199 protein-coding genes, 3 rRNA genes, 5 pseudogenes and 1 riboswitch (2 of these 208 only partly in view) are annotated in these 230,686 nt (G+C 71.2%); of the genes and pseudogenes, 121 read left to right on the top strand and 86 right to left on the bottom strand.

The window, feature by feature from the left end:
* Positions 1-501: the 3' portion of a VanW family protein gene (locus tag KRH_RS11175; protein WP_012399329.1), read on the top strand. 420 nt of this gene lie to the left of the window's left edge; only the last 501 of its 921 coding nucleotides appear in the window; the start codon falls outside the window, past its left edge; the stop codon is at positions 499-501.
* 385 nt (positions 502-886) lie between these two features.
* On the opposite strand, the pseudogene KRH_RS12915 reads toward KRH_RS11175, so the two are convergent.
* From KRH_RS12915 to KRH_RS11155, 5 genes and pseudogenes are all read right to left on the bottom strand, one after another.
* Positions 887-937: pseudogene (locus KRH_RS12915) on the bottom strand (hypothetical protein); the annotation flags it as partial.
* A gap of 35 nt (positions 938-972) precedes the next feature.
* The gene (locus tag KRH_RS11170) at positions 973-1,605 is read right to left on the bottom strand and encodes a GNAT family N-acetyltransferase (RefSeq protein WP_012399327.1); all 633 of its coding nucleotides are present in this window, start codon (positions 1,603-1,605) and stop codon (positions 973-975) included.
* Positions 1,602-2,270: a hypothetical protein gene (locus KRH_RS11165; protein ID WP_012399326.1), complete on the bottom strand. Its 669-nt coding sequence runs from the start codon at positions 2,268-2,270 to the stop codon at positions 1,602-1,604. Before KRH_RS11165 ends, KRH_RS11170 begins: the two co-directional genes overlap by 4 nt.
* The gene (locus tag KRH_RS11160; RefSeq protein ID WP_012399325.1) at positions 2,267-3,853 is read right to left on the bottom strand and encodes a PTS ascorbate transporter subunit IIC; all 1,587 of its coding nucleotides are present in this window, start codon (positions 3,851-3,853) and stop codon (positions 2,267-2,269) included. Before KRH_RS11160 ends, KRH_RS11165 begins: the two co-directional genes overlap by 4 nt.
* 50 nt (positions 3,854-3,903) lie before the next feature.
* A complete protein-coding gene (locus KRH_RS11155; RefSeq protein WP_012399324.1) occupies positions 3,904-4,743 on the bottom strand; it encodes a PTS sugar transporter subunit IIA in 840 nt (279 codons plus the stop codon).
* A gap of 308 nt (positions 4,744-5,051) precedes the next feature.
* Here KRH_RS11155 and KRH_RS11150 point away from each other — a divergent pair, with 308 nt between their 5' ends.
* The 3 genes from KRH_RS11150 to KRH_RS11140 all read left to right on the top strand — a co-directional run bounded on the left by KRH_RS11150 (position 5,052) and on the right by KRH_RS11140 (position 7,356).
* Positions 5,052-6,128, top strand: a complete 1,077-nt coding sequence (locus tag KRH_RS11150) for a 2,3-butanediol dehydrogenase (RefSeq protein ID WP_012399323.1) — start codon at positions 5,052-5,054, stop codon at positions 6,126-6,128.
* A 371-nt stretch (positions 6,129-6,499) separates the two neighbouring features.
* Positions 6,500-6,922, top strand: a complete 423-nt coding sequence (locus KRH_RS11145) for an organic hydroperoxide resistance protein (protein WP_012399322.1) — start codon at positions 6,500-6,502, stop codon at positions 6,920-6,922.
* Positions 6,922-7,356, top strand: coding sequence for a DoxX family protein (locus tag KRH_RS11140; protein WP_387696424.1), 435 nt, complete (start codon positions 6,922-6,924; stop codon positions 7,354-7,356). Before KRH_RS11145 ends, KRH_RS11140 begins: the two co-directional genes overlap by 1 nt.
* A 119-nt stretch (positions 7,357-7,475) precedes the next feature.
* On the opposite strand, the gene KRH_RS11135 is transcribed toward KRH_RS11140, so the two are convergent.
* From KRH_RS11135 to KRH_RS11110, 6 genes are all read right to left on the bottom strand, one after another.
* Complete coding sequence (locus KRH_RS11135) at positions 7,476-7,952, bottom strand: hypothetical protein (protein WP_226905809.1); 477 nt, start codon at positions 7,950-7,952, stop codon at positions 7,476-7,478.
* Positions 7,953-8,215: 263 nt separating this feature from the next.
* Entirely contained in the window at positions 8,216-9,001 is a 786-nt protein-coding gene (locus tag KRH_RS11130; RefSeq protein WP_041297443.1) for a glycosyltransferase family A protein, read from the bottom strand.
* Positions 9,002-9,217: 216 nt separating this feature from the next.
* Positions 9,218-9,721 carry a methylated-DNA--[protein]-cysteine S-methyltransferase gene (locus KRH_RS11125; RefSeq protein ID WP_012399318.1) on the bottom strand — a complete coding sequence of 168 codons (504 nt, stop codon included), beginning with the start codon at positions 9,719-9,721 and terminating at the stop codon, positions 9,218-9,220.
* On the bottom strand, positions 9,718-11,316 hold the full coding sequence (locus KRH_RS11120) for an AlkA N-terminal domain-containing protein (protein ID WP_012399317.1): 1,599 nt from the start codon (positions 11,314-11,316) through the stop codon (positions 9,718-9,720). Before KRH_RS11120 ends, KRH_RS11125 begins: the two co-directional genes overlap by 4 nt.
* A gap of 33 nt (positions 11,317-11,349) precedes the next feature.
* A complete protein-coding gene (locus KRH_RS11115) occupies positions 11,350-11,919 on the bottom strand; it encodes an alpha/beta hydrolase (protein ID WP_012399316.1) in 570 nt (189 codons plus the stop codon).
* A 64-nt stretch (positions 11,920-11,983) separates the two neighbouring features.
* Entirely contained in the window at positions 11,984-12,433 is a 450-nt protein-coding gene (locus tag KRH_RS11110) for a pyrimidine dimer DNA glycosylase/endonuclease V (RefSeq protein WP_012399315.1), read from the bottom strand.
* 102 nt (positions 12,434-12,535) lie between these two features.
* Between KRH_RS11110 and KRH_RS11105 the strand changes: the two genes are divergently transcribed.
* The 3 genes from KRH_RS11105 to KRH_RS11095 all read left to right on the top strand — a co-directional run bounded on the left by KRH_RS11105 (position 12,536) and on the right by KRH_RS11095 (position 16,686).
* Positions 12,536-13,207: a DedA family protein gene (locus tag KRH_RS11105; protein ID WP_012399314.1), complete on the top strand. Its 672-nt coding sequence runs from the start codon at positions 12,536-12,538 to the stop codon at positions 13,205-13,207.
* A gap of 472 nt (positions 13,208-13,679) precedes the next feature.
* On the top strand, positions 13,680-14,888 hold the full coding sequence (locus KRH_RS11100; RefSeq protein WP_012399313.1) for a PLP-dependent aminotransferase family protein: 1,209 nt from the start codon (positions 13,680-13,682) through the stop codon (positions 14,886-14,888).
* Between the two features lie 64 nt (positions 14,889-14,952).
* Positions 14,953-16,686, top strand: a complete 1,734-nt coding sequence (locus KRH_RS11095) for a choline/carnitine O-acyltransferase (protein ID WP_012399312.1) — start codon at positions 14,953-14,955, stop codon at positions 16,684-16,686.
* Here KRH_RS11095 and KRH_RS12415 read toward each other — a convergent pair.
* The gene (locus KRH_RS12415; RefSeq protein ID WP_012399311.1) at positions 16,683-16,859 is read right to left on the bottom strand and encodes a hypothetical protein; all 177 of its coding nucleotides are present in this window, start codon (positions 16,857-16,859) and stop codon (positions 16,683-16,685) included. The genes KRH_RS11095 and KRH_RS12415 overlap by 4 nt on opposite strands.
* A 3-nt stretch (positions 16,860-16,862) precedes the next feature.
* Positions 16,863-17,054, bottom strand: a complete 192-nt coding sequence (locus KRH_RS11090) for a hypothetical protein (RefSeq protein WP_012399310.1) — start codon at positions 17,052-17,054, stop codon at positions 16,863-16,865.
* 324 nt (positions 17,055-17,378) lie between these two features.
* Here KRH_RS11090 and KRH_RS11085 point away from each other — a divergent pair, with 324 nt between their 5' ends.
* The 3 genes from KRH_RS11085 to KRH_RS11075 are packed head-to-tail and all read left to right on the top strand — an operon-like array spanning position 17,379 to position 21,304.
* Positions 17,379-18,773: an MFS transporter gene (locus KRH_RS11085; RefSeq protein WP_041297442.1), complete on the top strand. Its 1,395-nt coding sequence runs from the start codon at positions 17,379-17,381 to the stop codon at positions 18,771-18,773.
* Positions 18,774-18,798: 25 nt separating this feature from the next.
* Positions 18,799-20,460 (top strand): amidohydrolase, encoded by a 1,662-nt coding sequence (locus KRH_RS11080; RefSeq protein WP_012399308.1) that lies wholly within the window; start codon positions 18,799-18,801, stop codon positions 20,458-20,460.
* A gap of 43 nt (positions 20,461-20,503) precedes the next feature.
* Positions 20,504-21,304, top strand: coding sequence for an SDR family NAD(P)-dependent oxidoreductase (locus KRH_RS11075; RefSeq protein ID WP_041297441.1), 801 nt, complete (start codon positions 20,504-20,506; stop codon positions 21,302-21,304).
* 39 nt (positions 21,305-21,343) lie between these two features.
* Here the strand turns inward: KRH_RS11075 and KRH_RS11070 are convergent, their stop codons facing one another.
* Positions 21,344-21,784 (bottom strand): PaaI family thioesterase, encoded by a 441-nt coding sequence (locus KRH_RS11070; protein ID WP_012399306.1) that lies wholly within the window; start codon positions 21,782-21,784, stop codon positions 21,344-21,346.
* A 201-nt stretch (positions 21,785-21,985) separates the two neighbouring features.
* On the opposite strand from KRH_RS11070, the gene KRH_RS11065 reads away from it, so the two are divergent.
* Positions 21,986-22,936, top strand: a complete 951-nt coding sequence (locus KRH_RS11065; RefSeq protein WP_012399305.1) for a helix-turn-helix domain-containing protein — start codon at positions 21,986-21,988, stop codon at positions 22,934-22,936.
* A gap of 216 nt (positions 22,937-23,152) precedes the next feature.
* Here KRH_RS11065 and KRH_RS11060 read toward each other — a convergent pair whose 3' ends face one another.
* Positions 23,153-24,484: an NAD(P)/FAD-dependent oxidoreductase gene (locus KRH_RS11060; protein WP_012399304.1), complete on the bottom strand. Its 1,332-nt coding sequence runs from the start codon at positions 24,482-24,484 to the stop codon at positions 23,153-23,155.
* A 169-nt stretch (positions 24,485-24,653) separates the two neighbouring features.
* On the bottom strand, positions 24,654-26,138 hold the full coding sequence (locus KRH_RS11055) for an APC family permease (protein WP_012399303.1): 1,485 nt from the start codon (positions 26,136-26,138) through the stop codon (positions 24,654-24,656).
* 209 nt (positions 26,139-26,347) lie between these two features.
* On the opposite strand from KRH_RS11055, the gene KRH_RS11050 reads away from it, so the two are divergent.
* From KRH_RS11050 to KRH_RS11040, 3 genes are all read left to right on the top strand, one after another.
* Positions 26,348-27,754: an aldehyde dehydrogenase family protein gene (locus KRH_RS11050; protein WP_012399302.1), complete on the top strand. Its 1,407-nt coding sequence runs from the start codon at positions 26,348-26,350 to the stop codon at positions 27,752-27,754.
* 237 nt (positions 27,755-27,991) lie between these two features.
* Positions 27,992-29,074 (top strand): alkene reductase, encoded by a 1,083-nt coding sequence (locus KRH_RS11045; protein WP_012399301.1) that lies wholly within the window; start codon positions 27,992-27,994, stop codon positions 29,072-29,074.
* 248 nt (positions 29,075-29,322) lie between these two features.
* Entirely contained in the window at positions 29,323-29,529 is a 207-nt protein-coding gene (locus KRH_RS11040) for a cold-shock protein (protein WP_012399300.1), read from the top strand.
* Positions 29,530-29,717: 188 nt separating this feature from the next.
* Here the strand turns inward: KRH_RS11040 and KRH_RS11035 are convergent, their stop codons facing one another.
* Positions 29,718-31,322, bottom strand: coding sequence for a GMC family oxidoreductase (locus KRH_RS11035; protein WP_012399299.1), 1,605 nt, complete (start codon positions 31,320-31,322; stop codon positions 29,718-29,720).
* 325 nt (positions 31,323-31,647) lie between these two features.
* Between KRH_RS11035 and KRH_RS11030 the strand changes: the two genes are divergently transcribed.
* The 4 genes from KRH_RS11030 to KRH_RS11015 all read left to right on the top strand — a co-directional run bounded on the left by KRH_RS11030 (position 31,648) and on the right by KRH_RS11015 (position 39,018).
* Positions 31,648-32,904, top strand: a complete 1,257-nt coding sequence (locus tag KRH_RS11030) for an MFS transporter (protein WP_012399298.1) — start codon at positions 31,648-31,650, stop codon at positions 32,902-32,904.
* 49 nt (positions 32,905-32,953) lie between these two features.
* Positions 32,954-34,486, top strand: coding sequence for a D-serine ammonia-lyase (locus KRH_RS11025; RefSeq protein WP_012399297.1), 1,533 nt, complete (start codon positions 32,954-32,956; stop codon positions 34,484-34,486).
* A gap of 89 nt (positions 34,487-34,575) precedes the next feature.
* The gene (locus KRH_RS11020) at positions 34,576-35,241 is read left to right on the top strand and encodes a TetR/AcrR family transcriptional regulator (RefSeq protein ID WP_012399296.1); all 666 of its coding nucleotides are present in this window, start codon (positions 34,576-34,578) and stop codon (positions 35,239-35,241) included.
* A gap of 135 nt (positions 35,242-35,376) precedes the next feature.
* The gene (locus tag KRH_RS11015; RefSeq protein WP_012399295.1) at positions 35,377-39,018 is read left to right on the top strand and encodes an MMPL family transporter; all 3,642 of its coding nucleotides are present in this window, start codon (positions 35,377-35,379) and stop codon (positions 39,016-39,018) included.
* A 67-nt stretch (positions 39,019-39,085) separates the two neighbouring features.
* On the opposite strand, the gene KRH_RS11010 is transcribed toward KRH_RS11015, so the two are convergent.
* Entirely contained in the window at positions 39,086-39,649 is a 564-nt protein-coding gene (locus KRH_RS11010) for a hypothetical protein (protein ID WP_012399294.1), read from the bottom strand.
* A gap of 253 nt (positions 39,650-39,902) precedes the next feature.
* Here KRH_RS11010 and KRH_RS11005 point away from each other — a divergent pair, with 253 nt between their 5' ends.
* Positions 39,903-40,565 (top strand): CDP-alcohol phosphatidyltransferase family protein, encoded by a 663-nt coding sequence (locus tag KRH_RS11005; RefSeq protein ID WP_012399293.1) that lies wholly within the window; start codon positions 39,903-39,905, stop codon positions 40,563-40,565.
* Between the two features lie 6 nt (positions 40,566-40,571).
* A complete protein-coding gene (locus KRH_RS11000; protein WP_012399292.1) occupies positions 40,572-41,567 on the top strand; it encodes a phosphatidate cytidylyltransferase in 996 nt (331 codons plus the stop codon).
* A 233-nt stretch (positions 41,568-41,800) separates the two neighbouring features.
* Here the strand turns inward: KRH_RS11000 and KRH_RS10995 are convergent, their stop codons facing one another.
* The gene (locus KRH_RS10995) at positions 41,801-42,274 is read right to left on the bottom strand and encodes an Hsp20/alpha crystallin family protein (protein WP_041297440.1); all 474 of its coding nucleotides are present in this window, start codon (positions 42,272-42,274) and stop codon (positions 41,801-41,803) included.
* A gap of 305 nt (positions 42,275-42,579) precedes the next feature.
* Between KRH_RS10995 and KRH_RS10990 the strand changes: the two genes are divergently transcribed.
* Positions 42,580-42,999: a ChaB family protein gene (locus tag KRH_RS10990; RefSeq protein ID WP_012399290.1), complete on the top strand. Its 420-nt coding sequence runs from the start codon at positions 42,580-42,582 to the stop codon at positions 42,997-42,999.
* 161 nt (positions 43,000-43,160) lie between these two features.
* Positions 43,161-43,649, top strand: coding sequence for a hypothetical protein (locus KRH_RS10985; RefSeq protein WP_050738075.1), 489 nt, complete (start codon positions 43,161-43,163; stop codon positions 43,647-43,649).
* 160 nt (positions 43,650-43,809) lie between these two features.
* On the opposite strand, the gene KRH_RS10980 is transcribed toward KRH_RS10985, so the two are convergent.
* Entirely contained in the window at positions 43,810-44,289 is a 480-nt protein-coding gene (locus KRH_RS10980) for a GNAT family N-acetyltransferase (RefSeq protein ID WP_041297439.1), read from the bottom strand.
* Between the two features lie 61 nt (positions 44,290-44,350).
* Between KRH_RS10980 and KRH_RS10975 the strand changes: the two genes are divergently transcribed.
* The 4 genes from KRH_RS10975 (at position 44,351) to KRH_RS12725 (ending at position 48,655) form a co-directional block, all read left to right on the top strand.
* Positions 44,351-45,313, top strand: coding sequence for a 1-phosphofructokinase family hexose kinase (locus tag KRH_RS10975; RefSeq protein ID WP_012399287.1), 963 nt, complete (start codon positions 44,351-44,353; stop codon positions 45,311-45,313).
* A gap of 40 nt (positions 45,314-45,353) precedes the next feature.
* Positions 45,354-46,238, top strand: coding sequence for a 5'/3'-nucleotidase SurE (gene surE / locus KRH_RS10970; RefSeq protein ID WP_041297762.1), 885 nt, complete (start codon positions 45,354-45,356; stop codon positions 46,236-46,238).
* A 168-nt stretch (positions 46,239-46,406) separates the two neighbouring features.
* Entirely contained in the window at positions 46,407-48,074 is a 1,668-nt protein-coding gene (locus KRH_RS10965) for an MFS transporter (RefSeq protein ID WP_012399285.1), read from the top strand.
* A gap of 353 nt (positions 48,075-48,427) precedes the next feature.
* Complete coding sequence (locus KRH_RS12725) at positions 48,428-48,655, top strand: hypothetical protein (protein WP_226905812.1); 228 nt, start codon at positions 48,428-48,430, stop codon at positions 48,653-48,655.
* Here KRH_RS12725 and KRH_RS10955 read toward each other — a convergent pair.
* Complete coding sequence (locus KRH_RS10955) at positions 48,652-49,137, bottom strand: NUDIX hydrolase (RefSeq protein ID WP_012399283.1); 486 nt, start codon at positions 49,135-49,137, stop codon at positions 48,652-48,654. The genes KRH_RS12725 and KRH_RS10955 overlap by 4 nt on opposite strands.
* 23 nt (positions 49,138-49,160) lie before the next feature.
* Between KRH_RS10955 and KRH_RS10950 the strand changes: the two genes are divergently transcribed.
* Entirely contained in the window at positions 49,161-50,174 is a 1,014-nt protein-coding gene (locus KRH_RS10950) for an NAD(P)H-dependent flavin oxidoreductase (RefSeq protein ID WP_012399282.1), read from the top strand.
* 60 nt (positions 50,175-50,234) lie between these two features.
* On the opposite strand, the pseudogene KRH_RS10945 reads toward KRH_RS10950, so the two are convergent.
* Positions 50,235-51,543: pseudogene (locus tag KRH_RS10945) on the bottom strand (ISL3 family transposase).
* A 173-nt stretch (positions 51,544-51,716) separates the two neighbouring features.
* On the opposite strand from KRH_RS10945, the gene KRH_RS10940 reads away from it, so the two are divergent.
* The 5 genes from KRH_RS10940 to KRH_RS10920 all read left to right on the top strand — a co-directional run bounded on the left by KRH_RS10940 (position 51,717) and on the right by KRH_RS10920 (position 54,819).
* A complete protein-coding gene (locus KRH_RS10940) occupies positions 51,717-52,226 on the top strand; it encodes a TetR/AcrR family transcriptional regulator (protein WP_012399279.1) in 510 nt (169 codons plus the stop codon).
* Positions 52,223-52,585, top strand: coding sequence for a DMT family transporter (locus tag KRH_RS10935; RefSeq protein WP_012399278.1), 363 nt, complete (start codon positions 52,223-52,225; stop codon positions 52,583-52,585). The genes KRH_RS10940 and KRH_RS10935 overlap by 4 nt, the downstream gene beginning before the upstream one ends.
* Entirely contained in the window at positions 52,582-52,911 is a 330-nt protein-coding gene (locus KRH_RS10930) for a DMT family transporter (protein ID WP_012399277.1), read from the top strand. The genes KRH_RS10935 and KRH_RS10930 overlap by 4 nt, the downstream gene beginning before the upstream one ends.
* A 64-nt stretch (positions 52,912-52,975) precedes the next feature.
* The gene (locus KRH_RS10925; RefSeq protein ID WP_041297438.1) at positions 52,976-54,016 is read left to right on the top strand and encodes a Dyp-type peroxidase; all 1,041 of its coding nucleotides are present in this window, start codon (positions 52,976-52,978) and stop codon (positions 54,014-54,016) included.
* A gap of 2 nt (positions 54,017-54,018) precedes the next feature.
* Positions 54,019-54,819, top strand: coding sequence for a family 1 encapsulin nanocompartment shell protein (locus KRH_RS10920; RefSeq protein ID WP_012399275.1), 801 nt, complete (start codon positions 54,019-54,021; stop codon positions 54,817-54,819).
* Positions 54,820-54,889: 70 nt separating this feature from the next.
* Here KRH_RS10920 and KRH_RS10915 read toward each other — a convergent pair whose 3' ends face one another.
* Positions 54,890-56,776: an FAD-binding monooxygenase gene (locus tag KRH_RS10915; protein ID WP_012399274.1), complete on the bottom strand. Its 1,887-nt coding sequence runs from the start codon at positions 56,774-56,776 to the stop codon at positions 54,890-54,892.
* A 405-nt stretch (positions 56,777-57,181) separates the two neighbouring features.
* On the opposite strand from KRH_RS10915, the gene KRH_RS10910 reads away from it, so the two are divergent.
* From KRH_RS10910 to KRH_RS11845, 8 genes are all read left to right on the top strand, one after another.
* Complete coding sequence (locus KRH_RS10910) at positions 57,182-58,714, top strand: fumarylacetoacetate hydrolase family protein (protein WP_012399273.1); 1,533 nt, start codon at positions 57,182-57,184, stop codon at positions 58,712-58,714.
* Positions 58,715-58,758: 44 nt separating this feature from the next.
* Positions 58,759-59,448 carry a GntR family transcriptional regulator gene (locus tag KRH_RS10905; RefSeq protein ID WP_012399272.1) on the top strand — a complete coding sequence of 230 codons (690 nt, stop codon included), beginning with the start codon at positions 58,759-58,761 and terminating at the stop codon, positions 59,446-59,448.
* 38 nt (positions 59,449-59,486) lie between these two features.
* Entirely contained in the window at positions 59,487-61,022 is a 1,536-nt protein-coding gene (gene hpaE, locus KRH_RS10900) for a 5-carboxymethyl-2-hydroxymuconate semialdehyde dehydrogenase (protein ID WP_012399271.1), read from the top strand.
* A 129-nt stretch (positions 61,023-61,151) separates the two neighbouring features.
* Positions 61,152-62,318, top strand: a complete 1,167-nt coding sequence (hpaD, locus tag KRH_RS10895) for a 3,4-dihydroxyphenylacetate 2,3-dioxygenase (protein WP_012399270.1) — start codon at positions 61,152-61,154, stop codon at positions 62,316-62,318.
* A 210-nt stretch (positions 62,319-62,528) separates the two neighbouring features.
* On the top strand, positions 62,529-63,314 hold the full coding sequence (gene hpaH / locus KRH_RS10890) for a 2-oxo-hept-4-ene-1,7-dioate hydratase (RefSeq protein WP_041297437.1): 786 nt from the start codon (positions 62,529-62,531) through the stop codon (positions 63,312-63,314).
* Positions 63,315-63,364: 50 nt separating this feature from the next.
* On the top strand, positions 63,365-64,135 hold the full coding sequence (locus KRH_RS10885) for an HpcH/HpaI aldolase family protein (protein WP_012399268.1): 771 nt from the start codon (positions 63,365-63,367) through the stop codon (positions 64,133-64,135).
* Positions 64,136-64,243: 108 nt separating this feature from the next.
* Positions 64,244-64,726, top strand: coding sequence for a dienelactone hydrolase family protein (locus tag KRH_RS10880; RefSeq protein ID WP_231844720.1), 483 nt, complete (start codon positions 64,244-64,246; stop codon positions 64,724-64,726).
* Positions 64,727-65,014: 288 nt separating this feature from the next.
* Positions 65,015-65,257: a hypothetical protein gene (locus KRH_RS11845; protein WP_226905814.1), complete on the top strand. Its 243-nt coding sequence runs from the start codon at positions 65,015-65,017 to the stop codon at positions 65,255-65,257.
* A 92-nt stretch (positions 65,258-65,349) separates the two neighbouring features.
* On the opposite strand, the gene KRH_RS12140 is transcribed toward KRH_RS11845, so the two are convergent.
* Together KRH_RS12140 and KRH_RS10865 are read right to left on the bottom strand one after the other, a co-directional pair.
* Entirely contained in the window at positions 65,350-66,567 is a 1,218-nt protein-coding gene (locus KRH_RS12140; RefSeq protein ID WP_226905815.1) for an RNA polymerase sigma factor, read from the bottom strand.
* A 23-nt stretch (positions 66,568-66,590) separates the two neighbouring features.
* A complete protein-coding gene (locus tag KRH_RS10865) occupies positions 66,591-66,971 on the bottom strand; it encodes a YciI family protein (protein WP_012399264.1) in 381 nt (126 codons plus the stop codon).
* 742 nt (positions 66,972-67,713) lie between these two features.
* Here KRH_RS10865 and KRH_RS10860 point away from each other — a divergent pair.
* Both KRH_RS10860 and KRH_RS11840 read left to right on the top strand, forming a co-directional pair.
* A complete protein-coding gene (locus tag KRH_RS10860; protein WP_012399263.1) occupies positions 67,714-68,229 on the top strand; it encodes a GNAT family N-acetyltransferase in 516 nt (171 codons plus the stop codon).
* Between the two features lie 213 nt (positions 68,230-68,442).
* Positions 68,443-68,865, top strand: coding sequence for a hypothetical protein (locus KRH_RS11840; RefSeq protein WP_012399262.1), 423 nt, complete (start codon positions 68,443-68,445; stop codon positions 68,863-68,865).
* A 269-nt stretch (positions 68,866-69,134) separates the two neighbouring features.
* Here KRH_RS11840 and KRH_RS10850 read toward each other — a convergent pair whose 3' ends face one another.
* Entirely contained in the window at positions 69,135-69,812 is a 678-nt protein-coding gene (locus KRH_RS10850; RefSeq protein WP_041297435.1) for an enoyl-CoA hydratase/isomerase family protein, read from the bottom strand.
* 125 nt (positions 69,813-69,937) lie between these two features.
* On the opposite strand from KRH_RS10850, the gene KRH_RS10845 reads away from it, so the two are divergent.
* Positions 69,938-71,362, top strand: coding sequence for a dihydrolipoyl dehydrogenase family protein (locus tag KRH_RS10845; RefSeq protein ID WP_012399260.1), 1,425 nt, complete (start codon positions 69,938-69,940; stop codon positions 71,360-71,362).
* Positions 71,363-71,469: 107 nt separating this feature from the next.
* Complete coding sequence (locus tag KRH_RS10840; protein WP_012399259.1) at positions 71,470-72,111, top strand: DUF1345 domain-containing protein; 642 nt, start codon at positions 71,470-71,472, stop codon at positions 72,109-72,111.
* A 64-nt stretch (positions 72,112-72,175) separates the two neighbouring features.
* On the opposite strand, the gene KRH_RS10835 is transcribed toward KRH_RS10840, so the two are convergent.
* The 3 genes from KRH_RS10835 to KRH_RS10825 all read right to left on the bottom strand — a co-directional run bounded on the left by KRH_RS10835 (position 72,176) and on the right by KRH_RS10825 (position 74,952).
* Complete coding sequence (locus KRH_RS10835; RefSeq protein WP_126341205.1) at positions 72,176-72,895, bottom strand: hypothetical protein; 720 nt, start codon at positions 72,893-72,895, stop codon at positions 72,176-72,178.
* Positions 72,896-73,178: 283 nt separating this feature from the next.
* Positions 73,179-74,042: a hypothetical protein gene (locus KRH_RS10830; RefSeq protein ID WP_012399257.1), complete on the bottom strand. Its 864-nt coding sequence runs from the start codon at positions 74,040-74,042 to the stop codon at positions 73,179-73,181.
* 94 nt (positions 74,043-74,136) lie between these two features.
* Positions 74,137-74,952 (bottom strand): sulfurtransferase, encoded by an 816-nt coding sequence (locus KRH_RS10825; protein ID WP_041297434.1) that lies wholly within the window; start codon positions 74,950-74,952, stop codon positions 74,137-74,139.
* Positions 74,953-75,224: 272 nt separating this feature from the next.
* On the opposite strand from KRH_RS10825, the gene KRH_RS10820 reads away from it, so the two are divergent.
* Positions 75,225-75,617, top strand: a complete 393-nt coding sequence (locus KRH_RS10820) for a DoxX family protein (protein WP_012399255.1) — start codon at positions 75,225-75,227, stop codon at positions 75,615-75,617.
* A 14-nt stretch (positions 75,618-75,631) separates the two neighbouring features.
* Here the strand turns inward: KRH_RS10820 and KRH_RS10815 are convergent, their stop codons facing one another.
* The gene (locus tag KRH_RS10815) at positions 75,632-75,811 is read right to left on the bottom strand and encodes a hypothetical protein (RefSeq protein ID WP_012399254.1); all 180 of its coding nucleotides are present in this window, start codon (positions 75,809-75,811) and stop codon (positions 75,632-75,634) included.
* A 143-nt stretch (positions 75,812-75,954) separates the two neighbouring features.
* Between KRH_RS10815 and KRH_RS10810 the strand changes: the two genes are divergently transcribed.
* From KRH_RS10810 to KRH_RS10765, 10 genes are all read left to right on the top strand, one after another.
* Entirely contained in the window at positions 75,955-76,752 is a 798-nt protein-coding gene (locus KRH_RS10810) for a carbon-nitrogen hydrolase family protein (RefSeq protein WP_041297433.1), read from the top strand.
* 264 nt (positions 76,753-77,016) lie between these two features.
* The gene (locus tag KRH_RS10805) at positions 77,017-78,144 is read left to right on the top strand and encodes a Gfo/Idh/MocA family protein (RefSeq protein ID WP_012399252.1); all 1,128 of its coding nucleotides are present in this window, start codon (positions 77,017-77,019) and stop codon (positions 78,142-78,144) included.
* 46 nt (positions 78,145-78,190) lie between these two features.
* Positions 78,191-79,603: a TIGR01777 family oxidoreductase gene (locus KRH_RS10800; protein ID WP_041297432.1), complete on the top strand. Its 1,413-nt coding sequence runs from the start codon at positions 78,191-78,193 to the stop codon at positions 79,601-79,603.
* 207 nt (positions 79,604-79,810) lie between these two features.
* Positions 79,811-81,355 (top strand): hemolysin family protein, encoded by a 1,545-nt coding sequence (locus KRH_RS10795; protein WP_012399250.1) that lies wholly within the window; start codon positions 79,811-79,813, stop codon positions 81,353-81,355.
* Positions 81,352-82,431, top strand: a complete 1,080-nt coding sequence (locus KRH_RS10790; protein ID WP_012399249.1) for a hemolysin family protein — start codon at positions 81,352-81,354, stop codon at positions 82,429-82,431. The genes KRH_RS10795 and KRH_RS10790 overlap by 4 nt, the downstream gene beginning before the upstream one ends.
* Positions 82,428-83,027, top strand: a complete 600-nt coding sequence (locus KRH_RS10785) for a DUF3817 domain-containing protein (RefSeq protein ID WP_012399248.1) — start codon at positions 82,428-82,430, stop codon at positions 83,025-83,027. The genes KRH_RS10790 and KRH_RS10785 overlap by 4 nt, the downstream gene beginning before the upstream one ends.
* A gap of 183 nt (positions 83,028-83,210) precedes the next feature.
* Positions 83,211-84,413, top strand: a complete 1,203-nt coding sequence (locus tag KRH_RS10780; RefSeq protein ID WP_012399247.1) for a sensor histidine kinase — start codon at positions 83,211-83,213, stop codon at positions 84,411-84,413.
* Positions 84,413-85,312, top strand: a complete 900-nt coding sequence (locus KRH_RS10775) for a response regulator transcription factor (RefSeq protein WP_012399246.1) — start codon at positions 84,413-84,415, stop codon at positions 85,310-85,312. Before KRH_RS10780 ends, KRH_RS10775 begins: the two co-directional genes overlap by 1 nt.
* Positions 85,313-85,713: 401 nt before the next feature.
* A complete protein-coding gene (locus KRH_RS12410; protein WP_012399245.1) occupies positions 85,714-86,409 on the top strand; it encodes an ABC transporter ATP-binding protein in 696 nt (231 codons plus the stop codon).
* Positions 86,409-88,631: an FtsX-like permease family protein gene (locus KRH_RS10765; protein ID WP_012399244.1), complete on the top strand. Its 2,223-nt coding sequence runs from the start codon at positions 86,409-86,411 to the stop codon at positions 88,629-88,631. Before KRH_RS12410 ends, KRH_RS10765 begins: the two co-directional genes overlap by 1 nt.
* A 263-nt stretch (positions 88,632-88,894) precedes the next feature.
* On the opposite strand, the gene KRH_RS10760 is transcribed toward KRH_RS10765, so the two are convergent.
* Entirely contained in the window at positions 88,895-89,449 is a 555-nt protein-coding gene (locus KRH_RS10760; protein ID WP_012399243.1) for a TetR/AcrR family transcriptional regulator, read from the bottom strand.
* A gap of 172 nt (positions 89,450-89,621) precedes the next feature.
* Between KRH_RS10760 and KRH_RS10755 the strand changes: the two genes are divergently transcribed.
* From KRH_RS10755 to KRH_RS10715, 9 genes are all read left to right on the top strand, one after another.
* A complete protein-coding gene (locus tag KRH_RS10755; RefSeq protein WP_041297431.1) occupies positions 89,622-91,139 on the top strand; it encodes an MFS transporter in 1,518 nt (505 codons plus the stop codon).
* 331 nt (positions 91,140-91,470) lie between these two features.
* Positions 91,471-91,773: an urease subunit gamma gene (locus KRH_RS10750; RefSeq protein WP_012399241.1), complete on the top strand. Its 303-nt coding sequence runs from the start codon at positions 91,471-91,473 to the stop codon at positions 91,771-91,773.
* A 68-nt stretch (positions 91,774-91,841) separates the two neighbouring features.
* On the top strand, positions 91,842-92,237 hold the full coding sequence (locus tag KRH_RS10745; protein ID WP_012399240.1) for an urease subunit beta: 396 nt from the start codon (positions 91,842-91,844) through the stop codon (positions 92,235-92,237).
* Entirely contained in the window at positions 92,234-93,949 is a 1,716-nt protein-coding gene (gene ureC, locus KRH_RS10740; RefSeq protein ID WP_012399239.1) for an urease subunit alpha, read from the top strand. Before KRH_RS10745 ends, ureC begins: the two co-directional genes overlap by 4 nt.
* Positions 93,950-94,075: 126 nt before the next feature.
* Complete coding sequence (ureE, locus tag KRH_RS10735) at positions 94,076-94,618, top strand: urease accessory protein UreE (RefSeq protein WP_012399238.1); 543 nt, start codon at positions 94,076-94,078, stop codon at positions 94,616-94,618.
* Between the two features lie 4 nt (positions 94,619-94,622).
* Positions 94,623-95,327, top strand: a complete 705-nt coding sequence (locus tag KRH_RS10730) for an urease accessory protein UreF (protein ID WP_012399237.1) — start codon at positions 94,623-94,625, stop codon at positions 95,325-95,327.
* Positions 95,328-95,371: 44 nt separating this feature from the next.
* The gene (gene ureG, locus KRH_RS10725) at positions 95,372-95,983 is read left to right on the top strand and encodes an urease accessory protein UreG (RefSeq protein ID WP_012399236.1); all 612 of its coding nucleotides are present in this window, start codon (positions 95,372-95,374) and stop codon (positions 95,981-95,983) included.
* 91 nt (positions 95,984-96,074) lie between these two features.
* Positions 96,075-97,196: an urease accessory protein UreD gene (locus KRH_RS10720; RefSeq protein WP_012399235.1), complete on the top strand. Its 1,122-nt coding sequence runs from the start codon at positions 96,075-96,077 to the stop codon at positions 97,194-97,196.
* A 25-nt stretch (positions 97,197-97,221) separates the two neighbouring features.
* On the top strand, positions 97,222-98,265 hold the full coding sequence (locus tag KRH_RS10715) for a HoxN/HupN/NixA family nickel/cobalt transporter (protein WP_012399234.1): 1,044 nt from the start codon (positions 97,222-97,224) through the stop codon (positions 98,263-98,265).
* Between the two features lie 466 nt (positions 98,266-98,731).
* Here KRH_RS10715 and KRH_RS10710 read toward each other — a convergent pair whose 3' ends face one another.
* Entirely contained in the window at positions 98,732-99,001 is a 270-nt protein-coding gene (locus KRH_RS10710) for a hypothetical protein (protein ID WP_012399232.1), read from the bottom strand.
* 245 nt (positions 99,002-99,246) lie between these two features.
* Here KRH_RS10710 and KRH_RS10705 point away from each other — a divergent pair, with 245 nt between their 5' ends.
* Both KRH_RS10705 and KRH_RS12720 read left to right on the top strand, forming a co-directional pair.
* Positions 99,247-100,617: an NAD-dependent succinate-semialdehyde dehydrogenase gene (locus KRH_RS10705; protein WP_012399231.1), complete on the top strand. Its 1,371-nt coding sequence runs from the start codon at positions 99,247-99,249 to the stop codon at positions 100,615-100,617.
* Positions 100,618-100,825: 208 nt separating this feature from the next.
* Positions 100,826-100,996 (top strand): hypothetical protein, encoded by a 171-nt coding sequence (locus KRH_RS12720; protein ID WP_226905988.1) that lies wholly within the window; start codon positions 100,826-100,828, stop codon positions 100,994-100,996.
* 118 nt (positions 100,997-101,114) lie between these two features.
* Here the strand turns inward: KRH_RS12720 and KRH_RS12910 are convergent.
* A pseudogene (locus tag KRH_RS12910) lies at positions 101,115-101,423 on the bottom strand (hypothetical protein); the annotation flags it as partial.
* Between KRH_RS12910 and KRH_RS11835 the strand changes: the two are divergent.
* The 4 genes from KRH_RS11835 to KRH_RS10685 all read left to right on the top strand — a co-directional run bounded on the left by KRH_RS11835 (position 101,356) and on the right by KRH_RS10685 (position 105,763).
* Complete coding sequence (locus tag KRH_RS11835; protein ID WP_012399229.1) at positions 101,356-101,943, top strand: LysR family transcriptional regulator substrate-binding protein; 588 nt, start codon at positions 101,356-101,358, stop codon at positions 101,941-101,943. The pseudogene KRH_RS12910 and the gene KRH_RS11835 sit on opposite strands and share 68 nt — an antisense overlap.
* A gap of 127 nt (positions 101,944-102,070) precedes the next feature.
* Positions 102,071-102,592 carry a mycothiol transferase gene (locus tag KRH_RS10695; RefSeq protein WP_012399228.1) on the top strand — a complete coding sequence of 174 codons (522 nt, stop codon included), beginning with the start codon at positions 102,071-102,073 and terminating at the stop codon, positions 102,590-102,592.
* A gap of 176 nt (positions 102,593-102,768) precedes the next feature.
* Entirely contained in the window at positions 102,769-104,481 is a 1,713-nt protein-coding gene (locus tag KRH_RS10690; RefSeq protein ID WP_041297430.1) for a M23 family metallopeptidase, read from the top strand.
* Positions 104,482-104,581: 100 nt separating this feature from the next.
* Complete coding sequence (locus KRH_RS10685) at positions 104,582-105,763, top strand: NAD(P)/FAD-dependent oxidoreductase (RefSeq protein ID WP_012399226.1); 1,182 nt, start codon at positions 104,582-104,584, stop codon at positions 105,761-105,763.
* 186 nt (positions 105,764-105,949) lie between these two features.
* Here the strand turns inward: KRH_RS10685 and KRH_RS10680 are convergent, their stop codons facing one another.
* From KRH_RS10680 to KRH_RS10660, 5 genes are all read right to left on the bottom strand, one after another.
* Complete coding sequence (locus KRH_RS10680; protein WP_012399225.1) at positions 105,950-107,236, bottom strand: cytochrome P450; 1,287 nt, start codon at positions 107,234-107,236, stop codon at positions 105,950-105,952.
* A 36-nt stretch (positions 107,237-107,272) separates the two neighbouring features.
* Complete coding sequence (locus KRH_RS10675) at positions 107,273-108,493, bottom strand: MFS transporter (protein WP_012399224.1); 1,221 nt, start codon at positions 108,491-108,493, stop codon at positions 107,273-107,275.
* Positions 108,494-108,839: 346 nt separating this feature from the next.
* Complete coding sequence (locus KRH_RS10670; protein WP_012399223.1) at positions 108,840-110,069, bottom strand: DUF4097 family beta strand repeat-containing protein; 1,230 nt, start codon at positions 110,067-110,069, stop codon at positions 108,840-108,842.
* 8 nt (positions 110,070-110,077) lie between these two features.
* A complete protein-coding gene (locus tag KRH_RS10665; RefSeq protein ID WP_012399222.1) occupies positions 110,078-110,734 on the bottom strand; it encodes a response regulator transcription factor in 657 nt (218 codons plus the stop codon).
* Between the two features lies 1 nt (position 110,735).
* Positions 110,736-112,601, bottom strand: a complete 1,866-nt coding sequence (locus tag KRH_RS10660) for a sensor histidine kinase (RefSeq protein WP_070105255.1) — start codon at positions 112,599-112,601, stop codon at positions 110,736-110,738.
* A gap of 343 nt (positions 112,602-112,944) precedes the next feature.
* Here KRH_RS10660 and KRH_RS10655 point away from each other — a divergent pair, with 343 nt between their 5' ends.
* The gene (locus KRH_RS10655; protein ID WP_231844719.1) at positions 112,945-114,222 is read left to right on the top strand and encodes an acyltransferase family protein; all 1,278 of its coding nucleotides are present in this window, start codon (positions 112,945-112,947) and stop codon (positions 114,220-114,222) included.
* Here KRH_RS10655 and lysX read toward each other — a convergent pair.
* The 8 genes from lysX to KRH_RS10615 form a co-directional block, all read right to left on the bottom strand.
* On the bottom strand, positions 114,197-117,496 hold the full coding sequence (gene lysX / locus KRH_RS10650; RefSeq protein ID WP_012399219.1) for a bifunctional lysylphosphatidylglycerol synthetase/lysine--tRNA ligase LysX: 3,300 nt from the start codon (positions 117,494-117,496) through the stop codon (positions 114,197-114,199). The two genes, KRH_RS10655 and lysX, sit on opposite strands and share 26 nt — an antisense overlap.
* 116 nt (positions 117,497-117,612) lie before the next feature.
* The gene (locus tag KRH_RS10645; RefSeq protein WP_081431623.1) at positions 117,613-118,668 is read right to left on the bottom strand and encodes an alpha/beta fold hydrolase; all 1,056 of its coding nucleotides are present in this window, start codon (positions 118,666-118,668) and stop codon (positions 117,613-117,615) included.
* A 25-nt stretch (positions 118,669-118,693) separates the two neighbouring features.
* A complete protein-coding gene (locus KRH_RS10640; RefSeq protein ID WP_012399217.1) occupies positions 118,694-119,338 on the bottom strand; it encodes a GntR family transcriptional regulator in 645 nt (214 codons plus the stop codon).
* Positions 119,335-120,243: a formyltetrahydrofolate deformylase gene (gene purU / locus KRH_RS10635; protein WP_012399216.1), complete on the bottom strand. Its 909-nt coding sequence runs from the start codon at positions 120,241-120,243 to the stop codon at positions 119,335-119,337. The genes KRH_RS10640 and purU overlap by 4 nt, the downstream gene beginning before the upstream one ends.
* Before the next feature lie 58 nt (positions 120,244-120,301).
* Positions 120,302-120,991 (bottom strand): sarcosine oxidase subunit gamma, encoded by a 690-nt coding sequence (locus tag KRH_RS10630; protein WP_012399215.1) that lies wholly within the window; start codon positions 120,989-120,991, stop codon positions 120,302-120,304.
* Complete coding sequence (locus tag KRH_RS10625; RefSeq protein ID WP_012399214.1) at positions 120,984-123,896, bottom strand: sarcosine oxidase subunit alpha family protein; 2,913 nt, start codon at positions 123,894-123,896, stop codon at positions 120,984-120,986. The genes KRH_RS10630 and KRH_RS10625 overlap by 8 nt, the downstream gene beginning before the upstream one ends.
* Positions 123,893-124,186 (bottom strand): sarcosine oxidase subunit delta, encoded by a 294-nt coding sequence (locus KRH_RS10620; protein WP_012399213.1) that lies wholly within the window; start codon positions 124,184-124,186, stop codon positions 123,893-123,895. Before KRH_RS10620 ends, KRH_RS10625 begins: the two co-directional genes overlap by 4 nt.
* 35 nt (positions 124,187-124,221) lie before the next feature.
* The gene (locus tag KRH_RS10615; protein WP_012399212.1) at positions 124,222-125,439 is read right to left on the bottom strand and encodes a sarcosine oxidase subunit beta family protein; all 1,218 of its coding nucleotides are present in this window, start codon (positions 125,437-125,439) and stop codon (positions 124,222-124,224) included.
* A 348-nt stretch (positions 125,440-125,787) separates the two neighbouring features.
* On the opposite strand from KRH_RS10615, the gene KRH_RS10610 reads away from it, so the two are divergent.
* Genes KRH_RS10610 through xdhC form a run of 3 tightly spaced genes read left to right on the top strand, consistent with a single transcriptional unit; the run spans position 125,788 to position 130,482 of the window.
* A complete protein-coding gene (locus tag KRH_RS10610; RefSeq protein ID WP_012399211.1) occupies positions 125,788-127,311 on the top strand; it encodes a xanthine dehydrogenase small subunit in 1,524 nt (507 codons plus the stop codon).
* Positions 127,308-129,686: a xanthine dehydrogenase molybdopterin binding subunit gene (gene xdhB, locus KRH_RS10605; RefSeq protein ID WP_012399210.1), complete on the top strand. Its 2,379-nt coding sequence runs from the start codon at positions 127,308-127,310 to the stop codon at positions 129,684-129,686. The genes KRH_RS10610 and xdhB overlap by 4 nt, the downstream gene beginning before the upstream one ends.
* Before the next feature lies 1 nt (position 129,687).
* Complete coding sequence (gene xdhC, locus KRH_RS10600; RefSeq protein ID WP_012399209.1) at positions 129,688-130,482, top strand: xanthine dehydrogenase accessory protein XdhC; 795 nt, start codon at positions 129,688-129,690, stop codon at positions 130,480-130,482.
* A gap of 19 nt (positions 130,483-130,501) precedes the next feature.
* Here xdhC and KRH_RS10595 read toward each other — a convergent pair whose 3' ends face one another.
* On the bottom strand, positions 130,502-130,996 hold the full coding sequence (locus KRH_RS10595) for a nucleoside deaminase (RefSeq protein WP_041297428.1): 495 nt from the start codon (positions 130,994-130,996) through the stop codon (positions 130,502-130,504).
* Positions 130,980-132,605 carry a nucleobase:cation symporter-2 family protein gene (locus KRH_RS10590; protein WP_012399207.1) on the bottom strand — a complete coding sequence of 542 codons (1,626 nt, stop codon included), beginning with the start codon at positions 132,603-132,605 and terminating at the stop codon, positions 130,980-130,982. Before KRH_RS10590 ends, KRH_RS10595 begins: the two co-directional genes overlap by 17 nt.
* A gap of 308 nt (positions 132,606-132,913) precedes the next feature.
* Between KRH_RS10590 and KRH_RS10585 the strand changes: the two genes are divergently transcribed.
* Positions 132,914-133,477 (top strand): ATPase AAA, encoded by a 564-nt coding sequence (locus KRH_RS10585; RefSeq protein ID WP_012399206.1) that lies wholly within the window; start codon positions 132,914-132,916, stop codon positions 133,475-133,477.
* Between the two features lie 128 nt (positions 133,478-133,605).
* On the opposite strand, the gene KRH_RS10580 is transcribed toward KRH_RS10585, so the two are convergent.
* Complete coding sequence (locus tag KRH_RS10580) at positions 133,606-135,255, bottom strand: thiamine pyrophosphate-binding protein (RefSeq protein ID WP_012399205.1); 1,650 nt, start codon at positions 135,253-135,255, stop codon at positions 133,606-133,608.
* Positions 135,252-136,697, bottom strand: a complete 1,446-nt coding sequence (locus KRH_RS10575; protein ID WP_012399204.1) for a sodium:solute symporter — start codon at positions 136,695-136,697, stop codon at positions 135,252-135,254. The genes KRH_RS10580 and KRH_RS10575 overlap by 4 nt, the downstream gene beginning before the upstream one ends.
* A gap of 194 nt (positions 136,698-136,891) precedes the next feature.
* Here KRH_RS10575 and speB point away from each other — a divergent pair, with 194 nt between their 5' ends.
* Both speB and KRH_RS10565 read left to right on the top strand, forming a co-directional pair.
* Positions 136,892-137,929 carry an agmatinase gene (speB, locus tag KRH_RS10570; RefSeq protein WP_012399203.1) on the top strand — a complete coding sequence of 346 codons (1,038 nt, stop codon included), beginning with the start codon at positions 136,892-136,894 and terminating at the stop codon, positions 137,927-137,929.
* Entirely contained in the window at positions 137,929-139,110 is a 1,182-nt protein-coding gene (locus KRH_RS10565) for a PLP-dependent aminotransferase family protein (RefSeq protein ID WP_041297745.1), read from the top strand. The genes speB and KRH_RS10565 overlap by 1 nt, the downstream gene beginning before the upstream one ends.
* A 115-nt stretch (positions 139,111-139,225) precedes the next feature.
* On the opposite strand, the gene KRH_RS11830 is transcribed toward KRH_RS10565, so the two are convergent.
* The 3 genes from KRH_RS11830 to KRH_RS10555 are packed head-to-tail and all read right to left on the bottom strand — an operon-like array spanning position 139,226 to position 140,434.
* Positions 139,226-139,831, bottom strand: coding sequence for a hypothetical protein (locus KRH_RS11830; RefSeq protein ID WP_012399201.1), 606 nt, complete (start codon positions 139,829-139,831; stop codon positions 139,226-139,228).
* Positions 139,809-139,889 carry a hypothetical protein gene (locus tag KRH_RS12905; RefSeq protein ID WP_396350701.1) on the bottom strand — a complete coding sequence of 27 codons (81 nt, stop codon included), beginning with the start codon at positions 139,887-139,889 and terminating at the stop codon, positions 139,809-139,811. Before KRH_RS12905 ends, KRH_RS11830 begins: the two co-directional genes overlap by 23 nt.
* Before the next feature lie 11 nt (positions 139,890-139,900).
* Complete coding sequence (locus tag KRH_RS10555; protein ID WP_012399200.1) at positions 139,901-140,434, bottom strand: type IV toxin-antitoxin system AbiEi family antitoxin; 534 nt, start codon at positions 140,432-140,434, stop codon at positions 139,901-139,903.
* Between the two features lie 333 nt (positions 140,435-140,767).
* Here KRH_RS10555 and KRH_RS10550 point away from each other — a divergent pair, with 333 nt between their 5' ends.
* On the top strand, positions 140,768-141,256 hold the full coding sequence (locus KRH_RS10550; RefSeq protein WP_012399199.1) for a MarR family winged helix-turn-helix transcriptional regulator: 489 nt from the start codon (positions 140,768-140,770) through the stop codon (positions 141,254-141,256).
* 110 nt (positions 141,257-141,366) lie between these two features.
* Here the strand turns inward: KRH_RS10550 and KRH_RS10545 are convergent, their stop codons facing one another.
* On the bottom strand, positions 141,367-141,981 hold the full coding sequence (locus tag KRH_RS10545) for a malonic semialdehyde reductase (protein ID WP_012399198.1): 615 nt from the start codon (positions 141,979-141,981) through the stop codon (positions 141,367-141,369).
* A gap of 127 nt (positions 141,982-142,108) precedes the next feature.
* Between KRH_RS10545 and KRH_RS10540 the strand changes: the two genes are divergently transcribed.
* Positions 142,109-142,717, top strand: coding sequence for a LysE/ArgO family amino acid transporter (locus KRH_RS10540; RefSeq protein WP_041297427.1), 609 nt, complete (start codon positions 142,109-142,111; stop codon positions 142,715-142,717).
* Between the two features lie 51 nt (positions 142,718-142,768).
* Positions 142,769-144,004, top strand: coding sequence for a hypothetical protein (locus KRH_RS10535; protein WP_012399196.1), 1,236 nt, complete (start codon positions 142,769-142,771; stop codon positions 144,002-144,004).
* 234 nt (positions 144,005-144,238) lie between these two features.
* Here the strand turns inward: KRH_RS10535 and KRH_RS10530 are convergent, their stop codons facing one another.
* Genes KRH_RS10530 through KRH_RS10520 form a run of 3 tightly spaced genes read right to left on the bottom strand, consistent with a single transcriptional unit; the run spans position 144,239 to position 147,999 of the window.
* A complete protein-coding gene (locus tag KRH_RS10530) occupies positions 144,239-145,783 on the bottom strand; it encodes a dihydrolipoamide acetyltransferase family protein (RefSeq protein WP_012399195.1) in 1,545 nt (514 codons plus the stop codon).
* 3 nt (positions 145,784-145,786) lie between these two features.
* A complete protein-coding gene (locus KRH_RS10525; RefSeq protein WP_012399194.1) occupies positions 145,787-146,797 on the bottom strand; it encodes an alpha-ketoacid dehydrogenase subunit beta in 1,011 nt (336 codons plus the stop codon).
* Positions 146,797-147,999, bottom strand: coding sequence for a thiamine pyrophosphate-dependent dehydrogenase E1 component subunit alpha (locus tag KRH_RS10520; RefSeq protein WP_012399193.1), 1,203 nt, complete (start codon positions 147,997-147,999; stop codon positions 146,797-146,799). Before KRH_RS10520 ends, KRH_RS10525 begins: the two co-directional genes overlap by 1 nt.
* 431 nt (positions 148,000-148,430) lie before the next feature.
* Between KRH_RS10520 and KRH_RS10515 the strand changes: the two genes are divergently transcribed.
* The 3 genes from KRH_RS10515 to KRH_RS10505 all read left to right on the top strand — a co-directional run bounded on the left by KRH_RS10515 (position 148,431) and on the right by KRH_RS10505 (position 151,237).
* The gene (locus KRH_RS10515; protein WP_012399192.1) at positions 148,431-148,886 is read left to right on the top strand and encodes an Lrp/AsnC family transcriptional regulator; all 456 of its coding nucleotides are present in this window, start codon (positions 148,431-148,433) and stop codon (positions 148,884-148,886) included.
* Positions 148,887-149,018: 132 nt separating this feature from the next.
* Positions 149,019-150,476 (top strand): tryptophan-rich sensory protein, encoded by a 1,458-nt coding sequence (locus KRH_RS10510; RefSeq protein WP_012399191.1) that lies wholly within the window; start codon positions 149,019-149,021, stop codon positions 150,474-150,476.
* Positions 150,477-150,574: 98 nt separating this feature from the next.
* Entirely contained in the window at positions 150,575-151,237 is a 663-nt protein-coding gene (locus tag KRH_RS10505; RefSeq protein WP_105590572.1) for a CPBP family intramembrane glutamic endopeptidase, read from the top strand.
* Between the two features lie 224 nt (positions 151,238-151,461).
* On the opposite strand, the gene KRH_RS10500 is transcribed toward KRH_RS10505, so the two are convergent.
* Positions 151,462-152,157 carry a TetR/AcrR family transcriptional regulator gene (locus KRH_RS10500; RefSeq protein WP_012399189.1) on the bottom strand — a complete coding sequence of 232 codons (696 nt, stop codon included), beginning with the start codon at positions 152,155-152,157 and terminating at the stop codon, positions 151,462-151,464.
* Positions 152,158-152,253: 96 nt separating this feature from the next.
* On the opposite strand from KRH_RS10500, the gene KRH_RS10495 reads away from it, so the two are divergent.
* The 4 genes and pseudogenes from KRH_RS10495 (at position 152,254) to KRH_RS10480 (ending at position 156,911) form a co-directional block, all read left to right on the top strand.
* The gene (locus tag KRH_RS10495) at positions 152,254-153,828 is read left to right on the top strand and encodes a YhgE/Pip domain-containing protein (protein WP_012399188.1); all 1,575 of its coding nucleotides are present in this window, start codon (positions 152,254-152,256) and stop codon (positions 153,826-153,828) included.
* A 56-nt stretch (positions 153,829-153,884) separates the two neighbouring features.
* Positions 153,885-154,433, top strand: a complete 549-nt coding sequence (locus tag KRH_RS10490) for a DUF4870 domain-containing protein (RefSeq protein ID WP_012399187.1) — start codon at positions 153,885-153,887, stop codon at positions 154,431-154,433.
* A gap of 405 nt (positions 154,434-154,838) precedes the next feature.
* Positions 154,839-156,002, top strand: a pseudogene (locus KRH_RS10485) (NRAMP family divalent metal transporter).
* 127 nt (positions 156,003-156,129) lie between these two features.
* Positions 156,130-156,911 (top strand): annotated as a pseudogene (locus tag KRH_RS10480) (putative hydro-lyase).
* 149 nt (positions 156,912-157,060) lie between these two features.
* Here the strand turns inward: KRH_RS10480 and KRH_RS10475 are convergent.
* The 4 genes from KRH_RS10475 to KRH_RS10460 form a co-directional block, all read right to left on the bottom strand.
* The gene (locus KRH_RS10475; RefSeq protein WP_012399183.1) at positions 157,061-157,735 is read right to left on the bottom strand and encodes a GntR family transcriptional regulator; all 675 of its coding nucleotides are present in this window, start codon (positions 157,733-157,735) and stop codon (positions 157,061-157,063) included.
* Entirely contained in the window at positions 157,732-159,474 is a 1,743-nt protein-coding gene (locus KRH_RS10470; protein ID WP_012399182.1) for an acetyl/propionyl/methylcrotonyl-CoA carboxylase subunit alpha, read from the bottom strand. The genes KRH_RS10475 and KRH_RS10470 overlap by 4 nt, the downstream gene beginning before the upstream one ends.
* Positions 159,471-161,141 carry a 5-oxoprolinase/urea amidolyase family protein gene (locus KRH_RS10465; RefSeq protein WP_012399181.1) on the bottom strand — a complete coding sequence of 557 codons (1,671 nt, stop codon included), beginning with the start codon at positions 161,139-161,141 and terminating at the stop codon, positions 159,471-159,473. The genes KRH_RS10470 and KRH_RS10465 overlap by 4 nt, the downstream gene beginning before the upstream one ends.
* A gap of 179 nt (positions 161,142-161,320) precedes the next feature.
* On the bottom strand, positions 161,321-162,079 hold the full coding sequence (locus KRH_RS10460) for a LamB/YcsF family protein (protein WP_012399180.1): 759 nt from the start codon (positions 162,077-162,079) through the stop codon (positions 161,321-161,323).
* Between the two features lie 165 nt (positions 162,080-162,244).
* Between KRH_RS10460 and KRH_RS10455 the strand changes: the two genes are divergently transcribed.
* The 4 genes from KRH_RS10455 to KRH_RS10440 all read left to right on the top strand — a co-directional run bounded on the left by KRH_RS10455 (position 162,245) and on the right by KRH_RS10440 (position 165,454).
* The gene (locus KRH_RS10455) at positions 162,245-163,438 is read left to right on the top strand and encodes an LLM class flavin-dependent oxidoreductase (protein ID WP_012399179.1); all 1,194 of its coding nucleotides are present in this window, start codon (positions 162,245-162,247) and stop codon (positions 163,436-163,438) included.
* Between the two features lie 98 nt (positions 163,439-163,536).
* Positions 163,537-164,280, top strand: coding sequence for a CE1759 family FMN reductase (locus KRH_RS10450; protein ID WP_012399178.1), 744 nt, complete (start codon positions 163,537-163,539; stop codon positions 164,278-164,280).
* 5 nt (positions 164,281-164,285) lie between these two features.
* Positions 164,286-164,807: a MarR family winged helix-turn-helix transcriptional regulator gene (locus tag KRH_RS10445; protein ID WP_012399177.1), complete on the top strand. Its 522-nt coding sequence runs from the start codon at positions 164,286-164,288 to the stop codon at positions 164,805-164,807.
* A gap of 62 nt (positions 164,808-164,869) precedes the next feature.
* Positions 164,870-165,454, top strand: a complete 585-nt coding sequence (locus tag KRH_RS10440; protein WP_226905819.1) for a GNAT family N-acetyltransferase — start codon at positions 164,870-164,872, stop codon at positions 165,452-165,454.
* Here the strand turns inward: KRH_RS10440 and KRH_RS10435 are convergent.
* The gene (locus KRH_RS10435; protein ID WP_012399175.1) at positions 165,439-165,936 is read right to left on the bottom strand and encodes a GNAT family N-acetyltransferase; all 498 of its coding nucleotides are present in this window, start codon (positions 165,934-165,936) and stop codon (positions 165,439-165,441) included. The genes KRH_RS10440 and KRH_RS10435 overlap by 16 nt on opposite strands.
* A 104-nt stretch (positions 165,937-166,040) precedes the next feature.
* Here KRH_RS10435 and KRH_RS10430 point away from each other — a divergent pair, with 104 nt between their 5' ends.
* Positions 166,041-166,376, top strand: coding sequence for a YdeI/OmpD-associated family protein (locus KRH_RS10430; protein WP_012399174.1), 336 nt, complete (start codon positions 166,041-166,043; stop codon positions 166,374-166,376).
* Positions 166,377-166,495: 119 nt separating this feature from the next.
* Positions 166,496-168,067 (top strand): amino acid permease, encoded by a 1,572-nt coding sequence (locus tag KRH_RS10425; RefSeq protein WP_012399173.1) that lies wholly within the window; start codon positions 166,496-166,498, stop codon positions 168,065-168,067.
* An 86-nt stretch (positions 168,068-168,153) separates the two neighbouring features.
* Here KRH_RS10425 and KRH_RS10420 read toward each other — a convergent pair whose 3' ends face one another.
* Positions 168,154-169,395 carry an MFS transporter gene (locus KRH_RS10420; RefSeq protein ID WP_050738073.1) on the bottom strand — a complete coding sequence of 414 codons (1,242 nt, stop codon included), beginning with the start codon at positions 169,393-169,395 and terminating at the stop codon, positions 168,154-168,156.
* Between the two features lie 271 nt (positions 169,396-169,666).
* Here KRH_RS10420 and KRH_RS10415 point away from each other — a divergent pair, with 271 nt between their 5' ends.
* Both KRH_RS10415 and KRH_RS10410 read left to right on the top strand, forming a co-directional pair.
* The gene (locus tag KRH_RS10415; RefSeq protein WP_012399171.1) at positions 169,667-170,101 is read left to right on the top strand and encodes an acyl-CoA thioesterase; all 435 of its coding nucleotides are present in this window, start codon (positions 169,667-169,669) and stop codon (positions 170,099-170,101) included.
* On the top strand, positions 170,098-171,012 hold the full coding sequence (locus KRH_RS10410; protein WP_012399170.1) for an SMP-30/gluconolactonase/LRE family protein: 915 nt from the start codon (positions 170,098-170,100) through the stop codon (positions 171,010-171,012). The genes KRH_RS10415 and KRH_RS10410 overlap by 4 nt, the downstream gene beginning before the upstream one ends.
* A gap of 128 nt (positions 171,013-171,140) precedes the next feature.
* Here KRH_RS10410 and KRH_RS10405 read toward each other — a convergent pair whose 3' ends face one another.
* The 4 genes from KRH_RS10405 to KRH_RS10390 form a co-directional block, all read right to left on the bottom strand.
* Positions 171,141-172,826: a dipeptide ABC transporter ATP-binding protein gene (locus tag KRH_RS10405; protein ID WP_041297426.1), complete on the bottom strand. Its 1,686-nt coding sequence runs from the start codon at positions 172,824-172,826 to the stop codon at positions 171,141-171,143.
* Entirely contained in the window at positions 172,826-173,926 is a 1,101-nt protein-coding gene (locus KRH_RS10400) for an ABC transporter permease (RefSeq protein ID WP_012399168.1), read from the bottom strand. Before KRH_RS10400 ends, KRH_RS10405 begins: the two co-directional genes overlap by 1 nt.
* A complete protein-coding gene (locus KRH_RS10395) occupies positions 173,919-174,845 on the bottom strand; it encodes an ABC transporter permease (protein WP_012399167.1) in 927 nt (308 codons plus the stop codon). The genes KRH_RS10400 and KRH_RS10395 overlap by 8 nt, the downstream gene beginning before the upstream one ends.
* An 88-nt stretch (positions 174,846-174,933) precedes the next feature.
* Positions 174,934-176,571: a peptide ABC transporter substrate-binding protein gene (locus tag KRH_RS10390; protein WP_012399166.1), complete on the bottom strand. Its 1,638-nt coding sequence runs from the start codon at positions 176,569-176,571 to the stop codon at positions 174,934-174,936.
* 270 nt (positions 176,572-176,841) lie between these two features.
* Between KRH_RS10390 and KRH_RS11825 the strand changes: the two genes are divergently transcribed.
* From KRH_RS11825 to rrf, 7 genes are all read left to right on the top strand, one after another.
* A complete protein-coding gene (locus KRH_RS11825; protein WP_012399165.1) occupies positions 176,842-178,128 on the top strand; it encodes a TetR/AcrR family transcriptional regulator in 1,287 nt (428 codons plus the stop codon).
* 170 nt (positions 178,129-178,298) lie between these two features.
* The gene (locus KRH_RS10380; protein ID WP_012399164.1) at positions 178,299-180,398 is read left to right on the top strand and encodes a 3-hydroxyacyl-CoA dehydrogenase NAD-binding domain-containing protein; all 2,100 of its coding nucleotides are present in this window, start codon (positions 178,299-178,301) and stop codon (positions 180,396-180,398) included.
* 29 nt (positions 180,399-180,427) lie between these two features.
* Complete coding sequence (locus KRH_RS10375; protein ID WP_012399163.1) at positions 180,428-181,687, top strand: acyl-CoA dehydrogenase family protein; 1,260 nt, start codon at positions 180,428-180,430, stop codon at positions 181,685-181,687.
* Between the two features lie 43 nt (positions 181,688-181,730).
* Entirely contained in the window at positions 181,731-183,446 is a 1,716-nt protein-coding gene (locus KRH_RS10370; protein WP_012399162.1) for an AMP-binding protein, read from the top strand.
* Between the two features lie 440 nt (positions 183,447-183,886).
* Positions 183,887-185,417, top strand: a 16S ribosomal RNA gene (locus KRH_RS10365).
* A gap of 371 nt (positions 185,418-185,788) precedes the next feature.
* A 23S ribosomal RNA gene (locus tag KRH_RS10360) occupies positions 185,789-188,913 on the top strand.
* Between the two features lie 170 nt (positions 188,914-189,083).
* A 5S ribosomal RNA gene (gene rrf / locus KRH_RS10355) occupies positions 189,084-189,200 on the top strand.
* Together the 16S, 23S and 5S rRNA genes form the textbook arrangement of a ribosomal RNA operon.
* Before the next feature lie 66 nt (positions 189,201-189,266).
* On the opposite strand, the gene KRH_RS10350 is transcribed toward rrf, so the two are convergent.
* From KRH_RS10350 to KRH_RS10330, 5 genes are all read right to left on the bottom strand, one after another.
* On the bottom strand, positions 189,267-190,511 hold the full coding sequence (locus tag KRH_RS10350) for a cystathionine gamma-synthase (RefSeq protein WP_012399161.1): 1,245 nt from the start codon (positions 190,509-190,511) through the stop codon (positions 189,267-189,269).
* 125 nt (positions 190,512-190,636) lie between these two features.
* Positions 190,637-191,956: an aminotransferase class V-fold PLP-dependent enzyme gene (locus KRH_RS10345; protein ID WP_012399160.1), complete on the bottom strand. Its 1,320-nt coding sequence runs from the start codon at positions 191,954-191,956 to the stop codon at positions 190,637-190,639.
* A gap of 80 nt (positions 191,957-192,036) precedes the next feature.
* The gene (metE, locus tag KRH_RS10340; RefSeq protein ID WP_012399159.1) at positions 192,037-194,475 is read right to left on the bottom strand and encodes a 5-methyltetrahydropteroyltriglutamate--homocysteine S-methyltransferase; all 2,439 of its coding nucleotides are present in this window, start codon (positions 194,473-194,475) and stop codon (positions 192,037-192,039) included.
* Positions 194,476-194,637: 162 nt separating this feature from the next.
* Positions 194,638-195,633 (bottom strand): methylenetetrahydrofolate reductase, encoded by a 996-nt coding sequence (locus tag KRH_RS10335; RefSeq protein WP_012399158.1) that lies wholly within the window; start codon positions 195,631-195,633, stop codon positions 194,638-194,640.
* A 44-nt stretch (positions 195,634-195,677) separates the two neighbouring features.
* A riboswitch (SAM riboswitch) is annotated at positions 195,678-195,794 on the bottom strand.
* Between the two features lie 79 nt (positions 195,795-195,873).
* Positions 195,874-196,203, bottom strand: coding sequence for a hypothetical protein (locus tag KRH_RS10330; protein ID WP_012399157.1), 330 nt, complete (start codon positions 196,201-196,203; stop codon positions 195,874-195,876).
* Positions 196,204-196,441: 238 nt separating this feature from the next.
* Between KRH_RS10330 and KRH_RS10325 the strand changes: the two genes are divergently transcribed.
* The 13 genes from KRH_RS10325 (at position 196,442) to KRH_RS10265 (ending at position 207,995) form a co-directional block, all read left to right on the top strand.
* Positions 196,442-197,467 carry a hypothetical protein gene (locus tag KRH_RS10325; protein ID WP_088610690.1) on the top strand — a complete coding sequence of 342 codons (1,026 nt, stop codon included), beginning with the start codon at positions 196,442-196,444 and terminating at the stop codon, positions 197,465-197,467.
* A gap of 45 nt (positions 197,468-197,512) precedes the next feature.
* A complete protein-coding gene (locus KRH_RS10320; RefSeq protein WP_012399155.1) occupies positions 197,513-198,382 on the top strand; it encodes a fructosamine kinase family protein in 870 nt (289 codons plus the stop codon).
* A 156-nt stretch (positions 198,383-198,538) separates the two neighbouring features.
* Positions 198,539-199,168, top strand: a complete 630-nt coding sequence (locus tag KRH_RS10315) for a MarR family winged helix-turn-helix transcriptional regulator (protein ID WP_012399154.1) — start codon at positions 198,539-198,541, stop codon at positions 199,166-199,168.
* Complete coding sequence (locus KRH_RS10310) at positions 199,165-200,313, top strand: polyprenyl synthetase family protein (protein WP_012399153.1); 1,149 nt, start codon at positions 199,165-199,167, stop codon at positions 200,311-200,313. The genes KRH_RS10315 and KRH_RS10310 overlap by 4 nt, the downstream gene beginning before the upstream one ends.
* 11 nt (positions 200,314-200,324) lie before the next feature.
* Entirely contained in the window at positions 200,325-201,224 is a 900-nt protein-coding gene (locus tag KRH_RS10305) for a phytoene/squalene synthase family protein (protein WP_041297424.1), read from the top strand.
* A complete protein-coding gene (crtI, locus tag KRH_RS10300; RefSeq protein WP_012399151.1) occupies positions 201,221-203,086 on the top strand; it encodes a phytoene desaturase family protein in 1,866 nt (621 codons plus the stop codon). The genes KRH_RS10305 and crtI overlap by 4 nt, the downstream gene beginning before the upstream one ends.
* Entirely contained in the window at positions 203,086-203,655 is a 570-nt protein-coding gene (locus KRH_RS11915) for a lycopene cyclase domain-containing protein (RefSeq protein WP_012399150.1), read from the top strand. Before crtI ends, KRH_RS11915 begins: the two co-directional genes overlap by 1 nt.
* Positions 203,652-204,005 carry a lycopene cyclase domain-containing protein gene (locus KRH_RS10290; RefSeq protein WP_012399149.1) on the top strand — a complete coding sequence of 118 codons (354 nt, stop codon included), beginning with the start codon at positions 203,652-203,654 and terminating at the stop codon, positions 204,003-204,005. The genes KRH_RS11915 and KRH_RS10290 overlap by 4 nt, the downstream gene beginning before the upstream one ends.
* Positions 203,995-204,870, top strand: a complete 876-nt coding sequence (locus KRH_RS10285; RefSeq protein ID WP_041297728.1) for a prenyltransferase — start codon at positions 203,995-203,997, stop codon at positions 204,868-204,870. Before KRH_RS10290 ends, KRH_RS10285 begins: the two co-directional genes overlap by 11 nt.
* Before the next feature lie 149 nt (positions 204,871-205,019).
* Positions 205,020-205,382, top strand: coding sequence for a GntR family transcriptional regulator (locus KRH_RS10280; RefSeq protein WP_012399147.1), 363 nt, complete (start codon positions 205,020-205,022; stop codon positions 205,380-205,382).
* A gap of 122 nt (positions 205,383-205,504) precedes the next feature.
* Positions 205,505-206,326: an ATP-binding cassette domain-containing protein gene (locus tag KRH_RS10275; RefSeq protein WP_012399146.1), complete on the top strand. Its 822-nt coding sequence runs from the start codon at positions 205,505-205,507 to the stop codon at positions 206,324-206,326.
* Positions 206,326-207,039 carry a hypothetical protein gene (locus tag KRH_RS10270; RefSeq protein WP_012399145.1) on the top strand — a complete coding sequence of 238 codons (714 nt, stop codon included), beginning with the start codon at positions 206,326-206,328 and terminating at the stop codon, positions 207,037-207,039. Before KRH_RS10275 ends, KRH_RS10270 begins: the two co-directional genes overlap by 1 nt.
* A 140-nt stretch (positions 207,040-207,179) precedes the next feature.
* Positions 207,180-207,995: an alpha/beta fold hydrolase gene (locus KRH_RS10265; RefSeq protein ID WP_012399144.1), complete on the top strand. Its 816-nt coding sequence runs from the start codon at positions 207,180-207,182 to the stop codon at positions 207,993-207,995.
* 125 nt (positions 207,996-208,120) lie between these two features.
* Here KRH_RS10265 and KRH_RS10260 read toward each other — a convergent pair whose 3' ends face one another.
* A complete protein-coding gene (locus tag KRH_RS10260) occupies positions 208,121-209,098 on the bottom strand; it encodes an LLM class flavin-dependent oxidoreductase (RefSeq protein WP_012399143.1) in 978 nt (325 codons plus the stop codon).
* A gap of 281 nt (positions 209,099-209,379) precedes the next feature.
* Here KRH_RS10260 and KRH_RS10255 point away from each other — a divergent pair, with 281 nt between their 5' ends.
* The 4 genes from KRH_RS10255 to KRH_RS10240 all read left to right on the top strand — a co-directional run bounded on the left by KRH_RS10255 (position 209,380) and on the right by KRH_RS10240 (position 212,347).
* Positions 209,380-210,090 carry an alpha-ketoglutarate-dependent dioxygenase AlkB family protein gene (locus tag KRH_RS10255; protein ID WP_012399142.1) on the top strand — a complete coding sequence of 237 codons (711 nt, stop codon included), beginning with the start codon at positions 209,380-209,382 and terminating at the stop codon, positions 210,088-210,090.
* A 141-nt stretch (positions 210,091-210,231) separates the two neighbouring features.
* Positions 210,232-210,759: a flavin reductase family protein gene (locus tag KRH_RS10250; protein ID WP_012399141.1), complete on the top strand. Its 528-nt coding sequence runs from the start codon at positions 210,232-210,234 to the stop codon at positions 210,757-210,759.
* Between the two features lie 221 nt (positions 210,760-210,980).
* On the top strand, positions 210,981-211,640 hold the full coding sequence (locus KRH_RS10245; protein WP_012399140.1) for a flavin reductase family protein: 660 nt from the start codon (positions 210,981-210,983) through the stop codon (positions 211,638-211,640).
* A 152-nt stretch (positions 211,641-211,792) separates the two neighbouring features.
* Positions 211,793-212,347 carry a YceI family protein gene (locus tag KRH_RS10240; protein WP_012399139.1) on the top strand — a complete coding sequence of 185 codons (555 nt, stop codon included), beginning with the start codon at positions 211,793-211,795 and terminating at the stop codon, positions 212,345-212,347.
* Positions 212,348-212,458: 111 nt separating this feature from the next.
* Here KRH_RS10240 and KRH_RS10235 read toward each other — a convergent pair whose 3' ends face one another.
* Both KRH_RS10235 and KRH_RS10230 read right to left on the bottom strand, forming a co-directional pair.
* On the bottom strand, positions 212,459-212,785 hold the full coding sequence (locus KRH_RS10235; RefSeq protein ID WP_012399138.1) for a hypothetical protein: 327 nt from the start codon (positions 212,783-212,785) through the stop codon (positions 212,459-212,461).
* Entirely contained in the window at positions 212,782-213,477 is a 696-nt protein-coding gene (locus KRH_RS10230; RefSeq protein ID WP_012399137.1) for a cell division protein CrgA, read from the bottom strand. The genes KRH_RS10235 and KRH_RS10230 overlap by 4 nt, the downstream gene beginning before the upstream one ends.
* 188 nt (positions 213,478-213,665) lie before the next feature.
* On the opposite strand from KRH_RS10230, the gene KRH_RS10225 reads away from it, so the two are divergent.
* Positions 213,666-214,307 (top strand): anthranilate synthase component II, encoded by a 642-nt coding sequence (locus KRH_RS10225; RefSeq protein ID WP_012399136.1) that lies wholly within the window; start codon positions 213,666-213,668, stop codon positions 214,305-214,307.
* Between the two features lie 115 nt (positions 214,308-214,422).
* Here KRH_RS10225 and pknB read toward each other — a convergent pair whose 3' ends face one another.
* The 8 genes from pknB to KRH_RS10185 all read right to left on the bottom strand — a co-directional run bounded on the left by pknB (position 214,423) and on the right by KRH_RS10185 (position 226,534).
* On the bottom strand, positions 214,423-216,363 hold the full coding sequence (gene pknB, locus KRH_RS10220) for a Stk1 family PASTA domain-containing Ser/Thr kinase (protein ID WP_012399135.1): 1,941 nt from the start codon (positions 216,361-216,363) through the stop codon (positions 214,423-214,425).
* A 5-nt stretch (positions 216,364-216,368) separates the two neighbouring features.
* Positions 216,369-218,105 carry a serine/threonine-protein kinase gene (locus tag KRH_RS10215; RefSeq protein WP_012399134.1) on the bottom strand — a complete coding sequence of 579 codons (1,737 nt, stop codon included), beginning with the start codon at positions 218,103-218,105 and terminating at the stop codon, positions 216,369-216,371.
* Positions 218,102-219,544, bottom strand: coding sequence for a peptidoglycan D,D-transpeptidase FtsI family protein (locus KRH_RS10210; protein ID WP_012399133.1), 1,443 nt, complete (start codon positions 219,542-219,544; stop codon positions 218,102-218,104). The genes KRH_RS10215 and KRH_RS10210 overlap by 4 nt, the downstream gene beginning before the upstream one ends.
* Positions 219,541-221,319, bottom strand: a complete 1,779-nt coding sequence (locus KRH_RS10205) for an FtsW/RodA/SpoVE family cell cycle protein (RefSeq protein ID WP_012399132.1) — start codon at positions 221,317-221,319, stop codon at positions 219,541-219,543. The genes KRH_RS10210 and KRH_RS10205 overlap by 4 nt, the downstream gene beginning before the upstream one ends.
* Positions 221,316-222,899, bottom strand: coding sequence for a PP2C family protein-serine/threonine phosphatase (locus KRH_RS10200; protein ID WP_012399131.1), 1,584 nt, complete (start codon positions 222,897-222,899; stop codon positions 221,316-221,318). The genes KRH_RS10205 and KRH_RS10200 overlap by 4 nt, the downstream gene beginning before the upstream one ends.
* A 3-nt stretch (positions 222,900-222,902) precedes the next feature.
* Positions 222,903-223,418, bottom strand: coding sequence for an FHA domain-containing protein FhaB/FipA (locus tag KRH_RS10195; RefSeq protein WP_012399130.1), 516 nt, complete (start codon positions 223,416-223,418; stop codon positions 222,903-222,905).
* Between the two features lies 1 nt (position 223,419).
* Positions 223,420-224,241, bottom strand: coding sequence for an FhaA domain-containing protein (locus KRH_RS10190; protein WP_012399129.1), 822 nt, complete (start codon positions 224,239-224,241; stop codon positions 223,420-223,422).
* Positions 224,242-224,395: 154 nt separating this feature from the next.
* On the bottom strand, positions 224,396-226,534 hold the full coding sequence (locus tag KRH_RS10185; RefSeq protein ID WP_012399128.1) for an NADPH-dependent 2,4-dienoyl-CoA reductase: 2,139 nt from the start codon (positions 226,532-226,534) through the stop codon (positions 224,396-224,398).
* A gap of 187 nt (positions 226,535-226,721) precedes the next feature.
* On the opposite strand from KRH_RS10185, the gene KRH_RS10180 reads away from it, so the two are divergent.
* Positions 226,722-227,339, top strand: coding sequence for a Dps family protein (locus KRH_RS10180; RefSeq protein ID WP_012399127.1), 618 nt, complete (start codon positions 226,722-226,724; stop codon positions 227,337-227,339).
* Between the two features lie 267 nt (positions 227,340-227,606).
* On the opposite strand, the gene KRH_RS10175 is transcribed toward KRH_RS10180, so the two are convergent.
* Positions 227,607-229,304 carry an SLC13 family permease gene (locus KRH_RS10175; RefSeq protein WP_167528088.1) on the bottom strand — a complete coding sequence of 566 codons (1,698 nt, stop codon included), beginning with the start codon at positions 229,302-229,304 and terminating at the stop codon, positions 227,607-227,609.
* Between the two features lie 313 nt (positions 229,305-229,617).
* On the bottom strand, positions 229,618-230,686 hold the 3' portion of the coding sequence (gene serA / locus KRH_RS10170) for a phosphoglycerate dehydrogenase (RefSeq protein ID WP_012399125.1). 128 nt of this gene lie beyond the right edge of the window; only the last 1,069 of its 1,197 coding nucleotides appear in the window; its start codon lies off the right edge, out of view — the gene reads right to left on this strand; the stop codon is at positions 229,618-229,620.

Here is a 230,686-nt window from a genome sequence, read left to right as displayed (position 1 = left end):
TCGCCCCTGACCGTGGTGGAGCACCACCACCACAGCGGACTGGACCTGTTCCCCGACTTCAAACGTCAGATCCCGTTCGGGACCGGGACGTCCATCATCTACAACTTCCTGGACTACCGGCTGCGCAACGACACCGGGCAGAGCTACCAGTTCCGCGTGTGCGTGGACGACGAGTACCTGCGCGGTCAGCTGCTCTCGGACGACACCTGGCCGGAGAAGTTCCACATCCGCGAGGACGAGGCGTACTTCTACCGCACCACGGATCCCGCGACGGGTGAGGAGCAGGTGCGCCGGCACAACGTGGTGCTGCGGGAGGCCCGCTCCAAGCGCACGGGGGACGTGATCAGGACGGAGCGGTTGCTCGAGAACGACGCGCTGGTCTGCTACTCCCCGGATCTGGTGACCGCTCCGATCCTGCCGGAGAGGCCCCGCTCTGCCCGCTCCCCTGATTCGGCCAAGACGATGGAGTCTGCTAGGAACCTGGAGTCGCTGCGGGCCTGACCCGCCGGTCCCGGGGGTAATGAGGGACCTGCTTTAACTGAGTGAAAGCGGATTTCCGGCCCAGATCGGCTCAAAATCTGCTTTAACTCAGTTTTTGCACGCGACTCTAGCTACCGGGCAAGCCGTCGGCACCGGTCAGGAGTTGTGCTCCCGCCGGCGGGCAGGGCCGTCGGCACCTATCGGGACTCCCCGTCCAGCCTGCCCGCCCGCACGGTGATGGGCCAGAGGATGTTGCGCGGCCGGGACGGTTCGCCCCACGCCTCGGTGAGATCGGCGCTGCCGTCGGCCACGGGCGGGCCCCCGCCATTGCGTGCACGCAACCGATGCCGTCCGCGGGGGTGGCGTGAGCGAGTTGATCCTCACCGGGCTCCACGCCGATCACGTGCGTGAAGTGTTCGGCCAGCAAGCCCGTGAGTCGGCCGGTCCCGCAGCCCACGTCCACCGCGGTGCCCCGCCGCGGGGTGATCCGCGTCAGTTCTGCGCCCAATTCCGCCGGGCAGCCGGGGCGGCAGGCGGCGTAGTTTCCTCCACCCTGCCCGAACCAGTTCCGGGTCGTGCCGCGGTCCTCTCATGGGGTGGTGGGGTCGGGCGCACCGGTCGTTCCCACAGGGTCACACGGCTGCGCACCTCGTCGTTCTCGTACGGCGCGGTCTCGCCCGTGGGCTCGTATCCCAGGGCCCGCCAGAAGCCGACGGCGCTCGCCGCGCTGGTCTCCACGATCCCCAGGCGCAGGGTAGTCACCTCGGGCCAGTCGCTCACGAGGTTCGTGACGGCATCATGCATCGCCCGCCCGAGGCCCTCTCCCTGGTGGTCCTGCCGTACGAGCAGCAGGCCGATGTGAGCGTGATGCTCCTCGGGGAAATTGCGGATGACGTCGGCCATGGCTGCCAAGGCGGGCCCGCGGAACAGCCCGACGTCGTACTTCTGTTCGCGTGCGAGGCCGGGCGGGAGCGTGGAAAGGATCTCGGCGGCGTCGCCGGGGAGGGGCGCGTGTCCACTGATCCGGCGGGTGTAGCCGGGGGTCGCCTCGAGCAGCTCCTGGAGTGCCGGCGCGTCCTCCGGTCTCAGTCGACGCAGTTCTGCCGGTTCGTCGACGGCGCTCACCCGAGTTCCGGGCCCCGCGTCGGGGAGGTGAGCGCAGCGGCGTCGGGCACACGGACAGTGCTGGTCAGGGCGGTGAGGCTGGGCCGGCGCGGGGTGGAGCTGAAACCGAAGTCCGGGGGAGGGGTCATGTCCGTGAGCGTGCCCAGGTCGCGGCCGTCCCATGCGGTACGGGAGAACGTGATGGCGTGCAGGTCGTAGGCGGAGTACCACTCGGTGCGGTCGTTGCCCGCGGTGCCCAGGGTGCGCACACCGGGCATCACCCGGCGGGCCACCGGGTCCGAGAGGTGCGCGAACGGCAGGGAAGTGCCCAGGGGGCGCGGCACGGACTGCAGCAGGTAGCCCAGCGGTGAGCGCGGACCCACGCTGAACTGCCACGTGAGGGGTCCTGCGGTGACGGTCCAGCGTGAGGCGCGGGAGAAGCCGGTGCGATGCACGTTCACGGGGACGCGGGTGACGGTGTCGAAGGTGTAGGTGTCCGAGACGAACCCGGCCACCCAGTCGTTGGGAGCCAGCAGCTCGCGGCGGCCGTCCGGATGGGCGACCATGACGTCCGCGAACGGACCCTGCGGGGTGCGGTCCCAGCAGCCGAGCACCAGGCGGGTGCCCCCGGAGGTGCCGACGCCGGCGATGTGGCCGGTGAAGCGGTGGGTGGTGGAGGAGGTCATGGGGCAAGCGTAGGCGGCGGGACCGGCGCGCCTTCGGGTGGCGTAATTTTTGGGTAGGTCTTCCCGCTCGTGGCTCCTTCTGCACCGGAGGTGAGGCTACCCGTGGAGTTGTCAGCCGCAACTGCGGTGGCAGTTCCGGCTGGTGACGCGACGCGGGCGGGGGAGGGATCCCAACCGCCACGGACCACTCGCTTCTGCACGACAATGGCTCCGATCAGCAGGGCCAGGCCGATGAGCGCGAGGATGATCGAGCCCAGGACCACGCCGGGCTTGGCGCCGTAGCCGATGAGGATGCCGAACCACCCGAAGTCGGTGTCTCCGAACGTGGTGTTCTCGGATCCGAAACTGCCCAGGACCTTGAGCAGCAGCGCGGGCAGGAAAGTTACCAGAAGACCGTTGACGAATGCGCCGGCCACTGCGCCGCGGCGACCTCCCGTCGCGTTTCCGTAGACACCTGCGGCGCCGCCAGTGAAGAAGTGGGGCACCAGCCCCGGAAGGATCAGTGCGAGGCCGAACATCGGTCCAAAGACCGTCCCCAGCAGTAGCAGGCCCACGAGGCCGCCCACGAAACTCGAAATGAAGCCGATGAGCACGGCGTTCTGAGCGAACGGGAAGACAATCGGAGCGTCCAGTGCGGGTACGGCACCGGGAACCACTTTCGCGGCGATTCCCTGGAAGGCCGGCACCAGCTCGCCGAGGATGGTTCGTACACCGAACAGGATGACCGCAACGGCGATGCCGAACTGCAGGCCCTGCGTGACGGCCTGCATGATGTAGTTCCCCGCGTTCGTTGCCCCGCCCTCGAACGCCTGGAACGCGGTTTCCGACCCAGCGCGAAACAGGTAGACCACGGCCACGATGACGTACATGACCACCATGGACAGTGCCGTGGCGACCATGGAATCGCGCAGGAACCGCAGACCTTCCGGGACCTTGATCTCCTCCGTGGAACGGCTCTTCCCTCTCGGATCCACCCAGCGGCCCACGGCCCCCGAGGCGATGTACCCGAGCGTTCCGAAGTGCCCGATGGCTATGGAGTCGTCACCCGTGACCTTGCGGGTCCACGGTTGTGCCAGAGCTGGCAGGGCCACCATCAGGATCCCCAGCAGGACCGCACCGAGAATCACCACGACCGGGGTGGGCATCCCGGCGGAGGCCATCACGACCGTGATCAGCGTCGCCATGAACAGCAAGTGGTGTCCTGTGAGGAACACGTAGCGCAAGGGTGTGAAACGCGCGAGAAGAACGGCCACTACGAACCCGAGGATCATCAGCCAGGAGACCTGCGCCCCGTACTGCTGCTGGGCGATGCCAGCGATTGCCTCGTTGGTCGGCACCACTCCCTGGGCCCCGAGGGCGCCTTGAATCATGGTGCCCAGGGGCGTGAGCGAGGCCGCCACCAGCGTGGCGCCTGCCCCGATGAGCAGGAACCCGAGGATTGCCTTGATGGCCCCGCCAGCAACCTGCCCCGCGCTCTTGCGCAGCGCGATCAGGCCGATGGCCGTGATGATGCCGATGAGGTAGGCGGGCACGCTGAGGATCTCGTTGACGAGGAACTGCGAGGTTGCGACCAGAACATTCATGGGTGGTTCTTCCAATGGAGAGGACGAGAGGGCTCGAAGGGGGCAGGGGGTCAGACGGCGTACCGATGTCGCATGGCGGCATCGATCTCCTCCTGGGAGGTGAAGTTCTCAATGATCTCGACCGGCACACCGACGTCCCCCAGCGTTTGTGCAATGGCCTGGGAGGTCAGGAGGAAGTCTGCTTCCTTGGCACGCCCTTTCGCGGAGATGGTGTCTGTGGCCTCAATGGTCAAATAGGGGCTCCACCCCCACCTGTCCAGAACCTGTTCGGCCGTGTTCTTCAGGAACAGGCTGGTCCCCAGACCGTTGCCGCACACGGTCAGCACGAGCCCCTTGGAGGGGACTTGGTCGGAACTCCCGGACTCGGACGTGGGGGCCGTTTCGTTGGCGGCGCCAGAAACCGCGGGTGCTGGAACCGCTCTCGGGTTCTTCTTGGCCCCGGACCCGGTTTCCAGCGCGGCGAGCACGCCTTCCGGCGACGTCGCATTGTCCAGGGCGAGCCGACGTTCCGGGGTGCCCAGCACCCGGGCGAGCGAGGCGAGAGCCTTCTGGTGCGCCTTCGAGTCCACGGACGCCAGGGCCATCACCAGCTGCACGGGGTCGTTGGCCTTGTTGCCGAACTCCACGGGCTCACTCAGCCTGACGAACGACAGGCCGGTGCGGGCCACGGACCCGTCCGGGCGTGCATGGGCCAGAGCGAAACCCGGGGCGATCACGATGTACGGCCCGTGCTCCTCCACGACCTCGATCATCGCTTCTGTGTACGAGGGCCCCGCAGTACCCGCCGCCGTCAACAGGTCACCAGAGAGCCGTATGGCATCCCGCCAGTCTGTCGCGGAGGCGTCGAGCCGGATGGCCGAGGTGGGGACGAGGCCGCTGAGGTCTGACACTGGGGTTCCTCCTGGATCGATGGTCACGCCGGGAATCCGGGGCAGCACCCTGAATGCGGTGGCGCTCGGGAAACCAGAATGCTTTCAAGAGTGTCCTGCACCCACGCCGGCGTTCGGTGCTGCCCAGGCTGATGCTACTGGCACCCTGCTCCCCAGTTCGGGAGTTCGTGCACGCACTGCGCAGCGTCTCCCGGGACGTCTGCCCTCCATGGGCAGTCCCCTCGCCGCACCCTCGAATCTGTGCGCACAAGGCTTAGAATTAGTGTCAGGGCGCGGGGCGTCCGCGCTCGTCAAGGTGAGGAGATTCCATGAGAGCGGCGCGCTACTACGGACGCAATGACATTCGAATCGACGAACTGCCCGAGCCCGAGGTCGGTCCCGGCATGGTGGGAATCGATGTCGCGTGGTGCGGCATCTGCGGCACCGACCTCCACGAGTACCTCGAGGGCCCGATCTTCTGTCCCACCCCGGACACCCCTCATCCGATTTCCGGCGAGACCGCGCCTGTGACCATGGGACATGAATTCTCCGGGGTGATCTACGAGCTCGGCGACGGAGTGGGCGATCTGCGGGTGGGCCAGCACGTGGTTGTGGAGCCCTACATCATCGGCGAGGACGTGGACACCGGGCCCGAGAGCAAGGACTACCACCTCTCCCGCGACATGAACTTCATCGGCCTGGCCGGAGGCGGGGGTGGTCTCGGCGAGAAGATCGCTGTGCGGCGTCGATGGGTGCACCCCGTGTCTGATGTTGTGCCACTGGACCAGGCCGCCCTGATCGAACCGCTCTCGGTGGGATACCACGCGGCGGAGCGCTCCGGGGCCAAGGCCGGGGACGTTGCCGTTGTGGGCGGCGCCGGGCCCATCGGCCTCCTGACCGCTGCGGTGCTGAAGGCCCTGAGCGTCACCGTGGTCGTGTCCGAGCTCAGCCCGCTGCGGCGGCAGAAGGCCTTGGATACGGGCGTGGCTGACTACGCCCTGGATCCCCGGGAGGTAGATGTCGCCCAGGAGGTCCGAAGGCTCACGAACGGCAAGGGCGCGGACGTGGCCTTCGAGTGCACCAGTGTGCAAGTGGTGCTGGACACCCTCATGGATGTACTACGGCCCACCGGCGTGCTCGTGGTCGTATCCATCTGGGGCAAGCGCGCGGACTTTGACATGCACAAGCTCGTGATGAAGGAGATCGACCTACGGGGCACCATCGCCTATGTGAACTCGCACCCGGCCACCATCGAACTGGTGGAATCCGGGAAGATCGACCTGGCGCCGTTCATCACCGGCAAGATCGGGGTGGACGGTCTGGTGGAGGAGGGTTTCGAAACCCTGATCCATCGCAATGAGACCGCGGTCAAGATCCTGGTCTCACCCTCCGGGGAGGGGCTCTGATCCATCGAGCCTGATCGGTCTCCTCCGTCTCGGGTGTCTTTCCGGGGCGGGGGAAGCCGCCGGGCACGTCCCTCGCCCTGCCCCGGAACGCATCGGGTCACCGGCAACGGCGGCGCCGACCGCGGACCATTGCCGATATATTGGTTGTGGACAACCAAAAAGCACGCAACTATACTCGACCTCGGTCGCGTTGCCCGGCGTCCGGTCCCCCCCCGCCATCACGCCGAGCACCTGACGCGACCACGTGTCATGAGCGGGCGCCGCGGACCGTCGGTCCGGGAGGTGCCCACCCACGCGCGGTACCACCATGGCGGGTCTCGGTTCTTGGGGGGTCGAGACCTGCCAGTTCCGCCAGCGAAGGAGAAAACATCATGGACGCTCTCTACACCGCAGAAGCACTTGCCCAGGGCGCGGGCCGCAACGGCAGCGTGGCTCTCAAGGACGGCTCCCTGCAGTTCGACCTCGCCATTCCGAAGGAGATGGGTGGTTCCGGCAACGGCGCCAACCCCGAGCAGCTCTTCGCCGCCGGGTACGCCGCGTGCTTCCACTCGGCGCTGCAGATGGTCGCCCGCCAGCAGAAGGTCTCGCTCGGCGATTCCGCGGTGGGTGCCCGCGTGCAGATCGGCAACAACGAAGAGGGTGGCTTCGGCCTGGCCGTGCAGCTCGAGGTGGTCGTTCCCGGGCTCGAGCACGACAAAGCCCAGGAACTCGCCGACGCCGCCCACCAGGTATGCCCCTACTCCAACGCCACGCGCGGCAACATCGAGGTCACTGTGACGGTGGTGGACGAGTGATGGACCTCCCCACCCCGTCTCGCCGCAAGGCACCCAAGCTCCCCCCCGCCCGCCACATCGTCCGCACCGCGCTCGGCGGCTTCCTGGCCTTCGCGGGCGTCAGCCATCTGACCTTCGCCCGTGACGAGTTCCAGGCGCAGGTGCCCGAGTTCGTTCCCCTGGACACGGACGCCACCGTCCTCGCCTCCGGCGTGGTCGAGATTGGCCTGGGCCTCTCCCTGGTCGCCGCCCGGTCACGACGCCGCACGGTCGGGCTGGTCGCCGCCGGCTTCTTCGCCGCGGTGTTCCCCGGCAACCTGGCCCAGTGGATCCACCACCGGGACGGCTTCGGCCTGGACACGGACACCAAGCGCTTCGTGCGCCTGTTCTTCCAGCCCGTCCTGATCGCCGCTGCACTGTGGTCCACCGGCGCCCTGCGGGACCGGCGCAGGTAAGTCACGCGCACCGCCGGCCGGAGCGCGCCGCGAGCGGTGCGCCCCGGCCGGCCCACGGGTCGGGTGCCCGCCACGGGCAAGCCGCTGGGATTCCCCCTGCCCGTCACGCGCACTCGTGCTCACCGCGGCGCGCGATGCCGCCCCACCAGGGCGGCGCCCAACACCCCCACGGTCACGTCCCCGAGAGTGTCCAGGGGCGGGATGTGGATCTCCGGGGTCACGTACAGGAACCCCAGAAGCTCCATGACCTCCCACACCGTGGCGATCGCCAGACCCGCCAGCGCGCACAGCAGGTACGGTTCCCGGCGCGCGTTCCGCACGCGGTTCCGCAGCTGTCCGCTGCCGCGCAGCACCCGGTTCCACAGCATCCACACCAGCGCGTACAGCGCCACGAAGTGGATGAGGATGTCCCACCACCAGATCCGGCTGTACAGCTGCTCGGCCGCGCTCACCGCCGCGGTGAGCAGCACCACCGAGCACAGCGCACGCGGCCACGGCGCGCGGAACCACAGGAACGCGAGCACCTGACCCAGCCCGGCCAGCATCAGCACGGCGGCATCCACCCAGCGCGCGTCCAGGGCGTAGGCCCCGGCCACGAGCACGGCGGTGAAGCACGTCGCCGACGCCGCCCCCGCACCGGCTCGCCGTATCCACCCCGTGCGTCGACCGGGGGTGTCACCGGCTGCCGTCGACCTCCCCGCGCCCGCTCGCTCCGACGGTAACGACGCCGCTGCCGCGCCGTCTGGCTCGCAGCCCGAGCTCGGGCCCCGGTGAGCCGACGCCTGCTGAAGACGGGTGCGCACGGGGGACCGTGCGGCGTCGTTGCCCCGGGACGTGCCCGAAGGGGAGGAGCCGGGCGTCACGCGCGGTCACCCCGTCCGCCGAGCAGGCGGCGCCGAATGCGCACCCACGGCCGCTGCGCGCGCCAGTTGGCGGCCACGGTGGCCGATGCCATGCGCAGCTGGCGCCGGATCCGCGCGGGCGAGACCACCGCCCGCCACGAGACCACCGCCGCACTGCCGGGGTCCATGAGCACCCGTTCGTGGGGACGCACGCGGAAGCTGAGGTCGAAGTCGTCGTGCACGCGGGCGTCGCGGTGGACCTCGACGGAGACCCGCCGCCACCACTCGCGCGTGAAGGCCATGTCCGAGCCCCACAGCGCCCAGTGCCCCAGCGCGGTCCCGGCCACCAGCCGGTAGGCCGTGATGTAGGCGGCACCCGCGATACGCCCCAGGCCCGGGCACTGCGGGCCGAAGCGCGCCACCCCGGACACCGCCACCGCGTCCCTGCCGCGGGGCTCGTCCAGTGCGCGGGTCAGACTGCTCACGTGCCGCTCGATCCACGTGGGCGCGGGCAGGCTGTCCGCGTCGCAGCGCAGGATCAGGTCACCGCGTGCGGCGTCGTATCCCGCCGCGGCCGCGTGGGCGACGCCGGGCTCGGGCTCCCGCACGCACTGCACCTCGGGGTGCCGCGCGAGAACCTCCCGCAGGTGGTCGGAGGACGCGTTGTCCACCACCACGATCTCGTCCGGAACGCGGGTCTGGCGCCGGAGGGCCTGCAGGCAGCGTTCCAGGTAGGCGGCGTCGTTGCGCACGGGGATGACGACGCTGCACGTCCTGCCCTGCGCCGCGCTCACCCGTTCCACCCGCACAGTCTGTCACGCCCCCGGGGGACCTCCGGGGGCGGGGAGTGACGGTGCATCGGGCGCCCTCACGCGGCACGGTGGTGCCGCGGGGCGCTGACGGTCGGGTGCGACGACGCGCGGTCCGGGCGGGCGGGAGCCGGGCGCCCCTATGCGGTGCCCGGCTCCGCGGCGTCCAGAACATCCCCGGCACCACGGTCGCTCGGTCACACTCAGGGCTCAGCGCGCCCGCCCCGCCGCCTCCCGCTCCAGCAGGCTCCGCTTCACGTCCTCGCCCCACGCGAAGCCACCCATCGAGCCGTCCCCGCGCAGCACGCGGTGGCACGGCACGAACAGCGCCACGGGATTGCGCGCGCACACGGACGCCGCCGCCCGCACCGCCCGCGGGGTGCCCAGAGCCTCGGCGAACTCCGTGTACGTGAGCGGATCACCGGGCCGGATGCGCCGCAGCTGCTCCCACCCGGCGAGCTGCCCGTTCGTGCCGTGCACCTCCACGGGCACGGCCATGACCGGGTCGAGCTCACCGGCGTAGAACGCCCGCACGGCGTCCATCGCGGCCACGGGCCCGGTGCGCACGTCCCGCGGGCGCCACTCCGCCCGCACCCGGGCGAGCGCCTCCTCGGGGGACGCGGTCCACCCCGACGCGAGCACCGTCCCGTCCGGCCCGGCCACGGCCGTGAACGGGCCGTCCGGGGTGTCGATGGTCTCCACGGTGTGGGTCATGGCTGCTCGCTCTCGTCGAAGGTGGCGGGTGGGGTCAGCGGACCCCACAGGTGGGTGGTGGCGTAGCTGCGCCACGGGGCGGCGCTCTGCGCCCACGCGGTCAGCGCCTTCTTGTCCCCGGGCAGACCGATCCGCTGCGCGCCGGCCCGCAGAGCGCCGTCGTCCACCAGGAACACGTCCGGGTCCCCGGTGACCCGCATGCGCACGTGGTCCGCGGTCCACGGCCCCACCCCGGGAAGGGCGAGCAGAGCGGCACGCTGCTGGGCGGCGTCGTCCCCGGGGGAGAGGCTCAGCTCCCCGGAGGCGACGGCGCTCGCGGCCCCGAGCACCGCGCGCACCCTGGCCGCGGGGCCGCGCAGGAAGCGCTCGCCGTGCTCCGCGATCGCCGCCGCGGTGGGGAACATGTGGCTCAGCCCGGGGGCGAACTCCGGGGCGGGCTCGCCCATCTCCCGCGTGCGGGCGCCGAGCACGGTGCGCGCGGCGGCCAGGGAGATCTGCTGGCCGATCAGGGTGCGGATCAGCGTCTCCTCCGGGTCCGCGGAGCCGACGACGCGCAGCCCCGGCCGGGCCGCGACGAGCGGGCGCAGGGCGGGCACGTGGGAGAGCGCCTCGTCCACGGCGAGGGGGTCGGCGTCCAGGTCGAAGAGCCTCCGGACCCGTGCGATCAGGGCGGGCAGGTCCGCGAGGTCCGTGAGACGGGCACGCATCCGCAGCTCGTCCGCGCCCCGCCGGTACACCCGCAGCCACGCGGGGCCGCCCGGCAGGCGCAGGGTCCGGGAGTAGGAGGTGGCCGTCCCGACCTCCACCCCCTCGACGGCGTGCACCGCGAACCACACGAACAGGCCGTGCAGGTCCAGGGGTGCGCGGTAGCTCAGGGCCAGGTCCACCTCGCCGAAGTCCGCGGCCGAGGAGAGGGTCGCGTTGCGGGAGGTGTTCCGCTGCACCGCGGGGCGGGGCAGGGAGGCGGGCCGTGCGGCGTCGTGCCCGGGGCGGCCGTGGGAGGGCGCACGAGCCCCGGAGGTGCGCCGGCCCTGCTCGCGCAGCTGCAGGGGTGTCATGTCGTAGACGGCACGGATCACCTCGTTGCACTGGCGCACGCTGGAGAACCCCGCCGAGAAGGCGATCTCGGAGACCTTCAGCTCCGTCTGCGTGAGCAGGGCACGGGCCGTCTGTGCGCGGTGGGCCCGGGCCAGGGCGAGCGGTCCCGCACCGAGCTCCTCGCCCAGCACACGGGTGAGGTGGCGGGGCGAGTACCCGGTGCGCCGCGCGAGTCCCTCGATCCCTTCGCGGTCCACGACGCCCTCGGCGATCAGCCGCATGGCGCGCCCGGCCACGTCCCCGCGCACGTCCCACTCGGGGGAGCCCGGAACGGCCTCGGGCGCGCAGCGCTTGCAGGCCCGGAAACCCGCTGCGTGGGCGGCCGCGCTCGTGCGGAAGAACTCCACGTTCTCGCGGCGCGGGGTGCGGGCCGGGCAGCTGGGGCGGCAGTAGATCCCGGTGGTGCGCACGGCCATCACGAACTGCCCGTCGAAGCGGGCGTCCCGTGAGCGGACGGCGCGGTAGCGCTCGTCGGAGGCGGTGTCCTGGGTGGGCATGCCCACCAGACTCGCACCGTCCGGCGCCAGACGCTAGCGGGTTTCGGACACGGCGCTCGGCGGGGCGGGCGTCAGTTGAGCAGTGCGATCCCCAGGTTCAGGGCCGCGGCGAACGTGACCCACCCGAGATACGGGAGCAGGCAGAGCCACGAGCGGTCTGCGGTCCGTGGCGCAGTAGGAGCCCAGCAGCAGCAGGCCCTCGGACTCCGGGGCCAGCCGGCACGCCCGCACCCCGCCCATCGAGTGGCCTCCCACGAACCAGTCGTTCACCTGCGGCGCCTCGGCGGTGAAGGCGGTGGCGTCCCGGCGGTCGAACAGGGCCAGGTGCAGCCACGGGTCCGGGATCACCACCGTCATCCCCTCCTCGGCCACCAACCCGGACAGCCGCGCCGCACAGGCCTCCGGCTCCACCTTGGCCCCCGGGTAGAACACCAGCCCGCGCTGCGTGCCCACGGGGTGCGCCGGGTGCAGCACCACGGCGGAGTCCCCCTGCTCCACACGGATCGCGGGATCGTGCTGCACGCCCTCCCAGGGCCCGGGCTCGGCGCTCATCACACCGGTGCCGCTCCAGAGCAGCAGCCCTCCCACGGCCAGCGCCAGCACCGCGGCCAGTGCCCTCGCCGCGCACGACGACGCCGCACGCCCGGTTCCTACCGGGCGTCCCCGGTCAGCTCCTGGTCCGTTCCCACTCGGCCACTTCCCCGGGGACCACCGCGAACAGCGGGTGGGCGGGGGCGGCGTCGGGATCCGAGCCGTCCAGCGCGGTGCGCGCCCACTCGGGATCGCGGGCGAGCACCTTCTGCAGCAGGAACTCGAACTCGTAGCGCAGCTGGCCCGTGGTCACCGTGATGGACCTGGGTTCGGCGTCCACCGGGCGCACCACCCGGGTGCGGTCGAAGGCGTAGCCGCGCCGGTCGGCCTCGTCCGCGACACCGTGCAAGTACGCGGCCACAAAGCCGACCGGGTCGCTCGTGGCCCGGAAGCGCTGCAGCTGCGGGTGGCGCGTGTAGCCCGTGGTCTCGCCCAGCAGCACCTTCTGGGCGAGCAGCCCCTCGCGCCAGTCCGCCACGAGGGCGCGACGATCCAGCAGGGACGGGTGAAGTGACCACAGACGCATGACCCCATTCAATCGTGCAGTGCCCCGGAACCTCCAAGCGGCCCCCCAGCAACCCCCAGTAGCGTGGTGTCCTCCTGACGACCACGTGCGGAGAACCTCGACATGTCCCTGCCTGCCACCCTGGCCGCCACCACCCCCGATCCCTCCTCCCAGCTCTCCGGCATCGCAGGATGGGTGGTGGACGTCATGGAGGCCATCGGGGCACCCGGTGCGGGACTGCTCGTGGCCCTGGAGAACCTCTTCCCCCCGCTGCCCTCCGAGGTGATCCTCCCCCTCGCCGGGTTCACCGCGAGCCAGGGCGGCTTCACCCTGTGGGGTGCGATCTTCTGGACCACCCTGGGCTCGGTCGTGGGCGCGGTGGCGCTGTACTGGATCGGCGCCGCGCTCGGCCCGCGGCGGCTGCGCGTGGTGGTGGACCGGATGCCCCTGGTGGACCTCGTGGACCTGGAGCGCACGGAGGCCTGGTTCGAGCGCCACGGCCGCAAGGCCGTGTTCTTCGGGCGGATGATCCCCATCTTCCGGTCCCTGATCTCCGTGCCCGCGGGCATCGAGCGGATGCGCTTCGGCCTGTTCGTGCTGCTGAGCGGCGCGGGGTCCCTGGTCTGGAACACGATCTTCGTGCTCGCGGGGTACGTGCTGGGCGAGAACTGGCACATTGCCGAGCAGTACGCGGGCGTGTTCTCCCGGATCGTGGTGGTCACCGTGGTCGTGCTCGCGCTCACGTGGGTGCTCAAGCGGATCCGGCGCAACCGGCGGGCCCGCGGCGTCGCCTGAACCCTCCGCGCCCGGGACGCCGTGCGGCGTCGTCGTGCCCGGGGCACCCCGCGCGGTGCGCACCGGGATCCGGGAGGGCATCTTCCACGACGTCCCCGCGAACCGGATCGGCGCCTCTCTCTGGACGGGGGTGCACGGGTGAATCGCGATCGAGATGCACCGCCCCGTGCTCCCCGGCGAGGACGCCGACGCCGCCTACGACCGTCACGTGCACGCCCTGCTGCGCGCGTGGTGCGCGAGCACGCCGCTGGACGCCTGAACCGCGGAGGGGCCGAGACCCTGCGTCCTCCATCTGGGACGTCCCCGGCCGGACGCCACCCGGCGAGGTGCCCGCACCGCGACGTCCCCGGCCGGGCGCCCGATCCGGCTGCGCCCTGACCGATTCGGCTGCACCGTGCCCGAGGCGGCTGCGCCGTGCCCGATCCGGTTGCGCCGTGGGCGACCGGCTCGGACGCGGTGGGAGAATGGGGGCATGAGCACTCCGGAGACCTTCTCGTACCGCATTGCCGACCGACTGCGAGGGGTGGACTCCTCTCCCGTGCGCGATCTGCTGGAGGTGGTCTCCGCGGAGGGGGTGATCTCCTTCGCGGGCGGTGTTCCGGACCCCGCGTACTTCGAGGTGGAAGACATCAAGGCCGCCTACGACTGGGTGTTCGAGCACCAGCCGCAGCGCGCCCTGCAGTACGCGTCCAGCGAGGGGGAGGTCGAGCTGCGGGAGCAGGCGGCCCGCCGGATCAGCCGCCACCTGCCCACCACTGCGGAGCAGATCCAGGTGACCACCGGCTCCCAGGAGGGGCTGTTCGTGGTGGCCCAGGCCCTCGTGAACCGCGGGGACACCATCCTGGTGGAGCGGCCCACCTACCTGGCCGCGGTGCAGGCCTTCGACCTCAACGGCGCCCACATGGTGGGTGTGCCCACGGACGAGCACGGTGTGCTCCCGGACGAGCTGGAACGGCTGATCGCGGAGCACGACCCCACGTTCGTGTACCTGATCCCCTCCTTCCAGAACCCCTCCGGGATCTGCATGTCCATGGAGCGGCGCCGTGCCGTGGCGGACGTGCTGCAGCGCACCGGCACCGCCCTGGTGGAGGACGACCCGTACGGCGAGCTCTGCTACAGGGGCGAGCCCCTGCCGCCCATCGCCTCGCTGCCGGGGATGTCCGCCCAGACCATCCTGCTGAACTCGGTGTCCAAGATCATCGCACCGGGGGTGCGCGTGGGGTGGATGCGCTCGGAGGGCCCCATCCAGTTCACGCTCACGGTGGCCAAGCAGGCCATCGGGCTGCAGTCCCCGGTGCCGGACCAGCTGGCCGTGGCCCGCTACCTGGACACCGCCGACGTCGAGGCGCACCTGGAGCGCGTGCGTCCCGTCTACGCCGAGCGGGCCCGCGCCATGCACGCGGAGCTCGAGCGGGTGCTCCCCGCCGGGGCGCAGATCACCCGCCCGGACGGCGGGATGTTCCTCTGGGTGCGCCTGGGCCACGGGATCGACACCACCCGGCTGCTGCAGATCGCGGTGGAGGAGGGTGTGGCCTTCGTGCCGGGCTCCTCCTTCTACGCCCACGACCCGGACGAGTCCACCATGCGGCTGTCCTTCGTGACCCACGGCCCGGACGTGATCCGCGAGGGCGTGGACCGGCTGCGGCGGGCCATCGAGCGCTACCTCTCCGAGTGGGACTGAGCGGCCCCGTCCGGGCCACCCCGCCCGCCCCTCCGCATCCGTCACCCACCGAAAGGGCCCACCCGTGAGCGTGAAGCCCCTTCCCGTGCCCGCCCTGCAGGACACGCTGTCCCGGTTCCTCACCGCCGCCGAGCCCCTGATGGACCGGGAGACCCTGGAGGCCACCCGCCGGGAGGTCGAGCGCTTCGCGTCCCACGAGGGCCCGCGGCTGCAGGCCGCCCTGGAGGAGTTCGCCCGCGCGGAGGACGCTGAGGGGCGCAGCTGGCTGTCCCGGGCGTGGCTGGATGGCTACCTCACCGTGCGCACCCCGCTGGCCCTGACCACGAGCGTGGGCTTCCAGATCACCGGTGACTACGGCGCACCGGGTGTGGGGCGGGCCGCGGAGCTCGTGTACCGGGCCGCGGTGGTGCACCTGCGGCAGCTGCGCGGGGAGACTCCCCAGCAGGTGGATCCGCGCGGCAACCCCCTGAGCATGGAGCAGTGGCAGTGCCTCGCCGGGGGCGTGCGGCACCCCCGCCCGGAACGGGACGAGATCCGCAGACCGGGCGCAGCGGCGTCGTCGTCCGGGGGCGAGGCGCGCGCCCCGGAGCTCGGGGTGATCCACCGCGGGCGGCTGTACGCGCTGCCGGTCGCCACCGAGGACCGTCAGCCGGTGCCGCTGCGGACCGTGGCCGAGGGGCTGCGGGAGGTGGTGGCGCGGGACGAGCCGCGCGAGACCGAGCTGCCGTTCGGCGCGCTGTCCTACCTGGGCAGCGCGGTGGCGGCACCCCTGCTGGAACGGTTGACCGCGGACGCGCACAACGCGGAGGTCTACGAGCGCATCACGCGCATGCTGTTCGTGGTCAACCTGGTGGAGGCGCGCGCGGAGGTCGTGGAGCACCTGGAGCGCTCGGCGTTCGAGGTGGGGCACGCGTGGGCGTACAAGCCCATCACGTACGAGGTGTGCCTGGAGGACGAGTGGCTGGCCGTGCACGTGGAACACAGCACGGTGGATGGCGCCACGATCCTCGCGGTGGCCGGGCAGCTGCAGGACGTGACGGTCCCGGACGAGGCGCCGCTGCCGGACGCCCCGAGCCCGGACGCGCTCACGTGGCAGCTGGACGACGGGCTGCGCGGTGACCTGGTGGCCGCCGTGGCCGGCTACCGCGCCCAGGCCGCACTGCTGGGCGTGCACCGCGTGTTCGTGCCCCGCCCGCACCGCGCGGAGCTGCCCTTCCGGATCAGCGACGACGCCGCCCAGCAGCTCATCATGCTGCTCGCCCAGTACGCGACGTACGGGCGCGTGCGCGGGGTGTACGAGGCCGTGGACATGCGCGAGTACCAGGCCGGGCGCACCGAGTGCCTGCGCCCGGTGACACCCGAGGCCGTGGCGTTCGTACGCGCCCTGCACGCGGGCATCGCTACCGAGGAGCTCTTCCGCGCCGCGCTGGACGCCCACCGCGGCTGGGTCAAGGCCTGCAAGAGCGCCCGCGGGGTGGACCGGCACCTGCTGGGGCTGGCGATGACCGCCGAGCGCACGGGCGAGCCCTCCGCGTTCTTCGACACCCCCGCGCTCGCGGCCGTGCGCCACGACTTCCTCTCGACCACGTCGATCGGCGGTCCGGACACGATCGTGCGATATGCGTTCGCGCCCACCACTCGGGAGGGTTTCGGCGTCACCTACACCACGTGCACCGACGGCTACGAATTCTGCGTGAACCACCGCCGGGACACGAGCGAGGACCTCGAGGGCTTCGCGCACCATCTCACCGCGGCGGCGCGGACGCTGTGGGAGTTCGTGGGGTCCCTGCGGGGCTAGTTGCTGGTGTCCGGCTCCCGGCCCTGCACGTCCGTCATGGCGCCGATCCCGCCGTCCGCGGGCTGCGGCTGGGTGCGGTCGTCCGTCAGGTACGCCTGCTCCTGCTCGGGAGTCATGCCCACCGTGCGCTCCTTGGCGGTCTGGCCGTCGTCCGCAGTGTGCCTGCCTACCACGACTCAGCCCTCCCGCTCGGCGAGGATGTCGTCCAGGGTCTCGCGGACGGCCTGCCGAGCGGCCACGCGCGAACTCGCCGCACGCTGCTGCTCGTGGTTGTCAGCGTCCTCGACGCGCTGCTTCTCCTCGTCCTCGCGCTCCTTGGCCTTGTCGCGGGCGGTCTGAAGGGCTTCCCAGATGCTGTTGTCACTCATGACCCCATTGGACCACTCGGGCACGGATGCGACAACCGTCTTGCCCGCATTGCAAGAACAGATGCACCGGGCACCGTTCGTTCTCGACGGCTGGTAGCACCACGGGGTACGGGCGCCGGGCCCCACGCCGTACGGCTGCCACGCGCAGAGCGCCCTGGCCCGGGCGGGGCGCACCCGGGTGGGATCCGGCGGGGACGGCCCGGGCGGCGTCGTGCGCTGCGGGGGCATGGACCATTTGACGCTCTGCGAGCTGGGTCACATAGTTGCTGGGAAGAGCCCGCGACACCGCGGGCAGGTTCTTCCCTCCCCGATCCAGAGGTGCCCATGTCCCACACGCACGGTGGTCCCGCGGACCACGCCGCGGACGGCCCCGCCGTCCGGCAGCACGACCCCCGCAAGGCCCGCCGCGCGCTGCTGGGCGCATACGTGGGCACGTCCCTCGAGTGGTACGACTTCTTCCTGTTCGGCACCACCTCGTCCATCGTCTTCGCGCCGCTGTTCTTCGGCGGGGACGACCCCGCGCTGCGGGTCATCCAGTCTTTCCTGCTGTTCGGCATCGGGTTCATCGCCCGGCCCATCGGCGCCCTGCTCGCCGGGCACTTCGGGGACCGGCTGGGCCGCCGCACCATCCTGATGATCACGATCGTGGCCATGGGGGTCTCCTCCGCCCTGATCGGCGTGCTGCCCACGTTCGAGACGGCGGGCATCGTGGCGCCGATCCTGCTGGCCGTGATGCGCTTCGTGCAGGGCATGGCGGCCGGAGGCGAGTGGGGCGGGGCCACGCTGCTGGCCGTGGAGAACGCTCCGGAGAGCAAGCGCGGCTTCTACGGCGCGGTGGTCCAGATGGGCTCGCCCACCGGCACCATCCTGTCCTCGATGATCGTGGCCGCCGTGGTGGCCGTGTCCGGGGAGTCGTTCCTGGAGGGCGCGTGGCGCATCCCGTACCTGATCTCCATCCTCCTCGTGGTCGTGGGCGTGTGGATCCGGCTGCGCGTGGACGAGACGGACGACTACGTGGCCGCCCAGGCCGCCCGTGAGGCCTCCCGCGCGGCCGCACCGGAGGTCAAGGAGGGCCTGCCCGCCGTCGAGATCCTGCGGACCGTGCCCGGGCGGCTGGTCCTGGGCGTGGGCACGTACCTGTTCGGCAACGCTGGATTCTTCGTGCTCACCACGTTCATGATCAGCTACGTGACCAAGCAGCTGGGCATGCCCTCCACCGTGATCCTCACCGCCATCACGTGGGGCGCGGTGGCGGAGATCATCACCATGGGGGTGGCCGGGAAGGTCGCGGACAGGACGTCCCCGTCCATCGTGGTGGTCGTGGGCTACGCGGTGGCCGCGGCGCTCGCCGTCCCGATCTTCCTGCTCGTGGACACCCGCAGCGCCGCACTGATCACGGTGGCGATGATCCTCGGCATCGGCTTCGCCTCCATCCCCTACGCGCCCGTGGGCACGATGCTCACGCAGCTGTTCCCCGTGAAGGTGCGGTACTCGGCCATCGCCCTGTGCGCCAACATCGCGGGGGTGGTGGCCGGGTTCATGCCGGCCCTGGCCGCCTGGATCCTTGGTCTCACGGGCGGCACGTCCACGGGGCCCACCCTGCTCCTGTTGGCGCTCGCGCTGATCTCCCTGGTCTCCTCGCTCCTGGCCCGGCGGGTGATCCGCCGCGACGAGGAGCGGGACGTGGACCAGATCTCCGGGGACCTGCTGAACCGGTGACCCCGGTGGAAACGAGGAATCGCACATGACAGCTCACAACGCACGCAGCGTGACCGTCGTCGACGCCGTGGTGCACCGACCTGCCGGGCAGTACCTGGACGAGCCGCAGGCGGTGGTGGTCGAGGACGGCGTCATCACCTTCGTGGGGGACCCGGGCGAGGCACGACGCCGCACGGCACCCGGGGTGCCGGTGGTGGAGGCGGGCGGGCGGTACCTGATGCCCGGTCTCATCGAGTCCCACGGCCACCCGGGAACGTACGCGCGGATGGCGCTGAAGGCGGACTGCCGGCCGTCGGTCACACCGCGCGCGAGCGACGTCGTCGAGGCGATCCGGGACGCCGCCCGAGAGACCCCCGTCGGCGAGTGGGTCTCCGGGTGGGGCTACGACGAGCACCGCATGGACGGGGGTGGCCCCACCCGCGCGGACCTGGACGAGGCGGCCCCGGAGCACCCCGTGTTCCTCAAGCGCACGTGCGCGCACATGGCCCTGGTGAACACCGCGGCGCTGGAGCGCATGGGCGTCACGCGGGACACCCCGGACCCCGCGGGCGGCTGCATCGTGCGGGACGAGCACGGCGAGGCCACCGGGCTGCTGCAGGAGAAGGCCATGTCCCTCGCGGACCTGCCGGCCACCGAGCCCTCCGAGTTCCTGGCCGGGATGCGCGTGGCACAGCGGGAGTTCGCGGCGTGGGGGCTCACCACGGTGCACGACATGAGCACCGGGCCCGTGGAGATGGGCGCCTACCTGCGCCTGAAGGACGCGGGGGAGCTGACCACCCGGTTCCGCCCGTGGTACTTCGCACTGCAGCTCGGCGACTTCCACGGCAGCTACGACGAGGTGATCGGCACCGGGATCCGCAGCGGCCTGGGCGACGACATGGTGCGGATCCAGGGCATGAAGTTCATCCTGGACGGATCCGTGGGCGGGCGCACCGCCGCGGTCGAGGAGCCCTTCGAGGGCTCGGACTCCCGCGGCATCCTGTACTACGACACTCCCGACGTGGCCCCCATGGCCGCGCAGGCGCTGCGCAACGGGCTGCGCCTGGCCATCCACGGGATCGGGGAGCGCGCCGTGGAGCAGGCCCTGGACCTCATCGAGGGTGCCGGGCGTGAGGTGGCGTCCGAGAGCGAGGACCCGGAGGCGGCGTTCCACGAGCTGGTGACCGAGCGGCGCCACCGGGTGGAGCACTGCGCCCTGCCCACGGAGGAGGACCTCCGGCGCCTGGCCGTCAGCCGGATCATCGCGGCGTGCTCCACGGCCTTCCTGTACGAGCTGGGGGACTCCTACCTGGCGAACCTCGGGCCGCGGCGGATGGAGCGGACCTACCCCATGCGCACGTTCCTGGACCGCGGGATCGTGGCACCCAGCAACTCGGACTTCCCGGTGACCACGGCCAACCCGTGGTTCGGGATCTGCGCGTGCGTGACCCGCACGTCCGTGTCCGGGCAGGTCACGGACACCGCCCAGAACATCACGGTGGCCGAGGCCCTGGACGCCTACACCGTGGAGGCCGCCAAGGCGTCCTTCGACGAGGACAGGGTGGGCTGTGTTGCGGAGGGCTTCCTGGGAGACCTGGTGCTGTTGGACCGTCATCCCTTCGAGGTGGACGCCCAGGAACTCAAGGACGTCACCGCGGAGCTGACCGTGTGCGACGGACGGATCGTGCACCGCACGGACTCCGTCTGAACCACCCCACTGCTCGTCGATGTGCTGATCGAAGGAGATCGTGATGTCCGAGAATCCCGCCATGCCCCAGATGCTCAACGCCCAGTGGGTGGAGAAGGCCACCCCCGAGAGGTTCGCCGGCCAGACCGTGGTGGTGACCGGAGCGGCGTCGGGCATCGGCCGCGCCGTGGCCGTGCGCGTGGTGGCCGAGGGCGGCCGCGTGATCGCCGTGGACCTCGCGGAGGACGGTCTCACGAGCCTCGCCGAGGAGCTCGGGGAGAACCTCGTGCCCGTGACCGCGAACCTCACGGAGGAGGACGCCGCCCAGCGGGTCGTGGCCGCCTGCGACGGCCGGGTCGACGCGCTCGTGAACAACGCCGGGATCATGGACAACTTCGCGCCGGTGCACGAGGTCACGGATGCCACGTGGCAGCGCGTGTTCGCGGTGAACGTGGAGGCCATGATGCGCCTGACCCGTGCGGTGGTCCCGCTCATGCTCGAGGCCGGCCGCGGCAGCGTGGTGAACCTGGCCTCGGAGGCCGGTCTTCGCGGCTCCGCGGCGGGCATCGCCTACACGGCGTCCAAGCACGCGGTGATCGGCATGACCCGCAACTCCGCATTCATGTACGCCACCTCCGGGCTGCGCTTCAACGTGGTGGCCCCGGGCGGTGTGGCCACGGGCATCCAGATCCCGAAGGACGCCTCGCAGTTCGGCGGCGCCCGCCTGGCCACCGTGCAGGCGAACATGCCCGGCGTGGCCAGCGCGGCGCACCTGGCGTCCTCCATCTGCTTCCTGGCCAGCGACGACGGCGTCAACATCAACGGGGTCGTCCTGCCCTCGGACGGCGGCTGGTCCGCGGTCTGATCCCCGCTCCGGCCCCCTGCTGGGCGCTCCGCGCCGGCGTCAGGCCTGCACCTGCGTCTTCGGGGCCGGCGGGGTGGTGCCCTGCCCGGTGAAGTAGGCGACCACGTGACCGTCGGCCTCCAGCACGACGTCGCAGATCTGGTTCCTGCCGAAGCTCACCCGGCGCGTGGCCGTGGCGGTCACGGTCTTGCCCGTGTGCGCGGGGGCAGTGAACGTGATCTCGGCGTTGCGCGTGACGATCGGGGCACCCGCGGTGGCGCAGCAGTAGGCGAGCGTGGTGTCCGCGAGGGTGAACAGGTATCCGCCGTGGCAGATGCCGTGGCCGTTGGCCATGAAGTCCGAGACGGTCATGGACATGCTCACACGCCCCTGCTCGATCTCGCCCAGGTCGATCCCCAGGTGCAGCGGGGCGGGGTCGTTGCGCAGGATCTCGTGGAGCAGCTCGCGGATGGCGTTCATGTCGGTGGGATCGGCGTACATGGTGGTCCTCCGGACGTCGGGGCCGCAGCGGTGCAGGCCCGGGGAGCCGCACCCGAGGGCGGGCGGCGGCGCGGTCTGAGAACACTCTAGGGGCAGGGGGTGCGGGTGTTTCCCCGGTGACGCCCGGAGCCGCGGCCCGCGGCGGCGTAGCATGCGGACACGGGCCCGCAGTGCCGCGGGCGGATCGGAGAGGGGGCGCGCATGACGGGCCAGGAAGCCGCCGGGCGCCGCGCGGACCTCACCCTCGCGCAGTGGCGCGAGACCATCAACGCCTCTTTCGCGGCCCTGGAGATCACCGCTCCCGTGGACAGCGAGTTCCGTGCGGATCTCACCACGGTGGAACTGGACGACGTCCACCTCTTCGACATGACCACCAGCGCCCACCGGGTGGTGCGCACCGCCGAGATGGTGGCCCGGGACGCGGGGGAGTACCTCAAGCTGAGCCTGCAGCTGCAGGGCCGGGCGCGGCTGCGCCAGGACGGGCGGGAGTGCGTGCTGGGCCCCGGCGGACTGGGCCTGTACGCGGCCTACCGCCCGTACGAGCTGGTCTACGACGGCCCCCAGCACAGCCTGGTGATGACCTTCCCGCGCTCGGTGGTGCAGCTGATCCCCGCCCAGCTGGACCTGGTGACCGCCCAGCGCATCGGCCAGGAAGACGGTCTGGGCCGGGTGGCCGTTCCCATGTTCCGCAACCTGGCTGAGAACATGGACCTGCTGCGCGGCCCCCACGCGAGCAAGCTGGTGCGCTCCGCGCTGGACATGCTGGTCAGTGTGCTCTCCGCGGAGGTGGTGGAGCCGGCCGGGGCGCACGCGGGGGACCTCCTGGTGCAGCAGGCCACCGCGTACATCGCCGACCACCTCGCGGATCCGGAGCTCTCCCCGGGGTCCATCGCCCGCGCCCTGTACGTGTCGGTGCGTCAGCTGCACAGCCGGTTCGCGGCGCAGCACCTCACGGTGGCCGCCCACATTCGCGCGGTGCGCCTGGCCGCCATCCGAGCGGAGCTCGCGGACCCGGCCCACCGGGACGACACCGTCCACACCATCAGCGCCCGGCGCGGCCTCACGGATCCCGCCCACGTGAGCAAGGCCTTCAAGGCCGAGTACGGGGAATCCCCCACCGCCTACCGACGCCGCGTGCTCAGCTCCTCCTGAAAGTGCCGGCGCACGACGCCGCCCGGCGGCCTCCGTGTCGCACCGCGCGGAGCATCCCGCGCGCCGCAGGCACACCGGCACCGTGCACCGCATGTGCCGCGGCACCGAGGGCCGCGTGGCCACGGACCGGGCGCACCTGGTGGCCCGGCACGGTTCGCACGCGCGGACGCCGCCCGCCCCGGGAAGGGCGCGAGCGGCGTCGTCCTGCGGTGCGGCTCAGGCGCGGATGTCCCGGAGGACGTCCCGGGCGGTGGACAGGCCCGTCTCGATGGCGCCGTCCACCACCACGCCGCGCCAGCCGCGCGCCCAGTCCGCCCCGGCGAAGCGCAGCCGCGAGTCGGTGGAGCGGAAGTGGTGCCAGCCGTTGGTGAACTGCCCTGAGCGCAGCGTGGCCCACGCCTGACCGCTCCACCTGTCCGCCACCCAGTCGTGGCCCGTGCAGTCCACGACCTCAAGGTCGGGGCGCCACTGGTCCACGATTGCCTGGGCGTCCCGCGGGTCGGTGAGGTCCACGGCGTCGTGGTGGGAGCCGAAGCCCACGCAGATGGTGGTGTCGTCGTCCATGAAGAACTCGCTGCGGAACACGGCGGCCTTGTGAGGGGTGGGGGCGTAGCCCAGGATGCTGTGGTGGCCCTTGACCTTGACCCAGATCTTGCAGCCCGTGGAGTTCCAGCGCTGGTCGATCACGGTGCGCATCCCCGAGGGCAGGCCCGGGGTGAACTCGATGGTTGGCAGCGCCCCCACCGGCACCGTGACGATCACGCTGTCGCACGAGATCTTCTCGCCGGTGCCCAGGGTGACCGTGGCGCCGTCGGAGCGGTGGTCGACCGCCGTGACCGGGGTGTTCAGGCGGATGGGGCAGCGCAGGTCCGCGGCGATGTTCTCGTACAGTCCCCGCATGCCGTGGGTGAGCTTGAAGCGCAGGGTCTGCTCGTCCACCAGGCTCAACCGGTGGTCGGACAGCGCCGCCCACTGCTTGGCCATGAGCGGTGACCCCTGGTGCGGGTCCCCGATGTACGCGGCGGACCAGTACGCGTCGCACAGGTCCCGCTCCTCCTGGGTGAAGTCGCCGCCCTTGAGGCAGTCCAGGACACTGCCCTGGTCCGCCGCGCGGAAGCGCTCCCGCAGCTCGGGGGTGCTGCCGCTGCTCTCGTCCAGCACGTGCAGGGGCTCGTACGGGTACGGGAAGAACTCCCGCGAGTCCTCGAAGATCTTGGCCATGGGGCGGGCCAGAGCGGCATCCAGGTCCGCCTCGGTGCCGTGCTCCACCCGGCCCCCGGTGATCCAGTAGGCGTCGTCGCAGAACGGGCTGGGGTAGATGCTCTGGTCGTAGCGGGTGATCTCGCTCCACACGTGCGGCTGCATCCAGTGCACCCACGTGGCGCCCAGTTCCAGGGGACGGCCCATGCGCTCCTCGGTCCAGGCGCGGCCGCCCACGCGGTCGCGGGCCTCCACGATCTCCACGTCCACGCCTGCCATCTGCAGTTCACGGGCGGCCACCAGGCCGGCGAAGCCGGCTCCGACGATCACGACATGCGGGTTGCTCACGGGTACCTCCAGGGGTTGCGGGTTATCGGGACGAACAGGGTGCGGACGACGCCGCCCGGTCACCCGGGTGCCGAGCGCGCCTCGGGCGCCCGGTGCCGGCGGGTGGTGCACGGTGGTGCAGGGCGTCCGTGGGCCGGGTGCGGCGTCGTCGTCCGGGAACGGGGTGGGCTCAGCGGCGCTCGGGGACCACGGGGATCTCCTGGGACTCGGGGATCTGGTCCACGTGGTCCATCCCGGCGTAGATCTCCGGGCGGGTGCGGCGCAGCACCTCGCCCCACAGCAGGCCCACCACGCCGGAGCCGATGATGATCCCGGGCATCACGACCACCAGCGGGGAGAAGCCCTCCGCGCCGATCATGAGGTCGAAGTTGGAGAGGATCAGTGCGGCCACGGCGATCAGGGCCACGGCCGAGATCACCGGGGCCACCAGCCGGGTCCAGAGCCCGTGGCCGTGGTGGTCCCGTGCGAACCAGGCCACCACGGCCACGGACGTCACGGCCAGCAGGAACACCAGGCCGAAGGCGGCGGCGTTGGTCAGCCACGTGAACAGGGTGAGTACGGGGAACATCTCCCCGAGCTCCGACCCCGCTCCGGCCACCGCGAAGACCACGATGACCACCAGGCCCACCACGGACTGCGCGAGGGACCCCGCGAAGGGGGCGCCGGAGCGGGCGGACACCCGGCCCAGCACGCGGGGCAGCACGCCGGTGCGGCCCAGGGCGAAGAAGTAGCGGGCCGCGCCGTTGTGGAACGCCACGAGGGCCGCGAGCAGCGAGGTGATGAACAGGACGTTGGCCACCGTGGCCAGGGCGGGGCTGCGCTCGCCGAGCCACGCGAACACCAGGTCCGGCCCGAGCTCCTGGGAGGCCCCCACGATCGCGGACGGGCCCACCCCCACGGAGAGCGCCCACGCGGACAGCGCGTAGAACACGGCGATCACACCCACCGCGATGTACGTGGCACGGGCCACGGTGCGGCGCGGGTTCCTGGTCTCCTCCGAGTAGATGGCGCCGGACTCGAAGCCCATGAACGCGGCGATGCCGAAGGCGAGCAGCACGCCCACACCCCCGGTGAGGAAGTGTGAGGGGTACACGGTCTCCAGGGACAGGCCCTCCGGGGCACTGACCAGGGCCATCACGGAGACCACGGTGACCACCAGGAACTCCAGGGCCACAAGGAAGCCCAGCACCTTCGCGGAGAGGTCCACGCTGTTGACGCCCAGCGCGGCGACCACCAGCCACCCGATCCCCCCGGCCACCCACCACGGGACGGCCACGCCCAGGGTCGAGGACAGCAGGGTGGCCAGGGAGAAGCCGAACAGGCCGTAGAGGCCCACCTGCATCATGTTGTAGGACACCAGGGCCAGGATGGCCGCGGCAATGCCCTGCCGGTTGCCCAGACCCTCGGTCACGTAGGCGTAGAACGCTCCGGCGTTCTGCACGTGCCCGCTCATGGCGCCGTAGCCCACGGCGAAGACCATGATCACGATCCCCAGCGCCAGGTAGCCCAGGGGCACGCCCAGCAGCCCGGACACCGCGAAACTGGTGGGGACGCCGCCCGCCAGCACGGTCAGCGGGGCGGATGCCGCAATGATCATGAACACCACGGACGTGGTGGACAGGTGACGTCTCGCAAGGGTGGTGGTCTCTGCCACGGGGGCCTCCTGTGGTCCGGGGATCGTTGTCCCCAGTGTGTCCTGGACCACATCGCAGCACCTTGTCCCACAGTGCGCCTCACTTGTCTCTGCCTGCGCTGCACCTCCGGCGCCTGCTGCGCGCGAGTGATCCACGGCACAATGGGGGCAGCCGGCCGCGCTCACCGCGCTCACCCGCGCCGCCCGTCCACCGCCCCAGAGGAGCCACTGTGAACACCTGCCAAGACCTGCTCTCCGCCATCACGGACCCGTCCGGCCGCGAGATCCTGGACCCCGCCACGGGGGAGGTGGTCGGCACGGTCCACGAGTCCACCACCGCCGAGCTCGACGACGCCGTGGCCGCCGCCCGCGCGGCCCAGCCGGACTGGGCGGGGCTGGGCCACGCGAAGCGCTCTGAGTACCTGCACCGGGCCGCGGACGCCGTCGAGGCGAACGCGGAGGCGCTCGCCGAGCTGCTGTCCCGCGAGCAGGGCAAGCCCGTGAAGAACGGGCCGAACGCGGCGTTCGAGGTGGGCGGCTGCGTGGGGTGGCTGCGTGCCAGCGCGGACTTCCCGCTGGAGCCCGAGGTGCTCGTGGACGACGAGTCCGGGTACGCGGAGATGCAGTACGTGCCGCTCGGCGTCGTGGGGGCCATCGGGCCGTGGAACTGGCCCATGATGATCACCGTGTGGCAGGTCGCGGCATCGCTGCGCATGGGCAACACCGTGGTGGTCAAGCCTTCCGAGTACACGCCGCTGTCCGTGGTGGGCCTGGTGCACGTGCTCAACCAGGCGCTGCCCACGGACGTCCTGCGCGTGGTCCCCGGCGGCGGCGAGGTGGGCAAGGCGCTGTCCACCCACGAGGGTGTCGACAAGATCATGTTCACCGGCTCCACGAAGACCGGTCAGGCCATCATGCGCGCCGCGGCGGACGGCCTCGCCCGCCTGACCCTGGAGCTGGGAGGCAACGACGCCGGCGTCGTGCTCCCGGACGTGGACGCCCGGGCGGTGGCCGGGGACCTCTTCTGGGGCGCGTTCATCAACACCGGCCAGACGTGCGCGGCGCTCAAGCGGCTGTACGTCCACGAGGACGTCTACGAGGAGGTGTGCGAGGCCCTCGTGGAGGTCGCCCGACAGATGCCCATGGGCAACGGCCGCGAGGAGCAGAACGTGCTGGGCCCGCTGCAGAACAAGCAGCAGTACGACATCGTGGCCGGGCTCGTGGAGGACGCCAAGAAGGGCGGCGGCCGCGTGCTCATGGGTGGAGACCCGGTGGCCGAGCAGCCCGGCTACTTCTACCCCACCACGATCATCGCGGACCTGCCCAACGACAACCCCCTGGTGACCCAGGAGCAGTTCGGCCCAGCCCTGCCCGTCATCCGGTACTCGGACGTGGACGAGGCCGTGGCCATGGCCAACGGCCTGGACGTGGGGCTCGGTGCCTCCGTGTGGAGCTCCAGCACGGACAACGCCATGGCAGTGGCGCAGCGCCTCGAGGCCGGCACGGTGTGGATCAACAAGCACGGCGCCGTGGACCCGCGCATCCCCTTCGGCGGCATCAAGAAGTCCGGCTTCGGCCTGGAGTTCGGCGTGGAGGGCCTCAAGTCCGTGGCGGCGAGCAAGGTGATCTCCCGCTGACGACCGCACCTTGTGGCCGGGCCTGATGCGCGGGGCCGGATGCACCCATCGCAAGACGGGTGAATCCGGCCCATTCGCGTGACCGTCTGTGGGCTGCGGGGGGCGCTCGCCTGGTGGATGTCGGGACCGGTGGGCGAAGCTCGTGCGGGACCATGAAGTTTCCGCGGGAATGATCAGCGCGGCAAGGGTGTTCCGTAGATGACTCAGCAGTAGCACTCTACCGACGGAGGGACCCGCATGCCCACCCTGTTCGACCCCATCACCGTAGGAGCCTTCGAGCTCAAGAACCGTGTGGCCATGGCGCCGCTCACCCGGATGCGCTCCGACGAGGACGGCGTGCCCAAGGACATGAACGTGGAGTACTACGCCCAGCGTGCCTCTGCGGGCCTGGTGGTCACCGAGGGCACGTTCCCCGCCGTGACCGGCCGGGGGTTCTGGGGACAGGCCGGGATCGAGACCACCGAGCAGGCGCTCGGGTGGTCCCGCGTGGCCGAGGGGGTCCACGACAAGGGCGGCGTGATATTCATGCAGGTCATGAACGCGGGCCGCGTCTCGCACCCCGAGCTCACGGGAGGTGCCACGCCGGAGGCCCCGAGCGCCGTCGGCATCGACCAGCAGACGCACGTGCCCAGCGGCAAGCAGCCCATCCCGGTGCCCCGCGCGCTGGAGGCTGATGAGCTGCCGCGGATCCGGCAGGAGTTCGTCTCCGCCGCGCGCCGTGCGGTGGACGCGGGGATCGACGGCGTGGAGATCCACGGCGCCAACGGGTACCTGCTCCACGAGTTCCTGGCCCCGTCCGCCAACCACCGCGAGGACGAGTACGGCGGCTCGCCCGAGAACCGGGCGCGCTTCGTGGTCGAGGTGGTGCGCGCCGTCGTCGAGGAGATCGGCGGGGACCGGGTGGGTCTGCGGATCTCCCCCGAGCACAACGTCCAGGGCGCCATCGAGGACGACCACGACGACGTCCGGGCCACCTACTCCGCGCTGCTCGCTGGCCTGCGGGACCTGGGGCTGGCCTACCTGTCCGTGCTGTACCAGGACATCGACGGCGAGTTCGTGCAGGAGCTGCGCGGCCAGTTCGACGGGGTGTTCTACCTCAACAGCGGCTTCAGCAAGTACACCGAGCTCGAGGAGTCCGAGCACATCATGGCCGCGGACCTCGCGGACGGCGTCATGGTGGGGCGCGAGCTGATCGCCAACCCGGACCTCGTGGATCGCTGGCGCGACGGCCTGGAGCTGAACACCCCGGATCCTAAGACGTTCTACCTGGGCGGCCCCAAGGGCTACGTGGACTACCCGTTCGCCGCAGCGCGCGTCTGAGACCGGGCACCCGAGGTCGTCTGGAGGAGGGCGGGTCGGAGGGGTGCCGGGGGCGCGGCGTTTGACTCCGGCCCGCCGGGGCCGTAGCTTGAGGAGAAGTTGTTGAGGTTTCGTTTTGTCTTTTAAGCATCACCCCACCGTCTGAGGTGTGGCAGTTTTTCTGAAGAAACGTTCATGGCAAGCATCGCAACGCCGAGCCCCCGAAATTCGGGATGAGCTCACTTTCTTCCAGAAAGACAGGTCTGACTATGACTACTGGCACCGTCAAATGGTTCAACGCTGACAAGGGCTTCGGCTTCATCGCCCCCGAGGACGGCTCCGACGACGTCTTCGCCCACTTCTCCGGCATCAACTCCGGCGGCTTCCGCTCCCTCAACGAGGGCGACAAGGTCGAGTTCGAGGTCCAGCAGGGCGACCGCGGCCTGCAGGCCACGAACATCTCCGTGATCTCCTGATCACTCCCTGATCATTCGTCCGCGGGCGAGGACAGCTCCCCGGGGACCACGAGAAATGCGCTCTGCCGATTGCGGCGGGGCGCATTTCTCGTGGTCCGACGGGTGCCTGGGGGTCTGCACGCCGCCCCGGAGTGCACACGCTCTCCCGGGCTCTGGCCGGGCCTCGGCCCCGGTGACCCGGTCTCGGGTCACCCTCCCAGCAGCATCCGCGCCCCCTTCTCGCCGATCATGGCGGAGGGGGCGTTCGTGTTGCCGTTGGTGATGAACGGCATCACGGAGGCGTCCACCACCCGCACGCCGTCCACCCCCCGCACGCGCAGCGTGGCGGGGTCCACCACGGCCATCTCGTTGGTGCCCATGCGGCACGTGCCCACCTGGTGGTGGTACGTGGTCACGGCCCGGTCCATGTAGGCATCCTCGTCCGCCTCGGTGACCACGTCCGGTCCGGGGTAGATCTCCCGCGCGCCCCACTCCTCGGCCAAGGGTGACGACGCCGCCATCGCCCGTCCCTGCCGCAGCGATGCCCGCAGCGCCTCCCGGTCCCGGGGGTCCGAGAAGATGTTGGGGTCGTAGTGGGCGGGGTCCGTGCTGCTGGGCCCGGTCAGGGTGATCCTGCCCCGCGAGTACGGGCGCACCAGCCCGGTGTGCAGGGTGAAGGAGTTGGCGGGTCCCTCCATCTGGTCGTCGTACATGGGCACGCAGAAGTGGAGGGGCTGGGTGTCCGGGCGGTCCTGGTCCGGGGTGGACTTCCAGAACAGGTGCGTCTGGGTCACCGCGATCTCGTTCTCGGGGTGCTCGATGGTTCGGGCGGTGGCCTCCGCTATCACGGGCACGAGCAGGTGGTCGTGCAGGTTCTCGCCGACGCCGGGCAGGTCCACCACCGGCTCGATCCCCACCTCCCGCAGGTGCTCCGCGGGGCCGATGCCCGAGCGCATGAGGATCTTGGGGCTGTCGAGCGCCCCGGCGCACAGCACCACCTCGTCCGCCTCGACGATCTCCCCGTCCGAGCGGAGGTCCGCGGTGGGCTCCTCGGGTGAGACGCCCTCCACCTCGGCGTTCGGGCCCGCGTGCAGCTGGACCCCCGTGACCCGGCCGTCCGTGACCACGAGCCGTTCCACTACCGCCCCGGTGCGGACCTCGATGGCGCCCCGGTCCACCCATGGCTTCGCGTACGCCATGTAGGTGGTCACGCGCTTGCCGTCCGCCACGGTGAGCTGCTCCTGGGAGATCCCCTCCTGGGAGCCCGAGTTGTAGTCGGCGTTGAACGGCACCCCCACGGCCTCCGCGGCCGCGATGATGGAGTCGAAGATCGGGCTGCGCCGGTAGCTGCCGACCACCGGAACGGGACCGTCCGTGCCGCGGGGCGCGGCGGCGTCGTCGTCCGCGGTGGGCCCGTCCCAGGCCTCGAGCGCCTCGAAGATGGGGGCGACGTCGCGCCATGCCCAGCCCTCGCAGCCGGCCGCGGCCCAGTCGTCGTAGTCGAGCGGGTTGCCGCGCACCCAGATGGCGGCGTTGAGCGCGTGGGAGCCGCCGAGCACGCGCCCGCGCGGCCAGTGGATCACCCGCCCGGAGGCGTGCTCCTGCGGCACGGTGAAGTAGTCCCAGTCCTCGGGGCTGTGCCAGAGCTCGCCCAGGCGGGAGAGGTGCGGGATGGCCGGGTTGGTGTCCTCACCGCCCGCCTCGATCAGGGTGACGCGGTGCCCGGCCTCGGCGAGGCGCCCGGCGACGATGGATCCTGCGGTGCCCGCGCCCACGACGACGGTGTGGCGGGCGCTGTCTGCTGTGTTCGTCATGCCCCCAGTATGTGACGCGGTGCACACGGCCGCTGGTCCTGGCGTGCACGGCAGTTGGAGATGCGTGCTGGGCCGTCTGCCCCCGGCGAGGATTAAGTGCAGGCTTTGCTGTCTACCACCGAGTAAGCGGCAAAAGCTGCACTTAATCCTGGGGTGGGCGTCTGCACCAACGGAGCAGAAGCGGATTTTCGCTGCTCAGGCTGCGTTTACTCCATAAGACAGCACCATCCCCCGGCGGCGCCACGGTAGAATCGGCGGCGTAGACAGGGGTTCTCCGCGTGTGTGGTCGGGTGCGCGGTTGTCCGACGTACCCAGGAGCACGCACATGAGCACACCCCCGCCCCACGAATCCCCGCGCACGACGACGCCCGCACCGGCAGGTGCCCCCTCGCTAGTGGCCGCGGGTGGCTGGCCGTTCCTGATCACGGGGCTGATCGGCCGCCTGCCCGCCGCCACCGTCCAGCTGGGGGTGCTGCTCTACGTGAGCGGCGCGGGACTGGGGCTGGGGCTCGCCGGTCTCACCGTGGCCGCCACGGGCCTGGGCTCAGCGGTGGGGGCCCCTCTGCTGGGTCGGATGGTGGACCGCTTCGGACCGTTGCCCGTGGTCGTGTCCGCCACCGTGGTGCAGCTGCTGGGCATGAGCTCCCTGCTGGCCGTGGTGCTGCTCGAGGCGCCCTCCTCCCTCATCCTCGTGTGCGGTGCCGTGATCGGCGCCGCCAATCCGCAGATCGGCGCGATCGCGAGGGCGCGCTGGTCGGCGCTCGCGCGGCGTCGTCGTACGCCCGGGCTGGTGAGCAGGGCGCTGGGCTACGAAACGGCGTGCGACGAGGTGGGGTTCGTCCTGGGCCCCGTGATCGCGGGCGTGCTGGTGGGGGTGCTGGGTCCGAACCCCGCGCTCGTGGTGCTCATGGTGTGGGTGCTGCTCGGTCAGGGCTGCTTCATCGTCTACCTCGCGCAGCGCCGGAACCTGAGCCTGGACACCCGCTCGATGGAGGTCACGGACGGCACCGCCCCCCGGATCCGCTGGGCCGCGGTGCTGCCGCCCATGCTCGCGTGCCTGTGCGTGGGCACCGTGTTCGGCTCCACGCAGACGGCCCTGACCGCCATCAACGCCGAGCGCGGCACGGAGGCCTACACAGGTCTGATCTACGGCTGCATGGGGGTGGGCAGCGCGCTCGCAAGCCTGCTGGTGTCCCGGTTGCCGTCGCGCGTGCCCCTGTCGGTGCGGGTGGCGGCCGGTGGTCTCATCGTGGGCGCCACGGCCGTGGCCCTCATGACCGTCCCCGGCCCGGTGCCCCTCGGTGTGCTCTACGCGGCCACGGGCCTCGGCGTGGGGACCCTGCTGGTCAGCGCATACACACGCGGCGAGCGGGCCGCGCCGTCTCACCGCATGGCCAGTGTGATGACCATGCTCACCACGTGCATCGTCCTGGGGGTCTCGTTCGGCTCCGCGATGGGCGGGTTCCTGTCCGAGGTGCCCGAACGCGGCTTCGTGCTCACCCTGGGGGCGGGCGTCGCGGGTTTCGTGGCGGCGGTGGCCATGCACGCCACCCGCCCGGAGAGCACGCGCCGGGTGGTGTGAGGCGCCCCCCCCGGTGGTCCCCTTCCCCTGACGGCGCCATGATGGACGCATGACAGCCCAGCGTCCCGACCCGCGCCCCGCATCCCTGCCCCCGGCTCGGGAGGACGCCTTCCCCGGCGGTCTCCTCGCAGATCCGCTGGCCGCGCGCCTGGCCCGGGAAGAGCCCCTGACCTGGTGGAATCCCGCCGCGACGGACGTCGCGCAGGGGCTCGCGGCGTCCGGGGTGGACCCCGCCATCGTTGACGACGCCGCCGCGCGCCTCGAGCGCTTCCGCCCCTGGATCGCACGCACGTTCCCGGACACCGCCGCCGCGGGTGGGCTCATCGAGTCCCCGCTGCAGGCCGCGCCGGCGTGGCAGGAGGCCGCCGGGGTGCGGAGCGGACGGGTGCTGCTGAAGCGGGACGACATCCTGCCGGTCAGCGGCTCTGTCAAGGCGCGAGGCGGCGTCCACGAGGTGCTGCAGTACGCCGAGTCCCTGGCCGTGGCGCACGGTCTCCTGCCAGCCCCGGTGACGCACCCGGATCCGGCAACGCACGCGGATCCGGATTCCACCCCGGCCCTCCCGCACGACCGGCCCGCGGCGGACGGGGCTGCTTCCTCCGGCCCGGGTCGCAGCGGCGCGACCAATGTGGGAAGCGGCCAGAGCGAAGGGGCGGGGACCGGCGCCGGCGGCACTGCCTCCCGGGCGGTGGGCTACACCGCGTTCAGCAGCGCACCGTTCCGCGCACTCATGGCCGGGCACCGCGTGGTGGTGGGCTCCACCGGCAATCTGGGGCTGTCCATCGGGATCATCTCCGCTGCCCTGGGGCTGCAGGCCACCGTGCACATGTCCACCCACGCGCAGCAGTGGAAGAAGGACCTGCTGCGCTCGCGGGGCGTGGAGGTGGTGGAGCACAGCACGGACTACACGCGGGCGGTGGCGGCCGGGCGAGCGGCCGCGGAGCACGACGACGCCGTGCACTTCGTGGACGACGAGCACTCGCTGAGCCTGTTCGCCGGGTACGCCGTGGCCGGAGCGCGCGTGGCGGCCCAGTTGCGCGAGCAGGGCATCACCGTGGACCGGGACCACCCGCTCGTCGTGCACCTGCCGTGCGGGATCGGCGGTGCACCCGGTGGCGTGGCCTACGGGCTGGTGCGGGAGCTCGGGGACGCCGTGCGCTGCGCGTTCGTGGAGCCCACCCAAGCGCCGTGCATGCTGCTGGGGCTGCACACGGGCCTTCACGACGGCATCTCGGTTGCGCAGCTGGGACTCAGCACCCGCACGGTCGCGGACGGTCTGGCCGTGGGGCGACCCTCGGGCTTCGTGGGACGTGCGATGCAGGGGCTCATCGCGGGGTGCGTCACGGCGTCGGACGAGCAGATGACGGACCAGGTCAAGGCTCTGTATGCCACAGAAGGCATGGTCGTGGAACCGTCGGCTGCCGCGGCGCTGGAATCCATCCTCCGGGTGGCGGGGGACGCGGCGCGCGGTGACTCCTTCGAGGGTGCCGGGGTGCGGGTTCCGGAGGGCGCCACCCACCTCGCGTGGCTCACGGGCGGGGGCATGTTGCCCGCGGACGTGCGGGCGCGCTACCTGCACTGAGGTGGAGACCGGCGCCCCCGGTGCGGACCGGTGAGACCCTCCGCACAGAAAGGTGCACACAGTGCAATGACTGCCGTACGATGGCGCACGTGACACCCCAGCTGATCTCCGGATGCCGCCAGCGGCCCGCGGCGGAGCCCAAGGACAAGCGCGAGGCCATCCGGCTGCGCAACCGCCGGGCCATCATCGTGGCCGCGGGGGAGCTGGCCACGGAGCGGGGCGCGGATCGTGTGACCGTCAACGAGCTCGCGGAGCGCGCGGGGGTGTCCCGCCGCACCATCTTCAACCACTTCCCCTCGGCGCAGGACGCGGTGTTCGAGCACCTGTCGGAACTGGCCACCGACCTCATCGACCGGGTCCTGGAGGAGCTGCCAGACCCCGGGCCGGCGGGGGAGGCGAGCCTGGGGGACGTCTACCGGCAGCTGATCCACGCCCTGCGCTCCCGCGGGCTGATCGCCGAGCTGCAGCCGGTGCTCTCCGTGGACGTCAAGGGCACCCCGGCGGCGTCCCTGTGGAGCTTCCGGGTCACCAGCACCGCGGTGCAGCGCCTGGACGAGGTGCTGCGGGAGCGGCTGCCCCGGTACACGCCGTTCCAGACGCACCTGGTGGCCACCACCCTCATCAACTCCTTCGCCGAGTGCCTGGACGAGTGGCTCGCCCGCACCGGCGGCGTCCTGGACGAGCGGGGCCGCCGCACGTGGGACGAGCTGCTCTCCACCGCCCTGGACGTCCTGGGGCGGGGCTTCGACTCCTGACCACGCGGCGTCGGCCTGTCCGCCGGCGCCCTCCGACCTCGCGCGGGGCCCGCCCCGCACCGCCCGGGCACGCGCTGCGGCGCACACCCGGCGGCGCACGCAAGAGAACCCTTCCGATTCAGTAGGAGACATCCCGTGGCACGACTTCTCTACAGGCTGGGCAAGAGCGCAGCCGCTCACGCGTGGGCGGTGATCCTGGTGTGGCTCGCCGTCCTGGCGCTGGCCGTGGGCGGGGTGGCCCTCTCGGGGGTGAACCTCAGCAACGCGGTCACCATCCCCGGGACCGAGACCCAGAACCTGGCGGACCGGCTCAAGGCGGAGATGCCCGAGGCCAACCAAGGCACCGGACGGGTGGTCTTCCACACCACGGACGGCTCCGCGTTCACGCAGGCGCAGAAGGACGGCATCGCCGATGCGCTCAAGGCCACGCAGGACGTCTCCGGCGTGGCCTCCACCGTGAACCCGTTCGAACGCCAGCAGCAGCTGGACGACGGCCGCCAGCAGCTCAAGGACGGCCGCGCGAAGCTGGACCAGGGCGAGAGGCAGATCGCCCAGCTCAAGCAGAGCCTGCCGCCCGGGGTGAGCGCGGAGCAGGTGCTCAAGCAGCGCGGGGTGGATCCCGCCGCGATGGAGCAGCAGAAGGCCCAGCTCGAAGAGGGCGAGAAGTCCTTCGAGCGCATGGGCGACTACCGCGTGGTGTCCAAGGACCAGAACTCCGCGATCAGCGTGGTCAACTTCACGCAGGAGCAGAACGCGGTGGAGGCGGACACCAAGAACGCCGTGATGGACGCGGTCCGCAGCCACCCGGTGGACGGCGTGGACGTGGACTTCTCCCAGGAGATCGCGCAGGACATCACCGCGCTGCTGGGCCCCTCGGAGGTCATCGGCGTGGTCGTGGCCGCGCTGGTGCTGCTGATCATGCTGCGGGCGGTGGTGCCCGCGGCGCTGCCCGTGCTCACCGCGCTGCTGGGCGTGGCCGTGGCCTCGTGCATCACCCTGTCCTTCTCCGGCGTGGTGGACATGATGTCCGTGACGCCCATGCTCGGCGTGATGCTGGGCCTGGCGGTGGGCATCGACTACTCGCTGTTCGTGCTCAACCGGCACCGCCAGCAGCTGCGCGGGGGAATGCCCGTGCGGGAGTCCATCGGGATGGCCGTGGGCACCGCGGGCACCGCGGTGTTCTTCGCGGCGCTGACCGTGATCGTGGCGCTCGTGGCGCTGAACGTCACCGGCATCCCGTTCCTGGGCCTGATGGGCACCGCGGCGGGTCTGGCCGTGCTGGTGGCCCTGCTCATGACCCTCACGCTCACCCCCGCGCTGCTGTCCCTGGCCGGCACGCGGGTGCTGCCCAGGAAGCAGCGTGGCGCCGAGCCGCGCGAGGGCGTGATCGACGAGCACAACGTGCCCCTGCACCTGCGCCACCCGTGGCTGAGCACCGTGGCGTGCGCGGCGGTGCTGATCGTGCTCGCCCTGCCGGCCCAGAGCATGCGCCTCGGGCTGCCGGACGCCTCCACCGAGGCCCAGGACAGCACCCAGTACAGGGCGTACCAGCGCATCGCCGAGGACTTCGGTGCGGGCGAGAACGGCCCGATCGCCGTCGTCGTGGACCTGCCCGAGGGTCTCGACAAGGCCCGGGCGCAGGAGAAGATGGACGCCGTCTCGGACCGCCTGGCGCAGCAGGAGGACGTGGCCAACGTCCTGCCCGGCCAGCTCACGGACGACCGCACCACCGGTGTGATCCAGGTGATCCCCGAGTCCGGTCCCGCGGAGGCGGCCACCGAGAACCTCGTGGGCAGCATCCGTGACCTCAACGGGGATCTCGGCTCCCAGCAGGACGTCCACGTGGGCGTGGCGGGCACCACCGCCGCGAACATCGACGTCTCCCAGCTGCTCGGCGAGAAGCTCCCGCTCTACCTGGGCGTGGTCATGGTCATCTCCATCCTGCTGCTGCTCATGGTGTTCCGCTCGATCCTGGTTCCCGTGATCGCCACCCTGGGCTTCCTGCTCTCGGTGCTCGCCTCCCTGGGCGCCGTGGTGGCCGTGTACCAGTGGGGCTGGGGCGGTGCCGTGTTCGGCGTGCACGATCCCGGGCCCATCCTGAGCTTCCTGCCCACCCTGATGATCGGCATCCTCTTCGGCCTGGCCATGGACTACCAGCTGTTCCTGGTCTCCGGCATGCGCGAGGCGTACGTCCACGGGCACCCCGCGCGCCAGGCCGTGGTGTACGGCTTCCGGGCCGGGCGCTCCGTGGTTACCGCGGCCGCGATCATCATGATCTCCGTGTTCGCGGGCTTCATCTTCTCGGAGCTGGCGATGATCAAGCCCATCGGCTTCGCGCTCGCGGGCGGTGTGCTGCTGGACGCCTTCGTGGTGCGCATGCTCCTGGTCCCGGCGGTCATGCGTCTGCTGGGCGAGAAGGCCTGGTGGCTGCCGCGCTGGCTGGACCGCATCATGCCGAACGTGGACGTCGAGGGCGAGTCCCTGACCCGCGCGAGCGCCGGTGCGGCGGTCGCCGCTGGCACGGCCGCGGCGGACGACGACGCCACACGCCGCTCCCACGCGAAGGGTCGCCACCGCGCGGAGTCCCCCGGGCGCCAGCGCGGCACCGCGCAGCACACCGGAGCGGCCGTGGCCGCACCGGTGGCTGCGGCGACCGTCGGCGCGGCAGCCCACCACGCGGCGTCGGGCGCGGACTCACCGCGCGGCGAGGAGCCCGCGGCCGACACCCGCACCGAGACCGAGCGACACCGCGCTCAGCGGCACGGCCGCCACGCCGCGGCCCCCACGGGGAACGACGCCGTGGAGCAGGACGCGGACCCCGACCCGGAACCCCGTGCGACGGCCGAGCCGGTCCTGGCGGAGATTGCGGAGCCGACGCCGGACGTGGTCCTGGTCCCGGCGGACCCCGCGCTGCGGGTGACCGACCAGGGGCTGCGGGTGCTGCCCAACGTGTGGGAGTCCGAGGAGAAGCTGCTGGCCTCCCTCGCCCGGCCCCGTGAGGAGGCCGCACCGCACCGGTCCATGCACAGGCGCGTGGAGTTCCAGAAGGTCATGGTGGCCGGACGGCCGGTGGTCGTCGCCCGGCCACGGACCCCGCTCGCGGATGCCCCCGTGGTGGTCCACTGGCACGGCGGCGCGTACGTGCACCCCGTGACCACCACGCACTGGCGGTGGATCGACGCGCTGATCCAGCGCACCGGGGCCACCGTGGTGGTGCCGGGCTACGGGCTCGCCCCGGACCACACGGTGGACGAGGCGCTGGCCCTGGCCGACGGCGTGTGGGACCTGGCGCACGGCCTCGGGTCGCGGGTGTTCCTCTCCGGCGACTCGGCCGGTGGCGGCCTGGCGGTCGCTCAGGCCATGCGGCTGCGCGATGCGGGGATGGGTGCGCCTGCCGGGCTGATCCTGATCTCCCCGTGGGTGGACGCGACCGTGAGCAACCCGGAGATCGAGCAGTACCGCTCCGTGGACCACATGCTGGACACCGAGGGCCCGCGCGCCGCGGCCCGCTGGTGGGCCGGCACCCGTGAGGTCACGGATCCCGCGGTGAGCCCCGCGTTCGGGGACGTCCACGGGCTGCCGCGCACGTTCGTGCTGCAGGGGGACCGGGACATGCTCTACCCGGACACCATGGAGTTCGTCACGGACCTGGTCCGCGCAGGCGTGGACACCACCACCGTGGTGTGCGAGGGCGGGCCCCACGTGTACGCGCTGATGGTGTGGTCCGAGCGCGCCACCGAGGACCTCGACCGCGTGGTGCGCTGGATGGGCCGCTGAGCGTCCCTCGCGCCGGCTCGACGGGCCCCGGGTGCCGACCGTTGCGGTCGGTGTCCGGGGCCCGTTCTCAGTCCCTGCCCACCGTGCGGAAGTACCACGCGTAGAACGCGGTCCACCCGGTGCCGAAGATCGCCCACCGCACCCGCTCGGGAGCGTGCGGCCAGAGCCGGCCGTGCAGGGCGGAGATCCCGCCGACCGCAGCGGTGACCACCACGAAGCGCGGGGTCCGCGCGGGCACGGACCACGCGAGGAACCGGGGCAGCGGGTCTCCGCGCAGTCCGGCGGTGCGGGCGTAGAGCTTGTAGGGGGTGCCCCGCAGCGGGCCCAGGAGCACGGCCGTGAACCCCCGCGCGGCCATCTCCCGCTCCACGCGCTCGACCATGGCGGGGGAGACCGCGGGGATCCGGGCGAGCATCCTGGCCGAGTCGTCCCCGGTGGCACGCGCGCCCCAGCGGTGCACCACGGCGCCGCCCACCAGCGCGCCCGCCGTGGCCGACGCCGCGCCCGTGAGCCCGCGGGGCAGGTTCCGGAGGGCGACCGCGGAGAGCCACACGTCCGGGACCACGAAGAACGCAGTGGCCTCGGCGAACCCCCACAGCCCGGCCACGGCGTGGTCACGCAGCGCGCTCACCGTGCTCCTCCGCTCCGGGGGCGCGCACGGTGCGTCACGGCGGCTCCCGGGACGGCGCGCGGCCCGTCTCCGCAGGTCAGCCGTGCCTGGCGCGAGGGCCAAGGTGGTGCGGGCTCTTCAAAGGTGCTGCTGTGCACGGTGGTCTCCCGGTGGGATCGAGGTGGCGCGGTTGTGGACATCCAACCACCACGGGCCAGCGGGTATGCCACTGTTGGCGCAGATCCACAGTCCCCACGGCCCGAGGAGACGCCGCATGGCCACCACCGATCCCCTGCGCAGGCCCATCCCGCAGCGTTCCGCCGGGTGGGCCACCGCCATCGCGGGTGCCCTGCAGCGCGCGGGCCTGCGCCCCAACCACATCTCGGTGGCCTCGGTGCTCGTCTCCCTGGTGGGCTGCGGGTGCCTGGTGGTCTCGGTCCACGCGGACGACGCCGCCCGCGCCCTCCCTCTCGTCCTCGCCGCGCTCTGCATCCCCCTGCGTCTGCTGTGCAACATGTTCGACGGGATGCTCGCCGTGGAGGGCGGGCTGCGCACCCCCACGGGGGAGCTCTACAACGAGGTGCCGGACCGGATCTCGGACCTGGCGCTGCTCGCGGGGGCCGGCTGGGCGGCGTCGTCCGTGGCGGGCGGTGCAGCCCTGGGGTGGCTGGCCGGGAGCCTCGCGGTGCTCACCGCTTACGTGCGCACCCTGGGCGTGAGCGCGGGGTGCGCGCAGCAGTTCGGCGGGGTGCTGCCCAAGCAGCGGCGCATGTGGCTGCTCATGGCAGGGATCCTGCTGAGCGTCACCGACCCGTGGTGGGGGTGGCCGCGCGGGACCGTCCTGTGGGTCACGCTCGTGCTCGTGGTGCTGGGGTGCGCGCTGACCGTGGCCACCCGGCTGCGGGCCGTGGCGCGCGAACTGCGGGAGAAGGGGTAGGCCGTTATGGTGATCGGACTGCTGGGCGGGCCCACGTGGTGGTTCCTCTCCGGACTGCTGGGGTTCCTGGTGCTGGCCACCGTCGTGGCGGAGCTGATGTACCGGCGCACGGCGTCGGAGGGGCTGCGAGCCACGCTGCTGAACGTGCGGCAGCGGGTCTTCGCGTGGTGGATCATGGTGGCGGTGCTCGTGGGCAGCCTGGCGCTGGGGGAGACCGCCGTGGTGCTGCTGTTCCTCGCCCTGTCCCTGCTGGCCCTGCGGGAGTTCGCCAACCTGCTGCCGCCCGGGGAGCGGGACCGCTGGGTGCTGACGTGGATCCTGGTGGTCCTGGCCCCGCTGCACTTCTGGTTCGTGTGGGAGCACTGGTACGGGATGTTCGCCATCTTCATCCCGGTGTACGCGTTCCTGTTCCTGCCCGTGCTGCTCGCGCTGTCCGGGCGCACGGAGTCCTTCCTGCACCGGGCCGCCCTGAGCCAGTGGGGTCTCATGGTGTGCGTCTACGCCCTGAGCTACCTCCCGGCCGTGCTGCAGCTGCCCGTGGCCATCCATCACGGCAAGGCCGCGGCGGACGGTTCCGCCGTGGGGTCTGGTGGCGTGGAGGCGGGGGCACTGCTGCTGTTCCTCGCGGTGGTGGTGCAGGGCTCGGACGTCCTGCAGTACCTCTGGGGCAAGACCATGGGCCGGCACCGGATCGCGCCCACCGTGAGTCCCAACAAGACGTGGGAGGGCTTCGTGGGCGGGGTCCTCTCCGCCACGGCCCTGGGCGCCGCGCTGTGGTGGCTGACCCCGTTCACCCCGTGGCAGGCCGGGGTGCTGGCCCTGGTCTCCTGCCTGCTGGGCTTCCTGGGCGGGCTCGTGATGAGCAGCCTCAAACGGGACCGCGGCATCAAGGACTTCGGCGCCCTCATCCCGGGTCACGGCGGGATCCTGGACCGGATGGACTCCCTGATCTTCGCGGCACCGGTGTTCTTCCACCTCACCCGGTTCTTCTTCGCGGGCTGAGCCGCGCACCACCGCGCACCGCCGCACTCCACGGGCGACGCCGCGCGCGCCGTCGCGGGCGGTCCCGGAGGAGGACCGGACATCGCGACGCCGCGTCGGCGGCTCCTCACGCGGTGGGGCGGACGCTACGGGGCCCCGTGCGTGGAATCCCCGTCGGGCATGCACGAGGGCCCGCGGGAGATCCCGCGGGCCCTCGTGGCTCACTCAGTGCATCCCGGGTGATGCCGGGGCGCTCAGCTCTCCGAGTCCTCGGAGGACTCGGTCTTCTGCTCCTGCTGGCCGTTCTCCAGCACCACGCTGTCCTGGTTCTGGCCCGTGGCCACCTGGATCTTGCGCGGCTGGGACTTGGGGGACACGGGGATGGTCACGGTGAGCACGCCGTTGTCGTACGCGGCGGTGATGTTCTCCGTGTCGATGCCCTGGCCCAGGTTCAGCTGGCGGACGAAGGAGTGGTTGCGGCGCTCGCGCACGATCCACTTGGTGTCCTTCTCCGCAGAGGGCAGGCGGCGCTGCGCGCGAATGGTCAGCAGCTGGCCGTCCACGTCCACGTCCACGCTGGTGGGGTCGATGCCCGGGAGGTCCGCGGCGAGGTAGTAGTTGGAGCCCCGGCGGAACAGGTCCATGGGCATCTGCTCCAGGCCGTTGCGGGTGGAGAGGACCTGGTTGGCGAAGTTCTGGACCTCGGTGAACGGATCGAAAGTAGCCATGACAGTCATTCCTTCCATGTGCGTGACCTCCGTGGAGCGCTCGGCCGCTGGTGTCCGGATCCGGCGCTGTCACGTTTCTTGAGTCCCACTGACTCAACTACAAAAAATATAGCACTCGGTCCAGCAGAGTGCCAAGGGTTCGGGCACCTATCTTGAGCGGACTATGCTCAAGGCGAGCGGCGGTGCTTCCACGGACCCTCGCCCGGCCGTCACGGGAGGTGACGGGCCCGAAAGGGTGGGGCGGGCGGCGTCGTCGTTCCTAGAATCGAAGCACCGGAGACATCCCCGACAAGAAGGAGGACACCGTGCCGAAGGCGAAGAAGAACGGCCGCGCGCGGCAGGACGAGATTCCGTCCACGCTGCGCCGCTCCGACGAGAAGGCGCAGGACACGTTCGCGCAGGCGTACGACTCCGCACAGGAGAAGTACCAGGAGGAGTCCCGCGCGGCCCGCACGGCGTGGGCCGCGGTGAAGCACACCCACGAGAAGGTGGGGGGCCACTGGGAGCCCAAGGAGGAGAACGGCCCGTCGGACGCCAGCGCGGAAAAGGGTGGGCTCAACAAGGAGGACACCGCCGGCGGCGTGGACGCGAACGCCTCCAAGGAGCACCTCTACGAGATCGCCCAGGAGCTGGACGTCCAGGGCCGTTCGGGCATGACCAAGGACGAGCTGGTGGAGGCCATCGGGAAGGCGAACGACAAGAGGACGCGGGAGGCGCGGGACTGAGGTGACGCGAAGCGTGAACTCCGGTTCCTGTGCATCGGGACCGCCTCCCCTCAGCTCGAACCAGGGGTTTTCTCGGCAGTCATCGGTGTCGCGCCCCGCAGTACGCTTCACGAAGGGCCCGGTACGAGCTCTACTCCCACGTCTTTGTTGATGAGTCCAAAGTGGGCGGCTACTACGTGGTGGCAAGCACGGTTGCCGCCGGAGACGTGAACCGCGCCCGAAAGGCTGTTCGGTCCTTGGCGCTGTCTGGTCAGAAGAGGATCCATTTCACCGATGAACGCGATGACCGCCGCAAGAAGCTGCTGAAGGAGTTCTCCGCCCTCGACACCGTGGTGAACGTGTACGTGGCGCGAGGGCTCAGAGACAAGGAAGCCAGGCCGCTGTGTCTGGGGGCCCTCGCGCGAGATGCTGCGGCCAGCGGCGCGGACCACTTGTGGGTGGAAAAGGACGAGTCTTCGTATGCCCACGACAAGAAGATCATCGGGCAGGCGCTCCAGTCCTCCGAGAACCGACCGCGCTACGACTTTCCCAGGGCGCACGAAGAGACACTGCTCTGGGTGTCCGATGCCGTGGCGTGGTGCTACCAGAAGCGTGGCCGCTGGACTGGATTGGCCGCTCCGCTGGTGGCTGACGTGGTGGAGCTGACCTGACCTGTTACAAGCGCCTGTTAAAAGCGCGAGCCAGGCTCGTCGAACCGTGCGGATGACTGCCTGGCCTACTTCTCGGCGCTAGTGCTCCTCGCGAGTCCCACTATGGCCACCCCCGGGTCGGACGTCACGCCCTTGAGCGGCCACACGGGCCACCTCCGCCCTAGAGCACCCGCCCCAGGAACACCGAAGCGGTGGTGTCCCGGTGGAAGGACTCCACCGGTTCGTAGCCGCGGTTGCGGAACATTGCGATGCCCTCGGTCATCTCGGGGTTCAGGGAGACCACCGCGGTGCTGGCGCCGAAGGAGCGCACCTTGTTCTCGAGCGCCCGGACCAGGGTGCGGGCGTGGCCCCGGCCGCGGTGCTCCGGCGCCACCCAGATCCGGCGCAGCTCTACGCGGTCGTCGTCGATCCTGCGGACCGCGCCGCACGCGATCACCTCGCCCGTGATCAGGTCGGTCATCAGGAAGAAGTCCCCGTGGGGTGGGGTGACGTCCTCGGGGCCGGTCACCTCGGTGAGCTCGGGGTCGAACCCGCCGTCGATGCGGTGGTCGAGCTCGCTGAAGTACGCGCCCAGGGCCGCCAGGGTGTGCTCGCTGGCGGCCTGGCCCTCCACGATGCGGACCGGTGCGGTGGAATTCATCCCACCATGGTGGCACCTCGGTGTGCTGTTCACCAGGGACCGCGTGCGGTAGCTTTCGTGCGTGACCGATACCCGTTCCGGCGCCGCACCGCGCCTCTCCGTCCTGGTGCCCACCCCGCTGCTGATCACGGAGATCACGGAGCCCGCCGCGTACCGCAACCGCAGCGCCCACGAGTCGGACGTGCACATGCACCCGGGCGGGCAGGGGCTGTGGGTGGCCCGCATGGCCGGTTCCCTGGGTGCGGACGTCTCGGTGAACGGGCCGTTCGGCGGTGAGCTGGGCACCCTGATCCGTTCCATGCTGGACGGGCTCGGCATGCAGGTCAACGCCGTGCGCTACGGGTACGGCAACGGCGGCTACGTGTACGACCTGCGCGGGGAGGACCGGGAGACCGTGGCCCACATGCCGCCGCCGGAGCTCTCCCGCCACGAGCTGGACGATCTCTACGGCACGGCGTTCGTGGACGCCCTGGCCTCGGACGTCCTCACGGTCACGGGCGCGGAGCCCGGGGACGTGGTGCCGGCCTCCTTCTTCGGACGTCTCATCCGGGACACCCGGGACGCCGGGACCACCGTGGTCGCGGACCTCAGCGGCGCCCCGGCCCTGGCCGCGGTGGCCGCGCACGTGGACGTGCTCAAGATCAGCCACGAGGAGGTCCGGGACCTGGACCTCGGCTCGGACGACACCCCCGAGTCCCTCGTGGATGCCGGGCGGGCGCTCGTGGAGCGGGGCGCGGGCGCCGTCGTCGTCTCGCGCGCCAAGGACCCGGCGCTGCTCGTGGAGCAGGACTCCGTGCGGGAGGTCTGCGCGCCGTCCATCACGCCGCTGGACCACCGCGGGGCCGGGGACTCGATGACCGCCGGGATCTCCGTGGGGCTGGCGCGCGGGCTGGACCTGGTGGACGCCGTGGCGCTCGGTGCCTCTGCCGGGGCGCTCAACGTGGCCCGGCGCGGACTGGGCACGGGCAACCGCACCACCGTCGAGAAGTTCGCCCGTCAGATCACGGTGCGCCGGATCTCCTGAGCCCTGGCCCGGGTGCGTGACGCGTGCCACGATGGTGCACATGCACATCCTGGTGACCAACGACGACGGCATCTCGTCCCCGGGGCTGGCGGTCCTGGCGAGGGCGGCGCTGGAGCGGGGGCACACCGTGAAGGTGGCGGCGCCGGCGGAGGAGTACTCGGGTGCCAGCGCGTCCCTGTCCGGCGAGGAGGTCGACGGGAAGATCGCCCTGGTCCCCGCCAGCCCGCCGGAGATGCCCGAGGACGTGGAATGCGTGGGGGTGAAGGCCGCCCCCGCGCTGATCGCGTTCCTGGCCTCCTACGGCGCCTTCGGGCAGCGCCCGGACATGATCCTCTCCGGCGTGAACCTGGGGGCGAACACGGGCAAGGCCACCCTGCACTCGGGCACCGTGGGTGCGGTGCTCACGGGCGCGTCCCACGGGATTCCGGGGATCGCGGTGTCCATCACCTCCGGTGCCCCCCAGCACTGGGACACGGCCCTGCTGGTCACCCGCTACGCCCTGGAGCGCTGGGAGCAGCGCCCGTTCGACGAGTGGATTCTCAACGTCAACGTCCCGGACGTGTCCCCGGATCGGCTGCGCGGGCTCAAGCCCGCCCGGCTCGCGAGCTTCGGCGCGGTCCAGGCGCAGATCGGGCGCGGGGACGAGAAGCACATCGCGGTGACCTACAGCGCGGAGACCGGTCCGGAGGAACCCGAGAGCGACCACTACCTCCTCACCCACGGCTGGGCCACCGCCACCCTGCTGCGCGCCCCCGTGGACGATCCCACCCAGGACACCCACGCCGTGCCGCGCCAGGAGCTGGGGATCGCGGGGCCCACGCCGTTCTGGGACGTCACCCTCCCGGGCCTCACGGACGACGACGCCGCCGGGACCGGGTGCGGCGACGTCACCGTGGACTCCGCCACGGTCATGCGCCGGACCTGACGTCCCGCCTCCCGTGAGCGGTAGGCACACGACGATCACGACGTCCGCCACCGGTCCCTGCACGTTCACACGGTGAGCGGATAGTCTTCCCGCGAGAACACTCGCCCGTCCCAGCCGGCCACCGGCCGGGGCCAGGGTGGGAACGGACCCTCTGCGGAAGGCGCGAGCATGGCATCGACACCAGCGACGGACACGCACCCCAGCGGCGTCGCCACCGCGGACGCCCCGAGCCGCAGGGACTGGGTGGCCCTCGGGGCGCTCGCCGCCGGGCTCGGGATGATCGTGCTGGACGGCACGATCGTGGGGGTCGCCCTGCCCGCGATCATCCAGGACCTGGGGCTGAACCTCACGGACGCGCAGTGGGTCAACAGCCTCTACGCGGTGCTGCTCGCGGCGCTGCTGCTGTCCACGGGCAAGCTCGCGGACCGCTGGGGACGCAAGACCATGTTCATGGTGGGGCTCGTGGTCTTCGCCGGGGGCAGTCTGCTGGCGGCCCTGTCCGGCACGGCGGGGGCGCTCATCGCGTCCCGCGCGGTGCAGGCGCTCGGTGCGGCGTTCATCATGCCGTCCACGCTGTCCACGGTGAACGCGCTGTTCCGCGGGAAGTACCGCGGCCCGGCGTTCGGCGTGTGGGGCGCGGTGATGTCCGGCGCGGCGGCGATCGGCCCGCTGGTGGGCGGCGCGCTGACCCACTGGGCGTCGTGGCACTGGATCTTCCTGGTGAACCTGCCGCTCGCGGCGATCATCGCGGTGGTGGGGTGGAGCAGCATCACCAACACCCGCAGCGACGTGCGCGAACGCGGTGCGGACGTGGACGGTGCCATGCTCAGCGCCATTGCGTTCGGCGCGCTGGTGTTCGCGATCATCGAGGGCCCGGCCATCGGCTGGCTCACCCCCACGGCGGACTTCTCGATCTTCGGGTGGGTGTGGCCCGCCACGGCGCCGGTGTCCATCGTGGCGATCGCGCTCGTGGTGGGGCTCGTGGCGCTCGCCCTGTTCGGGGTGTGGGAGCGCCACCGCGCGAAGGTGCGCCGCTCGGCACTGCTGGACCTCGGTCTCTTCCAGGTGCGCACGTTCTCGTGGGGCAACCTGGCCGCCGCCATGGTGGCCGTGGGCGAGTTCGCGATCATCTTCGTGCTCCCCCTGTACCTCACCAACGTGCTGGGCCTGAACATCATGCAGTCCGGGCTGGTGCTCGCGGCCATGGCCATCGGCGCGTTCATCTCGGGCGCGTCCGCCCGGCACCTCGCCGCGAAGTTCGGGGCGCCCGGGACCGTGCTGATCGGCCTGGGGCTCGAGGTGGTGGGCGTGGTGGTGCTCGCCCTGGTCATGGGCCCGGGCACCGCCGCGTGGCTCGTGGCGCTGCCGCTCGTGGTCTACGGCGTGGGCCTGGGGCTCGCGTCCGCGCAGCTGACCGGCACCGTGCTGCGGGACGTGCCCGTGGCGTCGTCGGGGCAGGCCTCCGCGACGCAGAGCACCGTCCGCCAGGTCGGCTCGGCGCTGGGCACGGCGTTCGCGGGCGCCGCGCTGTCCGTGTCCATGAGCCTCACCCTGCCCGCAGCACTGGACGCCACCGGGCTCGACGCCGCCCAGGCGGACCAGCTCGCGGAGGCCACCCGCCAGTCCGCGGGCGGCATGATCCCGCAGCTGCAGGCGCAGGCGGAGCAGCACCCCCTCGGGCCGGAGACGCAGCACGTGATCGACGCCCTCTCCACCGGCTTCACGCACGCCACCCAGTGGGCTCTCGTGATCGCCACCGGGTTCATCCTGCTCGGCTTCCTGGGCGCGCTGCAGGTGCGCCGGGCGGCGCGGCGGGACGATACGCCCGCGGCCTGATCGACTCTCGCGCGCCGCTTCCGAAGCCGCTGGCGCCGTCCAGCCGACGACGCCGCACGGCCGGCCCCATGCGTCGTCTCACCCCGGTCGCACGGCGGGGGAGAGTGGCCGAAGGGTCATTGTCCGGGCCTGTGCTGTCTGAGACGGTGGAAGGCCGGGAGATTCCCGGTGGAACGACCCGAGCGGGTGCGGCAGCGATGTCCACGAGCGAACCGAACGCCTTCGAGGCACGCCATGGCGGACGGAGGTCTGCGAAAGGCGCACCAGTGGGCGACTCGGGCGAGTCCCAACCCCGGCGGCAGGAGATCCTGAGGGCGGATCCGTACTATCCCCACACAGCGTGGCGGACGGTTATGACGTGGCTGCTCTACTTCTTCGTCTTCCTGGGGTTCGCGGCACTCCTCACCCTGATCGTTCCGGACCGCCAGTTCGGGTGGTATTACGTGGCATACACCGCCGTGTTTGCCACGGTCGGCACGGCCATTCAGATCGTGAACCGCAAGGCTCGCGTGCGGATGCTGGAGAACTCGGACCAGATCTCGCGTCCGCACGAGACCCGGGCCACCCCGGGGATCAGCTAGCTCTGCGTCCCCCGCACCGTCGGCAGCGCGTACCAGCGCGCCAGCGGGGCGAGGTCCTCGACGTCCTCCATGTCATCCAAGGGCTGCCACCGCAGCTCCTCGATCTCCGCGGCCGGCACCGGGGTCTGTGTCAGCGCCACGGTGCTGATGAACACGTGGCTGTGCAGCCCGTGACCGGGTTCGTTGGCGGCGTCGCTGTGCCACTCGCCCACCGGTTCCAGCTCCGCGGCGGACAGCTCGATCCCCAGTTCCTCGCGCACCTCGCGGATCCCGGTCTCCTCGGGGGTCTCGCCCGCCTCCGGTTTCCCGCCGGGGAACATGAACATGCTGGTTCCGCGCTTGCGCACGGTCAGCACGCAGCCGTCCGAGGCGCGGCGCAGGACCACGCCGGTGACCTTGATGACGGGGCGGGCGGCGTCGTCGTTCCCGGAGGGGGAGGAGGACGGAACGGGGGCCTGGCGGGGATCATGGGATGCGGACACGCCTGCCAGTGTAAGGAGACACCATGACCAACCCCCTGACCACCCTGCCCGTGCCCGTGGTGCAGGCGCCCATGGCGGGCGGGCCGTCCACGCCCGCGCTCGCCGTGGCCGTCGCGCGCGCCGGTGGGCTGGGCATGCTTGCCGCCGGGTACAAGAGCACCGAGGCGATGGCGGAGGAGGTCCGCGACGTCGCGGCGCACACGGACCGCTTCGGCGTGAACCTGTTCGTCCCCGAGCGGGACCCGTCGGACCCCGCGGCGCTCGCCGCCTACGCCCGCGCCCTGGCGCCGGTGGCCGCCGAGCTGGGCGTGCCCGCCCCGGAGCCGGGCGCGTACGTGGACGACGAGTACCCCGCGAAACTCGACCACCTCACGGTCCACCCCGTCCCGCTCGTCTCGTTCACGTTCGGCCTGCCCACCGCGGACGACGTCGCCCGGTTGCGGAACGCGGGCAGCGCCGTCGTGCTCAACGCGACCTCCCCGGAGGAGGTGACGGCCGCGGCCCGGCTGCGCCCGGACGCGATCGTGGTGCAGGGCGTCGAGGCGGGAGGGCACCGCGCAACCCACGGGCAGGCAGGGCAGCCGGAGGAGATCACCATGGCCGCTCTCCTCGGCGCCGCACGGGAGCTGACCGACCTTCCCCTCGTCGCCGCGGGCGGGATCGCGGGCCGGGACGACGCCGCTGCCCTCCTCGCGCGGGGTGCTGCGGCCGTGCAGGTGGGCACGCTGTTCCTCACCGCGGTGGAGGCCGGCACCAAGCCCGCTCACCGGGAGGCCCTGCTGGACGGCACCCACACGGAGACCGTGGTGACCCGCGCGTTCTCCGGGCGGGCGGCCCGAGCGCTGCGCAACGGCTTCACGGACCGGATGGCGGCGCACGAGGTGACCGGCTACCCCCAGGTGCACTACATGACCGCACCGCTGCGGGCGGCGTCGTCCGCGGACCCCGAGGGGCTGAACCTGTGGGCGGGCACGGGCGCGGCGGCCTGCCGGGAGACCAGGGCGGCGGAGGTCGTGGAGCTGTTCCGGGGGCTGTGAACGGGTCTCAGCACACGCCGATCGACCGTCTGTGCCACCTGACCTGACTGAACGGGCTCTTCACAATTCGGGGTGTAGGTGTGGTCTGAATCTGCCGGCTTCGAGGAGTGCGCGGGCTATGTAGTTGGTGAGGTTGCGGAAGCCGAGGGCCAGGCCACGCAGGTGCTCGAGGCGACCGTTCACGGCTTCGGTAGGTCCGTTGCTCGTGCGCGGCCGGTCGAAGTAGGCCAGGACGTCGCAGGCGCGTCTGGTCAGGGTGTGGCCGAGCTTGCGCAGTTCTACCAACGCCTCAGGCACACTGTCGGCGAGGGCGTCGATCACGGAGCTCATCTCGACGCGGCCGGCTGCCCGGTCGGGGTGACGGTAGGCGGAGATCATGCGCTGGTAGATCCCCCAGGTGCACTCGACTTGCACGTGCCGGTCCCCAGCGAAGAGCTTGTCAAGGCGCTCGTGCTGGCGGTCGGTGAGCAGGTCAGCCCCGGTGTGCAGGGTCCGCCGCGCGGTGTAGAGCGGGTCGCCCTTGCGTCCGCGGTGTCCGTGCAGTTCCTGCTGGACTCGGCGGCGGCACTCATCGAGAGCGTCCCCGGCCAACCGGATGACGTGGAAGGGATCCATAACCGTGACGGCGTCCGGCAGCTCCTCGGTGGTGGCGGTCTTGAAGCCCGCGAACCCATCCATGGCCACGACCTCGATCCCATCGCGCCAAGCCTGGTCCCGCTCGGCCAGCCAGTCCTTGAACGCCTTCTTCGACCGACCTTCGACCACGTCCAGCAGGCGTGAGGGCCCGGTGCCGTCCCGGACCGGGGGTGAGGTCGATGATCACGGTGACGTACTTGTCACCGCGCCGGGTGTGCCGCCACACGTGCTCATCGACCCCGACGACCTTGACACCGTCCAGGCGGGTCGGGTCCTCGATGAGCAGACGCCGGCCCTCAGCCAGGACCGCGTCGTTGGCGGTGTTCCACGCCACGCCCAGTCCTTCGGCAACTCGGGCCATCGACAGGTGGCCGACGACGATCCCGACCAGACCCCGCCGCAGGCCGGCGCGGGAGATCTTGGCCCGCGGCGGCGCCGCAGCGGTGGTGTCCTGACGCCACACGTGCGAGCACTCCTTGCAGCGGTAGCGGCGCACGGTGAGCACCAGCGTGGTAGGGCGCCACCCGAACGGCTCGTGCGCCAACTCCCTGCTCACCGTGTCACGGGGCACGCCCTGGCAGCCGCACCGCCTGCACCAGTCGTCCGGCTCCACGACCCGGCACGCCAGCACGGACCGGTCAGGCTCGAGCAGCTGGCCGGTGACCTCCAGACCGAGGCCGTCGAGGCGGGTGAAGGTAGTCAGGTCAGGGCGCGTGAAGGTAGCGTCAGGCACGTCGAGGTCTTCCGGACGGGTTGTGTGAGAACTCCCATCATCGGAAGACCTCGACCCTCACCCCGACACCGACGCGCCGCCCCAGGTCGCACCACAGCTACACCCTCATCTGTGAAGAGCCACTGAACGCCGCGTGGACTTTTACCTACCATACGTATGGTAGGCTCATCGCTGTGACAACCAAGACCGAGATCCTGGACAGCGCGCTGGAGGTGCTGCGCTCCGGGGGCGCCCTCACCATCGATGCCGTGGCCCGTGCCGTCGGCATCACCAAACCCGGGGTGGTGCACCACTTCCCCACCAAGGAGACCCTCACCGTGGCCGTCACGGAGCACCTCCTGGACGGCTGGGAGGAGGAGCTCGCGGCCCGCACCGGGGACGGGGCCGAACCCGTGGACCGGCTGCGCGCCTACGTGGAGCTCACCCTGCTGGGGGAGATGGACGTCGCGGACGTGGCCCTCGTGGCGGACCTGCGCCTGCGGGAGAAGCTCGCGGCACTGTGGTCCGCGCGCATGTCCTCGTGGTTCGGGGAGCTGGACGCACCGGCCCTCGTGGCCGCCCGGCTGATGGCGGACGGGGCGTGGATCGACCGCTCACTGGGGCTGCTGGACCTGGACGCCTCACGCCGCTCGGCGGTGGCAGGCGTCGCGCTGGAGCTGATCGAGAAGGAAGCGGGCCGATGAAGAAGTGGCTGTACCTGGTGGCCGCGATTGTGCTGGAGGTCTCCGGATCGCTCTCGCTCAAGGCCGCCATGGACGCACCGCAGTTCTACGTGATCGTGGTGCTGGGATACCTCGGGGCGTTCGTGGGGCTGTTCGCGGCCCTGCGCAACGGCATGAGCCTGGGCGTGGGGTACGGGATCTGGGGTGCCACCGGGGTGGCCGCCACGGCCGTGCTGTCCCTGGTGATATTCAACGAGCCCATCACCCCGGTCATGGGTCTGGGCATCGTGCTGGTGATCGCCGGTGTCCTCACGGTGGAGCTCGGCTCCCAGCTGGCCCTCAAGAAGCAGAACACCCTCACCACGGAGGAGATCCGATGACCGCCTTCGCCGCTCTGTCCCTGGCCTCGGCCATCCTGTGCGAGGTCGTCGGCACCGTGTCCCTCCGCCTGGCCAGTGCGGGCCGGAAGGTCTGGTGGGTGGGTGCCACCGTGGGCTACGTCCTGGCGTTCTGGCTTCTGGCCGTGGTGCTGAGCCACGGTGTCCCGCTGGGTGTGGCGTACGGGATCTGGTCCGCCACGGGAGTGGCGATCACCGCCGTCATCAGCCGCGTGTTCTTCAAGGAACCGCTCACCTGGCTCATGTGCCTGGGGCTCTCGCTGATCGTGGGGGGCGTGCTGTGCATCGACTTCGGGGCCATGCACTGAGCAACCCCGGGGGATAGTGTGGACGCACAGGCCTGAGACGGCAGCCCCCACCCACGGAGACACCATGCCCACCCAGAAGATCGTGGCCTCACCGGCCAAAGCGGCCCTGTTCCTGGTCCTCACTGTCAACGAGGGCGCCGAGGCCGAGGTGGCGGACGTGCTCACGGAGGTCTCGGACCTCACCAAGGCCGTCTCTTTCCGCGTGCCCACCAGCAACCTGCTGTGCGTGGTGGGCGTGGGCCACGACGCCTGGGGGCGGCTCTTCGATGCGCCCCTTCCCAGGGACCTCCACCCGTTCCGCGAGTTCCACGGGGACGTGCACTCCGCACCGGCGACCCCCGGCGACCTGCTCATCCACCTGCGGGCGGGCACGCAGGACGTGTGCTTCGAGCTGGCCAAGCACCTCATGACGCGCCTGGGCCCGCACGTGCACGTGGAGGACGAGGTGCACGGCTTCAAGTTCTTCGAGGAGCGGGACCTGCTGGGCTTCGTGGACGGCACCGCCAACCCGGAGGGCGAGGACGCCTGCACCGCCGCCCTGGTGGGGGGCGAGGACCCCGACTACCGCGGCGGCAGCTACGTTCTGGTGCAGAAGTACCTGCACGACATGACCGCGTGGGAGGCGCTGTCCGTGGGTGAGCAGGAGCGGGTGATCGGGCGCTCCAAGCTCGAGGACATCGAGATGTCCGACGCGCAGAAGCCCGCCAACTCGCACGTGGCCCTCAACGACCTCGACCCCGTGGACGGCCGCAAGCGCGAGATCGTGCGCGACAACATGCCCTTCGGTCGGGTGGGTTCCGCCGAGTTCGGCACGTACTTCATCGGCTACGCCGCGGACCCCGCGGTCACCGAGACCATGCTGGAGAACATGGTGGTGGGGGACCCGCCGGGCACCTACGACCGCATCCTGGACTTCTCCACGGCCATGACGGGCGGGCTGTTCTTCGCGCCGCCGCGCTCCTTCCTGGACGACCCCTCCGCCGTCGCGGCCCGCCCCTCTGCCACCGCGGAGACCACCCCGGACGACGGCACCGCCTCGGTTGCCGCCCCCGCCGACGGCTCGCTGGGTATCGGCAGCCTCAAGAACACCGAGTCAAGGAGTTGAGCATGAACAACCTGCACCGGGACCTCGCACCGATCTCCTCCGCCGCGTGGGCGGACATGGGCGACGAGGCCCGCCGAACCTTCGCGGCCCGTGCCGCGGCCCGCCGCACGGTGGACATGCCGGAACCGGCCGGCGCCGAGTTCTCCGCCCTGGGCACGGGACACGTGAGCCGCGTGGCCGCGGACACCCCTGGCGTGGAGGCCCTGCAGCGCCACGTGGTGCGTGTGGTGGAGCTGCGCGCGCCGTTCACGCTCAAGCGCTCTGACATCGACGACGTGGAGCGCGGCGCGGCGGACCCGGACTGGCAGCCCGTCAAGGACGCCGCCGTGGCGCTCGCGTCCGCCGAGGACCGCACGGTGTTCTACGGCTCGGACTCCGCCGGGATCCAGGGCATCGCCCCGGCCAGCGACAACGAGCGGCTGAGCCTGCCGCAGGACGTGCGCGAGTTCCCCAACGCCGTGGCCAAGGCCAAGACCGAGCTGCGCCTCGCGGGGGTGGCGGGCCCCTACAACCTGCTGCTGCCCGCGGAGCTCTACACCGAGGTCACGGAGACCACCGACCACGGCTACCCCGTGCACGAGCACGTCTCCCGCATCCTGGGGGAGGGCTCGATCATCTGGGCCCCCGCGCTCGACGACGCCCTGCTGGTCTCCGCGCGCGGTGGCGACTACGAGCTGCACCTGGGCCAGGACGCCGCGATCGGGTACACGTCCCACACCGCGGAGACCGTGGAGCTCTACCTGCGCGAGACCCTGACCTTCCGGGTCAACACCTCGGAGGCCAGCGTGGTCATCTCCCGCTGACGGGCCACCCGCCACGCACGACGCCGCCACGCCCTCCCCGGGGAGGGCGCGGCGGCGTCGTGTCCGGGTCTCAGTCCCTGCGGAGGAACCCGCTGAAGAACTCCGCGAGCTCGGCGGTGGCGTCCAGCGGCAGGACTGCGGCCACGTAGTGGTCCGGGCGGACCACCACCACGGCGCCGTCACGGCTGATGGTGCGCTGCTCGAAGATGTCGTTGCCGGGGATCACGGCGTACACGCGCTCCCAGTAGTTCAGCTCGAACGGGCCCACCTGCGGCTTGAAGGCGCGCGGGACGGCGTTGATGTCCACCTGGTCGTAGGGCTGCTGGTAGGTGACGTCCACGTCGAACAGGGTGGCCTCGCCGTCGCCCTCGCGGCGGAACGCCACGAGCGGGGAGGTGGGGTCGTTGTGCAGCCACTGCGCGAACGCGGTGGTGGGGGAGTCCGCCCCGGCCACGGCGGCGTCGGCGTACACGTGGATGCGCCAGCGCCCGTCCGCGGTGGCCTCGTGGCCCTGGTGCACCACCATGGCATCGCACACGCGCTGGACCTCGGCGGACTTGAAGCGCTTGCCCACCGGGAAGCCCTTGGCGAGGTCCTGGTGCTCGGTGCCCGCCACGATCAGCGAGGGCCGGTACTCGGTCATGAAACCGGCCGGGAACTCGGCCGTCTTCACGTAGAACTCCTCCAGGTACTTGGGGTCCGGGAGCTTGTCCTGCGGGGTGGCCATGAGCATGGACCACTCGCGGTCGAAGTCGATGAGGTTCTTGGCGATCACCTGCCGCTCCTCGGAGTAGGTGTCCAGGAGGGAGGCGTCCGCGCGGCCCGAGAGCACCGCGCCGAGCTTCCAGCCCAGGTTCCAGCCGTCCTGCATGGACACGTTCATGCCCTGGCCGGCCTTCGCGGAGTGGGTGTGGCAGGCGTCCCCGGCAATGAACACGCGGGGGCAGCGGGTGCCGCGGTCCTCGGTGTCGACGTCGTCGAAGTGGTCCGTGAGGCGGTGGCCCACCTCGTACACGGAGGACCACGCCACGGACTTCACGTCCACGCTGTAGGGGTGGATGATCTGGTTGGCCCGGCGGATGACCTCCTCCACGGGGGTCTTGCGGATCTCGTGGTTGTCGTCCTCGGGCACCTCGCCCAGGTCCACGTACATGCGGAACAGCAGGCCGCCCTCGCGGGGGATCAGCAGGATGGAGCCGTTCACGGAGTTGATCGCGCACTTGGTGCGGATGTCCGGGAAGTCGGTGTTGGCCAGCACGTCCATGACGCCCCACGCGTGGTTGGCGCCCTGGCCCTCGAGCTTGCGGCCGATGGACTTGCGCACCCGTGAGGCCGCGCCGTCGCAGCCGAACACGTACTTGGCGCGTACGGTGCGCTCCTCGCCCTCGCGGGGTCCGGCGGCGTAGCGCACGGTCACGGCTACGGGATGCTCGTGGTCCTGGTTGATCTCCAGGCCCACGAACTCGATGCCGTAGTCCGGCTCGATCCTCCCGGGGCCGCGCTTGGCGGAGCGCAGGAAGTAGTCCATCACGCGCGCCTGGTTCACGATCATGTGCGGGAACTCGGAGACGCCGTGGGGGTCGTCCGCGGGGCGGCCCGTGCGCACGATGTTCTGCGGGTTGGTGGGGTCCGGGTTCCAGAAGCACATCTCGCGGAGCATGAACGCCTCCTGGATGATCTCCTGGGCGAAGCCGAAAGACTGGAAGGTCTCCACGCTGCGGGCCTGGATGCCGTCCGCCTGGCCGATCTCCAGGCGGCCCGGGCGGCGCTCGATCAGCCGGGTGCTCACCTCCGGGTACTGGGACAGCTGGGCCGCGGCGATCACACCGGCCGGGCCGGAGCCCACGATGAGCACGTCCATGGTGTCCGGGAGGTCCTCCGGGCGGTCGATCCCGTGACCGCGCGCCTCCTCGATCCGGGGATCCTCGGAGACGTATCCGTTCTGGTGAAAGAGCATGCCTTCTCCTGCGTTCTGCGATGGGGTGGGCCGGCAGGCCCTGTCCGGGAGGAGCCACGTTGCTCGCTCCGCGGGGAGTCGGTGGAGTTCAGGGTGTAATCCAGATCATATACGATGTGTGGCCGGGGTAACAGGGGTCACGGTGCCCGGCACGACGCCGCTCCGGCCGTCGCTCTCGGAGGCTCCGCTCTCGGCCGGGTTCCGCGGCGCGTCGACCCTGGTCTCGCGGGCCCCACCGGGGAGAACGGTGGATGCGTGTCGCAGCGCTCGGGGTCCACGAGGGTTTGCCTGCGGGACTTTCCTGGCTTCCCCGCGCACAATGGTGTGAGCGGGACCACTTGCCCACCCCCTCAGGATAATATACGATTTCGAATAACATTCTGATGATCCGAGGAGGCCCTCGCCGTGACCGAGAACCCGCAGAACGCTCAGAACCCGTCCGTCGGAGCCGGTGAGGTGCAGCCCGTCCCGGTGCGGCCCGGCAAGATCATCGCCGTCCACGTGGCCTACGAGTCCCGCGCCGCCCAGCGCGGCCGCAAGCCCGCGGTGCCTTCCTACTTCCTCAAGCCCACGAGCTCCCTGGCCGGGTCCGGTGCCGCCGTGGAGCGCCCCGCCGGGACCGAGCTGCTTGCCTTCGAGGGGGAGATCGCCCTGGTGATCGGCTCGCCCGCCCGCAACGTGTCCCTCGAGGACGCCTGGAACCATGTGGCGGCAGTCACAGCCTCGAACGACTGGGGCCTCTACGACCTGCGCGCCGCGGACAAGGGCTCCAACCTGCGCAACAAGGGCCGGGACGGCTACACCTCCCTGGGCCCCTCCCTCATCGACGCCCGCGAGGTCTCGCCGGAGCAGCTGCGCGTGCGCACGTGGCTCAACGGCCAGGTGGTCCAGGAGGACAACACGGCCCCCGAGAACATGATCTTCCCGCTCGCCCAGTTCGTGGCGGACCTCTCCCAGCACGTGACCCTGGAGGAGGGGGACGTGATCCTCACGGGCACCCCCGCCGGTTCCTCCGTCGCGCAGCCCGGGGACGTCGTGGAGGTGGAGGTGGACGCGCCGACCGCGGCCGGAGCGCCGTCGTCCGGCCGCCTGCTCAGCCGCGTGACCGAGGGCCACGAGCGCTTCGACGAGGGCCTGGGCGCGATGCCCGCCGTGAACGACACCCAGCGCGAGGAGGCGTGGGGCTCGCGCGAGTCCGCGGGCCTGCCCGAACAGGGGGCGGAGCACGCGCTGAGCCCCGCCCTGCGCGCGAAGCTCGACAAGGCCCCCACTGCGGGGCTCTCCGCCCAGCTGCGCAAGCGCGGGCTGAACAACGTGGTGGTCGCGGACGTCTTCCCGCAGACCCCCGGCACCAAGCTGGTGGGCACCGCCAAGACCCTGCGCTTCGTGCCCAACCGCGAGGACCTCTTCAAGAGCCACGGCGGTGGCTACAACGCCCAGAAGCGCGCGTTCGACGCCGTGGGCGAGGGCGAGGTGATCGTGATCGAGGCGCGCGGGGAGACCGGGTCCGCGACCCTCGGTGACGTCCTCGCGCTGCGCGCCCGCCACAACGGCGCGGCCGGTGTGGTCACGGACGGCGGCGTGCGGGACTACGCCGCGGTGCAGGAGATCGGGCTGCCCGTGTTCTGCAAGGGCCCCAACCCGGCCGTGCTCGGCCGGCGGCACGTGCCGTGGGAGTCGGACGTGGCCGTGGCCTGCGGCAACGTCACGGTGCTCCCGGGTGACGTGGTCGTGGGGGACGACGACGGCGTCGTCGTGATCCCGCGCGAGCTCGCCGAGGAGGTGGCCCAGGACGCCCTGGCCAAGGAGCACGAGGACGCCTGGGTGGCCGAGCGCGTGGCCGAGGGGCACCCGGTGGACGGGCTGTTCCCGCCCACCGGCGAGTGGAAGCAGAAGTTCCAGCAGTGGCTCGCCGAGAACCCGCTGCCCTCCGAGTGATCCGCGCCTGACCCCCGAGCCCTCCGAACCGAACCGAGGACCACATGCCCCTGACCGCGAATGCCGCACCCTCCAAGGCGCAGCGCGCGTACGACTGGATCAAGGCCCAGATCATGTCCCAGGCGTTCTCCCCGGGCTACCGCCTGGTGCTCGCGAGCATCGCCGAGACGCTGAGCATGTCCGTGGTGCCGGTGCGCGAGGCCATCCGGCGGCTCGAGGCCGAGGGCCTGGTGACGTTCGAGCGCAACGTGGGCGCACGGGTCTCCATGGTCGACGGCGAGCAGTACACCTACAGCATGGAGACCCTCGCGGTGCTGGAGGGCGCGGCCACCGCACTGTCCGCGGCGCACATCACCGCCGAGGACCTCGCCCACGCGCGGGAGCTCAACGCCTCCATGGAGGCCTCGCTGAAGAACTTCGACCCGCAGACGTTCACGGAGACCAACCACGAGTTCCACCGCGTGCTCGCGTGCCGGTGCCCCAACGAGCGCCTCAACGACCTGGTCACGGTGGAGTGGGAACGCCTCAACCACCTGCGGACCTCCACGTTCTCGTTCGTCCCGGAGCGCGCCCGCGCCTCGGTGAACGAGCACCACCACATCCTCCACCTCATCGAGACCCACGCCCCGGCGGACGCCGTGGAGCGTGCCGTCCGCCAGCACCGCGCCGCGACCCTCGCCAGCTACCTCAGCAGCCGCGAGGACCGTGGTGCGGCGCAGCGGCGCACCACGTGAGACAACCCACCGAATCCACTGATACGAGGAGTCATCCCATGGCCGCTCTGCAGGACACCAAGCCCGAGAACCTTCCCGATTCCATCCGCCACTACATCAACGGCGAGTGGGTGGACTCGATCGACGGGGACACGTTCGACGTGCTCAACCCCGTGACCAACGAGCCCTACATCACGGCCGCCTCCGGCAAGAAGGCGGACATCGAGGCCGCCGTGGCCGCCGCCAAGAAGGCGTTCGAGGAGGGCCCCTGGCCCAAGATGCTCCCGCGCGAGCGCTCCCGGATCCTGCACAAGATCGCGGACATCGTGGAGTCCCGCGGTGACCAGCTGGCCGCCATGGAGTCCTACGACTCCGGGCTGCCCATCACCCAGGCCCTGGGCCAGGCGCGCCGCGCGGCGGAGAACTTCCGCTTCTTCGCGGACCTGATCGTCGCCCAGATCGACGACGCCTACAAAGTCCCCGGGCGCCAGGTGAACTACGTGAACCGCAAGCCCATCGGCGTGGCCGGTCTGATCACCCCGTGGAACACCCCGTTCATGCTCGAGTCCTGGAAGCTGGGCCCCGCCCTGGCCACCGGCAACTGCGTGGTGCTCAAGCCCGCGGAGTTCACCCCGCTCTCCGCCTCCCTATGGCCGGGGATCTTCGAGGAGGCCGGCGTGCCCGCCGGTGTGTTCAACCTGGTCAACGGCTTCGGCGAGGAGGGCTACGCCGGTGACTCCCTGGTCAAGCACCCGGACGTGCCCCTGATCTCCTTCACGGGCGAGTCCCGCACGGGCCAGATCATCTTCGGCAACGCCGCCCCGTACCTCAAGGGCCTGTCCATGGAGCTGGGCGGCAAGTCCCCGGCCGTGGTCTTCGAGGACGCGGACCTCGAGGCCGCGATCAACGCCACGATTTTCGGGGTGTTCTCCCTCAACGGCGAACGCTGCACCGCGGGCTCGCGCATCCTGGTGCAGCGCGGGATCTACGACGAGTTCGTGGAGCGCTACGCCGCGCAGGCCAAGCGGGTGAAGGTGGGTCTGCCCTCGGACCCGTCCACCGAGGTGGGCGCCCTGGTGCACCCGGAGCACTACGAGAAGGTCATGTCCTACGTGGAGATCGGCAAGCAGGAGGCCCGCCTGGTGGCCGGTGGCGGCCGCCCCGAGGGCTTCGAGACCGGCAACTACGTGGCGCCCACGGTGTTCGTGGACGTCAAGCCGGACGCCCGGATCTTCCAGGAGGAGATCTTCGGTCCGGTGGTGGCCATCACCCCGTTCGACACGGAGGAGGAGGCCCTGGAGCTCGCGAACAACACCAAGTACGGCCTGGCGGCCTACATCTGGACCAGCGACCTCAAGCGTGCTCACAACTTCGCGCAGAACGTGGAGGCGGGCATGGTGTGGCTGAACTCCAACAACGTGCGCGACCTGCGCACCCCGTTCGGCGGTGTGAAGGCCTCCGGGCTGGGCCACGAGGGCGGCTACCGCTCGATCGACTTCTACACGGACCAGCAGGCCGTGCACATCAACCTGGGCGAGGTGCACAACCCGGTGTTCGGCAAGCAGGAGGACGCCGCCGCCAAGACGGACGGCTGAGCCCCGCCCACGCAGCACTCCCACGCCGCGCCCGCCGCCGCGGGCCGCACGGTCCGCGGCGGGGCGGCGCCAGAACCCCACGACCCTTTCACTGTCATCACGAGGCACTCTCACCACGAAGGACACACCATGACGAATCCCGCTGACCGGACGATGACGTCCTCGGGCTTCTATGTTTCGCAGGAAGCCCCGATCACCACCGACAACCCCATCAAGACCCCCTCCGTGCCCGCGCCGGACATCCTGCGCTGCGCGTACATGGAGCTCGTGGTCACGGACCTCGCGGCCTCCCGCGAGTTCTACGTGGACGTGCTGGGGCTCACGGTCACGGAGGAGGACGAGAACACCGTCTACCTGCGCTCGATCGAGGAGTTCATCCACCACAACCTGGTGCTGCGCCAGGGTCCCGTGGCCGCCGTGGCCGCGTTCTCCTACCGCGTGCGCACCCCCGAGGACCTCGACAAGGCCGTGGCCTTCTACGAGGAGCTCGGTTGCCGCGTGGAGCGCCGTGCGGAGGGCTTCACCAAGGGCATCGGAGAGTCGGTGCGCGTGGAGGACCCGCTGGGCTTCCCGTACGAGTTCTTCTACGACGTGGAGCACGTGGAGCGCCTCGCGTGGCGCTACGACCTCTACACCCCGGGCGCCCTGGTGCGCCTGGACCACTTCAACCAGGTCACCCCGGACGTGCCCCGCGCCACCAAGTTCATGCAGGACCTGGGCTTCCGCGTGACCGAGGACATCCAGGACGAGCAGGGCACGGTGTACGCCGCGTGGATGCGCCGCAAGCCCACCGTGCACGACACCGCCATGACCGGCGGCGACGGGCCCCGCATGCACCACGTGGCCTTCGCGACCCACGAGAAGCACAACATCCTGGCCATCTGCGACAAGCTCGGTGCGCTGCGCCAGTCGGACAGGATCGAGCGCGGCCCCGGCCGCCACGGCGTGTCCAACGCGTTCTACCTCTACCTGCGGGACCCGGACGGGCACCGCGTGGAGATCTACACGCAGGACTACTACACCGGTGACCCGGACAACCCCGTGGTCACGTGGGACGTCCACGACAACCAGCGCCGCGACTGGTGGGGCACCCCCGTGGTCCCCTCCTGGTACACGGAGGCGTCCCTGGTGCTGGACCTGGACGGCAACCCGCAGGAGGTCGTCTCCCGCACGGACGACTCCGAGCTCGCCGTGACCATCGGCGCGGACGGCTTCTCCTACACCCGCCCCTCCGAGGGCGAGGAGTCCATGCCGGACTGGAAGAAGGGCGAGTACAAGATGGGTCACCAGCTCTGACCCGCTCCTCCCGCGCGTGAGCCGCGCCCGCACGCCCCGGCGGCGGCGGGTGCGGCTCACGCCGAGCGGACGACGACGCCGCTCGCACCCTTTCCGGGGAGCGGCACCCGGCCCTGTGGGGCACCCGGGTGACGGAGCGTTGGGACACCGGCGCAGCGGCGTCGTCGTCCCCTGCGGGCACGGCGCACGGACCAACCGAAAGGCAAGGACATGCTGGAGCACGAACGCGTGGTGGCCATCGCGGACGAACTGGCCGCCGCGGAGGCGAACCGCACGATGATCGAGCGGCTCACGCTGCGCTACCCGGAGATGACCGTGGAGGACTCCTACGCGGTGCAGAACGAGTGGCGCCGGCGCGCGCAGGAGGCCGGGCGGCGGCTCGTGGGCCGGAAGATCGGGCTGACCTCGAAGGTCATGCAGGAGGCCACGGGGATCACGGAACCGGACTACGGGGCGATCTTCGCGGACCAGGTGCACGAGAACGGCTCGGTGATCGAGCACGGGCAGTACTCGAACGTGCGGATCGAGGTGGAGCTCGCGTTCGTGCTCAGGGACGAGCTGCGCGGGCCGCACACGAGCATCTTCGACGTGCTGCGGGCCACCGAGTACGTGGTGCCGGCGCTGGAGATCCTCAGCTCGAGGGTCCAGATGGAGGGCCGCACGATCGTGGACACCATCTCGGACAATGCCGCCCTCGGCGGGATGGTCTACGGCGGCAACCCCGTGGCTCCGGACGCCGTGGACCTGCGGTGGGTCTCCGCGCTGCTGTACCGCAACGAGACCCTGGAGGACACGGGCGTGGCCGCGGCCGTGCTCAACCACCCCGCGAACGGCGTGGCGTGGCTCGCCAACAAGCTGGCCGCGCACGGGGACGCGCTGGAGGCCGGGAGCATCGTGCTGGCCGGGTCCTTCACCAAGCCTATGTGGGTGCACCCTGGGGACACCGTCCACGCGGACTACGGAGAATTGGGAGCCATCACGTGTCGCTTCGAGTGAACGAGCTGATCCACACCTTCCGCGCTGAGGGCGCCGCCAACCTGCCGGGCGTGCTGCCGAGCCTCAAGGACCTCTTCGCGCTGCCGCGCACACCGGAGGACCCGGTCACGGGTATTTTCCTGTCCTCCGGTGATCCGACCGCGGCGGAGATCTGCGCGAGTGCGGGCTTCGACTACCTCCTGGTGGACGGCGAGCACTCGCCCCTGTCCCTGGAGTCCATCCAGGCGCAGCTGCGCGCGATCGCCGGGTACCCCACCCTGTCCGTGGTGCGGGTGCCGGACAACGACGAGGTCATCATCAAGCAGTACCTGGACCTCGGGGTGCAGTCGCTGATCGTGCCCATGGTGGACTCCGTGGCCGAGGCGGAGGCCGCAGCCCGGTCCGTGGCGTACCCGTCCGCGGGCGTGCGCGGCGTGGGTGCGGCACTGGCGCGTTCCGGGCGCTGGGGCGGGATCCCTGGCTACCTGCCGCGGGCCCGGGAGACCATCACCCTTGTGGTGCAGGCGGAGTCTGCCGCCGCCGTGGCGGGCATCGAGGAGATCGCCGCGGTGGACGGGGTGGACGGCGTGTTCGTGGGCCCCTCGGACCTCGCCGCCTCCATGGGGCTGATCGGGCAGCAGACCCACCCGGACGTCGTCGCCGCCGTGAAGCACGTGATCACCGCGGTGCAGGCGGCGGGCAAGTTCGTGGGCGTCAACGCGTTCGCGCAGGACCAGGCGCGGGACTACCTCGCCGCGGGCGCGGACTTCGTGAACGTGGGCGCCGACGTCGCCCTGCTGGCTTCCGGGGCGCGGAACCTGGCGGGGGCGTTCCGGGGCTGAGCCCTCCGGGGCATGAATGAACCCCGGCCGCATTGCCGGGTGGGGATACGAGATCGTCGTCCGGACCTGTACTCGGACGGCGGGGCGCGGCGGTGCCTGGTTGCCACGATGCGTTCCCTGATGACGGGCACGGGCAAGGCGCTGGTGGACATCGAGACCAGCCGGCAGTGGCTGCTCGCCCAGCCGGAGACCACCGAAGCCGTGGGCATCATCGGCTTCTGCATGGGCGGGGGCTTCGCGCTGCTGACCTGCGACCGGGACCGCTACGCCGTGGCGAGCGTGAACTATGGAACCGTCCCCGAGGACGTGGGCCACGCCTGCCCGGCGGTGGGTTCCTACGGTGCGCGGGACCTGCAGAACCGGGGTGCGGCGCAGAAGCTGGAGGCAAAGCTCGACGCCGCCTCGGTGGGGTACGACATCCAGGAGTACCCGAGCGCGGGGCACGCCTTTCTCAACGACTCGATGCCGGGACCTGCCGCCCTGGCTTCGCTGTGGCACGTGGCGGGTTTCGGGGGCACCCGAGAGGACCGCGAGCACGCGTGGCGGAGGATCGAGGACTACTTCGCGGCGCACCTGGGTGCTTCTGCGTAGGTGTCTGACGACATGACCGGGCAGAGGGCGTGGCGTGCAGTGCGTCGTCGCGCATGGGTGTATGCACGTGGAACCGGAACCGGAACCGGAACCGGAAGCGGACGGACCAGACCGCACGCAAGTGGGTGCCTCACCTAAGCGCGGAGGCCCCAGTAGGGCCTCCGGCAGACAACGCCCCGGTGACCGGTTCGTCGTGATGACCACGATATTGGCGGGGATTCCGGGTGTCCAGGAACGCGCTCACGCGGGTACCGCAAAGGTGTCCTGGCGCCAGCCTAGAGTTCCAGTATGAAGCGAGAGCAACTGGATGAAACCGTCAACGCCTGTCTGAATCTGATTGAAGTTCGCTTTCCTCAGGGCGACCAGCGCGGGGCTGCTGCGATGCTACTCGCGGATGGGGCCGTTCTTACCGGCACCGCTCCGGATGCTGTGAACCCGGCGGTGGAGGTGTGCCACGAGATCGAGCCCTACGCGGCGGCGTTCCGGCTCGACCAGGAGATCGTGGCCTCTGCACGGATAGGTGACATCTGATCTGGCTTGCCCGTAGGGGTGTGCTTTCTATCTGGCGACGAGAGTCGTGAGATGACAGGCACGCCAAGACGCTGTGTGCGGCACGCTGCGCGCTACGCGCGTTGTTTCCATCGAGTGAGCAGCTTCGCTAAGTGCTCGTGTTCACTGGTGATTGTGGTCAGAGTCATGGCTCGCTCTAGTGTCGAGATGGCGTCTTGGTTTCTCCCCATGGCGCGGTAGAGATGGCTTCGCAAGACCCATGCGGGTTGGTAGCTCTCCGCTGCTTTTGGGAGGCTGCTGAGGGCGGCCAGGGCCGCGGCTCCTCCTTCCGCATGCTGAAGAGTTGCGGCTCTGGAAACTCGTGCTCCTAACGAGGGGGCGATCCGTAGAAGGTGGTCGTGTTGCCGTAGTAGGGCATGCCAGTTTGGTTTTCGAGTGCGCACACCTTGCATGTGGAGGGCTTGGATGCTCGCTTCGATGGCGTAGCGGCCGATTTCTCCGCATCGGTGGACTTCACGAAGATGCCATTCACCCTTCGCCAGATGGCTTGCGTTCCACATGGTTGGGTCTTGATCGTCGAGAGGCACCAGCGCGCCGCTGGGGCTCCGTCGTGCGTTGAACCGTGCCACTGACAGGTGGATGAGAGCGGCAAGTCCGTGAGACTCTCCATCATCGGGGCAGAGGGTGGAAACTAGTTCAGAGAGATAGACCGCTTCTCCAGCGAGGTCTTCGCGCAGATCCGTTGCCGCATTGGCCCACTCGATGGTGAACACTCCGTAGATGGCTTCGTGGATGGACGAGAGGCACGCATGCAGTTCGGACCGGTCGGGCACGTGCATCTGAAGACCATTCGTGGCGATCTTCTTCTTCGCTCGGGTCAGCCGCGCTGCCACTGTCGCGGCGGGCAGGATCATTCCTTCCGCGATACGTCGGGTAGGGAGCCCGAGGACTGCAGACAGCATGAGCAGTGGGCGAGTGGCGGGATCGATGTCGGGGTGTGCGCAGGCTGCGAGAAGTTGGAGGCGGCTGTCGGGGAGCTCATCGAGCTCTGCGTTGATGCTGGGTTGTAGCGCTTCGTGTACTTCCGAGTTCAGCTCGACGCTGGTTCGGTGCGCGGCGGACTTCCAGACATCGCGTCGAAGGTTCAGCGCAGTGCGATAGATCCACCCGGAGGGATTCTGCGGGATGCCCTTGCTGGGCCAGGTATGAAGGGCGCGCTCAACCGCACCGGCTACTGCATCCTCTGCACCGGCGATATCGCCGTCTCGTACAGAAAGCAAGGCGATGATCCTGCTCCAGTCATCGTGGGTCAGAACCACCGCCTGCTCCACGTCAGGAGACGTCATTGCTGCGACTACTGGCGCCAGCTGCCATCGACGTAGGAAACCCCCGCTGCACGCACCTCGACTGTTCCATAACTCGCGCCAGGGAACCGCTCTGCCCACGCCAGTGCCGCCTCGCGGTCGGGAACATCGATCACGAACACACCGGCCAGTGCTTCTTTCGTCGCCGCGAAGGGACCATCCTCGATGACAGTCTTGCCATTGCGTCGCGTCACCGTCGAGGCAGTCGGCGATGGGGTGAGCATCTCGGCGGCCACCATGACCCCGGCAGCCTCGAGCGAGTCGGCGAAGTCGGTCATCAACTGCTGCATCTCGGCCATCTCCTCTGCCGACGGCTGCTCCTCGGTGCTGATGCCTGTTTCCTCAGCATGGAAAGCAAGTACGTATCGCATGGTGGAGTTCTCCTTGTACTGCTCAGGGAGAGCGCCGTTCGCCCTCCTGCACTAGAGACGATTCAGCGACCCCACTTTCGACACCCTGCCATATGCTCATCCGGATGGACCGGCCAGGGGATGCCGCTCAGGACGTGCGTAGGCCCTTGCGGGCGGACGACTGGATGATCGTGATCTCGTCCGAGTCCCCAGGTATCAGACAGTAGTGGATGTCACTAGTATGTGCGCCGAGCGAAGATTAAACATGCGCTAGACAGGATCGGGGTGGTGAAGCTTGAGCGACACAGGTCGCATGCACGTCACGTCCCGCGGTAATTGGCTGGCATCGGCAGGGCTGTCAGTGGGTGTGTCGGTTGATCCGGAAGCCGGGACAGTGACACTCCTGGCACCCCTCTATCGCCGCTCCCTGCTGCTGCCCGACATCGCCTCTGTCTGTACTCACGAGGACGACGGTCTCAATCACGGCTTTGTGAATTGGGTTGTGACAGGTCGAGCAAAGTCCCCCCCGTGGCGTCCGACTCAGCGCGGGTGGGAAGGGCCGAGTCGACATCGCAACCCGTGCGGGAAATCGATACGCGGTTGTTGTGGACTCGGTCGCGCAAGCCCGGCAGATCGCCCACGCTATAGAGCGTGCGCAGGCATTACACCGCGAGTGACTGCTTTCCCCGTGCCTCGGCTGTGTCCTTATTCATCCGCTACGGCGTTACCCGTTGCCGTCTTAGCACCCAAGGTCTTTGAGTAGATGCCCGTGATTCGTCTAGCATTCCCTGCAGACGCGCTCAGCCTGCCGACCATTGAAGCCGCCGCGGGAGAGGCTTTCCGCTCGATTGGGATGCCGGAGATTGCCGACGACCCCTTGCCCGATGTTCAGCAACTCTCGGGGCATGCATCGGACGGCCGGGTGTGGGTTGCCACGGTCGACGACCAGGTCGTGGCCTACGCCCTAGCCGTCGAGCGCGACGGGAGCGCTCACCTCGAGCAGGTCAGCGTTCACCCAGATCATGCCGGGCAGCGCATCGGAGCAGACCTGGTCGATGCCGTTGCCTCGTGGGCGCGCGACCGCGGCGATGAACGGCTGACGCTGACCACCTTCGCCGACGTCCCGTGGAATGCCCCCTACTACCGGAAGCTGGGGTTTCACCCTCTTCCGGATGAGGCCCTCGGCCCGCAACTTGCTGCCGAACTCTCCGAGGAGAGGGCCCGGTTCGCGGCGCCTCGTCTCGCAATGGCCTGCGGAAGCGGACAGGCCCATCTTTGAGATGCGGTTGGTCCCGGAGGACAGCCATGACTCCTCGGCCTTGACCACGGTGCACCTCGGGGAGAAGATCAGCCCGCGCCATATGACAACCGGCTGATCACGGTGACCCCAGCCCGACTCCCTGGGGGCGGCGGCGCGTCTCCGTCCCCTCACACCCAACTACGCGAAGAAACCTCGGGGTGCTGCGGGGAGCCGCGGCACTAGTCTCTAAGCATGGATTTGATGACGAAAGTGCTCGGCAATTCGGTCATGCACATGCGGTCGTTGTTGAGTGCAGTCGTGGACACCTCGTGGGTAGTGCCCGCCGGCGACGTGGAGTGGTCCTGCCGTGACACGGCGGCGCACGTGGCAGACGATCTGTTCTCCTACGCGTCCCAGATGATCGCCGAACCCCAGGACAACTATCTGCCCATTGACGCCGTGATCGATCCGAACGCAACTAACCGCCAGATTCTTGACGCAATCGCCATGTGCGGCCGAATGCTTGAGCTGGCCGTCGAGAACGCCCAGCCCGAGGCCACGGGCTGGCACCCCTATGGAGTGTCGGACGGCTCTGGGTTCGCTGCAATGGGTGCCACCCGCGACCTTGTGCACGCCACTACTGGATCGGCTCTTCCCCAACTCACCCACCGGTGATCCCACTGCCGTGCTTCTCTACAGCTGCGGTCGAGCACCCCTGGGCGCATGCCCTCGGTTAGACGCGTGGTCGTGGGACGCCACTGTCCCTATCGCGCACTGACTTCTTGCGTTCGTTGGGTGCTGCGGCTTCTTTCAGTTGTCACCGGCCGTGGAACACGGGCGGGCGTGAGCCCACCGCGCCAGTCCCACCCGTCCCGCGACATGCTGGCGCGAAGACGGTGTGACTCGGGTGGTGCGCCGCGTACGCGCAGCATCAAGAGGTTGGCTCAGGCGTCCGACTCCACGGTGAGTTGCTCCGGGCGGTGCAGCGCGTCCACCACGTCCGCGTACCGCCGCCGCTTGTTCGTGGCCAGGACGGAGCCGCGGAGCGGGCTCAGCTCACCGGCCCGGCGCACGGCGTGGGCCAGCAGATCCGCGCCGGGAACGGCGTCGTCGACAATTCCTGCCGCGGCGGCCGCGGGGGCGTCGTAGCGCTGGGACAGGATCATCGCACGGTGGACTTCGCGCGGCGTGAGGCGTGCGGAGACCAGGGCGGTTAGCCCGGAGGTGAACGGGACCCCGATGGAGGTCTCCGGGAGGCACAGGAACCCGCGCTCCGACCGGGCGCAGCGCTCGTCGCACGCCAGGGCCAGCAGCAGCCCACCGCCGTAGCAGTGGCCGTTGGCCGCGCAGACGGTGGGGACCTCCAGGACCAGGAGACGGGCGAGGAGCCCCTGGAACGCCTTGCCGTATCCGGGCTCGACGAACAGATCCGGCACGAGACCGTTCGAGAAGAACTTGCCCTGCGCCGTGATCACCAGCGCGAGATCCCCCGGTGTGGACTCCACCTGCGTGAGCGCGGCGTCGATGGCCTGGATCCGCTCGTGGGTGAAGCGGTGGTCGCCCTCGGGCGAGTCACTGATGTCGAGGACGAAGACATTTTCCTGGCGGGTCAGCTCAGTCATCTCGTCAGCATCGCACACGCCCGCGCATGGACGCGGCTGGGCAACCAGCGCCGGGGCCGCCCCGGGAACAGCGGTGCGCACCATCCATCTAGACTCGCCCCACACCCACGACGAACGGAGCCCTCATGACCACCGCGAACCAGAGCACCCCGGAAACCGGCACGAGCGCGGAGGACGTCGCGGACGTCGTCGTGATCGGCGGCGGGCCCGCGGGGGAGAACGTGGCGCAGTACGCCCACGAGGGCGGGCTCTCCGCCGTCATCGTGGAGGAGGCCCTCATGGGTGGGGACTGCTCCTACTACGCGTGCATGCCCAGCAAGGCCCTGCTGCGCCCCGTGGAGGTGGCGCGCACCGCCGCGCACCTGGACGGCGTGGACTCCCCGGCCGTCCGGGTGCGGGAGCTGCTCGCGCGCCGGGACGCGTGGGTCTCCCACTACGACGACGCCGGGCAGGTCCGCTGGGCGGAGGGCGCCGGTCTGCGCGTGGTGCGCGGGCACGGCGAGATCACGGGGCCCCGCACCGTCCGGGTCACCGGTCCGGACGGCGAGCGGACGCTGGCCGCCCGGCGAGCGGTGGTAATCGCCACCGGCTCCGTCGAGGTGGTCCCGCCCGCCCTGGAGGGTCTGCACGCGTGGAGCTCCAAGGACGCCACCGGGGTCGTGGAGGTCCCGCCGCGCCTGGCGATCGTGGGCGGCGGCGTGGTGGCTGTGGAGGCCGCCACCTGGCTGGCCGCGCTCGGCTCCTCCGTCACGCTGCTCGTGCGCGGCGACGCGCTGCTCGCGAAGAACGAACCGTTCGTGGGGGAGCTCGTCCGCGCGGGCCTGGAGGACGCCGGGGTGGACGTGCGGCTGAACACAACTGTGGAGACCGCCCACCGCGAGGACGCACGGGACACCGGTCTCGGCCGGATCCACGGCGGCACGGTCCGGCTGCGCACCACGGGCGATCCGCTGGAGGTGGACGAGGTGCTCGTGGCCACCGGCCGCACACCGCGCCTCACCGACCTGGGGCTGGAGTCCGTGGGGGGCACCCCGGAGGACGCCCACGCCGGGCGGCTGCCGGACTGGCTGCACCTGATCGGGGACGCCGCCGGCACCGCCCTGCTCACCCACTGGGGCAAGTACGAGGCCCGAGTGCTCGGCTCCCGGCTCGCCGGACGGCACGAGACCGCCCCGGACGGTCCCGTTCCCGTGCCGCAGGCCGTGTTCACCGATCCCCCGGTCGGTGCCGTGGGCATGACCGAGGCCGAAGCGCGGGAGGCGGGGCACGGCGTCGTCGTCGCGGAGGCCCCGATCACCGGTGCCGCGGGTGCCGCCCTGCTGCGGGACGACGCCGCCGGGCGCGCCACACTGGTGGTGGACGAGGACTCGGGGTGCCTCCTGGGTGCCACGTTCGTGGGACCGGAGGCCACCGAACTGGTGCACGGGGCGACGATCGCGATCGTGGGGCGGGTGCCCGTGAAGCTGCTGCGCCACGCCGTGCCCAGCTATCCCACGGTCTCCGAGATCTGGCTGCGGCTGCTCGAGAGCCTCCCCGTGGCGCTGCGCTGAGCACCCTGCCTCACGGACCTGCCGGAGCGGGCGCGCGGCCGCGCCTGCACCGGAGTCACCGCAACGACGCCGCCACGCCGCCCGGGCGCGCCCACTAGCCTGGACGCATGACGACGACCGACCGGCGGCCCATCTCCGCCCACGTGCGACTTGCCGCCGCAGTGGTGATCGGGGTGGCCGCCGGGGCCGCCTCGGCACTGTTCCTGGACGGGCTGCTGGTGGCGCTGGTGGGGGCGTGCGCGGTGTCCCTGGCCTACGTGGTGATGGCGGTGTCCGTGCTGTGGCCCATGTCCGCCGAGCGCACCGGGGAGAACTCCGTGCGGGAGGACTTCCAGCCCATCGTGCAGGAGGCTCTCGTGGTGGCGCTGTCCCTGGTGAACCTTCTGACCATCATGGTGATCCTGGTGCGCGGAGGCACCGAGGCCCGCACCACCGGAGCCGTGCTGGGGCTGCTGGGCATCCTGCTCACGTGGGCCATGCTGCACCTGATGTACGGGGCGCGCTACGCCCACGAGTACTACAAAAAGCCCACGGGCGGAATCGACTTCAACACCCAGGACGCGCCGCGCTACGTGGACTTCCTGTACTTCTCCTTCAACCTGGGCATGACGTTCCAGGTCTCGGACAACAACGTGGTGACCACGGGCCTGCGCGCCATCATCCTGCGCCACTGCCTGCTGTCCTACATCTTCAGCACGGTCATCCTGGCGGCCACGGTGAACGTGGTGCTCGGTGTGCTGCCAGGATGACCGCGCCGGTTCCTCTCCCCGCTCGGTGTGCCCCGCAATGACGGACCGTGGGTGATGGGGGACCCTACGCGCCGGCGCGGACGGACTTCAGGATCGCGTCCACGGTGCCGGCATCGTCCGTCTGGTTGATCTCGTTGACCAGCTCCACGCCCTTGCGCTGGGACAGTGGCCGGTTGCCCTCGTTGACCGGGCCGTAGTGGAATTCCGCCCACAGCTCCGCAGGGTTGCCCTTGTTCTTCAGGTGCACGATCCCCTTGTTGTCGGACTCGGTGAGGCCCCACAGCACGGAGTCTCCCGTGTCCTTGCGTGAGGGCGCGGCGATGTAGCTCGCGTACGTGTACACCTTGGTCTTCAGCTGCTCACCGAGGGGCGTCTCGTGGCCGATCAGCGGATGGGACGGCCGGGTGAACCAGTCCCCCTTGGGCGGGCGGGCCTTGGTGGAGGCCACCGTTCCGGTGACCTTCCCGTTCGGGCTCGTGAGCTCCAGGTAGCCCCGGTTCTGCTGCGCGGTCCAGTCCTTGGGGTACTTGACCGTGAACAGCTTGTCCGGGTCCGTGTACGACTGCGTGAGCTCGTAGGTGTCGGCGCTGTTCGCCTCCGCCGGGGTCACGCCCTGCGCCTGCGGCAGCGCGCTCTCCGTGGAGCCGCCCGCGCTCGCGGGACTGCTCGTCGCAGTGGTTCCCTGGGGCTCCGGGGAGGGCCCGCCCGCACATCCGGTCACCGCGACCGCGCCGAGGACCGCGGCCGCGGCCAGCCACGTCCGGGAGTGAATTCGCTTCGCCATAGCAAACAGATTCGCAACCGGGGGCGGCGAGCGCAAGATCACATCGGGGCCGTAACCGAGTCGTGATGATGCACCTGCATACAGTGCCCGCCGATCGGCAGAGTTTCCCGAGCTGACCTGCGGTGATGCGCGGGCAAGAAGTCACCGCTCTTCGGGGGACAACCTGTCCGATGAGCCGCGGGCGGTCCCGGCGCCGAGCACGACGACGCCCGGCCGGAAGGCGTTCCGGCCGGGCGTGGACGGGCCTGCCCAGGGTCGGGCGGGCCCTCGAGGGCTGAGGTGCTCAGACCTCCGGGGTGTCCCTCGGTGTGAGGTAGCGCTCGCCGTCCTCGGTGGTGCCGAGGTCGTAGTCCCGCTCCTGCTCCTGCACGCGGTCCTCCACCATCTGGGAGTGGCGCACGGGCTCCACCTCGGGCACGTCCCGGGGGTCCTGGTACTGCGAGGCGTCGTTGTCCTCGTCCCCGGCCCGGGGGTCATGCCCGTCCGCAGTGTTGTGCTCCGCGCCCGGCCCACCGGAGACGCGGCGCCCGGTCTCGGACGCATCCGCCTCCACATGCACGGCCCCGTCCGGCACGCCCCCGCGGGGACCGGCCACGTGGGCCGCCGCAGCGGTCTCGTCCCGGACGGTGTCCGCACCGGAGCGGGCACCCTCGCCGGACGCGCGCTCACCGGCTCCGCGGGCGTGCTCCGACTGGCCGGCGTGGTCCAGGCGGTCCTGCGGATTGTCGGAGATGTTGGGGTTGGCGTCCCCGGGGCGCGGCTGGAACTTGCGGGTCCCGGCCAGTGCCTCGGAGTCCACATCGCGGCTGTGCTGGGCATCCACCGTGCCCTCCTCCACGACCGGGAAGCCGGTCTCGCGCAGGGCCTTGGGGGGCTTGCCCCCGTGCTCGTCCTCGACGGTGCGACCGTCCCGGGCGGTGCCGTGGGGCGCGGAGGTGGCCGTGGCGGCGTCGCCCCGCACGGGCGCCCCGGCGGAACGGTGCCGGGAGCCCGGTTGTTCGGGGTCCCCGTCCGCCGAGCTCTCGTCGGGCTGGGTGTCGCGCCCGGCGCGGGAGTCGTCCTTGCCGTGCACCGTGGTGGGCTGGTCGGGGTCGTCGATCTGGCCTGCCGACGCGATGGGGTCCGTGTTCTCGGGCTGCTGAGTCATGTGATGCCTCCTGCTGTCGGGGTGGCCTGAGCCACTGTCGTGTGCTCCATCTTGGCACTGCGGTGGGGAGTGTGTCAGTAGCCTGACGGTCGGTTCAGCTGGTGGGGGACGTCTCCACCGGGCGGTCCGTGTGGGAGTACTGGGACCAGCTGCCGGGGAACAGTCGCCCGTTGCCCAGTCCGGCGTGCTCGGCCACGAGCAGGTTGTGGCACGCCGTGACCCCGGAGCCGCAGTAGGAGATCATCCGGGAGGCGTCCGTGACCCCGGCGGCCTCGAAACGCTCCCGCAGCGCCTCGACGGGCTGCAGGGTCCTGTCCTCCCGCAGGTGCTCGCGGCACGGCACGTTCACGGCACCGGGGATGTGCCCGGAGCGGGGATCCACGGGGTCCGGGGTGTGCCCGGCGAAGCGCGTGCGGTCCCGGGCGTCCACCACCACGGGACCGTGGGTCGCCTCGTCAATGGTGGCCAGTGCCTCGCGCGGCCACGGGGCGGGCGTGAACTCGGCGGTGGGCAGCACGGTGCGGTGCCGCTCCCGCTCGTCGGTGGGGAAGGCGTCCAGGCCGCCGTCCAGCAGGGCGGCACGGTGGCCGGTGGTGCGCAGCATCCACACGAGACGCGCGGCCATCACGCCGCCGGCGTCGTCGTAGGCCACCACCGTGGTGGAGTCCCCGATGCCCGCGCGGGACATGGCCGCAGCGAAGTGCTCGGGCGTGGGCAGCGGGTGCCGGCCACCCTCGGGGCGCCCGTGCTCCGCGAGGTCCGCGCCCACGTCCACGAACACGGCGCCCCGCAGGTGCCCCTGCAGGTACTCGGCCTCGGCGTTGCGCCCGTCCAGGTACATCCGCGCGTCCGCGAGCACCACCTCGTCCCGGTGCTCGGCCAGCCACTGCGGGGTCACAAAGGGGTCCATGACCGCCTCCTCGTTCGACGACGTCGCTGCTCGCCTCCCAGCGTAGGGCGCGCGTCCGGCGCTGGGAACGACGCCGCCCGGCAGAGTTCTCCGACGGCCTGCCCGCAGCTGCGGGTACGGCAGGTGTCCTCGAGGGGTGGGCGGCCCCGCGCCGAACGGAGCGCTGGGCCCGAGGGTCACGGGTGCGGCGCGCGGTGGGCGCGAGCGGCGTCGCCGACCGCTGCGGGTGGACCTGCGAACCCCGCGGCGAGGCGCATGGGTACGGTGAGGGGATGAACAGGACACTGACGACCACTCGCCGCAAGGCCAACCGCTCCGCCGTGCTCTCCGGGCTGGCTCTGACCGGGATGGGCGTGCTGCACCTGGTGAAACCGCAACCGTTCGACGCGCTGATCCCGGAGCAGCTGCCGGGCACCGCGCGGCAGTGGTCCCTCGGTTCGGGATATGCGGAGCTGGCCACCGCGGCGCTGCTGCTCGTGCCGCGCACTCGCAGGATCGGCGGGGCGGTGTCCGCAGCGCTGTTCGTGGGCGTGTGGCCGGGGAACATGAAGATGGCGTGGGACTCGCGCAATGCGGCACCCGCCCGGCAGGCGATCGCGTACGGGCGGCTGCCGCTGCAGATCCCGCTGATCGTCAGCGCGGTGAAGATCGCGCGCAACGCCTGAGCAGGACCCCGCGACTACTGCTGGCCGCGGTTGAGGCGCACGGCCCAGAACCCGGTGACGGCCACCGCGACGATCCCCACGAGGACCGCGAAGGGCACCATCGGTCCGCCCAGCACGAGGCCGAGAACCACCGCGAGCAGCACGGCGAGCCACGCGGCCGAGACGGCGAAGAGAGCGGTCCGGTTGCGGGCCATGCAGTCCTCGTTCCGGGGTCGACGCCCGTGCCGGGGGCCCGGCGCGGGTCTCGAGGATAAGCACAGATCCCGCACGGACGACACCGTTCCACTGGCGTGCTTTGCTCTTTCCGCAGGCTGCCGGGGCCTCTAGGGTGGCAGGCATGCGCATCGCCCTCGGACAGCTGCTCAGCACCTACGACCCCGCGGAAAACCTGCGGGCCGTAGCGGATCTCGCGCGGCGCGCGGGCAAGGACGGCGCGGGCCTGCTCGTACTCCCCGAGGCCACGATGTTCGCGTTCGGGCGCCGCCTCACGGACGTTGCCGAGCCGCTGGACGGGCCGTGGGCGAGCGCCGTCGCCGATCTCGCGCACGAGCACTCGGTGGCGATCGTCGCGGGCATGTTCACCCCCGGGGACGGCGAGCGCGTGCGCAACACCACGCTGATCGCCCTGCCGGACGGCGCCGTGCGCGGCTACGCCAAGATCCACCTCTTCGACGCGTTCGGCTTCCTGGAGTCCGACACCGTGGACCCCGGCGACGAACCGGTCACCTTCCCCGTGGGGGGCACCACCGTGGGTGTGGCCACGTGCTACGACATCCGCTTTCCGCGCCTGTTCACCCGGCTCGCGCACGACGGCGCCACGGTCACCGTGGTCGGTGCGTCCTGGGGTGACGGGCCGGGCAAGGTGGAGCAGTGGGAGCTGCTGGCGCGCGCCCGCGCACTGGACACCACCTCCTGGGTGGTGGCCGTGGGCCAGGCGAACCCGCTCGCCGCGGGGGTGGAGAACCCGGAGAAGGCCCCGCGCGGGGTGGGGCACAGCCTCGTCGCCGCCCCGGACGGATCCGTGGTGGCCTCCCTGGGGGACGCCCCGGACTACACGGTCGTGGACCTGGACATGGACCTCGTGGAGCGCACCCGGACGTCCATCCCGGTGCTGGCCAACGCGCGGGAGCTGTAGGGCCGGAGGGTGAACCCCGGGGCGCCCGCGCAGGGAAGGCCGCGGCGGCGTCGTCGTGCGGGACGGCGCACGGGACGAGGCGGGGGCGGGTCCACAACGGGTGACGGGCACGGGGAAACGGCGAGGATGCCGCGCCTGTGCGCGGTGGGTGAACGGGCGCTGACACGCGCCGGAGGGCCTGCCTACAGTGGACGCGGAACACGTCATCAGCCCACTGACGGGTGGGTGTGACCCGCAGTCTCGACCCCTCGGAGGTTCACCACCATGGTTGCCAGCATCCCGAACGACCGCCCGGTCCGCTTTGCGGTGGTGGGCGTGGGACAGATCTCCCAGCAGGCGTTCATCCCCGGTCTGGACCGGACCGAGGGCGCCGAGCTCTCCGCGCTGGTGACCTCCAGCGCGGAGAAGGCCGAGGAGCTGGGCCAGGAGTACGGCGTGGCCGTGCACTCCTACGAGGAGTACCCCGCGCTGCTGGAGTCCGGCGACGTGGACGCCGTCTACGTGGCCACTCCCGTGTTCCGGCACCGCGAGTTCGCCGAGCCCGCGCTGAAGGCCGGCATCCACGTGCTGCTCGAGAAGCCCATGGAGACCTCCGTGGGGGACTGCCAGGCCATCATCGACGCCGCGGAGCAGAGCGGGGCCACGCTGATGCTCGCCTACCGCCTGCACCAGGAGCCGGGCACGGTGGAGATGATCGAGAAGGTCCGGGACCAGAAGGTCATCGGGGACCCCCGCTACTTCACCGCCGCGTTCTCCCAGGACATCACCGAGGAGAACCACCGCGGCCACTCCGGCTACTGGGGCGGCCCCATCCCGGACCTGGGCACCTACCCGCAAAACATGGTGCGCAACCTCTTCCACGACGAACCGGTGGAGGTCTACGCCAAGGGCGTGCGCACCCCGGGCCGCGAGTTCAACTTCGACGACACCGTGGCCGTGACCCTCACCTTCCCCGGGGACCGGCTCGCGCAGTTCACCATCTCCTACGCGTCCGAGTCCGTGGAGCGCTTCACGGTGTCCGGCACCGAGGGCGAGATCTCCGCGGAGCCGTGCTTCGGTTTCGGCCCGGACACCGGCATCGAGTACACGCTCACGAAGAACGGCTCCTCCGAGAGCTTCGCGCACGACCCCGTGGAGCAGTTCGGCGGGGAGACCCAGTACTTCGTGGACTGCCTGCGCCAGGGGGTGGCCCCCGAGCCTGACGGGGAGGAGGGTCTGCTGGATGTCCGCGTGAACGCGGCGATCCTGGAGTCCCTGGAGACGGGTGCTCCGGTGGCACTGGAGCCGCGGCGTCGTGAACGCGTCCTGGACTCGCGCCAGGTGCGCCGCGTGACCCCCGCGGCCGAGCCCGGCGACGACGAGCTGGTGGACCAGGTGCCCCAGAACGGCTGATCGACCCCAGCAACCCGCCCCACGAGTGAACGGAAACGGCAGCGCCATGACCCACGAATACGTCCACGAGACCCGCCTGACCCAGCCGCGGGAGCAGGTGTTCGCGTGGCACGAGCGCCCCGGGGCGCTGCCCCGTCTGACCCCGCCGTTCGGCGGTGGCCCGGACCAGGTGCGCCAGGCGCCCTCGGACGGGATCGAACCCGGTTCCGAGGCCAAACTGGGGGTGTCCGTGCCGGGCACGTTCGGCATGGTCCACCTGCCCTGGACCGCTGAGCACGGGGAGTGGGACCCGCCGCACTACTTCACGGACCGCATGGCCAAGGGCCCGCTGGGGGAGTGGGAGCACCGCCACGTCTTCGAAGAGACGGAGGCTGGCGGCACGCTCATCCAGGACCGGGTCACCGTGCGGCCGCTGCCGCAGTGGGCGGGCAGGCTCAACGACGTGGGGGAGCGCGTGATGACCCCGCAGCTCAACCGGATCTTCGCCTACCGGGAGCGGCAGCTGAAGGCGGACCTCGCGTTCCACGACCAGCACGACGGACCCCGGCTCACCATTGCGGTGGCCGGCTCGTCCGGTCTGGTGGGCACGCAGGTGTGCGCGCTGCTGGAGACCGGCGGGCACACCGTGATCCGCATGAAGCGCGGCGCGTCCACCGGGGACGGCGTGATCGGCTGGGACCCGGACAAGGGCGTGCTGAACCCGCACGACCTCGAGGGTGTGGACGTGGTGGTCCACCTGGGCGGGGCGTCCATCGCCACCCGCTTCACCGCGGAGAACAAGAAGAAGATCATGAACTCCCGAGTGGATAGCACCGAGCTGCTGGTGCGCGCCCTGGGTCAGGTGCCCGCGGAGAAGCGCCCCAGGGCCCTGGTGGTCTCCTCCGCCGTGGGCTACTACGGAACTGGCCGCGGGGACGAGGTCCTCACGGAGGACTCGCCCTCCGGGGACGGCTTCCTGGCCGAGGTGTGCCGTGCGTGGGAGCGCGCCGCCCACGGGGCCACCGCCTACGGCATGCGCGTGGTCAACATCCGCACCGGGCTGGTGCTCTCGCCCACGGGCGGGCTGCTCAAGCCCCAGCTGCCGCTCATGGAGGCGGGACTGTCCGGGCCTCTGGGCGGGGGGCAGCAGTGGCAGAGCTGGATCGGACTGGACGACATGGCCGGCGCGGTGGCGCACCTGGCGCTCAGCGAGGACGCTGAGGGCCCGTTCAACGTGGCCGCGCCGCAGCCCGTGCGCCAGAAGCAGTTCGCGAAGACCGTGGCCGGGGTGCTGCACCGGCCCGCAGTGGTCCCCACGCCCCTGGCCGGGCCCAAGGCCCTGCTGGGCACCCAGGCCACCGAGGAGCTCGTGGCCGCGAGCCAGCGCGTGGACGTGTCCAAGCTGCTGGCCAGCGGCTACCGCTTCCGCACCGAGGACCTCCGCAGCTGCGCCCAGCACATCCTGGGTCGCACGGACTGACACAAGCCGCGGGCCGGGGGTGCAGATTCGGTATTCTTGTTCCGTGACATCTCAACACAACCGGCCCCCGGCGCACCTCGGTGCGCTCGTCTCGGCCGATGACAAGGAGTCGGACAGTCCGGCGCAGCTCCGCTGCTCCCCTGATTCCCGTTCGACCGGATCCCCGTTGCCCCCGCGCGCGCTCACGTCGCACCACGAGGTGAGCTGGTGCTGACAGCCTGGCTCCTTCTGCTCGTCTTCATCTTCCTGGTGCTGGCCAACGCCCTGTTCGTGGCCGTGGAGTTCGCGTTCCTCACCGTGGACCGCCAAGCGGTCCAGCGCGCCCAGCAGTCCGGCGACAAACTGGCCGGGACCATCGAGCAGAGTCTGAAGAAGACCTCCACCAACCTTTCCGGTGCCCAGCTGGGCATCACCGTCACGAGCCTCATGGCGGGCTTCCTCACCGGGCCCAGCCTGGGTGAACTGTTCAGCGAGGGCCTCGGGTGGGCGGGGGTTCCCGACGCCGCCGCGGTGGGCATCGCGACCACCGCCGCCTTCATCGTGGCCACCTTCACGCAGATGGTGTTCAGCGAGCTGGTGCCCAAGAACTGGGCGATCGCGGACCCCATGCGGGTCACCCGCGTGGTGGTGCTGCCCCAGAAGCTGTTCATGGTGGTCTTCGGCTGGCTCGTGTCCCTGCTCAACAGCTCCGCCAACGCGGTGCTGCGCATGCTCGGCTTCACGCCCACCGAGGACGTGGCCAACGCCCGCACTGCGGAGGAGCTTGCCTCCGTGGTGAGCCGCTCCGGGCGCGAGGGCACCCTGGACGCGGGCACCGCGGAGCTCGTGGCCCGCTCGATCGAGTTCGGGGACCGCACCGCCGCAGACGTGATGCGCCCCCGGCCCCGCGTGACCTTCCTGGACGCGGACGACACCGTGGAGCACATGCTGCTCACGGCCTCCGAGACCGGGCACTCCCGCTTCCCCGTTACGGGGGAGTCCGTGGACGACATCGTGGGCGTGGTGCACTACACCCACGCCCTGGCCGTGCCGTTCGACGAGCGCGCCGTGGTGCGCGTGAGCGACGTGTGCGTGCCCGCGGACGTGGTCTCCGAGTCCATGACCCTGGACCCCCTGATGCGCCAGCTGCGCGTGAAGGGCCTGCAGATGGCCGTGGTGGTGGACGAGTACGGCGGCACCGCCGGGATCGTCACCCTGGAGGACCTCATCGAGGAGATCGTGGGCGAGATCGACGATGAGCAGGACACCCGCGTGCAGCGCTTCCGCCGCACCCGGGACGGCGGCCTGGTGGTCTCGGGCCTGCTGCGCCCGGACGAGCTGGGCGACGTGCTGCGCGTGGACATGCCCGAGGGCGAGGAGTCCGACACCCTGGGCGGCCTGATGGCAGAGGAGCTGGACCGGCTGCCGCGCGTGGGGGACACCCTCACCGTGGAGGCCGTGGACCACTACCACCGGGACGAGGACGACCTGCCCACCAAGGCGGAGATCCGCCTGGACGTGATGCGCATGGACCAGCACCGGGTGGACCGGATCCTGGTGCACCGCGTGGGCGGCAACCCCGACGAGCGCGGCGGCTCCACCACGTCCACCGCGTGGCAGCCCCCGGGGCGCCCCGATCCGCTGGGCGGGGACGGCCGGGAGCCGGAGACCGCAGAGGAGTTCCGCGCGTCCCAGGGCGAGAACCGGGGAGCCCCCGGCTTCCACCGTGACGAGGACGTGTCCCAGGAAGACCCGAACGAGGAGCAGCGATGACCACGAGCACCGCGATCATCATCCTGGTCCTGCTGCTGGCCGGCAACGCGTTCTTCGTGGCGAGCGAGTTCGCGGTGGTCTCCGCCCGCCGGGACCAGCTGGAACCCCTGGCCGCAGAGGGTTCGAGCTCCGCGAAGTACGCCCTCAAGGGCATCGAGAACGTCTCCACGTCCCTGGCCGCCACGCAGCTGGGCATCACCGCGTGCTCGCTGCTGATCGGTGCCGCGGGTGAGCCCGCGATCGCACACCTGATCGAGGTGCCCATGCACTGGCTGGGCGTGCCCGAGGCGCTCATGCACCCGATCGCCCTGGTGATCGCGCTGCTGATCGTCACGTTCCTGCACATGATCCTGGGCGAGATGGTGCCCAAGAACATCGCGATCGCGGTGCCCAGCCGGGTCGCACAGGTGCTGGGTCCCGTGCTGCACGGGTTCGTGGTGGTGTTCCGCCCGTTCATCTGGATCATGAACGCCACCGCCAACCAGCTGGTGCGCTGGCTGTTCCGGGTGGAGCCCAAGGACGAGGTGGCCTCCGCGTTCACCTCGGACGACGTCCGCGGCTTCGTGGCCGAGTCCGGGCGCGAGGGTCTGCTGGACAACGACGAGATCCGGCTGCTCACCGGCGCCCTGAACTTCGAGAACAAGACCGCGGCGGACGTCGCGCTGCCGCTGACCGGCATGCGCACCGTGCCCTCGGACATCACGGTCTCCGGCGTGGAGCTGCTGTGCGCGGAGACCGGCTACTCGCGCTTCCCCGTGCGGGACGCGGACGAGCGGCTTGCGGGCTACATCCACGCCAAGGACGTGCTGGGCCTGCCCGAGACCGCCCGCGAGCGGCCCATCCCCCCGGCGATCGTGCGCCGCTTCGCGCGCGTGGCCCCGGGGGACAAGCTGCGCAAGGTCACCCGCACCATGCAGGCCAAGGGCGCGCACTTCGCCCTCGTGGGCGAGGTGGCCCGCGATTCCCGCACCTCGGACGAGTCCGTGTACATCGTCGCGCTCGAGGACGTTCTGGAGGAGCTCGTGGGCGAGGTCCGCGACGCCACCAGCAAACCCGATCAGGAGGACGCCGCATGAGCCCCCGGAAGCTGTACCGCACCGCCGCCACCGCCGAGGCCGTCACCTGGGCGCTGCTGATCCTGGGCATGCTCGCCAAGTACGTCCTCCACGCCGGGGACCTGCCCGTGCGCGTGGGCGGCGGGATCCACGGCTTCGTGTTCCTGAGCTACTGCGTGGCCACCGTGGTGGTCTGGACGGACCGCCGCTGGCCCGCGTCCACCGGTGTGGTGGGGCTGCTGCTGTCGATCGTCCCGTTCGCCACGGTGCCCTTCGAGCGCCACGTGGAGCGCCGCGGCCTGCTCGCCGACTCGTGGCGCGTGGCCCCCGCGGGCCGTTCCACCGCGCACGACGACGCCGCACGGCCGGCTTCCTCCGCCACCTCGCCGCAGCGCGGGGCCGGGTCCGGCTCCCCGGAGGGAACCGCGGCCACGGCGGCGTCGGCCCCCGTGGCGGGAGACGTGACCGGGCGCGAACCCGCGCGCACGCCCGCCGAGAAGCTGCTCGCGGTGATCCTGCGGTGGCCGGTGCTCTCCGGGCTGGCGCTGCTGGTGTTCGTGGTGCTGCTCTTCGCCGCGCTGCTCACGGCGGGCCCGCCCACCCAGTGGTTCAACTGACCGGTTGAGGCGCGGCCGCTGCAGCGCCTCGTCGGCACTGCTCCGAGCGCCCCGCCGCGCGCCGCGCGACCGGCCCACCGTGGACGCCCCGCGTTCCTCCCCGGCAGGGGCTGGAGCGCGGGGCGTTTCTCGTCCCGCGGGATGACGTGCCCGGCCGCCCCCGGCGGATAGGCTTCCCCCGTCATGGCTGCACACATCAGACTCGCCCGCTGGGTGGAGGACCACCCCCACCAGAGCAACGCCGTGCTCATGGTCCTGGGCGGAGTGGTCACGGCGTTCTTCTCCGCGTTGTCACTGGGAGACACGCGGACGTGGTGGTTCACGCTCGCGTGCTGGATCCCGCTGTTCTTCCGTCGGGTCAACCCCGTGGCCACGGCGTACTGCGTGGGCGCCCTGAGCCTGCTGGGCCTGCTGGTGCTCAACGTGGCACCCATCGGGCTGTGCCTGTGGGCCGTGCCGTGCGTGGTCTACACCGCGGCGAAGCTCTCGCCCACCCCCGCCGGGCGGCGCGTGTACGCGGCGGCGCTGCTGGGCAGCGTGGTGCTGGGGGTGCGCAGCAACCACTGGTTCCTGTTCATGTTCGACGGCTACTCCACGCTGGAGTGGGCGCTCGCGGGCACCATGTTCACGGTGGTCACCGCGGCGATCGTCACGGTCGCGTTCCTGGCGGGGGATCTGGCGCGCGGGCGGCGTCGTCGTCGGGAGCAGCTCGAGGACCGCGCGCGGCGCCTGGAGGTGGAGCGCGAGCAGGAGGTGCGCCTGGCCGCCCAGGACGAGCGGGCGCGGATCGCGCGGGAGATGCACGACGTGGTGGCGCACTCGCTGTCCGTGGTGATCGCGCAGGCGGACGGGGCGCGCTACGCGGCGTCGTCGACCCCCGAGGTGGCCGTGGAGACCCTGGGGACCATCGCGGAGACCGCGCGCGGCTCCCTCGCGGAGATGCGCAAGCTGCTGGGCGTGCTGCGCACCGAGGACGGGACGGGCACCGCACCCGTGCCGCAGCTCGAGCAGATCGAGCACCTCGTGGCGTCCGTGCGCGCGGCCGGGCTGCCCGTGGAGTACCTGGTCAGCGGGGACGCGCACCTGTCCCCGGGCGCGCAGCTGACCCTGTACCGCGTGGTCCAGGAGACCCTGACCAACGCCCTCAAGCACGCGTGGCAGGCCACGAGCGTGCGGATCGTGCTGGAGCACCGGGACACCGGCTCCGCGGTGGAGATCATCAACGACGGCGCCGGGGCCGTCACGCGCGCGCCCGGCGGGGGCTTCGGGCTGCAGGGGCTGCGCGAACGCGTGGGCCTCTACGGGGGCACCCTGAGCGCGGGCCCGCACCCCGAGCGCACGGACGTGTTCGTGGTCCGCGCTACCCTGCCGGGGGAGGAGACATGATGGCAGAGACTCTGGGCGCCGCACCCGTGCGCGTGCTCATCGTGGACGACCAGCCGCTCGTGCGCGGCGGCTTCCGCATGCTCGTGGACTCGCAGCCGGACCTCACCGTGGTGGGTGACCTGGACGACGGCGTGGCCGCCGTGGAGGCCGTGCGCACCGCGGCGCCGGAGCAGTGCCCGGACGTGATCCTCATGGACGTGCGCATGCCCCGGATGGACGGCATCGCCGCGACCCGGGAGATCCTGCGGCGGCGCCCGGAGGTCAGGATCATCGTGCTCACCACGTTCGACCTGGACGAGTATGCCCTGGAGGGCATCCAGGCCGGCGCCAGCGGGTTCCTGCTCAAGGACGCCCGCCCCGAGGAGCTGCTGGACGCGATCCGCACCGTGGCTCGCGGGGACGCCGTGATCGCACCGTCCACCACGCGGCGGCTGCTCTCCCACCTGGTGTCCGGGGGCTTGCAGCCCGCGGACCGACCGGCTCCGGGCGGGGCGTCCCAAGCCTCCCGCGCGGGGTCCGGGGGCACGACGCCGCCGGAGGAGCCCCGGTGGCTCGGCGCGGCTCCCGCACCGGGTGCCGACCCCGACGCTCCCCTCGGTGGTGCCCCCTTCGGTGGTGCGCCCGGCACCCCGCAGGCTCGTGCGGGCGGCAGCGCCGGAGGGGCCCCGGCGCGGGACCCGTGGCAGGACCCGCGGCTCGGCACGCTCACGGCCCGCGAGCGCGAGGTCTTCGAGCTGATCGGCGAGGGGTGCTCCAACGGGGAGATCATGCAGCGGCTGTTCCTCTCCGAGCCCACGGTCAAGACGCACGTGTCCCACATCCTGTCCAAGCTGGACGCCCGGGACCGGGTGCAGGCCGTGGTGATCGCGTACGAGACCGGTGTGGTGCTGCCCGGCTGAGCCCCGGTCCCCGGCCCGCCCTCATCCCCCGGTATGAGCGGACGGCCCCGGGCGAGACCCGTGCCACCGTGCGGCGGGCGCGCGGCGGGCCAAAGCTCGTACCCCCGTCCGATGTGCGCCGCCCCGGGGGCTCGGAGAATGGAAGCATGACTTCTCCGGACCCCACCCACACCCCACACGACTCCGCTCCCTGGGCCGCCTCCGGCGGCACGGCCACCAACGGCACCGCACCCAACGGCGCGGCATCCCACCGTGCCGTTCCGCAGGGCACCGCCGCTCAGGACACCGCGGACCGCGGCACCGACGGCTCCCGTCCCGCGGCCGCCCCGGCACCGACCGCTCCCGGCCGCGGGAACGACGCCGCCGCTCCGGCCCCCGCACACCCCGGCACCTCCCGGCGCATGGCCGTGAGCGCGGCCCACGTCTCCCGCACGTACGGTGCCGGCGGCACGGCCGTCCAGGCGCTGCGCGACGTGAGCCTGGAGATCCCCGAGGGCACGTTCGTGGCGGTCATGGGCCCCTCCGGTTCCGGCAAGTCCACGCTGGTGCACTGCCTGGCCGGTCTGGACACCCCGGACCGCAACCCCGAGACCCGCATCGCGGTGGGCGGCCAGAACATCGCCGGGCTCTCCGACGACCAGCTGACCCGCTTCCGCCGCGACCACGTGGGCTTCGTGTTCCAGGCGTTCAACCTGGTCCCCACCCTCACCGCCCGCCAGAACATCGAGCTGCCGCTCTCGCTCGCGGGCAAGAAGGTGGACGCCGCCCGCCTGGACGCCCTGGCCACCACGCTGCAGATCACCAAGCGCCTGGACCACCGTCCGGACGAGATGTCCGGGGGGCAGCAGCAGCGCGTCGCGATCGCGCGCGCCCTGCTCTCCCAGCCGGACGTCGTGATCGCGGACGAGCCCACGGGCGCGCTCGACTCGGCCACGTCCCAGGAGGTGCTCGCCTTGCTGCGCCGCTGCGTGGACGAACTGGGCCAGACCGTCGTCGTGGTCACCCACGACGCCACCGTGGCCGAGGCCGCGGACCGCGTGGTGCGCGTGCGCGACGGTCAGATCGTGGCCGACGACGCCCGGGGAGGTGTGCGCTGATGCTGAAGGTCGTCTACTCCCGCCTGACCCGGCAGTGGAGCCGCTACGCCCTCGTGGTGCTGTGCGTGGCCGTGTGCGCCGCGTTCATGACCGCGGCCCTGGGGCTTGCGAGTACGCTGTCCGCGAGCCTGGCCACCAGCCTGGCCGCGCCCTACAAGAATGCCGACGCCGTCGTGACCAGTGCGGACGACACCCAGCCCATGGCGCCCGTGACCGCCCAGCAGGTGCACCGGATCGAGGGGCTGGACGGCGTGGAGAGCGCCTGGGCCCCCGGCACCAAGTTCGTGGGGACGCAGGCCTCCGGGCAGTCCACGATGCGGCTGGGTGACCTGCCCTCCGACACCTCCCTGATGCCCACGGAGCTCACCCAGGGCTCGTTCCCGGACTCCGCGCAGCAGGTGACCGTGTCCGAGAAGACCGCGGGTGAGCAGCACGTGGGGGTGGGAGACACCGTGACGCTGCGGGACACCTCCAGCGAGAACGGTGCCACCGCGCAGTTCACGGTGAGCGGGATGACGGCGCCGGAGGACTCCGGCTCCGGGCTGCCCGAGTGGTACGCGACCACCCAGGGCCTGCAGCGGATGCCCGGCGATGACATGTCCGGGCAGGGCATGAGCTCCGGAATCCTGCTGCGCACGGACGGCACGCTGACCCAGGACCAGCGCCAGCAGCTGGCCGGTGAGATCAACCGCATCCTGGGCACGGGCGCGGGCGGTGCACCTGCCGTCACGGTGCAGACCCCCGAGGAGATCTCGGAGGCCTTGCTGAAGCAGATGTCCCAGGGCACGGACATGCTCGCCGTCGTGCTGGGAGCGTTCGCGGGACTGTCCATGCTGGTGGCCCTGCTGGTGGTCACCAACACGCTGTCCGTGCTCACCGCCCAGCGGGCCCGGGAGCTCGCCCTGCTGCGCTGCGTGGGCGCCACCGGTTCCCAGCTGCTCCGCGCGGTGCTGCTCGAGGGTCTGGTGCTGGGCGCGGTGTCCTCCGCGCTGGGCGTGGCCGTGGTCGCGGGTCTCGTGGCCCTGGCCCGCACGCTGTTCTCCACCGGCTCGCTGACCCTCACGCTCGCACCGCGGGACGTCCTTGTGGGTCTGGTGGGCGGCATCCTGCTCACCGTCCTGGCCTCGCTGGGCCCGGCACGTCGGGCCCGCGGTGCCTCCGCTCTGGATGGGCTGCGGGGTTCGCGTGCCGCGGACGGGCTGCCCGTGGTGCGCACCGTGCTCGGTGCCCTGATCCTGCTGGTGGGCGCGGGAACCCTGGTGTACGCCGCCACCGAGCACAGTGCCGGTCTGGGCATCGCGGGCGGGCTCGCATCCTTCCTGGGCGTGATCCTGACCTCCCGCGCCTACATCCCCGCCCTGGTGCGGGGTGCCGGCAGGCTGCTGCCCGGCGGGGTCCCCTCCCGGCTGGCGGCGGCGAACGCGGCCCGCTACCCCACCCGCACGAGCACCACGGCCACGGCCCTGCTGATCGGCGTGCTGCTCGTGGCCACCGTGCTCACGGGCCAGCAGGTGGCCCGTGTGAACCTGCTCGACGAGCTGGACCAGCAGAGCCCCGTGGACATCTCCGTGCCCGCGGAGGCCGGGCAGCCGAACCCCGAGCAGATCGCCGAGCTGGAGAAGATCCCCGGCGTGCTGGGCGTCCAGACGGACGGGGACCTGCCCGCCGGTTCCACCGCGGCGATCGACGCCGCCCAGTACCTGGACACGGCCCGCGCCTCGGACCTGCAGCACCGGGTGGCCGACATCCTCCACGTGGACGTCAGCCAGCTCGGCGGTGCCCTGCTGGAGAAGGCCAGCTACGTGAGCATCCTGGACATCATGCTCTCCGTGGTCCTGGGTCTGCTCGCCGCCGCCGTCGTGGTTTCGGTGCTGGGCATCGCGTCCACCACGTCCCTGTCCGTACTGGAGCGCTCACGCGAGAACTCCCTGCTCCGGGCGCTCGGGCTGTCCAAGCGCCAGCTGGGCGCGCTGATCCGCCGGGAGACCCTGGTGATCGCGCTGGTGGCCACGTTCGTGGGCCTCGCGGTGGGCTGGGCCTTCGGGATGCTCGGGATGATGGCCGTGCTGCCGGCGAGCGCCGCCGTGCACCCGGTGGTGCCGTGGCAGGGGTTCCTCATGATCCTCGCCGGAGCCGTGGTGGTGGCTGTCCTCGCCTCGGCCCTGCCGGTGCGGCGGGCCACAAAGCTCAGCCCGGTGGAGGGCATGGCCCGGGCGGAGTGACACCGGGGTGAGCCCATGAACCAGGGGCGTGGTCGCGTACGGGCGGCCACGCCCCTTTCCCTGTGCCGGGGCTGCGCGCATCGGGCCTGCGGCGTCGGGCAGGCTCTCGGGTGCCGTGGCGTAGCGAGGGTGCGGCAGTCGGCAGTCGGCAGTCGGCGCGAGGGCGGCCGGTGCGAGAACGCCCGGTGCGAGGGCGGATACCTGCCTGCCGGGGCAGCCGCGGCCGACGTGCAAAGGCGGCCCAGCGGCGTCGTGCGCCGCGCTCAGTCCGCGGGGTGCGAGCCCGTGAGCCGGTCCAGCGCCTCCAGGAGGCGGTCGAGGATCGCGTGGCGCTCCCGCGAGTCCTCGGGCAGCAGGCCCATGGCCGCCTGCTGGTAGAGCCCGTCCCCCATGGACAGCACGGCCGTGGCAATCACCGGGTCCCGCACGTCCGCGAGGATCACGCCGTACCAGTCGCCCGTGACGCGCTCGCAGGTCTCCCGCGCGCCGGGTTCGCGCGCCTGCACCAGGCGGAAGGCCACCCCCAGGCTGCGGTCCAGGGGGCTGTCCTCGTAGAGGGAGGTGGTCAAGAACTCGCGAGCCGCACCCGCCGGGGACGCCGTGAGCCGGTCGAGGTCTTCGCGGGCGAGCTCCTCGCAGCGGGCCATGGCGGCGTCCACGAGGGCCTGACGGTGGGGGAAGTGGTAGAGCAGCCCGCCCTTGGAGACTCCGGCCTGGGCGGCCACGGCGTCCAGGGTGGCGGCGCGCTCGCCCTCCGTGAGCACCAGGTGCTCGAAGGCGGCCAGCAGCTTGTCTCGGGCTTCCGGTTTGCGGGGCATGGACGTGCGGGACCTCACGTGGTGACGGGAATCATTGCGGACCTGACGAGGTTAACTGTACCGTCTGGACGGTAAAGACTGGTGAGGTGCTCCTCGAGCGGAGCGCGGTACAAGGGCGTACGTCTCCCGTCCCCCGCAATCCGAGTCCGAGGAGGTTCCCGAGGTGTCTGTGATGGTCGAAGAACAGCGCAAGGCAGGGCCCCGCCAGTGGGCCGCCCTGGCCGTTCTGATGCTCCCCGTGCTGCTGGTGTCCGTGAACAACACGGCCCTGAGCTTCGCGCTGCCCGCGATCTCCCAGGGGCTGCGCCCCACCGCGTCCCAGCTGCTGTGGATCGTGGACGTCTACCCCCTGATCCTCGCGGCGCTGCTGATCCCCATGGGCAGCCTGGGGGACCGGATGGGCCGCCGGAAGATGCTGATGATCGGCTCCTCGGGCTTCGGCCTGGTGTCCCTGTTCGCCGCGTTCGCCCCCTCCGCCGAGTGGCTGCTGGCCGCGCGCGTGGGGATCGCCGTGTTCGGCTCCATGCTGCTGCCCACCACGCTGTCCCTGCTGCGCACCGTGTTCCGGGACGACCGCCAGCGCAGCCTGGCCATCGCCATCTGGACCGCCGGGTTCAGCGCCGGTGCCGCCCTCGGGCCCATTGCCGGCGGGTTCCTGCTCAACCACTTCTGGTGGGGCTCCGTGTTCCTGCTGGCCGTGCCGGTGCTGCTCGCGTTCCTGGTGGCCGCGCCCCTGATCCTGCCCGAGTCCAGGGACCCCCACCCCGGGCCCGTGGATCCGCTGTCCATCGTGCTGGCCGTGCTGACCATGGCCCCGGTGGTCTACGGCATCAAGTCCCTCGCCACCGGCGGCTCCGTGCTGCACGGCGTGCTGTTCATCGCCGTGGGCGCGCTGTGCGGGCTGCTCTTCGCCCGCCAGCAGGTGGCCAAGGACTACCCGATGCTGGACCTGCGCTTCTTCCGCAGCCCGCGCTTCTCCGGCGGCCTGTCCGTGAACATGGTCTCCAATGTGGCGCTGTTCGGCTTCCTGTTCTTCTTCACCCAGTACCTGCAGCTGGTCAACGGCATGGACCCCATGACCTCTGGGCTGCTCATGGTCCCCGGCCTGGTGCTCTCCATCCTGGCGGGCCTAGGCGCCGAGCGGATCGCACGCCTGGTGGGCATCCGCACCGCCGTGGTGCTGGGCCTGCTGCTCGTGGCTGCCGGGTTCTTCATCGTGGCGTTCACGGACCAGATGAGCTCGTCGGCGCCCGTCCTGGTGGCGTTCACCGTGATGAGTGCGGGCACCGGCCTGGCCACCACCCTGTCCACGGACCTCGTGGTCTCCTCCGTGCCCGAGGCCAAGGCCGGCGCCGCCTCGGCCGTATCCGAGACTGGCTACGAGGTGGGCGCCGTGCTCGGCACCGCCGTGCTGGGCGGGCTGACCACCGCGTTCTACCAGGCGCACCTGGACCTGCCCGCGGCCGTCACCCCGGACAGCGCCCAGGCCGCGCGCGAGACCCTCGGTGGTGCCCTGGACGTCGCCGCGGAGTCCCCCCTGGGCTCCTCGATCGCCGACGCCGCCGTGGCCGCCTTTTCCTCCGGGATGCAGTGGACCTCGCTGATCGGCGGGGTGCTGGTCGCCGCGGTCGCGCTGGTCCTGTTCCGCGTGCTGCGCGCGGACCGTCGGGTGCGCCGCGTGCAGGGCTGACGCCTACCGGCCCACGACGCCGCTGCGCCGCTCCGCGCCCCGTCTCACGTCTGAGGTGCACTTCTGCCAGGATCCCGTGCCGCGGGAGCGTCAGAAGTGCACCTCAGGCGTCCGCAGCCCCTTGGGTCCCGGCCGCATCCGTGGGCAGCGGGCCCGCTCCCGTCCTCCGGGCACCCGGGAGCGGGCTCAGATGTTTTACACGGCTGTCACATGGCGGGCGGGGGAGTGTGCGGGTGTGGAGGTACGCTGACGATCACCGCGTACCGGGCGGTAGCCGTACCCGCCCGCTCCGTGGCGCACCGCCGAACCCGCCCAGCGGAGGGAAACCAGCATGCACCTGCAGCCCAAGGACCAGGAGAAGCTCCTGGTGGTGGTCGCCGCGGACCTCGCGCGCAGGCGCCAGGCGCGTGGGCTGAAGCTGAACCACCCCGAGGCCATCGCGATCATCACGTACGAGCTCCTCGAGGGGGCTCGGGACGGGCGCACCGTGGCGGAGCTGATGAGCTGGGGCAGCACCATCCTCAGCCGGGAGGACGTCATGGAGGGCGTTCCCGAGATGATCCCAGACGTCCAGGTGGAGGCCACGTTCCCGGACGGCACCAAGCTCGTGACCGTCCACGATCCCATCCGCTGACCCGCAGCCCAGCACCGCTGCGGCGCACTCCATCCGCGCCGGGCACCACGAGGACACGAGGAGCACCCATGACCCCCGGAGAGTACGTCCTGGCCGACACCCCCGTGGTGTGCAACGCGGGCCGCGAGGCCATCACCCTGGAGGTCCTCAACCGCGGGGACCGCCCCGTGCAGGTGGGATCGCACTTCCACTTCGCGGAGGCCAACCGGGCGCTGGACTTCGACCGCGAGCGCGCCACGGGCCACCGCCTGGACATTCCCGCCGGCACCGCGGTGCGCCTGGAACCGGGGGACTCCACCACGGTGCGGCTGATCCCGCTGGGCGGGGACCGCGTGGTGCACGGGTTCCGGGATCTGGTGGACGGACCCCTGGACCCGGCGGCTGGGGTGACGTCCGACGAGGACGCTGCGAGCGCCGTCGTACCCCGCGGCGCCGAGACCTCCGAACGGGAGGCCCGGGCATGAGCTTCGAGATGAGCCGCGAGCAGTACGCGAGCCTGTACGGTCCCACCACGGGGGACGCGATCCGGCTGGCGGACACCGAGCTGTTCGCGCGCATCGAGAAGGACCTCACGGCCCCCGGCGAGGAGGCCGTGTTCGGCGGCGGCAAGGTGGTCCGGGACGGCATGGGCCAGAACGGGCGGCTCGGGCGGGACGAGGACGTCCCGGACCTGGTGATCACCAACGTGGTGGTCATCGACTGGACGGGGATCTGCAAGGCGGATGTGGCCGTGCGGGACGGTCACATCATGCGGATCGGCAAGGCCGGCAACCCGCACGTGATGGACGGCGTGGACATCGTGATCGGCGTGGCCACGGACGTGATCGCCGGGGAGGGCAAGATCCTCACGGCGGGCGGGATCGACTCGCACATCCACTTCATCAGCCCGGACCAGATCGAGACGGCGCTGGTCTCCGGGATCACCACCATGATCGGCGGTGGCACGGGGCCCAGCGAGTCCACCAAGGCCACCACCATCACCCCCGGGGCGTGGAACATCCACAACATGCTGCGCTCGTTCGAACAGTTCCCCATGAACTTCGGGCTGCTGGGCAAGGGCCACGGCTCGTCCGTGCCGGCGATGGCGGAGCAGATCACTGCGGGCGCGATCGGGCTGAAGATCCACGAGGACTGGGGCGCCACACCGTCGTCCATCAACACGTCCCTGCAGGTGGCGGATGAGTACGACGTCCAGGTGGCCATCCACACGGACACCCTCAACGAGGCGGGTTTCGTGGAGGACACCCGCGCGGCGATCGCCGGGCGCGTGATCCACACGTTCCACACGGAGGGCGCCGGCGGCGGGCACGCGCCGGACATCATCGAGCTCGCGCAGGACCCGAACATCCTCCCGGCCTCCACCAACCCCACGCTGCCGTACACGCGCAACACGCTGGAGGAGCACCTGGACATGCTCATGGTGTGCCACCACCTCAACCCGGGCATCCCGGAGGACGTGGCGTTCGCGGACTCGCGCATCCGCAAGGAGACCATCGCGGCGGAGGACGTGCTGCAAGACATGGGGATCTTCTCCATGACCTCCTCGGACTCCCAGGCCATGGGCCGGGTGGGTGAGGTGGTGCTGCGCACGTGGCAGGTGGCGGACTCCATGAAGCGCCAGCGCGGTCCGCTGCCCGAGGACGAGGGCACGGGTGGCGACAACCACCGCATCAGGCGCTACATCGCCAAGTACACGATCAACCCGGCGACCGCCCACGGCATCTCCCACGCGGTGGGTTCCGTGGAGGAGGGCAAGTTCGCGGACCTCGTGCTGTGGGAGCCCCGGTTCTTCGGCGTGAAGCCGGACCTGATCCTCAAGGGCGGCCAGATGGTCCACGGGGTCATGGGCGATCCGAACGCGTCCATCCCCACGCCGCAGCCCCGCTGGTACCGCAGGGCGTTCGGCGCGTACGGGACGGCCGTGGCGGCGTCGTCCATCACGTTCCTGTCCCGCGCGGCGATCCGGGCCGGGGTTCCGGAGACCCTGGGGCTGCGCAAGGTGGTCCGCGAGTGCCGGGACATCCGCACCCTCACCAAGGCGGACATGAAGCTCAACGGCGAGACCCCGCCGCTGCGCGTGGACCCGCAGACCTACGAGGTGCGCGTGGACGGCACGCCCGTCACGTGCGAGCCCCAGCATGTGCTGCCCATGGCGCAGCGCTACTTCCTGTTCTGAGCGCGCGCCGCGCCCGGTCCGCGCCCGACGACGTCGCACGGCCCGGTCCGCGCGCCTGGGCGGCAACCGGGGCGGGCCCGCCACCGCACCACGTCCGAGACATCCGACAGCGAAGGGAGAGCACCCGTGATCGTCACCGAGATCCTGGGCAACATCCACGAGGACAGCGGCCGCGAGCTCGTGGCCGGGAGGCACGTGGAGAAGGTGGTGCTGCCCAGCGCCGAGCTCGTGAAGCGCATCCAGCGGCTGCGCACCGACCACGACCGCCAGATCGGTCTGCGCCTGCCCGCCGGGGCCCCGGACCTCAGGGACGGGGACGTCGTGGCCGTCGAGGACGCCGCGCCGAGCGGCGCCGGGCACGGGGACGGGGAGCAGGACGGGACCGGGGCACCCGGGCGCGGCAACGCCGTCGTGATCCAGGTGCTCCCCACGGACGTGCTGGTGATCGGCGCGAGGTCCGTCGTGGAGATGGCGTTCGTGGCGCACAGCCTGGGCAACCGGCACCTGCAGGCGCAGTTCTTCGACGCGGATTCCGAGTACGGCGCCGAGGTGATGGTGGTGCAGTACGACCACACCGTGCAGGACTTCCTGGACCACCACGGGGTGCCGTACTCGCGCCAGGAACGGGTGATGCCCGTGCCGTTCCGCCACGCCGAGCACACGCACTGATCCCGTGGTGGAACCCTCCCTGGCCGGTCTCCTGGGGCTCATGCAGCTCACCGACTCCGCACTGCCCACCGGTGCGTTCAGCCACTCCCTGGGCTTCGAGACGTACATGGCCGCCGAGCAGCTCGAGGACCGGGAGAGCTTCTCCGCGTGGCTGGAGATGTTCGTGGACCAGCAGCTCACGCACACGGACGCCCTGGCCGTCCGGCTGGTGTACGCCGCCGGGGACTTCGAGCGGGTCGAGGACCTGGACGAGCTCGTCACCGCGCAGGCCCTGCCCCGCCAGATCCGCGAGGGTGGGACAACCATGGGCCGGCGGCTGCTGAGCATCGGCGCCCGCAGCTATCCCGGCGAGTGGGTGCGGCGGTACCAGCAGGGCGTCGAGGAGGAGCGGCTGCGCGGGCACCAGGCCACGGTGTGGGGTGTGCTCGCCCGGGGCCTGGACGTCCCCGAGGACACCGCGGTGGCCTCGCACGTGTACGCCGCGGTGATCTCCCTGACCCAGAACGCGGTGCGCGGCATCCCGCTGGGCCAGAACACCGGCCAGGCCGTGATCCGGGCGGCGCAGGAGTGGGTGGGGCGCGCCGTCGCCACCTCCCGCCGGCTGAGCGAGGAGGGGATCGCGGAGGAGGTGCTGGGCGCGGTGGCCCCCGGCCTGGAGATCGCCCAGATGAACCACGAACGCCAGCGGGCGCGGCTCTTCATGAGCTGAGCCCGCACGAACACGACGCACGAACGAGCAGCAGGAGGAACAGCATGGACCCCGTCATCATCGGTGTGGGAGGCCCCGTGGGAGCGGGCAAGACGCAGCTCGTGGAGCGCCTGACCCGGGCGATGAGCCACGAGATCTCGATGGCCGCGATCACCAACGACATCTACACGATCGAGGACGCCAAGATCCTCGCCCGCACCTCGGTGCTGCCGGAGGAGCGGATCATCGGCCTGGAGACCGGCGGCTGCCCGCACACCGCCATCCGCGAGGACACCTCCATGAACGAGGCCGCGATCGAGCAGCTGAAGAAGCGCTTCCCGGACCTGCAGGTGATCTTCGTGGAGTCCGGCGGGGACAACCTCTCCGCCACCTTCAGCCCCGAGCTGGTGGACTTCTCCATCTACGTGATCGACGTGGCCCAGGGCGAGAAGATCCCCCGCAAGGCCGGGCAGGGCATGATCAAGTCGGACCTGTTCGTCATCAACAAGACGGACCTGGCGCCCCACGTGGGCGCGGACCTTGGCGTGATGGAGGAGGATTCCAGGGTCTTTCGCAAGGACAAGCCGTTCGCGTTCACCAACCTCAAGACGGACGAGGGACTCGAGCGCGTCCAGGAGTGGATCCGCACCGACGTCCTGATGCTCGACCTTGCCTGAGACCCCCGCCACCGGCACGACGACGCCGCCCGCCACCGGCACCCCGATGCCGTCCGCTGGCGCTCCCGGGGCCGGGCGCGACGCCGCCGCGGTGGGCTCCGCTCCGGCGTCCACCGCCGTGGACCAGGACCGTTCCGGGGCCGCTGACGCGGGGAACCCGGATCCTGGGCGTGGCCCCGCCGGGTCCGCGGAGGCGCGCAACGGTGCCGCGGCGGCGTCGTCCCCCGCGGAGTGGGCCGGGCAGCTGCGCCTGAGCGTGGCCGAGCGGAACGGGCGCTCGTACGCCGCCCGGCAGTTCCACGAGGGCGCGCTGCGGGTGCTGCGCCCGCACTACCTGGACCGTTCCGGGCAGGTCACCTACACCGTGGTCAACCCCGGGGGCGCGTACCTGGGTGCGGACGCCTACCTGCTGGACGTGGCCGTGGAGCGGGACGCCTCCCTGGTGCTGACCACGCAGTCCGCGACCAAGGTGTACCGCACCCCGCAGGGTCCCGCGACCCAGGACATGACCGTGCGGCTCGGTCCGGGCAGCTGCCTGGAGCACGTGCCGGACCAGCTGATCGTCTACCGCGGGGGCTCCTACCTCCAGCGGACACGCGTGGACATGGATCCCGCGGCGTCCCTGCTGCTCGCAGAGGTCGTGACGCCAGGGTGGTCCCCGTCCGGGGAGTCGTTCGCGTACGACGAGCTGCGGCTGCGCACCGAGGTGCGGGTGACCCCGCCGGAGGTGCCGGCCCCGGCGGCACCGGACCGGGGCGCGCCAGCGGCGGAGGCCCAGGACCGGCCCGCGGACCCCTGTCACGTGCCCGGCGGACCGGACCGGGCGGCGTCGTCCGGGGGGACCGGCGCGGCACCGGCCGGGGAGCGGGCGCGGCGCCTGGTGGTGGACCAGCTGCGGATCCGTCCGGACGCGCACGGGGGCATGTCCGGCGTCGGGTTCATGGAGGGTTTCAGCCACACCGGGCAGCTGCTGGTCGCGGACGCGCGCCTGGACGACGAGCTCTACGAGCGTCTCTGCGAGCTCGTCGACGCGTCCGGCACCCACTCCGGGATCACCCGTGCCGGGACGGGAGAGCCGTACGGCGTGCGGTGCGTGTGCGTGCGCTCCCTCGCCCACTCCACCAGCGCGATCACCGCGCTGCACCGGGCCGTGGTGGACGAGCTCCGCCAGCGCTGGCGTGGACAGTCGCCCCTGCGGCTGCGCAAGTACTGACCAGCACCACCCCACGAGGAGAACCGTGTCCGCTTCCCACCCCACCCTCTACCGACGCTACGTGACCGAGCGGCACCGCCTGCCGCTGCGCGTGCGGGTCGGCTGCACGCTCGCCGCCGTGGCCGCCCTCCACGTGCTGGCCGTGGGCCTGCTGAGCACCACCCTGGCCCCGGGAGCCGAGCCCCTGGCGCTCGGTGTGGTGCTCACCGCCTACGCCGCGGGCATGAAGCACAGCTACGACTGGGACCACATCTCCGCGATCGACAACTCAACCCGCAAGTTCGTGTCCGAGGGCATGAATCCGGCGAGCGTGGGCTTCGCGTTCAGCCTGGGCCACTCCCTGGTGGTGACGCTCGCCGGGATCATGGTGGTCGCGGGCGCGCAGTTCGTGAGCGGGGCGTTCGAGGAGGGCAGCTCCGCGAACCACGTGCTCGGGCTGATCGGCGCCGGGGTCTCGGGGGTGTACCTGCTGGTGCTCGGACTCTACAACGCGAGCATCTCCGTGGGGCTGCTCCGCGCAGCGTCCCGGGGTGGGGTCACGGTGCGGGGCCACCGGCACGACCTGGACGGCAACTGGGGCCTGGTGTCCCGGCTGCTGCGCAAGCCCCTGCAGCGTGTGCGCGGCCCGCGGGACATCTTCGTGCTGGGGTTCCTCTTCGGCCTGGGCTTCGACACCGCCACCACCATCGGCCTGCTGCTGCTCACGGTCTCGGCGTCCCTGTCCGGTGTCCCGGCGTTCGCCCTGCTGGGCCTGCCCGTGGCGTTCACCGCCGCCATGACCCTGTGCGACACCCTCAACGGGCTCGGCATGATGAAGCTCTACTCCTCCGCCCTGACCGAGACGGGCACCCGGCGGCGGTTCAACGCGACCGTCACCCTGATCTCCGCGGTCTCCGCCCTGTTCATCGCCGCGATCACCCTGGGCGGGGTCCTCCACGACCTCCTGGGCCTGGAGGACCCGGTGACCGCGGCGCTCGCGGACGTCGACCTCGGCCAGGCGGGCCTGGCGCTGATCGCCGTCTTCGGGCTGGTGTGGCTGTGGTTCTGGCGGACGTCCCGGCGGAACTAGGGCATCGCGCCGCACGGAATGTTCACCCGCGAAGATGCAGCTCGCGGTTCCTCGGGGCCCGCCAGCGCCGAGCAGCTTTCTCGCCGACGGGGCCTCTCGGGTGAACTCCGCCCCATGAGCGCGTCTCCAGGGACAACTAGTGACGAGTGCTGGGGTGTGGCCCCGCGGGTGCTGCGGTGGTCGTCGGCGACTCCGACGGGTGGCTCGCGGCGGCATTGAGTGTCAGGTACGCCCACGCGGAGGGCACCCGAGCCGCGGTGAGCAGCGCCACGACCAGCAGGCCACCCAGCGCCCCGAACCAGGACAGGTCCGGTCTGACGAGTGCGGCGCAGCCCAGACCTGCGAGGAAGCACCAGAGGAGCCCTGCGGACCAGAGTCTGTCGTAGGAGGCGCGGGAGGCCATCAGTCGCACGTCCGGAAGTTCTGGAACCGTCCGGTGGCGGCGAGCGGATGCGAGGGCCTTCTGCTAGGGCAGGGCGTCCCCGCCGGGAGGTTCGTGCGGCAGACGCCTGCGGTCCAGCATCATGATGCCGAACATGAGAACGAGCACCAGCACGATGATGGCAGTGGACCAGAGGGAATCCCGCCCGTCGTGCGGAGCGAGCAGAGCGAGAGTCGGTGTGCCGATGATGCCCAGCGCGCACGCCGGCAGCGCTCGCAGCACGGCCCCGCGCGGACCGGGGACCATCGTGGCCGCGCCCGGTGGGACCGACGGGTCCTGGGGGATGAACGTCATGGGCTCACTGCAGGGCCCGCCCGGACGTGCAGCTGCGTGCGCGCCCGAACGACAGCGCTCGGTGTCGTCCGCCTGGAACGTGACGGTGCGGCGTCGTCCTCCGCCACGGTGCCCGCAGGCGAGTGGCGTGCCCGGCGGGAAGTCAGCATGCTGTCCTCGGGAATCTTCCCCCGCGGGCCTTCGTTAACCCCAGTGAGGACATGCTCGATCGTCCGAGAAGAGAATCCGAGACAGAAGGAGACCTCATGGCCTACCGCACAGAGAATCCAGCCACCGGAGTCGTCGAGCAGGAGTTCACCTCCGCCACGGACGCGGACGTCGCCAGCGCCGTCGAGCGCGCGGATGCCGCCTTCACGTCCTGGCGGAAGACCCCCGTGGAGCAGCGCGCCGCCGCGCTGACCGCCGTGGCGGACGCGTTCCAGGAGCGCGGGGACGAGCTCGCCCGCGTGATCAGCACCGAGATGGGCAAGCCGTTCAAGCAGGCGCAGGGCGAGGTGGCCCTGTCCTCCGCGATCTACCGCTGGTACGCGGAGCACGGCCCGGCCCTCCTGGAGGAGGAGACCCTGGATGTGGGCGACAGCGCCAAGTCCGTGGTCGTCACCGAGCCCGTGGGTGTTCTGGTGGGCGTCATGCCCTGGAACTTCCCGCAGTACCAGGTGGCCCGTTTCGCGGCACCCAACCTGATGCTGGGCAACACCGTGCTGCTCAAGCACGCCTCCATCTGTGCCCGCACGGGTGAGCTGATCGAGGAGATCCTGCACGCCGCGGGCATCCCCGAGGACGCCTACATCAACCTCTTCGCGAGCACCGACCAGATCACGGACATCATCGCGGACCCCCGCGTGCGCGGTGTGTCCCTGACCGGCAGCGAGGGCGCGGGCAAGGCCGTGGCCACCACCGCGGCCCAGAACCTCAAGAAGAGCGTCCTGGAGCTCGGCGGCTCCGACCCGCTGATCGTGCTGGACGACGTCGACGTGGCCAAGACCGCCAAGACGGTGGCCGTGACCCGCATGCGCAACGCGGGCCAGGCCTGCAACTCGCCCAAGCGGATCCTGGTGCCCTCGTCCATGCTCGACGAGTTCGTGGCCAAGGTCGTGGAGACCGTCGAGGGCATGACGGTGGGCGACCCCCTGGCCGAGGACACCAAGATCGGCCCGCTGTCCTCCGTGGAGGGTCGTGACGACGCCGTGTCCCAGGTGGAGCGCGCCGTGGAGCAGGGCGCCACCCTGCACACCGGCGGCAAGGCCCTGGACAAGGATGGCGCCTGGATGGCTCCGGCTGTGCTGACCGGCGTCACCCAGGAGATGGACGCCTACAAGGAGGAGATCTTCGGCCCCGTGGCCGTGATCTACTCCTACGACTCGGTGGACGAGGCCGTGGAGATCGCCAACGACTCCGACTTCGGCCTGTCCGGTTCCGTGTGGGGCCAGGACACGGCGAAGGCAGAAGAGGTGGCCCGCCGACTGGAGGTGGGCATGACCTACGTCAACGAGCACGGCACCACCATGCCGGGCCTGCCCTTCGGCGGCGTTCGCCGCTCCGGCTACGGCCGTGAGCTGGGCCGCTGGGGCTTCGACGAGTTCTCCAACACCAAGCTGGTGCGCGTGGCGGGCTGACCCCGCATGCTCCACCACACGGGTGCCCGGGGTTGCGTGTTCGCACGCGGCTCCGGGCACCTGACCTGTCGGATGACGCCACACGCGCCACCGACCGCACGACACCCGCAGTCCCGAGGCCTCACTGCGCGAGAGAAGCAGTCACCGTGACGGACTGAAGAACCTCACCGAGCAGGAACAGGCCAATCTGGAGCTGGCCAAGCAGTACATGCGCATCGCCTGCACCCCGGGTGAGGCTGGCGGGGATCCCGTGACGCACCTGTGCGCACCGCACAACCGCCTCGTGGGCCCCACTACGTTCCCGGGTACCGAGGCCCTGGAGCAGTACGCGGACACCCACGGCGAGCCCATGACCAAGCTGGAGGACCTGTACTTCTGAGCTTCGCCGTGGAGTTCGTCAAGGACGACCGTGTGGCCCCGCGTCGTCGTCCCCGTGGCAAGAGGAACAGTGCGCAGATCACCACAGCCATCCCGATGAGCATGATCCCGTGCAGGGACTGGCCGCGCACGATCCGGTCCAGCACGGCCGTCACTGCCGGGACCAGGAACTGCACGCTGGTCACGGTGACCACGTCCACCCGCTGTACGAGCCAGTAGAGCAGCCCGGTGGCCACCACACCGATCACGGCGCCCATCCACAGCACGGGCAGCCCGGTGCCGAGAACCGCCACCCACTCGCGCCGTGTGCGGGGCAGGGCGGAGTGCAGCAGCCAGCACAGCACCCACGCGATTCCGGCCGTGACGAGCGCCCGGAGCAGCCGGAGCGGCTCCGCGTCCAGGTACCCCAGCCCCAGGGCCGCGGCCACCGCACCGCTGGAGCACAGCAACGGCGCGTGTCACCTCACGCAGCTCACCGCGCCCGACGCCGCGGTGGCCCGGGGCGCTGCGGACGTCGCCGTGGTGCGCGGCCCGATGCAGGCCGAGGGTGTGCAGAACAGGGTTCTGCACCGCGAGGAGCGCGCCGTGGTGTTCTCGCGCGACAGCGTGCTGAACCGGGTGCCCCGCGTGGCGGCGGGTGACCTCGCCGGCCTGCACGCGGTGGTGAACGCCCAGGGCGGGACCACCACGGCACCGTGGCTCGAGGACACGGGCCCCGGGGAGATCCTCACCGTGAGCGGCGTGGACGAGTGGATCGTGGCGATCGCCGCGGACCCGCGCCGGTTCGGCGTCACGCCCGCGTCCACCATGCGCTACGACAACCACCCGGAGCTCGTGGTGCGCCCCGGGGAGGGTCTGGGGCACGTGCCGGTCCACCTGGCGTGGCGCGCGGGGGAGGGCTCACTGGCGGTCACGGAGTTCGTGCGGCTGGTGCTGGAGCGCGCCTGACGGTGAGCGGGCGGCGTCGTGCCCGGAACCCGCCCTGCACGGGCCGCGCCCACCCCTCCCGCGTTCCGCACCGCGGTCGTACAGTGGGAGATGGATCACACGGAACCGATGCGGAATCAGGTGGAACATGGGTGCTCGGGAACTGGTGGCGGACGCGGCGCGGCGTCCCGTGGAGGCGGCGGAGGCCGCCGTGGAGGGCGTCTCCGCGGAGGTGCTCAACCGCATGCCGGACGGCACGCACAACTCCATGTCCTGGTTGCTGTGGCACGCGGCCCGGCAGCAGGACGCGCAGATCGCGCAGCTGTGCGGGGCGGAGCAGATCTGGACCGCCGAGGGGTGGAGCGACTCCTTCGGCCTGGACCGGGCCGTGGGGGACTTCGGCTTCGGGGACGGCCCCGAGCAGGTGGCGGGCGTGCGCGTGGAGGACCCGGGGTTGCTGGTGGGCTACCTGCGCGCCGTGTGCTGCGCCACCGTACAGTACGTCGGCTCGCTCGACGACGCCGCTCTGGACGAGGTGGTGGACGAGTCCTGGGACCCGCCCGTCACGCGCGGCATGCGCATCGTGTCCACCATCGACGACGCCACCCAGCACGTGGGCCAGGCCGCGTACGTCCGCGGGCTGGTCTCCGACTGGTCCGGGCGGTACTGACCCCGTCATCTGCGCACATCCACGTCCATGAACCTTCATGAATAGTGGGGGTTCGCCTAGACTCGCCCTAGTGACCACCGGCTCACGGGCTCACGGCGCCGAGGTCCATCACGGGAGGAACGATCGCACCCATGGCTCGTTCACGCGCACGCTCATCCGCCACCAGGGGTCCGTCCATGGCGCTGGTGGCGTTCACCTCGTTCTCCCTCCTGGTGGCCGGCGGCGTCGCATTGAGCAACGGCACCGAGGTGGCTCCCTGGCAGCCGGCCATGGCACACGACGCGAACGGCCCCCAGCGCGCCGGCGCCCCGGCCCGCGCACAGGACGACGCCGCCGCGCGGCCGGCCGAGCTCTCCCTGTTCGCCTCGCGGCCGGACCGCGCCGCCATCGACTCCGCCCGGGACGCCTCCCTGGTGGCCCTCAGCAGCACCGCGCTCTCCGCGGGCGGCGGCCACGGCGGCAACGGGCGCGGAGGCCCGCGCAGGGCCACGGTGCCCCCGGTGACCACAGCGGAGCACGCGCCGCCCGTGTTCGACGGCAAGTTGCCCGTCAACACGCTGATCGCCCCCGCGCAGCCCGTGATCGTGCTCAAGGGCGGCGAGTTCGGGTGGCGCACCGCCCCGGACACCGGTCAGCACGAGCTGCACAACGGCACGGACATCTCCGCCCCCGAGGGCACCCCGGTGGTCGCGGCCCTCGACGGCACCGTGACCGCCGTGTTCTGGGACGTGTGGGGCGGCAACCGTGTGGAGGTCTCCCACGCCAACGGCATGAAGACCACGTACAACCACCTGAGCAGGATCATGGTGCGCGAAGGGGACACGCTCACGGCCTCCGAGCAGCTGGGTGAAGTTGGCCACACCGGCACTCGCGTGACGGGACCGCACCTGCACTTCGAGACCTGGGTGGGCGGCGAGGTCGTGGACGCGCAGTCCTTCGACTGGAAGACCGGCAAGGACATCATCCGCGCCTCACGCCCCGCGTACTCCACCGCGGACCAGACCGGGGTGTCGCAGGCCCCCACCAACCCGAACGCCAAGCCCGGAACGGACGCGGGCACCGGCCCCAAGGCGCCCGCGAAGGGCCAGGACGAGATCCGGGCGCTGGATCAGAAGACGGCACCGGCCAAGGACACCTCGGCCTCCGGCAACGGTAAGGCCTCCGGTGAATCCGCTCCGAAGGCCTCCGACTCCTTCGGCAAGAAGCAGAAGACGCAGGGCCCGTCCGCGCCCCCGCAGCGCGATGGCGGGAAGACCAAGCCAGGAAGCGGCAAAACCACGGCCCCCGCGCCGGCTCCCTCTGCCACCTCGTCGAAGATTCCACCGAAGGGCACCGGGACGCCCGGAAACTCGGGCACCACCGACCCGACGCCCACTCCCTCGCGAACCATGACACCGACGCCCAAGCCCACCACGTCCACGCCGCCGCAACCGAGCCCGCCCCCCACCACGCCCGCACCTTCCCCGGTCAACCCCTACACGGCGCCCATTGAGCAGCTCACCACCCTGGAACAGTTCCAGCAGCGCACCCAGAACCTGCTGGCCACGCAGCTGAAGCTGACCCCGGCGGAGCAGTTCGGGCCGCTGACCCCCCTGAACGTGGAGCTCAAGGCGCTGACCCAGCAGCTCACTGTCCGCAACCTGGCCGCGGTGAACCCGGCGTACGCGAAGCAACTGCGGATCACTCAGCAGGCGGTTGAGAAAGCTTCCGCCAAGCCCGCACCCTCGAAGCTCACTTCCGCGGCCACGGCGGAGCTCACCAAGCTCCAGGACCTGGTGAAGAACGCGCCGCTCTACAAGGATAAGAACGCCGCCGCACCGGGAGCGGGCCAGCCTGCCCCCGCGGTGCCGGGCCCCGCGGCACCGGGCCCGGCCGCACCGCAGAACTGACCCTTGGACTTCCCACTCCCCACGCGGTGCCCGTTCGTGCGGTGCTAGCCTGCCCGCAAGAGGCACCAGCACCGGACCGGCACCAGGGAAGTGGGCACACGTGCGACGCATCGTGATCATCGGGGGTGGCAACGCGGGCCTGAGCTGCGCGGCGCGCCTCCTGCGGCAGACATCCCGGGACTCGGTCCAGGTGACTGTGGTGGAGCCGAGCCCCACCCACACCTACAGCCCTCTGCTCTCCTACGTGGGGTCGGGCATGGCCGGTCTGAGCAGCGTGTGCAAGGCCCAGCGGCGGTACATGCCCTCCGGAGCCCGGTGGCTCCGTGCCCGTGTCACGCGGGTGGATCCGCAGGCCCGCACGGTGGCGCTCGACGACGGCACCGAGCTGGACTACGGCGACCTCGTGGTGGCCCCCGGCATCGCCCCGGACCTCGACCGCGTGTCCGGGCTGACCGAAGCCCTTAACGGCCCGCACGCTGCCTCCAACTACATCACGCAGCTCGCGCCCAAGACCTGGGACCTGATGTCTGGGCTGCGGGGCGGAACCGCGGTGTTCACCATCCGTTTCGAGGACGTCGGCTGCGGCGGTGTGGGCTACAAGCCCTTGTTCATGGCGTGCGACCACTGGCGCCGCACCGGGGTGCTGGAGGACCTCCGCGTGCGGGTGGTCGTGGAGGCGCCCGAGCTGTTCCCAGAGCCCCGGGTGGCCGGGCACATCGCGGACGCCCTGCGGCGCTACGGCGTGGAGGCCGTCCTGGACGCTCGCATCGAGTCCGTGGACCCGGAGGCCAGGGCTCTGCGCATCACCCGCAACGGGGCGCCGGAAACAGTGGAGTACGACGCCCTGCACGTGGTTCCCCCGCACCGCGCTCCGGCGTGGATCGTGGACAGCGGGCTCGCGGACGACGGCGGGGCGGGCCGGGTGGCCGTGGACCCCGAGACGCTGCGGCACGTCCGCTTCCCGCACGTGTGGTCCCTCGGGGACGCCGCCGGGCTGGGCGTGATGTCCTCCGGCGGGGCCATCCGCAGCCAGAGCCCGGTGCTCGTGCACAACATCTTCGTTGCGAGTTCGGCGCAGTTCCAGCGCTACGACGGCTACACCGTGGCGCCCATCGCCCTGTCCCGGCGCACGCTGCTGCTCGCGGAGGTGGACCGGCAGCTGCGCCCGGAACCCTCGTTCGGCGTGCGGGACCTCGCCAACCCCCGCCCGTGGACGTTCCTCTTCGACCGCTGGCTCCAGCCCGCCCTCTACTGGAAGGGCATCCTGCGCGGCCTGATCTGAGGCGGCCCGGCCCCTGGTCCCGGGCCACGACGCCGCCGCGAGACTCCAACGCAAGACCCCCACGTGGGGCTTCCACGCCGCGTGGGGCACCCTCGTGAAAGACCCGCGCGAGCCGCCCGGCGGCGTCGTCCGGGGCCGTGCGTGCTGGGGCGGCGCCGGGACCGTGTGGGCCCGGCGCCACCGCGCTCAGCGGGTGGTGCGGACCCGCACCCCGGTGACCGGGCGGGTCAGCATGTGGGTCCACGAGAACGTGAGGTCGTCCTGGTCGCCCGGCAGCTGGACCTCCGGCCGGCACAGCGCCACCACGGCGGCGGAGAGGGACGTGACCGCGATCTTCTCGCCGGGGCAGCGGTGGCCCGTGCGGACCTCAGCGCCGCCCTGGGGGATGAACGTGGTGATCGCCTCGGCGTCCTCGACCCCCAGGAAGCGCTCGGGGTCGAACGTGGCCGCGCGGTCCCAGGACGTCGGATCCGTGTTGGTGCCCAGGATGTCCAGGACCACGCGCTCCCCCTTGTGCACGGGGCAGCCCTGGATCTCGGTGTCCTGTGTGACCTCCGCGGGGAGCATGGGCACGAACGGGTAGACGCGGCGGACCTCCTGCGCGAAGGCCACGGCCTCGGGGACGTCCAGCAGGGTGCCGCCGCGCTGCTCGGAGGCGGCGCGGATGCGCTCGACCCACTCAGGGTGCTCCACCAGGGCGGTGGCCGCGAACGCGGCGAAGCGGGCCACGGCCACGTTCGGGCGGGTGAGGTTCTGCAGCTCGATGCCCGCGGTCTTCGCGTCCACCAGCTCGCCGTGCTCGTCCACCAGGGCGGCCATGTGCGCGAGCACGGAGTCCTCGGGTGCGTTGACCTTGCCCGCGCGCACGTCCTTGATGAGCGCGGCGAAGCGGCGGTCCAGGGCGATCCGGTCCAGCCGGGACACCAGGTGCGTGGCGGGGCGCCCGAAGGTGTCCAGCAGGCGGCTCATGCGGCGGGCCCAGCGGTCCATCTCCGGCACGCCCCACTGCAGACCGGCCCACCGGAAGGACGCGCGGCCGAAGGCGATGGCGGTGCTGTCGTAGACGTTATCGCCGTCCTTCCACCGCGCGACGAGGTTCTCGAGCTCCTCCGCCACGAAGGGCTTGTAGGCCGCCACGCGCTCGTCCTCGTAGGCCATGTCCGCGAGTTGGTTCTTGCGCACCCGGTGGGCCTCGCCGTCCAGCCCGTGCACGGCGCCCGCACCGAAGAGCGGCCCCTGCACGACTCCGGGCATGGCGCCGTCGCGCCGCACGCGGGAGGTGTCGTAGAAGAGCTTGACGCCCTCCTCGCCGCGGACCAGGACGGTCTGCTTGCCCAGCAGAGGCATGCGGACGGGGCACCCCGAGTCGGAGGAGAGGCCCGCGCGGCGTCGTGCGCGGGAGGCAAAGAGGTAGCCGGAGCGGAGTAGGGACGGGCCCTGCTCGGAACGGGTCTGACCGAACGGTGAAGTCATGACCCCAGTATGGCCCCGAGCACGGACACGCTCGGCTCAGGAGCGGGCGCGCACGCGCAGGGCACCGGCGAAGCAGAACGCCAGCACGCCCATGAGCGGGAAGACGAGCAGCGCGGTTCGCAGTCCCACGGCGTCCGCGAGCAGGCCCACGAGCGGCGGGGAGGCCACGAAGACGATGCGCATGCACCAGCTCACGAGCGTGAGCCCCGTGCCCGGCTTCAGGCCCGGCGCGTGGTCCGCGGCGGCGTAGGCGGTGGGGACCATGGTGGCGCAGCCGAACCCGGCCAGGGCGAATCCCACCAGGGCGAGCCAGGGGGCGGGGGCGAGCGCCACGGCGCCCAGGCCCACGAAGATCAGCACCCCGCCGATGCGGGTGACCCGCACGGCACCGAGCGCGTCGATGAGCCTGTCCCCCAGGATGCGACCCACGAACTGGGCGCCCACGAGGCTCACGTAGCCCAGCCCCACCATGGCCACCGGCGCGGTGAGCGCGTCCCGCAGGTACACGGCGGACCAGTTGGAGCCCACGTCCTCCACGAGCACCCCGGACATCGCGACCACGGCGATGGGCAGCAGGGCGAGCAGGGCGGCGCCCGTGCTTTTGGGCAGGCGGGGGAGGCCGGCGGTGTCCACGGGGACGTTCTCGGCCTGGGCGGCGGCGTGGGCCTCGTGGTCGTCCGGGACCGCCCAGCGCAGCGCCACCACGGCCACCGCGGAGAACAGGACGGCGCTCGTGAGGAAGTGCCACACCAGGGGGACGTGCAGGGCCGCGGCCGTGGTGCCCATGAGCCCGCCGATCACGGCACCCACGCTCCACAGTGCGTGCATGGAGTTGATCATGGACGTGCCCGCGAGACGCTGGACCCGCAGGCCCTGCGCGTTCTGGGCGGTGTCCACCACGGCGTCCAGCACCCCGGCGATGAACAGCCCCGCGCCGAACACCGCGAGCACGGGAACGGACCCGGCCACGAACACGGCCGCGGCCAGGAGCACGGAGCCTACTGCGGCGGTGCGGGCCGTCCCGAAGCGCCGCAGCACGGGGGCAGGCAGCGGACCGGCCACCACCCCGCCGATCGGGAACGCGATCAACGCGAGTCCGTACGCGGCGTTCGAGAGCTCGAACATGTCCTTGATCTCGGGCAGCCGCGGCAGCAGGTTGGAGAAGATCGCGCCGTTGGTCAGGAAGAACAGGGACGCGGCGAGCCGGGCGCGGCGGATGCGCGTCCGGTCCAGGGCTGCGGGATCGGTGGAGGTCACCCGACCAAGTTACGGGGCGCGCCACGGCCCCGTCATCCGGGGTCACCGGTGCTTCCCCTCCCGCCAGGGCCCGGCCGCGGGACGACGCCGCGCGCCCGCCTTCGCCTCGTGGGGCCGGCCCGCGCCTCGCCGCAGGACGACGCCGCCCGGCCGCCTCCGTCTCCCAGGGCGGGCCCGCGCGACCGATGGGGGCGGTCCCGCACCATGAACGGGGGGCGGGCCCGCACGACCGGCGGGGAACGGGCGTGGCGCGGGGCGGGAAGCGGACAGGGAAAAGCCCCGCGGCCCGCCTGGTCAGCGGTGCCGCGGGGCGCCCGTCCGGGCCCGTACGCCCCGGACGGGAGATCTACTGCTCCCGGGCCGGAGCGGTGGTCACTGCCGGGGTCGGGGAGCCCGAGGAACGGGGGGAATCCGACGACCTCAGGGAACCGGGGGAGTTCTCCGTGGGCTCCTGCCAGTCGCCGTTCCGCGAGTTCACGGTTCCGGAGTCCCGCACGTCCACCGGCGTCCCCTTCAGGAACAGGCAGGGCCGGCCCTTGGGCGCGGCGTCGCACTTGGAATCCGCGTCGTACTCGGTGCTCGGCGCCCCGCCCTGGGTGGCGGCCTGCAGGCCCTCGTCCGAGCTCCACGAGTCACCGTTGCCCCACGAATTCCCGGCGGACTCGGAGCCACCGGGGGTGGTCGTGCGCGGATGGTGGGGATCCGCGACGTCGTGCTGGCTGCTCTGCGGGTACCAGTAGTCCGCGCCGGGCATGTCCACCCCGTACGCGCCGGTGGTCGCGGTGACGGAGGTGCGCTGCGGGGCGGGGCCCTGGGCCTCGACGAGCGCCATCCCCAATGTCACGTGGGCGTCAAGGCGGTTCTTCACACGCACCCCGTCCAGCACCACCTGCCCGGTGGTCGCCCGGGCGTCCAGCACGGAGGCCTTGACGTCCGTGGCCGTGACCGAGCCCATCTCGGAGAAGGCGGAGACGTCCTGGTAGGTACCCTGCACGTTCACTGCGCCGCTCGTGCTGGAGATATCCAGGGAGGCTGCGGGGGCGTCCTGCGGGACGACCACCGAGATCTGCCGGGGACCGGTGGCCCACGCGGACTCCTCCTGTGGCACGGCGTCCAGGCTCAGCACGCCGTTCTCGACCGTGGGGGTGATCTGGTGATCGGGCAGCCACCAGCCAGTTTCGTGCCACTGCACCTCCACGTGCTCCACGGTGGGGCTCGTGGTGACGTTCACCGTGGCGGTGCGGGTGTCCACGCGGATCTTCTTGATGGCGGAGGCTGCGGTCCAGGAACCGTCGCGCTCCTGCGTCAGGGCCAGCGCCGCCGCCGTCCCGGCGCCGCCCAGGACCAGCCCGAGGGCAACCACCCCGCCGAGGACGGCGGTCGCGGTGTTCCACGCGCGGCGCTCGCCGCGGGACATGGGACGGTCGTGGGGCTCGTGGGACGCCCCGCTGAGGTGCCCCGCGCCGAGCGGCGCCGCGTTCGGGAGGTCCTGCGGAGGGCGGCCGTCGCCGGGAAGGCCCGCGGGCGGCGTCGTCGAGGAGGAAGAGGATGAGGGATCGGGAAACTGTGTGCTCATGACGTGTCCTAGAGAGAGTGGTCCGAGTAGCCGAGGTACTTGAGAACGGCCAGGACCCTGCGGTTGCCGGTCTCGCAGATGACGCCCAACTTGGCGAAGATCGAGCCGATGTGCTTCTCCACGGCCGACTCGGTGAGGTAGAGGTTCGCGGCGATCGAGGCGTTGGACAGCCCCTGCGCCATGAGGCCCAGCACCTCGCGTTCGCGCGGGGACAGCAGCTCCATGTCCTCGCGGCGCCGGGAGCGCACCAGGATCTGGGTGAGCACCTCCGGGTCCAGCACGGTGCCACCGGAACCCACGGTCTGCACCGATTCGAGGAACTGGTCCACGTCCGCCACACGGTCCTTGAGCAGGTAGCCCAGGCCCTCGCGACGGGACGCGATCAGCTCGGACGCGTAGCGCTCCTCCACGTACTGGGACAGCACCAGCACGGCCACCTCCGGGTGGGCGGAGCGGATGAGCACGGCGGCGCGGATGCCCTCGTCGCTGAACGTGGGCGGCAGCCGCACGTCCACCAGGGCGAAGTCCGGGCGGTGCTCCTCCACGGCCTTCACAAGTCCCTCGGCGGTGTCCGTCTCGGCCACCACCTGGTGCCCGGCGTCCGTGAGCAGGCGCACCAGTCCGGCGCGCAGCAGCACGGCGTCCTCGGCGATCACGATGCGCATCTCAGTACTCCTCTCCCGCTGTGGGGTACGCGTTTCCGGCCGCGGGGTACGACGACGCCGCCCCGCCCGTTCCCTGCCCCGGCCCACCGGAGGTGCCCGGTGCGCTCGCGCCCCCGTGGTGAGCGGCGTGGTCCGTGCCGGCTGTGCTCCGCGCGGTGCGGGGCGCGGTGGGGCCGGTGAGGGGCAGCTCCACGATGATCTCCGTGGGGCCGCCGGCCGGGGAGTCCACGAAGAACCGGCCGCCCGCGGAGCGGATGCGGTCCTGGATCCCGGACAGGCCGCCGCCGGGGACCACCCGGGCGCCGCCGCGGCCGAAGTCGCGGACACCGGCCACCACCACGCTCGTGCCGGGGGCCGCGCCGTTCTGCAGGGACACGGCCACGTCCGCAGAGCGGGTGCCGGAGTACTTGACGGCGTTGGTGAGGCTCTCGGAGACCGCGAAGTAGATGGCGGCCTCGGTGCGCGGCTCCAGCCGGGGGACCGTCACGGAGACGTCCACGGGGAACGGGGCCTGCGCGGCCACGGCGGACAGGGCGGCGTCGAGCCCGCGGTCCTCGAGCACAGCGGGGTGGAAGCCGCGGGCGAGGCGGCGCAGCTCCGTGATCGCGGCCTTGGTGGTGCCGTGGGCCTCCGCCACGAGCTGCTTGGCGGCGGCGGGATCGGTGTCGATCCGGGACGAGGCCATCGAGAGGTTCATGGCCACCGAGACCAGCTGCGGCTGGACGCCGTCGTGCAGGTCCCGCTCGATGCGGGAGCGCTCGGTCTCCGCGCCACGGACTGCTGACTCCTTGGCGGCGGACTCGTGCTCGGCGCGGCGGCGGGCCTCCAGCGCCTCACGGCGCAGCCGCATGGACTCGCTCTGGCGCAGCAGCCCGGCGGAGAGCCCGCGGTGGGCCAGCGTGGCCAGCAGGCCGAGCAGCACGCTCAGCACCACCGCGGCCACGGCGAGCACCACGGCGGCCCACTCGGGCAGGTCCCCGACGGCGGCCAGGGCCTGGCGCACCACGGAGTCGTCGGGAGCGTAGAGCGGGGCGAGGGCGAGCGCGGTGCCCGCGCCCACCGTGACGAACGGCAGCAGCGCGAGCCAGCCCAGCGCGCACGTGAGCACCAGGTGGAGCAGCCCGAGCCACAGGGAGCCGTCGCTGAGGTCCAGCCACACCTGGTGGGGCCAGCGCACCCAGTCCCTGCGCGGGCTGCGCCGCCGCTGGGGATCGCGGATGTCCAGGCCGAACGAGGACGCCGAGCGACGCCGCTCCAGCCACACCGCCGCCATCATCACGTACACCGTGCCCGCGAGCACGAGCACGCCCGCGCCCAGGAACGGCAGGGTGGCGATGCCCGCCACGAGCAGCCCGAACACCAGGGTGATCAGCGCCGCGTTCAGCACCGAGTCCACCACCAGATCCAGGGTCCCGAAGAACAGGGTTCTGGGGGAGAACATCCGCCACTCCCGCGGGGCGGGGGCCTCGGTGGTCGGCGCGCCTCCGGTCGGAGTGCCGCCGTTCACGCCTCCGCCGCGGTTCATGCCCACGCCATGGTGCACGCCCCCGCCGGTGTTCACCGCGCCGCCGTGGGTGACGACGCCGCCCGCACGGGTTCCCGGCGCCGGCAGCGCCTCGGTGGGCTGCTCGGTTCCGGAGGGCCGCGTTCTGCCGGTGGGCGCTGGGTGGCCAGGGGTGTTGTCCCGGCCGTGCTCCCGGCCCTGCCCGCGCGGGGCGTCTTGCTCCCGCTCCTCGGGCAGCAGCAGGCTGCTCGGGGGCAGGGGCCGGGTGGCCTCCGCGGTGGGTTCGAGGTGCTCCGTGGTGTCCTGCGCTGTGTGCCGCGGCGCGTCCCACGGCGGGGTGGAGTTCGTGGCTCGTGTGCTCATGGCCTCCACGCTACGGACACCCCGGCCCGCGGCGCGCGAGTGCTGGCCACCGGGTCGGGGTGGGGTTTTCCCCACCTCGACCCGTGGGGCCCGAGGTGGGTGCGAACCGTCCGGCGCACGGGGTGGTGCAGGCAAACACGTGGAGGTGGCGGGACTGCACAGTCGCGCAAGCAGGGCCACCGGGCCTCGCAGCGCCCTACAGTGTGATCCATGCCCCAGCACGCCCCGGACACCTCCGGCCCGCGCTCCGCCGCTGCGCCCACGCCGGCCCCGCGCCCCTCCGGCCCGCCCTCCGCCGCTCCGCCCACGCCGGCCCCAAGCCCCTCCGGCCCGCGTGGGGTGCGTGATCGCGGTGGTGTGCATCCACATCCTCATGGTCACCATCACCAGGGATCCCGCCTTGGGGGAGATCCGCTCGGTGCTCGTGCCCACGCTGCAGCCCTGGTACTGGTGGGCCACGTGGGTCTTCCAGATCATGCCCCTGTTCTTCGTGGTGGGTGGGGCGGCCGCGGCGGGGGCGTGGCGGCGTCGTCGTGCGCGGGGCGTGGCCGCGGGAGAGTACGTGCGCGAGCGCACCCTGCGGCTCGTGCAGCCGGCCGCGGTGCTGTGGGGAGCTCTGGCCCTCGGCGCGGGGGCCGCGCTCGTGGCGGGCGCTCCGTACGAGCTCGTGGGCTTCGCGCTGTCCGGGATGGGGATGGCGCTGTGGTTCCTCGCGGCCTACCTGATCTGCCAGGCGCTCACGCCCTTGTTCATGCGTATGCATGAAAACACGGGGTGGGTGTGGAGCTGGTTCCTGCTCTCGGGCACCGTGGCCGTGGACCTGCTGCGGATGGCCACCGGGCAGCAGTGGTGGGGGCTGCTCAACATGGTGTTCGTGTGGCCGCTCGTGCAGCAGCTCGGGTTCTTCCGCGCGGACGGCTGGTTCGCCGCGCGGTCCCGGGTGGTGCTCGTGGCGCTCGCCGCCGGGTGCTACGCCCTGCTCGGGCTGTGCGTGGCCTCCGGGGCCTACGTGCCGGACATGCTCACCAACCTCAACCCGCCCACGGTGTGCATGGTGCTGCTCGGGGTGGCGCAGGCGTGCCTGCTGGAGGTGCTCTCCCCGGCACTGCGGAGGCTCATGCGGTGGCGGTCCGCGCAGGCGGTCGCGTCCGTGGTGGGCACGCGGGCCCTGACCATCTACCTGTGGCACCTGCCGCTGGTCGTGGCGGTCATGGCCGTGTGGTTCCTGGCCGGTGGCCCGGACCCCCTCCCCGGATCGGCCGGGTGGTGGTGGCTGCGGCTGCCCCTCGCGGTGCTGTGCTGGGCGGTGGTGCTCGTGGTGGCCGCTGCGCTGCGTCGGGTCGAGGCGGCGTCGACCGCCCCGTGGGGATCCCGCCCGGTGGCGCTGTCTTCCGCCGCGGTGGCCGTGGCGGTGGTGTGCGCCGCGGTGCCGCCGCTGTGGGAGATCGTCACGCTGCTCACCGTGCCCCTCACGGTCGCCGGGGCGGCGGGATCTGCGCTGGCGGTGGTGCTGCTGCGCACCGGGCGGGTGCCCTCGGCCGCCGCCCGCGGGAGGAACCCGTGGGCGGCAGCCGTCTCCGGTGAGGAGGAAACCCTCAGCGCTGCTCGTTGGGGCGGGTGAACGGGAACGCCAGGGTGGCGCGGATGTTGGTGCCCGTGAGCATCATGATCATCCGGTCCACGCCGATGCCCAGGCCACCCGTGGGAGGCATGGCGTACTCCAGGGCGGTGAGGAAGTTCTCGTCCACCTCCATGGCCTCCGGATCGCCGGCGGCGGCCTTGTAGGACTGCTCCGTCAGGCGGTTGCGCTGGTCCACGGGGTCCACGAGCTCCGAGTACGCGGTGCCGATCTCCGCGCCGAACGCCACCAGGTCCCAGCGCTCCGAGAGCTTCGGGTCCGTGCGGTGCGTGCGCGTCAGCGGGGAGGTCTCCAGCGGGAAGTCCGTGTAGAACACCGGCAGGGTGGTCTGGCCCTCCACGAGCTCGTCGTAGAGCTCCAGGACCACTTCACCGGCGGTCATCTCCTCGCTCCAGTGCACGCTGTGCGCTGAGGCCACCGCCCGCACCTCCTCCAGCGGGGTGTGCGAGGTCAGCAGGGTGCCGGTGGCCTCGGAGACCGCCTGGTGTACGGGGATCACGGGCCACTCGTGGTCCAGCCGGATGCGGGTCTCCCCGCCGTTGCCGTCCGGGCGCACGGCCACGGGCTCGCCGTGGATCGCGGTGGCCACCTCGATGATGAGGTCCCGGGTGAGCACCCGCATGGTGTTGTAGTCGCCGTGCGCCGCGTACGCCTCCACGGAGGTGAACTCGGGGTTGTGGGTGGCGTCCGCGCCCTCGTTGCGGAAGTTGCGGTTGAGCTCGAAGATCTTGTCCATGCCACCCACGCACAGGTGCTTGAGGTACAGCTCCGGGGCGATGCGCAGGTAGAGGTCCGCGTTGTAGGCGTTGATGTGGGTGCGGAACGGGCGGGCGCTTGCTCCGCCGTGCACGGCCTGCAGCATGGGGGTCTCCACCTCCATGTAGCCGCGCTCCATGAAGGACTGCCGCATGGCCGCGATGCCGCGCGAGCGGGCGCGCAGCAGCCGTGCGGAGTCCTTGTTCACGATCAGGTCCAGGTAGCGCTGGCGCACGCGCGCCTCCGGGTTGGTGAACCCGGTGTGGTCGCTCGGCACGGGGCGCAGGGACTTGGAGGCCATGGCCCAGGAGGTCGCCAGCAGGGAGGGCTCCCCGCGGCGGCTGCGGCCAAGCGTGCCGGTCGCGGAGATGTGGTCCCCCACGTCCACCGCGCGCCGCCACAGGCTCAGCAGCTCGGGGCTCACGGCGGAGTCCTCCAGGATCACCTGCAGCCGCACGTCGTGCTCCTCGATCACGGCGAAGACGACGCCGCCGAAGTCACGCAGCTCGCGCACGCGCCCTCCCAGCGAGACGGGCTCGGCGACAGTGGCCTCCGCGCCCTCCTCGATGATCTGCCGTGCCCGTTCCAGGGACATCGTGTAGGGCACACCCACGGGGTAGGGCTCCATCCCGGCCTCGCGCAGCACATCCAGCTTGGCGTGGCGGACCCGCTGCTGCTCGGTGAGGTGGCGCACCGGGCGGGGCGGGGTGAGCAGCTCGCGGTCCTGCGCGATGGCGAGGTCCGCGAGGGGGGTGGGAGCGCCGTCGGGCCCGGCCAGCAGGGCCTCGCCGTCGTGACCGGGGCGCGGCGGACGGCCCGGGAGGAAGCCCTCGGCGCGGCCCGCGGCGATGCCGATGTAGGGCAGGTTGGCAGTGGAGTCGTAGCAGACGAAGCGCGCATCCCAGCGGGGCAGGTACTTGGCGTTGGCCTCGTAGAGCGACTCGAGCTGCCAGAAGCGGTTGCCCCACGTGAGCACGCGGTCCGCGAGGCGCACGCCGATGCCCGCGCCCACCTTGTCCGCGCCGGTGAACACGGAGCGGAACATCGCGAAGTTCAGGGAGATCTCCCGCACGCCAAGATCCCCGCCCTCCTCGGCGAGGGTGGCCACCATGGCCTCGTTGACGCCGTTGGGGGCCTGCGGCGAGCGGCGCATCAGGTCCAGGGACAGGCCGCGGGTGCCCCACGGCACGTAGGACTGCAGGGCCACGATCTGCCCGGAGGCGTCCCGCACGAGCACCGCCACGCTTCGCCCGTCCGTGCGGTCCGCGAGGCGGTTAAGGGCCATGGAGAAGCCGCGGTCCGCCTCGTCCCCGCGCCACTGCTCGGAGAGGTCGATGATCTGCTGCATCGTGGCGGCGTCCAGCTGGCTGTGGCGCTCGGCGGTGACGGTGCAACCGGCCTCGCACACGCGGGCGACCGCGCGCTTGACCGGGCGCATGGCCCGGCCCTCCAGGGTGAAGGACTCGGTGTCGAGCACGGCCTCGTCCCCGAGCGGGCGGGCCTTCAGGCCGGCCTTGATGTACGCGCGGGCGCCGGTCTCCGAGGCGGAGAGCACGCCCATGCGCCACGCGTGCACGCGGCCCTCGCGCTGCCACGCGGCAATGGCGTCCTGCCACGCGTCCGGGTGGCCCAGGGGGTCCCCGGAGGCCAGGCACACGGAGCCGATCACGCGGTAGGACACGGCGGCACGCCCGTCCGCGGAGAAGATCACGGACTTGTCCCGACGGGTGGCGAAGTACCCCAGGGAGTCCTGGTTGCCGTTCGTGGCGAGCAGCCGGCGCACGTGCAGCTCGTCCTCCGGGCCCATCACCTCGGAGCGCTGCGCGGACTGCGTGAAGCTCCACACCGCGTAGAACAGCACGGCGGCACCCAGCACGCCGCCCAGCGTCGCGAGCCAGTGCGGTCCCGCCGAGCCGTCGGAGATGCTGCGCGGCAGGGACAGCCCCGTGACGCTGCGGAAGGAGAACCACAGGTGCTCGATGCCGTGCAGGTGGCTGGGGATGAACCAGGAGACGGTGGAGACCAGGACGATCACCAGGGCCAGGCCCGCCACGAGGGTGAGCAGGGCCTGGCGGGTGGCGCCGTGGCGCATCCGTGCGGGGAAGTCGCGGCGGCGCACGACGAACGCCACGATCCACGCGAGCGTGACCACGCAGCCCACGCTGAGCAGCACCCAGTCCAGGGCGTCCAGCTCACCCTCCAGCGAGTCCGAGACCAGCACGACGCCCGTGAGCACGTACACGAGCATCTCCACCGCCAGCACGGCCAAGGACACGAACCACGCGATCCGCAGCCTGCGGCGCAGCGCGGCGCCCACGATGAACAGGCTCAGCGCGAGGAACAGGTTGGGCCCGGCCGGGACGCCGAGCGCGGTGAACGCGTCGTCCACCAGGTAGAGGGCCTCACCGCGGGGGAACGGGATGGAGACGAGGGACCACAGGGAGGCCAGGAACACCAGGGCGCTGGCCAGCCGTGGCAGGCGGTCGTGGGTCTTGTCCATCTACGTCACTTTCTGCACGCGGTGGCCAGGCACCGGGCACGGCGGCGTTCGCATCGGTTCTCGGAGTCCTTGTTATCACGGGTGGGCCGCGCAGGGAGCGTTCTGGTGGCCAGAGATCATGGCGCCAGGTGCGGGAGCACGAGCTCGAGCAGGCGGGGGACCACCAGGGGGTGCACCTGGTGGCCCATGCCGGGCACGGTCTCGAAGCGCGACCCGGGGATCGCCCGGGCCGTGGCGGGCCCGCCGTCCGGGCGCACGATCCTGTCCCGGTCCCCGTGCAGCACGAGCGTGGGGGCGGTGATCGAGCGCAACTGCGGGGTGCGGTCCCCGGAGGCCCGGATCGCGCCGATCTGACGCCGCATGGCCGAGGCCTCGTGACGCGGGTCCAGGCTGCGCCGCCAGTGCGTCTGCGCCAGGTGGCGTTCGTACCCGGGGTCCACGGGGAACCCCGGGCCGGCCAGGTGCCGGGACATGACCATGCGTGAGCGGACGTACAACCGGCGGGTGCGGGCCCCGGGCAGGGCCAGCATCGCGGCCGTGGACGCCGCCACCGAGCCCACGGAGGGGTCACCGGTGGTCGAGCACAGGGACACGAGCCGCCGAACCCGCTCCGGGTGGTGGGCGGCCAGGGCCTGCGCAATCATCCCGCCCAGGGAGAACCCGAGGACGTCCGCGCGCGCCACGCCCAGCACCGCCAGGGCGTCGGCGACGTCGTCGGCCATGTCCTCCACCGTGTACTGCCCCGCGGGCAGGTACCCGCTCAGCAGCTGGCGGGCCGTGGGAGGGGCGCTGGTGGCGCGGAACGAGCGCCCCGTGTCCCGGTTGTCCACCCGGAGCACGCGGTGCCCGTGCGACGCCAGAGCGTCCACGAACGCCTCCGGCCACGTGGTCAGGTCGAAGCCCAGCCCGGTGATCAGCACCACCGGGCGGCCGTCCCGGGGGCCGTCCGTGCGCACGCACAGGAACCGCTCGTCGTCCAGGTGCACCGTGCGCTCCACCCCGTCCGTTCCCGTCCCGGTGGGGGCAGGCGGAGACGGGGCGTGCCGGGCGTAGGGCCCACGTGCAACGTCGTCCTCGGGGCGCGGGGCGCCTCCCGGGGCCGGCGGGTGCGGGCGACGACGACGCCGCCGCTCGGCCGGCTCGCGGCCCGCGGGTCCGGGACGTGGGGTCATGCCCCGAGTCTAGGGAGGGTGCGGTTCACAGCACCTGCCGGATCTGCTCCTCGAAGTCCTGCACGTGGTGGCGCATGACCTCGGTGGCGGTCTCCTCATCCCCGTCGAGCACCGCGCGCAGCAGGGTGGTGTGGATGTCGATGTGCCCGCGCAGCTGCGGCACCCGGTCCGCGGCCACGCACCAGATGCGGGTGGCCAGGTTGCTGTAGCGCTCCAGGGTGGCCTGCAGGTGGGCGTTGCCCGCGGCGGCGTACACCGCGCGGTGCACGTGCAGGTCCCAGCGCAGGGCGTTGTCCTGGCGCAGCTCGTCGTCCGAGAGCGTGGAGAGCTCCTGGACCAGTGCCTCCAGCTGCTCCCGTTCCCGCCCCCCACGACGCGCCGCCGCCGTGCGCGCGGCGAGCGGTTCGAGCACCTCGCGCACCTGCGAGATCTCGGACAGGGCGGTGATGTCCACGGGGGTCGCGAACGTGCCCCGGCGCGGGTACGTGACCACCAGGTGCTCGGACTCCAGCCGCTTGATCGCCTCCCGCAGCGGGGTGCGGCCCAGCTCCAGCTCGACCGACAGGCGTGCCTCGTTGAGCGGCAGCCCCGGGGCGATGTCCAGGAAGATCAGCCGGTCCTGCAGCTGCTGGAACGCCTGCTCGGCCAGGGAGGCCGTGGGGCCTGTCATCGCAGCACCACCGTCTTGGCGCCGTGCAGGATCACCCGGCCCTCGCAGTGCCAGCGGACGGCGTCCGAGAGCGCCTTGCACTCGGTGTCCCGGCCGGCGGCCACGAGGTCCTCGGGGCCGTAGGCGTGGTTCACCTCCACGACCTGCTGGGTGATGATCGGGCCCTCGTCCAGCTCCGCGTTGACGTAGTGGGCGGTGGCGCCCACGGTCTTGACCCCGCGGTCGTAGGCCTGGTGGTAGGGCTTGGCGCCCTTGAAGGACGGCAGGAACGAGTGGTGGATGTTGATCACGCGCCCTTCCATGCGGGTGGCCAGAGAGTCGCTGAGCACCTGCATGTACCGGGCCAGCACCACCAGGTCCACCTCGAAGCGGTCCACGAGGTCCAGCAGGCGGGCCTCGGCCTCCGGCTTGGTGTCCTTGGTGACGGGCACGTGGAAGAACGGGATGCCGTGCCACTCCACGAGGCGCTGGTGGTCCAGGTGGTTGGACACCACGGCCACGATCTCCACCGGCAGCTCCCCGGTGCGGGCGCGGAACAGCAGGTCGTTGAGGCAGTGCCCGAACTTGGAGACCATCACGAGCACCCGGCGCTTCGCTCCGTGCTCGTGCAGCTCCCACCGCATCCCGAAGCGCTCGGCCACCGGGGTGAGGTCCTCCCGCAGGCTCTGCTGGTCCAGCGCCGCGCCCTCGGTGGGAGCCATGTGCACCCGCATGAAGAAGTGCCCCACCCGGCGGTCGTCGTACTGGGTCAGCTCCACGATGTTGGCCCCGTGCTCCAGGAGCACACCGCTCACGGCGTGCACGATCCCGGGCTGCTCGGGGCAGTCGAGGGTCAGCACCAGTTCGCGGGTGCGGGGCTCGGCGCCGGGGGCCGCTGCGGACGTCACGGGCTGCGGGGTGCTCACGGGCTCTCCTCGGGGTGGGGTGCAAAGGGGGCGGGCGGGCTGGCCGACCGGTCCCGTGTCAGGGGATCTCGGGGGACCCGAACTCGATCATGGCATCCAGGAGCCACTGGGCGGTGTACTGCGCGAAGGAGGCGCGCGGCATGATCCGCCACTGCTGCTCCCCCGTGCGCCAGAGAAGCACCTGCACGGGACCCAGCGTGGTGGACACGGCCCGGCCCACGGGGAACTCCCGCGGGTGGAGGTCCATGGGGCAGCCCTTCTCGAGCGTGGCGCGCGCCGAGGGTCCGCTGAGCTCCAGCGTGGTCCGGTTGGCGGAGAGGTCCACCACCTGACCGCGGGCGCCGGACTCGGCGAGCACCCGGGCCAGCCGCACGATCAGCGGGTGGGTGGACAGGCTCGGCAGTGCACCGGGTTCGCGCTCGTGGTCCGCGAGCTCGGCGGGGACCACGGTCTCGTCCGGCGCCACGAGCAGGAACTCGTCCGGGCCCTGCCACAGCAGCGCGGTGGCCTCCGTGGCGCCGCTGACGTCCCCGGGTCCCGCGGGCAGGTCCAGCCCGACGACGTCGCACAGTGCCTCCGCTGCCCCCGTCCCGGGGCTCACGCGGATCCCCGCCATGGCCAGGAACGGGATCTCCCGCAGGCTCACGCCCCGGGCGCCGTCCACGGAGCCCTCGCGCATGGCCTCGGCCAGTGGTTCGAGCGGGCTGTGGTGCAGCCCGGTGATGTCGGTGGTGGGTGACTCAACCATCTCGGCGGTTCCCTTCGGGGTCGTAGATGACGGGTTCGGCGATCGTGACGTCCACCAGCGTGCCGTCGAGCGGGGCCTGGAGGGTCTCGCCGATGCGCTGGCGGCCGTTCTCCACCAGTGCAAGACCGAACGTGCGGTCCAGGGCCGCGCTGCGGTAGGCGGAGGTCACGTGCCCGACCATGGGCACGGGGCCCTGCTCGGGCGTCACGGGGGTGCCCGCCGCGATCAGCTGCGCGCCCTCCGGCAGGCGGGTCACACGGTCCGTGGGCAGCACGGCCACGAGCTGCTTGCGCTGCGGGTCCGTGGCCGAGGGGCGGTCGTAGGAGCGCTTGCCGATGAAGTCCTTGGTCTTGGACACCACCCACTCCATGCCCAGGTCCTGCGGGGTCACGGTGCCGTCAGTGTCCTGGCCCACGATGGGGAAGGCCTTCTCCGCGCGCAGCACGTGCATGGTCTCGGTGCCGTACGGGGTGATCCCGAACTCCTCACCGGCGGCGAAGACGTCCTCCCACACGGACAGCCCGTACCACCCGGACACGTTGACCTCGTACGCGAGCTCGCCCGAGAACGAGATCCGGCAGATCCGCGCCGGGACCCCCGACGCGAGCACGGTCTCCCGGAACGCCATGAACGGGAACGCGTCCTGGGAGACGTCCAGCTGCGGTGCGAGCTTGGCGATCACGTCCCGGGACCTCGGACCGGCCACGGCCACCGTGGTCCACTGCTCGGTCACGGACGTGAAGGTGACGTCCAGCTCGGGCCACTCCGTCTGGGACCACTCCTCGAGCCACTCGAGCACCGCGGCGGCGTTGCCCGTGGTGGTGGTCATCAGGTAGCGGTCCTCGTCCAGGCGCAGGGTCACGCCGTCGTCGAAGACCATCCCGTCCGGGGTGCACATCACGCCGTAGCGGCCCATGCCGGGCTTGAGCTTCTTGAACGCGTTCGTGTACACGCGGTTGAGGAACTCCCCGGCGTCCGTGCCGCGGATCTCGATCTTGCCCAGCGTGGTGGCGTCCATGAACCCCACGGAGGTTCGCACGGCCGCGCACTCGCGCAGCACGGCGGCGTCCATGTCCTCACCGGGCTGCGGGTAGAACCACGGGCGCTTCCACTGCCCCACGTCCTCGAACTCGGCGCCGTGCGCCACGTGCCACGAGTGGACCGGGGTCAGGCGTGCGGGGTCGAAGAGCTGCCCGCGGCGTCGTCCGGCCAGCGCCGCGAAGGCCACGGGCGTGTAGGGCGCCCGGTAGGTGGTGGTGCCGAAACCGCCCACGTCCTGCTGGTTCAGCGCCGCGGCGATCACGCCGATGGCGTTGACCGCGGAGGTCTTGCCCTGGTCGTTGGCCGTGGAGATGGAGGTGTAGCGCTTCACGTGCTCCACCGAACGCATTCCCGCACCCACGGAGCGCAGCACGTCCGCGACGGTCTGGTCCCGCTGCAGGTCCACGAAGTGCCGGTCCCAGTCCTGCTCCGCGCCGGGCCCGCTCGGGACCAGCCACAGGGGGTGGGTGGGTGTGATGGGCGTGGCGGCGGTGTGGGGAACCCGGGGCGTGCACGCGAAGCCCGCGTCCTGGGCGGCCTGAGCGCCCGCGCGGGCACCCTCGGCGAGGCACCCGGCAAGGTCCAGGGTGCCGTTGACCGCGCCGGCTGTCTGCTGGTCGCGCACCGCGCCCGCGGGCACGAAACCGGCGAGGTCCTCGTCCCAGCGCAGCCGGCCCTGGCGCTGACTGTGCAGGTGCACCACGGGGCTCCAGCCCCCGGCGACGGCCAGCAGGTCCGCCTCGACGCGCTCCGGCTCATCCACGGGCTGGTCCGCGGCGTCGAGCGCGGTGACCAGCACGGCGCTCACTCGCCCGTCCTCGGCGCTGCCCTCGGTGCCGCACACGGCGCTGCCGGTGCGCACCGCCACGCCGGTCTCGCGGGCCACGCGCTGTGCGGTGTCCGTGAGGTCGGGGCGGGAGTCCACCACGGCGGCCACCTCCACACCGGCGGCCACGAGATCCGCGACGAGGTCGTAGGCGGAGTCGTTGGTGGTGGTGACCACCGCCCGGTGGCCCGCGGTGACCCCGTAGCGGTTGAGGTAGGTGCGCACGGCCCCGGCGAGCATGATCCCGGGGCGGTCGTTGTCCGCGAACACTAGCGGACGCTCGTGCGCGCCGGTGGCCAGGACCACCTGGGCCGCCCGCACGTGCCAGACCCGCTGCCGGGACACCCCGGGACCGGGATCACGCGTGAGGTGGTCGGTGCGCCTCTGCAGGGCCACCACGTAGTTGCTGTCGTAGCTGCCGAAGGCCGTGGTGCGCTGCAGCACGGTCACCTCGGGCTGCGCGGCGAGCTCCTCGGCGCACTGCCGCGCCCACTGCCACCCGGGCACCCCGTCCACGACGTCCTCCGGGCGGCTCAGCAGCGATCCGCCCGGGCGCGTCTGCTCGTCCATGAGCACCACACGGGCCCCGGAACGGGCCGCTTCGCGTGCCGCGGCGAGTCCCGCCGGGCCCGCGCCGACCACCAGCACGTCCGTGTGGACGTTCCTGGTGTCGTAGTAGGCGCCGTCCCGTGCGGGGTCCAGAGGGCCCTGTCCGCTGACGAACTCCGCCACCATGGCCTCGGTGAGCTCCACCGCGGGGGCGGGCAGCATGGACTCGGCGACGTCGCGCGGCGTGCGCGGCTGGACCGTGACCAGGGCGTTGGGCTCCTCGACCCCCGCGCTCACGATCCCGCGCGGGCGCCCCAGGTACATGGAGTCCCCGCAGCGGATGTGCCCGGCGGCCAGCAGTGCGGACGCGAGGGTGTCACCGGGGTGGCCGGCGTACTGCGTGCCGTCCACGGTGAAGGACAGCTCGGTGCCGCGGTCGATGCCCGTGCCCTCACGGACGGACGCGGGACAACGGTTCGATGCGCTCATCGCGTGCCTCCTGGCTCCTGCTCGGGGGCGTTCTCGCCCATGCGGTAGACGGCCGTGATCTCGTACGTGGCGGTGTCCCGGACCACGTTGAACCAGCGGCGGCACCCCACCGTGTGGGCCCAGCGCTCCTTGAGCAGGCCCTTGGGGTTGTTGCGGTAGAAGAGGTACTCGGCCCACTCCCGGTCCGAGAGCTCGGAGGGGTCCTCCGGGTAGGGCACGTGGGCCTCACCGCCGTAGTGGTACTCGGTCTCGTCGCGCGGCCCGCAGTAGGGGCATTCGATCAGCAACATGGGGCTTCACTCCTGACGGGTGTTGCGGGTCTCGGTCAGTGGGCCACGGCGGCGGCGCCGTGCTCGTCGATGAGCACACCGGTCTCGAAGCGCTCCAGGCAGAACGGCTCGTTGAGGGGGTGCGGTTCGTCGGTGGCGATGGTGTGCGCGAAGGAGTAGCCGGCGCCGGGCGTTCCCTTGAACCCGCCCGTGCCCCACCCGCAGTTCACGTACATCTGCTCCACCGGGGTCTTGGACACGATCGGGGAGGCGTCCAGGGTGATGTCCACGATCCCGCCCCACGTGCGCAGCACGTGGGCTCGCGCGAACACCGGGAACAGCTCCACGGCGGCGGCCATCTGCTCCTCGATCACGTGGAACGCCCCGCGCTGGCCGTAGCCGTTGTAGGCGTCCACACCGGCACCCATGACCAGCTCGCCCTTGTGGGCCTGGGACACGTACACGTGCACGTGGTTGGACATCACCACGGTGGGGTGCACCTTCTCGTGCAGCTCCGAGACGAGCGCCTGCAGCGGGTGGGACTGGATGGGCAGCCGGAACCCGGCCAGCTCCGCGAGCACCGAGCTGTGGCCGGCGGCGCACAGGCCCACCTTGCCGGTGCTGATCCGCCCGCGGGAGGTCTCCACGGCCACCACGCGGTCGCCGTCCTTGACGAAGCCGGTGACCTCGCAGTTCTGGATGATGTCCACGCCCATCTCGTCGCACTTGCGGGCGAACGCCCAGGCCACGTGGTCGTGCTTGGCGATGCCCGCGCGCGGCTGGTAGGTGGCCCCCATGACCGGGTAGCGCAGGTCGTCGTCGATGTTGATGATCGGGCACAGCTCCTTGACCTGCTGCGGGTCGATCCACTCGGCGTCGATGCCGTTGAGCTTGTTGGCGTTCACCCGGCGCACGGACTCACGGACGTCCCCGAGGGTGTGGGCCAGATTCATCACCCCGCGCTGGGAGAACAGGAAGTCGTACTCCAGCTCCTCCGGCAGCCCCTCCCACAGCTTCAGCGAGTGCTCGTACATGGCCGCAGACTCGTCCCACAGGTAGTTGGAGCGGATGATCGTGGTGTTGCGCGCCATGTTCCCGCCGGCCAGCCACCCGCGCTCCAGCACCGCCACGTTCGTGATGCCGTGGTTCTTGGCCAGGTAGTACGCGGTGGCCAGCCCGTGGCCGCCGCCGCCCACGATCACGGCGTCGTAGGAGGGCTTGGGGTCCGGGTTGTGCCATAGGAAGTCCGGGTGCTCCGGGAGCAGGTCGGCCATCGGGAGACTCCGTTCGGATCGGCTTGGGATCGGGCGGCGGGGACGAGCGCGGTGCCGCGGCAAGGGCCTGCCCGGGCTCGGCTGCCGGTTGTCGGCATCTGATATATCTGTTGTCCGTACACGGTATGTGAGCCGTGTCACCCCCGTCAACGGGGTGGTCCACCGCCTTGCGGCAGAGCATGTGATCTGGCTAACGTGGCCCAACAGCCTACGGCGGGTCCGGATCGGACTATCTACCGGGCGAGCACACACGCACTGCACTGGTTCCGCGCCAGCGAGCTCCCGGTACGGCTGGGCACTGATCCGCTGCGCGCTGCACCCGGTGGCTTGTCACGAGGAGCCAGCGCCATGAACGACATCCGGTTGACCGTCAACGGACGGGAGCGGGAACTCTCCGCGCTCGCCCCGCACACGCGACTGCTCGACGCGCTGCGGGAGCAGGGCCTGACCGGGGCCAAGGAGGGGTGCGCCGAGGGGGAGTGCGGGGCGTGCGCCGTGCTCGTGGCCCGGCCCGACGGTGACGACCGCACCCGGTGGACCTCCGTCAACGCATGCCTGCCCGCCGCAGCGGCCTTCGATGGCCAGGAGGTGGTCACGGCCGAGGGGCTGGGCACGGCTCCTGGCCCGCGCGGTCCGGGCACCCTGCACCCCGTCCAGCGCGAGATGGCCACGCGCGGCGGCTCCCAGTGCGGGTACTGCACCCCCGGTTTCGTGTGCGCCATGGCCGCCGAGTACTACCGCCCCGAACGCTGCGCGCCCGCAGAACCGGCGTCGCAGGGCGGGGCGGGGGAGACCGGAACGGAGGCGGTGGGCGAGGAGCACGCCACCGACCACGAGTGCGGCCCCAACGGCTTCGATCTCCACGCCCTGAGCGGCAACCTGTGCCGCTGCACCGGCTACCGGCCCATCCGCGACGCCGCCTACGCCCTGGGCCGGCCCGAGGACACGGACCTGCTGCGCCGTCGCCAGGAGGATCCCGCCCCTGCAGCGCGCCCCACCCGGCTCGAGGTGGACGGCGCCCGTTTCGTGCGCCCCGCACGCATGGCGGAGCTGTTCGAGGCCCTCGCCGAGGATCCCGAGGCACGGCTCGTCGCGGGCTCCACGGACCTCGGGGTGGAGGTCAACATCCGTCACGTCCGGCCCCGCACGGTGCTGGCGGTGGACCGGCTGGAGGAGATGCGCGATCTCACCGTCAGCGCGGACCGGCTCGAGATCGGCGCCGGGCTCAGCCTCTCCGAGGTCGAGCGGGCCCTGGAGCACCGGGTGCCGCTGCTGGACGAGCTGTTCCCCCAGTTCGCATCCCGCCTGATCCGCAACGCCGCCACGTTCGGCGGCAACCTGGGCACGGGCTCGCCCATCGGCGACTCCGCCCCGGTGCTGCTGGCCCTGGGCGCGTCACTGGCCCTGGCGTCGTCGTCCGGGGAGCGGGAGGTGCCGCTGGACGAGTACTACACCGGGTACCGCGAGAGCGTGCGCCGCCCGGACGAGATCATCCGCGCCGTGCGCATCCCGCTGCCGGTCGCGAACACGGCCGCGTTCCACAAGATCGCCAAGCGCCGCTTCGACGACATCTCCAGCGTCTCGGTGGCCATCGCCCTGCAGGTCGACGACGCCGCCGTGACCCACGCGCGGATCGGCCTGGGCGGCGTCGCCGCCACGCCCCTGCGGGCGCGGGAGGTCGAGGAGGAGCTGACGGGCAGGCCGTGGAACCGGGAGACGGCGGTGGCCGCGGCCCTCGCCCTGAGCCGGCAGGGCACCCCGATCGACGACATGCGTGCGAGCTCCCGCTACCGCTCGGCCATGCTCCAGCAGTCCATGCTCAAGTTCTGGGCTGGTGCGCAGCCCGTGCAGGCCCAGGAGGTGCGCTCATGACATCGCTCGCGGATCGTCCCGAGAACCCGGTGGTGGGCCGCGCCGTGGCCCACGACAGCGCGGCAGAGCACGCCACTGGCGAGGCGCTGTACACGGACGACCTGATCCACCGGAGCCAGAACGTGCTGCACGCGTGGCCCGTGCAGGCCCCGCACGCCCACGCGCGGATCACGTCCCTGGACGCCGCTCCCGCGCTGCAGGTCCCCGGCGTGGTGCGCGTGCTGACGGCGGAGGACGTCCCCGGGACCAACGACTCCGGGATCAAGGGGGACGAGCCCCTGTTCCCCCGCGAGGTGATGTTCCACGGCCAGGCCGTGTGCTGGGTGCTGGGCGAGACCCTCGAGGCCGCGCGCCTCGGGGCGGAGGCCGTGGCCGTGGAGTACGAGCCCCTGGAGTCGATCGTCACCCTCACGGAGGCGATCGCGGCCGGGAGCTTCCAGGGCGGGCAGCCCACGGTCAGCCGGGGGGACGCAGAGGCCGGGCTCGCGGGTGCGCCCCACCGTTTCAGCGGCGAGTTCGAGTTCGGCGGACAGGAGCACTTCTACCTGGAGACGCACGCGTCCCTCGCACACGTGGACGAGGGCGGGCAGGTGTTCATCCAGTGCAGCACGCAGCACCCCACCGAGACCCAGGAGATCGTGGCCCACGTGCTGGGCCTGCACAACCACGACGTGACGGTCCAGTGCCTGCGCATGGGCGGCGGGTTCGGCGGCAAGGAGATGCAGCCCCACGGCTTCGCGGCGGTCGCAGCACTGGGCGCCACCCTCACCGGCCGGCCCGTGCGGGTGCGGCTCACGCGCAACCAGGACATCACCCTGTCCGGCAAGCGTCACCCGTACCACGCGCAGTGGGAGGTGGGCTTCGACGACGACGGCCGCCTCCTCGCGCTGCGGGCCACCGTCACGTCCGACGGCGGGTGGAGCCTGGACCTGTCCGAGCCGGTGCTGCAGCGCACCCTGTGCCACATCGAGAACGCGTACTGGATCCCGGACATCGAGGTGCACGGCCGGGTCGCACGGACGAACAAGACCTCTCAAACGGCCTTCCGCGGCTTCGGCGGACCCCAGGGGATGCTCGTGATCGAGGACGTCCTGGGCCGCTGCGCGCCGCTGCTGGGTCTGGACCCCACGGAGCTGCGCAGCCGCAACCTCTACACCCCCGGCCAGCTCACCCCCTACGGGCAGCCCGTCCGCCACGCGGAGCGCCTGAGCGCCATCTGGAACGAGCTGCACCGGCGCGCGGACATCACCCGGCGGCGTCGGGAGATCGATGAGTTCAACGCCACCCACCCGGACGTGCGCCGCGCGCTCGCGGTGACGCCCGTGAAGTTCGGGATCTCCTTCAACCTCACCGCCTTCAACCAGGCCGGGGCCCTGGTGCACGTGTACCGGGACGGGTCCGTGCTGATCAACCACGGCGGCACCGAGATGGGCCAGGGGCTGCACACCAAGATGCGCCAGGTGGCGGCCACCGCACTGGGTGTCCCGCTGGAGGCCGTGCGGCTCGCCCCCACCCGCACCGACAAGGTCCCCAACACCTCGGCCACCGCCGCCAGCTCCGGCTCGGACCTCAACGGCGGGGCCGTGAAGAACGCGTGCGAGCAGATCCGGGAACGGCTCGCCGAGGTCGCGGCCCGCGAGTTCACCATCCACCCGGACGACGTCCGCTTCGTGGACGGGATCGTCACCGGGCTCGGCTTCCACGACCGCGAGATGACGTTCGCGGAACTGGCCCACACGGCCTACTTCCAGCGGATCTCCCTGTGGGCCGCGGGCTACTACCGCACCGACGGGCTGCACTGGGACGCCCAGCGGATGGAGGGCGAGCCCTTCAAGTACTTCTCCTACGGGGCCTCCGTGTCCGAGGTGGAGGTGAACGGCTTCACCGGGGCGTACCGGCTGCTGCGCACGGACATCGTCCACGACGTGGGAGACAGCCTCTCCCCGCTCATCGACGTGGGACAGATCGAGGGCGGATTCGTGCAGGGCACCGGGTGGCTCACCCTGGAGGACCTGCGCTGGGACGAGTCCGACGGGCCCGCCCGCGGTCGGCTCACCACCCAGGCGGCGAGCACCTACAAGCTCCCGAGCTTCTCCGAGATGCCCGAGGAGTTCAACGTGCACCTCTTCGAGAGGGCGACCGAGAGCGGCGTCGTCTACGGCTCCAAGGCCGTGGGGGAACCGCCGCTGATGCTCGCGTTCAGCGTGCGCGAGGCGCTGCGCGACGCGGCGGCGTCGTTCGGGCCGGAGGGGCACAGTGTGCGGCTCGCGAGCCCGGCCACCCCCGAGGCCGTGTTCTGGGCCGTCCAGGAGGCGCGGGAGGCCGCCGACGCCGCAGAGCCCGCCCGGTCGCCGGACGCCCCGGCAGCCGTCTGACGTGGACTGGCTGGACGCCCTGCAGCTGCTGCGCGAGGAGGGCTCGCCGGGCGTGCTCGTGACCGTCACGGACGTGCGGGGCCACGCGCCACGACGGGCCGGGACCAAGATGGTGGTGGCGGCCGAGCGCACGTGGGACACCGTGGGCGGCGGCAACCTCGAGGCCACGGTGGTCGAGCGGGCACGGGCCCTGATCGCCGCGGACACGGACGAACCGCAGACCCTGGAGTTCTCCCTGACCGAGCACGCGCCCGTGGAGCACGCCCGGCAGTGCTGCGGAGGCGTGGTGAAGGTGCTGCTCGAACCGCAGCGCGCCCGCCCCGTGGTGGCGGTCTTCGGCATGGGGCACGTGGGCTGGGAGCTGGCGCACGTGCTGTCCCGGTTCCCGGTGCGCGTGCACCTGGTGGACAGCCGCGCCGAGCACGTGGCGCCCGCCCGGTTCGAGGGGCTCACCGGCGGTCCGGCGCGCCTGGAGCCGCGGCACAGTCCAGCGCCCGAGAACGCCCTGGGCGAGCTCCCTGCCGGGGCGCACGTGCTGATCATGAGCCACGACCACGCCGAGGACTTCATCCTGTGCGACGCCGCGCTGCGCCGGGGGGACCTGGCCACGGTGGGACTGATCGGGTCCTCCGCCAAGTGGGCGCGGTTTCGCAAACGGCTCGTGGCCGAGGGGCACCCGGCGGCCGCGGTGGACGCCATCACGTGCCCCATCGGGCTCCCCGGTGTGCCGGGCAAGTCCCCCGCGGCGATCGCGGTGAGCGTCGCGGCCGCGCTGCTCGAGCAGTTCGGGCCGTAGGGGTCCCTGACCGGGCCGGTCAGTAGGTGGTGCGCTGCGCGTTCGCCGCCCACCGCTCGAAGGGCTCGGTGCGGGTGTCGAGGGCCACGTGGCGCACGGGCAGCAGCGCGTCCTTCTGCTCGGGGGTGGCGGTGAAGAAGTCGTAGAAGGCGGCGTCGTCGAAACCGCCCGCCGCGGCGTCATGCCGGTCCGCGGCGAAGAAGACCCGGTCCAGGCGCGCCCAGAGGGCCGCGGAGAGGCACATGGGGCACGGTTCGCAGCTCGAGTAGAGCGTGGCGCCGCCGAGGTCGTGCGTCCCCAGCGCGGAGCACGCGGCGCGGATGGCGCAGACCTCGGCGTGGGCGGTGGGGTCGTTGTCCGCGGTCACGCGGTTCACGGCGGTGAACTCGCGCCCGTCAGCCGTGACGAGCAGGGCGCCGAACGGGCCGCCGTCTGCGGCCGCGTTGCGCGCGGCGGCGTCGATGGTGGTGCGCAGGTGCCGGTGGACGCTGTCCTGCTCAGGGGCGTTCGTCATGGCGGGCTCCTTCCGCACCGGGCTCGCCCCGGTGCTCGTCCTGGGCGTAGACCCGGTGGATCTGGCCGGTCTCCGTGAGCTCGCCGCTCTCCACGCGGCGGCGGGCGTCCTCCACCAGGTGGTCCTCGACCACGGCCACCTCCTGGCCGTCCCCGGCCACCAGGCGGCCGTCCACCACGGTGTCGCCCTCCTCGAGGCCCTGCACGAAGGAGCGGGGCAGCACGCGGGGCGGAGCGGCCGCGAACACCGAGGAGTCCGGCCGCGAGCCCCACGTGATCTCGTTGAAGAGGATGTTCAGCAGCACGGCGGTGAGCGCGGCGGCGCTGATGCCGGAGCCCAGCACCACCTGGGTCCACGCAGGGAACTGCTCGTAGAAGCCCGGGGAGACCACGGGGATCAGGCCCATGGCCATGGCCACCGCCACGACCACCAGGTTCAGCCCCGAACGGTAGTCCACGCCGCCCAGCGTGCGGATTCCCGACGCCGCCACGGTCCCGAACAGCACGATGCCGGCACCTCCCAGCACGGGCGAGGGCACCGCGGCCACCACGCGGCCGAGCACGGGCAGCAGGCCCAGCACCACCATGATCACGCCGGCTCCGGCCACCACGAAGCGGCTGCGGATCCCCGTGATGGCCACGAGCCCCACGTTCTGCGCGAAAGCGGTCTGGGTGAAGGAGTTGAACACGGGGGACACCGTGGAGGAGAGCATGTCCGCACGCAGCCCGTTGGCGATGCGCTTCGAGTCCACGCGGGTCTCGGCCACCTCGCCCACGGCCACGATGTCCGCGGTGGTCTCCGTCATGGTCACGATGATCACCACGAACATGCCCAGCACGGCCGAGGCCATGAACAGCGGGGTCCCGAAGGCGAACGGGGTGGGGAACCCGACCACGGGCCCCTCTCCCACGCCGGAGAACGAGGCCTGACCGGTCACGGCGGCCACCACGGTGCCGATCACGATGGCCAGCAGGATGGACAGCCGGGAGATGGCGGCGGAGCCCACCTTGGACAGCAGCAGCACCACCAGCAGGGTGAACGCGGCCAGTCCGATGTTGCCCACGGAGCCGTGCTCGGGGCTGTCCTGGGGGCCCAGGGCCCATCCGGCGGCCACGGGCATCAGCGTCACGCCGATGGTCGTGATGACCACGCCCGAGACCACGGGCGGGAAGAAGCGGATGATCTTGGCGAAGAACGGTGCGAGCACGAACCCCAGGGCGGAGGCCACCAGGATGGCACCGAAGACCACGCGCAGTCCCTCTTCCCCGGGGGTGCCCTGGAGGATGGTGAGCATGGTGGCTACGCCCGCGAAGGACACGCCCTGCACCAGGGGAAGCTGCGCCCCCAGGAACGGCACCCCCACGCTCTGCAGGATGGTGGCGAGGCCCCCGGTGAACAGGGCGGCGGCCACCAGGATCCCCGTGGCCGTGGCGTCCAGGCCGGCGGCGTTGCCGATGATGAGCGGCACGGCGATCACCCCGCCGTACATGGTGAGCACGTGCTGGAGCCCGTACGCGAGGGACTTGCCGACCCCCAGGTAGGCGTCCTCCGGGCGGCGGGGCGCACCCGCTGCATCTGGTGCGGTGCTGGTCTTCGGGAGGCGCTTCACAGCGATAGACCCCTCATTCTTGAGCCGCTGGGCCGGGTGCACACGCCGGTGGTGGTCCGTACCTGCGCGTCCTCCGACCCGGAACCGGTCTGGTGGATCCGCGTCCCGAGGGTGGACCGCGGCGACGTGGAGGGAGTTGAGCGTAACCGGCTGCGAGTGTGAGGTGCAACACGCCCGCTTTTCGGATCGAGGCGGGTGACTTCCAGGATGCGGAAGCAGGTGGAGTCTCTGCGGGCTCCCGCCCAGTGGTTCGCCACTGCTCGACCCGGCAGCGGTTCCGATCCTCGCCAGCCCGTAGGCTCACCCCCATGACTCACCAGCTGCCTCCTCCCCGCCGCATCCTGGTGGCCGGGGTCAGCGGCGCGGGCAAGACGACGCTCTGCCGGGAGGTCGCGCGGCGGTCCGGGATCCCGCACACCGAGATCGACGCCCTGTTTCACGGCCCAGGCTGGACGCCGCGCCCCGAGTTCGCGGCGGAGGTGAAGTGCCTGGCAGCCCAGGACGCATGGGTCACGGAGTGGCAGTACGACGCCGCACGGCCCCTTCTCGCCGAGCACGCCGACACGCTCCTGTGGCTCGACTTCCCCTTCTGGGCGGTGACGTTCCCGCGCGTCGTGCGCCGGACTGTGCGGCGCAGTCTGTGCCGCGAGGTGCTGTGGAACGGCAATCGGGAAGCCCCGCTGCGCAGCATCCTCACGGACCCGGAGCACATCATCCGCTGGGCGTTCGTCACTCGGCACGCCTACCGGGAGCGCATCCCCGCTGTGGAACGCACCCATCCGGCCCTGCGGGTCGTGCGGCTGCGCACCCCGCGGGAAGCCCACGCGTGGGTCGCGGCCGCGTGGCCCCTCGACGACCACGCGGCGATCTGATTCTCTCCGCAGGTACGGCGCGCACTGGTGCGGCAACAACAAACTGCCCCGGGACGGGACGTGGCCGCCGAACGAGGTGTTCGGCGGCCACGTCGTGCCTCGGGCGGGTGCGCCGGGCGCGGCCCCGCTCAGATCTTCAGGTGCACCAGGCTCGGCCCCTTGGTGGCGAGCGCCTTCTGCACGGTCTCCGCGAGGGTGTCCATGGTGGCGGGGAACCCGGTGGCGCCGAAGCCCTCCGCGAGCTTCACCCAGTCCGGCTGCACGAGGTCCACGGCCAGGGGGTCGATGTCCCGGTCCACCATGTTCTGCCGGATCTCCCCGTAGCCCCCGTTGTCCACGCAGATCACGGGCAGGTCCAGGTTCAGCTCCACCGCGGTCATGAGCTCCTGGATGGAGAACATCAGGGCACCGTCCCCCACCAGGCACACCACGGGACGCTCCGGGGCGGCCAGCTTGGCGCCCACCGCCGCGGGCAGCCCGTAGCCCAGGGTCGCGTACGTGCCCATGTAGAGCAGCGAGTGCGGCGCGGGCGCACGGAAGAACGTGGTGGAGCCCATGTAGGTCACCTGGGAGGAGTCACCAGCCAGGATGGTGTCGTCCGGGACCACCTCCATGATGGTCTCGTTGAGCGCGGCGAGGTCCGGGGCCCACTGGCGGCCCTCCTCGTCCATGGCGTCGAAAACCTCGCGCAGGTCGCGCTCGGGGCGGGGCTCGGCGCCCGAGGCCTCGAACGAGACGCGCAGCCCGTCGATCAGCTGCGGCACCACGGCCGCGGCGTTGCCGGGGACCTCCACATCCGGGGCCAGGTTGCACAGCATCTGGTCGCGCATGATGTCCACGCGCACGATCGGGCCGTGCGGGGTGATGTCCCCGCCCCACAGCTCGGCCTCGCCCACCTTGGAGCCGATCACGAGCAGCGCGTCCGCGGAGCGCAGGAACTCGTGCGCGGTGCTCAGCCGCAGGTCCGCGCCCAGCGAGAGCCGGTGCTTCTCGGGGATCGCACCCTTGCCGTTGGTCGTGGTGATCACGGGCGCCTCGAGCAGCTCGGCCAGCTCCAGCAGCCGGGGCCCGGCCGCGAGCGAGCCGCCGCCGGCCAGGATGACCGGGCGCTCACTGGCCGCGAGCGCGGAGACTGCCGCTGCGACGTCGTGCTCCGGGGCGGGCGTGGGCTCGCCGAGGGGGCGTGGCGCGGTGGCCGACTCGGGTACGTCCGCCGGGGTCTCGAGGATGTCCAGCGGGATCTCGATGTGGATGGGGCGGGGCCGCGAGTGCGCGAAGTCCCGCATGGCGTCGTGGATCATGGTCACGGCCTCGGCGCCGGAGGTCACGCGGCGGGAGACGCCCACGATCGCGTTGACGGCGGCGGAGGGGTTCTTGGTCTCGTGCAGCGAGCCGATGTCCCGGAAGTCGTGCCCCACGGGCCGCCCAGGGGACAGCAGGATCATGGGTCGGGACTCGGCGTACGCGGTGGCCGCGCCGGACAGCGAGTTCAGCAGGCCGGGACCGGAGGTGGTGATCACCACGCCGGGCAGCCCGCGCACCTGGGACCAGCCGTCCGCGCCGTAGGACGCGCCCTGTTCGTGGCGCGTGGTGATCGCCGTGATCCCGAGCTCGCGAAGCGGCCGGTAGAACTCCAGGGAGTGGGTTCCGGGGATCCCGAACACGGTGTCGATCCCGTAGCCGCGCAGGGTCTCCAGCACGGCCTTGGCCACGGTGCGCTCGGGGTACGACGCCGCCTGGGTCCCCCCGGTCTCGGAGGTGCTGTTCTCGGTGCTCATGCCTTGGACTCCTGGATGCGTCGGTTCCACTCGTGGGAGATCTGGGGTGCGGTGGGTGTGGTGACCAGCGACACCACCACGAATACTACGGCCGAGCTGACGAGCCCCAGGTAGATGGGGGCGTTGGCCAGCACGCCGAAGACGCCCATGCCCGCCACGGTGGCGACGACGCCCGCGGCCATGGACCACATGGCACCCGCCGCGGTGCCCCGGCGCCACACGAGACCGCCCAGCACGGCCACGAGCAGCCCGCCCACCAGCAGGTCGTAGGCGATGGTCAGGGCCACCACGGTGGAGCTGACCAGCATGGACAGCACCGTGATCACCAGGCCCACGACCACCACGTAGACGCGGTCCTTGAGAACGGAGGCGTCCTCGGAACGGGCGCGGGCGACGTCGTCCGCCGGGGCGCCGAACATCCCCCGCAGGGTGGGGACCACGTCCACGCGGGCCACCGTGGCCGCCGCGATCGTGGCGCCGGAGGCCGTGGACATCATGGCGGCGACACCCGCCGCGAGCACCACGCCGCCCAGGCCCACGGGCACGTGGTACTGCGCCATGGCGGCGAAGGCCTCCTCCGGGGCGTCGAGCGTGGGCAGCACGGCCGCCGCGGCGGTGCCGATCAGCGCACCGGCCACCCCGTAGAGCGCCACGTACCCTGCCGCGGCCAGACCGCCCCAGCGGGCCACCCTGGGGGAGCGGGCCGTGAACACGCGCTGCCAGATGTCCTGGCCGATCAGCATGCCGAAGCCGTAGACCACGAACTGGGTGACGATCGCCTGGAAGCCCATCGAGCCCGCGGAGAAGAAGGAGGCGTCCAGCCGCTCCGTGATCCCGGACCAGCCACCCCCGGCCGCGAGGGAGAAGGGCAGCAGGATCGCGAAGATCCCGATGGTCATGAACACGAACTGCATGAGGTCCGTGAGCGTGATGGACCACATCCCGCCCAGCACCGAGTAGGCGATCACCACCGCGCCGCCCAGCAGGATGGCCCAGGGCCGGGAGATGGGGAACAGCACGGAGAAGATCGACGCGTAGGCCGCGGTGGAGGTCACGGCGATCATCACGGTGTACGCGAGCATCACGAACGACGACGCCGTGGCCCCACCGCGCGCGCCGTAGCGCAGCTGCAGCATCTGGGAGACCGTGAACACCTTCAGCGACTGGATGCGCGCGGCGAAGAACAGGCTCAGCACCGCGAGTCCGGTGGCGATGGCCACCACGAGCCACATCCCGGAGATGCCGTACTGGTAGCCCAGGCCCACCCCGCCGACGGTGGAGGCGCCCCCGAGCACCACGGCAGCCATGGTGGAGGTGTAGAGCCCCGCGCCCAGGCGACGGCCGGCCACGCGGTAGTCGGTGGCGGTGCGCGCACGGCGTGCGGCCCACAGTCCGATCACCACCATTGCGGCCAGGTACAGCACGATCACGATCACGTTCACGGGGTCTCTCCTCGGACGGGGGCCACGGCGCCGGGCGTCCGGGCACGGCTGTGCTCTCGGGTGTGAGCGTGGCGTTAGGGTTTATGCACCAGGTCACAGAAAGTACCACCGACACGGTGGATCGCAGCATGACGGGGCCCCAGCGACGTGGCCCCGGACGTCTCCCGGATGATCCCGGGACGAGAGGAGCACGGGTGGAACCGGAACGCATCGTCGAGACCAACAGCGCTGGTGAGCAGCGGGTGGGGCCCGTGAACGCGGCCCTCACTCCGCGCTGGGCCGGGCCCGCCACGTTCGCGCGGCTGCCCCGCACTGACCAGGTGGAGCACACGGACGTGGCCGTGGTGGGCGTGCCCTTCGACTCCGGGGTGTCCTACCGCTCCGGGGCACGCTTCGGGCCGAACCACGTCCGCGAGTCCTCCCGCCTGCTGCGCCCCTACAACCCGGCGCAGAACCACTCGCCGTTCGCCAACCTGCAGGTCGCGGACGCCGGGGACATCGTGGGCAACCCGTTCGACATCCCCGAGGCCATCGACTCCATCGAGACCGCGGCCAAGGAGCTCATGGGGGAGTCCACCAAGGTGGTGGCGATCGGCGGTGACCACACCATCGCCCTGCCCCTGCTGCGCGCGGCGCACTCGCGCCACGGCAAGGTGGCGCTGCTGCACTTCGACGCCCACCTGGACACGTGGGACACCTACTTCGGCGCCGAGTACACCCACGGCACCCCGTTCCGCCGGGCGTTCGAGGAGGGGATCATCGACACCGACGCCGTGATGCACGTGGGCACCCGCGGTCCGCTCTACGGCACGCAGGACCTCGAGGACGACGCCCGCTTCGGTTTCGAGATCGTCTCCTCCGCGGACGTCATGCGCTCCGGCGTGGACGCCGTGGTCGCGGCCCTGCGCGAGCGCGTGGGGGACCGCCCGCTCTACATCTCCCTGGACATCGACGTCCTGGACCCCGCCCACGCCCCCGGCACCGGAACCCCCGAGGCCGGCGGCATCACGAGCCGCGAGGTCCTGGAGATCCTGCGCGGACTGCGCGGGCTGGACGTGGTCGCATGCGACGTCGTGGAGGTCTCCCCGGCGTACGACCACGCCGAGCTCACCGGCATCGCCGCCGCGCACGTGGTCTACGAGCTGATCTCCCTGATCAGCCTGGGGGCCGACGCCGCCGCGGACGGTCCCGCGTACGGCATCTCCGGCGCGCGCTACGGATCGGAGCAGTGATGGAGTTCGCATCCCGCGCGGACGAGTTCCGCCCCTCCCCGGTCCGCGCCGTGTTCGAGGTGGCCCGCGACCCCTCCGTGGTCTCGCTGGCCGGCGGCAACCCGGACCTCTCCGTGCTGCCCGCGGACGCCGTGGGCGACGTCGCGTCCCTGCTGCTGCGCGGACGCGCCGGGGAGATCCTGCAGTACGGCTCCGGCGCGGGCGTGGACGGGCTGCGCGAACTGGTCGTGAAGCTCATGGCCCGCGGCGGCTCCGCCGTGACCGGCGCGGACATCCTGCCCACCACGGGCTCGCAGGCCGGACTGGACCTCGTGACCAAGCTCTACTGCAACCCCGGTGACGTGATCGTGGCCGAGGGGCCCACCTACGTGGGGGCGCTGGGTGTGTTCGGCGCCTACGAGGTGGACGTGCAGCACGTGGAGATGGATCACGACGGCATGCAGCCGGAGGCCGTGGCTCAGGCGCTCGATGAGCTGGCGGCCCAGGGAAAGCGCGTGCCGTTCGTGTACGTGATCCCGAGCTTCCAGAACCCGACCGGCGTGACCATGCCGGAGGAGCGGCGTCGTGAGCTCGTGGAGGTGTGCGCCCAGCGGGACGTGATGATCGTGGAGGACGACCCGTACGCGCTGCTGTCCTTCGACCGCAGCGATCCCCGGCCCTCGATGCACGGGATGGCTCCGGAGCACGTGATCCACCTGGGCAGCTTCTCCAAGATCTTCGCGCCCGGGCTGCGCGTGGGCTGGATGGCGGCACCCCCGGAGGTGCGTGGCCGGCTGCAGATCGCCGCGGAGTCCGTGGTGATCCACCCGTCCAACCTGGCGCAGTCGCTCGTGACCTCGTGGGTGGGCTCCGAACACTGGGAGCCGGCGCTGGACCGGGCCGTGGAGCTCTACAAGGAGCGGTGGACCGCCATGGAGGAGGCGCTCACGGAGTACATGCCGGACTCGGCATCCTGGACCACGCCCTCCGGCGGGTTCTTCACGTGGGTCACCGCGGACGAGCTGCTCGGCAAGGACGTGCTGGCCGAGGCGGTGGCCAACGGCGTGGTGCTCGTGCCGGGTTCCGCGTGCTACATGGACGGCCGGGAGTCCAACGCGGCCCGGCTCGCGTTCTCGGGCGTGGCGCCCGCGCGCATCCGCGAAGGGGTCAGGCGTTTCGCGGAGGTCCTGGGGAGCCTCTGACGGGCACGCGCTCCGACGCATGGTGCGACGGTCTCGGGCGGGAGGGTGAACCCTCCCGCCCGAGGTCTGTCCGGGCGAGGCGCCCGCAGGTAGCAGTGTGGTGCTCGCGGACTCTTCAGGTGACTGCGGACAGCAGCGCGGCGATCAGGGCTTGCCGGCGACGCACGTCGCTCGTGAGGAACAGCTGAGGTGCCGTCGTGAACCGCCCGGCAAGCAGGGCAGCATCGGCATTCCTCAGATCGGCGGCGAGTTCAATTCTGACGGGGGTGGAGAAAATCGTGGCCACTTCGCGGGACAACAGCGCTACGGCTGCCAGGTCCTGGTCGAAGTCGTGATCCATGAGCAGCCTCTGTCCACGATCGGTCTCGTAGAGCTCAGTGCGGACCGCTTCGGATTCCGTGTACCAGTGGCACGCCACTGCTAGATCCCGGGCGTCCTTGGTGTCGTGAAGGGCAGCTCTGACGGCCCAGGAACGCAGCTTCAGCGCGGTGTATCCCGCGGGCGAGGGCATTCGGACGGTGACCTCGCGAGGGCCAATGTCGACGTCCTGGGCATGGCGGTGAACGTCTTGGAAACCGGCGACGGTCCATCCCTCCTTGTGCGGCGGAGGCGTGAGGGTTCCCGGCGGTTCCTCGAGCTGGGCGCCGAAAGGCATGAAGTCCACGGGGATGCCGCCCACGACATCCAGGACTCCGGGATCAGGGACGCCAAAGGTGAGCATGCGTGTCCTTCACGTGCTGAGCTGCTTCGAGCTGGCGGGGTTCGCCGGCGGCCTTCAGATCGGCGTACGTCAGGAGCGGCGGGGCAGGAGCCGGGAAGGACGAGGGTGGTGGATCTTCAACGCCCGGGGGACCCAGAACGTGGTGTGGACCATGATGTTCGGCGTCTCGTCCGTCCGCCAGCGGTTGCCGAATATCATCTCGGGCGAGAGGACCTCCACATAGAGGGTGGCGGTTTCAGGGTTCTTGATCCACGGGGCCGCCTGCTCGCCGCTCACGTAGACCACCCCGTGACCCGCAAGGCTCAAGTGGCCGGGATCGCCGTGAAACTGCTGTACCAGCGTTTTGGGGCCGAGGCCGGTGGCAAAAGCGTCGGCCCACCGTTCGGTGAGGATCTCCCTGCGCATCAGACGCCTGCTGCGGCGATCCAGAAATCCTTGCTCGTCGAGAAGCTCCAGCGTGGACTGGGCTTGACCCAGGGACACCTTTGCGGCGGCCGCGAGTGCCCTGACGGGGGCTTCGAGCAGCTCGTGGGCGCTGCGGGGGTGGATCGACCGTGCGAGGAGGAGCAGAGGGTCTCCGGCTGCTTCGTCCAGTTCAAGCACACGGGTGAAGGTCGGGCTGTCGGTGACGACTGCGCGGACGCGCTGGGATCCCAGCGGATGCGAGACGTGGAGGATCGCTGGTGTTTCCCGCGCCAGATCCCGAAGGGGGGGTATGCCCCATGCGGGGCGCTCAGCGGCACCCTCTCACGATGTGTGGTCGGTGGTGCCCTGCACTCGTGACGGAGCAACGCATGGACTCTTGCGAGGGTCCAGCAGACGGTTTCTTGAGCTGACCGTTGGGGACGGGCCTGCATGGGGAGCGGCGGGGTGTCGCCGGGTGACGTGCACCATGACGCCACGGCCAGGCAGGCGCCGCGCCTAAAATAGGCAGACATGGACACCTCCCACGCCCCCGCGCCCGACGACGACCGCACCCGGATGCTCCGCAGCGCGGCGCGGTTGCGGGAGGTGCTGCGTCACGGCGTGTATTTCCTGCGCAGCATGGAAGGCGCCCGGGACATCACGAGCCAGCAGGTCAGCCTGCTGGCAATGCTGCTCCCGGGTGGGGTGCGGATGACCACGATCGCCGCGAACCTGGGCGTGCGCACGCCCACGGCCACCCAGAGCGTGGACCGGCTCAGCAGGGCTGGGTTGGTGCGCCGGGACCCTGATCCCACCGATGCCCGGGCGGTGCTCGTGTCCCTCACACCCCAGGGCGAGGAGGTGCTCGCGCGGGAGGACCAGCACCGCAACGAGTGCGTGGCGGACGTGCTGACCACCCTCACTGCTGAGGACCTCACCAGGCTCGACGCCGCCCTGCCCGTGCTCGCGAAGCTCGCCGGCGGCAAGGACTCCACGGATCCCGAGTCCGGGGGCTCCTGACCGCGGGCCCACCAGTGCCCGGGGCCCGGGGCCGGGTGCCGCGCGGCAGGTGCGGCGACGCCGCCGGGTATGGTGCCGTGCGGCGTCGCCGTCGGCCGGGAGCCCGCGGCTCAGATGCTCTCGGTGACGTCCTCCGCGGCGAAGCGCGGGTTGCGCTCGTAGCCCGGGGCCTGCGGACGGCCCAGGTTGACCGCCACGATGGAGCGCTTGCCCGTGCCCTCGAAGAATTCCCGGTCCACGGCGGGGGCGTCGAAGCCGGTCATCGGGCCCACGGCCAGCCCGGCGGCGCGGGCGGCGATGATGAAGTAGCCCACCTGGATGTGCGCGTTGGCCGTGCCGCTGGACATGCGCAGCTCCGCGTTCTCGTCGTACATGCCCTGCAGCTGCGGGGCCGCGGGGAGGAAGTCCGGGAAGCGGGTGTGCCAGTTCTCGTCGAAGGACAGGATGGCGGTCAGCGGCGCGTTGCGGGTCTTCTCCTGGTTGCCGCCGCTCATGTGCTGCACCAGGCGCTCGCGGGCCTCGGGGGACTCCACCCACGTGATGCGCAGGGGCTGGGAGTTGAACGCCGTGGGGCCCATCTTGGTGAGCTCGTAGATGGTGTGCTTCTGCTCAGCGGTCACGGGCTCGTCCGTGAAGTGGCTCGCGGTGCGGGCCGTGGTGAACAGGCGGTCGGCGTCCTCGGTGGTGATCTCAAGGGCCAGCTGCTCGATGGTGGCGGTGCTCATGGGGCGTCCTTCCGGGGAGTGCGGGCGACGTGAGCGCCCGAAGTAATTTCCGTGGAAACCATACGCCGATGCGTTGCCGCCCGCGAGCGGATGTCGGCAACGTCACGCCGGGCTGTAGGTTGTCGTGGTGACTTCTGCGTTTCTTCCCGGACTGGTGACCGGGCTCGCCCTGATCGTGGCCATCGGCGCCCAGAACGCGTTCGTGCTGCGCCAGGGCATCCGCCGCGAGCACGTGGGCGCGGTGGTGGCCATCTGCATCGTCTCGGACATCTTCCTGATCGGGTTGGGCACCGCGGGGATCGGGGTGCTCATCGAGCGGGTGCCGTGGCTGCTCAACGCCTTCCGCTGGGCGGGGGTCGTGTACCTCGCGGTGTTCGCGGTGATGTCCTTCAGGTCGGCGCTGAAACCCCAGACCATGGATGCCGCGGGCACCGGGGCGGGGTCGCTGCGCGGGGTGGTCCTCGCGACGCTCGCGTTCACGTGGCTCAACCCCCACGCCTATCTTGACGCCGTGCTCATCCTGGGCAACCTGGCCAACCAGCACGGCGAGCAGCGCTGGATCTTCGCGGGCGGTGCGTTCACGGGCTCGGTCATCTGGTTCACGGCCCTGGGTGCCGGTGCGCGGGCGCTGTCCCACGTGCTGAACACCCCGCTGACGTGGCGGATCGTGGACGTGGGCGTGGGCCTGGTGATGCTGTTCATCGCGGTGCAGCTGGCGCTGATGCCCGCGATCTGAGGCCCGTGGCGGGTGATCCGGCCCACCGGGGGCATGTGCTGAAATGGACCCATGACGCCCACCTCCTCGTACACCAGCAGTGGAACCGGGCGCAGGTCCCAGGAGTTCACCCCCGCCACTGCGGTGCGCGGGTTCCTGGAGCACTCCCGGCGCCGGGCCGCGGACCTCAGCCCTGGCTACGAGCGCGTGTGGGCACGGGTCGCGGAGGTCACCTACGCCGCGGAGGGGCTGCAGCAGGACTTCGTGATGGCCGCGGTGGAGGCCTACCCGGCGCGTCCCACGCGCCCGGTGCTCAACGCCGTGGCGGCGGGTTTCGAGCTGCTCAACACCGCCCTGCTGCTGCGCGGCGAGGGCGTGAGCCCCGGAACGGCGATCGCGGCGGCGTCGTCGGACGCACCGCACGCGGCGGCTCCCGGCCCGGACCGCACGCCACGCGAGGACGCCGTGGCGGGCAACGCTCCCACCGGGACCACGGCCCCGGGCGGCACGCACTCGGCGGGCACCGACCCTGCGGGCGCGGAACCGGTGGGCTCCGATCAGGTGGGCCCCGGCCGCCCCGCTGCGGACGCGCCGGACCGGGAGCGGCAGAGCCCCGAGGACCCGGTCCACTACACGTCGCTCGCGAGCGAACTCGCCCTGGCCGCCGCCTACCGCATGGTGGCCACGTCCCACGCGCCGGAGACGCGGCTCATCAAACTCCTGGAGATCCTGGACCACTCCGTGTTCCACGCTGCCGCGGGGGAGCGCATCCTGGGGGAGCTCACGCAGCGTGCGGCCACCGTCTCGCACGGTGAGGTGCTGGAGACCCTGCGCATCGGCAGCGCCGTGCCCTGCTACGAGGCGCCGCTGCGCGCGGGCGCCGTGCTGGGTGGGGCGCCCACCGCGCACGTCAACGCCCTGGCGGACACCGGACGCGCCCTGGGCATGGCGCACGGGCTCGCGAAGGAGCTGCGCCTCGCGGCCCACACGCAGGGTGGCCACGGAGCCCGCGAGCTGCTGCGCGCGGACCGGCCCACGGTGCTCGGCACGTTCGTGGCCTCCGGCCCCCACGGCCCCGCGTGGCGCTCCCTGTGCGAGCGCGCGGCGGAGGGCACCCTCACGGACGACGACGCCGTTCACGCCCACCAGCTGCTAGAGCGCTCCGGTTCCGTGCGCGCCGTCGCCCGCATGATGGGCACCGCCCGCACCCGCTCCGAGCACGCGATGGCCGGAGGGGACCTGCCCCCGGCCCTGGTGGAGCGCCTGCGGGCGTGGGCGGAGCGGGAACTGGGCTCCGCCGCGACCTGACCCCGCGGGGTGCCTGTGGTCCACGGGACGGTTTCTTGTCACCGGGTGTGCCTCGTGACTAGGGCGCCCCCCCCCCCGCAGGACAGACCCGGCACACGGCCCCGGAGCGTGACCCCGGAAAGCGGCGACGGAACACGGCGACGGCGCCCGGGCCGAAGCCCGGGCGCCGTCGCGCCCCCCTCCGCGCGAACCGGTGGCTGGCGCGCGGTCGATGTCCCCTGGGACCCGAACGGGTCAGATCTGCGTGAGCGCCCCCACGGGGTTCTCGATGCAGTCCGCCACGAAGCGGATGAAGCCGCCGGCCGCGCCGCCGTCGCACACCCGGTGGTCGAAGGCGATGGTCACGGTGGTGACCTTGCGGACGGCCAGCTCACCGTCCACCACCCACGGCTTGTCGATGATCCGCCCGATGCCCAGGATCGCGGCCTCGGGGTGGTTGATGATCGGGGTGGCGCCGTCTGTGCCGAACACGCCGTAGTTGTTCAGCGTGAACGTGGAGCCGCTCAGCTGGGCGGGGCTGGCCTTGCCGGAGCGAGCCACCTGGATGATCTCCCGCATGGCGCCGGTCAGCTCCATGGCGCTGAGCTGATCCGCGTTGCGCAGGTTCGGCACCATGAGTCCGCGCTCGGACTCCACCGCGAGGCCCAGGTTCACGCCCTGCAGGCGGGTGATGGTCCGGGAGCCGTCCTCGGCGGTGTCCACGCGGGCGTTGAGCTGCGGGAACTTCCGCAGCCCGGCCACGGTGAACCGGGCGATCAGCGCGAGCAGGCTCGGCGTGTTCTCCGGATCCTTGGCCTTGAGCTCGGAGCGCAGCTTCAGCAGCTCGGTGGCGTCCACGTCCACCCACACGGTGGCCTCCGGGATCTCCGTGCGGGAGCGGGTCATGGCGTCCGCAATGGTCTTGCGCACGCCCTTGACGGGCTCCTGCAACGCGATCGGCAGCCCGGTGCGGGAGTCGGGCCCGGCGGCCGCCGGGGACGACGCCGCCGCGGCACCACCCTGGGGTGCCGCACCTCCCGCGGCGCTCAGGCCGGCGGGGGCGGGAGCCGCGGGCTCCGCGGCGGAGAGGCCCGTGGGGGCCGGCCCGGCGGCGTCGGCGCGCATCCGCTGGTCGTCCACCTGGTCGATGGCCGCGAGGACGTCCTTGCGCATGATCAGACCGCCGGGGCCGGTGCCCTGGAGGGCGGCGATGTCCACGCCGTGCTCCCGGGCGAGCTTGCGCACGAGCGGGGAGATCACGGTGGGGGCCAGGCGCGGGGCCTCGGCGAGCGCGTCGTGGGTCTGCCCGGCGGCGTCGGCACCGGCACCGCGCTTGCGGCGGCGTCGGCGGGACGAGGACGCGGCGGAGGTGCCGTAGCCGATCAGCACGTTGCCGGAGGACTCCTCGTCCTCACCTGCGGTGGGATCGGCTTCGTCCACGGACAGCTCGGCCGAGGGCGTGGTGCCCGCGAGCTCCTCCTCGCGGTAGCTCGCGCCGTGCTCGGCGCCGGGCGCGTCCGCGTCCGTCTCGGAGCCGGCGGGGGCCTCGGGGGACTCCACGCCGTCGGAGATGGAGATCAGCGGCTGGTCCACCAGCATGGTGTCCCCCTCCGCGCCGTGCAGCTTGTGGACCACGCCCTCGAACGGGGTGGGCACCTCCACGGCGGACTTGGCGGTCTCCACTTCCACGATGGGCTGGTCCATGGTGACGGTGTCACCCTCGGCCACGAGCCAGCGGAGGATGTCCGCCTCGGTGAGCCCTTCGCCCAGGTCGGGCAGGTTGAACACATTGATGCTCACGGGTCAGTCCTCCCACTGCAGGTCGTCCAGGGCATCCAGGATGCGCTCGGAACTCGGGATGTGGTGGTGCTCGAAGGACGGTGAGGGGTAGGGGATGTCGAATCCCGTGACCCGCAGCACCGGCGCGGCGAGCGAGTGGAAGCAGCGCTCCTGGGTGCGCGCGGCGATCTCCGAGGCCACGGACGCGAAGCCCTGGGACTCGGCCACCACCACGGCGCGCCCGGTGCGGCGCACGGAGGCGGCCACGGACTCGTCGTCGTAGGGCACCACGGAGCCGAGGTCGATGACCTCCACGGACATGCCGTCCTTCGCGGCCTCCTCGGCCGCGGCCAGGCACACCGGCACGGACGGGCCGTAGGAGATCAGGGTTGCGTCACTGCCCTCACGGGCGACGACGGCGTGGCCCTCGCGCTTGGGCAGGTTCCCGTTCTCGTACTGCTCGCGCAGCTCCTCCAGGTCCACCTGCGCGGTGGACCAGTACAGCCGCTTGGGCTCGAAGAACACCACAGGGTCCGGGGAGTCGATGGCCTCGCGCAGCATCACGTACGCGTCCGTCACCGAGGCCGGGGTGAAGACCTTCAGCCCGGGGGTGTGCGCGTAGTAGGACTCGGAGGAGTCGCAGTGGTGCTCCACGCCGCCCACGCCGCCGCCGTAGGGGATGCGGATGACCAGGGGCATGCTCAGCTTGCCCCGGGTGCGGTTGTGCATCTTGGCCACGTGCGAGGCCACCTGCTCGAACGCGGGGTACGCGAACGCGTCGAACTGCATCTCCGCCACGGGGCGCATGCCGTTCATGGCCATGCCCACCGCGGTGCCGATGATCCCGGACTCCGCGAGCGGGGTGTCGAAGCAGCGCTCGCGGCCGAAGCGCGCGGTCAGCCCGTCGGTGATGCGGAAGACGCCGCCGAGGGTGCCCACGTCCTCACCGAAGACCACGACCTCCCGGGATGCCTCCATGGCGTCCGCGAGCGCGGTGTTCAGCGCCTTGGCGAAACTGGTTTTCGAAGCGCTCATCACGCCTCCTCTCGGGAGAGCTCGTCCGCGAGCTGGGCGCCCTGCTCACGCAGCTGGGTGGTGGGTTCGTGGTACACGAAGCGGAACAGGTCCTGCGGGTCCAGGTCCGGCTTGGAGGACATCGCCTCGCGCAGCCGCTTGGCCATGGCCTCGGCGTGCCCGGAGATCTTGCCGGTGGCGTCCTCGTCCAGGGCGCCCTGGCCCTCGAGGTAGCGCTGCATGCGGGTGATCGGGTCCTTGGCCACCCACTCGCTGACCTCGTCGCGCTCGCGGTAGCGGGTGTCGTCGTCCGCGTTGGTGTGCGCCTGCATGCGGTAGGTCATGGCCTCCACGAGCAGCGGACCGCCGCCCTGGCGGCACAGCTCGATGCCGCGCCCCAGCACGGAGAGCATGGCCGCGAGGTCGTTTCCGTCCACGCGCTCACTGGCCATGCCATAGCCCACGCCCTTGTGGGCCAGGGACGGCGCGCGCGTCTGCGAGGACAGCGGCACGGAGATCGCGTAGCCGTTGTTCTGCACCAGGAACAGCACGGGCAGCTGGAACACGGCGGCGAAGTTCAGGGCCTCGTGGAAGTCCCCCTCCGACGTCGCCCCGTCACCGCACATGGCCAGCGTCACCGTGTTCTCGCCGCGCAGCTTGGCGGCGTGGGCCACGCCCACGGCGTGCAGCAGCTGGGTGGTGAGCGGGGTGGCCTGGATGGAGACCTTGTACTTCTTGGGGTCGTAGCCGCCGTGCCAGTCACCGCGGTAGGTGCTCATGACCTCCAGCGGGTCCACGCCGCGGGACATCACGGCCACGGAGTCGCGGTACGTGGGGAACAGCCAGTCGTCGTCCTCGAGGCACAGGGCGGCGGCCACCTGGCACGCCTCCTGACCGTGGCTGGACGGGTACACGGCCATGCGGCCCTGGCGCACCAGCGCCATGTTCTGGTCGTTGATGCGACGGCCCACCACGAGCTTCTCGTAGGCGTTGAGCAGCCGCTCGGTGTCCGGCATGGGGTACTCGTGGCCGGGCTCCTGGCCCTGCTCGGACTCGGGGACGGCGGTGCCGTCCGGGTTGAGCAGACGGATCTCCTTGCTCGCGGGCAGCATGTACTGCTCGGGGGTGATCCCGAAGTTCTTCGAGGCCTCCACCGCCGGATTCACGGGCGGGGTGGGCTCCCGGGTGGCGGACTCGCCACCTGCGGGGGTGGGCTCGCTCATGGTGCGTCCCTTTCTTCTCTGGGTGGAACTCGGTGGCGTCGCGGCGGCCGTGGGCAGGATCGAACGGCGTCGTGCCGGACACGTCGTCCGGTCAGTATGGGCAATTCGGGCGCTCCGTCTCCACACCGGGGGGAATCCGTGGACGGTACAGTGGCAGAAAGGCTGCGGCGTGGACGAATTGTCCGCGAGTGACGGGCGCCATGCTGAAATGTCTTGCGCGTCACACCGGGACTGCCGGTCCCGTGGGGCCGCCCCGCGCGCACCGGCCCCGGACCGGGGGCGGGGCCGACGCGAGCCGCCCCGGGAACGGACGGTGCGGCGTCGTCATCGGGTGCTGCGGCGCAGGCCGTGGAAGGGACGACGGCGCGGGGTGCCGCCCGGCGGCGTCGTCGCCGTGACAGGGCCGGACGGTGACGGGAAGGGTGGAGCGGATGGCGCAGAGCAAGCGCGTGGAGCTGGACGAGACTGACCGGCGGATCCTGGACGAGCTCACGCGGGACGCGCGGCAGTCCGTCACGGCGCTCGCGGCCAAGGTGCACATCTCACGTGCCCACGCGTACGAGCGGATCCGCCGGCTGCACGAGCAGGGCGTGGTGCTGCGCTACACCGCCGTGATCGACCCCGCCAAGGCGGGCCTGGAGGCCTCCGCGTACGTGACGCTGCGCCTGAAGCAGAACACGTGGGACACCCTGGGGCCCAAGCTGCGCCGGATCCCGCAGGTGCAGCACGTGGCGCTGGTGGGCGGCACGTTCGACGTGATGCTGCTGGTGCGTGCGCGGGGCACGGCGGAGCTGCGGGACGTGATCTTCGAGCGCATCCAGCCCATGCCCGAGGTGGTGGACACGCAGACGTTCCTGATCTTCGAGGACGTGGACGTGGGCGGCTGAGCACGTGACGTCCCGCCGCGGGCCCGTGGCCCAACCCCTCAGCACGCTGACATACTGGCACCGACAACGGCGGTGCGGCACCGCCTCCGGGTCACCCACCCGGCCACGACACGGACGATGCGGGGACGACACATGAGTGAGAACGCACGGCTGGCACTCGTCACGGGCGCCACGGGCTACATCGGCGGCCAGGTGGCCCAGGAGCTGCTGCGCCGGGGCTGGCGGGTGCGCCTGCTCAGCCGCAGCGCGGAGAAGGTGCGCAACCTGCCCTGGGGGGACAGCGTCGTCGCCGAGGGGCGCTCCGCCGGACCCGGTGAGGCCGAGGTGGTGGAGGGCAACGCCTCCGAGGCGGCGGACGTCTCCCGCGCCCTGCAGGACGTGGACGTCGCGTGGTACCTGCTGCACTCCATGGGCGATTCCAAGGACTTCGTGCACGAAGAGGTGGAGATGGCCCGGACCTTCGGCGCCGCCGCGCACGAGGCCCACGTGCAGCGCATCGTGTACCTGGGCGGGCTGCACCCGGAGGACGAGCCGGTCGAGGAGCTCTCCGACCACCTGCGCTCCCGCGTGGAGGTGGGCCGGGCGCTCATGGACTCCGGGGTGCCCACCGCCGCGCTGCAGACCGGTGTGGTGATCGGGGACGAGTCCTCCTCCTTCATCATGATCCGCCACCTCGCGGAGCGGCTGCCCGGTGCGATCGCGCCCCAGTGGGTGCGCAACCGCATCCAGCCGATCGCGGTGGCGGACGTGGTGCACTACCTGGTGGGCGCGGCGGACCTGCCCGCGGACGTGAACCGCACGTTCGACGTGGGCGGGCCCGAGTCCATCGAGTACGCGGACATGCTGGACCAGTACTCCCGCGCCGTGGGCAAGGGCCCGCGGTTCATGATCACCGCCCCCGTGACCACCGCGGAGCTCGCGGCCAACTGGATCGGGATGGTGACCCCCATCGACACCAAGCTGGCCCGACCCCTCGTGGGCAGCCTGCAGCACGACACCGTGATCCACGAGCGGGACCTCGACGACTACATCGGGGCGCCCCCGGGCGGGCACACCCCGTTTGCGGACGCGGTGCGGGCCGCCGTCACGGACCTGGACCTCAACCGCTGGCGCCGCGTGTTCCTCTCCACCGCGGCGGCCGTCGCGGCCACGGCCACGGTGGGCACGCTCGCGAGCGACCCCGGCTCCCGGTGGTACGAGAAGCTGCGCAAGCCGCGCTTCCAGCCCCCGGGCTGGGTGTTCCCCGTGGCGTGGACCGCGCTGTACGCGGACATCGCCGCCATGGGCTCGCTGTCCATCGCGGACCTCGGGGAGGAGGGCCGCACCGCCGAGCAGCGTGCCTACATCGCCGCACTCGGGGTGAACCTGGCGCTCAACGCCGGGTGGAGCGTGCTGTTCTTCCACCGCAAGCAGCTGCGGGCGGCCTCCGTGGAGTCCGTGCTGCTGGCGGTGAGCAGCGCGGACCTCGTGCGCCGCAGCGCCAAGGTCTCGCGGGAGAAGGGCGTGGCCCTCAGTCCGTACGCCGGGTGGACCGCCTTCGCCTCGGTGCTCTCCACCACCATCAGCGTGCTCAACCCGCGCCGCAAGTAGCCCGGGCGGTGCGGCGGGCGCCGCACCGGGTGCCGGAGCGTGGCCCCGCGCCTCGAACGTCCCCGGCGGTGCCCACCGCCGGATGGAAAGGAACCTCGGTGAGTCAACATCGGGTCAGCCCCTACGGGGACACCACGGCAGCCACCCGCAAGCGCACGGTGTGGGTGGTGGCCGCCACCGGCGTGGTGGCCGCGGTCTGCCTCGCGTGGTCCCTGCGCATCCCCGCGGGGGACCCGTGGTTCTACCCCGCCACGTTCATCCTCGCGGGGGTGTACATCGCGGGAAGCTCCGCGGCCATCCGCATGACGGGTGAGCGCCTGCCCTGGAAGGTCACCCCGCGGGGCATGCGGGACGCCGTGCTGGGCGGGATCGTGCTCGCCGTGATCTTCGTGGCCGGCGGGTTCATGGTGCGGTTCATCCCGTTCCTGGGCGAGCCGGTGCACGAGCTGCTGAACCACGCCCGCGTGGGCAGCCTGTTCATGGTGGCCCTGACCACCGCGGTCAACGGCGTGGCCGAGGAGACCTACTACCGCGGGGCCCTGTGGCGGGTGCTGCCCCGCGGCCGGCGGATCCTGGTCACCACCATTGCCTACACCGCCGTGACCTCGCTCGTGGGCATCCCGCTGCTCGCCTTTGCCGCCGCGGCGCTCGGTGCCTTCGTGGGCTACCTGCGCGAGCGCACCCGCTCGCTCGTGCCCCCGATCGTGGCGCACCTGGTGTGGTCCCTGACCATGCTCTTCGTCCTGCCGTACGTGGTCTGACGGGCACGACGCCGTGCGGCACCGCATCCCGGCCCGCCGCGGGCGCGGTGGCGCCCCGGGTGCCTGCCGTGCGTGGTGGGCCACGACGGCGCCCCGTGCGGGACCCGCGACCGGCGCCTCGTGTGGGGCCCGCCACCTGCGCCCGGTGCGGGACCCGCGACCCGCGCCGCCGGGTGGCCCCGCGGCGGCGTCGTCGTCGGGGCGTGGAACGGGAACCCTGGCGCTCAGGTGGGGCGCGTGAAGGCCAGCCACATGGTGGGGATCACCTGCTGCGCGCCGTGCCCGGAGCCACCCATGGCCATGTGGTCCGTGAGCTGACCCGAGTAGCTGGTGAGCAGCATGCGGGCCACGTCACCGGGGGAGACCAGGAACTCCAGGTGCTGGGTCTCGGCGACCCGCACGAGGGCCTGCTCGATGGCGTGGTAGACCCGGGCGCGGATAGGCGCCATCTGCTGGCGCACCTCCGGGGAGCGGAACGCCGCGATGGACAGTTCCACGCGCAGCGCCTGCTGGTTCACATTGGCCACCTGGTCCGTGACCCCCTCGATGATGCGGGTGACCACGTCCTCCACGTCCAGCCCTGAACCGAGCCAGTGGTCCAGCTCGGTGCCGAGGGTCTCCACGAGCTGCATGGCGAGGTCGTCGAACGCGAGGATCGCGAGCTCCCGCTTGGACTCGAAGTTGGAGTAGAACGCACCGCGCGTGAAACCGGCGGCCGCGCAGAGGTCGTTCACGGAGGCGCCGTCGATGCCCTGCTGCGCGAAGACGGCCGGGGCGCTGCGGATCAGCTTGAGCCGCGTGGCGCTGCGGGAACGCCTGTCCCGCGCGGCCTGCTGTGTGGCAGGGTCACTCGTGAGGGGCTGCGGGCCCCCCGCGAGGTCCGCAGCGGGTGCGCCGGGTGTCTCTGTCTGGTTGCTCACGTATCCATCGCCTCGTCTTCACATCTCGATACATCAGTGTATCGTGATCAGAAACCCCCAAGACACGTCGTGCATTCCCTGCGCCAGGAGAAACCTGTGACACCCAAACACGCTCCCGCCCACTCCTTCCGGGCCCGACTCGGCCGGCCGTTCGGCCAGCTCGGGTTCTGGCTGCTGCCCATGCTGGCGATCATCGCCGTGGGCGTGATCGGCACCGCCCTCTACCTGGGAGGCCTGTCCAGCCCGGACAAGCACTTCAAGGAGTTCCCCATTGCCGTGATCAACCAGGACAAGGGCGCCGAGGTGCCCCAGGCCGACGGCAAGGCCACCCAGGAGAACCTGGGCAAGGACCTCGTCCAGAAGTTCGCGGACAAGGCCGCCGAGGAGGACAAGATCGACCTCCGCCAGCTCAGCATGGACGAGGCCAAGGAGCAGCTGGACCGCGGTGAGCTCTACGCCGCCGTGGTGGTGCCCGAGTCCTTCTCCGAGGACACCGTGAGCCTCATCGAGGGCTCCCTCACCCGCGGCAACGCCGCCCGCCCCGAGGTCACCCTCTACACGGACCCGCAGGCCGGCTCCCTGGGCACCCGACTGGCCACGGGCGCCGTGGAGCCCGGCGTGCGCGAGGCCAGCAAGAAGCTCGGCGAGCAGCTCACGGAGTCCGTGGCACCCGCCGAGGATCGGGCCTACAACCAGGTGCTCCAGCAGCTGCAGCAGTCCCAGCAGCAGCAGTCCCAGCAGCTCCAGCGCCAGGCGGCGCAGGGCGGGCCCGAGGTCCAGCAGTTCGCCCAGCAGGTGCAGAAGTCCCAGGAGGGCTCCGCCGAGCAGATCGCCAAGGAGCTCTCGCCCACCGTCAGCTCGGTGGCCAAGGACACCCTCAAGGACCCCGTGAACATGGTGTCCAAGGCATACAACGACCTCCCCGAGGGCACCGCCCTGGGCATGAGCGCGTTCTACTACTCGATCCTGCTGCTGGTGGTCGGCTTCTCCGGCTCCGTGGCGCTGAACCTGCTCATGGACGCCCGCATGGGCATGGCCCCGTTCGAGATGGGTCCGTTCTTCAAGGACTACGAGCGGGCCGTGCTGCCCCGCCCCGTGGGCTTCCTCATGAAGTGGCTGACGTTCGTGGTCGCGGCCGCCCCGGCCTCCGCGCTCATGATGTGGGTGGCGTCCGCGGTGGGCATGCCCGTGCCCCACGGGTTCCTCGTGTTCCTGCTCGGCTGGCTCGCGATGTCCACCGTCTCGGCCATCGTGCTGGCCCTGATCTCCGTGGGCGGCAGCGTGGGCATGCTGCTGTGCCTGGTGTACCTGGTGTTCATGGGCCTGCCCTCGGCCGGCGCCGTGGTGCCGCTCGAGGCGGTCCCCGGCTTCTTCCGGGCCATCGCCCCGATCGAGCCCCTGCACCACATCTTCACGTCCGTGCGCTCCGCGCTGTTCTTCGACGCCATTCCGGAGGCCGGGCTGACCACCGGGCTCATCGGGCTGTTCGTGATGCTCGCGGTCGCGCTGCTCGTGGGTGTGCTCGGCGGCTGGGGCTACGACAAGTGGGTGGGTCTGCGCGGTTCCGACGGCGCCGCCAAGCACAGCGCCGAGGCGCCCGTGCCCGCCGGTGAGAAACCCCTCTCCAAGACTGCGGATAACCCCTCCGTGCCGGACGGCGCGTCCGCCTAGGCTGGAGTCAGGACCCGACCGAAGAGCCTCCCCGGCTCGGACACCACGGAGATGACATGAGCTACGAACCGCAGCAACCGCGTCCCGACTACCGCTCGCAGGGCCCCACCGGTCCCGGTGGGCCCGACCCCCGCGGTCAGCAGCCACCGCAGGGCGGCGGCTACGGGCAGGGTCCCCACGGCCAGCAGTATGCGCAGGGCGGGCCGTACACCCAGGGCCCGGACGGCTACCGCACGGGCTCCTCGGGGCCCCGGGACGACGAGCGCACCGTGGCCGTACTGACCCACCTCGCCGGGCCGATCGCCGCGATCGTCTCCGTGGGCTGGCTCGGCTTCCTGGGCCCGCTCATCGTGTGGTTCATCTACAAGGACAAGAGCCCGTTCCTGCGCACGGCCGCCGCGGGCGCGTTCAACTTCAACGTGACCATGTGGCTCATCAACCTGGTGGGCTGGGTCCTGCTGTTCACGGTGATCCTGGCGCCGATCGGCATCCTGCTGATCGCGGTCTACTGGGTCATGCTCTTCGTGTGCCACATCATGGCCGCGGTCAAGGCCAGCCGCGGGGACGTCTACCGCTACCCCATGCAGCTGCCCATCCTGCGCTGATCCGACGACGCCGCCCGCTTACCCCGAGCTCGAGCGTCGCCTCCACCATGAACCGCCCGGGCGGGAGTCGACACGGCTCCTCCGGGCGGTTCGTGCATGTTCGGGGGTCGGACCCACCCCTGGGCAGATTGTTCAACAACCTGTAGGGTGCAGTGGTCAGCCGCCGTGTGACTCCGCTCACGCTGACCCAGGGATGGATCCACGTCCTCTGCCTCACCACAGCCGGGCGATGCCGATCGGCACCACGAGACCGACCGCCCGGAACCCGGGCGTGCAGGCCCCGGCCCCTCGGGGGCTGCCGCCCGGGGCCCGGAGCGCGCACCGGAGACCGGAGGCCTCCCCGCCTCCGGACGGCCGTCGCGGGCCGGGCAGGGCGCTGCGGCGTCCTCGGGCCACCGCAGCGCACTGCTGGGCGCGATGTTCCTCATGGCCACGAGCGCGATCGGCCCCGGCTTCATCACCCAGACCACGGTGTTCACGGTGTAGCTGGGAGCGGCGTTCGCCTTCGCGATCCTGGTGTCCATCCTGGTGGACATCGCCGTGCAGCTGAACGTGTGGCGGGTCATTGGCGTCTCCGGCATGCGCGCGCAGGAGCTGGCCAACAGGGTGCTCCCCGGGGCCGGACACGTGCTGGCGGCCCTGGTGTTCCTGGGTGGTGCGGTGTTCAACATCGGCAACATCGCGGGAAAGGGACTCGGGCTCAATGCCATGCTGGGCATGGATCCCAAGCTCGGCGGAGCCGTCTCGGCGGTGATCGCCATCCTGGTCTTCCTGTCCAAGCGGGCCGGGCTCGCCCTGGACCGGATCGTGGTGGGCCTGGGTGCCGTCATGATCCTCATGATGCTGTACGTGGCCGTGGTGGCCGCACCCCCGGTGGGTGAGGCGCTGAAGAATACCGTGCTGCCCGAGCACGTGGACTTCCTGGTCATCACCACGCTGATCGGCGGGACCGTGGGCGGGTACATCACCTATTCCGGGGACCACCGCATGATCGACTCCGGCGTCACGGGGGTCGAGAGCGTCCAGCACATCACGCGCACGTCCGTTCTGGGCATCCTGGTCACGTGCGTCATGCGAGTGCTTCTGTTCCTGGCGATCTTCGGAATGGTGGCCGGTGGCGTGGCGCTGTCCGGGGACACCATGGCCGCGGACGCCTTCCGGGCCGCCGCCGGGGAGATCGGTGTGCGGATCTTCGGCGTGGTGCTGTGGGCCGCGGCGTTGACCTCCGTGATCGGCGCGGCGTTCACGTCCATCTCCTTCGTCACCTCCTCCGCAGGACGCCCCCGCACCCGGAACCTGCTCACCGTGGCGTTCATCCTGGTGTGCGGGGTGATCTACCTGGTGCTGGGGCAGGCTCCGCAGACTCTGCTGGTGTTCGCCGGGGCGTTCAACGGGCTCATCCTCCCGTTCGGCTTCGCCATCCTGCTGTGGGTCGGCTGGCGCCGTCGGGACCTGCTGGAGGGCTACCGGTACACCGCGTGGCTGCTCGTGGTGGGCGTGATCGCGTGGCTGTTCACCGTGTTCCTGGCCGTCAACTCCCTGGCAGGGCTGTCCAAGCTCTGGGCCTGAGCGCGCGCCCGGTCCCCGGTGCGCTGGGAGCCGCGCGGCGGCGTCGTTCCCGGGCGGACGACGTCGCACGGCACCTTCGCACCGACGCCTCCCGACCCGCCTCCGCACGGCCACGAAAGGACACCCCATGGACGAGACCACACTGACTCCAGATCGGGCCCGGCAACGATTCCGCGCCGGGCTCGTGCGCCCCGCCGCAGGCATGGCTCCGGGGCACGCCCAGGCCAACCTCGTGATCGTGCCCCGCGAACTGGCCTTCGACGTGCTGCTGTTCGCACCGCGCAACCCCAAACCCTGTCCCGTGCTCGGTGTCCTGGACGCGGGGGAGACCACCGGGGCGCTCCTGCCCGGCGGGGACATCCGCACGGACGTGCCGCAGTACGTGGTCTATGAGAACGGCGTGGAGGTGGCCCGCCCTCACGACATCACCCCGTACTGGCGCGAGGACCTGGTGACGGTGATGCTGGGCTGCTCCTTCACGTTCGAGGACGCGCTGCAGGCGCACGGCATCCGGCTCGCCCACATCGACCAGGGCGTGAACGTGCCCATGTACCGCACCTCACGGCGCTGCGAGTCGGCGGGGCGGTTGTCCGGCCCGCTGGTGGTCTCGATGCGCCCTGTGCCGGCCGCCCGGGTGGCCGACGCCGTGCGGATCACCTCCCGCTACCCCGCCGTCCACGGCGCGCCCGTGCACGTGGGGGACCCCGGGGCACTGGGATCACGGACCTGGGGTCACCGGACTTCGGCGACGCCGTGCGGATCGCCCCCGGCGAGATTCCCGTGTTCTGGGCGTGCGGGGTCACGCCGCAGGCCGCGGTGGTGGAGTCGGCTCCGCCGTTCGCCATCACCCACGCCCCGGGCCACATGCTCATCACCGACGCCCGGGACGCCGACTACCAGGTGCCCTGACGGCGCCCGGGAGCGAGGTGGCCGTGCCCTGGTGCACCCCTGCGGAGTTCGTTCCCTCCCGACACGTCAACCGCAGCCCCGGCCGGCGGTGTCGCGAGGCTCGCCCGTGACACCCGTGGCGCGTCGCCGGAGGCTCTGGCTGGCCGCCCTCACCCGAGCCGGTCGAGGATCTCGTCCCGTGCGGCACCCAGGGAGTCCCGCAGCAACCGTGCCGCCCGGTCCCGGTCGTAGGACTCCAGCGCCGCGAGCACCTCGGCGTTGCGCACCGCGTAGCGGGCGTGGAACTCCCTGTCGGCGAGCATCGCGTGGAACACCAGGCGCATCCTCGCGAGGGCCCGGTCCATGTCCGCGAGCAGCGCCCGTGAGACGGCGGCCTCCACCAGCGCCCGGTGGAAGCGCTGGTTCGCGTCCGACATGGCGGCCACGTCGGCGGTCTCCCGCGCTGCCAGCGCCGCGGACACGATGCCCCGCAGTCTCTCGTTGAGAGCGTCGTCCACGTCTCCCCACAGCACGGCTCCGGGTTCGAGAATGCGTCGGGCGGCATAGAGGTCCCGCACGTCGTCCGCGGTGGGGCGTGCCACGAACACACCCCGGTGGGGGATCCGCAGCACGAGGCCCTCTGCGGCCAGCATGGCGAAGCACTCCCGCAGGGTGTTGCGGGAGATCCCCAGCTCGGCGGACACGGCGTGCTCGGACAGCTTCGCGCCCGGTGCCAGGGCGCCGTCGGCGATCTCCGCGCGCAGGCGGGCAGCGGCGTGGGCACTTGCCTGGGTCTCGTCCCCGGCCCCGAAATCGCCGGTGTGCCCGGCCGTCCGGGGGCTCACGCGATCTCCCCGAGGGCCTGACCCGCGCGCACGGCGTCTCCCTCGGCCACGTCCCCGCGGCGCAGGGTCCCGGCTCGGTGGGCCTTCACGGGGGTCTCCATCTTCATGGCCTCGACCACCAGCACCGACTGTCCCTCCGCCACGTCCTCGCCGTCCTCGGCAAGCCACGTGACCACGGTGCCGTTCATGGGCGCGCTCAGGGTTGCCACGTCCTCCGACGAGGACACCGCGTCCGCCCCGCCCTGCCCCGGCTCACCGGCTGCGCCGCGGCCGTGCAGCAGGGCCCGCGCGAGGTCACCGGGAAGTCCCAGCCGGACCGCGCGGCCGTCCACCTCCACCGTGAACGTGGTGCGATCGGCCGCCCCCGGCTCGAGGTGGGGGGAGGCCTCGAGGGTCTGCGCGAACTCGTCCTCGATCCACGTGGTGTGCACGCGCAGGCCCTCGGAGGAGGTGAACGCGGGCTCGTCCAGCACGGCGCGGTGGAACGGCACCACGGTGGGCAGACCGCGGATCGTGAGCTCCCGCAGGGCGGCGCAGGAGCGCACGAGGGCCTGCTGCCTGTCCTCGCCCCACACGATGAGCTTGGCGAGCAGCGAGTCGTACTCGGCGGGGACCACGGACCCGGTGCGGACCCCGGTGTCCACGCGCACGCCCGCGCCCGTGGGGGCCTCGAACGCCTCCACGGTGCCCGGGGTGGGCAGGAACCCCAGGGCGGGGTCCTCCGCGTTGAGCCGGAACTCGATGGCGTGCCCCCGCGGGGCGGGGTCCTCGGTGGTGCTCAGCGGCAGTCCCTCGGCCACCCGGAACTGTTCGCGCACCAGGTCCACGCCGGAGGTCGCCTCGGTCACGGGGTGCTCCACCTGCAGCCGCGTGTTGACCTCCAGGAAGGAGATCAGCCCGTCCGGGGCTACGAGGTACTCCACCGTGCCCGCGCCGGTGTACCCGGCCTCGCGGCAGATCGCACGGGCGGAGCCGTGCAGGGTGTCGCGCTGGTCGTCCGTGAGGAACGGTGCCGGGGCCTCCTCCACGAGCTTCTGGTGGCGGCGCTGCAGCGAGCAGTCCCGCGTGCCCACCACCACCACGTTGCCCTGGGTGTCCGCGAGCACCTGGGCCTCCACGTGGCGCGGGCGGTCCAGGAAGCGCTCCACGAAGCACTCCCCGCGTCCGAACGCCGCGGTGGCCTCGCGCACGGCGGCGTCGAACGCGGACTCCACCTCCGCGAGGTCACGGGCAATACGCATGCCGCGACCGCCCCCGCCGAAGGCCGCCTTGATGGCGACCGGCAGGCCGTGCTGCTCCGCGAACGCGCGGGCCTCGGCGGCGTCGGCCACCGGACCGTCCGTGCCCGGGACCAGAGGGGCGCCCGCTCGCACGGCGATCTCCCGTGCGGTGACCTTGTTGCCGAGCGCCTCGATCACCTCCGCGGACGGGCCGACCCACGTGAGGCCCGCCGCCACGACGGCGCGCGCGAAGTCCGCGTTCTCCGAGAGGAACCCGTAGCCCGGGTGCACGGCGTCCGCGCCGGAGCGTTCCGCGACGGCGAGCAGCGCGGGAATGCTGAGGTAGGTGTCCGCGGACGAGGATCCGGGGAGCGCGTATGCCTCATCGGCCATGTGCACGTGGAGCGCGTCCGCGTCCGGCTCGGAGTACACGGCCACGGAGCTGAGTCCGGAGTCCGCGCAGGCACGCGCGATGCGCACGGCGATCTCCCCGCGGTTGGCGATCAGAACTTTCTTCATGCGGTGTCTCCTGACGTGGGCTGCTCCGCGGGGGCGGTCGCGGCGGGTGGGGGCGGGACCGGGTGGAACCGCACCGGGGATCCGGGGAGCAGCTGCGCCGCGCGCGGCAGGTCCTGCGGCAGCACCACCGCGATCACGGGATAGCCCCCGGTCACGGGGTGGTCCGCGAGGAAGAGCACGGGCACGCCGGAGTGGGGGACCTGCAGGGAGCCGGCCACCACGCCCTCGCTGGCCAGCTCGTCCTCCCGGCTGCGGGCGAGACCGCCCTCCGGTGGTGTCTCGAAGCGCACGCCCACGCGGTTGGAGTCGCTGCTGACCCGCCACGTCCGCTCGCGCAGCGCTGAGAGCGCCTCGGGGGTGAACCAGTCCTCCCGGGGGCCCGGGAGCACACGGAGCACGGTGGCGGCCCCCGCGGCGGGAACGTGCACCGCCGGTTCCTCGGGGTGTCCCACGGCCCGGCCCGGGGCGGTGGGGTGCACCGGGAGCAGGTCCCCGGCGGCCAGGGGGGCGGGTCCGATGCCGGACAGCACGTCCGTAGCGCGGCTGCCGAGCACCTCGGCCGCAGCCACACCGCCGGACACGGCGAGGTAGCTGCGCAGCCCCGCGCTCGGGGTGCCCAGGCTCAGCTGCTCGCCGTCGTAGAGCGCGAAGGGTGCGCAGAACGGAGCGGGGCGGGCATGCTCTTCGTTCGTGATGCGGGCGGTCACCGGCGCCCCGGAGAGGCCGAGCACGTGGTGGCCCCGGGCGGTGAGCTGCAGCCCGCCCATCGTGACTTCGAGCAGGGCGGCGGTGGAGGGGTTGCCCACGAGCCGGTTGGCCTGCCTCGCGGAGGCGTGGTCCGCGGCCCCGGAGGCCACCACACCAAGGTCCCCCATCCCGGGGCGGCCCAGGTCTTGGACCAGCGACAGCATTCCGGGGTCGTCGACCTCCAGGGCGTGGTCGGCGTCGTCCGCCGGGGAGGCGTGCGCCGCGCTGACGGCTTCGAGACCATCTGCGTGCTCACGGCCCGCGGTGTCCCGCCCCGGGGCGTCCTCCGGCTGGACGGCGGGATCCGGGTTCCCGGGGAGCTGCGGGTCGCCGGGCAGGCCCGGGGCGGCGTCGTCGGCCACCGTGACGAGCTCGCAAACGGCCCGGAAGCGCACCGTGTCCCCGGGGCGGACCAGCGCGGGGGAGTCCCGGTGCGTGTCCCACAGGATGGCGTCCGTGCGCCCGATCAGCTGCCACCCGCCGGGGGACCGCTGGGGGTAGACCGCGGAGAACGTGCCCGCCAGCGCCACGGATCCGGCGGGCACCGCGGTGCGCGGAGTGTCCCGGCGGGGGACGTCCAGGGGCTCGCCCGGGGCGCTGAGGTACGCGAAACCGGGCGCGAAGCCGCCGAACGCCGCCGTCCACGCGGTGCCGGTGTGGGCGTCGACCACTCCTTGCTCGCCGAGTCCCGTGAGCCGGGCGACCTCGGCGAGGTCCGCGCCGTCGTACACCACGGGGATCTCCACGGTCTTGCCCGCGGCCTGACTGCTCCCTCCGGGCCGGATGGTGACGACGGCGCTCGCGGCCGTCCGTGCCGACCGCTCGTCCGCGAAGACCACCAGCACGGTGCGGGCGGCGGCAACGAGGTCGGTCTGACCGGTGAAGGGGTGCTCCGCGAGGTGGGCGTGCCAGCGCAGCACGTCCGCCAGTTCGCCGCAGACGAGCAGGAACGCGCGGGTTCCTGCCCACCGCAGGTCAGGGACCGCGGCGTCGCCGGACGACCCGGTCGGATGTGTGCCGCTGGCGGCATGCTCGGGGCTGCCCGCCCGACGTCTCGTGCCGGTTGCCGGACGGGCGGGGCGACGACTGCGGGACGCGCTCATGCGAAGGACCGGACAGTGATGCCGGCACGGTCCAGGCCCGCGCGGACCTCGGCGGCCATCGCGGCGGCGCCGGGGGTGTCCCCGTGTACGCAGATGCTCTCGGCGTGGATCCGCACAGTGGAGCCGTCCACCGCGGTGAGCGTGCCGTCCTCGGCCAGGCGGACCATGCGCTCGGTGACCTGGGCGGCGTCGTGCAGCACCGCACCCGGATCGCGACGGGAGACGAGCGTGCCCTCGGGGGTGTAGCCGCGGTCCGCAAAGGCTTCGGGCACGGCGCGCAGCCCGGCCTTCTCCGCCGCGCGCAGGGCCGCGGAGCCGGGCAGCAGGAGCAGGGGGAGGTCCCCGCCGAAGGCCTTCACGGCATTCACCACGGCCTGGGCGTGGGCCTCGTGGTGCACGATCGTGTTGTAGAGGGCGCCGTGGGGCTTGACGTAGCGCACGGTGGTGCCCGCGGCGCGGGCCACGGCCTCCAGCGCGCCCATCTGGTAGAGCACGTCGTCCGCGAGCTCGGTGGGGGAGCAGTCCAGGAAGCGACGGCCGAAGCCCGCGAGGTCCCGATAGGCCACGTGGGCACCCACGGTGACCCCGGCGGCCACGGCGTCCCGGCAGGTCTGCGCCATCACGGAGGGGTCCCCGGCGTGGAAGCCGCAGGCCACGTTGGCGCTGGAGACGGAGCGGAAGACGGCGGCGTCGTCCCCCATGCCCCACGCGCCGAAGGGCTCGCCCACGTCGCTGTTCAGATCCATGACCGTCATGCGTGACCTCCGTCTCACTGGTGTGGTCCTCCAGCATGCACGATGGCCCGCAAATTGTTCAACAATCCACCCCGGAATATTCCCCGGGGGCACCGCATTACAGAGGTAGTTCAAATTTGAAATACCAGGGCGGGCGCGCGGCCCGCCGAGGAGGAGGCAGGGACCATGCAACTCGGAATCTTCACCATCGGGGACGTCACCCAGGACCCCACCACGGGGCGCACCCCCACCGAGAACGAGCGCATCAAGGCCACGGTGGCCATGGCCCGCAAGGCCGAGGAGCTGGGCATGGACGTGTTCGCCACCGGCCAGCACCACAACCCGCCGTTCGTGGCCCCCGCGAACCCGCCCGTGCTCATGGCGGCGGTCGCGGCGCAGACCGAGCGGATCCAGCTCTCCACCGCCACCACGCTGATCACCACCACGGACCCGGTGCGGATCGCGGAGGACTACGCGTACGTGCAGCACCTCGCGGACGGCCGCGTGGACCTGACCATGGGCCGCGGCAACACCGGCCCGGTCTACCCGTGGTTCGCCAAGGACATCCGACAGGGCATCCCGCTGGCCGTGGAGAACTACCAGCTGCTGCACCGGCTGTGGCGCGAGGAGGACGTGAACTTCTCCGGGCGCTTCCGCACGCCGCTGCAGGGCTTCACGTCCACCCCGCGGCCCCTGGACGACGTCCCGCCGTTCGTGTGGCACGGCTCCATCCGCTCCCCGGAGATCCCGGAGCAGGCGGCGTTCTACGGGGACGGGTTCTTCCACAACAACATCTTCTGGAACAAGGAGCACACCGAGCGCATGGTGGCGTTCTACCGTCAGCGCTACGAGTACTACGGCCACGGCTCCGCGGACCAGGCGATCGTGGGCCTGGGCGGGCAGGTGTTCATGGCCAGGAACTCGCAGGACGCGGTGCGCCGGTTCCGGCCCTACTTCGACAACGCGCCGGTGTACGGCCACGGGCCCTCGCTCGAGGAGTTCACGGCCCAGACGCCGCTGACCGTGGGCTCGCCCCAGCAGGTCATCGAGCGGACGCTGTCCTTCCGGGAGTACGCGGGCGACTACCAGCGCCAGCTGTTCCTGGTGGACCACGCGGGTCTGCCGCTCAAGGACGTCCTGGAGCAGATGGACGTCCTGGGCGAGGAGGTCTTCCCGGTGCTGCGCAAGGAGTTCGACGCCGCCCGGCCGGCCCACGTGCCGGAGGCCCCCACCCACGCGTCCCTCGTGGCGCGCCGCGCGGCGGGGGAAGATCCCATCCCCGGCGGCGGGCCGGACTCGCAGGCCGCCAGGGACCGGGCTGCCAAGGCGGAGGCCGCCTCCCGTGGAAACGCCGGGGCGGCGCAGGAGCCCACCGCGTAGCCCGTCCCGCGGGTGCCGCCCCGCGCGGGGCGGCACCCGCGCCGCAACGAGGTGGAGCACAGGGCAGTCACAAGCACCGAGCAGTCAGGAGACACGAGATGACCGAGCGACAGAGCATTGCCGTGGTGACCGCGGGCCTGTCCGAGGACGCGTCCACCACGCGCCTGGCGCGGGCGATCGCGCGGGCCGCGAGCGGCGTCGTCGCCCGGGGTGGTGAGGAGCCCGAGGTGCGCGTGGTGGCCCTGCGGGAGATCGCCCACGGGATCACGGACGCCATGCTGACCGGCACGGCACCCGCCGCGGTGCAGGACGCGCTGGACGCCGTGCTCGCCGCGGACGGGCTGATCGCGGCCACGCCCACCTACAAGGCGAGCTACTCCGGGCTGTTCAAGGCGTTCTTCGACCTCTTCGACGAGGGCGCCCTGGAGAACCTGCCCACCGTGGTGGCCGCGACCGGCGGCTCCCCGCGGCACTCGCTGGTCCTGGACACCGCCCTGCGCCCGCTGTTCAGCTACCTCAAGGCGCTCACGCTGCCCATCGGCGTGTACGCCGCCACGGAGGACTGGGCTGACGCCTCCCTGCAGGGCCGCATCGAGCGGGCCGGGGCGGCGCTCGCCGGCATGCTCGGGGCCGGGGCGCCGGGGCACGACGCCGCCGGGCCGGGTCCCGCGGACGGCACCGGATCCGGGGCCACGGGGGACGGCGGCTCCGCCGCGGACGATGCCTCCACGGAGTCCGTGGGGGCCCGGCGGAACGCGCCGCCGCGCCCGGAACGCCCCGTGCGGGACGAGTTCGCCGCGGTGCCGAACTTCGAGGACCTGCTGGCGGCGGTGCGAGGATGAGCTCCATGCCCCCAGAACCGAGCCAGCCCGAGGACCGTTCCGAGCCGAGCTCCGCGGGGGCGACCACCCCGGGGCCGATCACCGGCGCGGAGGGGCCCGACCGTTGGGACACGTGGCGGCTCTACTTCGAGACCACGGCGCTGCTGACGGCCCGGATCGAGGAGCGTCTCAAGGCACAGGGCTGCTCGCTCATGGAGTACCAGCTGCTCCTGCTGCTCCACGAGGCTCCCGGGCGCTGCCTGCGCATGGGTGAGCTGGCCCGCCGGATGGTGTTCTCGCCGTCGCGGCTGAACTACCAGGTCAAGGTGCTGGGCGAGCGAGGCTGGGTGCAGCGGCGTCGTGCGCCCGGTGACGGCCGCGGTTGGGAAGCCGCGCTGACCGTCGAGGGCGCACAGGCGTTCCGGCGCCTGCGCCCGGACCACGCGCGGGACGTGGAGGAGCTCTTCTTCGCCGCGCTCACGCAGGACGACGTCGCCCGGCTGGGAGACATCATGGCTCGCCTGGCGCGGGGGCTGGGGGAGGGGTGACGGTGGGGACGTTCTACGATCACCCCAGGAGTGAGCCCACCCCGTTCGCCCGTAAGCCCACGTTGACCGGTGAGCTGGTGACCCTGCGCCCCATTCGTGCGGAGGACGCGGACCTCGTCGATGCGCTGCTCCGTGAGGACCCAGAGGTCGCGCGACTCACGGGAAGCCTGCACTCCAGCACCGAGGCCTACGAGGGGCCACCCCTCGACCGGCTCCGTGAGATCTACGGGCAGTGGGCTGTGGCGGAGGACCGCCTCGTCCTGGCCGTCATCGACACCGCGAGCGGTCTGCTGGTGGGAGAGGCGGTGCTCAACAACTGGGACGAGGGCAACCGCTCGTGCGGTTTCCGCATCCTGGTCGGCGCGCCGGGCCGGGGGCGTGGACTCGGGACGGAAGCCACGCGGCTGATCGTCCGGCACGGGCTGGAAACCATGGGGCTGCACAGGATCACCCTGGAGGTGTACGACTTCAACCCTCGCGCCCGCCACGTGTACGAGAAGGCAGGGTTCCGTCACGAGGGCACGGGTCGGGAGGCCCTGCTGTTCGACGGTGAGTGGATCGACGTGCACTACATGGGGATCCTCGGTGGGGGTCTGGCGACGCCGGGAGAACGTGGCGGGGGCCGCAGCCCTCAGTCGATCCAGTAGCGACGGGTCGGGCGGCCGTTCCCGTCCTGGACCACGTTCTCCAGCACCCCGCCACAGGCCTCGATGGTCGCGGCGGAGCCCGCGTTGTCGTCGGCGCATGTGACGAGCACCCGCTCCACGCCGGCCGTGTTCAGCCGTTCCACCGACTGCCGCAGGATCTCCGTGGCGTAGCCTCGCCGCCGGAACGCGGGGCCCACGCCGTATCCCACGTGCCCGCCCACGCGGCGCAGGTAGTCGTTGAGCTCGTAGCGGATGGACGTGCGGCCCACGATCTCGCCGTCCACCTCCGCGAGCAGGTAGTCCGCCCGGACGAACCCCGGAGGCAGGTCCTCTCCCCGGGACGCGCGGTCCACGGCCGCCAGCACCCCGGGCCACGTCCCCTCGTCCAGGACGAACGAGAAGTCGTCGCGCAGCAGTTGCTCGTGCAACGCGCGGACCGCAGACTCGTCCTCGAGAGTGGGGCGTCGCAGCGTGAGCGTCATGGCCCCATGGTGGCAGGCTCGCACGTGGTGCCTCACCCCGTCACGTGGCACACTTCCGGTGTCGAGATCCCCCCGACAGTCCCCACCACGGCAGGGAGAGCACCGTGAGCGGCACCCCACAGACGACGACGCCCGCGCCCGGCAGCGCGCCCAGCGCCGCGGCGTCGTCCCCCGAGCAGGCCCCCGCCCTCCCCGGCGGCGTGGTCCACGAGCTGCCCGCGGACCTCGCCGAGGCCCTGCTGGCGGAGCCGGAGACCGCCGAGCTGTGGCGCGGGCTGACGCCCCTGGGTCGCAACGAGTTCGTGTGCTGGGTGGAGGACGCCAAGAAGCCCGAGACCCGTGCCCGCCGCATCCGGCGCACGGGCGAGGAGATGCACGAGGGCAAGCGCCGCCCGTGCTGCTGGCCCGGGTGCGAGCACCGGGAGCGCACCGGACGCTGAGGGTCACGGACCGGGCGGGTGCCCCGGTGGTGGAGGTGCGCGCGTAGGCTTCCCCTGTGCGCTGACCGCTTCGCCGGTGCCGCGCACCCTTCCCACCAACCGACAAAAGGTGTTCTCCCATGGCTTCGCACCCCTCCGATCCCCTGCCGTCCGGCGGGGAGGAGACGCGCACCCAGTACGTCGCCGAGCAGGAGGGGTACAGCAAGGGACTCACCGCGCGCCAGATCAACATGATCGCGATCGGCAGCTCGATCGGCACGGGTCTGTTCCTGGGCGCCGGTGGCGGTCTCGCGGACGCCGGCCCCGCCCTGTTCCTGCTGTACGCGGTCGCCGGGTTCTTCGGCTACCTGATCCTGCGCCAGCTCGGGGAGCTGGTGATGCACCGGCCGTCCTCGGGCTCCTTCGTGTCCTACACGCGCGAGTTCTACGGGGAGAAGGGCGCGTACTTCGTGGGCTGGATGTACTGGCTCTCGTGGGCCTCCACCACGGTGGTGGACGCCACCGCCATGGCCATCTACGTCAAGTGGTTCGGGCAGTACAGCCAGTTCGTCGCGGACCTGCCGCAGTGGCTGCTGGCCGCGGTGGTGCTCGTGGTGGTCATGGCCACCAATCTGATCTCCGTGAAGGTCTTCGGGGAGATGGAGTTCTGGTTCGCGGTGGTCAAGGTCTCCGCGCTGGTGGTCTTCCTGGTGGTGGGCGTGGCGTTCGTGCTCTTCGGGACCCCCACGGGTGCGCCCACCGGGTTCTCGCTGATCACCGAGAACGGCGGGATCTTCCCCAATGGTCTGCTCCCCGCCCTGGTGGTCTCGCAGGGCGTGGTGTTCGCGTACTCGGGCATCGAGCTGGTGGGCATCACCGCCGGTGAGACCCAGGACCCGCGCAAGACCATTCCCAAGGCCATCAACACGGTGATCCTGCGCATCGCGCTGTTCTACGTGGGCTCCATCCTGCTGCTCACGCTGCTGCTGCCGTACACGGCGTACTCGGCGGACGAGTCCCCGTTCGTCACGTTCTTCAGCTCCATCGGCATCGACGGCATCGGGCCCATCATGCAGCTCGTGGTGATCACCGCGGCGCTGTCCTCGCTCAACGCGGGCCTGTACTCCACGGGCCGGATCGTGCACTCCATGGCCATGGCCGGTTCCGCGCCCAAGTTCACCGGGAAGATGACGCGCTCGGGTGTTCCCGCGGGCGGCATCCTGCTCACGGTGGGCGTGGGGGCGCTGGGCGTCATCCTCAACTACTACGTCCCGGAGGAGGCGTTCAGCATCGTGCTGAACATCTCCGCGATCGGCATCCTGGTGGGCTGGGCCGCCATCACCCTGCCGCACCAGAAGTTCGTGCGGCTCTCCAAGCAGGGCCTCTACCAGCGCCCCGCGTACCGTGCGCCGTTCGCGCCGTACACCAACTGGCTCACCATGGCGTTCCTCGTGGGCGTGATGATCCTCGTGGCGCTGGACTACCCGCTGGGTACCCTCACCGTGGCCTCGATGGCCGTGGTGGTCCCCGTGCTGATCGTCGGCTGGTTCCTGGTGCGGGACCGCGTGCGCGCCATTGCCGCCGAGCGCGAGGGCTACACGGGTGCGTTCCCCGTGGTCGTGGGTCCGCCGGTCGCGGAGGGCGAACGACGCCGCGCGGCCCGCCGCACCGACCGTCCCACCGACGGCACCGGGGACGCGGACGCACAGTAGCCGCCCCCCCCACCCAGCTCACGACGACGCCGTCCCGGTCGCCCCCGGGGCGGCGTCGCCGTCCGTGGGGTCCAGCGGGGACGCCCTCAGCGGCCCCGCAGCGCGGTGGCGGTCGCGAGTGCCACGAGCAGCATGGCGGCCACACCCAGCCCCGAGAAGCCCACCGCGGCGAGCACGGGACCGGCGAGGGCGCCGCCCGCCGCGCCGCACAGGTTCATCACGAGGTCCGAGGTGCCCTGCAGCCCGGGCCGGTCGTGGGCCGCCACGGACTCGGTGACCATGGTGGATCCGGCCACGGTGGACGCGGACCAGCCGAGCCCCAGCAGGACCAGGGCGGCGAGCACGAAACCGTGCTGGTCCGAGCCCAGCCACGTGAGCAGCAGCGCCGCCACGAGCAGCCCCTGCCCCAGCAGCACCGTGCCCACGCGCCCGATGGTGTCCGCGAGCCAGCCGAACACCGGCGAGAGCGCGTACATCCCGGCCACGTGCAGGGAGATGGTCAGGCCCACCACGGACAGCGTGGCGCCGTGGCTGGTCAGGTGCACCGGGGTCATCGACATCACGCTCACCATCACCGCGTGGGACAGCGCGACCACCAGCACGGCACGCCGCGCGGCGGGGACCGTGCGCACGAGGGTGAACCCGCCGGCAGGATCGGGCCTGTTCGCCACCGGTCCGCCCCGGGCGAGCGCCACGGCCAGAGGGTCCGGGCGCAGCCCCACGAAGTAGACACCGGCACCCAGGCACTGCGCGCACAGCGCGATCACGAACCCGCCCGTGAACGGCGGCAGCCCCAGAGCGCGCCCGATCGCCTCACCGGGGCCGAAGAGGTTGGGGCCCACCACGGCCCCCACGGTGGTGGACCACACCACCAGGGACAGGTCCCGCGCCCGCGTGCGGGCGGCGGCCGCGTCCGTGGCCGCGAAGCGGGACTGGAGGTTCAGGGCGGTGCCCGCACCCAGCAGCCCCATGCCCACGAGCAGGACCGGGAGCAGGTCCAGGGTGGCGGCCACCACGATCACGGCCGCGCCCAGGACCGCCACGAGGGCACCGGTGCTCAGCGACACCCGGCGGCCCCGGCGCTGCGCGAGGCGCGCCAGCGGGATGGCCACCAGGGCGGCACCCAGGGTGTTCATCGTGGACGCCGTGCCGGACAGCGCACTGTTCCCGGAGACCTCCGTGATCAGCAGGGCGCCGAGGGTCAGCGTGGCACCGGCGCCGAGCCCGCCCAGGATCTGCCCCAGGGCGAGCACGCTCAGCACCCGGCGCTGGAACCCCGGCCCGGGGTCCTGCAGTTCTGCGCTCGCGGCCCGCGTGGTGGCACTCATGACCGCATCATCGCGGACGACGCCGCCGCGCGCCACCGTGCCGCCCGCACCGGACGCGCATCGGCAGTGGTGCGCAGCGTGCGGGAGCCCCGGCGGGCGGGTGCGCGTGCGGCGTGCGGGTGCGCGTGCGGCGTGCGGGTGCGCGTGCGGGGGAGACCCGCACTCCCGCCTGGGGCGGACGGCGGCACAGGACCCGGTGCGCGGCGTGCGGGGGCTGCGGAGCGGCGTCGTCGTTGCGCGGCCCCGAGCCCGCCCGCATAGGCTGGGGCGCATGAGACAGCCCGGCGACATCTCGTTCCGCACCCGCAAGTGGGTCAAGCCCGAGGACCTCAACGCCAACGGCACCCTGTTCGGGGGTTCGCTGCTGCGGTGGATCGACGAGGAGGCCGCGATCTACGCGATCGTGCAGCTGGGCAACCGGCGGGCGGTCACCAAGTACATGTCCGAGATCGAGTTCGTGTCCTCCGCGGTGGAGGGGGACCTCATCGAGATGGGCCTCACCGCCACCCGGTTCGGGCGCACGTCCCTGACCATGCGTGCGCAGGTGCGCAACATGATCACGCGCGAGCTGATCCTGAGCATCGACAAGATCGTGTTCGTGAGCCTGGACGAGAACGGCGAGCCCGTGCCGCACGGCTATACGGAGATCACCTACGACCGTGACCGCATCCCCGCACCCACCAGCCCGAGGAGGCCGCAACTGTGAACCAGCTGACAGCGCAGAGGATCACCCCGTCCTGGATGCACCACGCCGAGGGGCCGTGCTGGAGCCGGCAGTGGGGCGGGCTGGCCTGGGTGGACATGCTCGCCGGGGACGTCATGACGTTCACCCCGGAGGACCAGCCCCGCCGGCAGCACGTGGGGGACGTGGCCGCGTGCGTGCGTCCCCGGGCGGGCGGCGGGCAGCTCGTCGCCGTGGAGCGCGGGGTGCTCCTCACGGACGCCCACGGAGCGGTGGCGCGGGAGACCACGCTGTGGCAGACCCCGGAGATCCGCATGAACGAGGGTGGTGTGGCCCCGGACGGCTCCTTCTACGTGGGGTCCATGGCGTACGACCAGGCGGAGGGCGCCGCCACGCTGTACCGCGTGGCCACGGACCTCAGCTGGGAGCCCGTGCTCGAGGGCGTGAGCATCTCCAACGGCATCGCGTGGTCCCCGGACGGCACGCTGGCCTACTACAACGACACCCCCACCCACGAGGTCTCCGTGTTCGACTGGAGCGCCGAGGGCGGGCTGCGCAACCGCCGCACGTTCGTGGCCCCGGTGCTGGACGAGCACGCCGCCGCGGCGGCCACTGACCCGGAGGAGAGCTACGAGCCGGGCAGCGTGTCCGTGAGCCCGGACGGGCTGACCGTGGACTCCGAGGGTGCCGTGTGGGTGGCCCTCAACGGCGCGGGCCAGGTGCACCGCTACCTCCCGGACGGCACCCTGGACACCGTGGTCACGGTGGGCGCCAAGCAGACCACCGCGTGCACCCTGGGCGGGGAGGACCTGCGCACGCTCTACATCACGACGTCGCGCGAGAACCTCCCGGAGGACGTCCAGCCCACCGCGGGCTCGCTCTACGCCGTGCGCGTGGCGGTCCCGGGTCAGGTCACCGCAGCGTTCGGGGGCTGAACCGCGCGGCGGGGCGCTGGCTGAGACCGCCCACCAACGACGACGCCCTGGTTCCCCTTTCGGGGAACCAGGGCGTCGTCGTTGCCGCCGGGTCGTCCCGGCCCGGCACAGCGGTCGAACCGCCGGGGTCAGACCGCGTTGATCAGACCCGCACCGGGGATCGCCGCCAGCAGCTGGCGGGTGTAGTCGGTCTGCGGGTTCTCGAACACGGAGTCCGTGGAACCGCGCTCCACCAGCGAGCCCTTCTGCATCACGCACACGTTGTCCGCGATCTGGCGGACCACGGCGAGGTCGTGCGTGATGAACAGGTAGGTCAGCCCGAGGTCGTGCTGCAGCTCGGCCAGCAGGTTGAGGATCTGCGCCTGCACCAGCACGTCCAGAGCGGAGACCGCCTCGTCGCACACCACCAGCTCGGGGTTCAGCGCGAGCGCACGGGCGATCGCCACGCGCTGGCGCTGACCGCCCGAGAGCTCATTGGGGTAGCGCGCGAGCATGGACTGGGGCAGGGAGACCTGGTCCATGAGCTCACGGACCTTCTTCTCCCGTTCCTTGGACGTCCCGACGCCGTGGACCTTCAGGGGCTCCTCGATGGTGCGGTAGATGTTGTACATCGGGTCCAGGGAGCCGTACGGGTCCTGGAAGATGGGCTGCACGCGCCGACGGAAGGCGAACATCTCCTTGCCCTTCAGCCCGGCAACGTCCTGCCCGTCGAAGACGATCGACCCGGAGGTGATCGGCTCCAGCCCGAGCATCATCTTGGCCACCGTGGACTTGCCGGAGCCGGACTCGCCCACCACGGCCGTGGTGGTGCCCCGGGGAATGGAGAAGGACACCTTGTCCACCGCCGTGAAGTCCTCGGAACGGCCCCAGGACCCGCGCAGCTTGTAGACCTTGGTGAGGTCCTGGACCTGCACGAAGTCCTGCTTGAGCGCCGTCTGCATCGCCGTCTTGGGATGTTCGGCCAGCAGGTCCTCGGACTCCACCCCGCGGGTGCGGGCCACCTCGATGCGGCGGGAGGCCAACGAGGGTGCGGAGTCCACGAGCTTCTGGGTGTACGGGTGGCGCGGGTTGCGCAGCAGCTGCAGGGCGGGCCCCGCCTCCACCACGTGACCCTTGTACATCACCACCACCTTCTGGGCGCGCTCCGCGGCGAGGCCGAGGTCGTGGGTGATCAGCAGCACCGCGGTGCCGAGCTTGTCGGTCATCGTCTGGAGGTGGTCCAGGATGGTGCGCTGGACCGTGACGTCCAGGGCCGAGGTGGGCTCGTCCGCGATCAGCAGCCGCGGCTGGCAGGACAGACCGATCGAGATCAGCGCACGCTGGCGCATGCCGCCGGAGAACTCGTGCGGGTATTGCTTCGCACGCTTCTCCGCGTCCGGCAGGCCGGCCTGGCTCAGCACGCGGGCGACGTCCTCATCCTTCGCGGGCAGCCCGTTGGCCTTGAGGGTCTCCCGGACCTGGAAGCCCACCTTCCACACGGGGTTCAGGTTGGACATGGGGTCCTGGGGGACCATGCCGATCTGGCTGCCGCGCAGCTTGACCTTGCGCTTCTCGCTGGCGTGGGTGATGTCCTCGCCGTCGAAGATGATCTTGCCCGCGTTCACGCGGCCGTTCGCGGGCAGCAGCCCGATCGCCGCCAGCGCGGAGGTGGACTTGCCCGAACCGGACTCGCCCACGATCGCCACGGTCTCACCGGGCATCACGGTGAAGTTCGAGTCCTCCACGGCCTGCACCTCACCCGTGGCCGTGGTGAACGCGATCCCGAGATCACGCACTTCCAGCAGGGGGCGGTTGTTCTCCTGGGACATGCTCATCACTTCTTCCGGGCCTTCGGGTCCAGCGCGTCGCGCAGCGCGTCACCGAGCATGATGAAGCTCAGGACGGTCAGCGACAGCGCCAGGCCGGGCCAAAATACGGGCATCGGGTTCGAGCGGAAGGCGTCCTTCGCGTCCGAGATGTCGTTGCCCCAGCTCATCATGCTGGGCGGCAGGCCGATGCCGAGGTAGGACAGAGTGGACTCGGCCACGATGAACGTGCCCAGCGAGATCGTGGCGATCACGATCACCGGCGCCATCGCGTTGGGGATGATGTGGCGCATCAGGATCCCGAAGGAAGACACGCCCAGCGAGCGGGCACTGACCACGTAGTCCGCGTTGCGCACCTCCACCACCGCGCCGCGCATGATGCGCGCGATCTGCGGCCAGCCGAACAGCACCAGCACCACCACCAGGGTCCACACCCCGCGGTTGGCCTTGAAGAACGGCAGCTGCATGACCACCAGGGCACCCAGGATCAGGGGCAGCGCGAAGAAGATGTCGCCCAGGCGCGCGAGAACGCCGTCGATCCAGCCGCCGAAGTAGCCGGCCAGCGCACCGATGATCCCGCCGATGACCACCACACCGATGGTGGTGAACAGACCCACCATGAGCGAGGCCCGGGTCCCGGCGATCACGCGGGAGTACACGTCGCAGCCCTGGGCGGTGAAGCCCATGGGGTGGCCCGCGGAGGCCTTGCCGTTGGAGTTCTCCAGCAGGCACTGCGAGGACGCCGCGGAGGGGTCCTGGGTCCAGAACAGCTGCGGGAAGAGGGCCACCACGATCACCAGCACGATCAGCAGGGCCGCGATGATGAACGTGGGCTTCTTGCGCAGCTGCCGCCACGCGTCGCGCCACAGGCTCACGGGAGCGCCCTCGGCGGAGCGGGAGTCGGTGGCCGAGACCGGGGTCTGGGCCACGTCCGCGACGAAGTGCTCCATCATGATCCCGGTGCTCACCCCGCCGAGGTCCTTCTGGTGGGAGCCGGCCGGGGTGTCGGCGGTCTCCCGGACCTCGCGCACGGCGGCCTCGTGGGAGCGGGCCTCGGGGTTCAGGTCCCGGCCCGCGGCGTCGTTGTTCTCGAAGTTGTTCTCAGGCATAACGGATCCTCGGATCGAGCCAGGCGTAGAGGAGGTCAACCAGCAGATTGGCCACGCAGAAGATGATCACCATCACGGACACCACGGAGACCACCATGGGTGCGTCCCCGAGCGTGAGTGCCTTGTAGAGCTGGTTGCCGATGCCGGGGACGTTGAAGATGCCCTCGGTGACGATCGCGCCGCCCATCAGTGCACCCAGGTCCATGCCCAGGAAGGTGGCCACGGGGATCATCGAGTTGCGCAGGATGTGCACCCGGATCACGCGGCCGCGGGTCAGGCCCTTGGCGGTGGCGGTGCGCACGTAGTCCGCGCTGGCGTTCTCGGCCACGGCCGTGCGGGTCAGGCGCAGCACCTGGGCGAAGGAGACCAGGCCCAGCACGATGCCGGGCAGGATCAGGTCGCTCCAGTCCGCGGCGCCGGAGACGGTCGGCTTGGCCAGCCCCCACTTCACGCCCACGAAGTACTGCATCACGAAGCCGAGCACGAAGATCGGCACGGCGATGACGATCAGGGAGACCACTAGCACGGTGGAGTCGAACCAGCCGCCCTTCTTCAGCCCGGCGTACAGGCCGAAGGTGATGCCGAAGATCGCCTCGAACACCAGGGCGATGATCGCGAGCCGGACGGTCGCGGGGAACGCGCCGGCGAGCACGTCGCTGATCTCGCGTCCGGAGAAGTTCACGCCGAGGTCGCCGGTGAGCAGACCTCCGATGTAGCTGAAGTACTGCACGAAGAACGGGTCGTTGAGGTGGTACTGCGCGGTCAGCGCGGCGGCGACACCGGGCGTGCAGCCCTTGTCCCCGCACAGCGCGTCGAGCGGATCACCGGGGGTCATGAAGACCAGGAAGTAGACCAGCAGCGTGGCGCCGAAGAAGACGGGGATCAGCTGCAGCAGTCTTTTGACCAGATACCAGGCCAAGAGGGGCTCCTCTCTATGACACGTGGTGACAGGGAGGCGCGGACTTCACGCGCCTCCCTGTCACCACGTGTGCATCGGGGTCAGAAGATCAGTTCTTGGTCTTCTCGACCTTGTAGTACTCGGGAACGCCGTCCCAGCCGGTGCCCACGCCGGACACGTTCTCGGACCACGCGGTGTTCGCCTGGTTGTACCAGAGCGGGATGGAGGGGAGGTCCTTCAGCAGCATGGAGTCCGCCTCCTGGAACTTCTTCACCCCGTCCTCGGAGCTCTTGGCCTCGAGACCCTCGTTCAGCTTCGCCTCGAACTCCGGGTTGTCGTACCGGGAGTCGTTGGAAGAGGCGCCCTTGGAGAAGATGGGGCCCATGAAGTTGTACATCGAGGGGTAGTCGGCCTGCCAGCCGGAGCGGGTGGCTCCGGTCAGCTTGCCGGCCTTGGCGTCGGTGCGCAGCTCCTTGAAGGTGGAGTAGGACTTGCCCTCCACCTCGATGCCCAGGTTGTTCTTGACCTGGTTGGCAACGGCGTCCACCCACTTCTTGTGCCCACCGGCGTCGGCGTTGTACGCGATGGTGAGCTTCTGGGACTTGTTGTAGGGCTGCATCTTCTCGGCCTTGGCCCACAGCTCCTTGGCCTTCTCCTTGTCGAACTTGGTGTTCTCGGAGTTGGGGATGCTCTCGTCGTAGCCCTCGATGGTGGGGGCGGTGAAGTCCGTGGCGGGGGAGCGCGTCTCGTTGAAGATCACCTTGGTGATCTCCTGGCGGTCGATGGCCATGGACAGGGCCTGGCGGCGCAGCTTGCCGGCCTCGCCCTTCCAGTTGTCCTGGTACTCGGGCACGGCGAGGGTCTGGATGCCGGCGTAGGGCTTGTCGGAGTAGCGGTCGCCGAGGTCCGACTTGTAGTTGCCCAGTGCGCCGGTGGGGACCTGCTGCAGGACGTCCAGGTTGTTGGAGATCAGGTCCTGGTAGGCGGTGTCCGGGTTCTGGTACAGCTTGAAGGTGATGCCGCCGTTCTTGGCGGCCTCCGGGCCCTTGTAGTCGTCGTTCTTGACCAGGTCGATGCTGGAGTTGTGCTGCCAGGCGCCGTCCTTGGCCATCTTGTAGGGGCCGTAGCCCACGGGGTTCTCGCCGAAAGCCTTCATGTCCTTGAATGCGGAAGAGGGCATCGGGGCGAACGCGGTGTAGCCCAGGCGCTGCTCGAAGTCCGACTGCGGGGAGACCAGCTTGACGGTGAAGGTGTGGTCGTCAACGGCCTTCAGCCCGGACATCTTGTCCTCGGTGCTGCCCTCGGCGGAGACCTTCTCATAGCCCTCGATGGGCTCGAAGAAGGTCGCGGTGCCCTGGGCGTTCTTGGCCGCGGCGCCGTAGTTCCAGGAGTCCACGAAGCTCTGGGCGGTGATCGCCTCGCCGTTGGTGAACTTCATGTCCGGCTTGATCTTGATGGTCCAGGTCTGCTTGTCCTGGGACTCGATGGACTCCGCGAGGTCGTTCTGGGTCTTGCCCTCGGAGTCGTAGCTCACCAGGCCGTTGAAGATCTGCTGGATCACCAGGCCGCCACCGGTCTCGGTGGTGTTGGTGGGCACCAGCGGGTTCTGGGGCTCCACGGAGTCCGCAGTGATGATGGCGCTGCCGTCGGCGGAGCCGTTGGAGTCGCCGCCGCCGCTGCAGGCGGTCAGGGAGATGGCCGCCACTGCGGCGACACCGAGAGTCTTGGAAATGCGGGAGTAACGCATCTCGCCTCCTCAAAAGCGAAGTGGAACGAGGGCTTATGAGGCCAGCGTCCGGGAATTCGAAATGGATATGACGACATCCGGTGATCGGTTGCTGGGGTTGTGCCCCAAGAACACCGCTGAGTGTAGCCCACGTCACCCCGGGTCGAGCGTTGCGCACCGGCGTGTCCGACGCGCTCGCCGCAGGGCCTGCAGACCGGTTCCCGTGCGACTCCGTCTCAATGCGGCTACCCTCGATCCCACAGCCGCCCGTCGTCGTGTGAGGAGACCCAGATGAGTGAGGCCAGCGCCGTCACCGAGGACGTGGTCACGCGCTCCATCCGCATGCTCGCGGACCACGGGTACATGGAGACCACCGTGGAGCAGCTCGCCCAGGCCGCAGGCATCAGCCGGGCCACGTTCTTCCGCAAGTACGGCAGCAAGGAGGACGTCGTCTTCGCGGACCACGCGGCCACCCTGGAGCGGCTGGAGGCCCTGCTGCAGCGCCCGGGACTGTCCCCGCAGGACGGCCTGGTGGAGGGCGCGCAGCTCGTGTTCCGCCACAACCTGGACCACGCGCAGCGCGCGTTCGCCCGGCACGACCTCCTGCAGCGCGTCGAGTCCCTGCGGGACCGTGAGATCGCCATGTCCTCGCGCTACGAGCGGGTCTTCCATGCCTTCCTGCGTGCCGCCCTGCCCGACTCCCCGGACCGCCGCGTCACGGCAGTGGCGCTGCCCGCGGCCACCGTGGCGGTGCACAACGCGTTCCTGCGCACGTGGCTGCGCGGTCCGAGGCCGGGGCAGGGGGAGCAGCTCGCGGCTGCGCTGAGCAGGCGGGTCGTGTGGCTGTGTGCGCTGTTCGGCGTGATCCACCAGGAGACTGCCCCGTCCGGCTCGCCGGTGGACCTCTCGTTCTCGTCCGCACAGGTCTCCCTCGAGCTCGACGACGCCGCGGCGCCCCCGTACGCTCACGGCTCCCCGTCCCCGGCGGGTCGCCCGACCGCGAACGACGCCGCGTCGTCGGGTGCCGGCGCACCCGGATCCTGGTCCCCTGCCGGGGCCACGGCCCCGGCAGGAACCTCGTCCTCGTCGGACGCCTCGGCCGGTGACGCCGCAGCGCCCCCGGGGGCTGCCCCGTCGGGCCCGTCGTCCTCGGGCGGGACCCCGTCCTCTCCTGACGTTTCCGCCGACGACGACGCGGCGACTCAGGAAGCTGCCCCATCGGGCCCGCAGCTGTTGAGGGGGACGCCGTCCGCGCTGTACGCCCCGGCCGAGGACGATGCCGCGACCCCGGAGGCTGACCCGCCCGGGTCCTCGGCCGGTGCGCCGGTCGGGGGCGGGGTGGACACCGCACGCGGGCGTGACGTCGGCGCGGACCCGGACGGGTCTGCGGCGGGACCGGGGGAGCACGGCGAGCCTGCGCTCGCGAACCCGCGCGGCGGCGTCGTGGGCGGGAACCGGACCGACACGGTGTGGGTGGGCGGCGATGCCCCGATCGTGGTGCTCGTGCCCCGTGGCGGGAACCCCGCGGACGTCGCCGAGCGCACGGCACGCTCCGTCTACGAGGCGCTGCGCGGCTGACGCGCGCCCCTCCGCCACGCTGCGGGGCCCGTTGTCGGGCGCGCCCGGGGAGGTGGGGCCGGGATGGTCGGACCGCGGCGGGATGTCTTGACCTGAGACTGCGTCTCAGGGCAGACTTCGAGACGAATCCTGTGGCCCAGGCCACCCCTCACCCAGACTCAGGAGCAAGTGTGAGCGATCAGTCCTTCCCGTCCACCGTGACCATCACCGTGACCCACCCGGTGCTGCCGGGCCGGGAGAAGCCCATCGCGTTGGTGTCCCTGGACTCCACGGCACCCAACGGGCTGGTGATCTGGGGTTCGGAGGCCATGCGGGATCTGCAGCGCGAGCTGTCCGCGATCGACACCTCCCAGGTGGAGGCCGTGGTGGTCACCGGCAACACCAAGTCCTTCGGCGCCGGAGCCAACCTCAAGGAGATCCGCGCGGCCCAGCTCAGCGGCACCTCGGACGAGTACGTGGGCTCGGGCCACGACGCCTTCGGGGTGCTCGCGGAGATGGACGTCCCCACGTTCTCGCTCATCACGGGCGTGGCCCTGGGCGGCGGCCTGGAGCTCGCGCTGCACACGGACTACCGCCTCTCCACCTCGGGCAAGGCACCCATGGGCCTGCCCGAGTGCCACCTCGGGTTCTTCCCCGGCTGGGGCGGCGTCTACCTGCTGCCGCACCTCGTGGGCGCGGAGGCCGCGCTCAGCATCATCGTCACGGACTCGATGCGCGGTAAGAACCTCAACCCCGCCAAGGCCGCTCAGATCGGTCTCGTGGACGCCGTGCTGAACGGTGCCCCCGGCACGGACGAGTGGGAGACCTCGTGGCAGACCTGGGTCGTGGAGACCCTCGAGGGCAAGCACGAACCCCGCCGCACCACCGACGACGAGCAGACCTGGACCGCCGCCGTGGAGAAGGCCGCCGCGAAGGCCGAGAGCGCCTGGCACGGTGCCGCCCCCGGCCCGGTGGCTGCCATCGAGCTCGTGGGCCGCGCGCGCACCGAGTCCCGCGTGGTCAACGGCGAGGCCGCCGTGGAGGCGTTCACGCAGATCGTGCAGTCCGACGCCGCCCGCGCGTCCCTGTACGCGTTCGAGCTCGTGAGCGCGCGCAGCAAGCAGGCCGCCAACGTCCCGGACGCCCCCGTCCGCGAGATCAAGAAGGCCGCCGTGATCGGCGCGGGCCTCATGGCGGGCCAGCTGGCGTCCCTCATCGCCCAGGGCGCGCGCATCCCGGTGGTCATGACCGACCTCGACGACGAGCGCCTGGCCGCCGGTGTGCAGCGCACCCGGGACCGCTTCGCGGCTCAGGCGGAGAAGGGCCGGATGACCCCGGAGCAGGCCGAGCAGCTCGGCTCGCTCATCACGGGCGCCCGGAGTCCGGAGGACCTCGCGGACGCGGACTTCGTGATCGAGGCCGTGTTCGAGGAGCTGGACGTCAAGCGCCAGGTCTTCGCCCAGTGGGAGCCGGTCATCAAGGAGGACGCGATTCTCGCGACCAACACCTCCTCCCTCTCCATCACCGCCATGGGCCGGGACCTGCAGCACCCGGAGCGACTCGTGGGCTTCCACGTGTTCAACCCCGTGGAGGTCACCCCCCTGCTGGAGATCGTGGCGGGCGAGAAGACCGACGACTCCACCCTGGCCACCGCGTTCGACCTCGCGGCCAAGCTGCGTCGCATCGCCGTGCGCGTGGAGGACGCCCCGAGCTTCGTGGTCAACCGCGTGCTCACGCGCATGTTCGACTCGATCGGCCGCGCCATGGACGCCGGGGGAGACCCCGAGACCGTGGACCACGCCCTGGACGCCATGGGGCTTCCCATGACCCCCCTGCAGCTGCTGGACTTCGTGGGCCCCGCCGTGCTGGTGCACATCACCCACACCATGAACGACGCCTACCCGCAGCGCTTCACGCTCTCCCCGTGGCTGGACGCCGTGGCGGACGCCGGTCTCAAGAACACCCTGCCGGCCCGCGGGGAGTCCTCCGAGACCTACCTGTCCGAGGGCGCCAACGAAGCCCTGGAGCGCACGCGGCGCGAGAACGGCGTCACGGCGCAGTCCGGCGACGGCGCCGGCGGCCAGCTGCTCACTCGCGTGCAGGACGCGCTCGCGGAGGAGATCGGCTACATGCTGGACGAGGGCGTGGTGGCCTCGGCCCGGGACATCGACCTCTGCATGATCCTCGGCGCCAACTACCCCTTCCACCTCGGCGGCATCACCCCGTACCTGGACCGCTGCGGCGCGGCCGAGCGCGTCCGCGGTGCCCGGTTCGACGCCGCCCAGCAGTAGCAGCTTCCAGCAAGGATCGAGGAGTCATCATGAGCAAGGACAGCACGGAGACCACCGGCATCACCATCGAGCACCCCGAGGACTTCCCCACGGGCACGCTCGAGCCGCACTACGACCTCAACGAGCCCCTGGCCACGGACGAGGCCGGGATCTACGAGGGTGTCTCGGAAGAGGACCGCGCCCACCAGCTGCGGGCCCGCACATTCGTGCAGGAGGAAGTCCTGCCCGTTATCGCGGAGTACTGGGACCGTGGCGAGTACAACCTGGACCTCGTGCGGCGCATGGGCGAGATGGACCTGTTGCGCGATGGAGTGGAGGTCCCCGGGATGCCCCCCATGTCCAAGATGGCTGCGGGCCTGGTGGCCATGGAGCTCTCCCGCGGGGACGGCTCCATCTCCACCGTGTCCGGTGTGCAGGGTGGGCTGGCCATGCGGTCCATCGCCCTGTGCGGCAGCGAGGAGCAGAAGCAGCGGTGGCTGCCGGACATGGCCACGGGCAAGCTGCTCGGCGCGTTCGCGCTGACCGAGCCGGCGCACGGCTCGGACTCCATCGGGCTCGAGAGCCGGGCCACGCCGGTGGAGGGCGGCTACATCCTCAACGGCGCCAAGAAGTGGATCGGCAACGGCTCCATGGGCGGGATCACCGTGGTGTGGGCCCGCAGCGACGAGGACGGCGCGGTCCACGGCTTCGTGGTCCCCCAGGAGTCCGAGGGCTACACGGGCACCACCATGAAGGCCAAGCTCGCACTGCGCGCCATCCACCAGGCGGAGATCACGCTCGAGAACGTGTTCGTGCCCACCGAGAACGTGCTGCCCCACGCCAAGAACTTCCGCGACACCTCGGCCGTGCTGTTCGCCACCCGCATCGGGGTGGCGTGGGCCGCGGTGGGTCACGCCCAGGCGTGCTACGAGACCGCGGTGCACTATGCCATGCAGCGCCACCAGTTCGGGCGCCCGCTGGCGGCGTCGCAGATCGTGCAGGAGCGGCTCACCCGCATGCTCAGTGAGCTCACCCAGATCCAGACGCTGGTGATGGCCATGGCACGCAAGGAGGAGGCGGGCACACTGAGCGGGCCACAGGCGTCCCTCGCCAAGTACACCGCCACCCGCACGGCCCGCCAGGTGGCCATGAACGCCCGCGACCTGCTGGGCGGCAACGGGATCCTCATGGAGAACCGGGTGGCACGGCACTTCGCGGACATCGAGGCCATCCACACGTACGAGGGCACGGAGACCGTCCAGGCCCTCATCATCGGCAAGTCCATCACGGGGATCTCCGCGTACAAGTGAGTCTCGCGGGGCGCACCCGGCCCGCCACCGATCCAGGAGCACCATGTTCGCGAACACCGAGCCGCTGACCCCCCTGCGCTTCCTGGAGCGCAGCGCGGAGGTCTTCCCCGACCGCCGCGCCGTGGTCCACGGTTCCCAGGAATGGAGCTACCGGCAGTTCGACCGGGACGTCCAGCGCTTCGCCGCGGCGCTGCGTCCTCTACTGGCGGACGCTCCTGCGGAGTCCTCCGGCGCAACCGGCGAGGGCGACCGTTCGAACGGTGCGGGCCGGCGCGCCGCGGAGGAGGACTTCCAGGGGGCCGAGTTCCTGGAACGGGAGTGGCCCACCGTCGCAGTGGTGGCCCCCAACGTGCCGGCGGCTCTGATGGCGCACTACGCCGTGCCCGCGGCGGGGGCCGTGCTGGTCCCCCTCAATCCACGGCTCAGCGCCCGGGAGCTGCAGTACATCCTTGAGCACTGCGGAGCCCGGGTGGTGCTCGCGGACGTCTCGGTGCTGGACACGGTCGCGGAGGCGATGGGCGACCGCACCGGGGTCCGCCTCGTGCAGGTCCCCGACGAGCAGGCCGGGCTGCCGGCCGTCCGTGACGGCGCGGGCGCCGGAGTCCCCACGTTCGAGGAGTTCCTGGACGCCCCGGTACGCCACGCAGGCAGCGCGGAGAAGACCGATGGCGGCGTCGTGCGCCGTGGCGTGGTGGACGAGAACGCTCCCATCACCCTGAACTACACGTCCGGGACCACCGGTCGGCCCAAGGGGGTGCTCTACTCGCACCGCGGCGCCTACCTCAACAGTCTGGGAGAGGTGTTCCACAACGGGTTCACCGGGGACACCCGCTACCTGTGGACCCTGCCCATGTTCCACTGCAACGGGTGGTGCACCACCTGGGCCGTGACGGCGGCGGGCGGGACGCACGTGTGCCTGCGCGCCGTGCGGGCGCAGGACGTGTGGAGCGCGTTCGACGAGCACGCCATCACCCACCTGTGCGGGGCCCCGGCGGTGTGCTCCACCATCGTGGACGCCCAGGAGGCCCACCCGCTCGACCGTCGCATCCGCATCACCACGGCGGGAGCTCCGCCGGCGCCGAGCATCATCGAACGGCTGGAGCAGGCGGGTTTCGACATCGTGCACGTCTACGGCCTCACCGAGGTGTTCGGCCCCATCACCATCTGCGAACCCCAGGAGCAGTGGGCGGAGCTGCCGGCCTCGGAGCGGGCGCGGCAGATGTCCCGACAGGGCGTCGCGATGATCCAGGCGGAGTCCGCACGGGTGGTGGATCCCGAGATGCAGGACGTCCCCGCGGACGGCGAGAGCCTCGGGGAGGTCGTGCTGCGCGGGAACAACGTGATGATCGGCTACTACCGGGACGTCACCGCCACCCGGAAGGCCTTCGACGGCGGGTGGTTCCACACCGGGGACCTGGGCGTCATGCACCCGAACGGGTACATCCAGCTCACGGACCGCGCCAAGGACGTGATCATCTCCGGGGGCGAGAACATCTCCTCCATCGAGGTGGAGCAGGCGCTCTACTCGCACCCGGACGTCCTGGACGTGGCCGTGGTGGGTGTGCCGCACGAGAAGTGGGGTGAACGGCCGGTGGCCCACGTGGTGCGGGCAGGCGGCTCCACCGTGACCGAGGAGCAGCTCCGGGAGCACGTCCGGTCCCAGCTGAGCGGGTTCAAGGTGCCGGACAGCGTCACCTTCACCGATGAGCTGCCCCGCACGGCCACGGGCAAGGTGCGCAAGAACCTGCTGCGGGACTGACCGGCAGGCTGGGGCCCCCGTTTTGCGCAGGTCAGCGGCCGTGTGTAATGTATTCCGAGTCGCCGCAAGGACGGACAGCGAAGAGCTGACCTGGACGGTCGACCAGCCCCCTTCCTCCACAGGAACCAACCGCGTGAGAACGCAGAGTTGCGGACCGGATGAGGAACGGATAGGCTAGTCGAGTTGCCAACAGGACAGCCACGAAGCTTCCGAATCGCGGCAACGCAAACTTCCAATCCAAAGCCCTGGATCAGGGTTTAGATGTGGTGTGTTGTTTGTCAACTCAATAGTGTGTCTAGTTTGTTGATACCAAAAGTTTTATTTTTTGGTTGATGGCCCGATGCCTTTTCAGGTGTTTTCCCGTTTCCTGGGGGTGTTGGGTGTCAGCTGGGATCCTGCCGGCCGCGCTGAGGTGTGGTGGGTGGTTTCTGTTGAATTTTTTGACGGAGAGTTTGATCCTGGCTCAGGACGAACGCTGGCGGCGTGCTTAACACATGCAAGTCGAACGCTGAAGCTTGGTGCTTGCACTGGGTGGATGAGTGGCGAACGGGTGAGTAATACGTGAGTAACCTGCCCTTGACTCTGGGATAAGCCTGGGAAACTGGGTCTAATACTGGATACGACGGCGCATCGCATGGTGTGTTGTGGAAAGGGTTTTACTGGTTTTGGATGGGCTCACGGCCTATCAGCTTGTTGGTGGGGTAATGGCTCACCAAGGCGACGACGGGTAGCCGGCCTGAGAGGGTGACCGGCCACACTGGGACTGAGACACGGCCCAGACTCCTACGGGAGGCAGCAGTGGGGAATATTGCACAATGGGCGGAAGCCTGATGCAGCGACGCCGCGTGAGGGATGACGGCCTTCGGGTTGTAAACCTCTTTCAGCACGGAAGAAGCGAGAGTGACGGTACGTGCAGAAGAAGCGCCGGCTAACTACGTGCCAGCAGCCGCGGTAATACGTAGGGCGCAAGCGTTGTCCGGAATTATTGGGCGTAAAGAGCTCGTAGGCGGTTTGTCGCGTCTGCTGTGAAAGCCCGGGGCTTAACCCCGGGTGTGCAGTGGGTACGGGCAGACTTGAGTGCAGTAGGGGAGACTGGAATTCCTGGTGTAGCGGTGAAATGCGCAGATATCAGGAGGAACACCGATGGCGAAGGCAGGTCTCTGGGCTGTTACTGACGCTGAGGAGCGAAAGCATGGGGAGCGAACAGGATTAGATACCCTGGTAGTCCATGCCGTAAACGTTGGGCACTAGGTGTGGGGAACATTCCACGTTTTCCGCGCCGTAGCTAACGCATTAAGTGCCCCGCCTGGGGAGTACGGCCGCAAGGCTAAAACTCAAAGGAATTGACGGGGGCCCGCACAAGCGGCGGAGCATGCGGATTAATTCGATGCAACGCGAAGAACCTTACCAAGGCTTGACATACACCGGACCGGGCCAGAGATGGTCTTTCCCCCTTGTGGGGCTGGTGTACAGGTGGTGCATGGTTGTCGTCAGCTCGTGTCGTGAGATGTTGGGTTAAGTCCCGCAACGAGCGCAACCCTCGTTCTATGTTGCCAGCACGTGATGGTGGGGACTCATAGGAGACTGCCGGGGTCAACTCGGAGGAAGGTGGGGATGACGTCAAATCATCATGCCCCTTATGTCTTGGGCTTCACGCATGCTACAATGGCCAGTACAATGGGTTGCGATGCCGTGAGGTGGAGCTAATCCCAAAAAGCTGGTCTCAGTTCGGATCGTGGTCTGCAACTCGACCACGTGAAGTCGGAGTCGCTAGTAATCGCAGATCAGCAACGCTGCGGTGAATACGTTCCCGGGCCTTGTACACACCGCCCGTCAAGTCACGAAAGTTGGTAACACCCGAAGCCGGTGGCCTAACCCTTGTGGGGGGAGCCGTCGAAGGTGGGACTGGCGATTGGGACTAAGTCGTAACAAGGTAGCCGTACCGGAAGGTGCGGCTGGATCACCTCCTTTCTAAGGAGCACTGTGGCTGGCCGTGTGGCCGGCACCCACGATCCTCGTCATTTTCGGCGGGGTGTGGTTGATGCTCATGGGTGGAATATCAGCAAGCGGACACGCTGTGCCCTGACACGGGAACACGACCGGACACGAGTTCTGGTGGTGGTGTTGGGGTGGCGGCGTGGTGGCACATTGTTGGGTTGTCGATCAACACGTCAGTGTTGGTTGGTTTCCCGCAGCATCACGAGACTGGGATGGTTGTCCTGGTGAGGTGGTGTTGGTGGGTTGTTGTTTGTCAACTACATAGTGGACGCGAGCATCTTTGACGCCGCGCACCTGGAAGGGTGTGTGGTGTGTTCTTTGATGATTTATTTGTGTTGTGTGGCGTATAAGTTGTTACGAGCACACGGTGGATGCCTTGGCATCAGGAGCTGATGAAGGACGTGGAAATCTGCGATAAGCCTCGGGGAGCTGATAAACGAGCTGTGATCCGAGGGTCTCCGAATGGGGTAACCCGGCTGCGTATTATGCGTGGTCACTCGTATCTGAATTCATAGGGTGCGAGGAGGAACGTGGGGAAGTGAAACATCTCAGTACCCATAGGAAGAGAAAACAACAGTGATTCCGTGAGTAGTGGCGAGCGAAAGCGGATGGTGGCTAAACCGGTTGTGTGTGATACCTGGCGAGGGTTGCATGATCGGGGTTGTGGGATGCGTTGTTCCTGGGGTCGCCACCCTGGGCGCTGTGGCGTGGTGGTAGTCGAACTGGTGGTGAGTGCCAGACCGTAGGGGGTGTGAGTCCCGTAGACGAAACTGTCATTGTCGTGGTGTGACGTTGTTCCCGAGTAGCACGGGGCCCGTGAAATCTCGTGTGAATCTGCCAGGACCACCTGGTAAGCCTGAATACTTCCTGATGACCGATAGCGGATCAGTACCGTGAGGGAATGGTGAAAAGTACCCCGGGAGGGGAGTGAAATAGTACCTGAAACCGTGTGCTTACAAGCCGTTGGAGCCTTTTGGGGTGACAGCGTGCCTTTTGAAGAATGAGCCTGCGAGTTAGTGTTACGTCGCGAGATTAACCCGTGTGGGGTAGTCGTAGCGAAAGCGAGTCTGAATAGGGCGTTGTGAGTGGCGTGATCTAGACCCGAAGCGGAGTGATCTACCCATGGCCAGGTTGAAGCGCGTGTAAGAGCGCGTGGAGGACCGAACCCACTTCAGTTGAAAATGGAGGGGATGAGCTGTGGGTAGGGGTGAAAGGCCAATCAAACTCCGTGATAGCTGGTTCTCCCCGAAATGCATTTAGGTGCAGCGTTGCGTGTTGCTTGCTGGAGGTAGAGCTACTGGATGGCTGATGGGCCCTACAAGGTTACTGACGTCAACCAAACTCCGAATGCCAGTCAAGTGTAAGCGTGGCAGTGAGACTGTGGGGGATAAGCTTCATAGTCGAAAGGGAAACAGCCCAGACCATCAACTAAGGCCCCTAAGCGTGTGCTAAGTGGGAAAGGATGTGGAGTTGCTGAGACAACCAGGAGGTTGGCTTAGAAGCAGCCACCCTTGAAAGAGTGCGTAATAGCTCACTGGTCAAGTGATTCCGCGCCGATAATGTAGCGGGGCTCAAGTACACCGCCGAAGTTGTGGCATGACACCGTTAGCTGAGCCGTTTGTGGTTGAGGTGGTGTTGTGGGTAGGGGAGCGTCGTTGGGGTAGTGAAGCTGCGGGGTGACCCAGTGGTGGAACCTCAACGAGTGAGAATGCAGGCATGAGTAGCGATAGACGGGTGAGAAACCCGTCCGCCGGATGATCAAGGGTTCCAGGGTCAAGCTAATCTGCCCTGGGTGAGTCGGGACCTAAGGCGAGGCCGACAGGCGTAGTCGATGGACAACGGGTTGATATTCCCGTACCGATGAAGAACCGACCCTACTGAGCCGGGGATACTAACCACCCGAGCCACCATGACCGTGACCCCTTGTGGGTCGCGGGGTGTGTGGTGAGGCTGGGACCTGATCCGGGGAGGTAAACGTGTTAACAGGTGTGACGCAGGAAGGTAGCCGAGCCAGGCGATGGTTGTCCTGGTCTAAGCATGTAGGGTGACCCGTTGGTAAATCCGCGGGTTGTGTGCCTGAGATGTGATGGGACTCTCTTAGGTGAGAGAATTCGGTGATCCTATGCTGCCAAGAAAAGCATCGACGTGAGGTTCTAGTCGCCCGTACCCCAAACCGACACAGGTGATCAGGTAGAGAATACTAAGGCGTTCGAGAGAATCATGGTTAAGGAACTCGGCAAAATGCCCCCGTAACTTCGGGAGAAGGGGGGCCCTGTCTGGTGAGCACACGTGCTGTGTGAGCTGGGTGGGGTCGCAGAGGCTAGGGGGAAGCGACTGTTTATCAAAAACACAGGTCCGTGCGAAGTCGTAAGACGATGTATACGGACTGACTCCTGCCCGGTGCTGGAAGGTTAAGAGGACCTGTTAGATCCTTCGGGGTCGAAGCGGAGAATTTAAGCCCCAGTAAACGGCGGTGGTAACTATAACCATCCTAAGGTAGCGAAATTCCTTGTCGGGTAAGTTCCGACCTGCACGAATGGAGTAACGACTTCCCTACTGTCTCAACCATGAACTCGGCGAAATTGCAGTACGAGTAAAGATGCTCGTTTCGCGCAGCAGGACGGAAAGACCCCGAGACCTTTACTATAGTTTGGTATTGGTGTTCGGTGTGGCTTGTGTAGGATAGGTGGGAGACTGTGAAGCCATCACGCTAGTGGTGGTGGAGTCGTTGTTGAAATACCACTCTGGTCACTCTGGACATCTAACTTCGGCCCGTGATCCGGGTCAGGGACAGTGCCTGATGGGTAGTTTAACTGGGGCGGTTGCCTCCTAAAGAGTAACGGAGGCGCCCAAAGGTTCCCTCAGCCTGGTCGGCAATCAGGTGTTGAGTGTAAGTGCACAAGGGAGCTTGACTGTGAGAGTGACAGCTCGAGCAGGGACGAAAGTCGGGACTAGTGATCCGGCGGTACATTGTGGAATGGCCGTCGCTCAACGGATAAAAGGTACCTCGGGGATAACAGGCTGATCTTGCCCAAGAGTCCATATCGACGGCATGGTTTGGCACCTCGATGTCGGCTCGTCGCATCCTGGGGCTGGAGTTGGTCCCAAGGGTTGGGCTGTTCGCCCATTAAAGCGGTACGCGAGCTGGGTTCAGAACGTCGTGAGACAGTTCGGTCCCTATCCGCTGCGTGCGTTGGAAATTTGTGGAGGCCTGTCCTTAGTACGAGAGGACCGGGACGGACGAACCTCTGGTATGTCAGTTGTTCCGCCAGGAGCATCGCTGATTAGCTACGTTCGGGATTGATAACCGCTGAAAGCATCTAAGCGGGAAGCTTGCTCCGAGATGAGATTTCCTGACCCCCTTTGTGGGGTGTGAGGTGCCCAGTAGACGACTGGGTTGATAGGCCAGGTGTGGAAGCGTTGTAAGGCGTGGAGCTGACTGGTACTAATACACCGAAGACTTATACACACACGATCTGTCATCAAGAGAGTGGTGTTCGCGTTCACTATGTGGTTGACCACCAACAACCCCCACCCCGGACGGGGTGTGGGTGTGTGGTTGACAGAGGAATACAGGTTTGACCCGTGGTAGGCACGGGAACCAGGTTTCCGCCCCCGGGTTGTGGGGTGGTGCAGGTTTCCGGTGGTTATAGCGTGGGGGAAACGCCCGGTCCCATCCCGAACCCGGTAGCTAAGACCCACAGCGCTGATGGTACTGCACTCGGTAGGGTGTGGGAGAGTAAGTCACCGCCGGAATTATTGTGAACAGGGTTGAGGCCCCACACCGTACGGTGTGGGGCCTCCCCGCATTTAACACGCGGTCTATGCCGCCTGCTGGCGGGCACCGCCGGCAGAGGGCACATCCCCCCGCCCCACCCGCGATGCGGCCCCGAGAGCCCGGTCCAGATCCGCCAGGTGATCGTCGATGCTCTCCAACCCCACGGACAACCGCACCAGGTCCTCGGGGACCTCGTACGCGGTGCCGACCCGCGAGGCGTGCGTCATGCTGTGCGGCACGCACGCCAGGGACTCCACCCCGCCCAGGCTCACGGACAGGTTGTAGAGCTCTGAGGCGGCCACGAACTCGTGCGCTGCTCGGACCCCGCCGGCGGGCCGGAAGGAGATGATGCCCCCGAAGCCGCCGTGCAGGGTCTGCGCCGCGAGGTCGTGCTGCGGGTGATCCTCCAGGCCGGGGTAGTGGACCTCCACCACGTCATCTCGGGACCGCAGGAAGTGCGCGACCTCCAGAGCGTTGGAACAGTGGCGCTCCATGCGCAGCGGCAACGTCTTGAGTCCGCGGGCGGCCAGGAACGCGTCGAAGGGCCCGGCCACGGCTCCGCACGCGAACTGCTGGAACGCGAGCCGTTCCGCGAGAGTCTCGCCGCGCCAGTGCGCGTCCCCCACCACCACGGCTCCGCCGAGCACGTCCGAGTGGCCGCCGATGTACTTGGTGGTGGAGTGGGCCACGGCGTGGGCACCCAGCGCGAGCGGGTTCTGGAGGGCGGGGGTCGCGAAGGTGTTGTCCACCACGAGCAGCGCGCCGGCGTCGTCGGCCACTCGCGCCCACGCAGCGATGTCCGCCACCCGCAGCAGCGGGTTGGACGGGGTTTCCAGCCACAGCACGGCGGTGCTGCCGGGGCGGACGGTGCGGGCGGCGTCGTCCGCGGAGGCCGAGGGCACGATGCTGTGCGAGATCCCCCAGCCCGAGAGCACCCGGTCGACCAGGCGGAACGTGCCGCCGTAGACGTCCGCGGCGAGCACCACGTGGTCACCCGGCTGCAGGACTGCGCGCAGGAGGGCGTCCTCCGCGGCCATGCCGGAGGAGAACGCGAACGCGCGTGTCCCGTGCTCGAGCGAGGCCAGCTGCTCCTCGAAGCCGTTGCGCGTGGGGTTGGATCCGCGGCTGTACTCGTGGCCGCCCTCGCGGAACTGGTTCACGCCGTCCTGCACGAACGTGGAGGTCTGGTAGATCGGCGGGACCACGGCGCCCGTGGTCGGATCGGGGTGCTGGCCGTCGTGGATCGCCCGTGTGGCGAGGCCGCGCAGGGTGTCGGTGGAGCGTGTCATCGTGGGTCTCCTGGTAGGTGTGGTCCGGGGGCCTCGGTGGCCGCCGGGGTGAAAAATGGTCATCGCGGGCGAGTCGGTTCGCGCGTTCGAGGACAGTCCGTCGCCCGCGCGAACCGACTCGCGGCTCAGGGGGCCGCTACCGCGGTCCCCCGCCCAGCCGCGGTGTCCCACCCCGGGGCGGGCTCCGCAATCACCGAGAGCGCCCGGAACAGGTCCGCGGTGAGCTCCGCCTCGTCCTCGAGCCCCACGGTGAAACGCAGGGTTCGTTCCGTGATGCCGCTGGCCCGGAACTGCTCGGGGGTGAGTCGGCAGTGGGTCATGCTCGCGGGGTGGGCCACGAGCGTCCGGACGTCGCCGATGTTGGCGGCCAGACGGATCAGCCGCAGGGAGTCCACCACGTCCTCGACCTGTGCGGGGGTGCCCGCGAGGTCCACGGAGAACACCCCTCCGGCGCCCCGGTACCCGCCGTGCCTCAGCAGCTCGCGCTGGCGGCCCGTGGCGGAGGCCGGGTGGTGCACCCGTTCCACGGCGGGATGGGCCGCGAGCGTTGCAGCCAGGCTCTCGGCCGTGGCCGACTGCCGCTCCACCCGCACTCCCAGGGTGGCCATGCCCTGCAGGATCTCGTGCGCGATGGTGGCACCCAGGCACGGGCCGAGGTCGTTGAGGTACTTGCACCGCGCCACCCCAAGCACCGCGCGCTCGGCGCCGTAGGTCTCCACGGCGGAGCGTCCGCCCCAGCGGTGGCGCGGTTCGGTCAGCCACGGCCACCGAGCGGGATCATTGGTGGGGTCGAAGCTCCCGGTGGCCACGAGCAGCCCGCCCAGCGGTCCGCCGTGCCCGGCCAGGTACTTGGTGGCCGAGTGCACCACGAAGTCCGCCCCGTGCTCCCCGGGGGTGTACAGGTGCGGGGTGGCCACGGTGTTGTCCACCACCACGGCCGCCCCGTGACGGTGGGCGATCTGCGCGATCGCCTCCAGCTCGGGCAGCTCGGTGAGCGGGTTGGCGATGGACTCCAGGAAGAACACGCGCGTGCCCTCCCGCACGGCGTCCTCCCACTCGCGCGGATCGCGGGGATCCGCGAAGCTCACCTCGAGCCCGGTGTCCGCGAGGGTGTCCGTGAGCAGGTCCACGGACCCGCCGTAGAGCCGTGAGGACACCACGGCGTGGGCGTCCCGCGCCGGTCCCGTGAGCGTGAGCAGGGCCAGCGCCACGGCCGCCTGGCCCGACGACGCCGCCACGGCACCCGCTCCGCCCTCGCGCCGGGCGATCTCGGCCTCCAGGGCCGCGACGTTCGGGTTGCCCGTCCGCGCGTACGTGTACCCACCGGCCCGCTGCGCGAACACGGCGCGGGCGTCCGCGAGGGTGTCGAACGCGTAGGCCGCGCTGTGGTGGATGGGCTGGACGATGGGCGTCCCCAGTGGTGGGGCAGCCGTGGTGGCGCTCATGACATTCTCCGTTCTTCGGTGCCGCGCGGCTCCCGGTGCGGGAGCCGCGCGGGTGGTGCTCCGGTGGTGGGCCGTGCGCCTCAGCGCGTGGCCGCGGCCCCCGCGGGGGCGGTGCCGGGCGGGACGGCCCGGGCGGCGTCGTTGCCCTGGCCGTCCCGGTCCGCGCGGGCGAGCTCGCCGCGCACCGTGACCGCGGCGGCCACCAGACGGTCCAGGGCGGCCCGCGTCTCGGGCCAGGCGCGGGTCTTCAGACCGCAGTCCGGGTTGACCCACACGCGGTCGGCACCGATGGCGTGCGCAGCGTGGCGCACGCGCCCGGCGACCTCCTCGAACGTGGGCACGCGCGGGGAGTGGATGTCCCACACGCCGGGACCCACGTCCCGCGGGAAGTCCGCGGCGGCGAGCCCGTCCACGATGCCCGAGCCGGAGCGGGAGGCCTCCAGGGTGGTGACGTCCGCGTCCAGGCCCTCGATCGCGTCCAGCACCGTCTCAAACTCCGAGTAGCACAGGTGCGTGTGGATCTGCGTGTCCGTGGCGGCGGCTCCGGTGGCCAGCCGGAACGACCCCACGGACCACTCCAGGTACGCCGGGCGGTCCGCCTCGCGCAGCGGCAGCAGCTCCCGCAGCGCTGGCTCGTCCACCTGGACCACGGCGGTCCCGGCGGCCTCGAGGTCCGTGATCTCGTCCCGCAGAGCCAGCGCCACCTGGTCCGCGACCTCCGCCGCGGGGGCGTCGTCCCGCACGAAGGACCACGCGAGGATCGTCACCGGACCCGTGAGCATGCCCTTCACAGGACGGTCCGTGAGCGACGCCGCGTACCCGGTCCAGTCCACGGTGATGGGCGCGGGCCGGGAGACGTCCCCGAACAGGATGGACGGGCGCGTGCACCGCGAGCCGTAGGACTGCACCCAGCCGTGACGCGTGGTCGCGAAGCCGTCCAGGGCCTCCGCGAAGTACTGCACCATGTCGTTGCGCTCCGGCTCGCCGTGCACCAGCACGTCCAGGCCCAGCTCCTCCTGCGCGCGCACCGTGCGGGCGATCTCCCGCCGGATCGCCTCCGTGTAGGCGGCGTCGTCCAGGCGCCCGGCGCGGTGGGCAGCGCGGGTCGCACGGATCTCGGTGGTCTGCGGGAACGAGCCGATGGTGGTGGTGGGCAGCAGCGGCAGCCGCAGCCGCTCGTGCTGCGCCGCCCGGCGCTCGACGGCGGAAGCCCGCACGCGGTCCTCGCCGCGCACCGCGGCGGTGCGCTCGCGGACCTCGGGCCGGTGCGTGGCCGGGTGGGCGGCGCGGGCCGCGCGGATCCGGGCGTCCGTCTCCAAGGTCTGCGTGATCGCCTCCCAGCCGTGCTCGACGCCGCGCGCGAGCTCGACCACCTCGGTGACCTTCTGGTCAGCGAACGCCACCCAGCTGCGCACGTCCGGGTCCAGCCCGGTCTCCTGGGTGACGTCGTGCGGGACGTGCAGCAGCGGCGTGGCCGTGCCCACCGCCACGGGGCCGCGGGCCGCGGCGCGCAACCGGTCCAGGGTGTCCGTGGCGCCCGCCAGGTCCGTGCGCCACACGGTGCGACCGCCCACGACGCCGGCCACGACCGGGCGCTCGCCCCACGCCCGCAGCGCCTCGGCACCGGGGACGTCCCCGCGGTCCAGGTCCACGGCCAGGGCCTCCGCATCCGTACGGGCCAGGGCCAGCAGGGCGTCCCCACCGGCATCCCCGTAGCCCACGGTCACGAGTGCGGCGGGGCGGTCCGCCGGGAACGTGAGCCGGCGGTAGGCGGACTCCACGGCGGCCACGATCTCGGTGCGCTCCACCGCCCAACCGTCCGCGGCGAGAGCGGGCTCGTCCAGCTGCACCCACTGCACACCGGCCGCGGCGAGCTCCGAGAGGATCCGCACGTAGAGACCCACCACGTCCTCCAGGCGGCCCAGCGGATCCACGGGGGCGTCGTCGGTGGTCTCCGGGCGGGAGAGCAGCAGCAGGGTCACCGGACCCACGAGCACGGGGCGGGTCCGCACCCCGGTGCGCCGGAGGGTGTCCAGGTAGCGGGCCACGAGGCTCTCCGGGTGCGCGCTGAGGGGGGTGTCCGGGCCGATCTCCGGGACGTAGTAGTGGTAGTTGGTGTCGAACCACTTGGTCATCTCCAGCGGCTCCAGCCGGTCCGTGCCCCGGGACAGCGCGGTGAGCAGGCCGATGCCCTCGGGGGTGTCCGGGGCGGCGGGGGAGTAGCCGTCCGCAGTGAAGCGGGCCGGGACCGCGCCGAGGGCCAGGGCCGTGTCCAGCACGTGGTCCACGGCGAAGCCCTCGGACGGGATGGCGTGCTCGGCGCCGAGCCCGAGCTCCCGCAGCCGCAGGGTGGTGCGTTCGCGCAGGGCGCCGAGCGTGTCCACCACGGTGCTCGCGGGGTGCCGGGCGGGATCCTTCCAGTGGGCTTCGAGCGCACGCTTGAGCTCGCGGTCCGGGCCGATGCGCGGATAGCCCAGGATCGTGGCGGCGGGCAGGGTGGCGGGGTTCGTGACGGTCATGATCTCTCCTTGCGAGGGTCGGTCCGGGGTGGAAAAGGGTGTGGGGCAGCCGCGCCGCGGGTGGGTCCGCGGCGGGACGGGTGGGTTGGTGACGATGCCGTGCCGGGCACCGGGCCTGCCGGGGCGTCTCCGATGTAGGCGGGGCGCCCGACGCTGCCCGGGTCAGGCCGCGGGGCTGCGGCCCCGGTACTCGCGGGCGGCGTCCCGCACGCGCAGGTGCTCCAGGATGGTCAGCGCCGCGTCCGGGCGGTTGAAGGTGTACAGGTGGAAGCCGGCGCAGCCGAGGTCCAGGAGGTCGTCGATCAGGGTCAGCGTGGCGGCGGTGCCCCGGTGCCGCAGCTCGTCCGGGGAACCCGCGGTGAGGAACCGGGTGAGCCGCTCGGGCACGGGCACACCGGTGATCTCCGTCATCCGCTGCAACCGTTTCGGGTTGGTCAGCGGCATCAGGCCGGCCACCACGGGAATGTGGATCCCCTCGGAGCGTGCCCGCTCGAGGAACGCGGCGTAGTCCTCGGGCTCGTACAGCACCTGCGTGATCGCGTAGTCAGCGCCGGCCTCCTGCTTCTCCCACAGGGAGGCCAGGTCCGCCTCGAAGTCGCGGCCGCGCGCGGGGGAGGGGTAGCACGCCACCGACACGGACAGCGGCCGGGTGCCGGGGCGGAAGCCGTCCCCGAAACGACGCCGCTCGACGTCGCGGATGAGCCGCACCAGCTCCGAGGCCCGGCCGATCCCCCCGGGAGGGGTCACCCACTCACCCGCACCCAGGGGCGGGTCCCCGCGCAGTGCGAGGAGGTCCCGCACGCCGTCGTCCAGCAGATGCTCCACGGAGCGCTCCAGTCCGGCGCGGTCCGTGCCGCCGCACGTGAAGTGCGCCATCACGGGCGTGCGGGTGGTCCGGCGCAGGTGCCGCAGGGCCTCGCGGGAGACACCGCGCCCGCCCGAGTGTCCGTGCGTGACCGAGAAGAAGTCTGGTCCGGCCTGGGCCATGGCGTCGATGCTGCGCCACACGGTGTCCGGGTCCGTGGTGGGGCGCGGGGGGAACACCTCGAACGAGACGAGCGTGGAACGGCGGGGCCGGCGCACCAGCCAGGACGTGCCCGAGGGCGCGGCGCCCGCCGCGGTGAGGTCCTGGTGGACGGCGGTCAGGGGTGCGGACATATGAGAAAACCTCCGGCGGTAGGACGCCGGAGGTCGATTTCCGTGCGCCGTACTTGCCAGCCACGCGGTTGCGTGACGGCCGGATCGTCATCTGGGGCACCCCACTACAGCAGGAGGGTTGCCGCCCGGTTAGCCAGAGCTTTGCACCGGGACTCATGATCCTTTGTTGGCTGCGACAGTAGCACGGGCGGGGAGAGTGTCAAAAGGAGGCCGTGCGGCGTCGTGGGTCGGGGCGGGGGATCAGCGCGGGAGGGCGCCGCGGGTGCTGCCGGTGTGGTGCGGGTCCCGCGTGAAGCCGAGTACGATCCGCTCGGTGTCCAACAGGTCGGAGGAGTCCTCCGGGCCCGGGCACTGGTCCTCGTGGAAGAGCCGCACGAGGGACACGGTCACCGCGCACAGCGTGAACGAACCGGTGGTGACGGCCAGGAAGAACGGGGCATAGGGCGCGTGCACGGACCAGTCCGTGAACAGGAAGGACGCGGTGTAGACGCACGCGGTGAACACGCCGAGCACGGCGGAAAGCTGGTAGAGGCCGTTCTCCAGTCGGTGGTGACGCAGCAGCGGTGTCATGGATCCCTTGCGGTGCAGACGGTGCGGACGGTGTGCCGCGACGACTCGGGGTGACTCCGGAGGACATGAACGAGAACGAGAATGCGCGGGCCGGCAGTGCGCTCATCCTAGCAACCCGGGGTGTCGTCGCACGTGGGGCCGGTGTGGGCCGTTCTGGGGGCGGGGTTGGGCGCGCAACACGTTTTCATGTCTTCGAATGCACTTGGCCGGAGGCGATCCAGCTGTGAGACTCGTCACCATGACGACCTCCCGCGCCCTGCGCTGCCTGTCCGTGGCCACCCTCGTGCTCGCCCTGGGGGCGTGCGGGGCGCCGTCGGGAGGGGACGGTTCTTCTGGGGCCTCGTCCGCCGCGCCGTCGGGGGCCGGGGTCACGAGCGGGGCGACGCCGGGTCGCTCGGGCGACGCCGCGGCGTCGCCGTCCGCCACGAGTGTGCGGCCCAGCCCCTCGCCGGAGGCGGCGCAGGCCGCCGAGCTGACCCAGAGCTTCACCACGCCGGACGGGAGCATCGGGTTCCGCTACCCGCAGGGATGGACGGTGGGCGCACCGGACGCCTCGACGCCCGAGACCAGGGCGTGGCTCCTCAAGGACGCCGAGGGCGCCACCGTACTCATGCTGGCCATCCGGCCGGACGGGCAGATCGCGAGCCCCGTGACACCCACGAGCACCACGTCCCACGGCACCCTGCCCGGCGCGCTGGACTCCCACGGTGACCCCGTGCGCATCGCCGTGGGGCCCTACCCCGGGCAGTCCGCGGGGGCCAACATGCTGGTGGCCTACGGCATCACGTCGAACACCGGGGCGGACCGGCTGTTCGGTCACATCTCCCGCGGGGACGGCACGATGGTGTCCTTCCAGGGCACCCAGCAGGGCGGGATCAACACCTCGGTGGACATGGCGGCGGAGGCGGACGCGTTCTCGAAGAGTCCCCGGTTCCGCGAGGAGATCCTCCCCGTGCTGTCCTCCTTCACCATGCGGCCCGTGGGCGCCACACCCGCCGCGACGGCGGCCCCCACCGGGGGCACCGGCGCGTGCCGGGGTGGGTCCTACGAGTACAGCGGGCTCGAGGGTGTGGACTGCGCCGAGGCGACCGCGATCCTCCAGGAGGTGGAGAGCGCCGGGCGCCCCGCCGGTGCCCGCGGCAAGGAGACGGACCGGTACCACTGCTTCTGGTCCAGCGCGGGGGAGAAGAGCTCCGGGGCACCGGACGTGCAGTGCAATGCGCAGACCTCCGGGCGGCACCTGTTCGAGGCGAACGTGCGCTGAGCCCGCGCGCCCCAGCCCGTCGGAGGGCGGTGCTACACATGAGCCATGGCACACCTGGATGAGCTTCCCCCGGATCTCGTGACCGAGCTGCGCGTGAGCGCCGCGCATCCCCTGAGCGGAGGGGACAGCGCCAACGCGTTCCGCTTGGACACCCCGGACGGGCCCCTGTTCGCCAAGACCATGAGCTACGCCCCCGAGGGCGTGCTGCCGGTCGAGGCCGCCGCGCTCGAGGCCCTGCGCGCCGTGGCCCCGGACGAGGTGCGGATCCCCGCGGTGCGGCACGTCAGCGAGGATGCCCTCGTGCTGGAGTGGATCGACGAGGTCCAAGGAGAGCGCACCCGCGCCACCGAACGGAGCCTGGGGGTGGGCCTGGCGGGCATCCACCGTGCCCGGGCCCCGCACGTGGGGTGGCTTTCCCCGCAGCTGCCCGAGCGCATCGGGTCCATGACGGCGGACCTCACCCCCACCGACGACTGGGCGGACTTCCTGCTGGAGCGGCGCATCGAGCCCCTGCTGCGCGCGGCGGTGGACGCGGGCAACCTGGACCCGGCCGCCACCGGGGTGCTCGCGGAGCTCGCACCGCGCGCCGCCGAGCTCGCCGGGCCGCCCGAGCCCCCGAGCCTGCTGCACGGGGACCTCTGGGCGGGCAACCGGGTGGTGGACTCCGCGGGGGCCAACTGGCTCATCGACCCGTCCTCGTTCTACGGCCACCGCGAGTACGACCTCGCCATGATGCAGCTCTTCGGCGGTTTCGGACGGGACTGCTTTGCCGCCTACGACGACGCCCACCCCCTTGCCGACGGCTGGCAGCAGCGGGTGCCGTGGTACCAGCTGCCGCCGCTGCTCGTCCACGCCCTGCGTTTCGGCGGCGGGTACGGCGGGTCGGTCATGCGGGCGCTGCGCCAGCTCGCCTGAACGGTGCGAGCGCTCCCGCGCCCGACACGGCCCGTGAGGTTGGACACGCCACGCGCACGTACAGCATGATGCTAACTAGACGATCTAAGTACCCGGCAGGCGGGCACTCGGGAGTCGATTTCCGGAGAACTCAGGACGCGTGAGGCGAGGTGGGCAGTGGACGGCACCGAGCACGAGCGCGCCGCGGAGTCCGGGGCGCCCTCCTCCCACGTGGTTGCCGGACCGCACTCGCGCGCCCTGCGGCGGGTGGTCACGCTGAACCACGAGATCGGGTACCAGCTGCGGCGGATCATGGGTCTCAAGGACACCGACTACTCCGCCATGGCCCTGCTCATGCGCCACCCCATGGGACCCACGGACCTGGCGCGGGCCCTGCACATCACCACGGCCTCTGCCACCGCCATGGTGGACCGGCTGGTCCGCGCGGGCCACGTGGTGCGTGAACCCCACCGCGCGGACGGCCGCCGGATGACCGTGCGCGCCGTGGACCACTCCAGGGCGGAGGTCACCCGGCACGTGATGCCCATGGTCGAGATGGTGGAGGCCGAGCTCGCGGCCCTGGACGAGCGGGGCAGGCAGGCCGTCCTGCAATTCCTCACGGGCACGGCCGCGCGCATGGAAACCCACCTCACGGACCTGTGCGAGCGCCCCGCCCTGGACGCCTCCGACACTTCCGACGCCCACGGATCCGCCGAGGCCGGGCGCGGCACCGATCCGGGCAGAGGCGCCGGTGCGCCCGCCACGGGTCCCGGTCGCGCCGATGCCTCCCCCGGGGAGCCCTCATGAGCCGGGCCGTGCCGAACGCCTCCGCGTGCGCCGAGGAGCAGGGCGGGAGCCGCTCCACGCTGCCCCGCGAGGACGCCGAGTGGAGCGCCTTCCGCGCCGCGGTCACGCGGGAGCTGGAGGAGTTCTTCGCCGCCCCGACGCACCGTGTTCCCCGGAGCCCGGGCTTCCCGGTGCTGTGGGAGCGCACGGCCCAGCAGCTGGCGGGAGGCAAGCTCATCCGGCCCCGCCTGACGCTGATTGCGTGGCGCTCCTTCACCGCACCGGCCGGTGGGGCCGTGCCCTCGGTGCCGGACGCGCAGTGCGTGCGGCTGGCGGCGTCGTTCGAGATGCTCCATGCCGCGCTGCTCGTCCACGACGACGTCGTGGACCGTGACTGGCGCCGGCGCGGCCGCCCGACCGTGGGCGAGCTATTCCGCCGGGACGCCGCCGCCGCGGGCGCGCCGGCCCACGAGGCCGAGCACGCGGGAGAGTCCGCCGCGATCCTCGCCGGGGACCTGCTGCTCGCGGGCGCGCTGCGCCTCGCGAGCACGTGCACCGGGGACCCCGCCACCTCGCGCGCGGTGGCCGACGTGGTGTTCGAGGCGGTCACCGCCTCGGCGGCCGGCGAGCTGGACGACCTGTTGCTGTCCCTGCACCGCTTCGGCGCGGAGCACCCCGGTGTGCAGGACATCCTGGACATGGAGCGGCTCAAGACGGCCACGTACTCCTTCGAGGCGCCGCTGCGGGCGGGGTCCCTGCTCGCGGGGGCGTCCGCGGAGGAGTCGGAGCAGCTCGCGCACGCGGGCGCACTGCTGGGTGTGGGCTACCAGGTGGTCGACGACGTCCTGGGCACCTTCGGGGACCCGGCGCTTACGGGCAAGTCCGTGGACGCGGACCTCCGGTCGGGCAAGGCCACGGTGCTGACCGCCCACGGGATGCAGGCCCCGCACGCCCGCCGCGTGCTCGAGGACCTCGCGGCGGGTGCCACCACGGTGGAGCGCGCCCGGGAGGCGCTCGCGGCGGCCGGTGCGCGGGAGGCCGCTGTGGACCTGGCCACGGACCTCGTGGACCGGGCCCGCGAGCTGCTCGACGGACTGCCCCTGCCCGGCCCGCAGCGCGAGCAGCTCGACGCGCTGTGCCACCACGTCCTGAACCGAGACTCGTAGTGAGGACCCCCATGAAGCTTCCGGCCGAGCGCGCACACACCCCGCTGCGCCTGTACACCGGGACGGCGCTGGCGTCCTCCGGGGTGGTGATCGGCGAGTACTCCACGTCCTTCTCGCTCGCGTGCCGCACCCTGCCCGGGCCGGTGCGCCGGGACATCGCCGGGATCTACGCGCTCGTGCGGGTTGCGGACGAGATCGTGGACGGCACCGCCCGCGCCGCCGGACTGGACGACCGCGCGGTGCGCCGGGCGCTGGACGGGTACGAGGCCGCCGTGGACCGGGCGCTCGAGACCGGGTTCTCCACGGACCTGGTGGTGCACGGCTTCGCGGACGTCGCCCGCCGCCACGGGTTCGGGCGGGAGCTCACGGAGCCGTTCTTCGCGTCCATGCGGGCGGACCTGGAGGTTGCGGAGCACGACGGCGCCTCGCTGGAGGACTACATCTACGGCTCCGCGGAGGTGGTGGGTCTGATGTGCCTGGAGGTGTTCACGGACATGCCCGGAACCCGCGCGCAGACCCCCGAGCAGCGGGAGATGCTGCGCTCCACGGCCCGCCGCCTGGGAGCCGCGTTCCAGAAGGTCAACTTCCTGCGGGACCTCGGCGCGGACCACGACCAGCTGGGGCGCACCTACCTCCCGGGAGCTGATCCCGCCCACCTCACCGAGGACCGGAAGGCCGCCCTGCTCGCGGACCTCGACGCGGACCTCGACGCCGCCGTGCCCGGCATCCTCGCCCTGGACCGCCGCGCCCGCCGGGCGGTGTCCATGGCCCACGGGCTGTTCACCGAACTGGCCCGGCGCATCGAACGCGTGCCCGCGCGCGAGCTGAGCACCCGGCGGGTCAGCGTGCCCACCGCGGTGAAGCTGCAGATCGCGGCGCGCGCCATCGCGGACACGGAGGTCACGGCATGACGGACGGCAACCGGACGACCCGGCACCCGACCCGCCCGGAGAACGCGCACCGGGGCAGCCCGGACGGGGGCGCCCCGCGCACGGTGGTGGTCGGTGGGGGCTTCGCGGGCCTCGCCACGGCCGGGCTGCTCGCGCGGGACGGACACCGGGTCACCCTGCTGGAGCAGCGGGACACGCTCGGCGGGCGCTCCGGGCGGTGGTCCGCCGAGGGGTTCACGTTCGACACCGGACCCAGCTGGTACCTCATGCCCGAGGTCATCGACCGGTGGTTCACCCTCATGGGCTCGAGCGCGGACGAGCAGCTGGACCTGCGCCGCCTGGACCCCGGCTACCGCACGTTCTTCGAGCAGCACCTGGACGAGCCGCCCACGGACGTGCGCGCCGGGCACGCGGAGGAGCTCTTCGAGCGGCTGGATCCCGGGTCCTCAGAGGCGCTGCGCGCATACCTGGGTTCCGGCGCCGAGGTCTACGACCTGGCCAAGAAGCACTTCCTCTACACGAACTTCTCCCGCCCCACGGATCTGGCGCGCGCCGAAGTGCTGCGCAACCTTCCGCGGTTGGGCGGGCTGCTGAGCACGTCCATGCAGCGCTACGTGGCCGCACGGTTCCGGGATCCCCGGCAGCGCCAGATCCTGGGCTACCCCGCGGTCTTCCTGGGCGCCTCCCCGGACACCGCGCCCGCGATGTACCACCTGATGAGCCACCTTGACCTCACGGACGGGGTGCAGTACCCCGTGGGCGGGTTCGCGGCGCTCGTGGACGCCATGGAGCGGCTCGTGCGCGCGGCCGGCGTGGAGATCGTCACGGGCGCGGAGGTCACCGGCATCGAGGTCGCCCCCGCCCCAGCCTCGTTGCGCTCCCGCGTGGGGGCCGCCCGCGCACGACGCCGCTCGGCCGGCTCCGTCACGGGCGTGACCTGGCGCGCGGCCGCCCCGGAGGAGGGGGTACGGGCCGGGCAGGACGGCGCGGCGGGCGCCCCCGGCGCACGAGGTGCCGTGAGGGACGCGGACGGGCCGGGCGGCGTCGTCGAGGGACCGGGCGTTGTTGCTGAGGGGCGGGGCACCCGAACCGACGCATCCGCCGAGGCGCGGGGCGCCGGAACAGATGCACCCGCCGGGCAGCCGGGGGACGGCGAGGAGCGCACGGTTACCGCGGACGTGGTGATCGGCGCCGCGGACCTGCACCACCTGCAGACCCGGCTGCTGCCGGACGACTTCCGCGCACCGGAGTCCCGCTGGACACACCGTGACCCGGGCCCGTCCGGGGTGCTCGTGTGCCTGGGCGTGCGGGGGAAGCTGCCGCAGCTCGTGCACCACAACCTGCTGTTCACCGCGGATTGGGACGACAACTTCGGGCGCATCGCGGACGGCACCCCGCTCGCGGAGCAGACCTCGATCTACGTGTCCATGACATCGGCCACCGACCCGGGCACCGCCCCGGAGGGGGACGAGAACCTGTTCATCCTGGTGCCCTCGCCCGCCGTGCCGGAGTGGGGCCGGGGCGGGGTGCGCACCCCGGACACGGACGAGCCGGGCTCCCCGCAGGTGGAGCGGGTGGCGGACGCCGCCATCGCGCAGCTGGCGCGCTGGGCGGAGATCCCGGACCTCGCGGAGCGGATCGTGGTGCGCCGCACCTACGGTCCCGGGGACTTCGAGGCGCAGTTCAACGCGTGGCGCGGCTCCATGCTGGGCCCGGGCCACACGCTGCGGCAGTCCGCGCTGTTCCGCCCCGGCGTCACGGACCCGGGGATCGAGGGCCTCTACTACGCGGGGTCCTCGGTGCGACCGGGGATCGGTGTGCCCATGTGCCTGATCTCCTCCGAGGTGGTGCGGGACGCCGTCCGCGAACGCGGGGGCCGCTGATGTACCTGGTGCTGCTGCTCGTGCTCCTGGGCTGCTTCGCGCTGATCGACCGCCGCTGGGCCCTGTGCTTCTGGTCCGGGCGTCCGTGGCGCGCGCTGCTGGTGCTGATGGCGGGGGTGGCGTTCTTTCTCGCGTGGGACCTGGTGGGGATCGCCAACGGACTGTTCTGGCACGGTGAGAACTCGCTCACGCTCGGCGTGTTCGTGGCACCCGAGCTGCCCCTGGAGGAGGTCTTCTTCCTCGCGTTCCTGGGCTACCAGACCCTCGTCTACGTGCAGGGCGCACCCGTGCTGTGGCGCTGGCTGCGGTCCCGCGCGGCGGGGCACTCCAGCGGTCCCACGGGGCACGGGGGCCCGACGACGCCCCGGGGCTCGGAGGCATCCGCCGCTCCGACCGCCGCCGGTGATCCGGCAGCCCCCGGCACGCCGGCCACCCCCGGTGATCCGGTCCCCGCCGGTGGCCCGGGGCGGAGCTCGCCGCAGCGAGAGGGCTCTCGCACTGGAGCCGTGGACACTGGCGAGCCGGCAGCCGGGGCAGCCCGAGGGCCGGAGAGGGGGGACGTCTCGTGACGTACTGGGGTGTGAACGCGATCTTCCTGGGGATCGCCGTGGTGGTCCTCGCCGTGGCGGTGCTGCTGCGCCGCCCGGGGCGCCTGTTCTGGGGCTCGCTCGCGGGGGCCACGGTGCTGCTCGTGGTCCTCACGGCGGTCTTCGACAACGTTATGATCGCCTCCGGGATCATGACCTACACGGAGCACAACATCTCCGGGGTGCGGATCGGACTGGCCCCGCTCGAGGACTTCGCCTACCCCGTGGCCGGGGTGCTGCTGCTGCCCGCGCTGTGGCTGCTGCTGGGCCGGGAACGGGCGGGGGCGGCGTCGTTCCCCGGTGCCGAGGAGGGAAGTGGACGTGCTCACTAGGCTGTTCTGGGCCTCGCGGCCCCTGAGCTGGGTCAACACGGCCTACCCGTTCACCGCCGCGGTGCTGCTCACCGGCGGGCTGCCGTGGTGGCTCGTGGTGCTCGGCACCGTGTTCTTCCTGGTGCCCTACAACCTGGCGATGTACGGGATCAACGACGTCTTCGACTACGAGTCGGACCTGCGCAACCCCCGCAAGGGCGGCGTGGAGGGGGCCGTGGTGGACCGTGCGGCGCAGCGGCCCGTGCTGCTGGCCTCGTGCCTGGTCCCCGCGCCCTTCGTCCTGGTGCTCGGGGGCTACGCGGTGGTCACGGGCAACTGGGTGTCCATCGCGGTGCTCGCGGTCTCGCTGTTCGCCGTGGTGGCGTACTCGTGGGCCGGGCTGCGGTTCAAGGAACGCCCGTTCGTGGACGCGATGACGAGTGCCACCCACTTCGTCTCGCCCGCGGTCTACGGCCTGACGCTGGCGGGCGCCACGTTCACACCGGGACTGTGGGCGCTGCTGATCGGGTTCTTCCTGTGGGGCATGGCCTCCCAGATGTTCGGCGCGGTCCAGGACGTGGTCCCGGACCGGGAGGGCGGACTCGCGTCCGTGGCCACGGTGCTTGGTGCCCGGCCCACCGTGTGGGTGGCCGCGCTGCTCTACGCCCTGGCGGGCGGGCTCATGGTGTTCACCGAGTGGCCGGGCCAGCTCGCCGCACTGCTCGCGGTGCCGTACCTGCTCAACGTGCTGCGCTTCAGCGGTGTCACGGACACCGATTCCGGGCGGGCCAACGCGGGATGGAAGACCTTCCTGTGGTTGAACTACCTCACCGGTTTCCTGGTGACCATGCTGCTCATCTGGTGGGCCGCGATGCGCCCGGTGTGACCCCGGCCGGTCGCTCGACGCCGCTCGTCCCCTCGCGGGGGCGGGCGGCGTCGTCGTTCTCGTCCTGTTCCGATCCGTGAACCCTTGACCGCCTCGCCGGTTATGTGGTTCCTTAGTAAAGTAATGAACCAAGGAGCTGGAAGTTCTCCATGACACCCAGACAAGACGGTCGCCCGATCTTCATGGTCCTGGCCGATCAGATCGCGGACGACATCCTCCAGGGCAACTACCCGGTGGATTCCGCCGTGCCATCCACCAACGAACTCGCCGCGTTCTACCGCATCAACCCCGCGACGGCGGGGAAAGCGCTGGGACGCTTGGTGGATCAGGGAGTCTTGGAGCGGCGTCGTGGGATCGGGACGTTCGTGGCCGCGGATGGCCCGGACATCCTGCGAGCGCAGCGCCGGGAGGCGTTCCACGAAGACTTCATCCGACCTGCCGTGGCCGAGGCCCGGAGGCTCGGACTCACACTCGACGACATGGTCGCACTCATCAGCAAGGACTCGCCATGAGTTCTCCCGTACGACACACGGATCACCGCGAGAGCGCGCCGGGGCAGGCGAGCGGGTAGGGGATCCGGATCAGGAACCTGAACAAGTCCTTCGGTAAGAAGCACGTACTGCGGGACATCGCCGTGGATTTCGCGCCCGACCGGGTGCACGGGCTGCTCGGGGCCAACGGCGTGGGCAAGACCACGCTGATGTCCGTGATCCTCAATCACACGTTCCGCAGCTCTGGTGAGGTGCTGATCGACGGTGAGGATCCGCGGGAGAATGCGCGGTTGCTCGAACGCACGTGCTTCATCCACGAGGACCAGAAGTTCCACGACGACGACACACCGGCCTCTCTGCTGCGCATCCTGCCCACGTTCTACCCCGCGTGGGACACCGAGCTGGCCGAGCGCCTGGCGTCCCGGTTCAAGCTGCCGATGAGCACGCGCACCACCAAGCTCTCCCGCGGGCAGCGCAGCGCGCTGGCGATCGTCATCTCGCTGGCCGCCCGGGCGCCGTACACCTTCATGGACGAGCCGTACCTGGGGCTCGACCCCGGGCACCGTGCCCTGTTCTACGAGGAGTTCGCCCGCGCCCTGGCCGAACACCCGCGCACCGTGATCCTCTCCACGCACCTGATCGACGAGGTGTCCGACCTGCTCGAGGACGTGGTCATGATCGAGGACGGCCGGGTCACGGTGGACGCGGACATCGACGACGCCCGGGACAGCGCGTTCGTGCTGCGCGGACTCGAACCCGTGGTCCGTGACGTCGTGGGCGCTCGCAGGGTCTTGCGCGAGCACCGACTCGGCAACATCCTCTCCGTCACCGTGGACGGTACCGCGACCGCCGAGGACCGGCGCCGCGCGGACGCCGCCAATGTCTCGGTGGAACCCGTCACCTTGCAGGAACTCGTGGCCGCGCGGGGCATGCGCGGCGCCGACGACGCAGAAATGAGTGTGTAATGCAGTACGCCCGCCGGAACCTCGCGCTGTACCTGACCAACCGACTCAACTCCTTCGTGGTGGCCCCGGCCATCCTGGTCCTGGTCGCGATCCTCACGGTCGTGATCGGGCTGATCATCGGCATCCGCACCGGTCTGCCCCTACCGCAGCCGGTTCAGGACGGATTCCGAGCCAACCTGGCTGTGTTCTGGGCCCTCCCGGGCTTCTTGATCTCCCACGGCGCGCTGACCGTCAACCGGTGTTTCGCCGGCGCACTCGCGTTCGGCAGCACCCGCCGGAACTTCTGGGCGGGCACGGCCATGGGGTTCATGATCACGTCCCTTGTGGTTGCAGCCGTGGGTCTCGTGATCCTGGCCGTCGAGGCCGCGACCGGGTTCGGGCTGGGGATCAGTTTCCTCACCATTCACGCCTTGGGCGACGGCAGCCCCCTGATCGTGGCCGTGACACTGTTCCTGCTGAGTCCCATGAGCCTCTTCGCGGGCATGAGTTTCGGCGGGTTCTACCGCGCGGCCGGGGTGACCTGGACCGTGATCTCGATCGTGGCCGTGGTACTCGTGGCACTGGGTCTGCTCGCCGCGATCGTGGCCTGGCCGGACTTCTGGTTGGACCTCGCGAGCGAGCTCGGACGGTGGGACATCCCGCTCGGCCTCGTGGTCGTCACGCTGATCGCCGGTATCGCGAGCCGCGCGGTGGTGCGGTACGCGGAGATCTGAGCTCCCGGTACGACGCCGCTCGCTCCCTTCCCCGGGGTGGGCGGCGTCGTCGTGTGTGGGCTGTGTCGTGCGGGCGGTGCGTGGACTGCATCCCTGACATCACCCGCTCCGGGGCCCACCCCACCTGGCATCATGGCCCCATGAGCCGATCGGCATTCATCACGCACACCGCCCACGTCAACGACACCGAGCTGGCCTACACGGACGAGGGCCGGGGCGAGCCCGTGGTGCTGCTGCACGGCCACGCGTACGACCGCTCCATGTGGGACGGGCAGGTCGCGACTCTCACGGAGCAGGCTTGGCGCGTGATCGCCCCGGACCTGCGCGGGTTCGGCGAGTCCCAGGTCACCGAGGGGATCGTGTACACCGAGGAGTTCGCCGCGGACATCGTCGCGCTGCTGGACGAGCTCGTCCTGGAGACCGTGATCCTGTTGGGCTTCTCGATGTCCGGGCAGGTGGCCATGCAGATCGCCGCGTCGTACCCCGAACGGGTGGGCGCGCTGATCATCAACGACACGGTGCCCACGTCCGAGGACGCGGCGGGGCGGCGTCGTCGTCATGTGGCGGCGGACGGGATCATGCGGGACGGCATGGGGACCTACGCGCAGAACGTGCTGTCCAAGATGATCGCGGAGGAGAACGTGGAGCGGCTGCCGGAGGTCGCCGAGTGCGTGCGCGAGATGATCCGGACCGCCCCGCTCGAGGGCTCCACCGCGGCCATGCGCGGGCGCGCCGAACGCAACGACTTCACCGAGACGCTGCGCGCGTGGGAGAAGCCCGCGCTCGTGATCGTGGGGGACTCGGACGCGTTCGACAACGGCGCGGGCCAGGCCATGCGCGAGCTGCTGCGCCACGGTGAGCTCGCGGTGGTCCCTGCGAGCGGGCACACACCCAACATGGAGAACCCCGCGGAGTACGACGCCGCTCTGGGCGCCTTCCTCTCCCGCCTCGTCTGACCGGGCGGCTCGCGGGTGCCGCTCACGGGCGGAATGGCGGGCGAACATCTGAGTCCCGATAAAGCATCGGAATCGCGATCCGGGTGCTTTATCGGGGCATGGATGCACTCGGGGATGCCCGGCGCTCAGTTCCAGTTGTCGGCGAGCAACTCCATGGCTGTGAGGACGTCCGGCTGGCGGGTCGCCGTGGGGGAGATCATCAGCTCGTCCGCATCAGCGTGTTCTGCGAACCGGTGCAGGTAGTCCACCACGGTGTCCGGGGTGCCCGCGCCGGTGTAGCTGATCATGTGCAGGATCTGGGCGGCAGCGGGGGAGGCCATGACCATGTCCATCTCCTCGTCCGTGAACTCCCGGCCGCGGCCCACCATGGCCTTGACCCGGGAGCGCTGGGTCGCTTCCAGCTGACGGGCGGCGTCCTGCGCGTCCTCGGAAATGATCACGTTCACCGCGGCGATCACGTACGGCTCCGCGAGCTGTTCGGACGGCTGGAACTGGGACCGGTACGCGGCCACGGCGTCCACAAGGGCGTCCGGGGCGAAGTGCGATGCGAACGCATAGGGCAGCCCGTAGGCCGCGGCCAGCTGGGCCCCGAACAAGGACGAGCCCAGGATGGTCAGCGGCACGTCGGTCCCCGCACCCGGCATCGCCTGCACACCCGGGATGAGTGAGTTGCCGCTCAGGTAGCCCCGCAGTTCCTTGACGTCCTGGGGGAAGCTCTCGGCGGATTCGGGGGAACGACGCAGCGCGCGCAGCGTGCGCGGATCCGTCCCGGGAGCGCGGCCGAGCCCCAGGTCGATCCGGCCGGGATGCAGCTCCGCGAGGGTGCCGAACTGTTCCGCGATCGTGAGTGGGGAGTGGTTGGGCAGCATGACACCGCCCGAACCCAGCCGGATGCGTTCCGTGTGCGCGGCCACGTGGGCGATCAACACGGCCGGTGCGGAGGACGCGATCGTGGGCATGTTGTGGTGCTCCGCGTACCAGACCCGCGTGTATCCCAACCGCTCCGCGTGCCGGGCAAGGGTCACGGAATCCGCGAAACTCTCACCCACCGATTGGTTCTCGCGCACGGTGGCGAAGTCGATGACCGATAGGGGCAGTGCCATGAATGAAACCCTTTCCAGAGAAAACTTTCTGTGGGAATAACGGGCTCACGGGGCCCGATATTCCGCGGGCCGCTGCTCTCCCGGGTGTGCTGAACGGGTTGCTCGGGGTGGGAGGGGATGAGCGGGGGAGCGGGATGAGGGAGCGTCTACCGGCAGACTCGGGGCCACCACCGGACCCGGACTTGCCGGTTCAGTTCTCGGGGCGCCCTGCTCGGATCGCCCCAGCCGGCGCCCGGCGGCGCGCCTTGTGGGTGTCGGGGGTCGGTCATAGGCTCACGGGCATGGCCGAGTACGAGGTCACCGAGCTGTTCACCGTCCCCCGCGAGCCCATCGTGCTCGCGCCCGGGGCCGTGCACGTTCCCGATTGGCTCCCCGTCGCCCGGCAGCACGATCTCGTGGCCGCGTGCCGTGACTGGGTGCGCTCGGCCCCCATGCGTCACCAGGTGATGCCGGGCGGCGGTCGGATGTCCGTGCAGTCGGTCATGCTCGGCGTGAATCGGACCCCCTACCGCTACGGGGCCACCGGGGGAGCGGAGGTCGCGGCCCTGCCGGACTGGCTCGTGGACCTGGGTGCGCGGGCCGTGGCGGACGCGTACGGAATGGTGGACGCGGGAGATGTGGGCGTCCCCGAAGTCGAGGACGTCGTCCGCGGTTTCGTCCCCGACTCCGCGCTGGTCAACTACTACGACGGCGCCGCGCACATGGGGATGCACCAGGACAAGGACGAGTTCTCGGCGGCGCCCATCGTGTCCCTGTCCCTGGGGGACACGTGCACGTTCCGTTTCGGCAACACCGAGACCCGCACGGCTCCGTACCGGGACGTGGAACTGCGCTCGGGGGACCTGTTCGTGTTCGGCGGACCCTCCCGGTACGCGTTCCACGGCGTGCCCAAAGTGTTCCCCGGCACGGGTGGCCTGCACCTGGGGTTGAAGAACGGCGGGCGGTTGAACATCACGCTACGCATGACGGGTGGACACCGGCGAGCACACTGACGTGCTGAGAGCGACCCCGTCTGCCGGCACACGGGGTCGGGCGCCCCGCTCGAACGCGAGGGTCTGCGCGCGGCTCGGCCACGAGAACCGGTGCCCCGCTCGGACCCGGGGCCGCGACGGGCGCGATGACACACTGGGGTCATGCAGAACAAGACCCTGGATCCCCGCCCCACGGACGTGCAGGTGGAGCGCTACCGCACCCTGGCCGCCGATCACGCGGTGGGGGTGGGCGTGGTGTGCTCGCGCTACCGGGGCAAGGACCACGCGATCACCGTCACGGCGTTCGCGGACGTCTCCTACGATCCGCCCACCATGCTCGTGTGCCTGTACGACATGGGGCGAATGTGCGAGGCCGTGGAGAGCTCCGGGTCCTGGACCCTGTCCCTGCTGAACGCGGATCAGCGGTCCGTGGCGAATTGGCTCGCGAGTCCGGGCAACCCCGTGGACGGACTGCTGGACACCGTCCCGTTCCACCGCACCGAGCGCACGGGGACACCTGTGATCGACGGGTGCCTGAGCTGGTTCGAGCTGGACTCCGTGTCCACCCACACCGCGGCAACCCACCTGGTGGTCGTGGGGCGTGTCACGGCCATGGGCCGAGGGGTGGACGCGGGTGCCGCGGACCGTCCCCTGATCCATTTCGCGAGGGAGTACAAGAGCATCGGGTGATCCCGGCCGCGGGTGGGCGTACGGTGAGAAGTGGGGGATCGCTCGTCGCACGGGGCGCAGCGGTGGTGTCCCCCAATGTGACGTCTCATTGCGCCGTGTGGCCCAGAATGTGGACTACGAAACCATGTGTTGGACATGGGATGCCTGGCAGGATTTAGCCTGTCCGGATAACGGCAGCCGGACCGCCAATCCGGGAACACAGCCGTGTGAGAGGACCCACCATGCCGGACCGCGTCAGCCAGAACACCTCAGCAGATCCCGAGACCCCCGACTCCGCTCAGGGGTTGGACGGTGTCCCGGCATCCGGGGGTGAGGCAGAACGGGTCGCCGCACAAGCCGTGGACCTCGTGGCCCCCACGGAGGCGCTGCACAGCGATCCGCGCCTGACGGAAGGGTTCAAGTCCGCGTTCGGTCAGCATCCCGCGGGCATCGCGATCATCACGGTCGCCGGGCCGGAAGGCCCCGTGGGCCTCACGGCGTCCTCCGTCTCCTCCATCTCCGCCGACCCCCCGATCCTCGGCTTCTCGCTGCAGGCCAAGCGCGGTTCGGCGGCCGTCGTGGCAACGGCCGATTCCTTCGTGGTGCATTTCCTGGATTCCGACAACGTGGAACTCGCACGTTCCTTCGCCATTTCGGGTGCACCCCGTTTCGGGGACGACATGGAGTGGACCACGCTGCCCACAGGCGAGCCCCGCTTGCTCGGGGTGCGCCGCGTGCTGCGGGCCATCCCGCTCGCGCGGATCAAGGCCGGGTCGGCGCTCGTGTTCAATGCCGCCGTCGTGGAGGTCCTGGGTGAAGAGGGCTCGGGCAGCCCGCTCGTGTACCACCAGCGGCAGTTCCACGGCCTCAGCGACAGCTCGGTGCTGGACCTGCACCTCTGACGGGCGGCCCTTCGCGGTACCGTGTGTGACGCTGTTCACCCAAAGTTTTCTTCAGAATAGGTTGACGCATCAAACAGCGGGTCGTAAATTAGTTTCCGAAGCAACCAATTGGGCCGCCCGACGACGGCCCGCCCGATGCCAAGGAGAAACGAATGACCACGCTCGAAGGTATGACCCCCGGAACCTGGACCCTGGACCCCGCCCACACGGAGGTCGCATTCTCCGTCCGCCACGCCGGTATCTCCAAGGTGCGCGGTGTGTTCAGCGACGTCTCCGGTGAACTCAACGTGGCCGAGGACGCTTCGCAGTCCAACGGCCAGGTGGTCGTGGGGATGAACTCCGTGGACACCAAGAACGAGACCCGCGACAACCACGTGCGCTCGGCCGAGTTCTTCGACGTGGAGAACCACCCGCAGATGACCTACAAGATCACCGGCCTGGAGCTCAACGACGGTGAGGGCACCGTGACCGGCGAGCTCACCCTGCGTGGCGTGACCAAGCCCGTGAAGCTGGACGCCGAGTTCAACGGCGTGGCCGTGGACGCCTTCGGCACCACGCGCGCGGGCTTCACCGCCTCCACCTCGATCTCCCGCAAGGAGTTCAACGTGACCTGGAACGCCGCCCTCGAGGCCGGCGGGGTCGTGGTCTCCGACAAGGTGCGCATCGACCTGGACGTGGAGTTCACCGCTCCGGAGTCCGCCAACTGAACGACTCGCACCTGAGCATCTCGCGCCCGAGCGACTCGCTCCCCACGTGAACAGTGCCCCACCGGTTGTCCGACCGGCGGGGCACTTGCGTTCCGTGGGGCAGGGGCGCGGCTAGTGCAAGGACTGCACGATGAAGTAGATCAGCGGGACCAGCACGAGCCCCAGCAGGGCGATGCGGCGCACCCGCACCTCCATGCGCGCGGGGTTGATGTGGTGCCTCTCGCGGCCGCTCCGCTCGCTGTCCGCAGGCTGGGCGGCGTCCTCCGCAAGGGGGCCGGGGCGCTCGCCCTGCGCGCCCGCGGGAGCCGCGGCGCCGTCCGGGGTCCGCCCTGGCTCCGAGCCCGGGAAGGACGAGGGTGCCGGGTGCTGCCCCGCGTGCCGTCCCGGTTCCTGCGGGTCCTGGGCCGGGCTCTCGTGCGGGCCGGGTGCCCGGTTCATCGCCACTGCGTGGTCATGATGAGCCCGGAGAGCATGAAGCCCAGCCCGATCACGAGGTTCCACACGCCGATCCCCGGGATGGGGACCACGCCCTGGAACAGGTAGTAGGTGATGATCCACAGCAGACCCAGGATCATCAGCCCGATCATGATCACCTTGAACCACAGCGGCGTGGGCTGGTAGTCGTCCGCGCGGCGGGCACGGGCCTCGGCCTTCGCGGCCTTGGCCTCCCGGCGCTCGGCGTCCCGGCGTGCCTTGATGCGGGCCTTCGTCTGCGCGGGGGTCTCCTCCGGCGCGTCTGCGGGAGAGGTGGCCTCGCCCGCGGGAGCCGGTGCGGCGGCGTCGTGCTCCGCAGCGGACGACGACGACGCCGTGCCCGCCGCACGCGCCGCCCGGCCGCGCTTCTTCCGGGAGGCGGACTGCGCGTCCGGTGCCCCGTCGGTCTCCGGGGCGTCGTCGAGCTCCGTGGTGTCCTCGGCGGGGGCCGTGTCCGTCACCGCGTCCCGCGCGGCCACGGAGGTGGAGCCGGCGTTGCGCGTGGCCGTGCGCTCGAACGAGGCAGCGGCACTGTTGCGGGGCAGGATCTCGGCGGCCAGCGCCGCGAGCTCACGGTCACGCTCCGTGAGGGTGAACTGCTGTGTTTCGTCCGGGGCGTTGCGGGATCGACCGAAGCGCTTCTTGGGCTGCGACACTGCTGATCATTCCTCCTGGGGGGCCGGGAACGGCCCGGCGCCGTGCGGGCGGAGCCGCGCGCTGCGCGGGCCCCGCCGGTGTGTTCCGGGGCCCTGCCCCGGCGTGACATCGGCGTTCAGTCTATCCGTCCGCGCGGGCGTAGACTTGCGCGAGTTCTTTCAACCGGTGAACCCGCAGGAGTTCTTGAGTGTCTGTGAAGATCCTCGTCGTGGACAACTACGACAGCTTTGTCTACACGCTGGTGGGCTACCTCCAGCAGCTGGGCGCCCAGACCACCGTGGTCCGCAACGACGACCTCGACGTCCCCGCCGCCACGGCCCTCGCGGGCGAGCACCAGGGCGTGCTGCTCTCACCGGGGCCCGGAGCCCCCGCGGACGCGGGCGTGTGCTCGGACCTGATCCGCTGGGCGGAGCGCACCCGCACCCCGCTGCTCGGGGTGTGCCTGGGCCACCAGGCCCTGGGCGAGGTCTACGGCGCCCGCGTGGGCCACGCCCAGCAGCTCATGCACGGCAAGACCTCCCGGCTGGTGCACCAGGGGGAGAGCGTGTTCGCCTCCGTGCCCTCGCCGTTCACCGCCACCCGCTACCACTCGCTCGCGGTGGCCGCGGACACCGTCCCGGACTGCCTGGAGGTCACCGCCACCACGGACGACGGCGAGGTGGTCATGGGGCTGCGGCACCGCACCGCGCCGCTGCACGGCGTGCAGTTCCACCCCGAGTCCGTGCTCACCGAGGGCGGCTACCTCATGCTCGGCAACTGGCTCGAAGAGGTCGGCCAGCACGGCGCGGCCGCTGCCGCCGCGGGGCTGTCCCCGCTCATGACTGCCTGAGACCCCCCGCCCGGTCATCGGCGGGTGCGGGGGCCGGGGCCCGGGCTCACGGGGCGCACGCCCAGCCAGTCACGGCTCACCTCCCCAGGAGGTGCGACGCAACACCCTGAACGGCTCAGCCGTGGTCCCCGCGCGTCTTCGAGGCGCCTGCCGTGGGCCGGGGCTCCGGCGTGGCGGTGGCCGTCTCCGCCGGAGCGCTCGGCTCCGTGGTCTCCTCCGGGGTCCGTGACGGCGTGGGAGTGGGGGAAGGCGCCGTCTTCCTGGCCACCGTGATGGTGATCGTGGAGCCCTGGCTCACCGAGGACCCCGCGGGGGCGGACTGCTCCAACACCGTGCCGGTCTCGGCGTCCTCCGTCTCGCGGATCTCCACGGCGGCGTTGAGCCGGACGTCGTCCGCCCGCAGGGCCCGCTCCGCGTCCGCGCGGCTGCGGCCCACGACATCCGGGACCGTGACCTTGCCCGTGGACACCTGAAGCTTCACCGCGCTGGCCCTGGCCACCGAGCTCCCGGGTGCCGGGTCCGCGGAGATCACCGCGTTGGCGGGCACCGTGGCGCTGTTGACCGTGCTGACCGGGCCCACCGTGAGTCCCGCGTGCTGGATGGACTCCCGCGCGTACTCGAGGGACTGGCCCACGATGTCCTCGGGGACCGTGACCGTGGCCGGGCCCTCGGAGACCACCACGGACACCGTGGCGTTGCGGTCCACCTCGGTGCCGGCGGCGGGATCCATGCGGATCACGTGCTTGTCGGGCACGCTGTCGCTGTGCTCCTTGGTGAAGGTGGGATTCAGCCCGGCGTCCCGCAGCGTGTTCTCCGCGGTGGTGCTGTCCATGCCCACCACCTGGGGGATGCTCACGCGCGCCACCTGCTCCACCTGCGAGCCCTGCCACCACTGCACTCCCAGCACCGTGCCCACACCCAGCAGCGAGAGCAGCAGTACCAGCGCCAGTGCGATCACCCAGCCGCGGCGACCCCGCGAGGGGGCTGCGGTGGCGGGCTCGGGGGCGGCGGCGTCGTCGTCGTCCGGCTCGAAGGGGCCGGGCTGGACCGGGGAGGTCTCGGTGGTCTCCGTGTCCTCGCTGCGTCCGGCGGCGGTGACGGCCGCGGCAGGGGCGCCCGTGCCCACGGCGGGCAGGGTCTTGGTGTGGGAGTCCACCGCGGTGGCGGTGCCGATCGGCTGGGTGGCACCCAGGTCCGAGGACAGCTGCGCCTCGAGCTCGCGCAGGGCGCGGCGCATCTGCCCGGCGTCCGCGAAGCGGTCCTGCGGGTTCTTGGCCAGCGCCCGCTCCATGAAGCGGTCCACGGCGGGCGGCAGCTGCGGGTTCAGGGCCGACGGCGCGGGCGGCGCGTCCCGCACGTGCTGCGCGGCGATCGCCACGGAGGACTCGCCCACGAACGGCGCGCGCCCCGTGAGCATCTCGAACAGCACGCACGCCGCCGAGTAGAGGTCCGAGCGGGGGTCCACCGCGGCCCCGCGGGCCTGCTCGGGGGACAGGTACTGCGCGGTGCCGAGCACGGCCTGGGACTGCGTGAGCGCGGCCTGGGTGTCCTCCACGGCGCGCGCGATGCCGAAGTCCATGACCTTGACGCCGCCGTCCGGGGTGACCTTGACGTTCGCGGGCTTGATGTCCCGGTGCACGATCCCCGCGCGGTGGCTGAAGGACAGCGCGTCCAGGATGCCGAGCATGTACTCCACGGCTTCGTGGGGCGTGACGCCCGGTCCGTGGATGAGCTCCCGCAGCGTCTGCCCCGGGACGTACTCCATGACGATGTAGGGCCGCAGCACACCGTCCGGGCCCTGAGGCCGGATCTCACCGGTGTCGTAGATGGCCACGATCGAGTGGTGGTTCAGGGACGCGACCGCGTGGGCCTCGCGCTGGAAGCGCTCGTGGAAGGACTCGTCCGCCGCGAGCTCGGGGCGCAGGATCTTGATGGCCACCCGGCGCCCCAGCCGCACGTCCTGACCCACGTGCACCGTGGCCATGCCACCGCGGCCGATGACCTCACCGACCTCGTAGCGCTCGTTGACCAGCTCCGGGAGCTGAGGCGACCCCATGGCCCCTACCCGTCCGAACCGGTGGCGGGGGACGGCGCCGCCACGGCGCCGGAGTCCTGCGGGGCGGTGGAGCCCTCGGTGGTGCCGCCGGCCTGCGCGCCCTGGTCCCCGGTGCCGGCCGAGGGCTCGTTGCCGGGTGCCGCGCCCTGCGTGGCGCCGTCACCGTTGGGGGCGGCCGGGGGCACCGAGTTGCCGGGGATCGAGGGGCCCGGCTGCTCGGGCGCCTCGCTGCGCTGCGGGGTGGACGACGGCGCACTGCCGCCGTCCGTGCCCGTGCCCTTGCTGGGCTGGGCGGCGGGCTCCCACGCGACGTACATGACCACGGTGGAGCCGACCTCCACCTCCGTGCCGCCGGCGGGGTCCGAGGAGACCACCGTGTTCGCGGTGCGCCCGGTGTCGCGCTGCAGACGCTTGTCCACGTTCACGCCCAGGGCCACGATCTCGTTGGAGACCTGGTCCGCGTCCTTGCCCACGATGTCCCGGGGAAGGGTCACGGTGCTCGCCCTGGTGGGGCTCACGGTCGAGGAGGTCACGGTTCCCGGCGCGGGGGAGTCCTCGGTGTCCCGCGTGGTGAGGAACCACACGCCCGCCACGGCCGCGACCACCAGCAGCGCGAGCAGCGGCAGCAGCCACGCCCACACGGAGCGCTTGGACGTGCCCGACGCCGCGGAGCCGCCGGTCCGCCGGGACTGGTCCACGGCGTCGAACTGCGCGGTGGAGGGGTGGGCGCTGTACTCGGGGTCGGGGCGCGCAGCGGCCGCCGCGGAGCCCGTGCCCACGGTCGAGGACACGGCGGTGCCGGGCATGGCACGCGTGCTCGGCCCGGACACCGGCGCCATCGCCTCGGTGGGCTGCTCGTCCTGCGTGCTGGCCTCCGAGAGCCACGGGGCCATCCCGGGCACCATGGCCACCGCGGACTTGAGGTCCCCGCGGCGCAGCGCGTCCACGGCGTTGGCGAGCTTGCCCGCGTTCTCCGGACGGTCCTCCGGGTCCTTCGCGAGCATGGACATGATCAGCGCACGCACCGGCTCCGGCACGGAGTCCGGCAGGGGCGGGGGGTTGTCGTTGACCTGCGCCAGGGCGATCGCGATCTGCGACTCCCCGGTGAACGGCCGGCGCCCCGCGAGCAGCTCGTAGCCGATGATGCCGAGGGAGTAGATGTCTGAGGAGCCCGTGGCGGTCTGCCCGGTGGCCTGCTCGGGAGCCAGGTACTGGGCGGTGCCCATCACCTGCCCGGTGGCCGTGAGCGGCACCTGGTCCGCGAGGCGCGCGATGCCAAAGTCCGTGACCTTGACCCGGTTGTCCGGGGTGATGATCAGGTTCCCGGGCTTCACGTCCCGGTGCACCAGGCCCTGCGCGTGCGCGGCGGCCAGCGCGCGGGCGGTCTGGCCGATGTAGTTGAGCACGGTGTCCGCGTCCCGCGTCTTCTGCCGGTCGATGATGTTGGACAGCGGCTCACCCGGGACCAGCTCCATGACCAGGAACGCGGAGCCCTCGTCCTCGCCGTAGTCGAAGACGTTGGCCACCCCGGGGTGGTTGAGCAGGGCGGTGTGCCGCGCCTCGGCACGGAAGCGCTGCAGGAACGTGGGATCGCCGTTGTACTCGTCCTTGAGGATCTTCACGGCCACGATGCGGCCCAGGACCTGGTCCTTGGCCTTCCACACCTCGCCCATGCCACCGATGGCAATTCGTTCCGTGAGCGCGTAGCGACCGCCCAGAATGGTGTTCGACGATGGTCTCACTTGTTCAACACCGCCTCGAAGAGTTGCCGTGCGCTGGGGCTGGTCAGGGTGGACCCTGTGGTGACGTCCACGTCCTCGATCACCACGGCCACCGCCAATTGGGGGTCATCGGCGGGCGCGAATCCAGTGAACCACGAATCGTTCAATCCGTCCTTGCCGATCTCCGCCGTGCCGGTCTTGCCGGCCACCTTGACACCCGGGACGGCGGCACCGTGGGCGATGCCGTTGTCCACCACGGAGGTCATGAGGTCGGTGACGGTGTGGGCGGTGTCCGCGTCCGTGGAGCGGCGCAGCTGCTCGGCCTTGAACTGGTCGATCACGGACAGGTCCGAGGAGCGCACGTTCTTGACCAGGCTGGGCTTCATCATCACGCCGTCGTTGGCGATCGCCGCGGACGTCATGGCCACCTGCAGGGGAGTGGTGCGGACGTCGTACTGCCCGATGGAGGACAGTGCGAGCTGCGCCTGGTTCATGTCCTGGGGGAACACGGAGGGGGTCACGTCCAGCGGAATGCTCAGCTTCTGGCCGTAGCCGAAGTTCTCCGCGGTCTGACGGATCTTGTCCTGGCCGAGGTCCATGGCCAGCTGCGCGAACGGCGTGTTGCAGGACTGCTCCAGGGCGAACTGCAGGTTCACCTGCGTGCGTGCGGAGCAGCCGCCCTGCCGGTAGTTGGGCAGGGTCACGGTGGTGTCCGGCAGGGGCAGCTCACCGGGGTTCTGCAGGGTGGAGTCCGTGGTGTACTTGCCGGACTCCAGGGCCGCCACGGTGTCGATGAGCTTGAACGTGGAGCCCGGGGAGTAGAGGTCCCCGCCGATCGCTCGGTTCACGAGCGGCTTGTCCGGGTCCGCGTTGAGCTGGTCCGCGGCGGCCACCACCTTGTCAGTGTTGTGGGAGGACATGGCGTTGGCGTCGTAGCTCTTGCGGGAGACCATGGCCTTGATCTCGCCGGTCTTGGGGTCCACGGCCACGATCGAGCCGTTGTGGCCCTCCAGGGCGTCGTAGGCCACCTTCTGCAGCGTGGAGTCCAGCGTGAGCTCCACGGAGGCGCCCTTGGGCTGGTCCCCGGAGAACAGGGACATCACGCGGTCGTAGAACTGGTCGTCCGAGGCCCCCGAGAGCTCGTCGCCCAGGGTGGACTCGAGTCCGGTGGCGCCGTAGACCAGGGAGAAGTAGCCCGTGAGGTTGGAGTACAGCGGGGAGTCCGCGTACACGCGCTGGTGCTCGAAGTCGTCGTCCGCGGGAACGGACTTGGCGATCTCCTTGCCGTCCACCAGGATCGAGCCGCGGTCCTGGCCGAACTGCTCGTACAGCGTGCGGTTGTTCCACGGGTTGGCCTGCAGGGCGTTCGCCGCGAAGAACTGCACGTAGGTCAGGGTCAGCAGCAGCACCATGACGATGGCCGCGACCATCAGCCACATCCTGCGGATCGCCTTGTTCACGGGGTCCCCCCTTCCTGCTCGGCCGCGCCCTCGGCCGGCTTCGTGCTGCTCCCACGGGACTCGTCCCCGGACGACGACGCCGCCCCGGTGCCCGCTCCACGCGCGCCGTCCTGCGCGCCGGACCGGCCCGCGGAACGCTCACCGGAGCGTTCCCCCGCACCCGGCGCGCCGGAGCGGTGGGTGATGCGGGACATCACCTCGGTGGCCGAGCCAGTGTCCGAGGACTCCAGCGGGGAGGCGTGCTCGGGCACGCCGGAGGAGGTCAGAGAGGTGGCTGGCGTGAGCTCCGTGGGAGCGTCGGCGTCCGCCACGGCGGGGCCGTTGTCCCGGTCCGGGGTGCGGTCCTGGGCGCGCTGCTCCTCGCGGGCGCGGCGGCGTCGTTCGAAGGAGGCGAGGTCCTCGTCCGTGGCGGGGCCGGTGGCCACCGGGCGGCGGGCGCTGTGGGAGATGGCCAGCAGGATGGCCACGATGATCCAGTTGGACAGCAGGGACGAGCCGCCGGCGGACATGAACGGCGTGGTCAGACCGGTCAGCGGCAGCAGGCGGGTCACGCCGCCCACCACGATGAACAGCTGCAGCACCATGAGCGCGGACAGCCCGGCCGCGAGCAGCTTGCCGAACGCGTCCCGGGTGCCCAGGGCCGCGCGCAGCCCGCGCGTGGCGAAGAGCAGGAACATCACCAGGATCGCGCCGAGCCCGATGAGCCCGAGCTCCTCACCGAAGGCCGTGATGATCATGTCCGAGTTGGAGTAGGAGACCAGGTCCGGGCGGCCCTGGCCCAGGCCCTGGCCGAACAGCCCGCCCGAGGCGAGGCCGAAGAGCCCCTGCACGATCTGCGCGGAGCCGCCGGGGGAGCGGTTGTAGACCTCGGGGTCGAACGCGTCGAGCCACGCGTCCAGGCGCAGGCTCACGTGGGAGAACACGCGGCTGGCCGCGAAGCCGCCCACGAGCATCAGCACCACGCCCAGCACGATCCAGCCGAGGCGACCGGTGGCCAGGTAGATCATGGCCAGGAACAGGCCGAAGAACATGATGGCGGTGCCCATGTCCTTCTGCAGCACCAGCACGCCGATCGCGATGACCCACGCGGCAAGCATGGGCGCGACGTCCTTGAAGCGGGGCAGCCGCACGGGGCCGATCTTGCGCCCGGCCAGCAGGATGAGGTCCCGGTTGGTGGAGAGGTAGCCCGCGAAGAACACGGCCAGCGTGATCTTGGCGATCTCACCGGGCTGGAAGGTGCGCCCGGCGATCGAGATCCACAGCCGCGCGCCGTTGATCTCCACACCGAGGCCCGGGACCATGGGCAGCACCAGCAGCACCGCGGAGAGCAGCAGCATGGTGTAGGTGACGTTGCGCAGCCGCCGGTGGTCCTTGAGGAACCACAGCACCACGCAGCACACGGCCATGGCCACGGCGGTCCACACCACCTGGGTGTTGGCGGCGGTCTGGCCGGTGGAGAGGTCGATGCGGTGGATCATCGCCAGGCCCAGCCCGTTGAGGGCCACCGCCAGGGGCAGCAGGTAGGGGTCCGCGTAGCGCGCGCGGATCCACAGCACCACGTGCACCAGCAGGGCGCCCACGCCGAGCACGGAGCCGCTCACGATGATGTGCCCGGGATCCTTGTCCAGCTGCTCGGGGTCCACCAGGATGTTCGCGCCCACCCCGATGCACAGGGCGAGCAGCAGCAGCAGGAGCTCGGTGACCCGGCGCGGCCGGGGGCGCACGGTGCGCTCGTGACCGGGTGCGGCGGCGGGGTTCGCGGCGGGCCTGCTCACGAGTCACCACCTCCCGAGGCGGACGCGGAGGGGCTCGGGGAGCCTGAGCCGCTCGCGCTGGACGAGGGGTCCGGGGTGGGGGTCGTGACGGTCACGCGACCGGTGGGGTGCGGGCCGGGCCCGCTGGAGGTCTTCAGCTCGGACACGATCTTCTCGGCCTCGTCCCGGCTGCCCGCCGGAATCGTGGCGCGCACGCGCTCCTGGGCGTACTGGGACAGGGAGTCCACGCGCACGTCCGTGGTGGAGTCCAGATCGCTCAGCGAGATGGGCCCGAGGCTCTGGGAGACGCCCTGGTACACGGCCACCCTGCCCTGGTCCTCGCCCACGTAGTACTGGGAGGAGGTCCAGGCGCGGGCTCCCCAGCCGCCCAGCATGAGGGCCACGGCGAGCACCACGGCGCCCGCCACCCACACCGCACGACGCCGCGTGGACGCCGGTGCGGGATCCTCGCCCTTGCGCCGCAGCAGGCTGCGGACCTCGGCGGGATCGGTGGTCTCGTCCAGGGTGGACGTGGAGAGCATGGTGGCGCGGCGGGCCATGGCCGAGTCCGAGACGGTGGGGATCCGCCCGGTCTGGGTGGCGTTGGCGGCCGCGCCCACGAGCAGGTGGGGGCGCTCGGCCAGGTCCTGGCGCAGCACGGAGGCCGAGGACTGCGCGGGTTCCGGCGGTGCCGGCGGCTCCTGGCGGCCGGGTTCACGGTAGTCGACGCCGCCCCCGGCCACGGGGGAGTCCATGGGGCCGTCCCAGTGCTCCTCGACGGTCTCCACGCGCAGCCGCTCGTCCGAGGTGCGGGACTCGTCCGGGATGGCGCCGTGGCCCTCGCCGGTCATGGGGTGCGCCTCGTCCCCCGGGGGGATCTCGTCCACCTGCACGACCACCACGGTCACGTTGTCCGGGGCGCCCCGGTCCAGGGTGAGCTCCACGAGGGAGTTCACGATCTGGTTGAGGTCCCCGGTGGAGCGCATCACGTTCTCGATGGTCCGGGCGTTGACCACGGCGTTGAGCCCGTCCGAGCACAGCAGCCAGCGCTCGCCCACGGCCGGGCGGACGACGCGGACCTCCAGCTCGGGGGAGGCGTCCACGTCCCCGAGCACGCGCATCAGCACGTTCTTGTGGGGGTGGGTCTCCGCCTCCTCGGGCTGCAGCCGGCCCTCGTCGATCAGGCGCTGCACGAAGGTGTGGTCCGTGGTGACCTGCTGGAAGCCCTCCGTCTCGGAGAGCCGGTAGGCGCGGGAGTCCCCGATGTGGGCCACGGAGATCTCGTCCCCGTCGATCAACAGGGCGGTCACGGTGGTGCCCATCCCGCCCAGGCGGGGGTTGGACTGCACGAGCTTCGCGAGGTTCTGGTTCGCGTTCTGGATCTCGTCCGCGAGCACGGTCTCGGCCTCGCCCCGGTGGCCCGCGTGGTCCAGGTGGGTCAGGTCGATCACCGCGGACGCGGAGGCCACGTCACCGCCCACGTGCCCGCCCATGCCGTCGGCCACCACCGCGAGGTAGCGCCCGGCGTAGGCGGAGTCGTCGTTCTTGGAGCGCACGCGGCCCACGTCGGAGCGCGCGGCGTAGCGGAAGGCGATGGGCATGGGCTACGGCCTCAGTTCCATCACGGTGCGGCCCACCCGGAACTGCACGCCCGGGTCCACGGCGGTGGCGCGGGAGAGCTTCTGGCCCTGCACGAACGTGCCGTTGGTCGAGCCGAGGTCCTCCAGGAACCAGCGGGAGCCCTGCGGGAACAGCCGGGCGTGGCGGCCGGAGGCGTAGTCGTCCTCGAGCGGGACCGTGGCCTCGGGGGAGCGCCCGAGCATCACCGGGGCCGAGCCCAGCTGGTAGCTGCTGCCCGCGAGCGGGCCCTCCAGGACCACGAGCTGCTGGGGCCGGTGGCGCGAGCCGCCCGTGGTCGGTGCGGGCTGCCGTGCGGGTTCGGCACGGCGTGCCTCGGGCTCCTCGGGGACCACCGCGGTGCGCGTGCGGCCGCGCGAGGCGGAGCGGGCCCTGCCGCTCACGGTGAGGTCACGCGCCTGGGAGAAGACCACGGCGGCGATGAAGATCCACAGCAGCGCCAGGAAGCCGAAGCGCAGCAGGGTCACGGTCAGTTCGGACACGTCAGCGCCTCTCCTTCGGGACGAGCAGGCGGAAGACCAGCCTGGTGCGTCCCATGGTGATCACGGAGCCGTCCACGAGCTGCGCCCGCCCCTGGATCCGCTGGCCGTCCACGTACGAACCGTTCGTGGAGCCGAGGTCCACGGCCAGGAAGGTGGGGCCCTGGCGGCGGATCTCCAGGTGCTTGCGGGAGACCCCGGTGTCCTCCACGGTGATGTCCGCCTCCGCGGAGCGGCCCACGCTCACGCTGTCCGCGTTGAGGGAGAACCGCTCGGTGCCCACCTCGATCACGGGCACGCGGGGCACGCCGTCCGAGGGGGCCGCGGTGCCCGGCCGGTCGTGCTCGCCGGGGAGGGGCTGCCGGGGCTGGCTGGTCCGGGCGTGCGGGGCGGGAGCCGGGGGCTGCGGCGCACGCGCGGAGGTCCCGGCGTCCACGGGGGCCTGCGGGGTGCTCGTGCGCTCGAACGAGGACAGGATGCGGAACTCCCCGGCCTCCAGCTCGGACTGGCGCACGAAGCTCACGCGCACCGCGCCCTGCAGCGTGTAGGCCTGGGAACGGGCGTGGCGGATGACCACATCGCACAGCTCCTCGGCCAGCTGCACGCCCCACTCCTGGGCACGCGGGAAGTCGTCGTCGGAGAACTCCACCGTGAACACGTTCGGGGCCATGGTGCGCCCGCCGGAGACGGTGAAGGACTCCTGGTCCAGCTCGCGGCGCAGCGCACTGGCGATCTCCACGGCCTCCACGCGCTTGCGGGAACCTGCGGTGAAAGCGGTGCGGACGGCCTTCTCGATCCCGTTCTCGAGCCCGGTCCAGAAACCCATCCCGCCTCCTTCCTCGGTCAGCCAGCGGCGGTGTGCTGCGTGCTGCCGCTGGGGGAGCGGTGCGGCACGCGGTCGTGGACAGTTCCCTGAATACTAACCGGCTCGGCTGGGTGGGCGGTGACAGCGCGGACGACGACGCCGCGCGCGCTGGGCCTCAGGGCAGGGACGCGGCGAGCTCCACGGCCTCCTTGATGGCCCGCTTGGCATCGAGCTCCGAGGCCACGTGCGCGCCTCCCACCACGTGCACCGGGCGGTCCCCGGTGAGCTCGGACGCGAGCTCTGCGCGGGACTCCTGCCCCGCGCACAGCACCACGGTGTCCGCGGGAACGAGCAGCTCCACGAGGCCGGGCGCCTCGGCCACCACGGTGGCCTGCGCCCCGCCGGGGGCCTCGTGGCGGGCGGCGGGCGCGCCACCGGAACGCGGCGGCGTCGTGCCCCCGGACGCACGGGAGGCCGCCGCCCCCTGCGGTTCGGCGGGCTCGGGCGCCGGGACGAGCACGTGCACGCCCTGCTCGTCGATGCGCTGGTACTGCACGCCCGTGACGAACTCGACGTCCGCCATGCGCAGCTCGGCGCGGTGGATCCACCCCGTGGTGGTGCCCAGCCGCGCGCCCGGCTTGCCCGGGGTGCGCTGCAGCACGGTGACCCGGCGCAGCGGGGCCGCGGGTTCGGGGCGCAGCAGCCCGCCCCGCGCCTCGAGCGTGCGGTCCACGCCCCACTCCCGGTAGAAGTCCGCGTGGGGGTCGTGCGTGAGGAAGTGGGCGACGTCGAATCCGATGCCGCCGCCGCCGATGATCGCCACGCGCTCGCCCACGGGCGCTCCCGCGAGCACCTCCTTGTAGCCGAGCACCGAGGGACCGTCCTCACCGGGGATCCCGGGGACGCGCGGGCTCACGCCGGTGGCGAGCACCACCCGGTCCGCGAAGTCGAGGTCCGCGGCCGTGGCGGTGCGGCCCGTGTGCACAGTGACCCCGAGCTCCGCGAGGCGCGTGCGGAAGTAGCGGATGGTATGGGCGTAGTCCTCCTTGCCCGGGATGAGCCGGGCGAGCTGGAACTGGCCGCCGATCTCGGTGTGCTCCTCGAAGACAGTCACGCGGTGCCCCCGCTGGGCGGCCGCCTCCGCGAAGGCCAGGCCCGCGGGGCCGGCGCCCACCACGGCGATCCGCTCGGCGGTGCGGGTGGGGCCCAGGACCAGCTCGTCCTCGCGCATGGCCCGCGGGTTGACCAGGCAGGACATCCGCTTGCCGGAGAACGTGTGGTCCAGGCACGCCTGGTTGCACGCGATGCACGTGTTGATCTCGTCCGGGCGCTCGGCGCGGGCCTTGGCCACGAACTGCGGGTCCGCGAGGAACGGGCGGGCGAGGCACACGAGGTCCGCGTCCCCGCGCTCGATCACTGCCTCGCCGATCTCGGGGGTGTTCATGCGGTTCACGGCCGCCACGGGCACGCTCAGGTGCTCGCGCAGGGCACGGCTGACCCACGTGAAGCCCGCGGGCGGGACGCTCGTGGCGATCGTGGGGATCCTGGCCTCGTGCCACCCGATGCCGGTGTTGATCACCGACGCGCCCGCCGCCTCGACCTCCCGCCCCAGGGCCAGCACCTGGTCGAACTCCTGGGCGTCCTGGACCAGGTCCAGGGCGGAGAGCCGGTACATGATGAGGAACTCCGGTCCGGTGGCCTCGCGCACCCGGCGCACGACCTCCACCGCGAAGCGCCGGCGGGCCTCGGGGGAGCCACCCCAGCGGTCCGTGCGCCGGTTGGTGTGCTCCACCAGGAACTCGTTGATCAGGTACCCCTCCGAGCCCATGATCTCCACGCCGTCGTAGCCGGCCCGCTGCGCGAGGAGTGCGGCGTGCGCGAAGTCCTCGACCGTGCGCTCGACGTCCTCGGTGCTCAGCTCGCGCGGGGTCACCCTGTTGATCGGGGCGCGCACGGGCGAGGGCGCCACGGCGTCCGCGTGCATCGCGTACCGGCCGCTGTGCATCAGCTGCAGGGCGATCAGCCCGCCCTCCGCGTGCACGGCGTCCGTGACGGTGCGGTGCGGGGGCAGCTGCTCCTCGGCGCTCAGGTGGGCCCCGCCCTCGCGTGCGGCGCCCTCCTCGTTGGGGGACACACCGCCCGTGACGATCAGCCCCGCGCCGCCGCGCACGCGCTCCACGTAGAAGCGTGCGAGCTCGTGCTCACCGCCCGGGGTCTCCTCGAGGCCCGTGTGCATGGAACCCATGATCACGCGGTGCGGAAGGGTCAGGGAGCCCGCGCGCAGCGGGGATAGAAGATGGGGGTAGGCGCTCATCCGATACTCCAGGTCTCAGGTATTTCTCCCCACCCTAGGGCTCGTGAGCTGGATCACCAATCCCGGGGAGGGGCGGGACGTCGTGCGCATCCTGGTGCGCTCGCCGTCGGCTTGTTATTCTGAATTCATCACATAAGTCGGGCCCGGTGCGATCCCGCGCCGGTGCACGACCCACCAGGAGGTTGTCATGGCCAAGAAGTCCACGCGGACCGCCGCGTTCACCGTCCCCGGTCTCTCCACCGAGCAGGGCCACGCCGTGGCCGAGATCCTGCAGCAGCGCCTGCACGCGCTCAACGACCTGCAGCTGACCCTCAAGCACGCCCACTGGAACGTGGTGGGCCCCAACTTCATCGCGGTGCACGAGATGCTGGACCCGCAGATCGACGAGGTCCGCGGCTACGTGGACGAGCTCGCCGAGCGCATGGCCACCATGGGCGTGTCCCCCAACGGGCTCCCCGGGGCCATCGTGGCCGAGCGCACGTGGGACGACTACGACGTCAACCGCGCCCCGGGCGTGGAGCACCTCGCGGCCCTGGACCTCGTGTACGACGGCGTGATCACCGACCACCGCGAGGCGCTCGCCCGCGTTAGCGACGTGGACCCCATCACCGAGGACATGCTGATCAGCCAGGTCCGCGGCCTCGAGCTGTTCCAGTGGTTCATGCGCTCGCACATCGAGTCCGGCTCGGGCGTGCTCGAGCACGCGGGCGCCCGCACCGAGAAGGCCGCGGCGAAGTCCGTGGCCGGTGGCAAGGGCGCCGCCAAGAGCTCCCGCGCCTCGGGCAAGGCCTCCAAGAAGAAGTAGGTCCCCCAGGTCCGCCCAGGACCCGCCACGGCCCCGGGAGTCGCCCCGCGCGACCCCGGGGCCTTCGCGTGCGTGCACGCCCGCGGAACGGGCTGCACGCCCCGCACTGCCTCGCGGGGCCTCTCTCCCTGCACCCCCTGCCCCCGCGCGCACGGGCCGGCTGGTCTCCGTGCGCGCCCCGGCCCCGGCACGCCCCCGCGCCCCGCACGACGACGCCGCCGGGCACCCGCAGATGCGCGGCGGCGTCGTGGGCCCGGCGGGACGGGCTCAGAAGGCGAGGCCGAAGACCCACACGCCGAGCGTCATGGTGGTGATGGTGATCAGCACCAGCGCGATGAGGTTGAGCCACGCACCGCCGCGGATCATCTGACTGACCGCCACGTACCCGGAGCCGAACGCGATGGCGTTGGGCGGGGTGGCCACCGGGAGCATGAACGCGCACGTGGCGGCCAGTGCCACCGGGATGGCCAGCAGCATGGGGTCCACGCCGATGCCCATGGCCACGCCGCCAGCCACCGGCAGGAACGTGGCCGCGGTGGCCGTGTTGGACGTGAGCTCCGTGAGCAGCAGGATCCCGCCGGCCATGAGCAGCACCAGCAGCACCACGGGCAGCCCGCCCAGGCCCTGGGCCTTCTCCCCGATCCACTCGGTGAGCCCCGAGCCCGAGAACTGCGCGGACAGCGCCAGGCCGCCGCCGAAGAGCAGCAGCACGCCCCACGGCAGCTTGACCGCGGACTCCCAGTCCAGCAGTCGCACGCCGGGGGCGGCACCGGCCGGGCACAGGAACAGCAGCAGGCCCACGACCATGGCGATCCCGGCGTCCGAGATCATCGGCTTGTCGAACAGCACCGGCACCAGGATCCACGCGAGGGCCGCGAGCACGAACAACGTGAGCACACGCTTCTCGCCGGAGGACATGGGGCCGAGCTTGTGCAGCTCCTCCGCGATCAGCTCACGGCCGCCGGGGATCTCGCTGATCTCCGGCTTGAACAGGACCCGGGTGAGCAGCAGCCAGCACAGGGCCAGCAGCACCACGGCCAGCGGGACGCCCACGAGCATCCACTGCCCGAAGCCGATGGTGATCCCGTGCGCGTCCGAGAGGTAGCCCGCCATGAGCGTGTTGGGCGGGGTGCCGATGATCGTGCCGAGCGAGCCGATCGACGCCGCGTACGCGATCCCCAGCATCAGCGAGGTGCCGAAGTTGGACTTGACCACGTCCTCCTTGACCTGCTCGTCCTGCAGGTCCACCTCACCGGCCGGGCCGTCGACGCCGCCGGGGCCGATGGTGCCGTCCGTCCTCGCGGTGCCGTCCGTCGTCGCGCTGGCCTCCCCGCCCGCGGCGGGGGAGGCCTCCGTGGCGTCCCCCGAGCCGATCCTGGTGACCAGCAGCAGCACGGACACGCCGATCGGCAGCATCATCACGGCCGTGGCGGTGTTGGAGACCCACATGGACAGGAAGCCCGTGGCCACCATGAACCCGGCGACCATCTGGGAGGGTTTGGTGCCCATGACCTTGACGGTGAGCAGGGCGATCCGGCGGTGCAGGTTCCAGCGCTGCATGGCCAGGGCCAGCAGGAACCCGCCCATGAACAGGAAGATGATGTTGTTGCCGTAGGAGGCGCCCACCTTGTCGAAGGTGATCTCCTCGCCGAGGGTGGGGAACACCACCAGGGGCAGCAGCGCCGTGGCCGGCAGGGGCAGGGCCTCGGTCATCCACCACGCGCCCATCAGCACGGCAGTGGCCGCGGTGAGCTTGGCGTTGTGGGGGACCTCCTGGGGCATGAGCACGTAGATCAGCGCGGCGAGGGCCGCCCCGCCCAGCAGCCCGAGCAGCCGGATGGTGCGGGTGTGGCGCTTCTCCGCCGGTGCCCGCTCCCCGGGGGACTGGAAGTTCACCTCCTCGCCGCGGTGCGGGTCCGGGTCGAGGTTCTTCAGGTGCGCGCCGGGCACGGATGGATGGCTCATGGCCGCCTCCACATCGTCGTGGGGAAAGGGGATCCCCTCCAGCGTAGGGGCGCACGGGGGAGGGGCCCCGCGGAGCGCGCCGGGCGAGGCCCTCGTGACAGGTTGTGAACGCGCCGACCCGGGCGGCGGTGCACTCGGAACAATGGCCCGGCCGGAGGCCGACCGCGCCCGCCGCCCGTGGGCCCGCGGGTGCCGCGGCCGGGTGAGAGGGCCGGGAGGTGCCTGCGAGGCAGGGCGGCGCCCCCATGAACGGACCCCGCCGCCCGGGGTCGGGCGACGGGGTCGCGGTGCGCGGGCGGCGTCGTGCGCGGTGTCAGGAGACGGTGGCCACCCGGACGGTCTCCGGCAGGGCCTTGACCGCGGCCACGACGTCCTCGGTGACCCCGTTGCCGCAGTCCGTGACCAGGTAGCCCATCTGGGCCTTGGTCACCAGCTGCTGGCGGTCCACGTTGATCCCGTGCTCGCCCAGCACCGAGTTCACGCGCGCCAGCACACCGGGCACGTTGCTGTGGACGTGCAGCAGGCGGGTGCCGTGGATGGTGGGGTCCAGCTGCACCTCGGGGAAGTTCACGGACAGGCTGGTGGTGCCGTAGCGGCAGTAGTCGATCAGCTTGCCCGAGACGAAGCCGCCGATGTTCTCCTGGGCCTCCGCGGTGGAACCGCCCACGTGCGGGGTGAGGATCACGTTGGGCAGGCCCTGCAGCTCGGAGACGAACGGCTCGCCGGCCGCCTTGGGCTCCGAGGGGTAGACGTCCAGCCCGGCGCCGGCCAGGTGCCCGGACACGAGGGCCTCGTGCAGGGCCTCCAGATCCACCACGTGCCCGCGGGAGAGGTTGAGGAAGATGGAGCGCGGGCGCATCCGGCGGAACTGCTCGCGGCCGAACATGGCGGTGTTGGACTCCCGCCCGTCGACGTGCAGTGTGACCGTCTCCACCGTGGTCAGCAGCTGCTCCAGGGAGTCGCACTTGGTGGCGTTGCCCATGGCCAGGCGGTCCACGATGTCGTAGTAGTAGACGTCCATGCCGAACGCCTCGGCCACCACCGAGAGCTGCTTGCCGATGTTGCCGTAGCCCACGATGCCGAGCGTGCGGCCGCGGACCTCGTGGGAGCCCTCGGCGGACTTGAGCCACACGCCCTGGTGCATGGCGGTGTTCTTGTCCGTGAGGTGGCGGGCCAGGGCGATGATCTCCCCGAGGGTCAGCTCCACCACGGAGCGGGTGTTGGAGAACGGGGCGTTGAACACGGCCGTGGCGGTGTCGGTGGCCGCCGTGAGGTCGATCTGGTTGGTGCCGATGCAGAACGCGCCCACGGCCAGCAGCTCGGGGTGGGCCTCCAGGACCTCGCGCGTGACCCGGGTCTTGGAGCGGATCCCCAGCAGCTCC

The sequence above is a fragment of the Kocuria rhizophila DC2201 genome, assembly GCF_000010285.1.
Taxonomy (GTDB): Bacteria; Actinomycetota; Actinomycetes; order Actinomycetales; family Micrococcaceae; genus Kocuria; species Kocuria rhizophila_A.
Note: the sequence above shows the minus strand (reverse complement) of the source record. Positions and strands in the feature narration are given on the sequence as shown.

Excerpts from the sequence above, each read along its gene's own strand:
- KRH_RS11165 (WP_012399326.1), bottom strand. The coding sequence starts at position 2,270 with ATGACCTCCTCCACCACCCACCGCTTCACCGGCCACATCGCCGGCGTC.
- KRH_RS11160 (WP_012399325.1), bottom strand. The coding sequence starts at position 3,853 with ATGAATGTTCTGGTCGCAACCTCGCAGTTCCTCGTCAACGAGATCCTC.
- KRH_RS11150 (WP_012399323.1), top strand. The coding sequence starts at position 5,052 with ATGAGAGCGGCGCGCTACTACGGACGCAATGACATTCGAATCGACGAA.
- KRH_RS11145 (WP_012399322.1), top strand. The coding sequence starts at position 6,500 with ATGGACGCTCTCTACACCGCAGAAGCACTTGCCCAGGGCGCGGGCCGC.
- KRH_RS11140 (WP_387696424.1), top strand. The coding sequence starts at position 6,922 with ATGGACCTCCCCACCCCGTCTCGCCGCAAGGCACCCAAGCTCCCCCCC.
- KRH_RS11125 (WP_012399318.1), bottom strand. The coding sequence starts at position 9,721 with ATGACCCACACCGTGGAGACCATCGACACCCCGGACGGCCCGTTCACG.
- KRH_RS11120 (WP_012399317.1), bottom strand. The coding sequence starts at position 11,316 with ATGCCCACCCAGGACACCGCCTCCGACGAGCGCTACCGCGCCGTCCGC.
- KRH_RS11110 (WP_012399315.1), bottom strand. The coding sequence starts at position 12,433 with ATGCGTCTGTGGTCACTTCACCCGTCCCTGCTGGATCGTCGCGCCCTC.
- KRH_RS11105 (WP_012399314.1), top strand. The coding sequence starts at position 12,536 with ATGTCCCTGCCTGCCACCCTGGCCGCCACCACCCCCGATCCCTCCTCC.
- KRH_RS11100 (WP_012399313.1), top strand. The coding sequence starts at position 13,680 with ATGAGCACTCCGGAGACCTTCTCGTACCGCATTGCCGACCGACTGCGA.
- KRH_RS11090 (WP_012399310.1), bottom strand. The coding sequence starts at position 17,054 with ATGAGTGACAACAGCATCTGGGAAGCCCTTCAGACCGCCCGCGACAAG.
- KRH_RS11085 (WP_041297442.1), top strand. The coding sequence starts at position 17,379 with ATGTCCCACACGCACGGTGGTCCCGCGGACCACGCCGCGGACGGCCCC.
- KRH_RS11080 (WP_012399308.1), top strand. The coding sequence starts at position 18,799 with ATGACAGCTCACAACGCACGCAGCGTGACCGTCGTCGACGCCGTGGTG.
- KRH_RS11075 (WP_041297441.1), top strand. The coding sequence starts at position 20,504 with ATGTCCGAGAATCCCGCCATGCCCCAGATGCTCAACGCCCAGTGGGTG.
- KRH_RS11070 (WP_012399306.1), bottom strand. The coding sequence starts at position 21,784 with ATGTACGCCGATCCCACCGACATGAACGCCATCCGCGAGCTGCTCCAC.
- KRH_RS11065 (WP_012399305.1), top strand. The coding sequence starts at position 21,986 with ATGACGGGCCAGGAAGCCGCCGGGCGCCGCGCGGACCTCACCCTCGCG.
- KRH_RS11045 (WP_012399301.1), top strand. The coding sequence starts at position 27,992 with ATGCCCACCCTGTTCGACCCCATCACCGTAGGAGCCTTCGAGCTCAAG.
- KRH_RS11040 (WP_012399300.1), top strand. The coding sequence starts at position 29,323 with ATGACTACTGGCACCGTCAAATGGTTCAACGCTGACAAGGGCTTCGGC.
- KRH_RS11035 (WP_012399299.1), bottom strand. The coding sequence starts at position 31,322 with ATGACGAACACAGCAGACAGCGCCCGCCACACCGTCGTCGTGGGCGCG.
- KRH_RS11030 (WP_012399298.1), top strand. The coding sequence starts at position 31,648 with ATGAGCACACCCCCGCCCCACGAATCCCCGCGCACGACGACGCCCGCA.
- KRH_RS11025 (WP_012399297.1), top strand. The coding sequence starts at position 32,954 with ATGACAGCCCAGCGTCCCGACCCGCGCCCCGCATCCCTGCCCCCGGCT.
- KRH_RS11005 (WP_012399293.1), top strand. The coding sequence starts at position 39,903 with ATGGCCACCACCGATCCCCTGCGCAGGCCCATCCCGCAGCGTTCCGCC.
- KRH_RS11000 (WP_012399292.1), top strand. The coding sequence starts at position 40,572 with ATGGTGATCGGACTGCTGGGCGGGCCCACGTGGTGGTTCCTCTCCGGA.
- KRH_RS10995 (WP_041297440.1), bottom strand. The coding sequence starts at position 42,274 with ATGGCTACTTTCGATCCGTTCACCGAGGTCCAGAACTTCGCCAACCAG.
- KRH_RS10980 (WP_041297439.1), bottom strand. The coding sequence starts at position 44,289 with ATGAATTCCACCGCACCGGTCCGCATCGTGGAGGGCCAGGCCGCCAGC.
- surE (WP_041297762.1), top strand. The coding sequence starts at position 45,354 with ATGCACATCCTGGTGACCAACGACGACGGCATCTCGTCCCCGGGGCTG.
- KRH_RS10965 (WP_012399285.1), top strand. The coding sequence starts at position 46,407 with ATGGCATCGACACCAGCGACGGACACGCACCCCAGCGGCGTCGCCACC.
- KRH_RS12725 (WP_226905812.1), top strand. The coding sequence starts at position 48,428 with ATGACGTGGCTGCTCTACTTCTTCGTCTTCCTGGGGTTCGCGGCACTC.
- KRH_RS10950 (WP_012399282.1), top strand. The coding sequence starts at position 49,161 with ATGACCAACCCCCTGACCACCCTGCCCGTGCCCGTGGTGCAGGCGCCC.
- KRH_RS10935 (WP_012399278.1), top strand. The coding sequence starts at position 52,223 with ATGAAGAAGTGGCTGTACCTGGTGGCCGCGATTGTGCTGGAGGTCTCC.
- KRH_RS10930 (WP_012399277.1), top strand. The coding sequence starts at position 52,582 with ATGACCGCCTTCGCCGCTCTGTCCCTGGCCTCGGCCATCCTGTGCGAG.
- KRH_RS10925 (WP_041297438.1), top strand. The coding sequence starts at position 52,976 with ATGCCCACCCAGAAGATCGTGGCCTCACCGGCCAAAGCGGCCCTGTTC.
- KRH_RS10920 (WP_012399275.1), top strand. The coding sequence starts at position 54,019 with ATGAACAACCTGCACCGGGACCTCGCACCGATCTCCTCCGCCGCGTGG.
- KRH_RS10915 (WP_012399274.1), bottom strand. The coding sequence starts at position 56,776 with ATGCTCTTTCACCAGAACGGATACGTCTCCGAGGATCCCCGGATCGAG.
- KRH_RS10905 (WP_012399272.1), top strand. The coding sequence starts at position 58,759 with ATGCCCCTGACCGCGAATGCCGCACCCTCCAAGGCGCAGCGCGCGTAC.
- hpaE (WP_012399271.1), top strand. The coding sequence starts at position 59,487 with ATGGCCGCTCTGCAGGACACCAAGCCCGAGAACCTTCCCGATTCCATC.
- hpaD (WP_012399270.1), top strand. The coding sequence starts at position 61,152 with ATGACGAATCCCGCTGACCGGACGATGACGTCCTCGGGCTTCTATGTT.
- hpaH (WP_041297437.1), top strand. The coding sequence starts at position 62,529 with ATGCTGGAGCACGAACGCGTGGTGGCCATCGCGGACGAACTGGCCGCC.
- KRH_RS10880 (WP_231844720.1), top strand. The coding sequence starts at position 64,244 with ATGCGTTCCCTGATGACGGGCACGGGCAAGGCGCTGGTGGACATCGAG.
- KRH_RS11845 (WP_226905814.1), top strand. The coding sequence starts at position 65,015 with ATGAAGCGAGAGCAACTGGATGAAACCGTCAACGCCTGTCTGAATCTG.
- KRH_RS10865 (WP_012399264.1), bottom strand. The coding sequence starts at position 66,971 with ATGCGATACGTACTTGCTTTCCATGCTGAGGAAACAGGCATCAGCACC.
- KRH_RS10860 (WP_012399263.1), top strand. The coding sequence starts at position 67,714 with ATGCCCGTGATTCGTCTAGCATTCCCTGCAGACGCGCTCAGCCTGCCG.
- KRH_RS11840 (WP_012399262.1), top strand. The coding sequence starts at position 68,443 with ATGGATTTGATGACGAAAGTGCTCGGCAATTCGGTCATGCACATGCGG.
- KRH_RS10850 (WP_041297435.1), bottom strand. The coding sequence starts at position 69,812 with ATGACTGAGCTGACCCGCCAGGAAAATGTCTTCGTCCTCGACATCAGT.
- KRH_RS10845 (WP_012399260.1), top strand. The coding sequence starts at position 69,938 with ATGACCACCGCGAACCAGAGCACCCCGGAAACCGGCACGAGCGCGGAG.
- KRH_RS10840 (WP_012399259.1), top strand. The coding sequence starts at position 71,470 with ATGACGACGACCGACCGGCGGCCCATCTCCGCCCACGTGCGACTTGCC.
- KRH_RS10835 (WP_126341205.1), bottom strand. The coding sequence starts at position 72,895 with ATGGCGAAGCGAATTCACTCCCGGACGTGGCTGGCCGCGGCCGCGGTC.
- KRH_RS10830 (WP_012399257.1), bottom strand. The coding sequence starts at position 74,042 with ATGACTCAGCAGCCCGAGAACACGGACCCCATCGCGTCGGCAGGCCAG.
- KRH_RS10825 (WP_041297434.1), bottom strand. The coding sequence starts at position 74,952 with ATGGACCCCTTTGTGACCCCGCAGTGGCTGGCCGAGCACCGGGACGAG.
- KRH_RS10820 (WP_012399255.1), top strand. The coding sequence starts at position 75,225 with ATGAACAGGACACTGACGACCACTCGCCGCAAGGCCAACCGCTCCGCC.
- KRH_RS10815 (WP_012399254.1), bottom strand. The coding sequence starts at position 75,811 with ATGGCCCGCAACCGGACCGCTCTCTTCGCCGTCTCGGCCGCGTGGCTC.
- KRH_RS10810 (WP_041297433.1), top strand. The coding sequence starts at position 75,955 with ATGCGCATCGCCCTCGGACAGCTGCTCAGCACCTACGACCCCGCGGAA.
- KRH_RS10805 (WP_012399252.1), top strand. The coding sequence starts at position 77,017 with ATGGTTGCCAGCATCCCGAACGACCGCCCGGTCCGCTTTGCGGTGGTG.
- KRH_RS10800 (WP_041297432.1), top strand. The coding sequence starts at position 78,191 with ATGACCCACGAATACGTCCACGAGACCCGCCTGACCCAGCCGCGGGAG.
- KRH_RS10790 (WP_012399249.1), top strand. The coding sequence starts at position 81,352 with ATGACCACGAGCACCGCGATCATCATCCTGGTCCTGCTGCTGGCCGGC.
- KRH_RS10785 (WP_012399248.1), top strand. The coding sequence starts at position 82,428 with ATGAGCCCCCGGAAGCTGTACCGCACCGCCGCCACCGCCGAGGCCGTC.
- KRH_RS10780 (WP_012399247.1), top strand. The coding sequence starts at position 83,211 with ATGGCTGCACACATCAGACTCGCCCGCTGGGTGGAGGACCACCCCCAC.
- KRH_RS10775 (WP_012399246.1), top strand. The coding sequence starts at position 84,413 with ATGGCAGAGACTCTGGGCGCCGCACCCGTGCGCGTGCTCATCGTGGAC.
- KRH_RS12410 (WP_012399245.1), top strand. The coding sequence starts at position 85,714 with ATGGCCGTGAGCGCGGCCCACGTCTCCCGCACGTACGGTGCCGGCGGC.
- KRH_RS10765 (WP_012399244.1), top strand. The coding sequence starts at position 86,409 with ATGCTGAAGGTCGTCTACTCCCGCCTGACCCGGCAGTGGAGCCGCTAC.
- KRH_RS10760 (WP_012399243.1), bottom strand. The coding sequence starts at position 89,449 with ATGCCCCGCAAACCGGAAGCCCGAGACAAGCTGCTGGCCGCCTTCGAG.
- KRH_RS10755 (WP_041297431.1), top strand. The coding sequence starts at position 89,622 with ATGGTCGAAGAACAGCGCAAGGCAGGGCCCCGCCAGTGGGCCGCCCTG.
- KRH_RS10750 (WP_012399241.1), top strand. The coding sequence starts at position 91,471 with ATGCACCTGCAGCCCAAGGACCAGGAGAAGCTCCTGGTGGTGGTCGCC.
- KRH_RS10745 (WP_012399240.1), top strand. The coding sequence starts at position 91,842 with ATGACCCCCGGAGAGTACGTCCTGGCCGACACCCCCGTGGTGTGCAAC.
- ureC (WP_012399239.1), top strand. The coding sequence starts at position 92,234 with ATGAGCTTCGAGATGAGCCGCGAGCAGTACGCGAGCCTGTACGGTCCC.
- ureG (WP_012399236.1), top strand. The coding sequence starts at position 95,372 with ATGGACCCCGTCATCATCGGTGTGGGAGGCCCCGTGGGAGCGGGCAAG.
- KRH_RS10710 (WP_012399232.1), bottom strand. The coding sequence starts at position 99,001 with ATGACGTTCATCCCCCAGGACCCGTCGGTCCCACCGGGCGCGGCCACG.
- KRH_RS10705 (WP_012399231.1), top strand. The coding sequence starts at position 99,247 with ATGGCCTACCGCACAGAGAATCCAGCCACCGGAGTCGTCGAGCAGGAG.
- KRH_RS12720 (WP_226905988.1), top strand. The coding sequence starts at position 100,826 with ATGCGCATCGCCTGCACCCCGGGTGAGGCTGGCGGGGATCCCGTGACG.
- KRH_RS10695 (WP_012399228.1), top strand. The coding sequence starts at position 102,071 with ATGGGTGCTCGGGAACTGGTGGCGGACGCGGCGCGGCGTCCCGTGGAG.
- KRH_RS10690 (WP_041297430.1), top strand. The coding sequence starts at position 102,769 with ATGGCGCTGGTGGCGTTCACCTCGTTCTCCCTCCTGGTGGCCGGCGGC.
- KRH_RS10680 (WP_012399225.1), bottom strand. The coding sequence starts at position 107,236 with ATGACTTCACCGTTCGGTCAGACCCGTTCCGAGCAGGGCCCGTCCCTA.
- KRH_RS10670 (WP_012399223.1), bottom strand. The coding sequence starts at position 110,069 with ATGAGCACACAGTTTCCCGATCCCTCATCCTCTTCCTCCTCGACGACG.
- KRH_RS10665 (WP_012399222.1), bottom strand. The coding sequence starts at position 110,734 with ATGCGCATCGTGATCGCCGAGGACGCCGTGCTGCTGCGCGCCGGACTG.
- KRH_RS10660 (WP_070105255.1), bottom strand. The coding sequence starts at position 112,601 with ATGAGCACACGAGCCACGAACTCCACCCCGCCGTGGGACGCGCCGCGG.
- lysX (WP_012399219.1), bottom strand. The coding sequence starts at position 117,496 with ATGGACAAGACCCACGACCGCCTGCCACGGCTGGCCAGCGCCCTGGTG.
- KRH_RS10645 (WP_081431623.1), bottom strand. The coding sequence starts at position 118,668 with ATGACCCCACGTCCCGGACCCGCGGGCCGCGAGCCGGCCGAGCGGCGG.
- KRH_RS10640 (WP_012399217.1), bottom strand. The coding sequence starts at position 119,338 with ATGACAGGCCCCACGGCCTCCCTGGCCGAGCAGGCGTTCCAGCAGCTG.
- KRH_RS10630 (WP_012399215.1), bottom strand. The coding sequence starts at position 120,991 with ATGGTTGAGTCACCCACCACCGACATCACCGGGCTGCACCACAGCCCG.
- KRH_RS10625 (WP_012399214.1), bottom strand. The coding sequence starts at position 123,896 with ATGAGCGCATCGAACCGTTGTCCCGCGTCCGTCCGTGAGGGCACGGGC.
- KRH_RS10620 (WP_012399213.1), bottom strand. The coding sequence starts at position 124,186 with ATGTTGCTGATCGAATGCCCCTACTGCGGGCCGCGCGACGAGACCGAG.
- KRH_RS10615 (WP_012399212.1), bottom strand. The coding sequence starts at position 125,439 with ATGGCCGACCTGCTCCCGGAGCACCCGGACTTCCTATGGCACAACCCG.
- KRH_RS10610 (WP_012399211.1), top strand. The coding sequence starts at position 125,788 with ATGAACGACATCCGGTTGACCGTCAACGGACGGGAGCGGGAACTCTCC.
- xdhB (WP_012399210.1), top strand. The coding sequence starts at position 127,308 with ATGACATCGCTCGCGGATCGTCCCGAGAACCCGGTGGTGGGCCGCGCC.
- KRH_RS10595 (WP_041297428.1), bottom strand. The coding sequence starts at position 130,996 with ATGACGAACGCCCCTGAGCAGGACAGCGTCCACCGGCACCTGCGCACC.
- KRH_RS10585 (WP_012399206.1), top strand. The coding sequence starts at position 132,914 with ATGACTCACCAGCTGCCTCCTCCCCGCCGCATCCTGGTGGCCGGGGTC.
- KRH_RS10580 (WP_012399205.1), bottom strand. The coding sequence starts at position 135,255 with ATGAGCACCGAGAACAGCACCTCCGAGACCGGGGGGACCCAGGCGGCG.
- KRH_RS10565 (WP_041297745.1), top strand. The coding sequence starts at position 137,929 with ATGGAGTTCGCATCCCGCGCGGACGAGTTCCGCCCCTCCCCGGTCCGC.
- KRH_RS11830 (WP_012399201.1), bottom strand. The coding sequence starts at position 139,831 with ATGCTCACCTTTGGCGTCCCTGATCCCGGAGTCCTGGATGTCGTGGGC.
- KRH_RS10550 (WP_012399199.1), top strand. The coding sequence starts at position 140,768 with ATGGACACCTCCCACGCCCCCGCGCCCGACGACGACCGCACCCGGATG.
- KRH_RS10545 (WP_012399198.1), bottom strand. The coding sequence starts at position 141,981 with ATGAGCACCGCCACCATCGAGCAGCTGGCCCTTGAGATCACCACCGAG.
- KRH_RS10535 (WP_012399196.1), top strand. The coding sequence starts at position 142,769 with ATGACGCCCACCTCCTCGTACACCAGCAGTGGAACCGGGCGCAGGTCC.
- KRH_RS10525 (WP_012399194.1), bottom strand. The coding sequence starts at position 146,797 with ATGAGCGCTTCGAAAACCAGTTTCGCCAAGGCGCTGAACACCGCGCTC.
- KRH_RS10520 (WP_012399193.1), bottom strand. The coding sequence starts at position 147,999 with ATGAGCGAGCCCACCCCCGCAGGTGGCGAGTCCGCCACCCGGGAGCCC.
- KRH_RS10515 (WP_012399192.1), top strand. The coding sequence starts at position 148,431 with ATGGCGCAGAGCAAGCGCGTGGAGCTGGACGAGACTGACCGGCGGATC.
- KRH_RS10510 (WP_012399191.1), top strand. The coding sequence starts at position 149,019 with ATGAGTGAGAACGCACGGCTGGCACTCGTCACGGGCGCCACGGGCTAC.
- KRH_RS10490 (WP_012399187.1), top strand. The coding sequence starts at position 153,885 with ATGAGCTACGAACCGCAGCAACCGCGTCCCGACTACCGCTCGCAGGGC.
- KRH_RS10470 (WP_012399182.1), bottom strand. The coding sequence starts at position 159,474 with ATGAAGAAAGTTCTGATCGCCAACCGCGGGGAGATCGCCGTGCGCATC.
- KRH_RS10460 (WP_012399180.1), bottom strand. The coding sequence starts at position 162,079 with ATGACGGTCATGGATCTGAACAGCGACGTGGGCGAGCCCTTCGGCGCG.
- KRH_RS10455 (WP_012399179.1), top strand. The coding sequence starts at position 162,245 with ATGCAACTCGGAATCTTCACCATCGGGGACGTCACCCAGGACCCCACC.
- KRH_RS10450 (WP_012399178.1), top strand. The coding sequence starts at position 163,537 with ATGACCGAGCGACAGAGCATTGCCGTGGTGACCGCGGGCCTGTCCGAG.
- KRH_RS10445 (WP_012399177.1), top strand. The coding sequence starts at position 164,286 with ATGCCCCCAGAACCGAGCCAGCCCGAGGACCGTTCCGAGCCGAGCTCC.
- KRH_RS10435 (WP_012399175.1), bottom strand. The coding sequence starts at position 165,936 with ATGACGCTCACGCTGCGACGCCCCACTCTCGAGGACGAGTCTGCGGTC.
- KRH_RS10425 (WP_012399173.1), top strand. The coding sequence starts at position 166,496 with ATGGCTTCGCACCCCTCCGATCCCCTGCCGTCCGGCGGGGAGGAGACG.
- KRH_RS10420 (WP_050738073.1), bottom strand. The coding sequence starts at position 169,395 with ATGAGTGCCACCACGCGGGCCGCGAGCGCAGAACTGCAGGACCCCGGG.
- KRH_RS10415 (WP_012399171.1), top strand. The coding sequence starts at position 169,667 with ATGAGACAGCCCGGCGACATCTCGTTCCGCACCCGCAAGTGGGTCAAG.
- KRH_RS10405 (WP_041297426.1), bottom strand. The coding sequence starts at position 172,826 with ATGAGCATGTCCCAGGAGAACAACCGCCCCCTGCTGGAAGTGCGTGAT.
- KRH_RS10400 (WP_012399168.1), bottom strand. The coding sequence starts at position 173,926 with ATGCCTGAGAACAACTTCGAGAACAACGACGCCGCGGGCCGGGACCTG.
- KRH_RS10390 (WP_012399166.1), bottom strand. The coding sequence starts at position 176,571 with ATGCGTTACTCCCGCATTTCCAAGACTCTCGGTGTCGCCGCAGTGGCG.
- KRH_RS11825 (WP_012399165.1), top strand. The coding sequence starts at position 176,842 with ATGAGTGAGGCCAGCGCCGTCACCGAGGACGTGGTCACGCGCTCCATC.
- KRH_RS10375 (WP_012399163.1), top strand. The coding sequence starts at position 180,428 with ATGAGCAAGGACAGCACGGAGACCACCGGCATCACCATCGAGCACCCC.
- KRH_RS10370 (WP_012399162.1), top strand. The coding sequence starts at position 181,731 with ATGTTCGCGAACACCGAGCCGCTGACCCCCCTGCGCTTCCTGGAGCGC.
- KRH_RS10350 (WP_012399161.1), bottom strand. The coding sequence starts at position 190,511 with ATGACACGCTCCACCGACACCCTGCGCGGCCTCGCCACACGGGCGATC.
- KRH_RS10345 (WP_012399160.1), bottom strand. The coding sequence starts at position 191,956 with ATGAGCGCCACCACGGCTGCCCCACCACTGGGGACGCCCATCGTCCAG.
- metE (WP_012399159.1), bottom strand. The coding sequence starts at position 194,475 with ATGACCGTCACGAACCCCGCCACCCTGCCCGCCGCCACGATCCTGGGC.
- KRH_RS10335 (WP_012399158.1), bottom strand. The coding sequence starts at position 195,633 with ATGTCCGCACCCCTGACCGCCGTCCACCAGGACCTCACCGCGGCGGGC.
- KRH_RS10330 (WP_012399157.1), bottom strand. The coding sequence starts at position 196,203 with ATGACACCGCTGCTGCGTCACCACCGACTGGAGAACGGCCTCTACCAG.
- KRH_RS10325 (WP_088610690.1), top strand. The coding sequence starts at position 196,442 with ATGACGACCTCCCGCGCCCTGCGCTGCCTGTCCGTGGCCACCCTCGTG.
- KRH_RS10320 (WP_012399155.1), top strand. The coding sequence starts at position 197,513 with ATGGCACACCTGGATGAGCTTCCCCCGGATCTCGTGACCGAGCTGCGC.
- KRH_RS10310 (WP_012399153.1), top strand. The coding sequence starts at position 199,165 with ATGAGCCGGGCCGTGCCGAACGCCTCCGCGTGCGCCGAGGAGCAGGGC.
- KRH_RS10305 (WP_041297424.1), top strand. The coding sequence starts at position 200,325 with ATGAAGCTTCCGGCCGAGCGCGCACACACCCCGCTGCGCCTGTACACC.
- crtI (WP_012399151.1), top strand. The coding sequence starts at position 201,221 with ATGACGGACGGCAACCGGACGACCCGGCACCCGACCCGCCCGGAGAAC.
- KRH_RS11915 (WP_012399150.1), top strand. The coding sequence starts at position 203,086 with ATGTACCTGGTGCTGCTGCTCGTGCTCCTGGGCTGCTTCGCGCTGATC.
- KRH_RS10280 (WP_012399147.1), top strand. The coding sequence starts at position 205,020 with ATGACACCCAGACAAGACGGTCGCCCGATCTTCATGGTCCTGGCCGAT.
- KRH_RS10270 (WP_012399145.1), top strand. The coding sequence starts at position 206,326 with ATGCAGTACGCCCGCCGGAACCTCGCGCTGTACCTGACCAACCGACTC.
- KRH_RS10265 (WP_012399144.1), top strand. The coding sequence starts at position 207,180 with ATGAGCCGATCGGCATTCATCACGCACACCGCCCACGTCAACGACACC.
- KRH_RS10260 (WP_012399143.1), bottom strand. The coding sequence starts at position 209,098 with ATGGCACTGCCCCTATCGGTCATCGACTTCGCCACCGTGCGCGAGAAC.
- KRH_RS10255 (WP_012399142.1), top strand. The coding sequence starts at position 209,380 with ATGGCCGAGTACGAGGTCACCGAGCTGTTCACCGTCCCCCGCGAGCCC.
- KRH_RS10250 (WP_012399141.1), top strand. The coding sequence starts at position 210,232 with ATGCAGAACAAGACCCTGGATCCCCGCCCCACGGACGTGCAGGTGGAG.
- KRH_RS10245 (WP_012399140.1), top strand. The coding sequence starts at position 210,981 with ATGCCGGACCGCGTCAGCCAGAACACCTCAGCAGATCCCGAGACCCCC.
- KRH_RS10240 (WP_012399139.1), top strand. The coding sequence starts at position 211,793 with ATGACCACGCTCGAAGGTATGACCCCCGGAACCTGGACCCTGGACCCC.
- KRH_RS10235 (WP_012399138.1), bottom strand. The coding sequence starts at position 212,785 with ATGAACCGGGCACCCGGCCCGCACGAGAGCCCGGCCCAGGACCCGCAG.
- pknB (WP_012399135.1), bottom strand. The coding sequence starts at position 216,363 with ATGGGGTCGCCTCAGCTCCCGGAGCTGGTCAACGAGCGCTACGAGGTC.
- KRH_RS10200 (WP_012399131.1), bottom strand. The coding sequence starts at position 222,899 with ATGCCCATCGCCTTCCGCTACGCCGCGCGCTCCGACGTGGGCCGCGTG.
- KRH_RS10190 (WP_012399129.1), bottom strand. The coding sequence starts at position 224,241 with ATGGGTTTCTGGACCGGGCTCGAGAACGGGATCGAGAAGGCCGTCCGC.
- KRH_RS10185 (WP_012399128.1), bottom strand. The coding sequence starts at position 226,534 with ATGAGCGCCTACCCCCATCTTCTATCCCCGCTGCGCGCGGGCTCCCTG.
- KRH_RS10180 (WP_012399127.1), top strand. The coding sequence starts at position 226,722 with ATGGCCAAGAAGTCCACGCGGACCGCCGCGTTCACCGTCCCCGGTCTC.
- KRH_RS10175 (WP_167528088.1), bottom strand. The coding sequence starts at position 229,304 with ATGAGCCATCCATCCGTGCCCGGCGCGCACCTGAAGAACCTCGACCCG.